The 230686-nt window shown below is 43.9% G+C and carries 208 protein-coding genes, 4 tRNA genes, 5 pseudogenes and 1 other annotated feature (1 of these 218 cut by a window edge); of the genes and pseudogenes, 152 read left to right on the forward strand and 65 right to left on the reverse strand.

From position 1 onward, the window contains the following. The first annotated feature begins 251 nt into the window (after positions 1 to 251). A complete protein-coding gene (locus tag L1028_RS02885) occupies positions 252 to 491 on the forward strand; it encodes an S-layer homology domain-containing protein (protein WP_234531161.1) in 240 nt (79 codons plus the stop codon). A 47-nt stretch (positions 492 to 538) separates the two neighbouring features. Further along, complete coding sequence (locus L1028_RS31440) at positions 539 to 673, forward strand: hypothetical protein (protein ID WP_341482478.1); 135 nt, start codon at positions 539 to 541, stop codon at positions 671 to 673. Between the two features lie 96 nt (positions 674 to 769). Here the strand turns inward: L1028_RS31440 and L1028_RS02890 are convergent, their stop codons facing one another. After that, positions 770 to 961: a GrpB family protein gene (locus L1028_RS02890; RefSeq protein ID WP_279306830.1), complete on the reverse strand. Its 192-nt coding sequence runs from the start codon at positions 959 to 961 to the stop codon at positions 770 to 772. A gap of 153 nt (positions 962 to 1114) precedes the next feature. Further along, positions 1115 to 2071 (reverse strand): D-2-hydroxyacid dehydrogenase, encoded by a 957-nt coding sequence (locus tag L1028_RS02895; protein WP_234531162.1) that lies wholly within the window; start codon positions 2069 to 2071, stop codon positions 1115 to 1117. An 88-nt stretch (positions 2072 to 2159) separates the two neighbouring features. On the opposite strand from L1028_RS02895, the gene thpR reads away from it, so the two are divergent. The 3 genes from thpR to L1028_RS02910 all read left to right on the forward strand — a co-directional run bounded on the left by thpR (position 2160) and on the right by L1028_RS02910 (position 4488). Beyond that, a complete protein-coding gene (gene thpR, locus L1028_RS02900; protein WP_234531163.1) occupies positions 2160 to 2762 on the forward strand; it encodes an RNA 2',3'-cyclic phosphodiesterase in 603 nt (200 codons plus the stop codon). A gap of 77 nt (positions 2763 to 2839) precedes the next feature. Beyond that, a complete protein-coding gene (locus tag L1028_RS02905) occupies positions 2840 to 3730 on the forward strand; it encodes a cell wall hydrolase (RefSeq protein ID WP_234531164.1) in 891 nt (296 codons plus the stop codon). 74 nt (positions 3731 to 3804) lie between these two features. After that, positions 3805 to 4488, forward strand: a complete 684-nt coding sequence (locus tag L1028_RS02910) for a metal-dependent hydrolase (RefSeq protein ID WP_234531165.1) — start codon at positions 3805 to 3807, stop codon at positions 4486 to 4488. Between the two features lie 231 nt (positions 4489 to 4719). On the opposite strand, the gene L1028_RS02915 is transcribed toward L1028_RS02910, so the two are convergent. Continuing rightward, positions 4720 to 5907 carry an MGDG synthase family glycosyltransferase gene (locus L1028_RS02915; RefSeq protein ID WP_234531166.1) on the reverse strand — a complete coding sequence of 396 codons (1188 nt, stop codon included), beginning with the start codon at positions 5905 to 5907 and terminating at the stop codon, positions 4720 to 4722. Between the two features lie 267 nt (positions 5908 to 6174). Here L1028_RS02915 and L1028_RS02920 point away from each other — a divergent pair, with 267 nt between their 5' ends. From L1028_RS02920 to L1028_RS02940, 6 genes are all read left to right on the forward strand, one after another. Then, positions 6175 to 6750 (forward strand): TetR/AcrR family transcriptional regulator, encoded by a 576-nt coding sequence (locus tag L1028_RS02920; RefSeq protein ID WP_094871433.1) that lies wholly within the window; start codon positions 6175 to 6177, stop codon positions 6748 to 6750. Positions 6751 to 6769: 19 nt separating this feature from the next. Beyond that, positions 6770 to 6895 carry a hypothetical protein gene (locus L1028_RS31230; protein ID WP_279306825.1) on the forward strand — a complete coding sequence of 42 codons (126 nt, stop codon included), beginning with the start codon at positions 6770 to 6772 and terminating at the stop codon, positions 6893 to 6895. 56 nt (positions 6896 to 6951) lie between these two features. Then, positions 6952 to 9306 carry a YhgE/Pip domain-containing protein gene (locus tag L1028_RS02925; protein ID WP_234531167.1) on the forward strand — a complete coding sequence of 785 codons (2355 nt, stop codon included), beginning with the start codon at positions 6952 to 6954 and terminating at the stop codon, positions 9304 to 9306. Positions 9307 to 9668: 362 nt separating this feature from the next. Continuing rightward, complete coding sequence (gene gltB, locus L1028_RS02930) at positions 9669 to 14264, forward strand: glutamate synthase large subunit (RefSeq protein WP_234531168.1); 4596 nt, start codon at positions 9669 to 9671, stop codon at positions 14262 to 14264. 220 nt (positions 14265 to 14484) lie between these two features. Beyond that, positions 14485 to 15393: an ABC transporter ATP-binding protein gene (locus L1028_RS02935; protein ID WP_234531718.1), complete on the forward strand. Its 909-nt coding sequence runs from the start codon at positions 14485 to 14487 to the stop codon at positions 15391 to 15393. Next, positions 15386 to 16174: an ABC transporter permease gene (locus tag L1028_RS02940; protein ID WP_234531169.1), complete on the forward strand. Its 789-nt coding sequence runs from the start codon at positions 15386 to 15388 to the stop codon at positions 16172 to 16174. The genes L1028_RS02935 and L1028_RS02940 overlap by 8 nt, the downstream gene beginning before the upstream one ends. Before the next feature lie 8 nt (positions 16175 to 16182). On the opposite strand, the gene L1028_RS02945 is transcribed toward L1028_RS02940, so the two are convergent. Together L1028_RS02945 and L1028_RS02950 are read right to left on the reverse strand one after the other, a co-directional pair. Next, entirely contained in the window at positions 16183 to 16632 is a 450-nt protein-coding gene (locus tag L1028_RS02945) for a bactofilin family protein (protein ID WP_234531170.1), read from the reverse strand. A gap of 40 nt (positions 16633 to 16672) precedes the next feature. Further along, on the reverse strand, positions 16673 to 17791 hold the full coding sequence (locus tag L1028_RS02950; RefSeq protein ID WP_234531171.1) for a peptidoglycan DD-metalloendopeptidase family protein: 1119 nt from the start codon (positions 17789 to 17791) through the stop codon (positions 16673 to 16675). A gap of 208 nt (positions 17792 to 17999) precedes the next feature. On the opposite strand from L1028_RS02950, the gene cls reads away from it, so the two are divergent. Next, positions 18000 to 19430, forward strand: a complete 1431-nt coding sequence (cls, locus tag L1028_RS02955) for a cardiolipin synthase (protein ID WP_279306826.1) — start codon at positions 18000 to 18002, stop codon at positions 19428 to 19430. Between the two features lie 240 nt (positions 19431 to 19670). Further along, positions 19671 to 20510, forward strand: coding sequence for a YitT family protein (locus L1028_RS02960; protein ID WP_234531723.1), 840 nt, complete (start codon positions 19671 to 19673; stop codon positions 20508 to 20510). A 305-nt stretch (positions 20511 to 20815) separates the two neighbouring features. On the opposite strand, the gene ligD is transcribed toward L1028_RS02960, so the two are convergent. Beyond that, on the reverse strand, positions 20816 to 21700 hold the full coding sequence (ligD, locus tag L1028_RS02965; protein ID WP_234531172.1) for a non-homologous end-joining DNA ligase: 885 nt from the start codon (positions 21698 to 21700) through the stop codon (positions 20816 to 20818). A 146-nt stretch (positions 21701 to 21846) separates the two neighbouring features. On the opposite strand from ligD, the gene L1028_RS02970 reads away from it, so the two are divergent. The 4 genes from L1028_RS02970 (at position 21847) to L1028_RS02985 (ending at position 25400) form a co-directional block, all read left to right on the forward strand. Continuing rightward, entirely contained in the window at positions 21847 to 22425 is a 579-nt protein-coding gene (locus L1028_RS02970; RefSeq protein ID WP_234531173.1) for an RNA polymerase sigma factor, read from the forward strand. Continuing rightward, positions 22389 to 23573: a hypothetical protein gene (locus tag L1028_RS02975; RefSeq protein WP_234531174.1), complete on the forward strand. Its 1185-nt coding sequence runs from the start codon at positions 22389 to 22391 to the stop codon at positions 23571 to 23573. The genes L1028_RS02970 and L1028_RS02975 overlap by 37 nt, the downstream gene beginning before the upstream one ends. A gap of 179 nt (positions 23574 to 23752) precedes the next feature. Next, positions 23753 to 24565 (forward strand): hypothetical protein, encoded by an 813-nt coding sequence (locus L1028_RS02980; RefSeq protein WP_234531175.1) that lies wholly within the window; start codon positions 23753 to 23755, stop codon positions 24563 to 24565. A 25-nt stretch (positions 24566 to 24590) separates the two neighbouring features. Then, positions 24591 to 25400, forward strand: coding sequence for a hypothetical protein (locus L1028_RS02985; protein WP_234531176.1), 810 nt, complete (start codon positions 24591 to 24593; stop codon positions 25398 to 25400). A 47-nt stretch (positions 25401 to 25447) separates the two neighbouring features. On the opposite strand, the gene L1028_RS02990 is transcribed toward L1028_RS02985, so the two are convergent. Further along, the gene (locus L1028_RS02990; RefSeq protein WP_234531177.1) at positions 25448 to 26395 is read right to left on the reverse strand and encodes an ATP-dependent DNA ligase; all 948 of its coding nucleotides are present in this window, start codon (positions 26393 to 26395) and stop codon (positions 25448 to 25450) included. Positions 26396 to 26407: 12 nt separating this feature from the next. Continuing rightward, positions 26408 to 27379: a non-homologous end joining protein Ku gene (ku, locus tag L1028_RS02995; protein ID WP_234531178.1), complete on the reverse strand. Its 972-nt coding sequence runs from the start codon at positions 27377 to 27379 to the stop codon at positions 26408 to 26410. 139 nt (positions 27380 to 27518) lie between these two features. On the opposite strand from ku, the gene L1028_RS03000 reads away from it, so the two are divergent. The 7 genes from L1028_RS03000 (at position 27519) to L1028_RS03030 (ending at position 33453) form a co-directional block, all read left to right on the forward strand. After that, positions 27519 to 27689 (forward strand): hypothetical protein, encoded by a 171-nt coding sequence (locus L1028_RS03000; RefSeq protein WP_234531179.1) that lies wholly within the window; start codon positions 27519 to 27521, stop codon positions 27687 to 27689. A 31-nt stretch (positions 27690 to 27720) separates the two neighbouring features. After that, on the forward strand, positions 27721 to 27906 hold the full coding sequence (locus L1028_RS03005) for an H-type small acid-soluble spore protein (RefSeq protein ID WP_042193364.1): 186 nt from the start codon (positions 27721 to 27723) through the stop codon (positions 27904 to 27906). Positions 27907 to 28118: 212 nt separating this feature from the next. Beyond that, on the forward strand, positions 28119 to 28601 hold the full coding sequence (tsaE, locus tag L1028_RS03010) for a tRNA (adenosine(37)-N6)-threonylcarbamoyltransferase complex ATPase subunit type 1 TsaE (RefSeq protein ID WP_042185258.1): 483 nt from the start codon (positions 28119 to 28121) through the stop codon (positions 28599 to 28601). A 5-nt stretch (positions 28602 to 28606) separates the two neighbouring features. Next, complete coding sequence (gene tsaB, locus L1028_RS03015; RefSeq protein WP_234531180.1) at positions 28607 to 29440, forward strand: tRNA (adenosine(37)-N6)-threonylcarbamoyltransferase complex dimerization subunit type 1 TsaB; 834 nt, start codon at positions 28607 to 28609, stop codon at positions 29438 to 29440. Beyond that, entirely contained in the window at positions 29437 to 29961 is a 525-nt protein-coding gene (gene rimI / locus L1028_RS03020) for a ribosomal protein S18-alanine N-acetyltransferase (RefSeq protein ID WP_234531181.1), read from the forward strand. Before tsaB ends, rimI begins: the two co-directional genes overlap by 4 nt. Further along, positions 29958 to 31007: a tRNA (adenosine(37)-N6)-threonylcarbamoyltransferase complex transferase subunit TsaD gene (gene tsaD, locus L1028_RS03025; protein ID WP_234531182.1), complete on the forward strand. Its 1050-nt coding sequence runs from the start codon at positions 29958 to 29960 to the stop codon at positions 31005 to 31007. Before rimI ends, tsaD begins: the two co-directional genes overlap by 4 nt. A 389-nt stretch (positions 31008 to 31396) precedes the next feature. Continuing rightward, positions 31397 to 31679, forward strand: a binding site (T-box leader). 238 nt (positions 31680 to 31917) lie between these two features. After that, complete coding sequence (locus L1028_RS03030) at positions 31918 to 33453, forward strand: 2-isopropylmalate synthase (protein ID WP_042185267.1); 1536 nt, start codon at positions 31918 to 31920, stop codon at positions 33451 to 33453. A gap of 406 nt (positions 33454 to 33859) precedes the next feature. Here L1028_RS03030 and L1028_RS03035 read toward each other — a convergent pair whose 3' ends face one another. Next, complete coding sequence (locus tag L1028_RS03035) at positions 33860 to 35800, reverse strand: ABC-F family ATP-binding cassette domain-containing protein (RefSeq protein WP_234531183.1); 1941 nt, start codon at positions 35798 to 35800, stop codon at positions 33860 to 33862. A gap of 244 nt (positions 35801 to 36044) precedes the next feature. On the opposite strand from L1028_RS03035, the gene L1028_RS03040 reads away from it, so the two are divergent. The 7 genes from L1028_RS03040 (at position 36045) to groL (ending at position 41538) form a co-directional block, all read left to right on the forward strand. Continuing rightward, on the forward strand, positions 36045 to 36680 hold the full coding sequence (locus L1028_RS03040) for a 5-formyltetrahydrofolate cyclo-ligase (RefSeq protein ID WP_234531184.1): 636 nt from the start codon (positions 36045 to 36047) through the stop codon (positions 36678 to 36680). A 3-nt stretch (positions 36681 to 36683) separates the two neighbouring features. After that, entirely contained in the window at positions 36684 to 37157 is a 474-nt protein-coding gene (moaC, locus tag L1028_RS03045; RefSeq protein WP_279306827.1) for a cyclic pyranopterin monophosphate synthase MoaC, read from the forward strand. 67 nt (positions 37158 to 37224) lie between these two features. After that, a complete protein-coding gene (locus L1028_RS03050) occupies positions 37225 to 37710 on the forward strand; it encodes a MogA/MoaB family molybdenum cofactor biosynthesis protein (protein ID WP_020429419.1) in 486 nt (161 codons plus the stop codon). 136 nt (positions 37711 to 37846) lie between these two features. Continuing rightward, complete coding sequence (locus L1028_RS03055; protein ID WP_234531185.1) at positions 37847 to 38089, forward strand: twin-arginine translocase TatA/TatE family subunit; 243 nt, start codon at positions 37847 to 37849, stop codon at positions 38087 to 38089. A gap of 250 nt (positions 38090 to 38339) precedes the next feature. Beyond that, a complete protein-coding gene (gene tatC / locus L1028_RS03060; protein WP_234531186.1) occupies positions 38340 to 39107 on the forward strand; it encodes a twin-arginine translocase subunit TatC in 768 nt (255 codons plus the stop codon). A gap of 439 nt (positions 39108 to 39546) precedes the next feature. Beyond that, the gene (groES, locus tag L1028_RS03065) at positions 39547 to 39828 is read left to right on the forward strand and encodes a co-chaperone GroES (RefSeq protein WP_036676506.1); all 282 of its coding nucleotides are present in this window, start codon (positions 39547 to 39549) and stop codon (positions 39826 to 39828) included. Positions 39829 to 39906: 78 nt separating this feature from the next. Continuing rightward, a complete protein-coding gene (gene groL / locus L1028_RS03070; protein WP_060625007.1) occupies positions 39907 to 41538 on the forward strand; it encodes a chaperonin GroEL in 1632 nt (543 codons plus the stop codon). Positions 41539 to 41872: 334 nt separating this feature from the next. On the opposite strand, the gene L1028_RS03075 is transcribed toward groL, so the two are convergent. Next, positions 41873 to 44422, reverse strand: a complete 2550-nt coding sequence (locus L1028_RS03075) for a glycoside hydrolase family 31 protein (RefSeq protein WP_234531187.1) — start codon at positions 44420 to 44422, stop codon at positions 41873 to 41875. A 648-nt stretch (positions 44423 to 45070) separates the two neighbouring features. On the opposite strand from L1028_RS03075, the gene L1028_RS03080 reads away from it, so the two are divergent. The 12 genes and pseudogenes from L1028_RS03080 to L1028_RS03135 all read left to right on the forward strand — a co-directional run bounded on the left by L1028_RS03080 (position 45071) and on the right by L1028_RS03135 (position 58949). After that, positions 45071 to 46873: a glycoside hydrolase family 66 protein gene (locus L1028_RS03080; protein ID WP_234531188.1), complete on the forward strand. Its 1803-nt coding sequence runs from the start codon at positions 45071 to 45073 to the stop codon at positions 46871 to 46873. A gap of 81 nt (positions 46874 to 46954) precedes the next feature. Beyond that, a complete protein-coding gene (locus tag L1028_RS03085; RefSeq protein ID WP_234531189.1) occupies positions 46955 to 48751 on the forward strand; it encodes a cache domain-containing sensor histidine kinase in 1797 nt (598 codons plus the stop codon). A gap of 18 nt (positions 48752 to 48769) precedes the next feature. Then, positions 48770 to 50326 carry a response regulator transcription factor gene (locus tag L1028_RS03090; RefSeq protein WP_234531190.1) on the forward strand — a complete coding sequence of 519 codons (1557 nt, stop codon included), beginning with the start codon at positions 48770 to 48772 and terminating at the stop codon, positions 50324 to 50326. A gap of 37 nt (positions 50327 to 50363) precedes the next feature. Next, entirely contained in the window at positions 50364 to 51629 is a 1266-nt protein-coding gene (locus L1028_RS03095; RefSeq protein WP_234531191.1) for an extracellular solute-binding protein, read from the forward strand. A gap of 182 nt (positions 51630 to 51811) precedes the next feature. Then, positions 51812 to 52774 (forward strand): helix-turn-helix transcriptional regulator, encoded by a 963-nt coding sequence (locus tag L1028_RS03100; RefSeq protein ID WP_234531192.1) that lies wholly within the window; start codon positions 51812 to 51814, stop codon positions 52772 to 52774. A 113-nt stretch (positions 52775 to 52887) separates the two neighbouring features. After that, positions 52888 to 53514 carry a type 1 glutamine amidotransferase family protein gene (locus L1028_RS03105; RefSeq protein WP_234531193.1) on the forward strand — a complete coding sequence of 209 codons (627 nt, stop codon included), beginning with the start codon at positions 52888 to 52890 and terminating at the stop codon, positions 53512 to 53514. A 911-nt stretch (positions 53515 to 54425) separates the two neighbouring features. Next, a complete protein-coding gene (locus L1028_RS03110; protein ID WP_234531194.1) occupies positions 54426 to 54926 on the forward strand; it encodes an RNA polymerase sigma factor in 501 nt (166 codons plus the stop codon). Then, complete coding sequence (locus L1028_RS03115; RefSeq protein ID WP_234531195.1) at positions 54910 to 56169, forward strand: anti-sigma-I factor RsgI family protein; 1260 nt, start codon at positions 54910 to 54912, stop codon at positions 56167 to 56169. The genes L1028_RS03110 and L1028_RS03115 overlap by 17 nt, the downstream gene beginning before the upstream one ends. 175 nt (positions 56170 to 56344) lie before the next feature. Then, positions 56345 to 56521, forward strand: a pseudogene (locus L1028_RS03120) (DUF4256 domain-containing protein); the annotation flags it as partial. A gap of 234 nt (positions 56522 to 56755) precedes the next feature. Then, positions 56756 to 57745, forward strand: coding sequence for a tRNA dihydrouridine synthase (locus L1028_RS03125; protein ID WP_234531196.1), 990 nt, complete (start codon positions 56756 to 56758; stop codon positions 57743 to 57745). A 115-nt stretch (positions 57746 to 57860) separates the two neighbouring features. Continuing rightward, a complete protein-coding gene (locus L1028_RS03130; protein ID WP_234531197.1) occupies positions 57861 to 58430 on the forward strand; it encodes an SF0329 family protein in 570 nt (189 codons plus the stop codon). 291 nt (positions 58431 to 58721) lie between these two features. Continuing rightward, the gene (locus tag L1028_RS03135; protein WP_234531198.1) at positions 58722 to 58949 is read left to right on the forward strand and encodes a hypothetical protein; all 228 of its coding nucleotides are present in this window, start codon (positions 58722 to 58724) and stop codon (positions 58947 to 58949) included. 77 nt (positions 58950 to 59026) lie between these two features. Here the strand turns inward: L1028_RS03135 and L1028_RS03140 are convergent, their stop codons facing one another. Together L1028_RS03140 and L1028_RS03145 are read right to left on the reverse strand one after the other, a co-directional pair. Next, the gene (locus tag L1028_RS03140) at positions 59027 to 60007 is read right to left on the reverse strand and encodes a tRNA dihydrouridine synthase (RefSeq protein ID WP_234531199.1); all 981 of its coding nucleotides are present in this window, start codon (positions 60005 to 60007) and stop codon (positions 59027 to 59029) included. Continuing rightward, on the reverse strand, positions 60000 to 62327 hold the full coding sequence (locus L1028_RS03145; protein WP_234531200.1) for an AraC family transcriptional regulator: 2328 nt from the start codon (positions 62325 to 62327) through the stop codon (positions 60000 to 60002). The genes L1028_RS03140 and L1028_RS03145 overlap by 8 nt, the downstream gene beginning before the upstream one ends. A gap of 249 nt (positions 62328 to 62576) precedes the next feature. Here L1028_RS03145 and L1028_RS03150 point away from each other — a divergent pair, with 249 nt between their 5' ends. From L1028_RS03150 to L1028_RS03170, 5 genes are all read left to right on the forward strand, one after another. Then, positions 62577 to 63500, forward strand: a complete 924-nt coding sequence (locus L1028_RS03150) for an ABC transporter permease (RefSeq protein WP_234531201.1) — start codon at positions 62577 to 62579, stop codon at positions 63498 to 63500. Between the two features lie 56 nt (positions 63501 to 63556). Then, positions 63557 to 64411, forward strand: a complete 855-nt coding sequence (locus L1028_RS03155; RefSeq protein ID WP_423803009.1) for a carbohydrate ABC transporter permease — start codon at positions 63557 to 63559, stop codon at positions 64409 to 64411. Between the two features lie 72 nt (positions 64412 to 64483). Further along, positions 64484 to 66073, forward strand: coding sequence for an extracellular solute-binding protein (locus tag L1028_RS03160; RefSeq protein ID WP_234531202.1), 1590 nt, complete (start codon positions 64484 to 64486; stop codon positions 66071 to 66073). A gap of 74 nt (positions 66074 to 66147) precedes the next feature. After that, complete coding sequence (locus L1028_RS03165; RefSeq protein WP_234531203.1) at positions 66148 to 66960, forward strand: MBL fold metallo-hydrolase; 813 nt, start codon at positions 66148 to 66150, stop codon at positions 66958 to 66960. 31 nt (positions 66961 to 66991) lie between these two features. Beyond that, positions 66992 to 67855, forward strand: coding sequence for a DMT family transporter (locus L1028_RS03170; protein ID WP_234531204.1), 864 nt, complete (start codon positions 66992 to 66994; stop codon positions 67853 to 67855). 283 nt (positions 67856 to 68138) lie between these two features. On the opposite strand, the pseudogene L1028_RS03175 reads toward L1028_RS03170, so the two are convergent. Next, positions 68139 to 69115 (reverse strand): annotated as a pseudogene (locus L1028_RS03175) (tRNA dihydrouridine synthase). 930 nt (positions 69116 to 70045) lie between these two features. On the opposite strand from L1028_RS03175, the gene L1028_RS03180 reads away from it, so the two are divergent. The 14 genes and pseudogenes from L1028_RS03180 to L1028_RS03240 all read left to right on the forward strand — a co-directional run bounded on the left by L1028_RS03180 (position 70046) and on the right by L1028_RS03240 (position 91294). Beyond that, a complete protein-coding gene (locus L1028_RS03180) occupies positions 70046 to 71878 on the forward strand; it encodes a cache domain-containing sensor histidine kinase (RefSeq protein WP_234531205.1) in 1833 nt (610 codons plus the stop codon). Between the two features lie 3 nt (positions 71879 to 71881). Further along, positions 71882 to 73450, forward strand: coding sequence for a response regulator (locus L1028_RS03185; protein ID WP_234531206.1), 1569 nt, complete (start codon positions 71882 to 71884; stop codon positions 73448 to 73450). Continuing rightward, complete coding sequence (locus L1028_RS03190; protein WP_234531207.1) at positions 73428 to 74759, forward strand: ABC transporter substrate-binding protein; 1332 nt, start codon at positions 73428 to 73430, stop codon at positions 74757 to 74759. Before L1028_RS03185 ends, L1028_RS03190 begins: the two co-directional genes overlap by 23 nt. 112 nt (positions 74760 to 74871) lie before the next feature. After that, entirely contained in the window at positions 74872 to 76239 is a 1368-nt protein-coding gene (locus L1028_RS03195) for an ABC transporter substrate-binding protein (RefSeq protein ID WP_234531208.1), read from the forward strand. A gap of 64 nt (positions 76240 to 76303) precedes the next feature. Beyond that, on the forward strand, positions 76304 to 77197 hold the full coding sequence (locus L1028_RS03200; protein ID WP_234531209.1) for a carbohydrate ABC transporter permease: 894 nt from the start codon (positions 76304 to 76306) through the stop codon (positions 77195 to 77197). Continuing rightward, positions 77194 to 78009 (forward strand): carbohydrate ABC transporter permease, encoded by an 816-nt coding sequence (locus L1028_RS03205; protein WP_234531210.1) that lies wholly within the window; start codon positions 77194 to 77196, stop codon positions 78007 to 78009. Before L1028_RS03200 ends, L1028_RS03205 begins: the two co-directional genes overlap by 4 nt. A gap of 327 nt (positions 78010 to 78336) precedes the next feature. Further along, positions 78337 to 78792, forward strand: a pseudogene (locus L1028_RS31855) (hypothetical protein); the annotation flags it as partial. Positions 78793 to 78858: 66 nt separating this feature from the next. Then, entirely contained in the window at positions 78859 to 80184 is a 1326-nt protein-coding gene (locus tag L1028_RS31600; RefSeq protein ID WP_480246917.1) for a right-handed parallel beta-helix repeat-containing protein, read from the forward strand. Between the two features lie 353 nt (positions 80185 to 80537). Continuing rightward, positions 80538 to 85010 (forward strand): S-layer homology domain-containing protein, encoded by a 4473-nt coding sequence (locus L1028_RS03215; RefSeq protein WP_234531212.1) that lies wholly within the window; start codon positions 80538 to 80540, stop codon positions 85008 to 85010. A 39-nt stretch (positions 85011 to 85049) separates the two neighbouring features. After that, a complete protein-coding gene (locus tag L1028_RS03220) occupies positions 85050 to 86141 on the forward strand; it encodes an InlB B-repeat-containing protein (RefSeq protein WP_234531213.1) in 1092 nt (363 codons plus the stop codon). Positions 86142 to 86707: 566 nt separating this feature from the next. Continuing rightward, positions 86708 to 87916, forward strand: coding sequence for an MFS transporter (locus L1028_RS03225; protein WP_234531214.1), 1209 nt, complete (start codon positions 86708 to 86710; stop codon positions 87914 to 87916). A 543-nt stretch (positions 87917 to 88459) separates the two neighbouring features. Continuing rightward, positions 88460 to 89125, forward strand: coding sequence for a deoxyribose-phosphate aldolase (gene deoC / locus L1028_RS03230; RefSeq protein WP_234531215.1), 666 nt, complete (start codon positions 88460 to 88462; stop codon positions 89123 to 89125). A 55-nt stretch (positions 89126 to 89180) separates the two neighbouring features. Continuing rightward, entirely contained in the window at positions 89181 to 89957 is a 777-nt protein-coding gene (locus L1028_RS03235; RefSeq protein WP_234531217.1) for a DeoR/GlpR family DNA-binding transcription regulator, read from the forward strand. Positions 89958 to 90094: 137 nt separating this feature from the next. Continuing rightward, on the forward strand, positions 90095 to 91294 hold the full coding sequence (locus L1028_RS03240; RefSeq protein WP_234531219.1) for a CynX/NimT family MFS transporter: 1200 nt from the start codon (positions 90095 to 90097) through the stop codon (positions 91292 to 91294). Positions 91295 to 91411: 117 nt separating this feature from the next. Here L1028_RS03240 and L1028_RS03245 read toward each other — a convergent pair whose 3' ends face one another. After that, the gene (locus L1028_RS03245; protein ID WP_234531221.1) at positions 91412 to 93106 is read right to left on the reverse strand and encodes a PucR family transcriptional regulator; all 1695 of its coding nucleotides are present in this window, start codon (positions 93104 to 93106) and stop codon (positions 91412 to 91414) included. A 228-nt stretch (positions 93107 to 93334) separates the two neighbouring features. Between L1028_RS03245 and L1028_RS03250 the strand changes: the two genes are divergently transcribed. From L1028_RS03250 to L1028_RS03280, 7 genes are all read left to right on the forward strand, one after another. Then, positions 93335 to 94201 carry an oxamate carbamoyltransferase subunit AllH family protein gene (locus tag L1028_RS03250; protein ID WP_234531223.1) on the forward strand — a complete coding sequence of 289 codons (867 nt, stop codon included), beginning with the start codon at positions 93335 to 93337 and terminating at the stop codon, positions 94199 to 94201. A 15-nt stretch (positions 94202 to 94216) separates the two neighbouring features. Beyond that, a complete protein-coding gene (gene fdrA, locus L1028_RS03255) occupies positions 94217 to 95764 on the forward strand; it encodes an acyl-CoA synthetase FdrA (protein ID WP_234531225.1) in 1548 nt (515 codons plus the stop codon). A gap of 2 nt (positions 95765 to 95766) precedes the next feature. Next, a complete protein-coding gene (locus L1028_RS03260) occupies positions 95767 to 97194 on the forward strand; it encodes a YlbE family protein (protein WP_234531227.1) in 1428 nt (475 codons plus the stop codon). Between the two features lie 99 nt (positions 97195 to 97293). After that, positions 97294 to 98439: an ankyrin repeat domain-containing protein gene (locus L1028_RS03265; RefSeq protein ID WP_234531229.1), complete on the forward strand. Its 1146-nt coding sequence runs from the start codon at positions 97294 to 97296 to the stop codon at positions 98437 to 98439. 31 nt (positions 98440 to 98470) lie between these two features. Continuing rightward, positions 98471 to 99421 (forward strand): carbamate kinase, encoded by a 951-nt coding sequence (gene arcC, locus L1028_RS03270; protein ID WP_149646526.1) that lies wholly within the window; start codon positions 98471 to 98473, stop codon positions 99419 to 99421. 23 nt (positions 99422 to 99444) lie between these two features. Continuing rightward, the gene (locus tag L1028_RS03275) at positions 99445 to 100899 is read left to right on the forward strand and encodes a cytosine permease (protein WP_234531235.1); all 1455 of its coding nucleotides are present in this window, start codon (positions 99445 to 99447) and stop codon (positions 100897 to 100899) included. A 14-nt stretch (positions 100900 to 100913) separates the two neighbouring features. Next, complete coding sequence (locus tag L1028_RS03280) at positions 100914 to 101366, forward strand: nucleoside deaminase (protein WP_042124600.1); 453 nt, start codon at positions 100914 to 100916, stop codon at positions 101364 to 101366. Between the two features lie 65 nt (positions 101367 to 101431). On the opposite strand, the gene L1028_RS03285 is transcribed toward L1028_RS03280, so the two are convergent. Beyond that, positions 101432 to 102304, reverse strand: coding sequence for an alpha/beta hydrolase (locus L1028_RS03285; RefSeq protein WP_234531727.1), 873 nt, complete (start codon positions 102302 to 102304; stop codon positions 101432 to 101434). Between the two features lie 159 nt (positions 102305 to 102463). On the opposite strand from L1028_RS03285, the gene L1028_RS03290 reads away from it, so the two are divergent. The 7 genes from L1028_RS03290 to L1028_RS03320 all read left to right on the forward strand — a co-directional run bounded on the left by L1028_RS03290 (position 102464) and on the right by L1028_RS03320 (position 109898). Continuing rightward, positions 102464 to 103660, forward strand: coding sequence for a M20 family metallo-hydrolase (locus L1028_RS03290; RefSeq protein WP_234531728.1), 1197 nt, complete (start codon positions 102464 to 102466; stop codon positions 103658 to 103660). Between the two features lie 870 nt (positions 103661 to 104530). Continuing rightward, positions 104531 to 105508 carry a ring-cleaving dioxygenase gene (locus L1028_RS03295; protein ID WP_042185334.1) on the forward strand — a complete coding sequence of 326 codons (978 nt, stop codon included), beginning with the start codon at positions 104531 to 104533 and terminating at the stop codon, positions 105506 to 105508. A 17-nt stretch (positions 105509 to 105525) separates the two neighbouring features. Further along, the gene (locus L1028_RS03300; protein ID WP_234531237.1) at positions 105526 to 106131 is read left to right on the forward strand and encodes a flavin reductase family protein; all 606 of its coding nucleotides are present in this window, start codon (positions 105526 to 105528) and stop codon (positions 106129 to 106131) included. A 165-nt stretch (positions 106132 to 106296) separates the two neighbouring features. Continuing rightward, a complete protein-coding gene (locus tag L1028_RS03305; protein WP_234531240.1) occupies positions 106297 to 106872 on the forward strand; it encodes a TetR/AcrR family transcriptional regulator in 576 nt (191 codons plus the stop codon). 68 nt (positions 106873 to 106940) lie between these two features. Continuing rightward, on the forward strand, positions 106941 to 107810 hold the full coding sequence (locus tag L1028_RS03310; RefSeq protein WP_234531245.1) for an NAD(P)-dependent oxidoreductase: 870 nt from the start codon (positions 106941 to 106943) through the stop codon (positions 107808 to 107810). A 26-nt stretch (positions 107811 to 107836) separates the two neighbouring features. Then, positions 107837 to 108889 (forward strand): LLM class flavin-dependent oxidoreductase, encoded by a 1053-nt coding sequence (locus L1028_RS03315; protein ID WP_234531246.1) that lies wholly within the window; start codon positions 107837 to 107839, stop codon positions 108887 to 108889. A gap of 40 nt (positions 108890 to 108929) precedes the next feature. Then, on the forward strand, positions 108930 to 109898 hold the full coding sequence (locus L1028_RS03320; protein WP_234531247.1) for an alpha/beta hydrolase: 969 nt from the start codon (positions 108930 to 108932) through the stop codon (positions 109896 to 109898). A gap of 146 nt (positions 109899 to 110044) precedes the next feature. On the opposite strand, the gene L1028_RS03325 is transcribed toward L1028_RS03320, so the two are convergent. After that, positions 110045 to 110584, reverse strand: a complete 540-nt coding sequence (locus tag L1028_RS03325; protein WP_042124617.1) for an NADPH-dependent FMN reductase — start codon at positions 110582 to 110584, stop codon at positions 110045 to 110047. A gap of 281 nt (positions 110585 to 110865) precedes the next feature. Here L1028_RS03325 and L1028_RS03330 point away from each other — a divergent pair, with 281 nt between their 5' ends. The 3 genes from L1028_RS03330 (at position 110866) to L1028_RS03340 (ending at position 114640) form a co-directional block, all read left to right on the forward strand. After that, the gene (locus L1028_RS03330) at positions 110866 to 111318 is read left to right on the forward strand and encodes a MarR family winged helix-turn-helix transcriptional regulator (protein ID WP_234531249.1); all 453 of its coding nucleotides are present in this window, start codon (positions 110866 to 110868) and stop codon (positions 111316 to 111318) included. Between the two features lie 11 nt (positions 111319 to 111329). Then, the gene (locus tag L1028_RS03335) at positions 111330 to 112541 is read left to right on the forward strand and encodes an MFS transporter (protein WP_234531251.1); all 1212 of its coding nucleotides are present in this window, start codon (positions 111330 to 111332) and stop codon (positions 112539 to 112541) included. Between the two features lie 329 nt (positions 112542 to 112870). Then, positions 112871 to 114640: a M3 family oligoendopeptidase gene (locus L1028_RS03340; protein WP_234531252.1), complete on the forward strand. Its 1770-nt coding sequence runs from the start codon at positions 112871 to 112873 to the stop codon at positions 114638 to 114640. On the opposite strand, the gene L1028_RS03345 is transcribed toward L1028_RS03340, so the two are convergent. Further along, positions 114637 to 116217: a bifunctional metallophosphatase/5'-nucleotidase gene (locus tag L1028_RS03345; protein WP_234531255.1), complete on the reverse strand. Its 1581-nt coding sequence runs from the start codon at positions 116215 to 116217 to the stop codon at positions 114637 to 114639. The two genes, L1028_RS03340 and L1028_RS03345, sit on opposite strands and share 4 nt — an antisense overlap. 172 nt (positions 116218 to 116389) lie before the next feature. On the opposite strand from L1028_RS03345, the gene L1028_RS03350 reads away from it, so the two are divergent. The 7 genes from L1028_RS03350 (at position 116390) to L1028_RS03380 (ending at position 122375) form a co-directional block, all read left to right on the forward strand. Continuing rightward, positions 116390 to 117367 (forward strand): phosphate/phosphite/phosphonate ABC transporter substrate-binding protein, encoded by a 978-nt coding sequence (locus L1028_RS03350; protein WP_234531257.1) that lies wholly within the window; start codon positions 116390 to 116392, stop codon positions 117365 to 117367. Between the two features lie 135 nt (positions 117368 to 117502). Continuing rightward, positions 117503 to 118285 (forward strand): phosphonate ABC transporter ATP-binding protein, encoded by a 783-nt coding sequence (gene phnC, locus L1028_RS03355; RefSeq protein WP_234531259.1) that lies wholly within the window; start codon positions 117503 to 117505, stop codon positions 118283 to 118285. A 1-nt stretch (position 118286) separates the two neighbouring features. Further along, positions 118287 to 119078: a phosphonate ABC transporter, permease protein PhnE gene (phnE, locus tag L1028_RS03360; RefSeq protein WP_234531261.1), complete on the forward strand. Its 792-nt coding sequence runs from the start codon at positions 118287 to 118289 to the stop codon at positions 119076 to 119078. Continuing rightward, on the forward strand, positions 119075 to 119878 hold the full coding sequence (phnE, locus tag L1028_RS03365; RefSeq protein WP_234531262.1) for a phosphonate ABC transporter, permease protein PhnE: 804 nt from the start codon (positions 119075 to 119077) through the stop codon (positions 119876 to 119878). Before phnE (L1028_RS03360) ends, phnE (L1028_RS03365) begins: the two co-directional genes overlap by 4 nt. A 168-nt stretch (positions 119879 to 120046) precedes the next feature. Continuing rightward, positions 120047 to 120778: a ZIP family metal transporter gene (locus L1028_RS03370; RefSeq protein WP_234531264.1), complete on the forward strand. Its 732-nt coding sequence runs from the start codon at positions 120047 to 120049 to the stop codon at positions 120776 to 120778. A gap of 46 nt (positions 120779 to 120824) precedes the next feature. Continuing rightward, positions 120825 to 121025 (forward strand): hypothetical protein, encoded by a 201-nt coding sequence (locus tag L1028_RS03375; RefSeq protein ID WP_234531266.1) that lies wholly within the window; start codon positions 120825 to 120827, stop codon positions 121023 to 121025. A gap of 435 nt (positions 121026 to 121460) precedes the next feature. After that, a complete protein-coding gene (locus L1028_RS03380; protein WP_234531267.1) occupies positions 121461 to 122375 on the forward strand; it encodes a copper amine oxidase N-terminal domain-containing protein in 915 nt (304 codons plus the stop codon). 320 nt (positions 122376 to 122695) lie between these two features. On the opposite strand, the gene L1028_RS03385 is transcribed toward L1028_RS03380, so the two are convergent. Together L1028_RS03385 and L1028_RS03390 are read right to left on the reverse strand one after the other, a co-directional pair. Then, positions 122696 to 123685, reverse strand: a complete 990-nt coding sequence (locus L1028_RS03385; RefSeq protein ID WP_423803010.1) for an aldo/keto reductase — start codon at positions 123683 to 123685, stop codon at positions 122696 to 122698. A 94-nt stretch (positions 123686 to 123779) separates the two neighbouring features. Further along, positions 123780 to 124628 (reverse strand): AraC family transcriptional regulator, encoded by an 849-nt coding sequence (locus L1028_RS03390; RefSeq protein WP_234531281.1) that lies wholly within the window; start codon positions 124626 to 124628, stop codon positions 123780 to 123782. Positions 124629 to 124831: 203 nt separating this feature from the next. On the opposite strand from L1028_RS03390, the gene L1028_RS03395 reads away from it, so the two are divergent. Continuing rightward, the gene (locus tag L1028_RS03395) at positions 124832 to 125500 is read left to right on the forward strand and encodes a general stress protein (protein ID WP_234531283.1); all 669 of its coding nucleotides are present in this window, start codon (positions 124832 to 124834) and stop codon (positions 125498 to 125500) included. A gap of 81 nt (positions 125501 to 125581) precedes the next feature. Here the strand turns inward: L1028_RS03395 and glpX are convergent, their stop codons facing one another. The 4 genes from glpX to L1028_RS03415 all read right to left on the reverse strand — a co-directional run bounded on the left by glpX (position 125582) and on the right by L1028_RS03415 (position 129178). Further along, positions 125582 to 126577, reverse strand: coding sequence for a class II fructose-bisphosphatase (gene glpX / locus L1028_RS03400; RefSeq protein WP_234531290.1), 996 nt, complete (start codon positions 126575 to 126577; stop codon positions 125582 to 125584). A 50-nt stretch (positions 126578 to 126627) separates the two neighbouring features. Then, entirely contained in the window at positions 126628 to 127434 is an 807-nt protein-coding gene (locus tag L1028_RS03405) for a pyruvate, water dikinase regulatory protein (protein WP_234531291.1), read from the reverse strand. A gap of 12 nt (positions 127435 to 127446) precedes the next feature. Beyond that, positions 127447 to 128103, reverse strand: a complete 657-nt coding sequence (locus L1028_RS03410) for a CBS domain-containing protein (RefSeq protein WP_060621677.1) — start codon at positions 128101 to 128103, stop codon at positions 127447 to 127449. A 142-nt stretch (positions 128104 to 128245) separates the two neighbouring features. After that, positions 128246 to 129178 (reverse strand): DMT family transporter, encoded by a 933-nt coding sequence (locus tag L1028_RS03415; protein WP_234531292.1) that lies wholly within the window; start codon positions 129176 to 129178, stop codon positions 128246 to 128248. Between the two features lie 161 nt (positions 129179 to 129339). On the opposite strand from L1028_RS03415, the gene L1028_RS03420 reads away from it, so the two are divergent. Together L1028_RS03420 and L1028_RS03425 are read left to right on the forward strand one after the other, a co-directional pair. Beyond that, a complete protein-coding gene (locus tag L1028_RS03420; protein ID WP_234531293.1) occupies positions 129340 to 130749 on the forward strand; it encodes an aminotransferase-like domain-containing protein in 1410 nt (469 codons plus the stop codon). A gap of 133 nt (positions 130750 to 130882) precedes the next feature. After that, on the forward strand, positions 130883 to 131566 hold the full coding sequence (locus L1028_RS03425; protein ID WP_234531294.1) for a hypothetical protein: 684 nt from the start codon (positions 130883 to 130885) through the stop codon (positions 131564 to 131566). A gap of 333 nt (positions 131567 to 131899) precedes the next feature. Here L1028_RS03425 and L1028_RS03430 read toward each other — a convergent pair whose 3' ends face one another. The 10 genes from L1028_RS03430 to L1028_RS03475 form a co-directional block, all read right to left on the reverse strand. Then, positions 131900 to 133309, reverse strand: coding sequence for a nucleoside recognition domain-containing protein (locus tag L1028_RS03430; protein WP_234531296.1), 1410 nt, complete (start codon positions 133307 to 133309; stop codon positions 131900 to 131902). Beyond that, positions 133287 to 134018 (reverse strand): FeoB small GTPase domain-containing protein, encoded by a 732-nt coding sequence (locus L1028_RS03435; RefSeq protein WP_234531300.1) that lies wholly within the window; start codon positions 134016 to 134018, stop codon positions 133287 to 133289. The genes L1028_RS03430 and L1028_RS03435 overlap by 23 nt, the downstream gene beginning before the upstream one ends. Beyond that, positions 134015 to 134269: a FeoA family protein gene (locus L1028_RS03440; protein WP_234531302.1), complete on the reverse strand. Its 255-nt coding sequence runs from the start codon at positions 134267 to 134269 to the stop codon at positions 134015 to 134017. Before L1028_RS03440 ends, L1028_RS03435 begins: the two co-directional genes overlap by 4 nt. A 274-nt stretch (positions 134270 to 134543) precedes the next feature. Next, entirely contained in the window at positions 134544 to 135002 is a 459-nt protein-coding gene (locus tag L1028_RS03445; RefSeq protein WP_234531306.1) for an SRPBCC domain-containing protein, read from the reverse strand. A gap of 102 nt (positions 135003 to 135104) precedes the next feature. Next, positions 135105 to 136061, reverse strand: a complete 957-nt coding sequence (locus L1028_RS03450) for a helix-turn-helix transcriptional regulator (protein WP_234531307.1) — start codon at positions 136059 to 136061, stop codon at positions 135105 to 135107. A gap of 86 nt (positions 136062 to 136147) precedes the next feature. Next, on the reverse strand, positions 136148 to 137113 hold the full coding sequence (locus tag L1028_RS03455) for a DUF418 domain-containing protein (RefSeq protein WP_234531308.1): 966 nt from the start codon (positions 137111 to 137113) through the stop codon (positions 136148 to 136150). Then, positions 137110 to 139056: an FtsX-like permease family protein gene (locus L1028_RS03460; protein ID WP_234531309.1), complete on the reverse strand. Its 1947-nt coding sequence runs from the start codon at positions 139054 to 139056 to the stop codon at positions 137110 to 137112. Before L1028_RS03460 ends, L1028_RS03455 begins: the two co-directional genes overlap by 4 nt. Then, the gene (locus L1028_RS03465) at positions 139031 to 139801 is read right to left on the reverse strand and encodes an ABC transporter ATP-binding protein (protein ID WP_234531311.1); all 771 of its coding nucleotides are present in this window, start codon (positions 139799 to 139801) and stop codon (positions 139031 to 139033) included. The genes L1028_RS03460 and L1028_RS03465 overlap by 26 nt, the downstream gene beginning before the upstream one ends. A gap of 217 nt (positions 139802 to 140018) precedes the next feature. Continuing rightward, the gene (locus tag L1028_RS03470; RefSeq protein WP_234531312.1) at positions 140019 to 141017 is read right to left on the reverse strand and encodes a sensor histidine kinase; all 999 of its coding nucleotides are present in this window, start codon (positions 141015 to 141017) and stop codon (positions 140019 to 140021) included. Then, the gene (locus L1028_RS03475) at positions 141014 to 141712 is read right to left on the reverse strand and encodes a response regulator transcription factor (protein WP_234531314.1); all 699 of its coding nucleotides are present in this window, start codon (positions 141710 to 141712) and stop codon (positions 141014 to 141016) included. Before L1028_RS03475 ends, L1028_RS03470 begins: the two co-directional genes overlap by 4 nt. Positions 141713 to 142089: 377 nt before the next feature. Here L1028_RS03475 and L1028_RS03480 point away from each other — a divergent pair, with 377 nt between their 5' ends. Beyond that, entirely contained in the window at positions 142090 to 142326 is a 237-nt protein-coding gene (locus tag L1028_RS03480) for a hypothetical protein (protein WP_234531316.1), read from the forward strand. 35 nt (positions 142327 to 142361) lie between these two features. Here L1028_RS03480 and L1028_RS03485 read toward each other — a convergent pair whose 3' ends face one another. After that, a complete protein-coding gene (locus tag L1028_RS03485) occupies positions 142362 to 143519 on the reverse strand; it encodes a phosphodiester glycosidase family protein (protein WP_234531330.1) in 1158 nt (385 codons plus the stop codon). A 175-nt stretch (positions 143520 to 143694) separates the two neighbouring features. On the opposite strand from L1028_RS03485, the gene L1028_RS03490 reads away from it, so the two are divergent. Both L1028_RS03490 and L1028_RS03495 read left to right on the forward strand, forming a co-directional pair. Then, a complete protein-coding gene (locus L1028_RS03490; RefSeq protein WP_234531333.1) occupies positions 143695 to 144273 on the forward strand; it encodes a histidine phosphatase family protein in 579 nt (192 codons plus the stop codon). A gap of 91 nt (positions 144274 to 144364) precedes the next feature. Beyond that, positions 144365 to 145168, forward strand: a complete 804-nt coding sequence (locus L1028_RS03495) for a GGDEF domain-containing protein (protein WP_234531335.1) — start codon at positions 144365 to 144367, stop codon at positions 145166 to 145168. Positions 145169 to 145268: 100 nt separating this feature from the next. Here the strand turns inward: L1028_RS03495 and L1028_RS03500 are convergent, their stop codons facing one another. The 7 genes from L1028_RS03500 to L1028_RS03530 form a co-directional block, all read right to left on the reverse strand. Continuing rightward, the gene (locus L1028_RS03500; RefSeq protein WP_234531337.1) at positions 145269 to 146486 is read right to left on the reverse strand and encodes an SLC45 family MFS transporter; all 1218 of its coding nucleotides are present in this window, start codon (positions 146484 to 146486) and stop codon (positions 145269 to 145271) included. Between the two features lie 17 nt (positions 146487 to 146503). Further along, on the reverse strand, positions 146504 to 147232 hold the full coding sequence (locus L1028_RS03505) for a glycerophosphodiester phosphodiesterase (RefSeq protein ID WP_234531338.1): 729 nt from the start codon (positions 147230 to 147232) through the stop codon (positions 146504 to 146506). Positions 147233 to 147389: 157 nt separating this feature from the next. After that, positions 147390 to 148256 (reverse strand): STM4011 family radical SAM protein, encoded by an 867-nt coding sequence (locus tag L1028_RS03510; protein ID WP_234531339.1) that lies wholly within the window; start codon positions 148254 to 148256, stop codon positions 147390 to 147392. Then, positions 148253 to 149602 (reverse strand): STM4012 family radical SAM protein, encoded by a 1350-nt coding sequence (locus tag L1028_RS03515; RefSeq protein WP_234531341.1) that lies wholly within the window; start codon positions 149600 to 149602, stop codon positions 148253 to 148255. Before L1028_RS03515 ends, L1028_RS03510 begins: the two co-directional genes overlap by 4 nt. A 22-nt stretch (positions 149603 to 149624) precedes the next feature. Continuing rightward, complete coding sequence (locus L1028_RS03520; RefSeq protein WP_234531343.1) at positions 149625 to 150407, reverse strand: STM4013/SEN3800 family hydrolase; 783 nt, start codon at positions 150405 to 150407, stop codon at positions 149625 to 149627. Next, on the reverse strand, positions 150408 to 151769 hold the full coding sequence (locus L1028_RS03525) for an STM4014 family protein (protein WP_234531729.1): 1362 nt from the start codon (positions 151767 to 151769) through the stop codon (positions 150408 to 150410). Then, entirely contained in the window at positions 151705 to 152550 is an 846-nt protein-coding gene (locus L1028_RS03530) for an STM4015 family protein (protein ID WP_234531345.1), read from the reverse strand. Before L1028_RS03530 ends, L1028_RS03525 begins: the two co-directional genes overlap by 65 nt. 269 nt (positions 152551 to 152819) lie before the next feature. Here L1028_RS03530 and L1028_RS03535 point away from each other — a divergent pair, with 269 nt between their 5' ends. From L1028_RS03535 to L1028_RS03545, 3 genes are all read left to right on the forward strand, one after another. Continuing rightward, entirely contained in the window at positions 152820 to 154295 is a 1476-nt protein-coding gene (locus L1028_RS03535) for an amidase family protein (RefSeq protein WP_234531347.1), read from the forward strand. A 36-nt stretch (positions 154296 to 154331) separates the two neighbouring features. Beyond that, entirely contained in the window at positions 154332 to 154865 is a 534-nt protein-coding gene (locus tag L1028_RS03540; RefSeq protein WP_234531349.1) for an NAD(+) diphosphatase, read from the forward strand. Positions 154866 to 154949: 84 nt separating this feature from the next. Beyond that, a complete protein-coding gene (locus tag L1028_RS03545) occupies positions 154950 to 155495 on the forward strand; it encodes a GNAT family N-acetyltransferase (protein ID WP_234531352.1) in 546 nt (181 codons plus the stop codon). A 218-nt stretch (positions 155496 to 155713) separates the two neighbouring features. Here the strand turns inward: L1028_RS03545 and L1028_RS03550 are convergent, their stop codons facing one another. Continuing rightward, the gene (locus tag L1028_RS03550; protein WP_234531354.1) at positions 155714 to 156595 is read right to left on the reverse strand and encodes an AraC family transcriptional regulator; all 882 of its coding nucleotides are present in this window, start codon (positions 156593 to 156595) and stop codon (positions 155714 to 155716) included. A gap of 213 nt (positions 156596 to 156808) precedes the next feature. Between L1028_RS03550 and L1028_RS03555 the strand changes: the two genes are divergently transcribed. Next, positions 156809 to 157867, forward strand: coding sequence for a glycoside hydrolase family 88/105 protein (locus tag L1028_RS03555; RefSeq protein WP_234531356.1), 1059 nt, complete (start codon positions 156809 to 156811; stop codon positions 157865 to 157867). Positions 157868 to 157968: 101 nt separating this feature from the next. Here the strand turns inward: L1028_RS03555 and L1028_RS03560 are convergent, their stop codons facing one another. The 5 genes from L1028_RS03560 to L1028_RS03580 form a co-directional block, all read right to left on the reverse strand. Continuing rightward, the gene (locus L1028_RS03560; protein WP_234531358.1) at positions 157969 to 159657 is read right to left on the reverse strand and encodes a glycoside hydrolase family 13 protein; all 1689 of its coding nucleotides are present in this window, start codon (positions 159655 to 159657) and stop codon (positions 157969 to 157971) included. 37 nt (positions 159658 to 159694) lie between these two features. Beyond that, positions 159695 to 160516, reverse strand: a complete 822-nt coding sequence (locus L1028_RS03565) for a carbohydrate ABC transporter permease (protein ID WP_423803005.1) — start codon at positions 160514 to 160516, stop codon at positions 159695 to 159697. Then, complete coding sequence (locus L1028_RS03570) at positions 160513 to 161379, reverse strand: carbohydrate ABC transporter permease (RefSeq protein WP_234531360.1); 867 nt, start codon at positions 161377 to 161379, stop codon at positions 160513 to 160515. The genes L1028_RS03565 and L1028_RS03570 overlap by 4 nt, the downstream gene beginning before the upstream one ends. A gap of 82 nt (positions 161380 to 161461) precedes the next feature. After that, on the reverse strand, positions 161462 to 162721 hold the full coding sequence (locus tag L1028_RS03575; protein ID WP_234531366.1) for an ABC transporter substrate-binding protein: 1260 nt from the start codon (positions 162719 to 162721) through the stop codon (positions 161462 to 161464). Between the two features lie 152 nt (positions 162722 to 162873). Continuing rightward, positions 162874 to 163878, reverse strand: a complete 1005-nt coding sequence (locus L1028_RS03580) for a LacI family DNA-binding transcriptional regulator (RefSeq protein WP_234531370.1) — start codon at positions 163876 to 163878, stop codon at positions 162874 to 162876. 394 nt (positions 163879 to 164272) lie between these two features. Here L1028_RS03580 and L1028_RS03585 point away from each other — a divergent pair, with 394 nt between their 5' ends. The 10 genes from L1028_RS03585 (at position 164273) to L1028_RS31235 (ending at position 174496) form a co-directional block, all read left to right on the forward strand. Then, a complete protein-coding gene (locus tag L1028_RS03585) occupies positions 164273 to 165226 on the forward strand; it encodes an AraC family transcriptional regulator (RefSeq protein WP_234531372.1) in 954 nt (317 codons plus the stop codon). Positions 165227 to 165233: 7 nt separating this feature from the next. Continuing rightward, on the forward strand, positions 165234 to 166310 hold the full coding sequence (locus tag L1028_RS03590; RefSeq protein WP_234531374.1) for a Gfo/Idh/MocA family protein: 1077 nt from the start codon (positions 165234 to 165236) through the stop codon (positions 166308 to 166310). A 58-nt stretch (positions 166311 to 166368) separates the two neighbouring features. After that, positions 166369 to 167100, forward strand: coding sequence for a ThuA domain-containing protein (locus tag L1028_RS03595; protein ID WP_234531377.1), 732 nt, complete (start codon positions 166369 to 166371; stop codon positions 167098 to 167100). Then, the gene (locus L1028_RS03600) at positions 167101 to 168069 is read left to right on the forward strand and encodes a sugar phosphate isomerase/epimerase family protein (RefSeq protein WP_234531379.1); all 969 of its coding nucleotides are present in this window, start codon (positions 167101 to 167103) and stop codon (positions 168067 to 168069) included. It begins immediately after the preceding gene. A gap of 155 nt (positions 168070 to 168224) precedes the next feature. Beyond that, a complete protein-coding gene (locus tag L1028_RS03605; protein WP_234531381.1) occupies positions 168225 to 168923 on the forward strand; it encodes a copper homeostasis protein CutC in 699 nt (232 codons plus the stop codon). Between the two features lie 414 nt (positions 168924 to 169337). Beyond that, complete coding sequence (locus tag L1028_RS03610; RefSeq protein ID WP_234531383.1) at positions 169338 to 170252, forward strand: L,D-transpeptidase family protein; 915 nt, start codon at positions 169338 to 169340, stop codon at positions 170250 to 170252. 385 nt (positions 170253 to 170637) lie between these two features. Further along, a complete protein-coding gene (gene abc-f / locus L1028_RS03615; protein ID WP_234531386.1) occupies positions 170638 to 172488 on the forward strand; it encodes a ribosomal protection-like ABC-F family protein in 1851 nt (616 codons plus the stop codon). Positions 172489 to 172661: 173 nt separating this feature from the next. Continuing rightward, positions 172662 to 173180 (forward strand): P-loop NTPase family protein, encoded by a 519-nt coding sequence (locus L1028_RS03620; RefSeq protein WP_234531388.1) that lies wholly within the window; start codon positions 172662 to 172664, stop codon positions 173178 to 173180. Positions 173181 to 173207: 27 nt separating this feature from the next. Then, entirely contained in the window at positions 173208 to 173747 is a 540-nt protein-coding gene (locus L1028_RS03625) for an RDD family protein (protein ID WP_234531389.1), read from the forward strand. Positions 173748 to 173779: 32 nt separating this feature from the next. Beyond that, positions 173780 to 174496, forward strand: coding sequence for an SDR family oxidoreductase (locus L1028_RS31235; RefSeq protein WP_279306828.1), 717 nt, complete (start codon positions 173780 to 173782; stop codon positions 174494 to 174496). Positions 174497 to 174555: 59 nt separating this feature from the next. On the opposite strand, the gene L1028_RS03640 is transcribed toward L1028_RS31235, so the two are convergent. The 3 genes from L1028_RS03640 to L1028_RS03650 are packed head-to-tail and all read right to left on the reverse strand — an operon-like array spanning position 174556 to position 177702. Continuing rightward, positions 174556 to 176862, reverse strand: a complete 2307-nt coding sequence (locus tag L1028_RS03640) for a carboxypeptidase-like regulatory domain-containing protein (RefSeq protein WP_234531392.1) — start codon at positions 176860 to 176862, stop codon at positions 174556 to 174558. Further along, positions 176852 to 177208 (reverse strand): hypothetical protein, encoded by a 357-nt coding sequence (locus tag L1028_RS03645; protein WP_234531393.1) that lies wholly within the window; start codon positions 177206 to 177208, stop codon positions 176852 to 176854. The genes L1028_RS03640 and L1028_RS03645 overlap by 11 nt, the downstream gene beginning before the upstream one ends. Then, entirely contained in the window at positions 177205 to 177702 is a 498-nt protein-coding gene (locus L1028_RS03650) for a sigma-70 family RNA polymerase sigma factor (RefSeq protein WP_279306829.1), read from the reverse strand. Before L1028_RS03650 ends, L1028_RS03645 begins: the two co-directional genes overlap by 4 nt. A 317-nt stretch (positions 177703 to 178019) precedes the next feature. Here L1028_RS03650 and L1028_RS03655 point away from each other — a divergent pair, with 317 nt between their 5' ends. The 4 genes and pseudogenes from L1028_RS03655 to L1028_RS03670 all read left to right on the forward strand — a co-directional run bounded on the left by L1028_RS03655 (position 178020) and on the right by L1028_RS03670 (position 182325). After that, a complete protein-coding gene (locus L1028_RS03655; RefSeq protein ID WP_234531394.1) occupies positions 178020 to 178703 on the forward strand; it encodes a YjgB family protein in 684 nt (227 codons plus the stop codon). A 145-nt stretch (positions 178704 to 178848) separates the two neighbouring features. Next, positions 178849 to 180000, forward strand: a complete 1152-nt coding sequence (locus tag L1028_RS03660; protein ID WP_234531395.1) for a winged helix-turn-helix domain-containing protein — start codon at positions 178849 to 178851, stop codon at positions 179998 to 180000. Between the two features lie 81 nt (positions 180001 to 180081). Beyond that, on the forward strand, positions 180082 to 181380 hold the full coding sequence (locus tag L1028_RS03665) for an MFS transporter (RefSeq protein WP_234531396.1): 1299 nt from the start codon (positions 180082 to 180084) through the stop codon (positions 181378 to 181380). Positions 181381 to 181759: 379 nt separating this feature from the next. After that, positions 181760 to 182325: pseudogene (locus L1028_RS03670) on the forward strand (histidine phosphatase family protein). Between the two features lie 76 nt (positions 182326 to 182401). On the opposite strand, the gene L1028_RS03675 reads toward L1028_RS03670, so the two are convergent. The 4 genes from L1028_RS03675 to L1028_RS03690 all read right to left on the reverse strand — a co-directional run bounded on the left by L1028_RS03675 (position 182402) and on the right by L1028_RS03690 (position 185623). Next, on the reverse strand, positions 182402 to 183184 hold the full coding sequence (locus L1028_RS03675) for a TatD family hydrolase (RefSeq protein ID WP_234531397.1): 783 nt from the start codon (positions 183182 to 183184) through the stop codon (positions 182402 to 182404). Continuing rightward, entirely contained in the window at positions 183181 to 184314 is a 1134-nt protein-coding gene (locus L1028_RS03680; RefSeq protein WP_234531398.1) for a copper amine oxidase N-terminal domain-containing protein, read from the reverse strand. Before L1028_RS03680 ends, L1028_RS03675 begins: the two co-directional genes overlap by 4 nt. A gap of 103 nt (positions 184315 to 184417) precedes the next feature. Next, positions 184418 to 185065: a hypothetical protein gene (locus tag L1028_RS03685; RefSeq protein ID WP_234531399.1), complete on the reverse strand. Its 648-nt coding sequence runs from the start codon at positions 185063 to 185065 to the stop codon at positions 184418 to 184420. Between the two features lie 138 nt (positions 185066 to 185203). Beyond that, positions 185204 to 185623 (reverse strand): MarR family winged helix-turn-helix transcriptional regulator, encoded by a 420-nt coding sequence (locus L1028_RS03690; protein ID WP_234531400.1) that lies wholly within the window; start codon positions 185621 to 185623, stop codon positions 185204 to 185206. A gap of 174 nt (positions 185624 to 185797) precedes the next feature. Here L1028_RS03690 and L1028_RS03695 point away from each other — a divergent pair, with 174 nt between their 5' ends. From L1028_RS03695 to L1028_RS03755, 13 genes are all read left to right on the forward strand, one after another. Continuing rightward, positions 185798 to 186364, forward strand: coding sequence for a sigma-70 family RNA polymerase sigma factor (locus L1028_RS03695; RefSeq protein WP_234531402.1), 567 nt, complete (start codon positions 185798 to 185800; stop codon positions 186362 to 186364). Next, the gene (locus L1028_RS03700) at positions 186361 to 187323 is read left to right on the forward strand and encodes a DUF4367 domain-containing protein (protein WP_234531405.1); all 963 of its coding nucleotides are present in this window, start codon (positions 186361 to 186363) and stop codon (positions 187321 to 187323) included. Before L1028_RS03695 ends, L1028_RS03700 begins: the two co-directional genes overlap by 4 nt. Before the next feature lie 196 nt (positions 187324 to 187519). Further along, positions 187520 to 188107, forward strand: a complete 588-nt coding sequence (locus L1028_RS03705) for a sigma-70 family RNA polymerase sigma factor (protein ID WP_234531406.1) — start codon at positions 187520 to 187522, stop codon at positions 188105 to 188107. Continuing rightward, on the forward strand, positions 188094 to 188852 hold the full coding sequence (locus L1028_RS03710) for a DUF3600 domain-containing protein (protein ID WP_234531409.1): 759 nt from the start codon (positions 188094 to 188096) through the stop codon (positions 188850 to 188852). The genes L1028_RS03705 and L1028_RS03710 overlap by 14 nt, the downstream gene beginning before the upstream one ends. 256 nt (positions 188853 to 189108) lie before the next feature. Then, complete coding sequence (locus tag L1028_RS03715) at positions 189109 to 190506, forward strand: helix-turn-helix domain-containing protein (RefSeq protein WP_234531412.1); 1398 nt, start codon at positions 189109 to 189111, stop codon at positions 190504 to 190506. Between the two features lie 122 nt (positions 190507 to 190628). Next, complete coding sequence (locus tag L1028_RS03720) at positions 190629 to 190802, forward strand: aspartyl-phosphate phosphatase Spo0E family protein (protein ID WP_234531420.1); 174 nt, start codon at positions 190629 to 190631, stop codon at positions 190800 to 190802. A gap of 235 nt (positions 190803 to 191037) precedes the next feature. Further along, positions 191038 to 192123 carry a LolA family protein gene (locus tag L1028_RS03725; RefSeq protein ID WP_234531424.1) on the forward strand — a complete coding sequence of 362 codons (1086 nt, stop codon included), beginning with the start codon at positions 191038 to 191040 and terminating at the stop codon, positions 192121 to 192123. Between the two features lie 216 nt (positions 192124 to 192339). Beyond that, entirely contained in the window at positions 192340 to 193521 is a 1182-nt protein-coding gene (alr, locus tag L1028_RS03730; RefSeq protein ID WP_234531425.1) for an alanine racemase, read from the forward strand. A gap of 214 nt (positions 193522 to 193735) precedes the next feature. Beyond that, the gene (locus tag L1028_RS03735) at positions 193736 to 194017 is read left to right on the forward strand and encodes a CopG family ribbon-helix-helix protein (RefSeq protein ID WP_025698676.1); all 282 of its coding nucleotides are present in this window, start codon (positions 193736 to 193738) and stop codon (positions 194015 to 194017) included. A 3-nt stretch (positions 194018 to 194020) separates the two neighbouring features. Continuing rightward, positions 194021 to 194371 (forward strand): type II toxin-antitoxin system PemK/MazF family toxin, encoded by a 351-nt coding sequence (locus L1028_RS03740; RefSeq protein ID WP_042124727.1) that lies wholly within the window; start codon positions 194021 to 194023, stop codon positions 194369 to 194371. Positions 194372 to 194527: 156 nt separating this feature from the next. After that, positions 194528 to 195136: a TetR/AcrR family transcriptional regulator gene (locus tag L1028_RS03745; RefSeq protein ID WP_234531426.1), complete on the forward strand. Its 609-nt coding sequence runs from the start codon at positions 194528 to 194530 to the stop codon at positions 195134 to 195136. 108 nt (positions 195137 to 195244) lie between these two features. Continuing rightward, positions 195245 to 196510 (forward strand): MFS transporter, encoded by a 1266-nt coding sequence (locus L1028_RS03750; RefSeq protein WP_279306831.1) that lies wholly within the window; start codon positions 195245 to 195247, stop codon positions 196508 to 196510. A 119-nt stretch (positions 196511 to 196629) separates the two neighbouring features. Further along, a complete protein-coding gene (locus L1028_RS03755; protein ID WP_234531432.1) occupies positions 196630 to 198858 on the forward strand; it encodes a Tex family protein in 2229 nt (742 codons plus the stop codon). A 387-nt stretch (positions 198859 to 199245) separates the two neighbouring features. On the opposite strand, the gene L1028_RS03760 is transcribed toward L1028_RS03755, so the two are convergent. Both L1028_RS03760 and L1028_RS03765 read right to left on the reverse strand, forming a co-directional pair. Further along, positions 199246 to 200589: a methyl-accepting chemotaxis protein gene (locus L1028_RS03760; RefSeq protein WP_234531434.1), complete on the reverse strand. Its 1344-nt coding sequence runs from the start codon at positions 200587 to 200589 to the stop codon at positions 199246 to 199248. A gap of 222 nt (positions 200590 to 200811) precedes the next feature. Beyond that, entirely contained in the window at positions 200812 to 201573 is a 762-nt protein-coding gene (locus L1028_RS03765) for a DeoR/GlpR family DNA-binding transcription regulator (protein WP_234531442.1), read from the reverse strand. Positions 201574 to 201782: 209 nt separating this feature from the next. Between L1028_RS03765 and L1028_RS03770 the strand changes: the two genes are divergently transcribed. From L1028_RS03770 to pbfA, 6 genes are read left to right on the forward strand one after another with little or no spacing between them, the layout of a single operon-like run. After that, positions 201783 to 202535: an ABC transporter ATP-binding protein gene (locus tag L1028_RS03770; protein WP_234531444.1), complete on the forward strand. Its 753-nt coding sequence runs from the start codon at positions 201783 to 201785 to the stop codon at positions 202533 to 202535. Then, entirely contained in the window at positions 202528 to 204147 is a 1620-nt protein-coding gene (locus L1028_RS03775; protein WP_234531446.1) for an ABC transporter permease subunit, read from the forward strand. The genes L1028_RS03770 and L1028_RS03775 overlap by 8 nt, the downstream gene beginning before the upstream one ends. Before the next feature lie 46 nt (positions 204148 to 204193). Beyond that, positions 204194 to 205195, forward strand: a complete 1002-nt coding sequence (locus L1028_RS03780) for an extracellular solute-binding protein (protein ID WP_234531448.1) — start codon at positions 204194 to 204196, stop codon at positions 205193 to 205195. Positions 205196 to 205216: 21 nt separating this feature from the next. Next, the gene (gene phnW, locus L1028_RS03785) at positions 205217 to 206311 is read left to right on the forward strand and encodes a 2-aminoethylphosphonate--pyruvate transaminase (protein WP_234531450.1); all 1095 of its coding nucleotides are present in this window, start codon (positions 205217 to 205219) and stop codon (positions 206309 to 206311) included. Beyond that, positions 206308 to 207123: a phosphonoacetaldehyde hydrolase gene (gene phnX, locus L1028_RS03790; protein WP_234531461.1), complete on the forward strand. Its 816-nt coding sequence runs from the start codon at positions 206308 to 206310 to the stop codon at positions 207121 to 207123. Before phnW ends, phnX begins: the two co-directional genes overlap by 4 nt. After that, entirely contained in the window at positions 207113 to 208468 is a 1356-nt protein-coding gene (pbfA, locus tag L1028_RS03795; protein WP_234531464.1) for a (R)-1-hydroxy-2-aminoethylphosphonate ammonia-lyase, read from the forward strand. Before phnX ends, pbfA begins: the two co-directional genes overlap by 11 nt. Before the next feature lie 320 nt (positions 208469 to 208788). On the opposite strand, the gene L1028_RS03800 is transcribed toward pbfA, so the two are convergent. Then, a complete protein-coding gene (locus L1028_RS03800; RefSeq protein ID WP_234531474.1) occupies positions 208789 to 209847 on the reverse strand; it encodes a UvrB/UvrC motif-containing protein in 1059 nt (352 codons plus the stop codon). Between the two features lie 169 nt (positions 209848 to 210016). Between L1028_RS03800 and L1028_RS03805 the strand changes: the two genes are divergently transcribed. Further along, complete coding sequence (locus tag L1028_RS03805) at positions 210017 to 210751, forward strand: hypothetical protein (RefSeq protein ID WP_234531481.1); 735 nt, start codon at positions 210017 to 210019, stop codon at positions 210749 to 210751. Positions 210752 to 210920: 169 nt separating this feature from the next. Here L1028_RS03805 and L1028_RS03810 read toward each other — a convergent pair whose 3' ends face one another. Then, positions 210921 to 211883: an S-layer homology domain-containing protein gene (locus L1028_RS03810; protein ID WP_234531482.1), complete on the reverse strand. Its 963-nt coding sequence runs from the start codon at positions 211881 to 211883 to the stop codon at positions 210921 to 210923. An 89-nt stretch (positions 211884 to 211972) separates the two neighbouring features. Further along, positions 211973 to 212433: pseudogene (locus L1028_RS03815) on the reverse strand (SDR family oxidoreductase). 175 nt (positions 212434 to 212608) lie between these two features. Here L1028_RS03815 and L1028_RS03820 point away from each other — a divergent pair. From L1028_RS03820 to L1028_RS03835, 4 genes are all read left to right on the forward strand, one after another. Next, positions 212609 to 214588: a GTP-binding protein gene (locus L1028_RS03820; protein WP_234531483.1), complete on the forward strand. Its 1980-nt coding sequence runs from the start codon at positions 212609 to 212611 to the stop codon at positions 214586 to 214588. A gap of 51 nt (positions 214589 to 214639) precedes the next feature. Beyond that, a complete protein-coding gene (locus tag L1028_RS03825) occupies positions 214640 to 215128 on the forward strand; it encodes a DUF6933 domain-containing protein (protein WP_234531484.1) in 489 nt (162 codons plus the stop codon). Positions 215129 to 215203: 75 nt separating this feature from the next. Next, positions 215204 to 215722 (forward strand): GNAT family N-acetyltransferase, encoded by a 519-nt coding sequence (locus L1028_RS03830; protein ID WP_234531485.1) that lies wholly within the window; start codon positions 215204 to 215206, stop codon positions 215720 to 215722. Between the two features lie 385 nt (positions 215723 to 216107). Further along, positions 216108 to 216572: a CDI toxin immunity protein gene (locus L1028_RS03835; RefSeq protein ID WP_234531486.1), complete on the forward strand. Its 465-nt coding sequence runs from the start codon at positions 216108 to 216110 to the stop codon at positions 216570 to 216572. Positions 216573 to 216615: 43 nt separating this feature from the next. Here the strand turns inward: L1028_RS03835 and L1028_RS03840 are convergent, their stop codons facing one another. Beyond that, entirely contained in the window at positions 216616 to 217179 is a 564-nt protein-coding gene (locus tag L1028_RS03840) for a CGNR zinc finger domain-containing protein (RefSeq protein WP_234531488.1), read from the reverse strand. A 167-nt stretch (positions 217180 to 217346) separates the two neighbouring features. On the opposite strand from L1028_RS03840, the gene L1028_RS03845 reads away from it, so the two are divergent. Beyond that, positions 217347 to 217841, forward strand: coding sequence for a DinB family protein (locus L1028_RS03845; protein WP_234531490.1), 495 nt, complete (start codon positions 217347 to 217349; stop codon positions 217839 to 217841). 80 nt (positions 217842 to 217921) lie between these two features. On the opposite strand, the gene L1028_RS03850 is transcribed toward L1028_RS03845, so the two are convergent. Next, positions 217922 to 218815 carry an AraC family transcriptional regulator gene (locus L1028_RS03850; protein ID WP_234531493.1) on the reverse strand — a complete coding sequence of 298 codons (894 nt, stop codon included), beginning with the start codon at positions 218813 to 218815 and terminating at the stop codon, positions 217922 to 217924. Positions 218816 to 218990: 175 nt separating this feature from the next. Here L1028_RS03850 and L1028_RS03855 point away from each other — a divergent pair, with 175 nt between their 5' ends. Continuing rightward, the gene (locus L1028_RS03855; protein ID WP_234531495.1) at positions 218991 to 222353 is read left to right on the forward strand and encodes a DUF5107 domain-containing protein; all 3363 of its coding nucleotides are present in this window, start codon (positions 218991 to 218993) and stop codon (positions 222351 to 222353) included. 121 nt (positions 222354 to 222474) lie between these two features. Beyond that, a complete protein-coding gene (locus L1028_RS03860; protein ID WP_234531497.1) occupies positions 222475 to 222645 on the forward strand; it encodes a hypothetical protein in 171 nt (56 codons plus the stop codon). Between the two features lie 76 nt (positions 222646 to 222721). Here the strand turns inward: L1028_RS03860 and cmpA are convergent, their stop codons facing one another. After that, positions 222722 to 222859 (reverse strand): cortex morphogenetic protein CmpA, encoded by a 138-nt coding sequence (gene cmpA / locus L1028_RS03865; RefSeq protein WP_234531500.1) that lies wholly within the window; start codon positions 222857 to 222859, stop codon positions 222722 to 222724. A gap of 65 nt (positions 222860 to 222924) precedes the next feature. Further along, entirely contained in the window at positions 222925 to 223287 is a 363-nt protein-coding gene (locus L1028_RS03870) for a hypothetical protein (protein ID WP_042124766.1), read from the reverse strand. Positions 223288 to 223407: 120 nt separating this feature from the next. On the opposite strand from L1028_RS03870, the gene L1028_RS03875 reads away from it, so the two are divergent. After that, positions 223408 to 223878, forward strand: a complete 471-nt coding sequence (locus tag L1028_RS03875; protein WP_081382729.1) for a SprT family protein — start codon at positions 223408 to 223410, stop codon at positions 223876 to 223878. Positions 223879 to 223891: 13 nt separating this feature from the next. On the opposite strand, the gene L1028_RS03880 is transcribed toward L1028_RS03875, so the two are convergent. Continuing rightward, on the reverse strand, positions 223892 to 224530 hold the full coding sequence (locus L1028_RS03880) for a pentapeptide repeat-containing protein (RefSeq protein ID WP_234531502.1): 639 nt from the start codon (positions 224528 to 224530) through the stop codon (positions 223892 to 223894). Positions 224531 to 224673: 143 nt separating this feature from the next. On the opposite strand from L1028_RS03880, the gene L1028_RS03885 reads away from it, so the two are divergent. The 14 genes from L1028_RS03885 to L1028_RS03950 all read left to right on the forward strand — a co-directional run bounded on the left by L1028_RS03885 (position 224674) and on the right by L1028_RS03950 (position 230560). Beyond that, complete coding sequence (locus tag L1028_RS03885) at positions 224674 to 224883, forward strand: hypothetical protein (RefSeq protein WP_234531504.1); 210 nt, start codon at positions 224674 to 224676, stop codon at positions 224881 to 224883. Positions 224884 to 225044: 161 nt separating this feature from the next. Next, the gene (locus L1028_RS31605) at positions 225045 to 225212 is read left to right on the forward strand and encodes a carbohydrate-binding protein (RefSeq protein WP_423803006.1); all 168 of its coding nucleotides are present in this window, start codon (positions 225045 to 225047) and stop codon (positions 225210 to 225212) included. Between the two features lie 95 nt (positions 225213 to 225307). After that, positions 225308 to 225544 (forward strand): hypothetical protein, encoded by a 237-nt coding sequence (locus L1028_RS03895; protein WP_234531507.1) that lies wholly within the window; start codon positions 225308 to 225310, stop codon positions 225542 to 225544. A gap of 47 nt (positions 225545 to 225591) precedes the next feature. Then, positions 225592 to 225786, forward strand: coding sequence for a hypothetical protein (locus L1028_RS03900; protein ID WP_234531509.1), 195 nt, complete (start codon positions 225592 to 225594; stop codon positions 225784 to 225786). A gap of 573 nt (positions 225787 to 226359) precedes the next feature. Beyond that, positions 226360 to 226435, forward strand: a tRNA-Asn gene (locus L1028_RS03905). A 7-nt stretch (positions 226436 to 226442) separates the two neighbouring features. Further along, positions 226443 to 226531: transfer RNA gene (locus L1028_RS03910), tRNA-Ser, on the forward strand. A gap of 283 nt (positions 226532 to 226814) precedes the next feature. Next, positions 226815 to 227261, forward strand: a complete 447-nt coding sequence (locus L1028_RS03915) for an oxidoreductase (protein WP_234531510.1) — start codon at positions 226815 to 226817, stop codon at positions 227259 to 227261. A 151-nt stretch (positions 227262 to 227412) separates the two neighbouring features. Further along, positions 227413 to 227715 carry a GNAT family N-acetyltransferase gene (locus L1028_RS03920; protein WP_423803007.1) on the forward strand — a complete coding sequence of 101 codons (303 nt, stop codon included), beginning with the start codon at positions 227413 to 227415 and terminating at the stop codon, positions 227713 to 227715. A gap of 121 nt (positions 227716 to 227836) precedes the next feature. Next, positions 227837 to 228442 (forward strand): class I SAM-dependent methyltransferase, encoded by a 606-nt coding sequence (locus tag L1028_RS03925; protein ID WP_234531512.1) that lies wholly within the window; start codon positions 227837 to 227839, stop codon positions 228440 to 228442. 134 nt (positions 228443 to 228576) lie between these two features. Then, positions 228577 to 229155: a hypothetical protein gene (locus tag L1028_RS03930; protein WP_234531514.1), complete on the forward strand. Its 579-nt coding sequence runs from the start codon at positions 228577 to 228579 to the stop codon at positions 229153 to 229155. A gap of 50 nt (positions 229156 to 229205) precedes the next feature. After that, entirely contained in the window at positions 229206 to 229664 is a 459-nt protein-coding gene (locus L1028_RS03935) for a DinB family protein (protein WP_234531516.1), read from the forward strand. Between the two features lie 349 nt (positions 229665 to 230013). Continuing rightward, entirely contained in the window at positions 230014 to 230316 is a 303-nt protein-coding gene (locus tag L1028_RS03940; protein WP_234531518.1) for a hypothetical protein, read from the forward strand. A gap of 83 nt (positions 230317 to 230399) precedes the next feature. Beyond that, positions 230400 to 230471: transfer RNA gene (locus tag L1028_RS03945), tRNA-Glu, on the forward strand. 6 nt (positions 230472 to 230477) lie between these two features. Next, a tRNA-Leu gene (locus tag L1028_RS03950) sits at positions 230478 to 230560 on the forward strand. A gap of 74 nt (positions 230561 to 230634) precedes the next feature. On the opposite strand, the gene L1028_RS03955 is transcribed toward L1028_RS03950, so the two are convergent. Beyond that, positions 230635 to 230686 carry the 3' portion of a nitrogen regulation protein NR(II) gene (locus L1028_RS03955; protein WP_076284053.1) on the reverse strand. It continues 572 nt past the right edge of the window, so the window shows 52 of its 624 coding nt (coding positions 573–624); its start codon lies beyond the right edge, outside the window; its stop codon occupies positions 230635 to 230637.

The following is a 230686-nucleotide window of genomic DNA, read 5'->3' on the forward strand; positions in this document are numbered from 1 at the left end:
CTTCCTCTTGTTTTGTTATTCATGAAGGCTTCCTCCGTTTTTTCGATATTTCGATTAAAACATAAATAACCCGTAAGAGGGGCACTTTTTTCAAAGTTTCCATCTTACGGGTCACAGTTCACCATTGGGGACTGGCCTTTTTTTGTTTTTTATAGAATGGGGAATGGCTCTTTTAGCCGGATCATAAAGTAACGCGTGCTGAGCTTATAAGTATTATTAATAAGCTATTTGGATTTAGCACTTTTTCGGAAATGTCATTCTCGGACGTCCCTGCTAAAGCTTGGTATGCAAGCGCTTTATCTATAGCGAAGCAAGCTGGCTATTACAAAGGTTTTCCTGATAATAAAGCGAAAGCGGATACTGAAGTAACTCGTCAAGATGCTGCAACATTAATTGCATCTGTTTTTTCACTGGAGCCAGGCACTAAAGCGAGTCAGCCTGATGTACAAGCGAAGCTGTTTCTTCAATTAGGAGCTATGCAGTATGGGTAGATTCGGGTGCGAAGATAGCTGCTCAGGATGGATTCACGGAGTTCACGATTGATCTCAGCAACAATTCCAATCTATCGCCTGAGAATTTGAAGAAAGTGGATGCCATTGGCATTCAGTTTGTTACACCTTCTACGGCTGGAACCGCTACAGCTTATATTGACGGGATCATAGCTTCTAATTAAGAGCGCTGCGATCCAGGTGTGAAATAAGGGTCCCTGCATGTCCATTAGGATTGTCTAATGGACATGCAGGGACTATTTTGTATGATCGGTTTATAGTTAATGATTTGAATACCATTCCCCGAACTTGCCCATACATTCGTAACCGAGCTCTGTCATTTGCGCGTTGAAGTCATCAATGACTTCGATATTTCGTACAACAGGCATCGTATCAATGATTGGTTTAGCTTTTAGCCCAGGAACAGAAGTGCTGCCAATATGGTGGATATCAATAAGTGCATCAGCGAAGATCTCTTTAAACTTACGAGATTCTTATAAGAAGATAAGATTCCATTCCTCATTGTATTTGGTGACAGTAACTTCCATTTCGCTAACCTCTCTTTATGTTTGATTCCTGGATTTCCCCATTATAGAACAAGTGTTCCTAAAAATCAAATGCTAAATTTAATATTGGCGGGCATAATCAACGAGATTTAGGGATGGAGTGCCAGAAGATAAATAGGAATTTATATTTTCGGTAAAAATATTTACGATTCGATTAGCGTATTGATCGGTTATGCCAGCAGAATGAGGAGTGATGACTACCTGCTCCATAGTCCATAGTGGATGATTCTGCGGGAGGGGTTCGGTTTCGAATACATCCAGTCCCGCACCACGAAGCTGACCGCGATTCAGTGCATGGATTAGAGCCTCAGTATCAGTAGTCGCTCCACGTCCAACGTTAATGTAATAGGAACCTTGTTTAAAGGCAGAGAAGATTGCAGTGTTAAATAATTGCTTAGTTTCATCGGTGATAGGGAGTATATTGATGATGAAGTCGCCTTGGCTCACAGCTTCTGGCAGATGGTCAGTGGTGTACACTTGATCAAAATTAGCGAGTGGCTTGCCTGAGCGACTTACTCCGATCGTCTTCATCCGGAAGGCTTTAGCTATTCTGGCGGTTTCGCTGCCGATGGCTCCAGTTCCAACAATAACGGCTGTCTTTCCGAACAATTCACTCTCACTACCGTCAGAATTCCAGTAGCGGTTCATCTGATTGCGAACGGCTGTATGCAAATTACGTGTGAAGAGAAGCATGAAGCCGAAGATTACCGCAGAAATAGGCTCGGCGTGCACTCCGCTCCCACTAGTCAATAAGATTTCACGTTCCTTAAAACGCTCTAGAGGGAGCTTCTCAATTCCAGCGGACCAGGATTGGACCCAGCGAAGGGGCGAATCTGGACGAAGAAGCGTATCGGCGATGCCTTTAGCCCAGCCGATTACGATTTCAGCATCAGCAAGCATTTGTAAATCCGGATTTTTGCCGTCACCTTGTGTGAATGTATAACCGGGGGCTGCTGCTTGGATCCTTTCCTGTTGTTCGGCTGTAAGTGGTTGTAAACATACTATGGACTTAGTCATGATGTATTCCTCCTGCTCTAAGGTTTGATGAAAATGGATAATGTTATAGGATAAGGATACCAAATCTATAGGAGAAGGTGAAATTGATATGGATGCTAGCGTGTCGGATAAAGATTCAGAAAGATTATTTATTGCTGTGAAATTACCCTCAGAACTTCGACAAGTTGTGGCGGAAGAATGCTCTAACCTATCTCAAAATTTTCATTTTTCAAAATGGACTCATCCAGAGGATTATCATATTACCCTGCAATTTTTAGGAGACACCCCAAAGACGGAAATTCCGGATTTAATCATGGCGTTGAAGCAGATGTCAGAGCAATGCCGCCCCTTCAAACTATCCTTGGATAAATGGAATACATTCGGTCTGCCAAAGGCTCCAAAAGTTTTATGGGTAGGGGTTTCTGGCGAATTAGAAGAGCTGAATTTACTGGCTGCGAGAGTACACACTGCGACGATTCCTTTAGGTTTTTCAGCCGAATCTAGGGAGTATAAACCACACCTCACAGTGGCTCGAAAGTACCTTGGAAAAATTTCATTTAATGATAAATTGCTGGAAAATTCACTGAAATTGGATGATGAAAAAAGATCAAAAATCTTTCATAGAGACTGGACGATTGATAGTTTTGTGTTGTATGCTACCAGAATGTATGCCATTCCTATGTATGAAATGATTGAAAATATTACATTTTAAAATCGGTATTTATGTTTTCAAAGCTTCCGTTTTCGGTTACATACAATAGGAATGTGCCGTGAAATAGGAGGAATATCATGTTAATTTTTAAACAAAACCGCTGTATCGCTTTGCTTGTTAGCGTTATACTAGTGTGTTTCTCTGCCATAAGCTTAATGCAGCCTAATCAGGTTGCCGAGGGGAAAATAGATAGTGTGCAGATGGATAAGCTGCAATCCACCAGCCGAGCATCGGTAATTAGTTATTTGCAAGAAGAATCAATATCTAGTAAGACGAGGGGCACTACTAAAGTTTCACCAACGAATAAGCTTTATAACACAGCTAACCTGTTCAGTTCCACTTGGAAACCAGAGCAGAATGTAGAATGGCTTAGTAAGAATAAAATAAAGCCACAAAATACATCGCAAGCTTCCATAGTTCGGGTAAAGACTGATGTAGCACGATCAAATCCAGCTGCGCAGAAAGCGACAGCGAAAAAGAGCGCTCAGACTGTGGTTAAGACAGTCTCAGCATCTCAGAAAAATCCCCTCACAACATTGTACTTCTCTCGGACCGAGCTATTAAGCCAGGAGCAGCAAAGTAAAGCAACCCGGCGCTACGCAGTATCCGAAGAAGAACTGCTTCTGCTACAAAAAATTGTAATGGCAGAGGCGGAAGGTGAACCGTACCAGGGCAAGGTGGCAGTTGCCAACGTTGTTCTGAATAGGCTACGGTCAGCCAATTTCCCCGACACGATATATAAGGTCATTTTTCAAAAGCATCAATTCAGTCCTGTAGCTAACGGGCGTCTTAAACGTGTGAAGCCTAACGATGATAGTATTAAAGCGGTGAATGCTGCGCTCTCTGGCGTGAAGGAAGTTCCTGATAATACTTATTTTTTCCTATCGCTTAAGCTTGCGCAGGATCTTACCGTACATCATTCGCAGGAGTATGTGAAGACCATTGGTAATCATACGTTTTATAAATAATTGACCGAATCTGTAAACCTCAGCTATTTATAGGGTAAACTATGCTATATAACCCTGGAGGTGGAAGGATTGTCATGAAGATCACTTATTACGGACACTCGGCACTGCTGGTAGAAACAGAGCAAGCGAAAGTTATTATTGACCCTTTTTTGTCAGGAAATCCGAACTCTGGTATTTCACCTGATGACATTACTGTAGATGCTGTCCTGCTGACTCACGGTCACTCGGATCATTTAGGTGATGCTGTGCAAATTGCCAAACAGAATGATTGTCCGATCTTTGCTGTTTTTGAGCTTGCGGAATACTGCCGAATGAAGGGTGCCAAGGTTAAACATATGAATATAGGTGGCAAGCATATTTATGATGCCATTACCGTTAAATATACTCAGGCGTTTCATTCCTCATCGATTCAGGAAGGCGACGTTTGGATTTATGCTGGACAGCCCGCAGGTATTTTATTGACGATTGAGGGGAAGACGTTATTCCATGCAGGCGATACCGCACTATTCAGCGATCTGCGTCTGATTGGTGAAAGAACTGCGATTGATTTGGCGGCTCTGCCAATTGGCGATATGCTGACCATGGGACCGGATGATGCGCTCCTTGCTGCGCGCTGGCTTCAAGCGGACAAGGTCATACCACTTCATTACAATACATTTCCGGATATTGCTCAGGATGCTATGGATTTCTGTGATCGTCTGCGACAAGAAGGGATAGAGGGATTCCCGCTTAAAGCTGGCGAAAGTATAGAAATTTAATCTGGATCACATGTTTACACAAAAAAGCAGGTAGCCGGGGATATCCCGGGCTACCTGCTTTTCTTTACATATATTTGGGCCCCCACAAAGTATCTGAGTACGCATCCAAGAAGATACGAGGTTGTCGTCTATTAAAGACGATAACCGTTTCTCGTAGAAATATAAAGATAATGTATAGCGTAAAAGTTACATTCTTATATTTGAAGAAAAGCTCCACTTTGTAAGGATATTTTATGGAGTAATGCACACTGCCTCATCGCCTCGGGCTTGAGATCTTGCTCCTCTGATATCAGCTGTTTTGTCTGCGGGGTTGCCTAACATCTGCAGAACGGTAGTCGCGCAACTTTGCGGTTGATGTTTATCAGGGGCGAGACGGCGTTTACGCTGCTCTTCGAGAACAGAATATTCACGGAGCATCATAGAGAACCATTTGTTTACTACCTCACAATCAAGTACCTCTGCTAGTCCTAGCTCTACGAAATATTGGCAGTTTTTCTCTTCCTGACCTGGAATAGCTTTATAGAAGAGCATTGGAATTCCCTTAGCCTGACCTTCGGTACAGGTCATTCCGCCAGGCTTTGTGATTAGAAGGTCGGAAGCATCCATCAGTTTATTGATTTCACTGGTATATCCAAGAATCCTGACGTTAGGATGATTAAGTCTTGGATTGGATTTCATTTTGGCTATAAGCTTCTCGTTACTGCCCATACAGAAGATGAGCTGGATGTTATCCATTCTGGCTGTGAGTGAATTCATAATCTCTTTGCCGAACATCAGTCCCCAGCCTCCACCCATTATGAGAACAGTAGGGATATCGGCTAGACCTAGTTCCTTGCGGAGCAGCGTCTTGTTGGATCTTTCCCAGAACTTCGGATGCACAGGTATGCCCGTGACCGTTACAAGCTCAGGAGCAATCCCTCGGCCTGTTAGAATTGATTTGACGCGTGGGGTAGAGACGAGATATCGATTGACCTCGGAATTTACCCAGCTACCATGTGCATCATAATCTGTAATTAACGTATACAGCGGGACCTCCAATCCACGACGCTTTAGTCTGGAAATGACAGCGGCCGGAATGGGGTGTGTACAAATAATCAAATCAGGCTTTAGCTGCTCGATTACTTGAGAGGCATGTGTATAAAAAATCCGGTGAAGTGCCATCTTAGTCAACGGGTTCAATGATTTATGATATTGTGTCTTATACATCATGCCGACCAGCTTAGGCTGGCTGCTAACTGTTTTTCGGTAAGCGGAAAGAATCCATGGGGCGACCATCGGGTTAAGAAATTTACCTAGCTCGATGACTCGGCACTGGACATCCGGATTCAGCAGCTTTATTCCTTCGGCCAGAGCATAGGCTGCTCCTGTGTGGCCCGTACCGAAGCCTTCCGAAAACAGCAGTACTCTTTTCTTTCGCATAAGTTCACCTGCTACTTTCCTTTTCAATAGAAATGCGGATTTTCTTCTAAATTAGATGAGGGAAAACTGCTCTCTACTCACATTATACAAATAAGACGTAAATAGAAAGTTAAAACCCTGCAATAAATAAAAAAATAAAAGATTTTTTAAAGTATTGCAAACTGCAAAGCTACGTGTTAAAGTAATGAATGACCAATTGACCGGATTAGTAAAGTGGTCAGATAGTCAGCGGTAATGATATTTTCTGGAGAAAGGAAGTGGGCACAGGTGGCAGTGGTGGATCGAAGACAGCAGGTGCTTCAGGCCGCAGCAAAATCTTTTTCATTATTCGGCTATAAGGCGACTACCATGGATCAGGTTGCTAAGATCGCAAATGTTGGAAAAGGAACCATCTACACCTTTTTTACAAACAAGGAGCAGTTGTTTGATGAGATCCTGCGCGATATGATGGTAGAAATGAAGATGATTGCTGATCGCGAGATCAGGCGAGACAGACCTTTCTTTGATAACCTGCATCGTGTGCTGGATGCCCTGCTGGAATTTCGAAGTGAGCAGGAGTTATTCATCAAGCTTTCCCAGGAGAGTCGCGAATTCGGAACGCCGCAGGCAGGAGAAGGGCTCGAGAAGATCGAGAACTTAGTTTTAGAATATTTAGAACGGGAGGTGCAACAAGCGCTCCAAAAGGGAGAAATTAAACCTTGCGATCCTAAAATCGTATCTGTAGTCATGTTCAGGCTATATATTGTATTGACTGCTGAACTGAATAAAACACATACTCCCTTGGACAAGGAACAGATCAAGATGTACTTTCATTTGTTTCTCGCCGAAGGATTGGCACAGTAAGCGTTGATTCAGGATAGGGATGCGTATCAGATTGCTTTCCCTTAACAATTTCCAAGCTGTTTTAGGCATTGAAGAAGAGCCGAAAGGCGTTTTTTTATCCCTTGTATTGACCGAATGGGGAAAATGGTCACCTGGTGTTACGTAATATTTCGCAAACAAAGCATTCTAAAGAGAGCATAAGCTCATAAGGAGAGAACCAGAATGAAATCAATATCCGTATTTACCAAGGATCTTGGCGCAGCACTGAGAAATCCAAAGGTGCTGATTCCGATGATTGCCATCCTATTTATTCCGGTGATGTATAGCGGATTCTTCCTAAAGGCATTCTGGGATCCGTATGGCAAGATGAATGAGTTACCGGTTGCTGTGGTCAACCAAGACGTCGGTGCCAATTATGAAGGGAAACAACTTCAGGCCGGAGATGATCTGGTTGAAGAGCTTAAGGTAACCGATGGCTTTCAATGGAACTTTGTTTCATTAGAAGAAGCACAAGCAGGAATGAAGGACAATACCTATTATATGGCGATTATTGTTCCAGAAGACTTCTCTGCTAAAGCAACAACGCTTTTGGATGATGAACCACAACCGGCAAAAATTATTTACGAGCCAAATGAAGGCTACAACTTCCTGGCCGGTCAAATCGGTGGAACGGCTGTAGCAGAAATTAAAAATAAAGTATCTGCTAAAGTAACAGAAGCTTATGTGGAGTCTGTATTCAATCAGATTACAGAAGTATCTGATGGATTGGGCGAAGCAGGAGATGGAGCTTCCAAGATCGCAGATGGCGCTGGTAAGCTAGATGATGGAGCCTTGAAGCTGAAAGATAATCTTCTTGTACTGACAGATGGTACAGGTAAACTTCAAAATGGTGTAGAACCCCTTACACAAGGCGTGACTGATTTGAATGCAGGTGCTACGGCGCTTAAAACAGGAACAACCACGTTGGCAAGCGGATTGCAACAACTGTCTACTGCACACACGCAGCTTCAAGACGGGGTTGCACAAAGCGCTGCAGGCAGTAAACAGCTTAGTGATGGCTTAAAGCAAGCTGTAACAGGTGCCACACAGCTTCAAGCAGGAACGAAGTCTGCTGTGGATGGTACTACTAAATTACAAGCAGGAACACAATCTTTAGTTGACGGCAGCGCGAAGCTGGAAGCAGGTTTAACCTCTTCCGTTGATGGCAGCGCGAAGCTGGAAGCAGGCTTGCAGGCTTCCGCAGAAGGTAGCACAAAGGTTACTGAGGGCGCTAAAGCGGTCGCTCAAGGGTTGCAGCAATTGGCACAGGCTAGTCCTGAGTTGGCACAGAATCCAGCCGTACAGAAGCTCCTAGCAGCTAGTGCAGCTGTTGCTCAAGGTAGTGAGCAACTGCAACAAAGTCAAGAGCAGCTGGCACAGGGCGCTACTGCACTCCACAGTGGGCAAGAGCAACTGGCACAAGGTGCAACTCAACTGCACTCGGGTTCACAGCAGGTAGCTGCTGGTGTAACTCAGTTGCATGATGGAGCACAGCAATTAAATGCTGGTAGCACACAGCTTTTGACAGGACAGCAAAAACTGGCACAAGGCGCATCTGCAATTGTAACAGGTGGCGAAAAGCTGAATGCAGGGATGCAACAATTTGGTGCGAAGCTAAAAGAAGCTGCAGCTGGAGGCAACAAGCTGGCTGAAGGCGGTAAAGCACTTGGCGATGGTACCTCAAAACTGCTAAGCGGTGTAGGCGAACTGGGTTCCGGTATCAGTGCTGTAGCAGATGGTTCGAAAAAACTGGCTGACGGTGCAGGCGAGCTGAAAGATGGTATGGATGATCTGAAATCTGGATCAACAGAACTGGCAACTAAGCTTGGCGATGCTGCTGAAAAAACAGGCAGTGTGAATAAGTCAGATAAAATGATGGAAATGTTCGCACAACCAGTTGTGGTTGAGGATCAAGTTGTAAATCATGTACCGAACTACGGCACAGGGTTTGCTCCTTACTTCTTATCTCTTGGGTTGTTCGTAGGTGCTCTGATTTCTACGATTGTTATTCCAATGCGTGAATCAGCTGTAATAGGCGCAAGCCGTATGAATCGTTTTATCAGCCGTACGCTTACGTTCACAATCATGAGCTTTATCCAGTCTATGCTGGCTGCTGTGGTTGTATTGTACGGACTTGGACTAGAAGTACAAAGTGTACCGCTATTCTTCCTATTTACATTCTTGACTAGTCTAGTTTACACATGGGTAGTTCAATCCATTGTTACTTGGCTGGATCAACCGGGACGTTTTGTTGCTATCGTTATTCTTATTTTCCAATTAACAACTAGTGCCGGAACATTCCCACTTGAATTGATCCCGAGCTGGATGAAATTCTTTAACCCACTGCTTCCAATGACTTACACAGTTAGTGGTCTTAAATCAGTAATTTCTACTGGGGACTTCAGTGCAATGTGGAGTGACGTAGGTGTGCTTGCAATCTTCGGTCTTGGGTTCCTTGCTCTTACTTTCGCTTACTTCATGACCCGCAGTCGGGACAATGAAGCTGGAATGAAAAGTGAACAAGCTATGACTGTATAATTTGAAAAAAGTATTTAAAAAGCGTCTCCTCTGGGAGACGCTTTTTTTGAGTTCAAATCATAGGCCCCTTTTTCTTGCAAACATTCAAGGGCAATGAAAAACCTTGAAACGCTTTCATTGTATAAGTTTTTATGCGTTAATTATGCATAATTATGCATGTATGAGTTTTTTTGAACTTTTGTCCACTAAAGCTGTGTCGCAAAAAGAAATGTTAATCAGCATCATAAAAAAGTTTAAATTGCGCTGTTGTCACCTCGGTGATAAAATAATATCACTAATCTGGCTTGAATAATTATTAAAGTTTTAATCTGAAAAATTTTCCAAAGATTACGCCATACTTTATAATAGAAAGGTTGCGTTCGATGAGACACACTGAACTGCCCGGAAAACAGGGCCTGTATGATCCCCAGTTCGAAAAAGATGCTTGCGGCATGGGATTTGTAGCCCATATTAAAGGCAAACCGTCCCATGATATTGTTAGTAACGCTTTAACAATGCTCTTTAATATGGAGCATCGTGGCGGACAAGGTAGCGAACCCAACTCTGGTGACGGAGCAGGTATCATGCTTCAAATTCCGCACCGTTTCTTTGCTAGTGAAGCCCAGAAGCTTGGCTTTGCTTTGCCGGAACAAGGCCACTATGGCGTAGGCATGATTTTTCTATCTCATAACGAGAAGGTTCGGGCTCAACATGAGGCTCTCTTAAGCAACATTATTGCTGAAGAAGGTCAGGAAGTGCTCGGCTATCGTGATGTACCTACCTATGATGAAATGCTTGGCAAGACAGCGAAGGCTGCAAAGCCTTTTGTACGCCAAGTGTTTATCGGTCGCTCGGCCTCGGTTACGAACGAATTGTCTTTTGAGCGTAAGCTTTATGTCATCCGCAAACGTGCAGAGCTTGCGATTCGCTATGGTGGTGTAGAAGAGGCTGAAGCCTTCTATATCCCAAGCTTGTCATGTCGTAAGATTGTATACAAAGGCATGCTGACTACAGAACAAGTCGGACAATTCTACCTGGATTTGCAGAACGAAGAGCTGGAATCAGCGATCGCGTTAGTTCACTCCCGCTTCAGTACGAATACCTTCCCAAGCTGGGAACGTGCGCATCCCTACCGCTTTATGATCCACAATGGTGAGATCAATACCTTGCGCGGTAATGTGAACTGGATGCATGCTCGCCAGTCGCTGTTCAAGAGTGATGTGTTCGGCGAAGATTTGAACAAGATCAAACCTGTTATAAACCCGGATGGATCGGACACTGCAATGTTCGATAATACCTTTGAGTTTCTTTATTTGAGCGGACGCTCCTTGACACAGGTAGCTATGATGATGGTTCCTGAACCATGGAGCAATCATGACAGTATGGACGCCGACAAGAAAGCCTTTTACGAATATCACAGCACTTTGATGGAGCCATGGGACGGACCTGCTGCAATGGGCTTTACAGATGGTGTGCAAATCGGCGCTATTCTGGACCGTAACGGCTTGCGACCTGCTCGTTATTATGTAACAAAGGACGACATGATTATTCTTTCCTCCGAAGCGGGTGTACTGGACATTCCAGCAGAGAACATCTTATATAAAGACCGCCTGAAGCCTGGACGCATGCTGCTCGTGGATACGAAGGAAGGCCGCATTATCTCCGATGAGGAAGTCAAATCGGCTATCACCACCGAGAAGCCTTACCGCCAGTGGCTGGATGAGCATTTGATTAGTCTTGAGGAGCTTCCAGATGCGCCTGAGCTACCAAATCCTAAGCATGACAATGTGCAGCAGCTGCAGCAAGCGTTCGGCTATACTTTTGAGGACTTACGCAAGGTGCTTGAACCAATGGCATCTACTGGTGCTGAAGCTGTAGGTTCCATGGGTTATGATGCGCCGCTAGCTGTGCTTTCAGACCGTCCGCAGCGTCTATATAACTATTTCAAACAAATGTTTGCTCAGGTAACGAATCCACCAATCGATGCTATTCGCGAAGAGCTGGTTACCTCTACTACGACTACGATTGGACCAGAGCGTAACTTGCTTAAACCAGAACCAGAAAGCTGTCGCCAAATCTCACTACACACACCAATTCTTTCAAATGAAGATTTTGCGAAAATTCGTCATGTTCGTCGTGCAGGCTTCAAGTCGATGTCTATTCCGATTCTTTTCCCAGCTGAGCTCGGAGCAGAAGGAATGCGTATCGCGCTGGAGCGTATGAACGAGGCTGCTGATCGCGTGATGGCTAAAGGTCATAACATTCTGATTCTGACGGACCGCGGTGTGGACAGGGAGAATGTTGCGATCCCTGCTCTACTTGCGGTATCTAGCTTGCATCACCATCTGATCCGGCAAGGAACACGGACAAAAGTTAGTATTTTACTTGAATCCGGTGAACCTCGTGAAGTCCATCATTATGCACTTCTGCTTGGTTATGGTGTGAGTGCAGTCAATCCGTATCTGGCATTTGAAAGCTTGGATGATATGATCGGCCAAGGCTTACTGCGGGGAATATCGCATGAGAAGGCTGTGAAGAACTATATTAAAGCTGCGACTAAGAGCGTAGTTAAGATTCTTTCCAAGATGGGGATTTCGACGATTCAATCCTACCGGGGCGCTCAGATCTTTGAAGCAGTGGGTCTGAACTCGGAATTCGTGGATCGTTACTTTACTTGGACACCTTCCCGCATTGGCGGTATTGGTCTGGAGGAAGTAGCAACCGAGGCACTTATCCATCATAACCGTGCTTTCACGGAAAAAGACGGAAATGATAAAGTGCTTGATTCCGGTGGTGATTATCAATGGCGAAACGATGGGGAAGATCATTTGTTCAACCCACAGACCATTCATCTGCTTCAGCACTCCGTGCGTAGTGGAGATTATAAGATGTACAAGAAATATGCTGCACTTGTTCAAGGTGAAAGTGAGAAGCATCTGACGATTCGTTCCTTATTACAGTTCAAGTCAGCTTATGAACCGGTTCCATTAGAAGAAGTAGAACCAGTGGAGTCCATTATGAAACGGTTTAAGACAGGTGCGATGTCCTTTGGTTCCATTAGTAAGGAAGCACATGAGACCCTCGCTATTGCAATGAACCGGATCGGTGGTAAGAGTAATACTGGTGAGGGCGGAGAAGATCCAGCCCGCTATATCCCGGACAGCAACGGCGATTCCCGTCGCAGTGCGATTAAACAAGTAGCCTCCGGACGTTTTGGAGTTACATCTAACTACCTTGTTAACGCTGATGAGATCCAGATTAAGATGGCTCAGGGTGCTAAACCAGGGGAAGGCGGACAGCTTCCAGGACGTAAAGTTTATCCATGGGTGGCTGAAGTGCGCGGTTCAACAGCTGGTGTGGGCTTGATTTCACCTCCACCGCATCATGATATTTATTCGATTGAGGATTTGGCAGAGCTGATCTACGATCTGAAGAATGCCAATCCACGTGCAAACATTAATGTTAAGCTCGTATCTGAAGTCGGAGTAGGTACGATTGCTGCTGGCGTAGCCAAAGGGCGCGCTGATATTATCCTGGTAAGCGGCTATGACGGGGGGACAGGTGCATCTCCGATGAACTCCATTCGTCATGCAGGTCTTCCATGGGAACTTGGCTTGGCCGAAACGCATCAGACGTTGATGCTGAATAATCTGCGTGACCGCGTTGTACTGGAAACAGACGGAAAAATGCTTAGCGGGCGCGATCTAGCCGTAGCTGTATTACTGGGTGCTGAAGAGTATGGCTTCGCTACTGCTCCGTTAGTAGCTGTGGGTTGTATCATGATGCGTGTCTGCCAAATGGATACTTGTCCGGTTGGTGTAGCGACACAAAATCCAGATCTTCGTAAGAACTTTACGGGTGATCCACAGCATGTAGTTAACTTTATGACCTTTGTGGCACAGGATTTACGCGAAATTATGGCGAGTCTTGGCTTCCGTACGATAGAAGAGATGGTTGGCCGTACAGATTGCTTAGACGCTGCTCAAGCTTCGCAGCATTGGAAGAAGAAGGGCGTAGATTTGAGTAGTCTGCTGCATGTACCGCAAATGCCAGAGGGAAGCACACGCTTCTGCAGTAAACGTCAGAATCATGGTCTGGAGGAGACGCTTGATGTCTCTAAACTACTGGATCTGGCAGCACCTGCACTGGAATCTGGAACGGCTGTAGAAGCATCGTTACCGATTACGAACGTTAATCGTGCCGTTGGAACCATCCTTGGTAGCGAGCTGACACGTAAATACGGGGCAGCCGGTTTGCCTGATGATACGATTCGTCTTCATTTCACCGGTTCTGCTGGTCAAAGCTTGGGTGCATTCGTGCCTAAGGGGATCACACTTTCGGTGGAAGGCGATTCCAATGACTACGTTGGTAAGGGACTTTCGGGTGGTAAGATTATTATCAAACCATCTCCAAAAGCTACCTTTGCAGCTGAGGACAATATCATTATCGGGAATACTGCATTCTACGGAGCAACAGCTGGGGAAGCTTATATCAACGGTATCGCTGGTGAGCGCTTTGCTGTTCGTAATTCTGGAGCGAAGGTCGTTGTAGAAGGTGTAGGTGACCACGGTTGTGAATACATGACTGGAGGCCGTGTGGTTGTTCTTGGTGAAACAGGCCGTAACTTTGCGGCAGGGATGTCTGGCGGTATCGCCTATGTCTACGACCCTGATAGAACCTTCATTGGCCGCTGTAATCTCGAAATGGTACTGCTTGAAAGAGTGGAAGAGCTAGAAGAGATCGAAGAGCTGCGCGAGCTGATTAGCCGTCATGTAGAGCTTACAGGCAGTAAGGCGGGAGCGCGGGTATTGGATCAGTGGGCAGATAGCTTGCCGAAGTTTGTTCGTGTCATTCCGAAGGATTACAAACGGATGATGGAGCAGATTCGCAAAGTGGAGCAAACCGGATTGACCGGCGAGGCTGCTTTGATGGCTGCATTTGAAGCGAATATGCGCGAGCTTGCACGTGTAGGCGGCTAAATACCTGCATTCTGAAAAAACAGGTAATATTGAATGAAGTGATATAAGGGACTTGGACTCTTTCGTTTGTGGGAGGCCAGGTCCTTTTTTGCTCAAATCGAATCGAATCCTCGGTCTAAACAACGTTAGACTGTTTCTTTTTTGTAATTTTCTGAAAAAAACGGTATGGTAAACTTGTTTGTAAATGAAAGGAAGTGATACTGTGTCAAATACAGAAATAATGTCTGAACCTGTTGCCCGTTTGCAGGGAGTTACCAAAAAAATAGGCTCTAAGACGTTGGTGAGCAATTTAACGCTGGATATCCCGCCGGGTCAAATATTCGGTTTTTTGGGACCAAACGGAGCAGGGAAGACGACTACAATACGGATGATGGTAGGATTAATTTCCATTAGCAGCGGGGACGTCCTGATTAGTGGCCATAGTATTAAAAATAATTATAAAGAGGCTATCGCGAGTGTCGGGGCTATTGTAGAAAATCCTGAAATGTATAAGTTCCTGTCCGGGTATCAGAATCTTAAACAATTTGCACGGATGGTACCGGGAGTCAGTAAGCAGCGGATTGATGAGGTTATTGAGCTGGTCGGGCTTGGTCAAAGAATTCATGACAAAGTGAAAACTTATTCCCTAGGTATGCGTCAGAGACTTGGAGTGGCTCAGGCGCTACTAAACCGACCGAAGCTACTGGTTCTAGATGAGCCGACCAATGGGCTTGATCCACAAGGTATACGTGAGCTTCGTGACTATCTGCGCCTACTCTGTCGTGAAGAAGGAACAACTGTATTTGTCTCTAGCCATTTACTTTCCGAAATGGAGCTCATGTGTGACAGTGTAGCCATTATCCAGAATGGACACCTGCTTGAGGTAAAACAGCTAAAAGAGGTAGGCAATGTTACAATGCCTATCGGAGAAACCTTGTTTGAGGTTGACGATGCCGAAGCTGCACTTGCTCTCATAGGACAAGGAACATTTAAGAGCGGTGGGCTTGTAGTTGAGGCGGCGCGTGAAGATATTGCTGAGTTTAATGCCAGACTAGTGGCTGGCGGGATTAAAGTGTACAGTATCAAATCACTTGCCCGTACGCTAGAGGATCAATTCTTAGAGGTTACAGGAGGTGAAGGAATTGAGTAATTTTACAGCGTTAATACATAATGAGAACATCAAGATATATAGTCGTGCTCGCACATGGATTATGCTGATTATTCTAGCAGTGTTTAGTGCGTTTCTTCCGGCTCTTATGTATTTCACAACGGATAACCCTGCATCACGTTTAGGCGTTTGGGACAGCTTCCAAATGATAGTGAGTGTTGTATTCTTCCTGAATACGATCTTCGTTGTTGTTATAGCCGCTGACTCCGTAGCGGGCGAATTTACCTGGGGAACCATCAAAATGCTGCTGATTCGCCCGTGGAGCCGTTCCCAGATCTTACTCTCAAAATACATTAGCATTGTGTTGTTTAGCTTGCTTTGTACTGCAGTATTGATTGTTTTTGGTTTAGCTGCATCGTTTATTTTCGCCTCACCAACTGGAGACACACTGTCTTCGATTGTAGCTTGGAGCCCTGCTGAGTATTCCTTTATGGATCTCCTATGCCGCTATGTCACTCTTTTCTTGACGGTTACGCTTGCTTTTATGATCTCTTCCGTATTCCGTGCAAGCGGATTGGCGATTGGGTTATCTATGTTTATCATGTTTGCCCAAGGTATTTTCGCGGCTTTGCTTAATCCGGATGTGTTCGAGTGGGCCAGATATTTAATTTTCACTCATATGGATCTAAGGGTCTATATGGGATCTGATGTTGGTCCAGGTGGTGCTACACTAGGCTTCTCCATTGCTGTGCTAGCAGTGTACTATGTTATATTCTTGTCTGTTTCCTGGTATGTCTTCCGTAAACGGGACGTTGCTGGATAAAAATAGGCTTAACCGGCTTCAAGCGTTCCTTCTGCTTTGGAGGAGCGTTTTGCTGTCTTGTCCTTTTTCGTATTACTTTTGAGCTCACCTGCTTGTTCAGAGGTGGGCTGTTCTTGCATGGCGATGGACCCATTAAGCAGGCTGCCCTCCGTAATACTAAGTGCTCCTGCAGAGATATTACCGTGTAGCTCGCCAGTACCAGTCATAATGAGCCTACGGTCCGCGGTAACATCTCCATATACTTTACCAGCGATAACGATCTCTTCTGCTCTAATACTGGAGCGCACCGTGCCTTCCTCACCTACAGTGACTACACCACTGCATATAATTTCTCCGCTAAAGGTACCTTCAATCCTCAGGTTCGTATCGCAATGTACTTTACCCTCGAGCGTACCCCCATGCCCGATGAGAGAGTCAGTAGACTTGATAGAGGCACGCTGCTGCCGCTTGTTCCACATGTATAAATTCCTCCTATTTCATATATTTTGACATTAACGTTTAGGGTTTAACATAATCCAATGGATCTACAGTTTTATTCTGCTTCACTACCTGGAAATGAAGATGAGGTCCTGTGCTTCGACCAGTGTTTCCAAGTAAGCCGATCTTCTGCCCCTTGTTAACCTTGTCTCCCGCAGATACATTCATTGCCTGCAGATGCATATACCAGGTTTCAAGCCCATTCGAATGCTTAATCACGATATACTTGCCTCTCGCACCCATCTGCTCGGAGGTAACGACCTCCCCATCTGAGGCGGCATATACAGGATCGCCTAAGTTCCCGGCAATATCGACACCTGAATGGAACGCGGATAAGCCTCTGAAAGGATCTGTTCGGTAGCCGAAGCTTGAGGAGATGACCCTAGAATCGGTAGGCCAGAGTACCGCTGCATTTAGTCTGGCTTTTTCAGCTTGAGCTTTTTTTGCCTGTTGATTGGCTTGAACGTTATTCGCATGCTCCGCCAGAGTAATAGTCTGAGTAATACTTTCCACCATTTCATCGAGCATACCGTGGATCTCTTCGAAATCGTCTTTTGTTTCCTCCACTAGAATCAGCGATTCGTTCTGATAAGACGCGATATATTCTCCGCCTACCTGTGATGTGATTGTAGCTTTAAAAGATGTCTCATTAGGGATTGGTACAGCGTAACGGCTCGATAAGCCTAAGGTTGAATTTGAAGCGGTTGATCCCGTTTTTGATTCTTTTGTTTCAGCAGCGGAGCCTTTGCTTTTGTTAATCAATGATTGCAACTCCTGTTCCAGCGCATTTACACTCTTCAGCTTGTCTTTAATATTATCTGCCTCTTCGGATAGCTCGCTAACTTGAGTACGAAGCTGCATAAGATCCTTATCCTTGTCAGCGACCTTCATTTCCATGCGGAGATTGGTTAGTGATAGTGCGGCTGCCTCAGCTTCCAGTTGTGAGATCGACTGTGAGGCATGGAAATGCATAGAGGTGACCAGACTGGAGAGGGACAGGGCTGCTGCTGCCGGCAAGGCGAACGCAAGTGGCTTGGAGATCTGGAGTTGTTTGACGGGGCGTCCGGCATCCCTTACGACGAGCAGCGTAATCCGGTTATGATCTGGCTGACTCTTCATGGCTTCTCCTTTCTGCGGCATATGGCAGCCGCCTTACGATACACAAAGCTAACGACCTTACTTCCATTAGGCTCATCCCGAATTGTCTTACTACTCTATGTATTCCATATCTTTCAGGAACATGACAACGGTTTGTTTGAATAAAGAAAGAGAGTTACGGCAAAACCTGTACTAGAGTCGCCGCAGCGAGTCTATTGCAACTGTTTTATTAAATGGAGGGGGTAGTGAATTGAAGACGTTTGCGATAATTCTAAGTCTTTTTATTATACAGATCGCGGTAATTGTATTTATGGAGTTCCGTCGCCCGCAAAGGGCTATAGCGTGGTTGTTCATTTCATTCTGTTGTCCGCCACTTGGTCTTGCATTCTATTATTTTCTGGGCCGTGATTATGGTAAGAATCGAAAATTGAACAACAGATGTATTTCACTCGCTCGTGAAATTCGTTCGCATGTCACTGGCAATATTAAGGTAGTAAAGGATGTTACGGAGATTGGAAACGTTCAGTTTGAGAATAATAAAGGTCTGTTGGATTTGCTCTCAAAAATCTCTGAAGGACCGATTACTGGTCACAACAAGAGCAGGATATTGTCAACTGCTAGAGAAGCGTATGATGCTATGCTGGAAGCTTTGGAGGAGGCGAAAGAACATATACACATGGAATTCTATATTTATCGTAATGATGAGATTGGTGAGCAATTCCAGGATGTTCTGATTCGGAAGGCGCGTCAGGGCGTTAAGGTGCGCTTGCTTTGTGATGGTCTGGGCAGCCATCAATTAAGCCGAAGATTTATTCATACGTTGAGAAATGCGGGAGTAGAGTTCCACTTTTTTTTACCGCCGATTAGTTCTCTGTTAAAGCGTCGATTTAATTTCCGCAATCATCGGAAGATCCTGGTGGTGGATGGGCTCGTTGGCTTCACAGGTGGCATGAATATAGGGGATGATTATTTGGGGAAGGATCTGAAAATGGGATATTGGCGAGATACTCATCTTCGTCTTGAAGGAGACTCGGTATATTATATTCAGTATGTCTTTTTAAAGGATTGGAGATTGGCCTCTGGCGAAAGTATGAGTCATCCGCGTTTGTTCCCAAAACATGCTTGTGAGGCGCAAGAAGCTGTGCAGATTGTTGGGAGTGGTCCGGATGCTGCATTAGACGCTTCTCAAGAGATGTATTTTGCCGCCTTATGCGCAGCAAAACATCGGATTTGGATTACATCTCCGTATTTTATTCCTGATCCTGCCATCTGCCGGGCTTTGAAAAGCGCAGTACTCCGTGGAGTGGATGTAAGAATTATCATTCCGGCAAAGCCTGACAATCTGCTTGTCTATCATGCTTCTTTGTCTTATTTAGAAAATCTACAAGATGCAGGGGTGAAATTCTACCGCTATACGAAAGGATTTATGCATGCCAAGATCATGATTATCGATGATCTGCTCGCTACGGTGGGCAGTGCAAATCTGGATATGCGCAGCTTTTATTCTAACTTTGAATTGACTGCTGTACTGCTACATCCGGAAGCTATATCTTCACTTGTCAGAGGGTTTGAGAAGGATCAAAAGCACAGTGAATTTATTGATCCTGTAAAGTTTAAGGAGAGAGGGAGAATTGTCAAACTCGGTGAAGGGCTGTGTCAGTTGTTATCTCCGCTATTATGACTGGAAAGGGGACTAAATCTGAATTTTTCGAAGGATATAACGTGTTCCATTCATTATTAGGGCTTATTTTGTGATATAATAATTGTATAAGAAGAAATGTAAGAAAGTATAGATTTTAATTATACTTCCGAATGTTTCAAAACTATACTGTTAAATTGTAGGGGGAGTTCTATGAATGTGAGTCCACAAATGATTGCCAAAGAGGAAAAGAACAAGCTGCAGAAGACCGGGACACATAAAATGGCTAAGTTCGCACAGCGAATGATCATGTTATCCATTGGGGCAGCAATGATGGCCGTTGCACTAGAAATATTCCTCGTTCCGAATGAAATGATTGATGGTGGGATTACTGGTATCTCCATTATTTTATCATATCTTTTCGACATTCCTCTGGGAATTTTATTGACACTGTTAAACCTTCCGTTCTTGTTAATTGGTTATAAGCAAATCGGTAAGACCTTTGCCTTATCTACCTTATATGCAATCGTACTTATGTCTATTGGCACCTCATTGTTGCATCACGTAAGTGCCTTTACGGTTGAGCCCATGCTTGCTGCCGTGTTTGGTGGTATCATTCTTGGTGTTGGTGTAGGGTTAGTTGTACGTTTTGGGGGATCTCTAGATGGTACAGAAATTGTTGCTATTCTTGTAGCCAAGAAGCTTCCCTTCTCTGTAGGTGAAGTTGTTATGTTCTTCAACCTGTTCATCTTATCCGGAGCTGGATTTGTGTTCGGTTGGAATAATGCGATGTTCTCACTAATTGCGTATTACATTGCATTCAAGGTAATCGATATTACACTTGAGGGTCTAGATCAGTCGAAATCGGTATGGATTATCAGTGATCAATTCCGTGATATCGGTGAAGCTTTGACGGAGCGTCTTGGACGTGGTGTTACTTATTTAGATGGAGAAGGCGGATTTTCCGGGGAGAATAAGAAAGTAATCTTCGTGGTTATCACCCGTTTGGAAGAAGCCAAGCTTAAATCTATTGTTGAAGATTGGGATTCAGATGCATTCATCGCAATAGGTAACATTCATGATGTTAAAGGTGGCCGTTTCAAGAAGAAAGCAATTCATTAGCTTGAATTATAAGGAAGTATAAGTGTCACGCTATACTGTATCCTTATTATTCTCGCATAAACGTTTACCGTCCTAAAGAGGACGCCGCAGGCGTTTTAGCTTGGCACTTTAGTATTATTAACTGAAAGAAGGTATTTTTACGAATAATGAAGCAATAAATACGGTGAACAAGACTCGATATTCCGTATTCTTATACAATATACCTTCTGTCCTTGAGTGGGACGCCTGATAAGCCCGTAGCATGAAGTAATGCTGCGGGCTTATTGCTGTTTTTTGGTTCATTTTTTGTGGCAGTTTATCCATCCCTATGGAAGCTTAGCAATGAGCTGTTTAACGGGTTGCGGTGGCACTTTTTCCAAAAGATCTCCCATCCGTTGCAGGCGTTCCTCAATATTGAGCAGATGAAAATCAGTAGGAGACACGTTTTGCTGAACCTCTTTCCAGAGCAATGGTGTGGATACTGTAGCAAGTGGCCTGGCACGTGGTGTGTAAGGTGCAGCTAATGTTTTACCACTGTAATGCTGGAGGTAGTCAAAATAGATTTTATCTCCGCGATTCTTCTTCAGACGCTCCAAGGTGAATAAATCGGGGTGCTTCTCGGTGACATAACGACCGACAAAGTGACCGATTTTTCGCAATCCATCAAAAGTAACGCCAGTCTCGATGGGAACTATGATCTGCACCCCGGTAGCGCCGGACGTTTTGGGCACAGAAGATAAACCAAGGGAGGTTAAGACCGTCCCTACGATTGCAGTTGCTTCCATGATACGGGGCTCGACCTCACGTGACGGGTCTAGATCAATCATCCATTCACAAGGCAGATCGCTACCTACATAATGCAAAGAAGGATGGAACTCCAAAGCAGCCAGATTACCCAGCCAGATCAGCTCAGGTAAACCTTGCAGCTTGATATAATTAATATTCTCGTGAACAGCGGTTTGGACAAAGGCCGGAAGAGGATCAGGTGCATTTTTCTGATAAAAGGACATTCCAGAGATACCATGCGGATAACGTATTACGGTTAGCAGCCGATCTCGACAATAACGCAGCAGGTAGGGAGAGAGGGCGGCGAGCTTTTCCAGATAGATCCGCTTCGTAATTCCGCAATCCGGCCATAGCAGTTTCTCTGGGTTGGTGATGGTTATCTCTTGGCCGCCTACGGTAATTGTGCCTTTAATGGCTGCTGGCATCCTGAACCTCCTCTCTGTTATAGGAATGAGGGTATTATGTGCTAGTCTGTTCCTTTTCATGAAAAAAATATTTCCAAAGTGTCCCTTTTGGACGATCATAGGAGTTATAAGGTTATACGGTTATGTGAAAGGGGAGTTTGCTGATTTTGGACGGGATTGAACACACCGTCGTTCGGGTACAGGCAGGCGAGGTCGAGTCCTTTGCCCTTATCGTCGAAGCTTATCAAAAGCCGATTTACGGCTATTGCTGCCGGTTGCTTGGGAGCCGTACGGAAGCGGAGGATGCGGTACAGGATATTCTGGTGAAGGCATATCAGCATATAGGCACGTATCGCCCTATCGCGAGCTTCTCTTCATGGCTATATAAAATTGCCTATCATCATTGCCTCAGTCTGATCCGCAAACGTCAAAGACATTTGAAGATTATGGCACTTTTTCAACCAGATCCTCCTGCAGAAAGCCCGGAACAGTTGATGGACCGTTACATATTTAACGAACATCTCTCCTTAGCCCTCTTGAAATTGAAAATGGATGAGCGAAATCTGTTAGTTCTGCGAATCTTTGAGGAACAGAGCTTCCCGGAAATTGCGGAGATCCTCGATAAAAATACGGATGCAGTGAAGAAGAAATACAGGCGTACGATTACGAAGCTTGGCAAAATACTACATGCTCATAAAGGGGGGACGGAATGGTGGGGCAACGAAGCTTTGTTGAAGAGAAAATGATAAAGAAAATGGACACATTGGGGAACAGTGACGAACTAGATGTAAAAGCAGCAGTTATGAAACGGGTTAGGGAAATTCACGATCAACAGAAAACGATGGACGGAGAAATGACGAACTTCAGAGACGAGCTGAAGCCGTTCTCAGAGCCGGGAGATCCCGTTATGCAGAAGCAAGAGAAGACACTCTCACATCCATCTAAATTTAGAAAAAGACTTCTCTCAGGGGTCTCCGCAGCTGTATTGCTAGGGATGATTGGATGTGGTGTTCTTCAGTTGTCTGGTCATGAAGTTTTAAAGGAACAGGGTAGCCGGTTTGGGATTGACATCATACAACCTTCGGATGGTGTTATTACACTTGTGAACAGCGGAGGGAAGGCGGTTGTGCAGACGGTGCACTATAATACCTCTGTTCCCACGACCTCTCCTGCGAGAGAGAAGTATCTGAGTTTATTAGCGACTTATAAAGAGCAGGTGCTTGCTCGCTTGAACGCTGGGGAAATGGCTGCTTATTATGTGAATGATACTGAATTTACTAAGTTGACCAAAGGTTTAGGTTATGGAAATGAATTGCAGTTCGCTTTTAATCCTCCTGTGCATTCGAAATATCAAGACTTCGTAAAAGAATTACAAGTAGCTGGTGATTTCTGGACAGACCTGCCTTCCAAGCTCGCGAATGGTTATGAATTTGAGCAAGGGACTTTCAATGCAGCTTCCCCTTACAAGTCGATAAATACGGAATATCAAGAAATACTTGAACAATTTCAAAAGAAAGCTAAGGATGATAAAACCGACCAAAAGCTGTTTATGGAGAATATAACTATGGATGGTATAGAGAGTGCAGAAGTTACCTACCATAAGGGGAATGAAAAAATCACACTAACCTTAATGCAGAGTGCTTATATGGGTTATACATCGCAAGCATCCATCTTGGAAGGTCAGACTGCTGAAAAATGGTCTCTGACAAACACCGGCAAAGAGGCGGTTTTTATTGCTGCGAGTACAGAGCAGGGCGCGCAGGCTTGGCCTTCTCAGAATCGTTTGTATTGGTATGATGAAGCCAGTCAGATGATTCGTAGTCTACATGATGAACTGAATAACAGTTTGACCCGTGAACAATGGGAAGTGATTGCCAACAGCTTTATTCGCTAGCAACTGCTGTTCTAACTGTACATTACGAGGAGCTTTCTCAAAAGTAGTGAATTCTACTTGGGACAGCTTCTTTTTTTGTGAGAAAATGTCCCCTTTGCCCATACTCAGGTGTTATAGAAGTGTAGTTGAAAAACAGGATGAGATTACATTTACCATTTTAGAAGGAGATGATTAGAAACTTGAAGCTCAATGATACATTTAGAAAAACACTGATCGCACTCTCGGCAGCAACCTTGCTGGGAACAGGAGTGGTCGTGGGGGGAGATGTACCAGGCTTGTTCCTTTCAGTTGCGGCGGCATCAGGACAGCAGGCTGCAGCACAAACCGATCAGAAGACCCAGAAGGAATTGCAGGCACTAGTAGCTGGAGTGAAGGAAGGTACGCTGCTGGCTTATTACGTAAATGATAAAGTCTCCAACCCACAGGATTCAATTAGCTTCTCCGGCAAAGGATTTGTTTTTAAAGACTATAAGTCCTTTGCAGCTAAGTTTAAAGCGCTAAAGGGCCCGTCTAATCTGCAGCCCGGAAATCTTCCTAAAGGCTTCAAACTGGAGAGAGCCGTCATTTATCCGCCGGCTGTGGCAAACGATTCAGAGCTGTATTTGCAATTAGAGCAGGGTCTAAAGGCAGCGGCGGCAGGTGATCCCAATAAACAGTTGTTCAGCAAGATTATCAGTTGGAGCCAGACGAACTTGTCTATGCAACTGTATGCCAAAGGAAAAGCCAATTTTAGCATTGTAACTGGAGCGCCGCCCGCCAAACTTCCCGAAGGAGCGGTGCCTTTTGTACGAGCTTCGGAAACTAAGAAAGAACTGACGGTCAACGGTAGGAAAGTAATTCTTACAACCGATTCGGCTAAAGAAGCAAGTTTCAACACTAAGCTAGTGTGGCTGGATAAATCAGGCGCAATACAATATACCCTTTCAGACAATCGGGTCAGTAAGCTGACGACAAATGAAATGTTGGCTGTAGCTAAAAGCATGATCAAATAACCAAGGGTTAAGGGAGGATATTATAATGATGATTAAAAAAAGTGCGGCCATCACGGCTTTGAGCCTGATAGTGTTAATGAGTGCGGTAAGTGGAACAGCAGGCGCAGTGCCTTCAGGGAGCAATAATAAAAGCAAAGGTACGGTTCCGGTTGAGCAGAAATCACCACCGGTATCGCCAACGATTAAGGATTTGATTGCCAAAGAATATGCTGTTCCCCTACAAGCGGGAGAAATTAAGGCCCTCTATGTTAATGACAAAAAATCTAATCCTGAGGAAGATTTGAGTGTAAGCTATATGCCATACAGATTTAGCTCTATAAACGAAGCAGCACAGAAGCTATCTGCATTAACTGGGAATTCACTCCTGATACCCGCTGCTCTACCAGACGATTATAAGCTACAGGACGTCGTTTTAAATCCAGTGCTTCCGAAGTTTTTCAGTACAGAGTATAAAACCCTCAGAGATCAGGTGAAAGCTAAAGCACAAGCTGCTGGTAAAAAAGTGATTTCACAAAGCTTAAAGTGGAGCGATACAGAAACCTCTATCACTTATCTGCGAAATGGGGAGAGATTGAATTTAAAATCAGCTCCAGCATATACACTTCCGGAAGGTGTTACTTTAGCGCAGCTGCCTGGTGACCAGGATGAAAATTTGACCATCAACGGGGTTGAAGCAGTCTACACGGTGTTTGGTCCTCACCATGGAGATCTAAAAGTCCAGCTTGTATGGTCCAGTGCGGATGGAAGTATTGATTATAAGCTTACGAATACGAAAAATACTGCGCAGACTAAAGCAGAGCTGGAGGCTATTGTGACGACTCTTACAGCGCAATAAGAAACGTCCTCCCGATAAATTCGGGAGGACGTTTTTTGGGAAAGATTTTATCCTTTTTGCTCCATCGTGCATAATTCCGGGGGAAGATCTACTCTAGCTTGAGTAACAGGCTGGCGCAGAGTGCCTGAGGTATTCCATTCCAGAAAATGAACTTTGAAGACAAGCTTCGGTTTTATCCAAAAAGCACCCTTCCCTCGCTGTGGAACTGCTGCAAAGGGCATCTGATCTATTTTCAAATGATGTGCTTCCGCAGTTAAGTCGCGTTTATCCTGTACAGTCAATTTTCCTGGCCCGGCATGTCCGATATAATGCAAATTTCCTTTAACATCATACAGCCCAAGAAGTAGCGCATTGACGATGCCGTCTCGGAACGTTACACCCCCGGCTACTGCCGTAAGATCAGAAATGATTTTGCGTTTCTGCCAGCGTTTATCTTTTCCACCGGGAGCATAAGTACTGTTGATATCCTTGCAGACGATTCCCTCTAAGCTCTGACTCTGAGCAGCGGCGAATAATTCTGATGGATCGGTATAACTTGGCACAGCCTGAACATGGGGATGCGGCAGCAAAATATCACTTAGCAGCTGCTGCCGCGAGAATAAAGGCTGATCCATCGTCGATTGGCCATTGTAGAACAGAATATCAAAAATCATATAAATGACAGGAACCTGATGCCTAACGACGGAAATGGTGGAGCCATTCTTTAAGCTGTCCCTCCGCATTACCTCGTGAAATGTGGGTTTGCCGTCCTTGAGTGCAATGATTTCACCATCAAGAATAACGGAATCAGCCTTGCAGTAAGCAGATACATCAGTAAGCTCAGGATATTGCGCTGTACGATAGTTGCCACGTCTGTTAATAAGCTGAGTATTGCTTCCGTCGTAATAGGACAACATGCGAACGCCATCCCATTTAATCTGTGCGATCCACTGGTTGCCTGCTGGAAGTTGCCCAGCCAGTATGGGTTCAAAAGGAACAATAGGCTGAAGCTTCATGAGCAGAGCCTCCTACGATACGGTTGTTTTGCTTTTTGCACTGCGACGTTTCGGTTTTGGTGCGATGACTGGAATCGGCCCGGAAGCCTCATTGTGCTGATCGGCAGGTTCGGCGGTGGCTGTTTTGGTCTTGGATGTTTTTCTTTTGGCCGCAGGAGCCGCTTTAGACTTAGTCTTTGTGGTACCTGCTAAAGAAGGACCAGGATCTGTAGGGATATGCTGTACAGCCTGAATACTGGCCTGCAATGCAGCCATTAGATCAATCACATTGTTTTCCTGTTTGGCAGGAGCAATATGAAATTCCTCACCTGCAATTTTATGTGAGATTAGATCAAGCATACGCTGGCGATAATCATCGGTATATTTTGCCGCATCAAAGGGCGTGGATAGCTGTGAAATGAGCAGCTTGGCCATATCCAGCTCTTTATCATTCACCGTTCCTGCTTCGGGCAGGCCAGGCACTTGTGAGACCGGTCTCACTTCATCAGGATAAAAAATAGTCTCGATGGCGAGACAATCCTCCAGCACACGAATAGCAGCCAGACTGCTTTTGGAACGAATCGAAATTTTGGCGATGCCAATTTTACCAGTTTGACGCATGGCCTCCATAAGAAGCCGATATGCATTTGTCCCTGCTTGATCCGGGGATAAGTAATAGGTTTTTTGAAAATAAATTGGATCGATCTCCGTCAGATCAACAAAGTCGAGAATGGTAATGCTTTTGCTGCTTTCGTCGGTCAATTGATCCAATTCCTCTTTGTCGAATAGAACAAACTTCCCTTTTTCATATTCATAACCCTTGCCGATTTCTTCCCAAGCCACCTCTTTGTCACACACCGGACATTTACGTACATACGACAGTGGGCTGCCGCATTCCTTATGGATATAACGCAGAGAAATGTCCTTGTCTTCCGTAGCGGAGAACATTTTAACCGGAACATGCACTAGCCCGAAGCTGATGGCTCCTTTCCAAACGGTATGCATGAGAAACGCCTCCTGATCTAAGTTATTTGCTTTGGGTTAGTATGAGGCAGGACAGGCTTTTCTAGCCGGGTGCATTTTTTGTGAAGCATGGGAAAATATATAATCAGGCCTTTAAAACTAAGGAGGAGAACACAAAGGAATGGAACCAAGAGGTAATGATTGGAGCGATGCACTAAGCGAGCAGGATATTCCGGCAACAGTTGTGGATTGGGAGAGCATTATTGCTTCTCCGAAAGCAAGCCAGGTCTCGGACTCGGAGAAGCTTGATGCGGAATCAACCCTCGAAGAAACTTCGCCATTAGAATCGTGAGATTTAGGAAAAATAAAGGAGGAGAACAGTGATGGACGTCAAACGAGCACAGGATATTTATGCTTCTAAAGAGACGGTAAGTGTGCATTTGGATGGAGAACCTGTATGGATTGAGCATGTGGATGCACAGAACGGAATGGCTACGGTTCAAGTGGGCTCTCGACCAACGAATACGCATACGGTAGGCGTTGAACGGTTAGAGGAGCAAGATCATTAACAAGGGTTTGTTCGAAGAGCTGAGATAAGATAAATCACACTTTTATAAAAGAGACTCTTTATGCTTATTTTTGCGTAGAGGTCTCTTTTTCTATTGTTGGCATACTGGCATGGGAGATTGAATTGGGACAGTTGTTGCGGTGGATGAAGCATACCGATATAATTAATAGTAATGGTTTTTGGCAGGTATATTTTAAAAGGTGGTAGTTGTAGTTGGACAATACAGACGAAACGGTGTTCACTTACCGTTCTTACAGCCTCCAGGATACGGAGTTGCTTGCAGCTGCTCTAGCTACTGCTTCAACGCCAGGGATGATTATCGGTCTGGATGGCGATCTGGGCGCAGGAAAAACAGCCTTCTCACAAGGGTACGCTAGGCATCTCGGCGTAAAGGGGATCGTAAACAGTCCTACTTTTACAATTATTAAAGAGTACGAGGGCCGTCTGCCCCTATATCATATGGATGTATATCGGATTTCGCTTCAGGAAGCGGATGAGCTTGGACTCGATGAGTATTTCTACGGGCAAGGAGTGTGCTTGGTGGAATGGAGCAGTATTATTACGGATTTAATGCCGCCGCGGCATATGCATATATACATGGAAACAGTGGGGCCAGATGAAAGAATGATTACGGTGACCGGAATCGGGGAGCCGTATGGTGAGCTTTGCCGGCAGCTGATCCAGAAGTGGGGTTAAGGAAGATGACGAATCAGAATACAGAGCCGCGCAAGCGGCTTTTAGCGCTGGATACATCAACTGCAGTATTAGGCGTGGCAGTTACAGAGAACGGGGAACTACTGCATGAAATAAATGCTTCCGGAGAACGGAATCATTCGGTGCATTTACTGCCGATCATTGAGCAGGCGCTGCAAGCTACAGGAACTACTGCTGCAATGCTGGGCGGGATTTCTGTTGGTGTGGGTCCTGGATCATATACAGGAACACGTATCGCAGTTACCGCTGCCAAAACGCTGGCATGGGCATGGGATGTCCCAGTTGTCGGTATTTCGAGTCTACATGCAGTGGCGTGGGGCGGATATCAAACAGCCCTCAAGAATAACGTGACAAAAGAGTCGGAAAAAACTAACGACAATATGGGCTACGGACCTGATTGGATCATTCCACTAATGGATGCGCGCCGAGGACAGGTGTATACAGGATTATTCGCAGCTGAAGGAAATAATGCTCCTAGCCGTCTTGAGCCGGATGCTATCCGCCTGATGGCAGATTGGGTGGAGTACTTAGCTGAACGTTTAGGACAGGCGTCAGTCGAGGGCAATAAGCCCGCTGCTCTTTGGTTTGTTGGGGAGACTGCAGTTCATGGCAGTGAGGAATCGCTTCGTCCACTGAAGGATCTTGGTATTTCTATTGCGGTTCCTTATGAAATGGAAGGCCGCTGGACAGGATTTCTTGGAGAAGCGCGGGTTCAGGTAGAGAAAGATGATATCCATAGCTTGACCCCTAACTATACTCAGATTACAGAAGCGGAGGCCAATCTGCGGTTAAGCAGAAAAGGGGGCTTAAAGAAATCATGACGGAAGCGGAATCATTGATAGCTCAAGAGGCTGAACTTGTTTTTCGTTTGATGAAGCTTACGGATATTCCTGACATTCTTATCATTGAACGGGAAGCCTTTACGATGCCTTGGACAGAGGAAGCTTTTCGCAACGAGCTGACACATAATCATTTTGCAAAATATATGGTTATGGAGCTGGCAGGTCATATTATCGGTTATGCCGGTATGTGGGCCATCGTGGATGAGGCGCATGTGACGAATATAGCCCTGCTTGAAGCCTATCGTGGACGTAAATGGGGCGAGCGTCTGCTTGAAGAGCTTATGAAGACGGCATCTTATGTGGGGATGAAATCCATTACGCTTGAGGTACGGGTATCGAACGAGGTAGCACAGAATCTATATCGTAAAAAAGGCTTTCGTTCTGCTGGCACACGCAAAGGATATTATTCCGATAACCGCGAGGATGCGCTCATTATGTGGGCGGATCTGCCAGAATACGAGGAGCACGGTCATATGGAAGGAAGCGTGGAATTGAAATGAAGACAGAAACGGGCGCAGCTCAGCCTGTACTAATACTTGCTATAGAAACGAGTTGTGATGAAACGTCGGTAGCTGTGGTCAAAAACGGCTCTGAGGTGTTATCAAATATCATCTCGAGTCAGATTGAGACGCATCGCGCCTTCGGTGGCGTGGTACCAGAAGTAGCTTCCCGTAAGCATGTAGAGGTGATTACGCTTGTGATAGAGGAAGCACTCGCTACAGCTGGGGTTACCCCAGATCAGTTATCGGCGGTTGCGGTTACGCAAGGCCCAGGTTTGGTGGGGGCTTTACTTGTCGGGGTAGTAGCTGCCAAGAGTCTTGCCCTCGCATGGGGGAAGCCGTTAATTGGCACACATCATATTGCAGGACATATTTATGCTAACCGTTTAGTGGCAGAGTTGCAGTATCCGTGCATGACACTAGTGGTGTCCGGCGGACATACTGAACTGGTTCATATGGAGCGGGAGGGTGAGTTTCGAATTATCGGACGTACCCGTGATGATGCGGTAGGCGAAGCTTATGATAAAGTAGCGCGGGCACTAGGATTCCCTTATCCCGGCGGACCCCACGTGGATCGTCTGGCACGCGAGGCGACTGAGGTTGTACCGTTGCCACGCGTATGGCTGGAGCCGGGTTCTTATGATTTTAGCTTCAGTGGCCTAAAGTCGGCAGTGCTGAATGTTGTGAATCAAAGTAAGATGAAAGGTCTTACGCCAGATGTGGCAGGCATTGCACGCGGGTTCCAAGAATCTGTGGTCGAGGTGCTGGTGGAAAAAGCGGTGCGCGCTGTTAAAGCTACTAACTCTAAGCAGTTATTGCTGTGCGGAGGTGTTGCTGCTAATGCTGGATTGCGCGCAGCATTGATCTCACGCTGTGAAGCGGAGAACATTGAGCTTATTATTCCACCTCCGGTATACTGCACGGATAATGCAGCTATGATTGGAGCTGCTGCATACGTGAAGTGGCAGCATGATGGCGGTACTCCGCTGGATATGGTTGCAGACCCTGGATTCTCACTGGAACATTGGTCTGTATCCGCCTATTGACATCATTTGGAGCTAACGAGTATAATCAGTTCAATTATACAAGGAAACGCGATGAGCGGAAGTAGTAAGGATACTCTGGGATAAGAGAACTGCGGGTAGGTGCGACGCAGTCGAAGGGGACCTGAACTCGTCTGGGAGCGGAACGGTGGAAACATTACCGGCAATTGTCGCCGGAACGTTCGTACACCGTCTACGGGTAACCTCCGTGAAAGGGTGGTCGAGTATCTAACATACTAGACCTTTAGAGTGGATGTTCAATTGGAATCGGCAGTACTTAACCGGTACAGAGCATCAACAAGAGTGGTACCGCGAAGGTTAACAGCCTGTCGTCTCTTGAATGAGATGGCAGGCTTTTTTGTATGGATTTTGCGTAGTGAGTAATGTATATAATACACGCTAAGAACGGGAGTAGTAGGGAATGATGGTGAACAGAGAGCTGCGGGGTGGTGCGACGCAGTCACCGGATGTCTTGAATCTCGCCCGGGAGCGGAGCGGCGGAAAGAAGAGTACGCTGCCTACGGCTGTCCCCGTTATCGGACCTTTCAAGAATATCCTGACATCCTCAGGATGGACCGGGAAGAAGAGCTGGACGCAGCTTAACGGCTTGATTATATTTATAGCCTATGCGTCAAAAAGAGTGGTACCGCGGAGGGGTAACCCGCCGTCTCTTTATTAGAGACGGCGGGTTTTTGCGTTCTTATTAAAGCGATTCGGGTTACGGACTCGGCGCAATATAAGACGCCAAGAGTGAACCTTCTGCACATTCCAAATTGTGCAGAGGATTCATTCGTATCAGCTGCCGGCAGCAGAGGGTGGGGAATTTAGCAGGACCACAAGTCGACGTGTGGTTCTGCGCTGAAGCATAGGCTAGGGTAAGGAATCCAATAAGAGGAAAACAGGAGGAATTCAGATGATTATTCCAGTAAAGAAACGTATACAAATTTTCGATACGACTCTGCGAGATGGTGAACAGGCTCCGGGTGCAAGTCTAACCCCAGAGCAAAAAATACTGCTGGCCTATAAGCTTGCGGATCTGGGTGTTGATGTGATGGAGCCTGGATTTCCGATATCGAGCCCTGGTGATTTTGCAGCAGTACAGACGATTTCTCGTAAGGTGCGAAATGTGGAAATTTGCGGTTTTGCACGGGCGGTTAAAGGAGATATTGACGCGGCAGTCCGGGCAACCCAAGATGCTGAACGCCGGCGGATTCACCTGTTCATCTCCTCTTCTGATATTCATTTGCAACATCAATTGCGTATGAGCAGAGCTGAAGTCGTAGCCAAAGCCCGCGAGATGACGGCTTATGCGCGTCAATTCTCTGATGTCGTTGAATTCACAGCGATGGATGCTGCGCGAACAGGAATCGATGATCTGATTGAAATGATTGAGGCTGTTATTGAGGAAGGCGCTTCTATTATCAATTTGCCCGATACGGTCGGTTACGCATTGCCACATGAATATGGGGAAATGTTCCGGCGTGTGCGGCTAGGAGCAAGAGGTGGAGAAACGGTAAGCTACAGTGCCCACTGTCACAATGATTTGGGGCTGGCTGTAGCCAACAGTCTGGCAGCCATTGATGGAGGTGCGACACAAATCGAGGTCACTGTCAACGGAGTCGGCGAGCGTACAGGGAACTGCGCGCTAGAAGAGCTTGTGATGGCGCTAGAAACCCGCGGGGATGCGATTGGAGCAGAAACAGGCATTGTGCTCGATAAGCTGTATGATACTTCGCGGCTGATCAGTGGAGCGATGCATTTTCCAATCGCCTATAACAAACCAGTCGTCGGAAGAAATGCCTTCCAGCATGAGTCAGGGATTCATCAGGATGGTTTGCTGAAGGATCGTAGCACCTATGAGATTATGGACCCAGAGCGGCTGGGTATCCCGCGTAGCATGATCATTCTGGGCAAGCATTCTGGCAGACATGCGCTGAAGGACCGGGCAGCGAAGTATGGTATTACGCTGGAGCCTGCGGAGCTGGATGCACTTTATGAATCGTTTAAAGAGACCGCTGACCGTCAAAAGGTTGTCAGTGATGACCAGTTACTGCAAATGGTGAGCAGTACTACTGGACAGCAAGCTCAGGTCTATGAACTGGGTGAGGTTCAGGTATTGGCAGGTAGTGCCCAGCGCCGGGTGGCCGCGGTTACGGTTCGCCATTTGAAGTCTGGACAGGAAACTTCTCATACCAGTACTGGGGATGGTCCGCTTGAGGCCATTATCGCTGCTATTGGGCAAGGCATCTCAGAGGACATCGATTTTGCGGGACTTGAGCTGCATTCACTTGGAAGTGGAGAGAACGCCCAGGCGGAGGCGGCTGTGATGGTAGAGTGGGAAGGTCTTAAATTTAGAGGCACAGCTACGCATCAAGATATTATCATGGCAGCAGGGATTGCCTATATTGCAGCCTGTAACGCTGCCCTGCTCTCAACACAAATCGTTTAATATACATCGACCCGCTGTCTGATTTAGAGATAGCGGGTTATTTTTTAGCTTATGATGACAGGTTTTAGGAGGGGTTATGTCTTTTGTCAAGTTGTGGACAACGTTATCCACATATTCTCTACGAATTGTGTAAAAAGTGCGTAAAATCAGCAATGTCAGCTCTTTTTAAAATGCCTTTATAACCATTTTTGTTAGCAATGAAACCTTGTGGGGATTGTGGATAATGTGGATAATTCAGTGGATAATAATTCCTGGGAATTGAAAATACCGATTTAACGCTTAAAAAAAGCCCCTAAGGGGCTTTTTTAGTAGGAAGTTATACACGGAACCTGTGTATAGAGCTGTGGATAACTATTTATGAACAAAATAAGAAATATGAAAAAATATTTATGAAGTGGATTTTACATTATTCGTCAGCAAGGATTTCCCATTCGTTAAATAAATCGGTAAGCTGAGTTTTTTTGTTCTTCAGATCCTCTTCATGACCTTGAAGTGCTAAATAATCCTGATAAACTTCAGGTTTAGTCATTTCATTCTCTATAAAAGCGATCGACTCTTCTAGTGAGGCAATGCCTTCCTCTAGCTCAGCAATACGCCGCTTCCGGTTACGTTCTTCACGCTTGGCTTGCTTGTCCGCTTCGAAGGAGGAAACAGTGTTTTTTTCAGGGACTGCAGCATCCTTGTTGACGTTTTTGGCGGCTAATTCGGCGGCATCTTTCGCAATTTCTTCTAATTCTCGTTTTTTCTCGATATAGTCATCGTAGTTGCCAAGGTATTGATCGATCCCCTCGGGATGAAGCTCCAGCACCCGTTCAGCCATTTTATTGAGGAAATAACGGTCATGAGAAATGAAGAGCAATGTGCCCTCAAAATCAATTAAAGCTGATTCTAGAACCTCACGGCTGACTAAATCCAAATGGTTGGTTGGCTCATCTAGGATGAGCATATTTGCGCCGCGCAACATGAGCTTTGATAATGCAACGCGTGCTTTTTCGCCGCCACTCAGCGCAGATATCTTCTTAAGAACATCTTCACCGCTGAAGAGAAAGTTGCCAAGGATCGTACGGATTCTGGCTTCCTCAATCATTGGATATTCACTCCATAGCTCTTCCATTACTGTGTTCTTTGGATTGAGGCGGGTCTGTTCCTGATCATAATAAGCGACCTTTACCTTAGTACCCCAATTCACAGTTCCAGTTGAAGGCTCACGGGTTCCGGTCATACACTGCAGCAGTGTAGATTTGCCAATACCATTGGGACCGATGAGTGCAGCAGTTTCTCCCCGGCGCAGTTCGAAAGAAGCGTCCTTGAACAAAGGTGGACCATCATTAAAGGCAACCGCAACATTACGGACTTGCAGCACTTCTTTACCAGACATGAAGTCTGGCTCGAAGGAGAAGCTGGCTTTCTTCAGATCGCCCATCGGCCGATCAATACGGTCTATCTTCTCAAGCGCTTTGCGTCTGCTCTGCGCACGTTTCGTGGTAGATGCTCGCACAATATTTTTCTGAACGAAATCTTCCATTCTTGAGATTTCATCTTGCTGTTTCTCATACTGCTTCATCCGTGCTTCATATTCGGCAGCCTTCAAGTCTACATATCGGCTGTAATTGCCTGTATAACGCCGAGATTGATGACGCTCGATCTCTACAATAGTAGTTACAAGCCGATCAAGGAAATAACGGTCATGAGATACGACAAGAATTCCGCCAGCATAACTGCGTAGATAATCCTCAAGCCATGTTAATGTTTCAATATCCAGATGGTTCGTCGGCTCATCCAGCATTAAAAGGTCAGGAGCCTGAAGCAAAATGCGGGCTAATGCGAGTCGAGTCTTCTGGCCACCACTAAGTGTGGAGATAGGTGTATCCGGTGGGAACTCGCCGAAGCCCATACCATGCAGGACACTGCGGATTCGTGTATTCATTTCATAACCGCCGTGATCCTTGAACCAATCTGATCGGCGGGCATATCGTTCGAGCAGTTCTTCGTACCGTTTTGGGTCCTCTGCCAGCTTAGGATCGGCAATGCTTACTTCCATCTCTCTTAGCTCAGCCTCGGCTTCGATCAACGGTGCGAAAACTGCCATCATTTCTTCATGAATGGTTTTGTCAGATTGAAGCCCGCTATTTTGGGCTAAGTACCCGATAGTAGTTTCTTTTGATTTATGAATTTGACCGCTGTCATAGGACATTTCACCAGCCAGAATTTGCAGAAAAGTAGATTTGCCGGCACCATTAACACCCACGAGTCCGACTCGTTCCTTTTCATTTACCTGAAGGCTTATGCCGTCTAGTACGTTCTGTATACCATATGATTTTGTAATTCCTGTCGCTTGAAGAAGCATAACGATGAAACCTCCACCCTTGCATATTTCGCCTTGGTATTTATACCTCAGCCGTATGAACAACTTATTCTATAGTTTACATGAAAAGCGTTTCCCAAGCGAGAGCTCGATATATCGGTAGTAGGGAATAACGAGCTGGTCCAGAAACACAGTTCTATCCACCTTGGCGAACCGGGGAGAAGAGTGGTAAACTGGATTTACAAACAAGGATAAGCTTGGGATAAATATAGGGGGTTGCCGGGCGATGTCAAGCAAGGAGTCGGTGATCTCCAAAGCAAAGCAAGAACTTAGAACTGAGAAGACCATCGCCCGAAACGAGCTCTCCTCGGACCAGCGAAGGGAATTGTCTTTTCTGGTTTGCAAGCATGCGACAGAGTGGCTGAAGACGAAAGACATAGCCTCACTGATGGCTTATGTATCTTTCCGTTCTGAACTCAATACCGACGCGCTTCTTACACAGGCGTGGGAGGACCAGCGTAGGGTACTGCTGCCGCGTGCCCTTCCTGCAAGTGGTGCAATGAGTGTCCATATGGTAAACGCGTGGAGTGAGCTTGAGCCGGGGGCGTATGGTATCCATGAACCTATTGTATCCAGCAAAGATTCACAAGAGACTAAAGTGGTTACACTACCGGATGTTGTGTTTGTTCCGGGGCTGGCTTTTGATCTTCAGGGAGGCAGGCTTGGTTACGGCCGAGGATACTATGATCGATTGCGTGCGTCATGGGAGACGGAAGAGCATGCCGCTGCTAAGCCCCCTGTCTGGATCGGGCTAGCCTTTGGTATGCAACGGGTTCCGAAAGTGCCCATGGATGAGCATGATGCCTTTATGGACATGCTGATTACTGAAAATGGCATTGTGCACTGCCGAAAAGGAGAGTGAGCCGTGGAATTGACCCATTTTAACGAGCAGGGAAGAGCTCGTATGGTGGATGTGAGCGAAAAGGAGATTACGAAGCGGACAGCTGTCGCGCGGGGTAAGATCAAGATGGCTACTGAGACACTTAGTGCCATCAAGGAAGGCAAGATCAGTAAAGGAGACGTGCTTGCCGTTGCTCAGATCGCTGGAATTATGGCGGCCAAGAAGACGTCTGACTGGATTCCGATGTGCCATCCGCTCCCACTCACCGGTATTGACATCCGCTTCTCCGATAACAGCGAAGATGAACTTTATATAGAAGCAACAGTCCGTACTACCGGAAAGACCGGAGTAGAAATGGAGGCATTGACCGCTGTTTCTGCCTCAGCACTAACGGTATACGACATGTGCAAGGCTCTTCAGAAAGACATGATTATCGGACCAACGCTTTTAGTGTCTAAAAGTGGGGGCAAGAATGGAGATTACGCGCTTGAACCATGATCAGAGCTGACGTTCAATGCGCTGAAGCATGTACAGCCAATTATACATAGAGAGGGAGGACAAACCTATGGCGTGGAAAACAGCAATCCTAACGGCCAGCGATAAAGGGGCCAGGGGCGAACGGGAAGACACGAGCGCCCAGGTTATTCGGGAGCTGGTGGAAGAGGAACTTGGAGGCGAGATCGTTGAATATCGGATCGTGCCCGATGAACAAGATGAGATTATCGCAGCTTTGATAGAACTCACAGATTATTTTCAAGCAGATCTGGTATTGACTACCGGAGGTACGGATTTAGCGATTCGCGATGTGACTCCGGAGGCAACCCGGCGTGTAATTGAACGGGAAGTGCCTGGACTTTCAGAAGCGATGCGAAGTACGGTGATGCAAAAAAACCGTGCGGTGATGCTGTTCCGCGGGATATGTGGCATACGCGGACGCACGTTGATTGTCAACTTACCGGGCACACCGAAGGGTGTTCATGAGAATTTGGCAGCCATTATGGATCAACTACCTGAAGCGTTACTTATGGTAACTGGCCAATACCGCCAATAACATTGTCATATTCTTGTCACGTCACAAAGATAAACTATTTATAAAGATAGTGGATGTAACTGTGACATAAGTTATGGTATTATTAGATTATCGTAAACGATACCATGATCGGATAGACGGACAAGGAGGAATAATAATGTTAAGTGGAATTGGTACTCCGGGTATTATCTTGTTGGTTATACTGGCACTGCTCCTCTTTGGCCCGAATAAACTGCCAGAGTTAGGCCGCGCAGTTGGACGAACCTTCCGTGAATTTAAGGAAGGCGCACGTGAAATCATCGGCGATGGTGATCCGGTGAAGAAGAGCGAAGCTCCTGTGCCGACGGCCCCGCAGACGGTCGCTGCAGATATTCCTCAGGACAAACGCCTGCCGGAATAATAAATTTTTAACAATGGGGTAATCTCTCAAGTCTAATAGACTTAGGAGATGCCCCTTTTTCAAAATATAAGAAAGTATAAGTTTTCACACCATACTTTATGTCTTATATTTCTCGCTTAAACGCTTGCCGTCTTTATAAGGACACCGAAGGCATTTATGCTTGATTTGCTTGCTGCTTTCTGCAGAAACGGGCACAGCTATACACAAAGTCGGTGTGGCGTTTCTATTCTTGTCATGGGATGGTGTCAGGATGTCTCTCGAATCGGAAGAAATGTCGGTGGTGGATCATCTCACCGAGCTGCGTAAACGGATTATTTATGTGCTGATTGTATTTATTGTGGGATTGGTAGGGGGGCTGTTCTGTGCCAAGCCAATCTACGATTATTTAATTAGTACAGATCTAGCGCAAGGTTTTGTTCTGCATGCGTTCTCATTCTGGGATGGTATCGGAATGTATATGAAGATTGCAATGGCGGTTTCATTAGTCATTTCAGTTCCTTTTATTGCATACCAGCTGTGGGCGTTTATTAGTCCGGGGTTACGGCCGGAGGAGCGTAGTGCAACACTACGTTATGTACCCTATGTTTTTGTTCTTTTTCTAATCGGTCTTTCTTTTGCTTATTATGTTGTATTTCCAATGGCGCTTTCGTTCACGATCTCTATCACCCGGAGTATGGGTCTGGAAGAGACCTACGGGATCGCGCAGTATTTTAACTTTATGTTCAGTCTAGTGTTACCTTTAGCGCTGTTGTTTGAGCTACCGCTACTGGTGATGTTTCTGACCAAACTGAGGGTTCTTAACCCGATACGCTTGCGTAAAATGCGTCGATACGCCTATTTCACGCTTGTCTTTATTGCTGTAGTCATCACTCCTCCGGATTTCATCTCGGACTTTCTGGTGACGATTCCACTGCTTGTGTTGTATGAGTTCAGCGTATTCCTGTCCGCCTTCGTCTATCGCAAACAGCTTGCTGCGGATGCGGCACGTGAGGCTCAGTACACCAAGAGTGAGGAATGATGATAAGAGGGCTGTCACTAAGTAGATTTTTCTACGAAAGAGACAGCTTTTTTGTTTTCAACCCCCGTCTTTTTGAAATGTTCGGGCGTAGGTGATACAGTTGAGACTAGTAAAATCATACGCATATTTTCACACCCTGTGGATAGAATGTATAGAGTGTGTGCCTAGGACAACCAGTGAAACGTTATTTTTTACGAAAACAAATGCGAATTTGTGTAAAAGGACTTGAAATCCGGGCTCAAGTTGAGTATCATAAAAATTGTTGTTAGCACTACAAGCTGTCGAGTGCTAATACTTATGGAAAATATGAGATGGACCAGATATTCATAGTGTCCAATTGATATTTTTCATAAACACCAGAGATGTTGAAGTAAGACAGGTAAGTTCTAAACTATGTTTTGAAGCAAAATAACATAATTTTAAAGGAGGCTATTTTTTCATGATCAAACCTTTAGGTGAACGCGTATTGGTGCTACCGAGCGAGCAGGAGGAAACCACTTCATTCGGGATTGTGCTTCCGGACTCCTCGAAAGAAAAGCCACAAGAAGGAACTATTATTGCAGTAGGTAGCGGAGCTTTGAAAGATGGAGTACGTGTAGCGCTCGAAGTAAAAGAAGGCGACCGTGTTCTTTTCTCTAAATATGCAGGAACAGAAATCAAATACGAAGGTAAAGAATATTTGATTATGAAAGAAAGCGACATTCACGCGATTCTTGACTAAGCGAGAGTCGATTATAAGCTAAACCTAAACTACTTAAAGTAACGTGATATACAAAAAATTCTAGGAGGTAATTACACAATGGCTAAAGAAATTAAATTTAGTGAAGAAGCACGCCGCTCTATGTTGCGCGGTGTAGATGCTTTGGCAAATGCGGTAAAAGTTACACTTGGACCAAAAGGTCGCAACGTGGTACTTGAGAAGAAATTTGGTAGCCCGCTTATCACTAACGATGGTGTAACTATCGCTAAAGAAATCGAACTTGAAGATGCATTCGAGAACATGGGTGCTCAACTGGTTAAAGAAGTTGCTACTAAGACTAACGATGTAGCCGGTGACGGTACTACAACTGCAACGGTTCTGGCACAAGCTATGATCCGTGAAGGTCTGAAAAACGTAACTGCAGGCGCTAACCCAATGGTTATTCGCAAAGGGATCGACAAAGCAGTTCGTGCAGCGGTTGAAGAATTGCAAAAAATCGCTAAGCCAATCGAAGATTCCCAAGCTATCGCTCAAGTAGCTGCTATCTCTGCTGCTGACGAAGAAGTGGGCCAATTGATTGCTGAAGCTATGGAAAAAGTAGGTAAAGACGGTGTTATCACTGTTGAAGAATCCCGTGGATTCGCTACTGAACTTGAAGTCGTAGAAGGTATGCAGTTCGACCGCGGTTACATTTCCCCGTACATGATCACTGATACGGACAAAATGGAAGCTGTTCTGGAGAACCCATACATCTTGATCACTGATAAAAAAATCAGCAGCACTCAAGAAATCCTTCCATTGCTTGAAAAAATCGTTCAACAAGCTAGACCGCTTGTAATTATCGCTGAAGATATCGAAGGCGAAGCACAAGCTATGTTGATCGTGAACAAACTGCGTGGAACATTCAACGCTGTTGCTGTTAAAGCTCCTGGCTTTGGCGACCGCCGCGAAGCTATGCTGCAAGATATCGCTGCCCTGACTGGTGGCCAAGTGATCACTGAGAAGCTCGGTCTTGATCTGAAGAGCACTTCCATTGAACAACTGGGTAACGCACGTCAAGTACGCGTAACTAAAGAAAACACAACAATCGTTGACGGAAGCGGCGACAAAGCGGACATCAATGCTCGCGTAAGCCAAATTCGTGCGCAACTGGAAGAAACAACTTCCGAGTTCGACAAAGAAAAATTGCAAGAGCGTTTGGCTAAATTGGCTGGCGGCGTAGCCGTTGTCAAAGTTGGTGCTGCAACTGAAACTGAATTGAAAGAGCGTAAACTTCGCATCGAAGACGCCCTGAACGCAACTCGCGCTGCGGTTGAAGAAGGTATCGTTTCTGGTGGTGGTACAGCTCTTGTGAACGTATATAATGCTGTTGCTGCTGTAGATGTAACTGGCGACGAGAAAACAGGCGTTAACATCGTGCTTCGCGCGCTCGAAGAACCAGTTCGTACCATTGCAGCTAACGCTGGTCAAGAAGGTTCCGTTATCGTGGATCGCTTGAAAAAAGAAGCTATCGGTATCGGCTACAACGCTGCTACTGGCGAGTGGGTGAACATGTTCGAAGCAGGTATCGTTGACCCTGCTAAAGTAACTCGTTCCGCGCTTCAAAACGCTGCATCCGTAGCGGCTATGTTCTTGACTACTGAAGCAGTTATCGCTGACAAGCCTGAGCCTGAAAAAGGCGGCGGCATGCCTGATATGGGCGGCATGGGTGGAATGGGCGGCATGATGTAATAAGGGTGACAAACCCTTATTACATCAAGGGTTTCCCGCAAGGGAAACGCCGTTTGACCATAATGAATAAAAAGAGGCTTCTCACAAGTTCAAATTGAACTTTGTGAGAAGCCTCTTTTTTAGATCGTCAAAACCGAAGCAAAAGTTAATAAGTAATAACAGTGAGGTGACTTGTGATGGCAATTTCTCGGGAAGAACTCCTTCTTCTGTAACAGCGGTGAGGTTTTTTTGGCGAATAGATGCTGAGGCATTATGTAATACAAAAGTAAACGGGTAGGAGCCGAACGCTCCTACCCGTTTACCTTTATTATCTGGCAATGACCGTGAAATCGTATTATTGAATTTTCACTTTGTGGTTTTCGTTTACAGGGATTTTTACATACAGAACATTCTCTCTCGAATCGAAATAGTAACCACTTTCCTGTTTGTTCAATTCTTCTGTACTGCCGGCTTTGGCATATTTGTTATTAGCCGCTTGCACTTTATTCGGTTCTTTAGCATTATGCAGTTTAAGCGTGTAGGAATTAATATCGGATGCATACTTTTGAGTCTTTTTGTCCTGCTCGAACTCAATGTGGTTACCTTTCTTCTCCACGTGGAATTCTGTTACATTATATTCGCCTTGTTTGTAATCCATCGTCTCAGCATCATCCTCGTAGAAGCTGTAGCTCGCCTTATCGTTTAGATAGGTATCGAGAATCAGGTTCTCCAGTTTCTTCTCATCCGTGTGCTGCTCTACTTCCTGACGAGGGATGATCGAATTATTTTTCACGAAAATAGGTAGTGTTCCAAGATCAGCTTTAACTGAAATGGTCTGGTTACCGTCAAACTCTTTTCCTGTCCAGTAATCCACCCATGTCTCGCCTGCCGGCAGGTACACTTCACGGCTCGTTTGACCTTCTTGTACGACAGGTGCAAGCATGAGTGAATCACCGAACATGTACTGATCTTCAATGTTGTAGGTTTTCGCATCATCCTGGAACTGGTAAACAAGCGGTTGCTGAACCGGTTGACCGTTTTTGGCTGATTTATTGAATTGATTGTACAAGTACGGCATCAGCTCGTAGCGCATCGAAATGTATTTGCGGCTGATATCTTCGACCTCTTTGCCGAATTCCCAGGGCTCCTGTCCGCTTCCGAGTCCTGATTTCGCGCTATTGTCATAGTGGTCTCGGGCAAATGGTAGGAAGGCACCGACCTCGATCCATCTTGCGAACAGTTCAGGTGTCGGAACATTGCCCGGCGATTTCGCAAAGCCGCCGATATCATTGCCGACAAACGGAACCCCGGACAAACCGACGTTGGCATTCATCGGAATCGACATTTGCAAATGCTCCCAGTTACTTACGTTGTCTCCGGTCCAGAGCGCCGCGTAGCGCTGCGTTCCAGCGTACATGTCGCGGGTTAACACGAACGGACGGGTATTCGGTTTATTTTTCAGAGCACCGTTATAAGTTGCTTCCGCTTCATCATGTCCGTAAAGATTGTGGTATTCCGTATGCAGTTTCTTTTCTCCATTGTCGCCTTCAAATACAATATCCAGCGGCATCGTATGGAATGGACCGTCAAAAACAGCAGGCTCGTTCATGTCATTCCAGATCCCGTCAACCCCTTCGTTATAAAGAGTACCCAGATTGTCAGCCCACCAGTTGCGGACATCCTTCTTCAGGAAGTTCGGGAAAGCGGATTTACCCGGCCACACTTCACCGATGAAAGTGGAACCGTCCGGATTTTTTGCCCAATAGTTATTTTGGGTTCCTTCTTGGTACATACGGTAGTTTTCGTCCTGTTTGACAGCAGGGTCATTGATTGTAACCGCGTGGAAACCTTGGTCTTTCAGCGTCTTAAGCGCTTGTTTATATTGATCGTTCCAAGTGAACACGCGGTAGCCATCCATGTAGTCAATGTCAAAATGCATCGTATCGAGCGGAATTTGTTTCTCACGGTATTTATTGGCCACACTCACCAGTTCTTCCGGTGTATATCCCCATTTGCTTTGATGGAATCCCAGCGACCACATTGGGGGAGTTTCCGATTTTCCTGTAAGCTCGGTATATTGATCGATGACATCACCGATTTCCGGACCGTTGATAAAGTAATAAGTAAGCGTGCCGCCGTTAGCGTAGAAATAGTAATAATCGTCTTTTTCACTGGCCATTTCATAATAGGAGCGATACGTGTTGTCGAAGAAAATACCGTATGCTTTGGTATCTTTCAGCCCTATGAAGAATGGAATGGAGGTATATAGATATTTGGTATTTTTGTTGTAAGAGTAGGCATCCGTATTCCACATGCCAAGACTTTTGCCGCGCTTGTTCAGCCCGCCCGATTGTTCACCGAATCCATAGAAGTTTTCATTGTTGTCCGTTTGCTTAAACACATACGGCTTGCCGTTTTCATAACCTACACCTTGTTCCGCATCTTCGTTGATGACATTACCCTCCTTGTCCAAAAATTTGACGCCGAACGGGCTTTTATTGATCTTCACTGTAATTTCATTAGTGGATAGAATATATTCTTTATCCGTTTCTTTTGATTTAAACTCAGGTGTTTTCCAATCCTTCTTGGCAATCCCCGGAGAAACAAATTCTGCTTCGCCATTTTTAACTACCGAGATTTTCGCCATGTCTTCAGTGAAGAGGCGGATAAAGCCCTGATAGTCTCCTAAATTTAGCTTCACTCCGTTTTCCAAAGCTTCCAACGATTGTACGGATAATGGCTTAAGATTCTGTTTGTCTAGCGGGGTATCCGCCTCTGGCTGCGTTTCCGCAAAAGCCACGTTCGCCGGAAGCACTGCCGCGGTCGTGCCTGTCAGCAGACTCAAGCAAATGGCAGCCTGTGCCATTTTTTTCGACGTACTCAAAGTCCTCACCTTTTTACGCATTGATTTCCCTCTCCCACTCTGATTAGTTTAGAAAAACTGACATCCTCTACCCAAAGTGAAAACCCAGGTTTTTGGTGCCCACTACCAAGTTAGCAAGGAAAAACGGCATGAACAATGGGGATAACCTCCTATGGGCTTCCTTAACAAGTTGATTAACAGGAGAGAGAGGGTTCTCATATAGGTAGATCAATCAAAGCAAAACTAGTCCTGACATGGATTTATGCTTGTTCAAATTTTTTTTTGAGGATTAAATTTGAAGTTAATCATTACCGAAAATATGTATATATATGGATAAATATAGTTCTATAGGGCTACGGGTTAGACATTTCAAAAAGTACATGATGTGAAGATCAACCTTTTTTATTATTGAATTTCGTAAATTAAGACACTTAAACATACTAATTTTGGGATTATTGTTTGGTTTTGTTAAAATTAAACTTTGACTTGTCAAATTTTAGGTAAAAATAGGAGGGGGTAATATATTATGCCTTTATGAAAATATAAAACACTTTATTGTTTGGGAACGATTACATATACGTGTTAGCAAAGAAAAATGTGAGATGGCTTATCATAATTGTTACTTGAGACATTTGATTGTAGAGCTATTTTTCGGATAATGTTAAGAAACTATGGATAGGAGTGAGAGAAATGAGAAGTTTCAGAATGATGCGGCTGGTCATGGCTCTTGCGTTCAGCGGGGTTCTATTGATGATACCGACTTGTGGGAATGCTGCTGACAACGTTGCTGATTTTCGAAAGGATGTCCATATTCAAAGAGGTCCACTGCTCGAGGAGCTGTCTACGGATAAGGCGGCTTATAAACCTGGAGAGGATATTCAGTTTAATTTGAAGCTAAAGAAGTCTGTCCGCAGAGGAACGTTTCATATCCGTTATTTGCACATGGACCGGATCATAAAGGAAGAAAGACTGAAAGCGGAAGGCGATCAATTGACTTGGAACTGGAGACCGCCTGGGGACGAAGGGAGAGGCTACTTGGCCGAAGTGTTCTATGAGCAAGATGGTAAGACGGCCGATCACATGAATATTGCTGTGGACGTTTCCTCCGACTGGGGAAAATTTCCCCGCTATGGTTACTTGGCAGATTTCCCGGCCATGAATCAGGACGGGATGTTCCGAGTCATCGAACGTTTAAACCGGTTCCATATCAATGGCATCCAGTTCTACGACTGGCAATATAAGCATCATGAGCCTATTCCCTTCCAAGACGGCAAGCCTGTGCGGGAATGGAAAGATATTGCTAACCGTTCTGTAGCGTTCGATACGGTAAAGGGCTATATCGACCTGTCTCACAATCGCAACATGAAGGCAATGAACTACAACTTGCTGTTCGGGGCTTATGTCGATGCGGAAAAAGACGGTGTGAAGCAGGAGTGGGGATTATTCAAGGACCCAATCCATATGGATCAGGATAAACACCCTCTTCCGAAAGAATGGGCAAGCGATATTTATATGTATGATCCCACTAATACGGAATGGCAGAACTACTTGATCGACAAGGAACTCAAGACGTTCGAGGCACTACCCTTTGATGGTTGGCATGTGGACCAGTTGGGAGACAGGGGCGCACTTTGGACCTATGACGGCAAAAGCATCAACATGGCTGAGACTTATCCTGCATTCCTGAATAAATCCAAAGAGAGGCTGGCTGTGGATTATGTTATGAACGCAGTTGGCCAATACGGTCAGGAATTCATTGCCCGTGAAGCTCCCGTCAAGTTTCTGTATACCGAGGTGTGGGGTAATCACCCGGGTTATCAGAATTTGAAAGAAGTGATTGAGGAAAATTCAAAGTACAGCGGGAACCAGCTAAACACGGTATTGGCCGCTTATATGAATTATCATTTTTCCGATTCACCGGGCGAGTTCAATACACCGGGGATCCTGCTGACGGATGCGGTGATTTTCGCTTCCGGAGGATCTCATCTGGAGCTTGGAGAAAACATGCTGTCCAAAGAATATTTCCCTCATAAGAATCTAAGTCTGTCTCCGGATTTGGAAGAACAGCTGATCCACTATTACGATTTTCTGGTAGCTTATCAGAATCTGCTGCGGGATCACACGGAAGATTCCATACTGAAAGCCGAGGGAATGGGAGAACCAGCCGTTTCGGATCAAGCCGAGCAAGGTAAAGTGTGGTCCTTCACGAAACGGAAGGATGGTAAAGACATCTTTCATTTCATTAATTTCACAGATGCTTCCACTATGGATTGGAATGATGACAACGGAAAGCAGGCGGAGCAGACAGAGAGGCTGAATGTTAAGGTTTCTGTGAAAATGGAAAAACCGGTTGCCAAAGTATGGTTCGCTTCCCCTGATTATAACAAGGGCTCACCGCAATCTTTAGCGTTCTCGCAGCGGGACGGCATATTGCAATGGGAGCTGCCCAAGCTGAAATATTGGGACATGGTGGTTGTGGAGTATAAGGAGTAGAGGGCTCATTTCCTGCAAATGACATTGGTATTGCATCTTTCATCGTGTACACTCTTAGGAAGAAACAAAATAGGAGGTACTATGTTTCGAAAATTCAGGATATCAAATCGCTTCACGACTAAAATCATACTGATCCTCCTGCTCGTTATTTTAATCCCGATCATTTTTACTAGCTGGTCCTTCTATTGGGTAGCCGACTCCATCCTGAAGAAAAACGTACGGGAGTCCACCCTTCAAATCGCCGAGCAAACGGCGGAGTCGCTCTCTTTTATTTTAAACGTAGGAGTAGATACCTCCGATTTTATTTCCAGCGATCCAAACATTCAACGCGCTGCTTTGCAAGTAAACAGCAGTCATTCGTACGAAGCAAACAGGAATTCTCAATATATTAATACTTTACTGAACAACTATGTCTATTCTAATTCCTTCGTCAAAATCGTTTATTTATTGAAAGAGGAGGGGAGAGGGTGGGGCAGTGGTACCTTTTCCGACTCTGGACTTAAGCAGTTACGTCTTTCAGATATGGAATGGGTGAAAGACGTCAATAGAAAAGACGGAGAGCTGGTTTGGCAGGGTCTTCAGTATGACCATTTCAGCGGAGGCGGTGTCAATACGGACCTGGTTTTGCCTGTCGGAAGGGTTCTGAAGGATTTTGATACCATGCGTAATATCGGACTGGTGCAGGTTCAGTTGGACGGGCAGTCGATTCTGAATACGATCCGGCAGCCGGAACTCGGGGATACGGGAAAGTTTTTCGTTGTGGATTCCAAAGGGAGACTTATGATCGATTCCAACCTCGAAATGATTAACCAGAAAGTGAAGGATCAGGGCTTGTATCAAAGGATTGTGAGCGATGACGCAGTGGAATTTGAGTTTGACATGAAAGGGGTGCCTTATTACGGGGTTAAGCAGCTGCTGAGCAACGGTTGGATGATTGTAGGGACTGTTCCGGTCGATGAAATCAGCGGACAGCTGGAAAATCTCCAGACCTGGATATTGTTGTCTTCCGCAGTTTTCTCCATGATTGCTATCGGTATTGGGCTTTTCATAGCAGGATGGGTGACCAAACCCGTAAAACAACTTACCCAAAGTATGCTTCACGTTCAACAAGGAGACCTAAACGTAAGGGCGATCGTTCGAACCTCTGATGAAATCGGCTTTTTGAGCAAGCAGTTTAATAAAATGCTGCAGAAAATCGGGAATTTAATGCAGCAGGTGGAGGATGAACAAAGCGAGAAGCATCATGCTGAACTTCGGGTTGTCATGCACCGGGTTCATCCCCACTTTCTTTATAATACGCTCAGCACACTGCGGTGGCTTATTGATTCTGGCCAGAACGACCGGGCATCTCAAGTTTTGCACGCGCTAAACCATTTGCTCGAGGCTAATATGGGCAAAAGCGGGAGTATGATACCGGTGGAAGAGGAACTGGATATCATCCGGAAGTACTTGATCATTTTGGAGCTTCGCTACGAGAAAACATTTGATCTGGAGCTGGACGTTGAACCGGGTTCTGAGAAGTTTATGATTCCCCGCATGCTGCTGCAGCCATTGGTGGAAAACGCCATATTTCATGGGATCGTACCCAAAAATACGGGTGGCCGGATCTCGATAAGAATTTGTACGTGTAGAGGAGACTTGGAATTTCTCGTAGAAGATGATGGTTTAGGCATTGGGGATGAAAAGCTAAAAGCATTGAACGACCCGGGGACTGCTATTGAAAATGGAGAAGTTGGCATCGGTCTGCGCCATATCTATGACTCATTGCGGCTTTATTATGCCCGAAATTGGGAATGGTCTATCGTAAGCAAAACCGGCCAAGGAACCGCAGTACGCATTTTGTTAAAAAAACTTGTGGAATCGGCATCTGAGAACTAGCAGATCAGGGGGGATATCATGTATAGAGTTCTTATTGTAGACGACGAGCCTGTCATCCGCAACGGTATCAGTGCGTTTATCAATTGGGAAAAGGAAGGGATGACGGTTGAAGACCATTACGCGAACGGTGAGGAGGCATTGTCTGCTTTAGAAAGTCTTTCCTTCGATATTCTTATCACAGATATCAAAATGCCTTTGCTGAATGGCATTCAACTGATGAAACAAGCGTTGGTGCTTTGCCCTTGGCTAAAGGTGATCCTCATCAGCAATTATAGTGACTTTGAATACGTAAAAGAAGGACTTAAGCTGGGCGCCGTCGATTATTTGTTAAAGCTGACCTTGAAGGGGGAAGACCTTCTTGCCGTCCTTCACCGTAGTATCTCCATGCTGGAGGAGGAAAGGAGAAAGGATTCTGAATGGAATTATTACCAACAAGGGGCTCTCTATCTGGACCGAAAGCGTGTAGAACAGGAAATCAAAAGATACATCGTCCAAGAACAGACCTTTCCTGAGTCTACCGTTTGGGCTCCAGTATGGCTGGAGGATTCCTATACCTGTGTTTATCTTATGCTGGATGCCGCTGAGGAATGGAGAGAAAATTACGGATATTTGTATGTGCAGTTGCTGCTTGAGGAATTACAGGAAGCGTTCTATTTGCAGATAAGGGAAGGATGCGCACTGCTGGTGTCCGAAAGCAGCCTGTTTGTCATCTTTCCGGATCTCGAAGGGGAGGTTGAACAACAGCTCGGCCATTGGAAGCAGCAGCTCGAAGCGAAATGGGGAATTTCGACGTCGGTCGGCTTCGTCAAAGAGCAAGGAGTGTGCCGAATTCTTAAGGGATATGCCGAGAGCAGTTTGGCCTGCCAAAGACGATTTTTTGAAGGGCTGGGCGGCTTGTATCGAGGGAGCCGATCGGAAACCAATCCTGTTCAAACGTTAACAGATAGAGAACTAAATCATGATTGGGCTCCCTTCTTTGAGATGATTCATAACGGTGATCCGGCTTCATCCGCGGTTGATTTTGCGCTTGAACGCTGGAAGAGCGGGATCTTGAACCCGGGAGAAGTACAGCTAGAGGCGTACACCCTGCTTACAGGTGCTTATCAGCCGCATGAAGACGCAGGAACCCTACTCTCTGAACGGCATGAACTGCTTTCCAAGACAGAAACATTGGAACAACTGGCATCATTCATGATTTGTGAGCTGGAGGAGATGGGCAAGTCTTTTATTCCTAAATTGTCCGATAACGGTTACAGCGGGCAGCTAATCACGAAGGCGCTGGAATATATAGCAGCCCATTATACCGAGAACTTGACGCTCCAAAGCGTAGCAGATATCGTTCATCTCAGTAAAAGTTATTTCAGCCATTTATTCAAAAAACAAACCGAACGAAACTTTATCGATTATCTGATCGAGCTGCGGATTCGGGAAGCGAAGCGGTTGCTTACGCAAAATGACTGCCGGATTTACGATGTGGCTGGAGCCGTGGGATTTAAGGACGTAAAATATTTCAGCAAGGTGTTCAAAAAAATAACAGGACTTACTCCAGTAGAATATAGGGAAAGCATGAAGTGACGTTCCAGCACACCGATTAAGAAAGGAGAATTACCTAGTGGCCATCCGGTGGGTATCCTTTTTACTGACTCTAGTGTTAACGGCGGGGTGTGGGAGTCCGTCCGTAATCTCGGATCCAAATAATGTTCAAACGCTCCACGGAAAGGATACAACCGTTATTACCTTCTGGCATACCTACAACGATGCAGAAACCCGGCTGTTAGTGCAAGAATTGATTCCGGCTTTTGAGCGCAAGAACCCGGGCATTCGGGTCAATTACATTAACTTAGCCAACAATAATGAACTAAAGTACAATTTGATTGGACGGGCCTCCTCCAATCGTGGTCCGGATGTGGTACGAATGGACATCTCTTGGGTGCCAGAGTTCTCCCATAAAGGGCTCCTTGAACCATTAAACGGGTTCCCGGGATTCGAACTTCTGCAGCAAGCGTTTCACCATAAGGACATGAGCGTTGGTTTTTATAAGAATCAATATTACTCCCTGCCGCTTAATTTATATACCAAGTCGGCCATTTTTAACCGGGAGCTTCTGGAGCGGGCGGGATATTCAGAACCTCCACGCACCATGGATGAAGTTCTGGAGCTTGCTTGTACGCATCACTTCACAATTGGCTTGGGGGGATTGGAGGCTTGGGATACACTTCCGTACCTTTTCAGCCTTGGAGGCTCGTTTATGGATGAGAATTCCACCAGGGCTTCCGGATTTTTGAACAGCAAAGCCACCATCCGGGCGGTAGAGAAGCTGGTTGGTCTTTATAAGAAAGACCTGATTCATCTTTCTACGGTGACCCTAAACGGCGATAACTGGAGGGAAGTACGGAACGGAAACATGATTTTAACGGACGAAGCGCCGTGGTTTTACAGATTGTTAAAAGACTCGGAAATCAAACAAGCACTTCAGCAGACCGTACCTGTACCTTTTCCAAAGGGGAATGGCCCGTCTTCGATTATTGGCGGCGAAAACTTAGTCATTATGAAGGGCAGCGAACATCCTGCGGAAGCGTGGGCTTTTATGAAATGGATGACAGGAAAGGAAGCTCAGCTGATCATGGCACGAGCCGGTTTAATCCCGACTAACAAGGAGGCGGTTAAAGCGCTGAGTCTAGACAAGGATTTTTACCTTTACCCATACATGGAAGCTATGGATGATACCTTTCTGCGGCCGACTGTGAAAAACTGGAGCAGAATCGATGAGGTGTATACCATGTACCTGCATAAAATATTTATGGGTGAACTGCCTGTTAAGGTTGGATTAGATCGTGCGGCGGCTGAAATAGACAAACTATTGGAAGATTCTGATTGACATATCTTATTGAACGCACAGGATCTTAATGTGCATGAAGAGTAACGAATTGGGGACGAAAGCTATCATCAAAGAGCAAATTGATGGTATATTCGCAATGCTGTTAATTTAGTGCGATCCTTGAGAAGATAAAAAAGATATTATAAAGTATTGAGATTTAATAAAAAATGAGGGTTTATGTTATGCCAAAAAACGATAATATGCTGGCAATTCTTTGGATGCTGAATTCGGGTGTGAAATTGACTGCAAAACAAATATCCGAAAAGTTAGAAATAAATATAAGGACAGTTTATCGGTATATTGATGCACTATGTGCCAGTGGAGTGCCTATAATATCCGACACAGGTCATAATGGCGGGTATAGCTTGCTGAATAATTTTATCAGAGCACCTCTGCTATTTGATATTGAGGAAAAAAAGGCACTCCTTCATGCTGCTGTTTTTGCAAAAGAAGCCGGATACCCTTTGAGTAAGGCATTAGGCAATGCGACAGCAAAATTGAAAATGTATTCGAATCAGGAGCAGGAAAGTATACTAAGCCGTCATTTAGCTGAATTTGAAGTTATAAACCGTATGGGAGACCCTTCTGTTCAGCCAGTATTGGTGGAATTGGAGCAGGCTGTAGCAAACGAATTCTCTGTAGAAATTGATTATCGCACAAGGCAGGAAGAACAACCCAAGAATAGGGTGATAGACCCCTATGGATTGGTATACTGGAACAATAAATGGTATACTGTTGCATTTTGCCACCTAAGGAATGAGATTCGCAGCTTTCGAGCAGAACGGATTCTACAAATCAAGCGTACTCAAAACATATTTAAGCGTTCCGAAGCATTTTCGGCCCGTGAATTTTTTATGCAAAATCTGTTACCAGATTTAGCGGGTAAGGACGGGTTAATTTCTTTAATTATCGGAGGCAGGTCAGAGGCATTGGATGACTTATGCCTACATTGGTTTTTGGGGCATCATCTAAAAGAGCGGACATCAAATCAAGCAATCTTTTTACTTGAGGAAAAATCAATTCATACCTATGTTCCTTATTTTCTCTTATCCTACGGGAAATCCATTCAAGTAATCGAACCACAGAGTTTGAAGGAAAAACTTGTTGGTGTTGTGTCGGAGTTAATGGAATATTATCAACTTTAATAGCTTCACTGACAGCAGATGTCAGTGAAGCTATTTTATAATGATGATAATCATTGATTACCGATGAATGGTTGGTATCACTTGATGAATTGTAAAATAAGGAGAACTTGCAAATGAATAATACGGTATATCTTTATGTGTTTGACACAATGTCAGACTGGGAAATAGGTTACTTAACTGCCGAACTGAACTCGGGAAGATATTATAGAAAGGGGCTGGCCCCATCAAAAATAGTTACCGTGGGAATTGAAAAAACTCCTGTGACTACAATGGGCGGATTGAAAATACTGCCTGACATCAAACTAGATGAGTGCAGCATTGAAAGCACAGATACATTGATTTTGCCCGGTGGAGATACATGGACAGAAACAATTCACCAACCCATCTTAAAAATCGTTGAGAAGTGTTTAAAGGAAGGTGTATTGGTTGCAGCGATTTGTGGTGCTACAATGGCACTTGCCCAGACAGGATTGCTGAATTCACGTTGGCATACAAGCAATGATCTGGAATACCTTAAAATGATCTGTCCCACTTACACGGGCGAAAAGTATTACAAAATGGAGTCTGCTGTAACTGATGGAAAACTGATCACTGCATCTGGAATAGCTCCGTTGGAATTTTCTGTACACGTCTTGAGAGCTCTGGGTGTGTTTTCTTCAAATACATTAGATGCCTGGTATAGTCTTAATAAGTCTCATGAATCCAAATATTTCTATGAGTTGATGAATTCAATCCAATGAAGGTATAAGCACACAAGTCATGTGGAGTCGGTTTGCTTGTTGGTTTATAAGGAATTGATTGAAGTGTTCCCATTATAATAGGCAAGCAATACCAACTCAAAAGAAGCTAGGTTTGTCGATACGGCGCCTAAGCAAAACGTCATTAAAGGAAAAGTCAGCTGGTTGGCGTCGAACAATGAGTCCGAGCTGAAAGGATATGCCCTGTTTGCGGATAATGCAACCAAGCGTTATTGACCTCAATGTACTCATAACGTAACCCAACGAAACTAGAACGGGTATAAAAAACAAGTGCCAGACCACGATTTTTCGTAGTCTGGCATTTCAATTCATGGGAGCACATCGTACAAAGTTTGAATAATAGGAAAGCTTGATCCGGCGATTTAATTGAAAGAATACAGCCTAATGTACTGTGGTAGCTGTCTCGAAGGGTTATCGGTATAATAATTCAAAGGACTTTCATTTCGCTCTTATAGTAATATGAATTTTGACCTTCATTCTTTACCTCCTCTTAAAAGATCCTGTTTCATCCTCATTCGCATCCCATATTTTTCTAGCTTGATACTTATACGCTTATTCAAACGTAAATTAGTCAGTTTTGCAATACTTTGTTAAGAACAACAACCCCTTTCCTTATATTGTTACTGGAACGCTTAACGTTTCCAAAACAATTAAGGAAGGGGTTGTTGCTTTTATGGAGCAACTGTATGTGTACACAACCGTTTATAGCCTATGTAATAATGGCACGTTACCACGCGTGAATTCCGGCTGAAAAATGAAATGAAGGTAATATTAAATGTCAAAGTCCCTTTTTGTGTGCAATTCAATAAAGGTATATTTTTCAAATAAAAAAACAAAAAATATTTGCAAGGATTCTTATTAGTCAATCGTATCAAGTATAGAAAGGAGAAAAAATGGCCCAATTACCGATTGATATCAACGAAAATATTTCAGCTGCACTCACCCAATATTCTGGCCTTGTACGTCGAATATGCTTTATATATCTACATAATAGTGCAGATGTGGATGATGTTTTTCAAGAAGTATTCCTGAAGTTGTTACAAAACAACTCCCGCTTTGAAAGTGCTGAACATGAAAAAGCATGGCTAATAAGAGTTACAATCAATAAATGTAAGGACATCTTAAAAAGCTTTTGGCGAAAGAAAATGGTTTCAATTGAAGGTATAGAAATGCCATTTGAAGATCAAGCAGAAAATGAACTCCTGCAGGTCGTTTTATCACTTCCGGACAAGTACAAGGATGTTATCTATCTATTTTATTACGAGGAGTATACCGTGCCTGAAATGGCTCAGTTACTAAATAAAAAAGTAAATACCATTTATTCTCACTTACACAGAGCAAGGGAACTACTTAAACAAAAGTTAGGAGGTAAAGAACATGATTACACGCTTTAAATCTGCGATAAATCAAATTAAAGCCGAAGACGCTTTAATAAGCAGAACTGAAGTATTTCTAAAAGACGCATTAATTAATGAGAATACTAAAAACATAAAAGTAAATAATTGGGGGACATTCTTTATGAAGAAAAAGTTAGTAGCAGCTGCTTGCATGGCAACCTTAATCGTTGGTGGAAGCGGTGCGGCATACGCCTATTATCAAACACCGGCATCCTACCTTAGCCTGGACATTAACCCTAGTGTAGAAATAGGAGTTAACGCATTTGATAAAGTTGTAAAAGTTGAAGGAATTAATGACGACGGCAACAAGATATTGGCTAAAATAAACATAAAGGGTTCTAATGTTACTGTAGCTATCAACATGCTGGTTTCATCTGCCGTTGATAATGGTTTTATAGCTGATAACGGTTCATCTGTTGTTTCTCTTACATCTGAAACAGATAATTCAAATACCGCAGCCAAACTTGAAAAAGATGCTGAAACCGGAGCAAATCAGGCTTTACAGGAGACCGATAAAACAGCAACTGTTATAAAAGATAATGTTGCGCTTGCTCGCAGGGATCAGGCGAGAGCTTTAGGTATCACCCCTGGAAAGCTTAATCTTATAAATAAGCTTCAAAAAGTTGATCCAACCGCTACTGTAGATGAGTATAAAGATGCAAGTGTCAAAGATATAATGAAAACTATAAAAGATAGTAAAGACAAGCTTAAGAATAACGCTGATAATAAAGATGAAAATAAAGATCAAACTAATAGTACAGCCGACAATAATACCACTACTAACACCACTACCACTGGCACTGCCGCAGACTCAAGCGATGCAAATAATACAAATGCAGCTAAAAAAAATAATGCATCTAAAGCTAAGGAAAAAGAAGATAAGATAAGCGATGAGGACAAGGATAGCAAAGATAATAATACCGCCAGTGTGACCAATAAATCTAAAAAAGATGATGATGAAGATAATGATAAAAATAAAGTAGAAAACAAAAACCAGGGCGCAACCAAAAGTAATACTACAGCTCATGGAAATAATAATAGTGATGCAAATGCAAATGCAAATGCAAATGCAAAAGCAAATGCAAATGCAAAAGCAAATGCAAAAGCAAATGCAAAAGCAAATACAAATGCAAATGCAAATGTAAAAGCAAATGCAAATGTAAAAGCAAATGCAAAAGCAAATGCAAATGCAAATGCAAATAAGAATAGTGATGAAAAAGATAAGAATGAAGATAATTAACTAAAGCAAAATTCTCCCTTGAGGAGAAGTATGGGCTATGTTTTTCTGACAACGAAAAGCATAGCCCTTTTTTATTTCATAAAATGGATGTAAAATAGTTCGTTGAATTTCAGCCTAAATGAAAAGAAGACACCAGGAAGTGATATGCTCCCATCATAGTAGACAGTAGAAAAAACAAACGAAGGGTAAATTCGATTTAAAAACCTCGAGTTGGGTGAATACGCCCGATCGTATTAGAGAACTCGGCGGTGCTATCTTCTGCGATCGTCGCTATGATACGGTCTTTGTGTATCACAATGGGGCGGAATCTTACTATGGCGCCAGGGGGTTCCGCGGCTCGCTGCGGGTCTGAATTTATCCCATAACATTTGGGTAAAGAATAAAGCCGTGTCCCGATGTACTCGAGGCATGGCTTTGTTGTGCATTTGATTCATTTGTTAATATGCTTAGCTCTTTCACCGGGAAGCGCAGATTGAATTTACCCAGGAGTATGCTTCTTTCGGGGTTATGATATACTTTGTTAGACAGGTTAGTTTACTATTTCGGGATAAAGAGTTGTCCCGGTATTTATAGAGAGGTTATTGATATGACTAAACATTTTTGGCGTGATTTACCACGGCCTTTTTTTATACTGGCGCCCATGGAAGATGTAACGGATGTTGTTTTTCGCCATGTTATAAGTGAAGCGGGCAGACCGGATGTGTTTTTTACGGAGTTTGCGAATACAGAGAGTTATTGTCACCCGGAGGGGCACCATGCTGTGCGCGGGCGTTTGACTTTTACAGAGGATGAACAGCCCATTGTAGCTCATATCTGGGGAGATAAGCCGGAATACTTCCGTCAAATGAGTATCGGGATGGAAAAAGAAGGATTCAAAGGCATCGATATTAATATGGGTTGTCCTGTAGCGAATGTAGCAGAGAACGGGAAGGGAAGCGGCCTGATCTGCCGTCCCGAACTCGCAGCGGAGATCATTCAGGCCGCCAAAGCCGGGGGACTGCCCGTCAGTGTAAAAACAAGGCTCGGTTTCAGTGACATAGATGAATGGCGCAGCTGGTTAACCCATATTTTGCAGCAAGACATTGTGAATCTGTCCATTCATCTGCGCACCAGAGAGGAAATGAGTAAAGTACCTGCCCACTGGGAACTGATTCCGGAGATTAAGAAGCTTCGTGATGAGGTGGCACCAGATACACTACTGACCATTAACGGGGATATTCCTGACCGTCAGACCGGCCTCAAGCTCGCTGAGCAATACGGTGTGGATGGTGTTATGATTGGGCGCGGTATTTTTCATAATCCGTTTGCTTTTGAGAAGGAGCCAAAGGATCACAGTAGTGAGGAATTGCTTGATTTGCTGCGGCTGCATCTGGACCTCCATGATCAATACTCAGGACTAGAACCACGTTCGTTCAGACCTCTTCAACGATTCTTTAAAATATATGTTCGCGGATTTCGCGGGGCAAGCGAATTAAGAAATACCTTAATGAATACAAAGTCAACCAGTGAAGTGCGTGCGCTACTCGATGAGTTTGGAAGCAAGGAGCCTGAAGAGTCGGAGGAAAGTGGGAATTAAGCTGACAAGTTAAAATAGACAAAAGACGTGAACAGATTGAGGATCGGCTGAATGGAGAGGGGACAAACCCGGAGCCAACAAGCCTTTCCTCTGTTTTTATATGGAGGGAAATTACATGTCCTGGAGCAAATTGAAGCAACAACTGGAGAGCTTTCTCTGTCCTGCATTACATGGAAGGGTAGAATACCGCGCACCAGGTTACCGTTATCTGCCTGATAAATCAGGGATTTGTTATATCTCGGTAGATAAAAAGAACGTACTCAACATGAGTGATAAATCGAACTCTATTAGATGGTATCAAACGGAACTAGAAATTAAGAATGATCCAGACATTCATATTCCTATCAGCAATGACGAAATTGAAGCGGTCAGAATAGCTACCAAGGGGCCAGTTCCGGAAGATCGTCTAATAGTAATGGCTAGAAGTAGAAAAAGTTCAGAACATGCCAAAGAGCTTTTGGCAGCACAGGCTTCATTAATTAAATCGAATTTTATCATTGTGGCTAATAAGTTTCTGACTACTCCTATAGAGGAGAGTATGGAGAGCGAGGAGATTCTGTTGAATGTTCTAGCTTTGGTGGACAGAAGAGTTGGGAAAAAGCGAATTTTAAGCATGTCTGAGAAGATGAAGTTAAAGCATCCGATTGTGCAGTATTTTTATGAGTTGCGGCGTAATACGTTGTGAGGTGAATGATTTTTACCTGCGAATGATCATAGATGGGCAAGGGGTCACTTAAACCCTATTTGATTCAGGTCGTCGGCTTTTCATTTGTTGGGTATTTTATTGTATTATTTTGATTCTTATCTTTTTTGACAGATGTACAGACCATGAGTGCTAATTCCTAGTATGCTTTTTTCTCTGTATGTTTGAAAATGATAGCTTAGCCAAAAATTGAACTCGCAATAGCAAAATGACCCCCTTCTTCAGTGGTTACTTCCCTTATCCGGGTACTAACCATTGCGGCGAGTATATTTCTTGGGCAGAAGATTTCTATGCTGGACTACCCTGCAGTTACGTTACGATCCATATTCAAGGTGCAATCCATTAGCTGTTCTTGAGGCGTTTGTTGAAGAGTCGAGAACAAAATTGCTGCAAGCGATTCTGCTTGATCCGCAAGCTCCAACATTTTATCAAGCTTGTGCGATGATCGATGAAATGTGTGAACTGCAAAAAGATGTGCTGCCAAGACTGGAGTGGAAGTAAGAAGTTAGATAAACGGCCTCAATCTGATGGAATTCAGGATTGAGGCCGTTAAACTTTTTATATTTGAGATGTCTTACTTAATTTCTAAATCCAAAAAAAGGTTGCACCAATCGCCGCACCTCATCGGTTGAATTCGTCTCCATCAATTGATTTTTTAGTTCGTCGGCACCATCAAATCCACGAATATAGATTTTGAAGAAGCTCCGAAGTGGATTAAATAGACGTGGTTCATGTTCTTTTGAATATTTATCGTGAAGATCTAAATGAAAAAGTAGTAAATGAAGAAGTTCCTCCACACTATGTTCTTTAGATTCTAGTTCAAAAGCGTATGGATTCTTGAAAATACCTCGGCCAATCATGACACCATCCACGCCGTATTGTTCGACTAATTTTAAGCCTGTTGCACGGTCAGGAATATCTCCGTTAATCGTTAACAACGTATTTGGAGCAATTTCGTCGCGTAATTTTTTGATTTCGGGGATGAGCTCCCAGTGTGCATCTACTTTGCTCATCTCTTTTTTTGTACGGAGGTGAATGGAGAGATTTGCAATATCTTGTTTGAATATATGTGTTAGCCACTCGCGCCACTCATCAATTTCACTATAACCCAATCTTGTTTTGACACTAACTGGTAGGCCACCTGCTTTAGTCGCTTTAATAATTTCTGCTGCCACTTCAGGATGTCGAATTAATCCAGCACCTTTTCCATTGGTTGCGACGTTTTTTACTGGGCATCCCATGTTTATATCGATACCACGAAAACCAAGTTTTTTCATATCCATGCTCATTCGTTCAAAATATTCCGGGTTATTGCCCCAAATATGAGCGACCATCGGTTGTTCATCTTCCGTGAACTTTAATCGAGTAAGCACACTTTCTTTTACTTTTACTTTAGGGTGACAGTAATATTCTGTATTTGCGAATTCCGTGAAAAACACATCCGGTTTTGCAGCTGCACTAACCACGTGACGAAATACAACATCTGTGACATCTTCCATAGGTGCCAATATAAAAAACGGCTTTGGTAAATCAAGCCAAAAATTTTGTTCGTTACTCATTAAGTGCTCCTTCTTTTACAACATTTTGCCCATCATACATAGTATCATTTTTTTTCGCTTGCTGCACAAAATTGTAGAGGGTCTCTTTTTTTCTATAATCGCTCGGGGTTATACCAGTACTGTTCTTAAATAAACGATAAAAATACGAACTACTAGTAAATCCAGTTTTTTCTGCGATATCAACAATGGTACATTCAGAGGTCTTCAGCAGCTCTTTGGCTTTATTCAACCGAATTTCACTAATTATATCGGGTAGTGCTTTTGTAGTTAATTGTTTATATAACCGGCTCAAATAGATTGGAGACATCGAGAGCTCGTCTGCAATTGAATTTATGCACAGGTTGGAATTGCTATAATCTCGCTCAATAATTTGATGTACTTTTCTAATGAGGTCTTCTTGTTTTGTACTTCTTTTCTCTTCGAGTTTTTCACTTATTTCTTCAAATATCTTGAAATATGGAGTGTTGATTTCTTCCATGGTTTCAACATGATTTGGTAGTAAGAACGTTGTATCGAATTCGGGTAATGTTAAAATCGCATTGTTCTTTTTTAATGTTCGCAAGACGTTATTAACAGTAAGTGCTAAATGCGATACGACAAGTTGAACAACGGTAAAAGAATATTCTGATATTTCTCCTACGATATCAATATAGATGCTCCGTGCCTTTTCCGCATTTCCTGACATCAAGGATTCAATGAACTGTTTTTCTTTGTGAACTGGAAACATATATTCTTTGGTTTTTAAGTTCATAATGTCAACCGAAAAGAGGATGCTGCCGTATCCTTTGAATAATCGATGGTAAGAAGCCTCAAGTACTTGCTTGTAGACTAAGATGCATTGCTCAACGGATTCCTTCACAGGACTAAAGGTAATCGTGATGGATAATTTTAAATGTTTGGTGATTGACAATTGCATAAGCTCTGCCATTTCAATCAGCGAATCCCGTTCCGTTATATAAAGCGGATCATGAAAGTTTAGCAAAAGTAAAAGACTATCATCCCCCATATCAATGGCTTCGACTTGAAAGATCGGTGAGGAAATTTCTGTGCAAATGTTCATTATGGCATATTTGAGCAATTTTATATCTTCTTTGTATTTCTCGAGGACTGCGGGGAACTGATCGATCCTTATCAAAACAATCAGTGATTTATTATTAACCATAAGCTCTGAATTGAAGTAATGTAATTTTTGTTGCAACACCTCAGCATTATTCGTTTCTCTACCCAAAATCGTATTTCTAAGGAAATCCTGCTTGAGAATATGTTGATGGTTACGTCTTTCTGTTTCCAGGGTTTTGAACTTGCGTATGACTTTGTCAATCGGGCGATATACACTATGGGATAAAGTTAACGAAATCAACAATCCTAAGAGAAGAATGCCAATACTGATAAAGAGTATTCGATACCTCATTTCATTTATTTCTTGAGTGATATTGCTATAAGGGGTAATCCGAACATATTTCCAGCCTAATGAATCGGGTGTAGTAAACGTTATTAAAGATTTAACTCCTTCCACAGTGTCTACAAAATATGTAGATTCTGAAGTATCCTGAATAATTTTCTGTATATAGGTTTTATCAGATATATCAGTTAGCATCTCTTGCTTATCACTACTGGAATATAATATTCCATCCTGATTAATGATAAACGTGTTATTCTCCGAGATCTCTTTCCCCGACTGATCCATTCGCAGGCCTAACCATGATGCCGAGATATTGACAACAACAGCTGTATTTAAATCTTTATTATCATCAATGACGCTATAACATAAGTAAGTGTAGCTTGATACTGGAGTGGTCTGAACCGAACCGATGTTATAGGTTCTGGGAATCGGTTGAAAGGGGCGATGTTCTTTGAATTTCATAAAAAGGTCTAGAATTCCATCATCATCCAGTTCGGACTTCGGTTGAATTCCGCTTCGTGAATTATTGGAACTAATATAGAACTGATTGGATTTCGCATTATATACATAAATGGATTCAATGAATGGTAAGGATGCGCGATAGTTATCAAGTTGTTGCTGTGCAAAAATGACATCATAGATATTCAAGTCCGCATAATACAACAACTTAGATACCGCAGAATCATAGTAAATCTGGGAGGACAGTGAGGTAACAGTCTCTGTCATAGTAGATAATTGTGTTTTAATTTGATTTAGACTATTTGAATCGGAACGATAAACTTGTTTAAGTGCGATGCTTGTAAAGTTCATATAAAGAATAGTTGAAGTTATCAAAAGGGTAATAACAACACATCCAATAGAGCCAAGGAGTATTCGGCTGTAAACTTTTTTATGCTCTTTAGACCAATGTTTTATCATTTGTTGAAACCCCTTTCATCGCTGGTCTGAGTATAAATCATCAGTATGGTGCTTTCAATCAAATTTATAAATCCAGCAGCCGAAATTAGGTTAAATGTAGTGAATATTCACAAAAGTACAGAAATTTCATACTTCACAAATACCGAGATTGCAGCAATGTGTGTCATTGTACAGTATATTATCGAATCCGCTTCTTCTATGATTTGGAAGTAAGATTCACGAGCAATTCTATTCAGGAGGAGGTCAGTCATGTTTAAGAAGAAAGGTTTTTTTTATGAATTAAATAAGAATAAAATCATGTTTTTGATGATAGCACCGACCCTGCTTTTTTTCTTAATAAATTCTTATGCTCCAATGGTCGGCATCTATTATGCATTCACAAGTTATGATTTTGCAGGTGGTTTATTTGGAAGTCCGTTTGTAGGATTAGACAATTTTAAATTTTTAACGCAATCTGGAATTCTGTTGAAGTTGACAATCAATACGCTTGGATACAACGTGGTTTTTATCATATTAGGTAACGTGGTATCTATAGGGGCAGCAATCCTATTAAGTGAAGTCCGAGGGAAGCTATTTAAAAAGTTATCACAATCCATTATGTTTCTACCCTACTTCGTTTCGTTTGTTCTGATTAGTGTTTTAGCGTTTAACATGTTTAATGCTGATTCCGGTTTTATTAATCAGTTACTCAAATCGTTCGGATTGGATCCAGTAGACATATACAATACACCATGGCTCTGGCCATTTCTGATTACAGCATTTTATATATGGAAAAACTTAGGTTATTCCATGGTCATTTATCTTGCATCCATCATGGGAATCAGCGATGAGTATTACGAAGCTGCCAAAATTGATGGCGCAAATATTTTTCAGCGAATCTGGTATATTACCATACCTATGCTGAAGTCAACATTTATCATTCTGCTCTTATTTGCACTCGGAAGCATTATGAAAGGTCAATTCGATCTGTTCTATCAGCTTGTCGGGAACAACGGAGTGCTCTTCAACGTTACGGATATTGTCGATACTTACGTTTATCGATCTTTGAAAGTTAATTTTGATATTGGTATGGCAACTGCTGCTGGCTTGTATCAGTCTATCTTCGGATTTGTAATGATTATGACAGTGAATTATATCATCAAGAAAATTAATGATGACTACGCATTATTCTAAAGTAGGGAGGAGGGATTACATTGGATGACAACATTCTAAGTTCTAGAGTTTTCCGAATGATGGCTTACCTGATTATTATGATTTTTTCTTTGCTCTGTCTCTTTCCTTTCCTTCTGATCATTTCAGGCTCATTGACAGCCAATGAATCCATTATTCGCGACGGTTTTCACTTGATTCCTAAAGTGTTCTCGCTGGAAGGTTATGAAATGGTATTTATTTTTCCAACTCAGCTAATCAAGGCTTATAGTGTTACGGTTTTTGTAACTGTGGTTGGAACGCTGGTGGGATTGTTTCTTATTACGATGGCAGGTTATGTGCTGCAGAGGAAAGATTTCAAGTATCGCAATCCATTGTCCTTCTTCATTTATTTCACAACGCTGTTTGGAGGGGGGCTTGTGCCCTGGTACATCATGCTGACTACATACTTTGGGCTGGCAGACACCTATGCCGTACTGATATTACCTGGTCTTATGACACCTTTTCTCATTATTTTAATGAAAAACTTTATCAAATCTGCGATTCCGGAAGAATTATTCGAATCAGCTAAAATTGATGGCGCGAACGACTTTAGGATCTACTACAGTGTCGTGCTGAAGCTTGCTATGCCTGGCATAGCGACTGTCGGTCTGTTCCTTGCTCTAACGTACTGGAACGACTGGTTCATGTCTTCCTTGTTCATTAATGACGCTAGCATGTATCAGCTTCAATACTATTTGTATAACACGATCAATACCATGATGTTCGTTTCTCAAATGGCCACTGGAACTGGGGTAACCCTAGGGCGTGAAATTCCGACAGAATCGACCAAGATGGCTATGGCGATCGTCGTTACAGGACCAATTATTTTCTTATATCCGTTTGTGCAGCGATATTTTGTGAAGGGATTAACGATTGGTGCGGTGAAGGGTTAGTACCGAAAGCAAACGAAAGAAACTCGTATGCGATCGGCTGACATAGATCATTCAATTAAGGGGAGGGTTAGTATGAGAAAAGGAAAAAAGAAATTGTTAACGATCGGCACTTCTTTATTCTTAACTGCAAGTTTGTTTGCTGGCTGCAGTGGTAATGCCAAAACTGGGGAGACTACGTCAAATACCAGCACGGAGGCTCCAACTGTAAAAGAAGAGGCTGTAAAAGAAGCAACTGGAATCGACACATCCAAGAAAGTGGAGCTTCAGTTCTATATGCTGGGCGATGCCCCAAAGGATTTAAAGCTCATTCAGGATGAAGTTAACAAAATGGCATTAGAAGATTTGAATGCAACCGTCAAATTCAACTTCACAACCTGGACAGACTGGGATCAGAAGTATAAGCTTCTGTTGTCCTCAGGGCAGCCGATTGACCTGATCTTTACGGCAGAATGGACGGATTACCAGTCATATGCGAAGAAAGGGGCTTTCCTTCCGCTAGATGATCTCATACCGAAGGCTGCACCTAAGCTGCAAGCATATGTACCGCAGGATTTCTGGGAAGCAGTCAAGGTTGATAAGAAAATTTACACCGTTCCAGCGATCTGGAAGGAGTATGTAAATGAGGGTATTGCCTATCGGGAAGATTTGCGCAAAAAGTATAATTTGCCAAAACCGGAATCACTCGAAACTTTAGAACAGTATTTGGAAGGTATACGCAAGAATGAACCGGATATGCTGCCTCTGGCGGATACTGAGGTCAGTCATACAGAATCCATCCGTCAAATGACAACTAAAACTGTGAATACCAACGATACCGTTCCATATGGACTTAACATCATGTATGACACTCCAAGAGACGTAACCTCCTATTGGGGCTCTCCGAAGCATTTGGAAGATTTAAAAGTGTTCAGGGGATGGCAAGAAAAAGGGTTCTTTATGAAGAATATGCTGAACATTAAAGATAGTGGTCATGATATATTTGCCAGCGGTAAAGCCGCAGCAATTTTAGGATCTGAGAATCCAAACCGCTTTGGTGATTCTGTTGTCAAAGTGAGAACACTGCACCCGGATTGGGAACTAGGCTATTCCCCATATCCAGATATGAAAGGGTTCTCTTCACCCGTTCACCCGATTCATAATGGCTTTGCAATTCCACGCAGCAGCAAAAATCCAGAAAGAGCGCTTGCTTTCTATGAGAAGATGGTCACTGATAAACGTTACAATTGGCTGACGCAATACGGTATTGAAGGTAAGCATTTTGAAATTGAGGATGGAAAATATTATAAAATGCTTGGTGATGTCCAATCAAACGGCTTCGCAAGAGAAGGTATGAATGGATGGGCATGGAGAAATCCGGAGTTCATGTTGTTTGATAAGAGCTATCAAGCTGTGCTAGATATGTTCACTGAATTAGATAAGATTGCAAAGCCAAATATTTTTCAGGGATTCCCAGAGGATTGGACGCCTTATCAAGCAGAGAAGGCAGCCCTTTTACAAGTTGAAAAGCAATACTTATATCCTTTGAATGATGGTTTGGTTAAGGATGTTGAAGGCGGCTTGAAGTTATTTATGGAAAAGGCCAAAAAAGCTGGTCTCGATAAAATTCAAGCGGAATACACGAAGCAGTGGATAAAGTATTTGGATGATAATAACATTAAGTAAGCTAGTCTAGCGTTACTTAGAGAGAACAACAGGACTAACGTCCTGTTGTTCTCTACTACAAAGGTGGAATTTTTATGAAGGTTCATTTTCATGGAACAGCTGCATTTGAAGGAATCCCTTCCTTATTCTGTCATTGTGAGACTTGTAAGCAAGCCAAAGTACTTGGTGGGAAAAATATCCGTACACGCACTTCGGTCTTGATTGATGAAGTACTTAAGATCGATTTTCCGGCGGACACCTTACATCATTCCATTCGTGATTCTGTAGATATGGATAAGGTTCGCGATTTATTGTTTACACATTCACATTCCGATCATTTGTATCCTGAAGATTTACTGATTCGTGCGCTTGGTTATGCTCAATTTAATGAAGAGGAAGAACTTCATCTATACGGTCATGATTTGCCTATTAAGCACTGTAGTCAATTGCTTGCCACGGAAAGGCATCGCTTCCAATTTCACAACTTGAAGCCCTTTGAAACCGTACAAACACAAACAGCTACGATTACGCCATTGCTTGCCAATCATGATTCTAAAGAAACTTGTTTATTGTATTACATTGAAAAAGATGGAAAAAAAATTTTCTATGGTCACGACAGCGGCTGGTTTCCTGAGCAGACATGGACATGGTTGAAAGGGAAAAAGCTGGATCTTGCTATTCTTGAATGTACGACTGGGAATGCCCCACATTGTGAAGTTCACATGAATGTTGAGGATACTCTAAAAACACGGGAATGGTTAGTCGAGAATCATGTTATGCAAGCAGAAGGGCGAATCGTAGTCACTCATTTCTCTCATAATGCTCATCTGTTGCATGAAGATTTGGTTCATATTTTTGAGCCGAATGGGATTACAGTAGCATTTGATGGGATGCAACTGGACATATGAGTTAGCGCATAAGTGAAATGAGGATATTTCTATGATTTCAATGGCAGTCTTTTTAGTTTTATTTTCAGGTATTACACATGCGGTATGGAACCTATTTACAAAGAGAAGTCTGAATAAATACGTATTTCTCTGGTCGATTCATATTGTTGGTACACTTGCTCTATTACCTTATTTTATTATTGAGCTGCTCCAAGTTGAGCTTCATGCGGAGACACTTGGCTATATGGCGATATCTGCATTATTTCAAGGGTCGTACTTCATTTTTCTCTCTAAATCGTATTCCTATGGTGATTTATCGCAGACCTATCCAATCATGCGAGGTACTGGTGTCATGCTAGTGACCTTGTTAAGTGTTTTGTTATTCGGGGATTCCTTAACTCTAGTAGGCTGGATAGGCTTTTGTTGTATCATAGTAGGGCTCTTTATTATTAGTGGAATCGTTAATCGTCATGCAAATCAAGGGGAAACGACTCATTCTATATCCATTCTTTATGCAATTGTAGTAGGGATGTGTGTTGCGGGCTATACATTAATGGACAAACTAATTGTCCAGCAATTATCTCCACTATCAACGCTTGAATTATCCAATATTAATTATGTAATCGTCGCTTTCTTCATGGTTATAAGAGCCGGTCGTAAACAAATCATAAGGGAATGGCAACAAAACTGGAAAATGATCTTGATTGGTTGTATTTGCTCGCCAGCTTCTTATTTTATGTTTCTGATGGCGATGAAGCTTGCTCCATTAGCTTCCATTGCGCCAATACGAGAAATTGGAACTGTTGTAGGTACGATTCTTGGCATACTTGTACTAAAAGAGAAGCAAGGCGTGCGAAGAATTATCATGTCGGCTGTGATTACCTGTGGGATCATCTCCATTGCCATATGGGGATAAGTTGATTTTACTAGAATTGAGGACTTAAAATTAATTATAAAATCAAAAAGTTCATAAAACTCAAAAAGTATCATGGGCGGAATGATGTAATAAGAGGTTTGAGCCCTTGTGTAGCAAGGGTTTTTTCTTGGAAATACGTCATTTGACCCTATAGTGTAAAAATGGAAGGCCTCTCGTAGTAATACGAGAGGCCTTCCATTCTGTTAAGCATTAGATAGTACGATTGAAATGATTCTTGATTAGAAGGAACGTTATCAGCAATAAATTCACAGGTGAGTATGCCTCATTCTAATTCTTGCTCTAAAACAGTTTTTACTAAACGACGTACTTCATCTGTTGATCTTGTATCCATTAATTGGTTTCTTAGTTCGCCTGCGCCTCTAAATCCACGAACATAGATTTTGAAAAAGCGCAGAAGTGGTTTAAATAAACGTGGCTCGAGTTCATTTGAATATTTATCATGAAGATCCAACTGTAATAGAAGTAAATGGAGAAAATCCTTCGCGCTATGTTCTTTAGGTTCTTTTTCAAAGGCAAATGGATTGGTGAAAATGCCGCGGCCAATCATGACGCCATCAACGCCATATTGTTCTACTAATTTTAATCCTGTTGCGCGGTCAGGAATATCTCCATTAATAGTTAACAACGTATTTGGAGCAATTTCATCGCGTAATTTTTTTATTTCAGGGATTAGTTCCCAGTGTGCGTCTACTTTACTCATCTCTTTTTTTGTACGCAGGTGAATGGAAAGGTTCGCAATATCTTGTTTCAATATATGTCCTAACCAATCGCGCCACTCGTCAATGTCAGAGTAACCCAATCTTGTTTTAACACTAACCGGCAATCCACCTGCTTTTGCTGCTTGAATAATTTCGGCTGCAACTTCAGGATGTTTTATTAATCCAGCACCTTTTCCATTGGATGCGACGTTTTGCGCTGGGCATCCCATGTTTAAATCGATACCACGAAAACCAAGTTTTTTCATATCAATACTCATCTGTTCAAAAAATACAGGTTTATCACCCCAAATATGAGCGACAATCGGTTGCTCATCTTCTGTGAACGTTAATCGACCACGTACACTGTCTTTTCCTACAGGGTGACAATAACTTTCTGTATTAGTGAATTCTGTGAAAAACACGTCGGGTTTTGCAGCTTCACTAATGACGTGACGAAATACAACATCTGTGACATCTTCCATTGGTGCTAATATAAAAAAGGCTTCGGTAAATCAAGCCAAAAGTTTTGTTCGTTACTCATATTATCCCCTCTTGTTGCAATATATAAAAACGATATATGCTAATAGCATAGTCCTTTACCCATCATACATAGTATCATTTCTTTTCGTTTAATGCACTTAAAACCCTTGTAAACACTGCACATGGAGGTTCGACTCCCCTTGCCTCCATGTGAAAAACCGTCAATCAAGGTTTCTGCGGATTGTAACAGATCACATCCTAGGTTAATATGTTCCCGCATACGAAACATATGATTGGATAATTCCATTAGCACATTTTGACCACGAACACTACTAACACATCAATTTGACTTGAAAATATAGGACTGAATTTTAAGGGGATTCGGATAGAAAACCTATAATAAGACCTGAAAAACACATACAACTCATCTAATATCATGGGCGGCATGATGTAATAAGGTTTCCTGTAAGGGATACCCCAGTTGACCACATTGTGTTATTTATGTCCCGATAATTTAAGACGACACCGCGTTAATGTTGTATGTATTTATGTGCAGTTCCTATACCCTTCTCTATTTCCTTTGAAGCACCGTTTATTTTCATATAAGGATTATCAACTAGTAGGAACTTTTTCATCTTCAAGCAGAGCTCTGAGTTTAACAGGTTGAGTGGCAGCAGTTAGCTGAACTGATGCTTTTAAAACCGGAGTATTCGGTAGTAATTGTTGATGTACCACTGCTTCTTGTTGGCGTGTTATTGAGATATCAATTTCTTTTTTTTTCGATCAGCTTAGAGCTTATAAGAGCATCCCCAAGTTAATGTTCTGCTCGAGTACAACTTTCAATGCCGGAATAGCGAGAAGGTCTTTTTTTGCTCCGTAAATTTTCCATACCCCAATCTGTGGATTGTCCTGTTCACTCGGCACTCCATATTTGTTACATTAATAGGATCAATAAAGAATGCGCTTACTTTTCGCGCGGCAAGGGGGCGGCATGTTCGGTTCGTTGAGATATCAGACCAAGATTTTTTTGATGCTGTCCGTCTTCTTGTTCGCTGTGCTTACTATTATTAACGTCATTTATTATTTCCGTAATGAATCGTTGATCGAAAATGATTTGGCGCAAAACAAGCAGCAGACGACGATCAAGCTTCAGGAGCAAGTTGACGACATGCTGGAGGAAATGGACAAACTTTCAATCTCCGTTAATGCATCCAACTCGATTATGGGCGTGTTGAAGGGGATTGCGTCCAATTCCGAAGTGAACTACTTCACCGCACATCCGGAAATTAACGCGGAGGTGCGTAATACGCTGTTGTCTTTCACGTCGCTGCAGCCGCTTAAAGGGAGAATCAGCATCGTCAGCCGCTTCGGCGATTATATGGGATTAAGTAACAAGATGGATAACGTGAAATCCAACAAATTCCAAGTGCGCGCCAAGCCGACGTTCCGGGAGTACTTGGCCATGGACGATTATAAACGGTTTTTGCCGCCCCATCCCGACCCATGGTCCGAATCGGGAGATCGAGTTGTTTCGATCGTACGGCCGCTCAGGGATAACTACAACGTGTACGGATATGTGGAGATCAGCTATTCGGTCATGGAGCTGGAGAACCTCTTTTTTTTCCGTAACGACCTGTCCTTCGGCAACGTGCTTATTCTAGGTCCCGATCGCGGCGTATTGTTCAGCAGCTTAAGTCCGGTCATTGCCGGTAATGTCGAGGAGAACGACCGCTTGAATATGCCGCTGGTTGAAGAATTCGGGCATTTCCGAATGCAGTTTTCCGGGACCGACGAGATGGTGTTTTATTCGAAGCTGACGGCGGCGGATTGGACAGTGCTGCTGATCGAGGACGTATCCGTTTACCACAGGCCTATCGCGTATTTGCGCTATAGCTCCGTTACAATTTTTTTGTCGGTGATGGTCGTGTTGCTGCTGACTCTCTATCTCTATACCAGCCGTGTGACAAGACCGCTAAGGAGACTGAAGGATTCACTAGCCAACGTCGACCTTGCGAAGCTGGAGCTTCTGCCCTCGAAGCTGAGAACCTCCAACGAAATTACGCTGCTTGGTGTAGCTTTTCAAGGTTTGCTCGACGAGCTGAAGCGGACGATGCGCCAAGAGGAGATGGCCAAGCAACGAGAGATGGTCGCGCAGATGAACGCACTACAAGCGCAGGTCAATCCTCACTTCCTCCATAATACGCTGACAGTCATTGCGGCCTACGGCAAAAGCTCGGGCAATCCGAAGGTTGTGGAAATGTGCATCGCGTTGTCTGATATGCTCCGATACACCATGAAGTTCGACAGGAAGGATTCTACCGTCGGGGCGGAGATGGAACATGTGGAGCAATACTTGACATTGATGCGGAGCAAGTACGAAGGATTCTTGGAAATTGAAATGAACATTGATCCGGATATAGGACCCGTTCCAATTCCGCGATTGTCTCTGCAACCTCTCGTTGAGAACGCATTTCAGCACGGGTTCGCGGGAATCGATCCGCCGTGGAAGCTTGCCGTGTCGGGGATGGTCAGCGACGTCACGTGGACTGTCTCAATAGTCGATAATGGAATCGGCTTATCGCCTGAGCTACTGGAGAAGGTTCGGCAGCAAATTGGGCGATTGAGAGGCGACCCCGGATCGGAGACGGACTGTCTTGCAGAAGAGAAAGGTGCGGGGGGAGGTATACCGATACGCGAGGGCAATGGTATCGGCCTTATGAATGTGGTTGCCCGGCTATACTTATTTTACGGTGATGCTGTAGAGGTAAGGGTAGACAGAGCTTCGACAGGCGGCGCGGTTTTTACAATAACGGGGAGGCGATAAGGGATGAACCGAATAATGCTGATCGAAGATGAACCGCCCATCCTTTATATGATTAAGGAAATGATCGAGTCTTCTCCCCTAGAATTTGTCGTGTCATATACGGCGTTCAACGGGGCGAAAGCACTAAAGATGCTGGAGGAAGGTGCAAAGCCGGACTTGATCGTGACAGACATCCGAATGCCGGTTATGGACGGACTTCAATTCATGAGGGAGCTGTCCGAGAGAGGGTACGAAATCCCATGCATCATCATGTCCGGTTACAGCGATTTTAACTATGCCCGAGAAGCCCTACAGCAGAATGCTTGGGATTATTTGCTTAAGCCGCTGAGGGAAGACCATCTGGAGCAAGCGCTGGCGAAAGCTTCCGTTATGCTTCGTAAGCGAAAATCTAAAGCGGAACGAGTCTATATGAAACGGGCATTGCAGCTCGCCGACGACTTCGGGGAGGAACAATCCGTAAATCCGGGATATCTACATTATCAGTTGCTGCTCATAAGGAGAGGACCCTACCGAACCGGCACATGGGAAGATCGTCTATCTTCGCTTGGCGATTTCAATCGCCACTGGGACGATGACGTCTTGGAGGCGGTGATTAGCCCCGAATGGAAGGCAGATCCTGTATGGTGGATAAGCGGATGGGCGTCGAATGAGAGAATCATGGTTCGCGCCTTGATGAATCCGCAATCGGGAGTCATTCTCCGGGAGGCTGCAGAATCCATGCTAGCCTCATGGTCTTCCCATGCGGAAGCGGATGAAGTGGCCATTAATATGGCTGTTTCCGTGTCCGTTGCCGAGGAGAGCCTTGCGGTTACGCTTCGTACGCTCAGGGAAGCATTGCCCCGCGAGACGAGGTTTGGTGAATCGCGCGTATGGATGCAAGGTGATATGCGCCGTCCTGGCTTCGTTTTGTCGTCTGAGCTGGATCAGGCCTGTCGTAGTTTAACTCATTCGGCCGACTATGAAACGTTCGAGAAGGCTATGCAAGGATGGGGAAGAGAGTGGCGTAAAGAAGACTATGGGCAGCCCGAGGTGGAGAGTTTATTCGCAGCGATCGTCCGTTCCTTCCATGCATATTGGCCGAAGGAAATCGCTTCGACAATTGCTGCTTTCGATGCGAACGAGCTTGTATCCGGGTGCCGAACACTGGATGAAGCGGTAAAGCAGTTCTGTGGATATATAAAGGAAGGATATGCAACTTTGGTCAAGAACCGCCCTGACCGTTCGGCGAAAGATTTGATGGAGGACGTACGTCGTTACTTGGAAGAACATTTCATGGAGTCGATCGGCAGCGACAAGCTTCAGCAAGTATTCGGCTATAACAAGACGTATATCTCCAATGTGTTCAGCGAAGTCTTCGGCATGCCGCCTGGCAAATATTTGGCGAAGCTCCGCATCGACAAAGCAATCGTACTTATTTTTGAACGACCAGAACTGTCGCTCCGCCAGATCGCGGAGCTCGTCGGCTACGAAGACAGTCTGTATTTCAGCAAGGTATTCAAAAACGCGACAGGGCTCAGCCCGAGGGAATACAAGGAGAGGTGGGAGAAGGATGGGCAAAACAGGGGGATATAATGTGTGGTTCTTCCGTATTTTCGCAGGGCTGCTGCTCGTCTTTGCAATGCTCTTCCTCTTCGGTTGCAGCGCAGACAAGAATGAGTCGGAGAGCATGATGGGGAAGACGCAGTCGGTTACGCTCACGCTGATGGCCAACCAGGATTGGACGGTCAAGCCGATTATTAAGCGTGCCATTGCTCTCTATGAGGACCAGACCAGCAACCGGATTGAGCTGCAGGCTCTTCCGATCGACACAGTCGATACATTAATCAGCAAGAGGGTCGCAATTGGCGAAATTACGGACTTGGTCATGCACTTCGGAGGGGCTGCACTCAGCGACTTACATCCTGAGCGTAACTTTTTCGATATGAGCGGTGAGGAATGGGTGGAGGACCTGACCGACGAGGTGAAGCCGCGCCTGTCCAAGGATGGCAGACTATACGGCTTACCCCTGTGGGAGGCTTCCACCAGCGGCACCTTGTATAATAAACGCATATTTGAAAATCTGGGCTTGCAGGTTCCTGAGACGCAGGAGGAATTTTTTGCCTTGTGCGAAAGGTTGTTGAAGGCAGGCATTGTTCCAGTCTATTTGGCTAGCAAAGACGTATGGCCGTTAATGCCTCAGTTCGGCATGGATTACTCAGCCGAACGGACGCCGGGATTGGTGGAAGCGCTAAATGCGAACAAAGTGAATTTGGCCGATGTGCCGGCTGTCCAGGAAGTTGTCGATTGGTACAGGACGATGTATGTCCGCGGATATTTCGGTAGCGATTCGTCGAACAACAACTGGGACGGCTTGCCGGCCGCGCTTCATAGCGGTGATTACGCCATGGTCATGTCATGGGACGTATATTTGTATTCCGATCTGGAGGTGAAGTATCCCGGATTGTCAGAGGATTTCGGTTTAATGCCCCTCTTTGTAGGTGGTAAGGACGCCAAGCTGTACGAAGGACCGAATGCAGCAATGATTATGGTGAACAAAAATGGAAACCATGCCAAGGAAGCGATGGAATTCATTCGTTTCCTTGCTCAGCCCGATGTCTTAAATAATGTTTACCGTAATCTGAAGACGGGAACGTATTTTGATAGTGTGACGACGAATCAGCTAACGCCTCAATATGTCCAAAATAAGGAGCAGATCGTTAGTCTGAGTTCTCCCTCCATCACTCCGTTTATCGTGGGGTACAACCAATATGAGATGGCCAAGTGGGTTCAGCAAGCGATGACAGGTACCATTACAACACGGGAGGCGCTGAACGGTATGGACAATTACCGCAAGCAGGTAGCGATCGACCGTGGCATCCCCGAGTTTCAATATCCCCGCTAAATGATGTGAGATTTCCATATCAACTCATGTGGAACGTCCATGTGCGCCTCCTTCAGCGCGTGTTACGCTATTTTTGCAAACGCTTCATATATGTTCGAAGGGGGATTTATCTATGAAGAAACCGGTCAACAGAACTTATTCTCTACTAAGTATGCTCCTCGTATTTACCATGATGCTAGCCGCATGCGGTACATCGAACGGGGGCAATAAGCCCGAAGCCAGTACATCAGCAGAAAACGATAAACCGTCCGCGACTTCGAGCAGCGAAGAACCCGTCACATTGAAATTTTGGACTTGGCATCCGTCTGCGGATCTCTACAAACCAGTTATCGAAAAATTCGAGGAAACACATCCAGGCATTAAAGTTGAGCTTACGGTCATGGAGAGTAAAGACTTCCAGACAAAGATGCCACTAGCGCTCAGCACACAGGAAAACCTAGATGTCGTGGGCGTTCAGACTGGAGCAATGCCAAAGCAAATTCAGGAGGATCTGCTGCCGCTAGAAGATCTACTATCCGAAACACGTCCGGATTGGCAATCGGTTATTAGTGAGAATAGCGTTGTACAGGCAAAGTCCCAGGCAGACAGTCTGAAGTTCTTGCCGATGGCTTCCGTCGGCTCGATGGTTATGTATTACAACAAAGATATTTTGGATGAGCTTGGTTTACCGGCACCGCAAACTTACGCGGAGTGGAAGGCCGTATCTGATAAGCTTCGTGAGACGAAGAGCGACAAGTTGTCTGTGGCCGTCGGCGGCAAGGACGCATGGATTATGGATGAGCTCGCCTGGACGATTGCTGGTCAGCAATCCGACCTGTTCAACCAGTGGCGATATAACGGCAAGAAGCTGGACGGACCTGAGTTTACGCAGGCAGTTGCTGGCTTCCAGAAAATTTTCGATGATGGCATTATAAGCAAAGACGACGTGCTCGATATGGACTACACGTCTTCCCGTACCGCTTTTACGTCCGGCCAAGCGGCATTTTTTATCCAAGGAACTTGGGAGGCGAACCTGCTGCTGGAGAGTTTCCGTAAGTCTAACCAAGTGGATGTGGGTGACATAGGCGTTCTGCCGATTCCGGCTATCGAGGCAAATGGCAAACCGTCAATCCGATCCTTCATCGATCTCGGTATTGCCATTCCGGCGCATTCCACACATCCGAAGGAAGCAATGCAACTGATCGACTTCCTCGTATTCGGTGAAGGCAATGACATGCTTGCCTCAACGTTCGCCTTCTCGACCAACAAGACGAGCTTTACGCCGGATGCTAGTCTGCTGACGACGCCGACAGCTCAGCAATCCTATAAGACGGTATCTGATTTGCTCAGTTCCCCGTCGGCCGACCGAAACAACAATTCTCCTTTCTCCGATGTAGCAGGACAGCAGCTTCAGAAGCTGCTCATAAGCAAACAGACGCCTGAAGAGACAGCCAAGGCCATTGAACAAGAATTCCAGACGGGCAAATACCCGAACGAATGATAGCAATGCCGGAGCTGCAGGTCACCTGCAGCTCCAGGCTTGCTAACCAGGGAGAGTGCATCTTATGAAAATCTCAGGCAGAGAACATGTTGTCGGGTTTATGTTTATCGCGCCGCTGCTGATTTTGTTTGCTGTGTTTTTGGTCTATGGATTTTATTTTATCGTGAATGCCAGCTTCTACGACCAGACGCTGTCGTTCAGGGATGCGACGTTCGTAGGTTGGGACAACTATGTCACCGCATTGTCGGATAACAGATTTTTGCGTTCAATTGTCAATAATTTGATTTATTCGGCGGCAGCTATTCTTATCAGCTTGTCGGTCGGATTTTTGATATCTGTCATATTGAACATGGGAATTAGAGGCTCCAAGCTGCTTGGCTCGCTGTTTTTTATTCCGTCTTTCATGCCGCTAGCCCTGATAGCGATGGTATTCTCCATCATGCTGGAGTTTCGCTTTGGCACGCTGAATCAGCTGCTACACGGTATCGGTCTTGATTTCCTTGCCCAGAGGTGGTTAAGCGATCCTACACTCGCTTACATGTCCGTCATCTCCATCTCCGTGTTTCTAATCGGGCTGTCTATGATGTACTATAATGCGGATATGACTACGATTAATACTGGCATACTCGAAGCAGCCGTCATCGATGGGGCTGGATTTGGGCGCATGTTATGGAACGTCTTGTTTCCGCTCCTCAAAAACGCTCACAAGACGATAATACTGTCCACGTTGCTCGGGAGCTTCCGAGAATTCGAGAGGGTGTTCTTGCTTACACAAGGCGGCCCGGCGGGTACAACGGAAAATTCGAGTGTTTATATCTATTCCTTTGCCCGGTCTGCTGGCGCGAATATCGGTTATGTCTGCGCGGCGTCCGTCATCGTGCTCCTTATCGCTCTGGGGATATCCGTCATCCAGCTTATCGCTTATCATCCTCGGACGGGAAAGGGGGGAAGGGCATGAATTTTTCTCTCGCAAACCGCAAGCAGAAAAGAATCATTAGCATATTTTTGTATGCTTTCGCTCTTGTTTGGGTGTTTCCGTTTTATACCGCTATCCGCAATTCGCTAAAAGTGAACGGGTTTCAGAATTACGTAGATTTGTTCACTAGTGATTTGAACGGCATTTCGCTTATAGGTACTTTCCGGAACTCGGCGCTTATTGCGATCGGCTCGACGTTTCTGCTGCTGTCGATAGGTGCGCTGTCTGCCTTCGCTTTCTCCAAGCTTCGCTTTTTCGCGAAGGAAGCTATTTACATAGCGGTTCTACTATGTCTGGCCGTACCTGGTGTTGTCATCTTGATTCCATTTTATTACATTCTAAAAAATTTGGATCTCTACAATACACTTTGGTCTGTCATCTTTTCGGAAGCGGTTCTTACATTGCCGTTCGCTGTCCTGATGCTGCGGAATTACTACGACAATTTGCCACCTGAGCTGATGGAGTCGTCTTCAATTGACGGGGCTTCCAAGATGCAGGCCTTCATACACATTTATTTGCCGCTATCCACCCCTGCGTTAATTAATCTCGGAGTGCTTTCGATCATGTGGTCATTCCAGGATTTTCTGCTCCCACTTATGTTCCTGACGGATAAGTCCATGCTGACCGCTACGGTTGCCGTCAATACGCTGAAGGGCTTATTCGGCTTCTCTCCAGCCGACCTGGGGAAATTCAATGCGGCGCTAGTTGTACTGGGGCTGCCGGGTATCATCATCTTTACGTTTGCACGCAAATTCATAACAAGTGGAATTACTTCTGGAGCAGTCAAAGATTAGGTAAATGCTTATGCTGCGAGCCTACACATTTAGGAGGATGAAACGATGAGACACGAAGAACAGACGCAGGTCAATTGTTACGTTAGTCCGTATGGGGACGACCGTGCTCCGGGAACAGAGAGCGAGCCGTTCGCCACCTTGGATCGGGCAAGAAGGGAACTTAGAAGTACGGGAACCGCGGGGGGGCGTTCGGCAACGGTTTGGCTTCGGGAAGGCACGCATTATGTGGAGGAGCCGCTCACGTTGACGGCGGAGGATTCCGGGACGGAAGAAGCTCCGATTCGCTACGGGGCCTACCCTGGTGAGCGACCTGTTGTTAGCGGAGGGATGCGGCTGCACGGGAATTGGGAACCATACCGGGAAGGCATCTGGGTATGCGAAATCCCGGAGTGGCGAGGCGTCTCGAAGGAGAGCTTGTTCACCGAGCTGTTCGTTAACGGAGTGAGGCAGACACGGGCCCGCTATCCGAATAAATTAAATGGCGGACCTACTTATTTGCGTCCTCTCCATGAACCGGCTACGTGGCCTCACGCTGAATTCGCCTTTGATCCCGTCACATTTACCGGCAAGAATTGGGCGCATCCGGAAGATGCGGTCGTGCACATCTTCGGCAAAAACCAATGGGGCAACCTGCAATGGCGCGTGAAGGAAGTGGACCGCGAAGCGGGCTTTATCCGTCTCGGCGACGGAGGCTATCAAATTAACGACATTATGCAAGGAGCCGATGCCACCGGCATTGACCAGCATTCCGATTATTACATTGAGAATGTGTTCGAGGAGCTAGATGCGCCGGGCGAATGGTATGCGGACCGGGAATGCGGCCTTCTCTACTATTATCCGCATGATGGCATCGATCTCAGTACTTCCATTGTGGAAGTGCCAGTCTTGGAGAGCATCGTCTTATGCAGAGGAACGCAGCGGAATCCCGTCCAGCATGTAATATTTAACGGACTAACCTTTAGGCATACGGCACCGACTTACCTTCAAGCGTACGAGGCGCCCTCGCTAGGAGACTGGACTATCCACAGGGGAGGAGCCGTCTTTCTGGAAGGGGCGGAGCATTGCGAGATTGCATATTGCCGTTTCGACGCGGTGGGGGGAAATGCCGTGTTCATGAACCTTTACAACCGGGGGAACCGGGTACATGGCTGTTGGATGCATGACATCGGAGAAAGCGGCATTTGTCTGGTCGGCTCTAAGCCGCTCACGCTTGGTAGCCAACATGCTTACCCTGCCGAAATTACGGTCAGCAACAACAAAATTCACGATATCGGCGTATACGGGAAGCAGACGGCCGGCGTGTTCATCTCGGTCAGTAGAGACAATGTCATCAGCCATAACGAAATATTCCGACTGCCGCGAGCAGCTATCTGCATAAACGACGGCACTTGGGGCGGGCACATCATTGAGTTTAATGATATCTACGACACGGTTAGAGAGACCGGCGATCACGGCCCCTTCAATTCATGGGGACGAGACCGATTCTGGTGCCTGTCCCAATCCCACGGACCCGCGTCGCATGGCGCAGGAGATGTCTGTCTAGATGCCCAGAATCCGGTCGTCATTCAGAGCAATCGGTTCCGTGACCGAAAAGGATGGGGCATCGATCTGGATGACGGCTCCTCCAATTACGTTGTGCGGGAAAACTTGTGCATCGGGGTATCGATTAAACTTCGGGAAGGCGATCACCGAACGGTCGAAAACAATATTTTCGTGAATGGTGCTAATCCTCCCGGCATCCATATCGGATACGAGGGGAACAGCGACCGATTCATCCGGAACATCGTTGTTGCGAACAGTGAATGGGATAACCCAGAGGTCGACATCGATTTCCAGAAAGGTGCTTCCAAAGGCGTATTGTATGAGTTCATCGGCCCTCCCGCTCATGGCGGATGGGTGCGGGAGCTGGATGGCAATGTGTTCTACAACGATGTGGGACGGTTTCTTGCTACCGTCCATTATCGTCCACTAGGGAGCCGGACCGAAACGTACGAATGGTCCGAGTGGCAGGCGCTGGGTTGGGATGTCCATTCTGTATTCGGTGCCCCGTTGTTCATCGATCCCGAGGGAGGAGATTATCGCGTTAGACCGGAATCCCCCGCACTGGCGCTTGGATTCCGAAACTTCCCGATGGATCGTTTCGGCTTGGAAGATGATTTCCCTGACTTCGGCTGACTTCGGAGAGGAAGACGTGGACATTCATTCCGCTAACGAGGGTATTTCGTAAGATCGAACCCGTATTTCGTTGGAATAACGGAATGGATGGACCGCTGTCTCTTCCAAATCGCCTATCACTCGATCCTCCCCCTTATGAACAAACCTCCGTAGTCTCATAATCTGCAAGTCTGTTAATTGTTGTCCACTTTTATTCTAGCAGCACGAAGCCAATCGTTGAGACGTTCTCACTATATCCTTGCTTAATGCTACTAATGGAAAGCGCTTTCAATTAACTGAAGGGAGGTGCAACTGTTATGTCATAAAGGATTAGCTTCTATCATGAATGAAAATAAGAAGGAGGCGAATGGAAAATGAGAGCAAAAAAGTGGTTGGCGATGGTATTGGTGTTAGTTTTGGTTCTTCCTTTCCTGCCCGCGGCGAATGTGTCAGCACAAGCCCAGCAAGGCGGAACGATTGTGCTTAACCCGGCAAGAACGATCGATAATTTGGAGATGCTGCCGGCGGCGGCGGCGGAACGGGACGATGCGATCACCATATTTAACGCCGGGGTGCCAAAATATTTTTGGATCAACAATTTTGGTGCAAGAAGCAGCGATAGTTTGAAATGGACTGTGCGTTCGGATTTGAACGAAAAGACCGATTATTTTGTTTGGCTGCATTTAAAAGCATCGGCAGGCACGCAGTTCAAACTGACCGTTACGCAATCTCAATCCTCTACAGAAACGAACTTTACTAAATCCCATAATGGTTGGGAAGTAGCGGAAGTTGGCGCACTGAAAATCCCGCCAGGGGAAAGTACGATCACGCTTACGAAGGTGACAAGTGCTAATCAGAATATCTCCATTAAAGGGCTCGATATGATTCGCCTTTCCGACAAGGCGGCATACTTGGACAGGGTGGCCTCTTATAAAACCGATGGAAGCGAGCAACGGGCCGAATTCGCCAATTCCGGCTACGGTTTGTTTTTCCAGTACGGCACATGGGGGTACCCTCAATTCGGATCGAAAAAGAACGCGGAAGATTCCACGAATGATTTTGATGTCGAAGCGTTTGTAGACATGTTGGAAGATACGGGCGCAAACTTCGTCATCTGGTCGATCACATGGTGGCAATACAGAATGCAAATGCCTGTACAGGCGGTTGACGACATCATGGGCAATTCTTCGCTGACGACGGAACGCAATCTAGTGGGTGAAATCGCCGCGGCTGCCAAGGCCAGAGGCATCGACTTTTACTTGTATTACCACCAAGGCATTCAGCAGGAGCCAGATTGGAAGGCGAAACAAAATTGGCCAAACGATTTTACAAAATACGGAGTCGGGGATCGCAGTACATTTATTAATAACTGGGAGCAAGTCGTTACGGAGATAGGCACAACTCTGGGAACGAATTTAGACGGCTGGTTTTTTGACGATGGCTGCGTCTATTATCCTGCGCCGTTCGAGAGAATGGCCAGCGCGACGAAGGCGGGCAACCCGAATCGGATTGTATCTTATAATTCCTGGGAAGGGACGAAGATCACCGAGTTCCAAGATATGATTTTTGGCGAAGGCACTTGGGGAGACATCACGGAGCCTACGACAGACGGTATATTCCAGGTGGGCAGAGAAGCAGGCCTGCAGCAAGTGGGGATGCCGATGTTGAATAACGATAACTGGGGCATTACGAGCCAGAACGAAACGATTGATCTGACGGTTAATACGAATACGTTGATTGCCAAAGTGAAAAGCGCGTCAGAGAGAAAGGTGCCCGTTGCCCTTAACATCAAAATGTGGGAGGGCGGCACGATCGGTGATTCCACCATTCAAGCTCTCTTTGCGTTGAAGAAAGCGATCCATCAAGCAGAGTTCGAGCCGGAAGTGTTGGTGAACGATAACGACACCCGGATCAAGTACTCGGAGGATACCGGCTGGACCTATGGCCCGGACATCTACAGCGGTTACTATAACAATGATACCCATTATTCCAAGAATACGGCGGCATCACCATCCGTCGAATTTGAGTTTACGGGTACCGGCATTGGTGTTATCGGCAAAAAAGCGCCATGGTCGGTGAATATGGACGTCTATATGGATGGAGATATCGTGACGGGCACAATTACGGGCAGCGGGGCCTTTAACGGTACACCTGAACAAAACCAATTCGAAGCTTACAAAAAGACGGATCTGTCATACGGGACCCATCAAATCAAAGTGGTGTATAAGTCCGGAGCCCAAGAGGCGCAATTGGATGCATTTAAGGTTTATAACAATAGCGGTGAGCCGCCTGAAGACATATATTCTGTAAAAAAGTTGCTGATTTCCAGCGAAAGCGATGACATGGGATTATCATCGTCTATGCAAATGATGGCTTCCGTCATCCCGCAATACGCAAGCGACAAATCAGTCGAATGGTCTGTCACAACTGTTGCCGGTGGTGCCACAACTCTTGCCGCGATCGACAGCAATGGATTGTTGACATCCAATCAGACTGCGGGAATGGTTAATGTTATCGCCAGAGCCAAATCAAATGCGGCTATCGTTGCGGAGAAGCTCATAACGATCAAAGTGCTGCCGAAAGTGACAACGGTCTACGGAAACGACCCAGCTATCGTGAAGACTGGCAAGTGGACGACTAGAGATTCCAATAAATCGATCGATTCAACAGTGGCGGGAGCAACGGCCAGTCACAGCTTTACAGGCAATTTCATCGAATGGTATGGCGTTATCGGCGACGATCACGGCATTGCCGATGTCTATATCGACGGTCAATACGTAACGAACGTAGATCTGTATTCGACGAGCCGAGAAACAGGAGCTTTGCTGTTCCGTTCGGAAGATTTGGGAGGCGGTCAGCACACGATCAAAATTGAGGTGCAGGACAGCAAAAACCAAGCGTCGTCGAATAGCTATGTAGAGGTGTATTCATTCCGAATTGAAGAGTCTGTTAATAGTGCATCTACGGACAAAAAGGAGATTAAAGATTTAATCTATTATGTTGAAGAACAGAAATTAACGCTGGATTATCCCTATCTCATACCAGTGGTCAAGGAAGCTATCGAAAAAGCGCTGGAAGAAGCATATGTAATCTATATGAAGGATGATGCATCCAAAGTAGAAATCACGGCTGCCTATGAAAACCTTCTTGGGAAAGTGCATTTATTGAGTTTTACAGGCAACAAGACGGAATTGAACCACTTGTATAACTTATATGAGGACTTCGCGCAAGGCGATGTGCAAGACGAAGTATGGGGAGTATTTCAGGCGGCATTGGCGGTAGCGAAGGAAACGTTAGCCGAAGTGAATGTATTACAGGCTGAAATCGATCTGGCAAAAATTGAACTACAAAGTGCAATCGATCGTTTGGGTACGACATCGCCAACCACCTATACCGTAACATTCAACAGCAATGGTGGCAGCGATGTTTCTACCCTGACAAATGTTACTAGCGGCAGCGCGATCACGACACCCATTCCTGCCAGAACAGGATATGTCTTTAACGGTTGGTATAAAGAATCGACATTTAAAAACGCATGGAATCTTTCAACGGACAAAGTAACGGGAAACATTACTCTGTATGCGAGATGGGTAGAGAATACACCGACAGGACCAACAGAACCAACACAACCAACACAACCGACACAACCGACACAGCCGACACAGCCGACACAGCCAACACCATCAACACCAGAAATATCGAAAGGCGGAATTGTTGTTGAAAATCTAAAACCGAACAAAGCCGGAAATGCAATTCTAGAGATCGGTGAGCGGGATATGGATGCGGCTATAAAAGCTGCTGAGGTCAAAAAAGATGGAAGTAAGCAAATAACTATAAGTCTTAATAGCAAGGAAGATATACAACAATATACGATAACCATACCTTTAGATTCGGCAGCAAAGGAAAAGGCTGATATTGTGCTGGGAACAGCAATTGGTAGCGTTACATTACTGAATCATGTCGTAAAAGAGCTGGCAACTGATAAAAACAGCAAGATCGATTTGATCATAAGTATTGCTGATAAAAATCTTTGGACTAAGGAGATACAGCGACTTGTAGGAGACAGACCGATTGTAGATGTGAAACTTTTGCAAAATCATAAAAAAACAAATGCAACCGCAAAAGTGTCTATAAATTATGATCCAAATGAACAGGAATGGGCTGATTCTGAACATATTGTAGTTTATGAAGTAGCGAATGACGGTTCAATTGTGATAAAAGCGAATGGCAAATATGATGCAGCAACCGGAACAGTTACAGTATCAGGACAAGCAAATGGAACCTATGCAGTAGGTTTTGTTAAGAAGACATTTGACGATACATTAAACGTTAAATGGGCTGAAAAACAGATATCGGTACTTGCATCCAAAGGAATAATAAATGGAACAAGTGAAACTAGCTATTCACCTGAAAAGAGTATAACAAGAGGGGATTTCTTGAAGCTGTTAGTAGATATCCTGGAGCTTAGCGCTGATGCCAACAATAACTTTCATGATGTGGCAGAAGATGCCCACTATTTTAGGCAGATTGCAATAGCCAAGGCATTGGGCTTGGCAACCGGTGCAGGAAACAATCATTTTTATCCGGAATCCGAGATTAGCAGACAGGATATGATCGTACTGATAGATAGAGCGTTGAAGATTGCAGGGAAAGCGCCTAGCCAAGGGGATAAGTCTGACTTGGATTCATTTGCCGATGTGGAGAAAATTTCTGGTTATGCATTAGAGAGCATAGCGTCATTGGTAAGAGAAGGAATTATATCGGGCACCGGCAGTGGAATTGATCCGAAAGGAACGACAACCAGAGCGCAGGCAGCTGTAGTGCTTTATAACTTGTATAAAAGATGACCGCCAACGTCCGGAATAAATTTACGGGGAGTGAATGCAGTGAAAATAAAAATGATTAGCACGATACTATCTGGGGTTATTTTGATGGCAGCGATTTTCCCGAGTTTTTCTTCTGTGCATGCGATGAATCCAGATAACGGCATCCAGGAGGACTTATTATATCTTTCTGAAGAGCTAATCCTGAATGGAAATGATGCAACGAATGTTGTATCTAGTAGGTTGGATTTACCCAAAACGATTGGAACAACGACGACTGTCGAATGGACATCAAGCTTGCCTGATGTGATTAATGCAGATGGCTTTGCTATAGGGTCTAATGCATTTACATTTGAACCTGTACAGGCACAAAAAGTACGACTGTTTGTTGCAATGACTGAAGGAGATATTCCAAGCATTTGCGAATTCGAGGTTTATAATACGAAAGAAGCTCAACCGGTTAAATATACGGTTAGCTTTAACTCAAACGGTGGCAGTGCAGTTGATTCGATTACAGCGATACCTAAGAATACGAGCATTACTCTGCCGTCGCCAACCAGAGATGGATATGTTTTTTTAGGCTGGTACACGGACAACAATACTTTTGCTCATGAATTTACTAACCGAACACGAATAAACGTAAATACAGCTCTTTACGCTAAATGGATTGATACAACTTCAGTAAGGCATACTGTAACTTTTGAAGTCTATGGAGGTAGTGCGGTCAACCCGATTAAGGGAATTTTGCATGGTGAAACAATGTCTATGCTTCCAACATCAACATTATTGAGCGGCTTTGTATTTGAAGGTTGGTTTTTGGACGACAATACATTTGAACATGAATTTACAACCGAAACAGCTGTTACTGCAAATGTTACCGTATACGCTAAATTTGCTTTGCGAAGTACTCCTGAGGTGAATAAGGCTTTGCTTGATGCCAATATTGAATTTGCCCAAAAACTGAATGTTGATCAATATCTAGAAACAGGAAAAGCAGAGCTCTTAGATGCTCTTGCAAACGCTGAAGAAGTATCCGAAAACCCGAGCGCACTTCAAGAGGAAATTGATTTAGCAAATCATAATCTTAAATACGCGCTTTATAGAATGAGAATGATACCAAGTAAGGACAAACTAGAAGAGTTAATTAGCAATTAAAGTAATCAATAGTCGGCGATATGGTGGTTAGCAGTGGAAACTAGAATGAAATGCAAGCAAACGGGCGGGACATGATCCATTCATGTCCCGCCCGTTTCCGCTGATGCGTTTTTTTTTTACTTCTGCGTATCAGTTAGTTCTCTTGCAGATAAGTCCGAATAACGTACTGTAATCAGCAATATCATTCGTACAAAAATGACCCTACCGGTTTATTGTATTTTTGCTCGTTAACAATGGATACTCGTGGCGACGACCACGTACCACTTATTCAGCAAGTTATGAATCGTGGTCTGCATGTCGGCGGCATGATGTAATACAGCAAAAAAACCTTGTTGTAACAAGGGTTTAGCTGTAAGGGGAGTCGATTTCCCTACATTTTCCCACATAAGGTAAAATGATTAGAAGCTTCTCATAAGTTCATTGAACTTGTGGGAAGCTTCTATTTTATGCGCAATGGGTGGTGAGTCATTGTGGTACAAAAAATAGGATTGCCCAATATAGTCTAAATGAGTATTATGAGTAGATATGTTCTTATAAAAATAGAGATAAACAGGATGGAGAGCACCATGAAAACATCACGACAGAACGCATTGATTTTTTCGTTTACTTTTATGGCTTTTATTCTGGGTACGACGGAGTATATTATTGTTGGTTTACTCTCGGAGATATCCTCGAGCCTCGGAGTTACGCTAGCGACAGCTGGGGGCTTGGTATCTGGTTTCGCGATCGCTTATGCAATTGGCACACCCATTATGATGTCTTTGTGCAGCCGTATTCCGAAACGGATTACGATTCTTGTGTCGCTTGTATTGATTCTGCTACTGAATTTGTGGAGTGCTATAACTGGAACCTACAGTATGCTGCTGGTGACTAGAATAGTTACTGCTGTGCTATGTGGTTTTGTTCTTTCTGTAGCCATTACGGTAGCGAATGAAGCGGTTGATCCGGAGAAAAGAGGCAAAGCAATCGCTACAATTTTGAGTGGCTTCGCTGTTGCGAATGTATTTGGTGTACCGATCGGCACTTTTGTAGGACAGTTTTTCAACTGGCCTGCAGCATTTGTTCTGAATGGGGTGTTAGCTGGAATTGCCATAGCGCTAAATTATGCCTATATTCCACGCAAACTACCGAAGCCTGTGCCCAGCTCACTCAAAGATCAGATCGAACTGCTCACGAATGGGCGCATTATTCTTGCATTTCTCATTCCGGTTACGGCAGTGGGAGCTGTATTTGTGATGTACACTTACATTACACCATTACTGGAGCAAGTGATGAATATTCCTAAAAGCTCAGTTAGTGGCGTATTGTTTGTATACGGGATTGCCACGATTGTCAGCAATTGGATTGGAGGCAAGGTTGCGTCCGGAAATGCGGTAAGTAAGCTTAGATTCGTATTTCTTATACAAGCTGTGGTCTATATCGTCTTTAGTATGACCGCATCGATCTCGATTCTTGGAATGATCGTACTAATGATGCTAGCCGTAATGTCGAGTATTGTGAGCGCACCGGCCCAGCTCTATTTGATAGATTTGGCCAAGCAGTTCTCACCACGATCGAAGGACCTTGCTGCATCGTTGAACCCAGTAGCGTCTAACCTGGGAATCGCAGGTGGATCCGCGATTGGTGGAGTGGTTGCCCAGCATGGAGGATTAATCTCCCTTCCTATAGCTGCTTCCATCCTGGCGATATCGGCATGTGTGATTGCGTTGATATGCTATAAGTTGGATCAGCAAAGTCAAGAAGGGGTTATTGCTCAGCATCATAACTTAACCTGAGGAGAAGTCATAGAGGTCGTCGGAAATAATCCGGTGGCCTTTTCGTATATCAAAAATTAATCTAGTAAAACAGCATAAAAAGGATCCGTCTACAGGGATAATTCCGCAGACGGATCGAGAGTTATTATATGCAAATCTAACCAAGAACAGTAGTATGTAGAGAAACATTTCTCTAATTAATGATTGACTATAATTTTAAAGATGTTATAATTCAAACATATGTTACTAATATAACAATCTATATTGGTAATATAACAAATGAAATATCCTGGAATTATTAGAAGGAGGAGTGTGATTCAGAACAAGTAATTGTTCCTGTGAGTTATTGGGGAAAAACCTGATTTGTAGCGGAAACAGAGGAATTGCAACTTATACCGATACATATTAGGAGCACTAATTAGTTGCAGTTGTACGCACCCAGAGATCGGTTATTCATCCATCAATGGTTATGGAGGAACTAGTTCTTTGTAGTGTAACAACAATTGTTAGAATAGTAACATTTTTATCGTTTTATAATTATTTATTAAGGGAGAAGTGAATAGAATGGACGTTAAAGATATATTAGCAAAAGTAGATCATACCCTGCTTGATGTTACTGCTACATGGGATGATATAAAGAATTTATGTGATGATGCGATGAAATACCAAACGGCCAGTGTTTGCATCCCAAGTGCTTATGTTAGAGAAGCTGCAAATTATGTAGAAGGCAAAATAGCAATATGTACAGTTATCGGATTTCCGAATGGTTATAGTACACAAGCCGTTAAAGTATTTGAAGCAACGGATGCAATTACAAATGGAGCATCAGAAATTGATATGGTGATCAATGTGGGCTTCTTAAAAAGCGGATGTTATGAGGAAGTTTACGACGAAATACATGCCATTAAAAATGCATGTGGAAGTAGAGTATTAAAGGTTATTGTTGAAACCTGTTTACTCACCCAAGAGGAAAAAGTGAAAGTATGTGAGCTTGTTACAAAAGCTGGAGCTGATTATATCAAAACATCCACTGGATTCTCAAAAGCTGGAGCAACCAAAGAGGATGTCAGCCTGTTTGCACAGAACATAGGTCAGAATGTGAAGATTAAAGCAGCTGGAGGCATTCGCTCTTTGGATGATGCTAAAGCATTTATCGATTTGGGTGCAGAACGATTAGGAACTAGTGCCATAGTTAAAATTGTAAAAGGGCAGGAAGTATTGGGGTATTAGATATGGTATAATTCTGATAATTATACTTTATTATTAGTAGTTAGGATGAACCGGTATGGATAAGCAAGAGAGAGTAAATACAATTGTATCAATCCTAAAAAATAAAAGTGGCGCATCTATCAAAGAACTTTCACATCAACTTGATGTCACAGAAATGACTGTTCGCCGAGATATTAAATATCTAAAAGAAAATAAAATCGTGCAAGTTGTTTCAGGTGCGGTTATTTATAATGGTTCTGACCCAAATGAGAATAAACAAGATGAATATGATTTGACAACTCAAAAAAATAATCGAGCATCAGAAAAATATAATATTGGTAAGTTAGCAGCTTCACTAATCGAGCCTAACGATATTATTTTTATTGATATTGGTACAACAACCGCTCAAATTATCGAACATATTCCGTCAAATCGTTCTGTAGAGTTTGTTTGTTGCTCTATGAACGCATTAATTGAGATTCATAAAAAAGGATTTAAGGAATTCATTCTTATTGGTGGTCATTACCGTCCAGAACTTCAAATGTTTGAAAGCAGAGAAGGGTTGGATTTAATAAGTAGAACACGAACAACAAAAGCATTTATTTCTGCTGCAGGAGTTAATGCTAAATTAGGCATCACTTGCACGAACAGTTGTGAAGTAGATACAAAAAATGCGGCAATTCATTGTGCCCTTGAAAAAATTTTAGTGATTGATTCCTCAAAGTTTGATACGGTTAAATCCACTTACTTTGCTTCGTTAAATGATTTTGACGCTATTGTAACCGATAGAGGCCTATCAGAAGAATGGATTGAGAAAATCAAACAATTAGATATTACTCTATATCTAGCTTAGAAATTCAGCGTGTGCCGATACTTAATCGGTGCGCGCTGTTTGTTTTTATACTTTTAAACTACTTTCTTATATGTTATAACTAATGCTACATTCTGAAGATCATTTGGCATTTGATTCGTTGAGGGGAGATTTAGTTTTTGTATTCACCACAGACACAAGACAACAAGAATTCTTTATATATTATTTTACTCATTACGGGGATTGTTCTGGTAGCCTTTAATTTACGGCCCGCTATTACCTCGGTAGGTCCACTAGTGGGAATTATTCAAGAAGATGTAGGGCTTGCACATTGGAGTGCAGGTCTATTAATGAGTATACCTTTGATATCCTTCGCTGTTATGTCGTCTCTCGTTCCTAGAATCGCTGCTCGTTTATCCAACGAGAAGACACTATTGTTAGGTTTGGTTATTCTTTTGGTCGGTATTTGCATTCGTTCCATTTCAATGACACTCTTTATTTTCTTTGGTACGTTATTGATTGGGGTAGGTATAGCCATCGGAAATGTTCTATTGCCGGTAGTTGTGAAGGAGAAATTCCCGCAAAAGTTCGGTCTAATGACAAGTATCTATTCCACTTCAATGGGATTGTTCGCATCGTTAGCATCGGGTATTAGTATTCCTCTAGCCCATGATCTGAAGCTTGGGTGGGACGGAGCTTTAATCGTATGGGGAATTCCGACAATCATAGCGATCGTGGTATGGATCCTTCTAATTAGATTAAATCCAGCCAAAGATAATGCAGTAAAAAGTGTAAGGATCAGTGCTAAGCAAATCTGGCGTTCACCACTCGCTTGGAAAATAGCGCTATTCATGGGATTTCAGTCTTCATTATTTTATATAACGATGTCTTGGTTACCTGAAATCTTATATAACTATGGCATAAGTAGGGGGACAGCAGGCTGGTTATTATCCTTCACACAAATTGTTGGCGTGCCTGTTAGTTTTCTTGTTCCTATTCTTGCAGGACGACTACACTCTCAAGTATGGATTGCATTCGCATTAGGCATGTGCTCCATTGTTGGTTATGCTGGACTATGGATGGGCTCCTCTTACCCAATAATGATCCTAAGTATTATCTTGATTGGTATTGCTTTGGGAGGGAATTTCCCACTGGCGCTAAGTTATATCGGAATTCGTGCCCGAAACGGAAATCAAGCTGCAGAATTATCTGGAATGGCTCAATCCACGGGATATATGCTTGCAGCTATAGGACCTATATTGATCGGGTATCTATATGATATGGCCCACGTATGGACGATTCCACTTCTCACACTGATCGTTATCTCTGGAGTAGTGATGACGTTTGGAATGTTGTCTGGTCGAGATAAGTATGTATAAAAAACTCCCCATATAGTAGACAGGTGAAATAATGAAACCTGCTGCTGTAAGGGGAGCTTTTTTAAAATATAAGAAAGTATAAGTTTCACACGATACTTTATGTCTTATATTTCTCGCTTAAATCGTTTTATTTAAAATACTAAATATCTTTAGCGCTATTTGAATTCGCAGTAATTCTTCTGAATGCTTTAAGTCCAGATTTAGGATTTCCTTTATTTTCTCAATGCGATAGATAAGTGTGTTTCTGTGCAAAAACATAGCCTTTGAAGTTTCGGTGACATTCAGATTGTTAATAAAGTAATTTTCTAAAGTTAACATGTAGCTTGTACCATGTAATTGATCATGATCAAAGACTTTACCTAAGCACTTCCGAAAAAATTCTTCTAAGGCAACAACTTTGATATTTGCTTCCAACAGATGGTAAACCGAATAATCTTCGAAATGTGAGACCTTGTTTTGAAGGTTTTTTTGTTGCATCAATTTAATCATTTCGTTCGCCTCAGAAAAGCTATTATGCAGCGAGCTGATTGTACTGTATTGCTGACCAATGCCTATTAAGAGTGTTTCCTTCGTTCTTTGAATAAGTACCTCAAGCAGTTCATTTGCATATAACTTGGCATCACTAATCGAAACAGGAGGTCTTTCTTCATTTTGCCCTACTAGAATGATGACTCTATTATTTCTATAAAAGCACTTTATTTCTCCAATCGCTTTATGTGACAAGTCATAAATGATGTCCACACATTTTTTTGCAATGGACTCCATTTTGTACTTTCCGATAATCATATCTTCAAACTTGTCTGCTTCATTCATTTCAATATTTATCACCATGCTGTAATACATATAGCTCGGATTTAATCCATGTAAATAACATAAGGTTTGCAGCGCTTCATGGGATGATATTTTCCCCGAAAGTAAATCATCGATGGAGTCTTGCTTAATTCTTATTTCAAGTTCGCTAATTTCCTTTGCTTTGATCAGTTCGAGTGCCATGATGGTGGAGGCTTGCTGCAAAATAATGTAATCAAATTCGGATAGCTCTTGCACTGTCTGCCAAATCACAATATAGCCATAAATATAGTTAGAAGCAGCGACAGGAATCACTCGACATTTTATTTTTGCACCTTCTGAATGATAGGTCCTCTTAATAGACTTTTTCATTTCATTTAGATTGGTAGGAATAGTATCGATGAACGCTTTATTAAAAACAGGCTGTCGATTTGAAAAATCAAGATAATACTCGAGAGGACTGTTGTTCTTCGCATGTTCTGTGTGATGCAATAATCGCCAATCCTTGTCTACGACAATAATAGGATTACTAATCGTTTCGGATAACATGGAAGTTATTTTGGCAATACCACCGCCTTCGAGGGTGATTTTGAAGAACAAGTTATGTATATCTAAAGTCTTTCTATTGAGCAAATCATATCTTCCGGAAACCTTCTCATTAATGATCGAGATCACGTTAGAAAGTGTATATTCAAAAGGCAGTTCTAGAAGGGGTAACCCATACTTATTGGCTTCATCAATCATGTTCTGAGGAAGCTTGTCAAAGTACCGTTTCATTTTCACAACCAATCCTGAACAGTTAAGCTCGGCAAGCTCCTTAATTATTCGGTTTTGTAATTCTGCATTATTTTTAAAGATGTAGCCAGTTGATAAGAGTAGTTCGTTAGGTGAAAGCCAGTCAAAGGCATCGGGATTCTCAATAATGTTAACGATAGATATGGATTTATCAATTCCTTGTTCTCCAGCAACAATTTTTATTCCCTCTATAGCCTTGATCTTCATTAAGTCTTTAACGGTTAGCAATTTTTGGCACGCTCCTCAGACACACTTTTAACACATTCGCTTGTATAACATGCACAAATAGGATGCACTCTTTTTGGTTCGCTTAAACGATGACGATCCCTACCAGTATATTATATATTAAGTCCGTAAGGTAGTTACGCTCATCGTTGCCTTTGTACGATGTAACCAAATCATATTATTCAATGCATTCATCCATCTGTTGAAGTGAAAAGGAGGCCAATCACTCTAGTGAGATTTGCAAAATCCGGTGATGGCGATTTTATTCAACGAATCATTCATCATAAGTTTCATGGTTTTGTTCATAGCACGTTTAATCGCACACTCAATATTCAATGTTTGGATCGTGGAGATCTGTATACTATTGCGTGTAAGGGAATCGATAATGCTCCTAATACACTTATTATTGACTTAGAACACTTTGAAGAAGCAGATATCAGGGTGAATGACATTGTAAGTTCGGATCATTCCGTTTTATCAATTGCTAATAAGATGTCTATCACAATGAATGGTGTTAAGAAATGGAATTGTGAACTGCCTAAATATCCTTCGGAAGCTGATGTCTTAATAATGAATGTATCCACCATGAAGCAATATATCAAACTTCACGGAAATAACAGTAGAATTGAAAGGGCTTTCAAAAGCGGCAATCCTTTTGACGATGAAATGTCTAGAATGCTTCATGAACGGACGCAGTTACTTGTATCGGAATTGCAAAACAAGCGAATTTCTACTGCAATCACACATGCAACTTCGCTCATAGGCCTTGGACCAGGCTTAACGCCAGCCGGTGATGATTTCTTGGTGGGATTGTTTACCGTCATGGGCATCGAGAATCATCGATGCTTTTCACACCAATCGTTTTGTGAAGAAGTCGTCTTACATGCGAAGGCTTTAACCAATGATATCAGCTATATGGCATTAGCTAAAGCAGCAGTTGGCCAGGTAAGAGAGTCCATTAGTGACCTAATGGAGGCTTTGTTTAGAGGTAGCGAAGAGGAATTAATCTGTTCTTTACGTAGGGTATTAGCTATAGGCTCCACTTCGGGTACAGATATAGCCCTAGGAATTGTTGCGGGGCTGGAAATGAACATGTAAATGGGAGGTACAAGTATGACTGTTCAAGTTTTAGTAAAACCAAACACTTATATTGATTCCGTATCTTTGATGTCACTTTCAACAAAAGCGAATCAGATCGAAATTGTAGAACAAGCCATTATTGCAATGGGTACTGAAATGAATAAAGAGGTCATTAGAAATGTGGGCTTGATGACACCTGAAGTGGAAAATGCCAAAACAAGTGACTTAGTGATTATTGTGAAGGCTGCCTCTGAAGAGCTGTGTGAGGGTGCTTTCGAAAGCATCAATGAATTGTTAACGAAAAAGAAAGATTCCTCTAAAGGAAAGAGTGAGGTTAAATACTCAACCATTACCTCAGCTGTAAACGGTACTCCTGAAGCTAACTTAGCGATTATTGCCGTAAATGGGAGCTACGCTCCTAGAGAAGCAAGAAAAGCTCTTGAAAATAATCTTCATGTCATGCTGTTTAGCGATAATGTAAGTATTGAGGATGAAATTGAATTAAAAACTTTAGCCCAAGAAAAAGGCTTGCTAATGATGGGGCCAGACTGTGGTACTGCGATTATTGGTAACGTCGCTTTGTGCTTTGCGAATGCCGTGAGAAAAGGGAATATCGGGATCGTTGGCGCATCAGGAACAGGTAGCCAAGAGGTAACGGTTCGTATTCATGAATTTGGCGGTGGAATCACACAGTTGATCGGTACAGGCGGTAGAGATCTAAGTGAAGAGGTTGGCGGCATTATGATGCTGGCCGGAATTAAAGCGTTAGAAGAGGACGATGCAACAAAGGTTATTGTTCTCGTATCTAAACCACCGGCACCAAGTGTAGAAGAGAAAGTACTAGCACAAATTAAACAATGTAAGAAACCAGTTGTGGTTTGGTTTGTGGGTGGGAATGAAGAAAAGGTCACCCAAGCTGGCGGTCATTTTGCAAAAATGTCAAAAGAAGCGGCACTTAAAGCGGTACTTTTAGCTGGAGCAGACGAATCGAAGCTTAACAAACGTGCGTTAAATCTTCCGCTTATTGAAGAAGTGCGTGCGAAGTTAAAGCCTGAGCAAAAATATATCCGTGGACTATTCAGTGGCGGTACGCTCTGTGATGAAGCGATGCACATCGCTATGGAGAAATTCGACAATGTCCACAGTAACATTCAGAGAGAGCCTGAATATCGCTTAAAAGATGTTAGAGTAAGCCAAGATCATACCTTTATTGACTTCGGAGATGACCAATTTACACAAGGTAAGCCACATCCAATGATAGATCCATCCACTCGGATTGAAAGATTTATTCAAGAAGCAAAAGATCCTTCTGTCGGTGTTATTGTGATGGACTTTGTTCTAGGCTTCGGAGCGCACGAAGATCCTGTAGGCGCAATGCTTCCTGCGATTATCGAAGCGAAGCAAGCCGCTGAAGATGAAGGAAGACATCTAGAGATTATTGGATACATTCTTGGAACAGAGCTAGATAGTCAAAATATCGAAGGTCAAATTAATAAATTGTTAGCTTCTGGTGCTACACATGCTAGCAGCAGTCAGAACGCAGGTCTACTAGCAAGAGAATTCGTTGTGAAAGGAGAATAGTCATGAGTAAAATCAATGAACTTTTTACGAATAAACTAAATGTCATAAATGTAGGCATTGCAAACTTTAGAGATGATTTATTAAAGCAAAACGCGAATGTAACTCACTTGGAGTGGACGCCGCCAGGCAGAGGCAATCCAGAATTAATTGCTGCGCTGGATAAGCTTGAAGACCCAAGTGTTACAGATAAGATTGAAGCTGCTAACAAAGAGGCTGTTGAGCGAATTATTAACTCGCAACCGGTACTGATTGGCTTTGACCAAGCGATCAATGTGGTTCCTGGTATGACGAAAAATACAATTTTACATGCTGGCCCGCCAATCACTTGGGAACGAATGAATGGTCCGATGAAAGGTGCGGTAACAGGGGCTATTGTATTTGAAGGACTTGCCCCCAATATTGAAGCAGCAGCTGTACTAGCCGAGTCTGGAGAGATTATTTTCTCGCCATGTCATGAACATAACTGTGTTGGTTCCATGGCTGGTGTAACATCGGCTTCCATGTTTATGCATATTGTTGAGAATAAAACTTATGGAAATATTGCTTATACAAATTTAAGTGAACAAATGTCCAAAATCCTTCGTATGGGTGCCAATGACGAGAGTGTTATCCAGCGTTTGATTTGGATGCGAGATGTATTGGGTCCTATTTTAAGAGATGCGATGAAACTTAATCCAAATGGGATTGACTTGCGCCTAATGCTCTCACAAGCCCTTCATATGGGGGACGAGTGTCATAACCGAAATGTAGCTGGAACAACCCTGCTCATTCAAGCGCTAACGCCTTATATTATCCAAACCGATTTCACGGTTGAACAGAAAAAAGAAGTGTTTGAATTCGTTAGCAGCAGCGACTATTTCTCGGGTCCGACATGGATGGCGCTTTGTAAATGTGCCCTTGATGCTGCGCATGGCATTGAGAATAGTACCATTGTTACCACAATGGCTCGTAACGGAGTGGAATTCGGTATCCGCGTGAGTGGAATAGCTGGAAACGTATGGTTTACAGGTCCTGCACAACAAGTAATTGGTCCTATGTTTGCTGGATACAAACCTGAGGATTCTGGTCTTGATATTGGTGACAGTGCGATTACGGAGACCTATGGAATTGGCGGATTTGCTATGGCAACTGCACCGGCTATTGTTTCGCTAGTGGGTGGTACAGTCGATGATGCAATCAGCTACACCACAAAAATGGCAGAAATCACAACCACTGAAAATCCTAACGTGACGATTCCAATGCTTGACTTTATAGGTATTCCGACAGGTATTGATATTCAAAAAGTCATCCAAACAGGAATTATGCCGATTATTAATACAGCCATTGCACATAAAGATGCGGGGATTGGAATGATTGGTGCGGGTATCGTTAATCCTCCAATCGAAGCATTTGAACAAGCATTACTTGCATTAAGTGAAAATATTAAATAAGAAGAGGGCTAACTTGTTTAGCCCGCCATTCTTATTTCGAACTAGACGAACCTCTCGTGCTAGGTTGTGAAGGAGTGAACAATTTTGGATAGTCTATTCTTGAATACAAAACTTATTGAGGCGAGTGAACAGGGAGAACTGGCTTCTGTTGAGAAACTATTAGGCGAAGGTGCCAGTGTTGATTATAAAGATGCTGCAGGGCGAACAGCATTAATGGCGGCAACTCAAAACAATCAAATTGCGATTGCTAAAAGATTAATAGAAGCAGGAAGTGATGTAAACACTAGAGATATTACACAACTCTCACCGTTTATCTGCTCAGCAGCAAATGGCTTCTATGAAATCCTGCGTCTCATGATTGCTGGTGGAGCTGATTTGAAGAGCGTGAATCGGTTTGGAGGAACAGCGCTGTTACCATCGAGCGAAAAGGGCTACTTAAAAACCGTAGAGGTGTGTATCGATGCTGGGGTTCCAGTGAATCATGTCAACAACTTAGGCTGGTCAGCCCTGCTTGAAGCAGTCATATTGGGGAATGGCGGACGACTATATTCTGACATTATTGAGGCGCTTGTTCATGCGGGGGCAGATGTGCATTTGCCTGATCGAGATGGGCTCTCATCCCTACAACGTGCCGAAGAGAACGGTCAGCATAAAGTCGTGAAGATTCTAGAACAAAACTTCCCGGAAAATAATGAATATGTGATGCAGGCAAAGGCTCTTGCTAACAACGATCAATATGAAGAAGCTATATCCATCATCAATAGAGCGCTAGAAGTGGATGCTGACAACCTGGATTTCATCTATTATAAAAGTTATTTCTTGCAGGAATTAAAGAGATACGAAGAGGCACTTCAATGCTATGAAAGCGTTCTATCTATTGATTCAGCTAATGTAGAGTTTTTTTTCTACACAGCGAATTGTTTAAGACTATGGAAAAAACCGGAGGAAGCTCTTCAGGAATATGATAAAGCCTGTGAGCTGGCGCCAAATGAAACGTTCTATCGCTACCACAAGTCCAATTATTTAAGAGAACTCGGCCGACATGAAGAAGCAGTTGTCGAGATGAATAAGCTTCTGGCGCTTCAGCCGAATAGATATGACTTCTCCTTCCATAAGGCGAACAGTCTAAGATCGCTTGGTAAGCATAAAGAGGCCATTGAGGCTATCGAGAACGCGATTAAGAATGATCCAACAAATCCGTTATACCACTCACACAAAAAGCAATCTCTTGAGTTACTCGGTTAGCGCATAAGAATTGAAACATAGGAGGCATCAGATGAAAGAGACTGTAATCGTTGCTATTGGCGGGAACTCATTGGTCAAGGAAAATGGCCTGGATTCGATTCATGACCAATCTGAAGCAGTAAAAGAAGTTGTCGTCAATATTGTTGATATGGTGCAAGAGGGCTACAATGTCGTCGTTACACATGGTAACGGACCACAAGTAGGGTTTGGACTAAGAAGATCTGAGATTGCACATGAAATTGCCGGCATGTCTCCTGTTCCACTAGTGAATTGTGGAGCCGATACACAAGGTGGAATCGGTTATTTAATCCAACAAGCTTTAATTAATGAATTTGCAGTTAGAGGGATCCATAAGAATGTGGCTACGGTGATTACACAAGTTGAAGTAAGCTCAGAAGATCCTAATTTCAAGAATCCGACGAAACCAGTAGGATCCTTCTTTTCCAAAGAGCAAGCAGAAGAAATGAAAAAAGAACATCCTGAATGGAGCTTTGTAGAAGACTCTGGCAGAGGATACCGTAGAGTAGTTCCATCCCCAAGACCTATAGATATTGTGGAGAAAGACGCGATTAAGTCATTAATCGACGGGGGCTTTGTCGTTGTCGCTGCAGGCGGTGGAGGTATCGCAGTCGTGAAGTCTGATGATAACACGTACAAAGGTGTTGATGCAGTCATCGATAAGGATTTTGCAACGAGTCTTTTAGCAGAACAAATTCATGCAGAGACCTTAATTATTACAACGGGAGTGTCTAGAGTATGCATCAACTATGGTAAGCCTAATCAAAAAGAGCTTTCCAAAATGACGGTTGATGAGACTAAACAATATGTGCTAGAAAATCACTTCCCAGCAGGAAGTATGCTGCCTAAAATCGAGGCGAGTTTAAGCTTCTTAGAGAACAGCGGAACGCGAGTTATTATTACGAATCCGGAAAGCTTGAAAGATGCGATCAATGAACAGGCAGGCACTCATATCGTGAAGTAATTTAAGCGAGGGGAAGTGTAGATATGGATCAAGCAAAATTGGAACAAAATTATGATAGGTACAAATCATACGGTTACGGTGAGGAATTACTGCCCAAGAAGCCTGAGCAAAGAGACTGGGGAATGTCCAACTATATAACCCTTTGGATGGGCGCTGTTCATAATATTATGTCGTATATGACAGTTGCGGGCTTTTTCGTCCTAGGATTGGATACAACACAGGTTCTCTTTGCCGTTATGCTTTCGGCCATTATTGTCTCCGCGTTTTATGCTTTAAACGGGTATTCTGCCTCCAAATATGGGCTGCCATTCGCGATGTTGCTTCGTGATTCATTTGGGGTAAAGGGAGCAATTATACCTGCATTAATACGAGGACTTGTTGCCGGATTAGTATTCTTTGGAACCACTACCGTTGTAGGTGCAGAATCATTAAATGTTATATTTGCTAGATTTATTCCGAATTATATGGATTTAGGCGGTGGCTTCACACTATTCGGGTTAGCATTCCCGACAATGATCTCCTATGCAATTCTTTGGACAGCAACGGTTCTGTTATTCTTAGGTGGAATGAAAACATTAGGTAAGTTCGGAAACTGGTCATCCCCAGTAGTGTATGTGTTTATTATTGGTGCTGCTGTTTGGGCGATCAAGATTGCTGGAGGGTTTGGACCGATTTTAGAGTATGTACCAGCGAACCCAAGCTCAAGTCCATTAGTCTTTATTGCTTGCGTGAGTGCATTGGTATCTAACTGGGCGGGTCCTGTGGTGAATATGTCGGACTTCACGCATCGTGCGAAATCACCAAGAGCGGCTATGATTGGATTGCCAGTAGGGTTTATCTTGTCTTATATTCTTTTTGCCATCACTTGTGTGGCTTTAATCGCGGGTACTGAAATTGCGTTTGGTGAACCGATTTTCAATATCGTTCATGCCATTGATAAAATTGAAAACACTTTCGCTGTTGTTGTATTGATTCTAGCACTAAATGTAGGAGCAATCGCCTTCGTAGTGTTTGCAAACTTATTGCCAGCTGGCTTGCAAATGTCATCTCTTTTCCCGAAAAAATTCACTGTAAAGACTGCAGGTGTCTTAACAGCCGTTGTTGGGACTTTGATTTTGCCATGGAAGCTTGTAGAAAGTACAACGACCTTATTTTACTTCTATAGCTTTATTGGGTCCATCTTTGGTCCAATTGCGGGTATTATGCTTTCAAGCTTCTTTATTCATCGGAAAAGAGTATTAAATCTTGATAATATCTATGTCCCAGCAGGTAGCAATGGTGAATATAAGAATGGTTACAATCCTGTTGCGATGGCTGTTCTAGCAGTCAGCTTCATCCTTCCTATGTCAGGTGCATTTCTTAAGGGTATTCCCTTCCTAGTTAGGATGAATGATTTTGCTTTCTTTAGTGGTTTAATTGTTTCGTTTGTTCTATACACCATCTTTAGCAAAACACTAAAATCATCCCAATTAAACTAGAGGAGGAATTTGAAATGGATTACATGAAATTAGCGGTAGATGCAACGATCGAGGGTATGAACAAGAAATTTGGAGGCCCGTTTGGTGCAACGATTGTCCGAGGCGATGAAGTGATTGCAGCGGTTAGCAATACAATGATGAGAGACACGGATCCTTCCGCACATGCGGAAATGGTAGCTATCCGAGAAGCTTGCAAAAAGCTAGACACAATGGACTTATCGGATTGCGTAATTTATGCTACCTGTGAACCGTGTCCGATGTGTATGGGCGCCATTATTTGGTCAGGTGTTAAAGAAGTTCATTATTGCAGCACAAGAGATGATGCGAAAGAGCATGGCTTCTCTGACATTCACCTTCGTGAATATTTTGTGGGTCATGATGAGAGTGTGGTTAATATGATTAAAGTGGAAGCTAGAGAAGATTGCGATCATTTATGGACACATTTCCACGAATTAAACAAGAAATAATTCAGGCGGTCTCCTATATTTTCCGGCACTATTTTAGTGCCGGATTTTCCTGTTCTTCTACAGACCTACTCAGCAAGATGAAGCTGAAGGAAATCAATCACCTGATGAAGAGCTTTTTGCACAACAGGGTTAGCGAAATCTTTTTCAAATACATGCTCTCCGTTTGGAATAGTAATAAGCTTTGCCGATACTCCTTCTTTCACTAGCGCAGCTCTCATGAATACCGATTGTTCATACGGCACATCTACATCGTTCGTTCCGTGCAGTAACAATGTAGGGGGAAATTCCTTAGTTACATGATGAATAGGACAGAATTTGAGGAGTTCTTCCTTATGTAGTGATGGATTCAAGCCCGTCACTTCTTGTATCCAATGACCGGATTGTCTAGCATATAAATAGAGAAGGAAACGTTCGTCAACGGTTGCGTTCGTAATGATTTGATCAGACACCGCACTTTTTGCAATCTCCATAGAGACGATATCTTTTTCACAATAGAATTTACTTGGTTCTAGTGCCCATGGTGCGCTAATATCGCCATATCCATAGAAGGAGACAATTGCACGCGGCTTATGGGTAAACATTCCTGTGCACAGCGCAAGGAAACCACCTGCGGAGCTTCCCACCACAGCAATCCTTGAGGGATCAATGGAGAATTGTTGAGGTCCTTCATTCACTAACCAAAGAAGGCTATCTTGTACATCTTCAAGGATGTCAGAAAGTGTTGATCTAGGAGCTAATCTATAATCAATTGAAAATAGCGCGAAGCCATTATTGGTGTAAAGCTGTATCATTTCCTCGGAAAGATCTTCCCGATCACCCCAAAGTAGGCCACCTCCGTGAATATATATAATAGCAGGGGCATAGGATCGGTTTGTTTCATGAAAATCAGCTTTAATTGTAAATTGATCATTTTCTTTAAAAATAATGGTCTTCTTCATCACTATCCATTACACCTCATCAAGTAAGTAATTTTTAAAGACTAGCACTCCCTCTATTGTATATCATTCACGAATTTTGATGAAACCATAATCATGAATACCCAGGATCGGAGATATTGGCATGGATAGAAAGAGAAGATATCAGGCTTTATTTGTAATATTAATCAATATAACTCGGGTGAGAAGGGTATCACTAGAATTGCTTATACAAATGAAGAACAGACATGTACGAGTGCCTTTATGCGGATGTGTAAGGCTGAAAATTTAGATATCCGGATGGATCACTGCGGAAATGTGATTGCTAGAAGAAATGGGAAGATAGAAGGGCTCCCACCCGTTGTAATGGGCTCTCACTTGGATACCGTATATCAAGGAGGGAAGTACGATGGTGTAGTAGGTGTAACGGCTGCTTTGGAAGTGATCAAACGTCTAAACGAAAAAGGGATTGAAACGGATCATCCGATTGAAGTTATTTCATTTGCCTGTGAAGAATCTTCGCGGTTTGGTATTTCAACAGTAGGCAGCAAAGTGATGTCAGGATTATTTCAGAAGGAGAAATATAGATCTCTGAAGGACAAAGACGGGATTACCATGGAAAAGGCATTTTCCCTATGCGCATTAGATTATAACAGTATTGATCAGGCGAGTAGAGGGAATGAAGAATTAAAAGCGTTTTTTGAATTACACATTGAGCAAGGCCCCGTATTAATAAACAATAATAAGAAGATTGGTATTGTGATTGGAATTGCTGCACCCGTGAGACTGCATATTCAAATATCAGGGAAGGCCTCCCACTCTGGAACGACACCTATGAATATGAGAAAAGATGCTTTTCTAGGTGCCTCAGAAATAGCACTAGAGCTTGAAAAAGCAGCTAAACTCGAACATGAATTTGGAACGGTTGCGACTTTGGGGGTGATAGATATCTTAAATGGTGCCATGAATGTGGTTCCGGGAGAGGTTGAAATTAAAATTGATATCAGATCTACTTCAGTGGCATCCAGGCAACGTGTGTTAGACCATTTGTATCAAACGATATATTCAGTACAAGAAACCAGACAACTTGCAATTGAGAGTACGGAAATTATTTCGGAGGAACCTGTCCTATTATCGGATGAGATCATTCATGTGCTAGAATCCATTTGTGAAGAGAAGGGAATATCCAATCAACGGATGATTAGTGGGGCAGGGCATGATGCTATGAATATGAACAAACTTTGCCCGGTAGGGCTTATCTTTGTTCCTTCTGTAGATGGACTTAGTCATCATCCTAATGAATATACCGATTTAGATGACATTATTATGGGGATTGATATCCTAGAAGAAGCTGTTCTTCGTTATGCGTGCATTAGATAACCTTTTATTGTGAAAAAAATAAAGCAGAGCCTACGAACCTAGCGAACCTACTGAGCTGAAAGTGGAAATTACGTTTCATTGCAGATTGTACAATAGAAAATGCCTTTTTCACTCATAAAATAACATCTACTGCACTTTGTGCAATCAAACTATTGGAAATGCGCTAATTAAAGAGTATGTTCATAGATTGATTGTACAAAATACAACAGAACTATAATTCAGCACGATTTTTTAAATTTCTGTTGCACAAAATACAATGACCCTACCAGAACGGAGCATTACGGATCACCTGCTCATGTGTAACGGACTTAGATGCAGCTATTTTCGCATTTTGAGGCTTTTGGAAAGAGTTGCGGACTCGGGTGACGTTAATCATCAAATTCAGGGGCTATATTGTGTGATTTCAGTCCAATAAAGTCTCTGAAGTCGTTAGTTTCCAAAAATAACACAATTGTTGGAAATAAGGAGCATGGTGCCCGAACGCATTGCTGGTCAGGTGATCAATGAACATAAGGAACAAGGTAGAAGCATTCTGGACAATAACGGCGTAGCAGCAAAGGTGTTACACCGTTATTTCTGCATTTACAGATCAGCCTTCAAAGGAAAGCAGGTTTGTTCTTTATTGCAGCTGGTTGACATAGTAAGGGGTCTGTGTTAAATTTATCTTAAGTTAAAGATATTTAACGTAAAGGTAATTTTAGAGGGATATTGTGATTGTCATCAGAAGGCAGCTTTTATGGAATTTTTATTAAGGGGTGTGTCACTGACTATTTTTTTACTGATATCTTAACATTAAGATAATTCAATTAATCTTTCTTGATCTAGGGAATTATATTACAAAATCAAACTAAACTTTAGGAGTGTATAATCATGAGAAATTTAAAAGGGATTCACCACGTAACAGCCATCACAAGCAGCGCAGAGAAAAACTACGAGTTCTTCACTTACGTATTGGGAATGCGTCTAGTGAAGAAAACCGTCAACCAAGACGATATTCAAACGTATCACTTGTTTTTTGCAGATGATAAGGGCAGTGCCGGAACGGATATGACGTTCTTTGACTTTCCTAACATCCCTAAAGGCGTACACGGAACCAATGAGATCGCCAAGACATCCTTCCGGGTACCAACTGATGCTGCATTAGACTACTGGGTAAAGCGTTTTGATCGTCTGGATGTGAAGCATACCGGAATTAAAGAGCAGTTTGGCAAAAAGACATTATCCTTCGTAGATTTTGATGACCAGCAATATCAGCTTATCTCCGATGAATTTAATGAAGGGGTCGCATCAGGTACACCATGGCAAAAAGGACCGATCCCTTTAGAGTTTGCGATAACTGGTTTGGGACCAATCTTTGTACGTATAGCTGATTTCAGCTATTTTAAAGAAATGTTGGAAAGAGTCATGCTGTTTAAAGAAATCGGTCAGGAAGAGGCTTATCATTTATTTGAAGTCGGCGAAGGCGGAAACGGTGCGCAAATTATTGTAGAGCATAATGAGGATTTACCGAATTCACGTCAAGGTTTTGGTACGGTTCACCATGCTGCTTTCCGAGTAGAGGATCGGGCCATGCTGGATGAGTGGACTAAGCATTTTGAAGACTTTGGATTCCGTACCTCAGGTTATGTGGATCGTCATTTCTTCGAGTCACTGTATACACGTGTTGCTCCACAAATCCTGTTTGAGCTTGCGACAGATGGACCTGGATTTATGGGAGATGAGGAATACGAAACGGTTGGAGAAAAGCTTTCATTGCCACCATTCTTAGAACCTAAACGTGAGCAAATTGAGAAGTTAGTACGCCCTATTGATACCGTTAGAAGCACGATCGATTTCGTGAAAGAGTGAAGAAGGAGCTGGGGAGATTGATTTCGATTGATCCGAAGCAAAATAGTGAGCGGGAAAATTATAAGTTATTAATTGGTACTGTTATTCCTAGGCCCATTGCTTTTGTCACTACACAATCAGAAGATGGCATTTTGAATGGTGCGCCGTTTAGCTATTTTAATATCGTCTCGTCTAATCCTCCGATGGTTTCACTGTCTATTCAAAGACCAGCGGGACGATTAAAAGATACAGCCCATAATATCTATAACAATCATCAGTTTGTTGTGCATATTGTAGATGATGAGAATGTTGGAAAAATCAATCAAACCGCTGCCTCATTGCCAAGAGCAGAAAGTGAAATTGAACTTGCCAATCTTACACCGGTCCCAAGTAAAAATATAGCTGTACCTGGTGTATTGGAAGCAAAGGTTCGAATGGAATGTAAGCTTGTACAAGCGATACCTCTAGGAGCAGAAGAACCTGGGAGTGATTTGTTCATCGGCGAAATTGTTCAGTTTCATATCGATGAATCGATTTATCAGGAGGGGCGGATTGACCCTAGAGCCTTAAATGCAGTAAGTCGTTTAGCGGGAGCTAATTACGCTACGATTGGTGAGATTTTTGAAATTGAGAGACCGGAATAATAAACTAAGATCTGTTCGTAAGCGATGAAGCCTACCGAACAGGTCTTTTTGTGGGCTAATTATAGTTCATCAGCTATACCAAGCAAACCGTAAGGTTTTCTCTCGAAGTTTATCTGGACTGATCGTTCCAGATATGTTATATTGCCATTACAGGAGGTGTTACTCATGGCAAGGACAAGAGAGTTTAACGAGGATCAAGCACTACATCAAGCGATGCTGTTGTTTTGGAAAAAGGGTTATGAGGCAACAAGCATACCGGATTTGCTGCAGGTTATGGGCATTAGCCGTTCTAGTCTTTACGATACTTTTTCTGACAAGCAAACGTTGTACATTGCCGCACTGGAACATTACAAAAAGGTTAGCTTCAATAGACAGGCCATTCTTGAACAGGCGTCAAGCGTTAGAGCAGGGATTCAACAATTTTTTGAGCAACATATTACTTCAGCGTATGATACGAGCCTACCCGGCGGGTGTTTTGTAACGAATGCAGCTACAACACTAGAGTCGCGGGATGAAAAAATAAATGAATTGATAAAGACTAGTTTTTTGAATTTAGAACAGGCTTTTTGCGAGCTTTTGGAAAAAGGCCGACAATCAGGCGAAATTGATAAAACCACTGATGTCAAAGCGTGGTCTTATTTATTGCTGAATTTACATCAAAGCATAAATATTATGGCAAAAGCAGATCAAGATCAGCAACGTGCCAAAGAGATGATAAAATTTGTAATTGCAGGAATATAAATTTTTTTGGTTATTATGGAACGATCGTTCCGTTATTGTAAATCATCCTTAATGCGGAGAAGAGACTTATGAAAATATCATTTATCGGGCTTGGGAAAATGGGCTTTCCAATGGCCCAAAATTTGTTGAAAGCTGGTAATGAATTAATCGTTTTTAATCGTACTCGTGAAAAAGCGCAACCCCTAATAGATCAGGGAGCGCATTATGCCGAGACACCATTGGAGGCAGCACAAAAGAGCGATATGGTCATAACCATGCTTTCTGACGATGCCGCTTTGGAGGAGATTGTTGAGGGTCCGAATGGAATTTTGAATGGATTATCGGAAAAAGGAATTCACATATCTGCCAGTACGATCAGTGTAGATCTGGCTCGGAAATTATCCGCGTCGCATGCGGAGAGAAAGCAAACCTTTGTGTCTGCCACAGTGCTGGGGCGTCCGGATGCCGCTAAAGCAGCTAAATTGCGCATCATTTTGGCAGGTCCGGAGCAAGCCAGACAACAGTTAATTCCTGTTTTAGAACAATTAGGTCAGGAAATATTCGAGATTGGGGATTATAGCGAAGAAGGAAATGTTGTGAAAATAGGCGTAAACTTTTTAATTGCTTCTATGCTGGAAGCTTTATCAGAAACGCAGCTGATGGTAGAAAAGTATGGCATAGAGCCAGCCCGTTTTATGGATGTGGTGAATGCTCTTTTTCAATCTCCCTTATATCAGAACTATGGGGCGATAATGACAGAACAGCGGTTTGAACCAGCTGGTTTTAAAATGAAGCTAGGGCTGAAGGATGTTGCACTGGCTATAGAGGCAGCACAGTCCGTCCAAGCTCCTCTACCTTTGGGCCAACTTATCTATCATCATTTATCTGAAGGAATAGCTCGTGGTTATGGTGAGATGGATTGGACAGCTTTAATCCGTTGTCTAGAGCATTCTTCTTAAAAAAATTAAAAGAGGTGTGATAAATCATGGAAATAGGTGTTACTTCGTTCGTAGAAACAAAGCCTGATATTGAGACTGGAATTGTGATGAGTCACGCACAGCGATTACGAGAAGTAGTCGAAGAAATCGTCCTTGCGGATCGGGTGGGACTTGATGTTTTTGGTATTGGTGAGCATCATCGTGAAGATTATGCAGCTTCTTCACCAGCAATCGTGTTGTCCGCTGCTGCGTCCTTAACTAAACGGATTCGCTTGACTAGTGCTGTGACGGTCCTTTCATCATCTGATCCTGTACGTGTGTTTCAGGATTTCGCTATGCTTGATGGCATCTCCAATGGACGAGCCGAGATTATAGCAGGCCGGGGTTCATTCGTTGAATCCTTTCCGTTGTTTGGTTATGGCTTACATGACTATGATGAGTTATTTAATGAAAATATCGAACTGCTTATGAAAATACGGGAATCCGAGAAAGTAACATGGAAGGGAGGCCATCGGCCAGCAATTCATAATTTGGGCGTGTACCCGCGGCCCGTCCAGAACTCTTTACCTATATGGATTGGCAGCGGAGGTACGCAAAGCTCCGCCGTTCGTGCAGGACTTTTGGGTCTGCCATTGATGTTGGCGATCATTGGCGGGAATCCAATGAATTTTGCTCCGCTTGTAGAGCTGTACAAGAAGGCGGCGGCCCGCGCTGGACATGATGTATCGCAGCTTCAGGTGGGATCTCATTCGATTGGATTCGTCGCAGAAGATACGGAACGGGCAGCAGATATCTTTTTTCCATCTACCCAGTACGGCATGAACAAGCTCGGCAAAGAGCGAGGATGGTCGTATTACGACCGCTCCAGCTATGATGCGGCCCGAAGCTTTGAGGGCGCATTGTACGTTGGAGATCCGGAAACAGTTGCTCAGAAGATCATTCATCTACGTAAGCATGTAGGTATAACACGCTTTATGATGTATGTTCCACTAAGCACGATGCCGCATGAACTTGTGTTGCGGGCTATAGAACTGCTCGGAACGGAGGTTGCTCCACGAGTACGAGAGGAAATTGCCAAGTGGGAAGCTGAGAAGGAATAAGGATTATACAAGCAATCATTATTGTATTGGAGGGATTTACATGAGTATCGTTAAACGTATACTACCAGAATTAAGAGAGGCATATTCACAATTTCCAGGGTTTCAATTGGAAGAGAATTTAGAGTGGAGCAGAAGTTTAGTGTCGGCTCCACCAGCGAAGAGGTCAGAACATGTTAACAGAACCAGTCAAAAAATTCCGGGTGCTGCAGGGGAGATGCTGGTAAAAATTTATGAGCCTGCTGGGCGAGATATTGATAAGCTTCCCGCCATGTTGTGGATTCACGGGGGCGGATACGTGTTGGGACATCCTGATATGGATGATGAGTTATGTGAACGCTTTGTTCAGACGGCTAGATGTGTTGTCGTGTCGGTTGATTATAGGCTGGCACCCGAGCACCCTTATCCAGCGGCAATCGAAGATTGTTATGCTGGCTTGGTATGGATGACGGAGGAGGCGGAATTGCTTGGCATTGATAAGAATCGGGTTGCGATTGCCGGTGCAAGCGGTGGCGGCGGGCTGACAGCAGCACTTGCACTGATGGCACGTGATAAAGGTGGGCCATCCATTATCTTTCAAATGCCGTTGTACCCGATGCTCGACAACCGTAACATTACGCCATCAAGCCATGAGATTACGGAAGGAGGTGCAATCTGGAACCGGACGGATAACTTAGCGGCTTGGAACATGTACCTGGGCGAGAAGAACGATGTCAGCGGGATCTCTCCCTATGCGGTACCATCGAGAGCGCATAACTTAGCAGGACTGCCACCAACGTATACATGTGTAGGTCAGCTTGATCTATTCCGAGATGAGACGATCGAATATGTAACACAACTTGCACAAGCAGGTGTAGATGTAGAATTTCACCTGTATCCCGGATGTTTTCATCTTTTCGAAATATTCGTTCCAGAAGCGGAAGTGAGTCAGCGCGCCGTTCAGTGCTATATAGATGCGATGGCCCGGGCACTTCATCCCAAACACTCGGCCTCCCCAAGCGAGAGCTGTTAATAATGCAAGCACAAACGACATGATCATTGTCCTTGGTCATTTCATCATACACAAAAAAATACACCCCCTAGAATCGACCGGACAAACCAAAGGTTTATCAATGTCTATTCTAAGAGGTGTATTTCATAATATTAAAGCGGGTGATCTTAACGAAGCGTCTTGAGTGCACCGCTCCAAGCCAATACTTGATCAAGCATGCCATTTACATTGGTCAGGTGAAGATCCGCTGGTTTGAACACAGAACCGTTCTCGAAATCGGTGAACAGGGACAGGGCAGGATGTACACGAACGTCTGCTACTGACAGTTCTCCCAAGATCCCACGTAAATGCTCAGCTGCACGAGCGCCGCCTACGGAACCATAACTTACGATACCTGCTGCTTTGTTGTTCCAAGCTTCACGCGCGTAATCGAGTGCATTTTTCAGTGATGCGGAAATACTGTGGTTGTATTCTTGAACGATAAATACGAAACCGTCTAACGTAGCAAGCTTTGTATTCCAAGCAGTTGCTTGCTCAGTAGCATCTACCTCTCCCATAAGTGGAAGTTTGAAGTCCGCGATATCTACAATCTCATAATTAGCATCTCCACGTGCATCTGCAACCTTTTTAACCCATTCCCCTACTTGTGGGCTTAAACGACCTTGACGAGTACTTCCCAGAATGATTCCGATGTTTAATTTAGACATTGTTTGTTCCTCCTCGATTTTTGTTCTACCAAATAGTTTGTCTAGAAATCCCATGAATTACACAACCTTCAAATAAATAGTCTTAAGAGTGTTTGGCTCTAGTTGTCTTTAAGTTAAGTATCTTTAACATGAGATAATAATATCGTGTTTAGTTTACTTTGTCAAGCAACTTAATAATAGTTAGTTTATAGTTTTGTCTCACCTTTACAAATTTAGTTGCCTAGAATATAATTGTTTAAGCAACTATTAAAAACGAAGATGAAATGAGAAGAGGGCTGAGCATGACGACAAAGCATAACCAATCCGAACTTACATTAGGATTTATGATGGGAACGACCTATCGTAAATTAAGTGCGTTATTCCAAAATGGGCTAAAAGAATATGACATAACACCAGAGCAATGGTCAGTGCTTTTTCAAGTCGACAGCACGGAAGGGCTGATTCAGAAGGATATCGCGAAGCGTTCGGGTAAGGATAAACCAACTACGACGCGAATTCTGGATCACTTGGAGGGAAAAGGACTGGTCTATAAAAGAACCGGGGAGAATGATAGGCGTTCTTTTAAGGTTTATATTACGGAAAAGGGGAGAGCTCTGATTAAGGAAACCTTTCCTATTGAGGATCAGGTCACAGATGAGATTAAGAACTGTATTTCCAGTGATGAATATGAGCTGCTCATGGGGTTGCTTCTAAGAATAAACAATCATATTGATCAAATAAATGATGGAGAGTAGGAACGTAAGTTATGCCAGAACAACAAGAACTACGTACGAAACTATGGACCAAGTCTTTTATTGCATTAACGTTTAGTGCTTTATTTTTATTTATGAATTTACAGATGCTGCTATCTTCATTTCCGTCTTATGTAAAAAGCGAATTTCAAGCCGGAGATATTATGGTCAGCTTGGTTACAAGTGTGTTTGCGCTAACTGCGATTGCTTCACGTTTTATGACTGCTTTTCTGATGCGAAGGATTAGCCGGAATGTCCTACTATATATTGGTTTAGCCATCGCGGCCGCCATAACCGGTCTTTATGTGGTAGCAGACTCCATCGGGTCACTACTGTTGATGCGTGTAGGCTATGGGATTGGGTTCGGGATTGCCAGCACGATTATTCCCACGGTTGTTTCACAGATTATTCCTAGTAAAAGAATGGGCGAAGGGATCGGCTATTTCGGTTTATCAACCAGTCTTGCAATGTCCATTGGTCCTATGATTGGCTTGAACGTAATGAAGCAATCGGGGTTTGGAACACTGGCAATGATTGGAACATTCACCTTGCTTCTTGCCTTTCCAGTCCTGTTCTTCTCACGTTCGCTTCCAGCACACCACAAGAAACAACCGATTGAACAATCCACTGAATCACCTAAACCTCTCAAGGTTCCTTTTAATAAAAAATTAGTATTGCCTGCAATACTGAATGTCTTACTCGCGATCACTTATGGTGGATTGCTTAGCTTTATCGCTTTGTTCGGCGAAGCGGTACATTTAGAGCAAGTGGGTTTGTTCTTCTTATTTAATGCGATTACGGTCATTATTATTAGACCTATTTCCGGCAGATTATTTGATAAAAGAGGACCTGCTGCTGTTCTGATTCCTGCAGCGGTTTGTGTTGTCGCGAGCTTAACGGTGCTCTCGTATACGACATCCATGCCAATGCTCATTGTATCCGCACTGCTCTATGGACTCGGCTTTGGAGCTATTCAGCCAACTATACAGGCATGGATGCTTCGGACATCTACACCTGCACAGTATGGCATGGCGAACAGTATGTTTTATAACTCAACAGATTTAGGGGTAGCCAGTGGGGCCATTATTCTTGGGGCAATCTCGGCGGCATCCGATTATGGGATGATGTATCGTTATTCTGCTGGGTTCATGGTGCTGTTTCTAATTATTTATATTGGGATTCAGATTACTAAGGTCAGAAATAACCCTTCAGCTTTAAGTCAGTAAGGGGTTATAGTAATCACATAACCCCCTTAAATATAGACCTTGACCCTGCCGGACGATGGCAGGGTCCTTTTTTTGTTGATGCAGAGGGCAGAGATCGTTAGATTAAGCGAATCTTTATCTACTATTCATATTCTTTTAAGCTAAGGGGGTTATAGTAATCACATAACCCCCTTATAATATAGACCTTGACCCTGCCGAACGTTGGCGGGGTCCTTTTTTTGTGTTCTTGCGCCCTCCCGAAAACATAGGTAGTATACAGATTTTATCCACTAAGGACGGTATAATGAAGGAATCAGGGACGGTCAAAGAAGTAGAGGAGAAGTTTACGAATGAATATGACATGGAATTTGGATCGTTTATACCCTTCGTTTGAATCGGAGAAGTTAAGAGGGGATCACGAGCTACTGCGTCAACTTATTATAGATTTAAAAGCCTGGGCTGAGGGCAATCTAAAGCGTGAGGATGTTTCCGTCGCAGCGGTCGAGGACTTTCTAAGACGCTACAACGATTATAAAAGCGTATATGTATGTTTATTAGCCTATGCAGAGTTAACGCTTAGTGCAGACAGCAGTTCTGAGGAAGCCATGAATCTTGCTGATGATATTGAGCATATAAGCTCAGAGATAGCTGGGGTAGTTGCGGATTTTAAACGATGGATTAGTACTTGTGAACACATAGATGGGCTTATCGTTAGCTCAACTTATCTTCTGAAACATCAATTTTATTTAAAGGAGCTTCTTCTGCAATCCCGTTATGTGTTAGATGAGGAAGTGGAAGTTGCGATTGCTAGAATGCAGAGCACGGGTTCCAAAGCGTGGGGAAGGCTCTACATGGAGAGCGTATCGAGTACACTTGCAGATGTGGTAGTACAAGGGGAAACTAAGAAAGTAACGCTTGTGGAACTAAGGAGTATGGCCTATGAGAATAACGCTACATTAAGAAAAGCGGCTTATGAAGCCGAGGCGGAAGCTTGCAGCCGTATTGCTGGGGTTTGTGCAGCTTGCATGAATGGAATTAGTGGTGAGGCGCTAACGATTTATGGCATGCGTGGATATCCATCTTCTCTGGAAAAGGTGTTAGTGGCATCGCGAATGGACAGTGAAACTTTATCGGCAATGATCGCCGCTCTTCAGGAGAGTTTGCCAGCTTTTCATACCTATTATCAAAAGAAAGCCGAACTGCTGGGACATTCCACAAAGCTGCCTTTTTACGATATTTTTGCACCGATTGGCGAAGAAAGTGTAAAAATCTCTTACGAAGATGCACAAAAAACAATTGTCTCCAGCTTCGGAACCTTTAGCGAGGAATTGGCCAATTTAGCTCAAAAGGCTTTTGATCAGCAATGGATTGATGCAGAACCTAGAGCGGGTAAGAGTGGATATGGGCTCTGCATTGATATTTTTCCGATAGGCGAGAGCAGAATCATGACCCAGTTCACCGGAAATGCTATAGATATTAGTATTCTGGCCCATGAGCTCGGCCATGCCTATCATAGCTCCTGTCTGGGAGAAGAAACGATGCTGAACACAGATTATCCGATACCGATTGCCGAAACGGCTTCGATCTTTTGCGAGACGATTGTAAATCAGGCACTACACACTAGTTCGACCAAGAAGGAAGCGCAGCTTCTATTGGAGAGAAGTATTTCCGATGCTGGGTATTATCTTGTAGACTTCTATGCTCGTTATTTATTTGAGCTTAAATTATATGAAAGAAGAACCTCAGGTCCGCTTCCTGTTCAAGAGCTGAACGAATTGATGATTGCTTGTATGGTGGAAGCTTACGGTGAGAGCATTGATCCTGACACGATCCATCCTTACATGTGGATGAACAAGGCCGGATATTTTATGGCTGGTTATGAATTTATGAACTTCCCGTATTCTTTCGGACTGTTATTCGCTAAAGGACTCTACGCAGAATATTTAAAAAAGGGCGAGGAGTTCGTCGCCCGGTATCGTCAGTTTCTTAGTGCTACCAGCAAGCATAATATTGCAGATGTAGCAAAGCTTATGGATATTGATGTACACTCCATTGATTTTTGGAGAGGTGCTTTAAAGCTGATTGAAACCGATATTGAAGCATTCATCAGCACAACCTAAACAACTCTCCAGTTGTGATCACAGGTAGCTTCAATTTGGCCGCGTTTTTCAATGTAATTCGTGACAATTTCAGACATGTCGATCAGTACTTCTTTAACAATCGGCTTGCCCTTATACATCTCATAATCTCCACCACCGCTTGCTCTATAGTTGTTCATAACAACATCATATTCCTTAGAGTCCTCTACAGGCTGTCCACGATGCAGCAGATGGAGGACTCTTTTGCCTACAGGTTTATTGATATGAAGCTCGTAGTGGATGCCTTCCCACATATCATAATTGTAATGTTGCGATTTAGGTTCTACATAAGCAGGGTTAACCATTACATTTCCCTCTAGATCCTTTTGAAAATAGTTGGCGGTTTGTTCCAGTGCCTCTTTTATATCTTGTCCGGTCAGTCTTAGCACAGTTAGCGTGTTAGGATAAATGAAGTTGGAAAGAATATCTCTCCGAGTAATGGTGTTACTGAAGCCCTTGCAATCGTTGCTGAGTAAAGCTGATGTCGAGATCTCTACACCTGTAGCCTCCATCTGTACCTTATTCATGAATTCTATAAAGGGATGGTCAGCCATTCGGCATTCATCCGCACTAGAAATAGATAGGTCACCGGTAACTGTACCTATTCTCTCATCCAACCAGGTTTCTGTTTCTGACTCAAGATGGCTGCTAAGCTCCAGAATTGTATTATCTACAGCGGTCTTGTCGTCCACAGCAAGGAGCTCGGCTTGTTTATACTTAATCTTCCAATGCCCGTTTTCTTTTTGAAAGACTACTGAAATTTTACCGAGGGAATGTCCATTACAACCGGGCTGTATGATCGTGACCCCATTTAGCTCACTAGCTATGAAGCGATGCTGATGTCCGGTAATTAACACATCTAAGCCTTCAACCTCAGTGCACATTGCGTAGGCTTGATTCTCTCCAGTTAGTCTCTCTACAGGTTCACCACTAAGGAGGTCGCGCTCGAACCCGCCATGATAAGCTACAACGAGTAAATCGGGCTGTTCTTCTTCTCTAATAGTGGCACACCAAAGTTTTACAGTCTCTAACGAATCCTTAAATTGAAGTCCTTCTATATGGACAGGATTCTCCCAGTGGGGAATGTAATGTGTGGTAACTCCTAGGATGGCTACTTTGATTTTTTTGTCTATCCATTTGATAATATAGGGTTTTCCAAATGCAGGTTTACATGTCGTGCAATCTATAATTCCAGCAGATAACCAAGGGAATTTAGAATCCTGAATGGCTTTATTAAGCAGTGGCTTACCAAAATTAAATTCATGGTTACCAATAATTGCAGCGTCATATTTCAATTCATTCAATGCAGCTATGCCTGGATTTAGTTCGTCACTGTACTGTGTGGCTGCATTATAAGCTAGCGGTGTACCTTGAATAAGATCACCGTTATCGAGAAGTATTAGCTCCTGACAATGGGATCTTTCTTGTTTAATAAGGCTAGCAATGGTTGCTAAGCCTTTTTGTCGTTTCTCACCCGAACGGTAATCAATGGGCCCTAAATGCCCATGTAGATCACTTGTTATGAGGATTTCACAGGTTAAGGTGCTGTCTTTAGTCATGGGTAGCCTCCTACGGATAATAAGTTCAGACCTCATTCTAGCAGATAATTTGGAAATTTTAAGAGATTGGAATAAATTTTACATATATTTGATAGTTAGATGCTCTAGATTTAATAGAAAAACTTTATAGTCTAGAAGTACTAAAAAAAAGAAAACAGTGGAGGTCTTTCGTTTGAGAAAAATAAGTAAGTTCGTATTGCCGCTAATGATGTCTATTACATTGCTTAGTGGTTGTGGTGCTAACAACACTACTAATACTGCAAACCAAGGATCGACAGATGCAACAAATGCACCGAAGGAAACGGCAGCTCCTGTAGCAGAGGGTTATGTTCCTGAGAAGCTCACAGTACAATTTGTCCCTTCCCAAAATGCGGATACGCTCGAAGCTAAGGCGAAACCTCTTGAAAAATTACTGGGTGATAAACTCGGTATTCCTGTAGAAGTAAGTGTCTCTACTGATTACAACACTGTTATCGAAGCTATGGCTTCCAAAAAGGTGGATGTAGGTTTCCTTCCTCCAACAGCTTACGTATTGGCCAAAGAAAAAGGAGCTGCTGAAGTTATTCTTCAAGCCCAACGTTTTGGTGTAAATGATGAAACTGGCGCTCCAACAGATGAATTAGCTGATTTCTATAAATCTATGATTATCGTTAAGAAAGATTCTGCCATCCAATCCGTGGCCGATTTGAAAGGCAAAAAAATCGCTTATCAAAACGTTACATCCTCTGCAGGATTTGTATGGCCGGCAGCAACACTGATGGATGCGGGACTTGATCCGTTGAAGGATGTACAAGCCATTACGGTCAAGGGACATGACCAAGGCGTACTCGCTGTGCTGAACGGTGACGTAGATGCAGCAGCTATTTTCCAAGATGCCCGGAATATTGTCATTAAGGATTATCCGAAAGTATTTGAAGATACCCGTGTTCTTGCCTTTACGGATAAAATCCCTAATGATACGATTTCGGTCCGTTCAGATATGAATAAGGAATGGATGGAGAAAATTCAGCAGGCGTTCATTGATATCGCAGCTGACACAGAAGGACATGAGATTGTTAAAGAAATTTATTCTCATGAAGGTTATGTGAAGTCACAAGATAGCAACTTTGACATTGTTCGTGAATACAACAATAAAGTAAAAACAGAGTAGTCCAAGCCGTTCAAGGATACAACGATGTTGGTGTATAACAGGCATTAAGGATAGCCAGCTCCGGATTCCCCCCCGGATCTGGCTATCTCTTTCTCTTTTATACGATTATACGAAAACACACAAAGGAATGATTTCATGATAAAGCTTCAGAATGTATCCAAGACATATCAAAACGGAACTAAAGGCTTAAACAACATTAATCTGACTATTCCAGCTGGGGAATTTGTAGCTATTGTTGGTCTTTCTGGAGCAGGGAAGTCAACCTTGCTGCGTTCCATTAACCGGCTTCATGATATTTCGGAAGGCGATATTCTTATAAATGGGCAGTCCATCACGAAGGCGAAGGGAAGCCAGCTACGAATGATTCGCAGGAATATCGGAATGATCTTTCAAAGTTTCAACTTAGTGAAACGTACGACTGTGCTTCGTAATGTATTGGCAGGACGGGTGGGCTATCATTCCACCATACGGACGATACTCGGTAAATTCCCGCAAAAAGATATCGATTTAGCCTTTGAGTCGCTCGATCGGGTCAATATCGCTGAGAAGGCCTACACCCGTGCAGATCAACTATCTGGAGGTCAGCAACAGCGAGTGGCTATTGCTCGTGTTCTTGCGCAGGAGGCGCAAATTATCCTTGCAGATGAACCTGTCGCTTCACTGGATCCGCTCACGACCAAGCAGGTTATGGATGATTTGAAAAAGATTAATGTGGAGTTTGGGATTACCACTATCGTGAACTTGCATTTTATCGATCTCGCTAGAGAATATGCTACCCGGATTATTGGGCTCCGGGCAGGAGAAGTGGTCTTCGATGGTCCGGTATCGGAGGCAACCGATGAGAAGTTTGCTGAGATATACGGAAGACCGATTTATCAGGATGAGTTGTTAGGTGAGCCTGTAAGCGGAGGCATGTGATATGAGTGCAAATGCAGAGAAGCTACATCCCAAACCGCCAAGGAAGATAAAACATTATTTTACAGCCATTATATTAGTAGTATTACTGTGGAGAAGTGCGGTTTTGACCGATTCATCCATCGGTGAACTGATCTCCGGCCTGCCGAATATGCTGGATCTGCTTAAGGAAATGTTCCCTCCAAACTGGGGGTATTTTGACAATATTATAGATGCGATGCTGGAGACGATCCGGATGGCATTGGTCGGTACAACGTTTGGTGCCATTCTCGCGGTTCCCGTTGCGCTGCTGTGCGCAAGTAATATTACACAAAGCCGATGGCTTCGTTATCCAGTGCGTATGCTGCTGAATTTGATCCGCACCATTCCCGATCTGCTGCTGGCTTCTATCTTTGTCGCCATTTTTGGACTTGGTGCGCTCCCGGGAATATTTGCTTTGACGGTATTTTCGCTGGGGCTAATCGCCAAGCTTACCTATGAATCGTTGGAGACGATTGAACAGGGACCTTTGGAAGCCATGACTTCAGTCGGAGCGAATAAGACGCAACGAATTATGTTCGGCGTCATTCCGCAGGTACAGGCTCATTTCATGTCGTATGTGCTGTATGCTTTTGAGATTAATGTCCGCGCTGCAGCAGTTTTGGGATTGGTAGGAGCAGGTGGAATCGGCCACTACTATGAAGTGACATTAGGCTTCTTGGAATACGATAAGACTTGCACCATCATCTTGTTCACATTAGCAGTAGTATTGATTATTGATTATGTAAGCACTAAGCTGCGGGAGAAATTAATATGAGTAAATCATGGAATACCCTAGTCCCCAAACCTCGTAAAAATCGTTTCCGATGGCTGATTTATGTAGCATTAGCGGCAGTGTACATTTGGGCTTTTTCGGGAGTTCCGTTTAATGGATTTAAAGAAACCGCCGGGATCATTACTAAGGCAATCTTTGCCGGGATATTCTCTCCTGACTGGGCCTTCGTTTATTTACCAGATGGGGAGGATCTGCTTCGAGGATTGCTTGAGACGTTAGCTATTTCAATTTTAGGAACTTTTATCTCGACCTTCATATGTATCCCATTTGCTTTTTGGGCTGCGGTCAACATGAGTAAGGGAAAGGCGATTTCGGGCTCCGGCAAGCTGATGTTAAGCTTTATACGGACATTCCCTGAGATCATTATGGCTTTGTTGTTCATCAAGGCTGTAGGGCCGGGTTCATTTGCGGGCGTACTGGCTCTAGGACTGCATTCCGTCGGCATGCTCGGCAAATTGTTCGCGGATGAGATTGAGAATATTGATAACGGTCCACTTGAGGCTTTAATTTCTTCAGGTGCCAGCCGTATTCAGGTGTTATGGTTTGCTGTTGTGCCACAGGTATTGCCAGGATTTCTATCCTACACTTTATACAGGTTCGAAATTAACGTCCGCTCGGCTACGATTTTGGGTGTAATTGGGGCAGGGGGGATTGGCACACCGTTAATCTTTGCACTCAGTTCACGGAATTGGGACCGTGTCGGGATTATACTACTAGGCATCATTGCGATGATTACGATTATTGATCTGATTTCCGGCATGATTCGGAAGAAGCTAGTGTAACGGAATCGCATAATTACATGTTAGACAAAGACCTCCTTAGGTATGAATCGAGCCTATGGGGGTCTTTTATGATTAGCGTATCATTCGGAAAAGCTATATAGAGGTAATAATACTTTTTGTGTTAACATATGTTGGTCTATCCGAACTTGTACCAAAGGAGTTGAAAGCTTGGAAACAGCGCTTATTGGCAGCTTTGTATCAGCAATGGCTACGGTTCTTGGAGCGTTTCCGATCCTGTTTGTGAAGAGGCTATCTGAGAAATGGAAGGACGTTCTCGTTGCTTTTACTGCAGGTATAATGGTATCGGCTTCTACATTTGGACTCATGCCGCAGGCGATTAAAGAATCGGGGATTATCGCATTAACCTTGGGCCTGATTACAGGAGTTCTCCTGCTTGATTTAATTGAAAATAACATCCCGCATATCGACGTGGAGAATAAACCCGGATACACTAATATGGATTCCAAGGCGCTGCTCGTTTTGATTGCGTTGTTCATTCACAATATACCAGAAGGTCTTAGTACGGGATTCAGTTATGCCAGTGAACAAGCCAGTCTGGGTCCTACCGTGGCCATAGCGATTGGTGCACAAAATATGCCTGAAGGATTGATTCTCGCAGTCTTTCTGATGAACTCTAGAACAACTAAGTTAAAAGCCTTGGGAATCGTTACGCTTACCGGACTTATGGAGATGGTATCTGCGGTTATTGGGTATTTTACGGCGAGTTACCTACAGAATGTTGTGGGCTATGGTCTTGCTTTTGCCGCCGGGGCTATGCTATTCATCGTCTACAAGGAACTTATTCCAGAGAGTCATGGTCATGGTTACGAACGGCCTTCGACGTATTCGTTTATCTTTGGATTATTAATTATGGTGTATATCACGCAGATCTTTGGGTGAGTAGGATAGAAGGGATTCCAGTGAATCCTGTCGAACAAGAGTAGTTATGATGACAACACATAAACTTGAAAAGCTACCTTTTTACACCTTACTTATTTTTATCGTTGCTGGATCTATAGGAGCGGGGTATTTTTATACCCGTTCCTTTTTGGCGTTGTCTGCTGTGCTCTATGGTGTAACGGCTGCGCTGGAAGCGATCAATGTCTCTCTACTCTTGCCAGTATCCTTATTATTCTTATGTTGGTGATGGTGGTTTTGCGGTTCTATTCCCTTCTTATATGTAAAATATGTACATCAACATAATTTGCAGATTGCACTGGATGTCGGAGTGAACGGGTGTTGGTGTTCATCGCAATGATTGTTATGTTGAAGAAAGTGGATGAAAGTCGAAAATAACGTGGTGTATATTAAAAAATACATTGTTATTTGTTAGATTATGTCTTACTATAGGTAAGTATTTCCATTGAATACATATTTAATGAGGAGAAGATTGTCTGCGGTTTTCATTCTACTACAGGAACTCCTTTTTTGAAGAAGGTTGTGAGAGTATTCAGCGAACGGTATGAAAAAGTTATTTGGTTCAGAAGAATCGTACTGAGATAATCCATTAGTAACCCAACGGGTAACCTAATGTTCTACATACTAAGGGATACATCAATTACATCTAGGGGGAAATATGTCTATGCAAGTGAAGAAGTCCGTATTCATCAGTTCATTAGTAGTATGCAGCTTAGTGTTCGGGGTAGTTGGAGCGGGAGCAGCAAATGGTATCACAAAGATTCAAGCCGCTTTAAATTCAAATATCAAGTTTAAAGTTGATGGTGATTCATGGCAACCAAAAGATAGTAATGGAAAGAATCTCTCCGCGCTTGTCTACAACGGTACTACCTATCTACCACTACGTTCTACAGCAGAGGCTCTTGGTGTCAACTTGTCGTTGAACAGCGCAACACAAGTGATTTCACTGGATAGTGGTTCCGCAAACGGGATTCCTTATAATGATGCGACGACTCCAGTCACATCTCCAGTCACATCTCCAAGTACAAGCACATCATCGACTCCAGTCACATCTCCAAGTACAAGCACATCGTCGACTCCAGTCACATCTCCAAGTACAAGCACATCATCGACTTCTAGTGATATCAAGGTACTTTCTGGAACTACATCACAAATGACTAGCAAATTAAAGGAACAAGCTGTGATTCTTCTTAAAATGTACGGAGATTCCCTATTAAGTGGAGATACTTCCAACTACGCCGCTTATTTATCGAAAAATGTATCCACTTCTCGTGAGAATTCGGGAACTTCTTTGGGTGATGACTACTTTATAAATAATTATTCTGATTTGATAACAGGCACAAAAAAAGCGAATTCGGCATCAACTCTCAATTCCTTTGCAAAGGCTTTACAGAATGCTAAACTTTCTGATATTGAGGTTGGGCTTATCAGTGATAAAAATGAGTACTTCCAACGTTTCAGCTTCTCTTTTCAGCCGAAAGACTTTAATGCTCTCAGTACTGTTTACGTCTATTTTTCATATGATGTAGAGACCTATAACAGTAGCACTTATATACTGTCAGAAGCCTATGTAGACTAGGAACTCGAACATAAATATCTTTCAATCAAGCCTATTCTTCGGAGTAGGCTTTTTATTTTGACTTTAAAGTTGACTTCATTTATATACTGTAATGAGGTGAGAAAACGGACGTGCCAGATAATGTAGTACTTGAATTGAACTCTGTTATAAACGCTGTGCGCAGAAGTTTGCACCTGGCAATTTCTCGTCAGGAAATGGTTGTCATGCTAATGAGTGCAATTGATCTCCTAATCTAAAATGTTTAAAAAAACGGCCAATGAAGTGCCAGAGCAGCTTAAGCTGCCTGACCTCATTGGCCGTCTTTATGGTTTAATCTATAATTATCCTCGCAAAATCGTCTCGATTTGCTCCAGCTCTTCTGCGCTTAGCTCCGGTGCATTCAAGGAAGCGACAGCATCTTCAATCTGGCTCACTTTACTTGCGCCGATCAGAGCAGAAGTGACTTTACCTTCGCGGAGTACCCAAGACAACGCTAGCTGAGACATTTTTTGTCCACGTGCAGCAGCAATCTCGTTCAGTTTACGAACTTTGCCGATCGCCTCTTCAGTAATAGCATTCTCGGACAGGAATACACTAGGTCCAGCAGCACGAGAATCAGGAGCGATTCCGTTTAGATAGCGGTCGGTCAGAATGCCTCCTTGTAGTGGGGAGAACACAATCGAACCGATACCTTCCTCAGCTAATACATCCTGCAAGCCATCTTCAATCCAGCGGGACATCATGGAGTAGTTAGGTTGATGAATCAGGCATGGCGTTCCTAGTCGACGAAGAATTTGTGCCGCTTCGCGTGTCTGTTCAGGGCTGTAATTCGAAATCCCAACATACAGCGCTTTACCTTGACGTACAATAAGATCCAGCGCAGCCATAGTCTCTTCCAGTGGTGTATTCGGATCTGGACGGTGGTGATAGAAAATATCTACATAATCAAGGCCCATACGTTTCAAGCTTTGGTCTAGACTGGAGACGAGATATTTCTTGGAGCCCCATTCGCCATAAGGACCGGCCCACATATAATATCCAGCCTTAGTAGAGATGACCATTTCATCACGATAAGGAGCAAGATCCTTCTTAAGGATTTGACCAAAGCTTTCTTCTGCGGAGCCAGCTGGGGGACCGTAGTTATTAGCGAGATCAAAATGAGTGATTCCAAGATCGAAAGCTCTTCTTGCCATGGCGCGACCATTCTCGAATAAGTCGTTTCCGCCAAAGTTATGCCAAAGTCCTAGCGAGATCGCCGGAAGGAGTAGACCGCTTTTTCCAGTGCGGTTATATTTCATATTGTCATATCTGGTAGCGCTTGCGTTATACATCATTATTTCCTCCTAAAAAGGTTTATTTCTGATTATGTTACGTCCTTATTGTAGCGAAAGATCCCGGACAAACGTATGTCAGCAAGGAAGAAGTTTATAGCACAATGTCATTTTCGAGATGACGGACACGGTATTCTTTTGGGGAACAACCTTTCACCTTCTTGAACATCCGCGAAAAGAGTAAGGGGTCCTGATAGCCGACGGAACGCGAGATCTCACCGATAGTACAGAGGGTTTCTGTCAGAAGCTCGCATGCTTTAGCGATTCGGTAATTCAATAAATACTGTTGTGGTGGCATACCAATGGTCCGTTTGAACAAGGAAGATAAATATTTGCGATCCAGCTTGAGAGAAGAAGACAGCATTTCCACCGAAATGTTCTCACAATAATGTGTATGCAAAAAGTGGAGACTTTGCTCGACGTAAATACTCTTTTGACGCGGTAAAGGAAGTACATCCGGAACAGCTGGCACCGCTTGTAGCAAGAGGGAGAAAAAATCATACATAATCGCTTTTAGCGGCAGGTCAAGACAATCCGAAGTGTCGGCTGCTTCTGTCAGGCGTTCGTAGAGATTAGGCATAAGCTTTTCATCCATCGGGAAGATTGGCTGCTCAGGGGACAAGGAGGTTTTGGATAAAATATATGATACCTGTTCTCCGGTAAAGGCTACCCAGGAATAGATCCAGGGATTGGTCAGGTCCGCTGCATAAGAAGTAACGATATGAGGGTAGGTAAGAAAAGCTTGTCCCGCTTGCAGGATATGGGTCTGTTCACCCACAGATACCTTTCCCATTCCCTCATGAATGAAATGTATTTTGTAAACGTCACGAACCCCGGGTCCGAAAAAATGCCCAGGTAGACACTGCTCCCGCCCCCAGTAATGGAGATGCAGATCGGGATTTCCTCTGAAGGGACGCTCAGAATTATAATTAAATATCGCCATGATCGCTTCCGTCTCTTTCTTTTATAGAGTTAACTAAGGGTGATTTTGCCCACTTTCTTTTATTATACAGCATATTTTAGTGGGAACATTACCTGGAATGGTTTGCGAATTTCTGTGATAGAAGTTTATCCCAGCTCAGTTTGGTTAAGTAAGCTATGAAGCTGAACGTATGAGCTAACTTCGATCACTAGGAGGTAATGGAGATGAATAAGAGAATAGTAGGTGTTTTTGCTGCCGAATACGAAGCTTCGAGGGCTATTGAAGAGTTGAAACGTCAAGGCTGCAGGACGGAGGACATTTCAATTATCGCGAGAAATAACGAGAGTGAGGATACGCTTAGAGATGAATCAGGGACCCAAGCGCCGGAAGGAATAGCTACTGGTGCAGCTACCGGTGGTCTATTGGGTGGATTAACAGGGCTACTGATGGGGATAGGCGCTTTGGCTATTCCGGGTATTGGACCGATTATCGCAGCGGGACCGCTTGCGGCAACGCTGGCTGGAGCGGCAATAGGTGCAGGCAGCGGTGGATTAGTTGGCGGTCTTATTGGACTTGGCATTCCTGAAGAGGAAGCCAAACGTTACGATAACTACGTAGATGAAGGCCATATTCTTGTAATGGTGGATGTGGAGGGTGAGCGGAAGGAGGAAGAAGTGAAGCGGATCTTCGTACAGCATAATAGTCTGAACTCAGACCGTTTTGAGGATATCGCGAATATAAATACAGCTGAGAATAGAAACTATGATGGCAGTGTAAAGGAAAGCGATGAGCTCCGGGCCGCTGATCAACAAGAGGCGAGAAATCTAGCTCAAGCTACAGGAACCTTGGATGCCATGGATACCTTAGCGAGTGAGCGTATTAGAAATAAATAAGTTAAGATTAGTTATATCGTAAAAAACAGACTATTTCACTAGCCATGGGTGAGCTGGTGAGATAGCCTGTTTTTTGTGGTTTTATAAAGAGGCAACATTCTGTCTAACGGTTAGTCCATCCGGTATTTCTTTGCCAGGCAGGAAATGAATACTACGGATGTAGCGGATCGTTCGACTCTGTGCCCGCATGATGACTGAATGTGTCTCGGCTCGTTCTTTGCCAATAAAACGGACACCGTTCAGGAATTCACCTGAGGTTACGCCAGTGGCGGCAAAGAGTACGTCACCTGTGCCAACCAAATCCTCCATGTATAACACTCGCGTAGGATTGGAAATTCCCATACGCACACAGCGCTGCTGCTCAAGAGGTCCATCGGGAAGCAAACGGCCCTGCATTTCTCCGCCAAGACATTTCAGTGCGGCAGCGGCAAGGACGCCTTCAGGTGCTCCGCCCGAGCCCATGTACAAATCGACATCGCTATCCGGCAGTGCAGCCGCAATAGCGCCAGCTACATCTCCGTGACCTAGCAGCTTAATCCGTACACCCGCTTCACGAAGGCTATGAATGAGCTGCTCATGCCGTTTGCGGTCAAGAACCATTACGGTTAGCTCGGAGAGGGACTTGCCACTGTAGTGGCATGCTTTCTGGAGAGTGACCTCTACAGGATCTTCGAGACTAAGCTTCCCAGCAAGCTCAGGACCGCAAGCAAGTTTCTCCATATAAATATCTGGAGCATGCAGCAGGCTGCCCTTATCTGCTATAGCAATCACGGATTGGGCATTGTGTAGACCACAGGCTACCACCTCAGTGCCTTCCAGAGGATCGACGGCTACATCGACAGAAGGACCCTTTTGATTCCCGACTTTCTCGCCAATATAGAGCATTGGAGCATCATCCATTTCTCCTTCACCAATGACGACCGTTCCGTCGATGGAGACAGAATCAAACATGGAGCGGATGGCAGTCGTGGCTGCATCATCTGCCGCATTTTTATCTCCCCGCCCGATCCAGCGAGCTGAGGATAATGCACCTAGTTCAGTTACCCGTACAATCTCAAGAGCCAGTTCGCGATCCATTCCAATTCCCCCCAGTAAATCTAATTTTTAGTTAATAATCCGAATGAATGTTAGATATAACCCATAATAATACCAGCAGTTTCTTCTATAGCTTTGTCGGTAATATCGATTACAGGACAGCCTAGCTTATTGAACAGGGAAGAGGCATATTCCATCTCCTCTGTAATCCGCTCCAGACTTGCATATTGGGAGCCAGTCGGTAACCCAAGCACCTTCAGCCGCTCGGAGCGAATTTTCAGCATATACTCCGGCTTCATAGTTAGTCCGATCAGTCGGTTCGTTGGCAAGCTTAACAGCTCCTGCGGAGGAGCAATTTCCGGAATAATCGGATAGTTAACGACCTTTTTTCCCCGATGGGCCAAAAAGATACTAAGTGGTGTCTTCGAAGTACGTGACATCCCTAGCAGAACGATATCGGCCTTCAGCATAGCGCCGAGATCACGGCCATCATCACAGGCAACTGTGAATTCGATAGCCTCCATGCGGCGGAAATAGTTCTCATCAAGCTGGTGCAACAGACCCGGTCGCTGCTGTGGAGCATCGTCAAACGTATCGATGAAAGCTTGCATCATGGGGCCCATGATATCGACGATCCGAAGGTCAAGCCGTACGGCCTCTTCTTTAATCATTTCTCTTAGCTCCGGCTGCACCAGCGTATAGACGACAAAACCTTGATGCTGGGCGGCTTCTTCCATAAGCTTCCGGAGCTCCTCTTCGTGTCTAATGTTCCCGTATCTTTTGATGGTGATCTGCTGATTCTGGAATTGGTGAATAACGGCCTGCACGACAGCTTCCGCCGTATCTCCTATAGAATCTGAGCAGATCGTTATTAGGTTGGAAGATTGCTCGATGCTCATGAATTCCTCCTGTTATCCTTTGGCTTCAAGTTCGAGGAGAAGTTTTACGATAGCAGTTTTCGTCAAACGTCCTATGACATCCAGTTTCGTACCACTGTCTTCTGTGGCGCTGGGGACTACTACCGGTAAACTATCTACCTCGTGAAAAATCATTTTATGTGCGGCATCAAGCACCGTCTCATCTGGTGAAGTTGTGACTACTTTGGGCTGGCGTGTCATGACCATGCTTACGGGCATGGAGACAGCACCCGGATTGCCAAGGGTTACCTTTAGAAAATCCTTACGTGAAGCAACACCGGTGAGTTTGCCCTCTTCGTCACAAATAATAAGGGTACCAACATCCTGTAGAAATAGCGTAACTACGGCATCTTGAACCGTAGTAGTCTCACGGATAATAATAGGTACACTTTGAATCTCTTTTACCTTTGTCTCCTGTAACAAATAATTGCTTCCCAGACGATTAGATGATTTGAGTCCTGGGAAGTAACCGACTTTAGGTTTAGCATCGATATATTTGAGCATAACCAGAACAGAGAGATCGGAGCGAATCGTTGGCCGTGTTAAGTTCAGACATTCGGCAATCTGTTCGCCGGTAATCGGAGCTCTTTTGTTCACAATATCAATGATTTCTAGTTGACGTGATGTCAGTTCGATCGCAATTCCCTCCACTTCAGATAAAAAGGCATTCCTCTTTAGAAAAGAAGCGCCGTTAAGCGAATCCTCCTTTCATATATGAGTCATATATAGATGTTTTTAATTTAATTTGGTTATATAATACGCAATAGTGGTCATAAATGCAATATATAGTACGTCATATATTCATTTTTTTTGACGCAGATGTGCTGACCCTACGCTTTAGCATTAATTGCTTCAAGGCGTCAGCATTGACCAGGATGGTCCCAGCAATGATAGTGAATACACCGAGGATCGTAACCCAATTCACGGCTTCATTATAAAAGAAAAAGCCAACCCCTACGGCAATTGGTGGAGAGATATAGAGCCAGGTAGAAGGAAACACAGGATTTGTTTTAGCGACGAGCCAGTAGAACAACGAATGGCCGACCATAGAGCCGATTACGATTAGATAAAGCAGTGAGCCTGCAGTCTCGTAAGAAAGCAGAAACTCAGGATGTACATTTTCGGTGGCTAAGGAAAGAATGAATAACAACACTCCACCATACATCATTTGGGCTGCATTTAGTGCGATTGGAGAGACCTCAGGCATACTGTTGATTACTTTTTTAGAATAAATCGCACCTATTGCGTAACAGCATTCCCCAATGAGGACAGCTGCGCAGCCGATGAGCCATAACGGTGAAATATCAACGACAAGATTAGGAAGAACGAGCAGCAGTACGCCAGTCAATCCGATGATACAACCATATAGGGAGATGGCAGGTGCTTTTTGACGAAGAATAGAAGTTTGGAGCAACAGAATCATGATCGGACCCGTGGCAGAGAGTACAGCTGCTAACCCGGAAGATACATATTGTTCAGCCCAGTAGAGACCTGCAAAGGTGCCAAAGGTTAACGCAGATCCGGTGAAGAGCATTTCTTTACGCAGGAGCAGGGAGAAGCTAGCCTTTCGTTTCCAGACCATCCATAGAAATAGAACAGCGCCTGCAACAAAAAATCGCAAGCCTGCTGAAAAGAAGGGCGGCGCACCGGCATCCACACCGATTTTGATAGCTAGAAAGGTCGTGCCGAAGATCAGACATACAAGTGCATAAGCGAATAAGATCATTTTGAAAGTCCCCTTTAGTGTGTGTATATAGCGATCCTTGAACCAGTCCGTTAATCATATAGGGGAGAACACAGAACAGATGATGTTGAATAGAACAGATGACTTCGAAAATCGTGTACAATACTGTAAATAGGAGTTGTTCGGAGAGGAGTTGCAGTGAGGTGAAAAAGTCAGCGAGCGTGGAGCATAATCATCCCTTGTTTCGGCAGGTATATGAATTTCTAATGAATCGCATGGAGCGAGGGGAGTGGGGGGCACATGATAAGCTTCCTTCTATACGGCTGCTGGCGGAGGAATTAAAGGTACATCGACTGACGGTATTCAAAGCGTATAGAATGCTGACAGAGGATGGTAAAGTTTATGTAAAAGATAAATCGGGTTATTACGTATCGCCAGTAAGTGGGCTTCCTTCAATTGAAGAGGGTGCCGCAGTATCTGCTTATGCGCTCACTAATCCGCTATCAGATATACAAAGAGTGCCGACCAAGTATCAGTTCTCTCAAGCGCTGATTGATCCGGGATTACTGCCGAACCTTTTTCTATCCGACTATGTTAAAAAGGTGTTCGATTTATATCCCAAGGTAATGGGAACATACTCTTCGGTTCAGGGAGATGAAGAGCTACGTGAGACGTTAAGTCGTCATTTTCGGAAGAAACATCGGTTACAGTTATCCTCGGAAGAGTTGCTTATTACTTCAGGCGCGCAGCAGGCGATCAATCTGATTGCCCGAATTGTGCTCGGGCCTATGGACACGGTGCTTGTGGAGCGACCAACCTACAGTGTGGCCATGGATGTTTTTCGCCGGGAGGGGGCACGGTTGATTCCAGTGGAGATTACTCCGACGGGCTATGACTTGGAGAAAGTTGAAGCTTTGATGAAAAAGCATAAACCACGCATGTTCTATATCAATCCGACCCATCATAATCCAACTGGATATACGGTGCCAGCGCAGCAACGTAAACTGTTGGTCGAGCTTGCCGAGCGTTATCGCTGTCTGTTAGTCGAAGATGATCCGTTCCGCGATATGTATTTTGAAGAGGAGCCCCCGCCACCCTTTTTTGCTTACGATACCGAAGGTTGGGTGATCTATATTAGCAGCTTCAGTAAATATGTAGCCCCAGGCTTACGGATCTGCGCGGTGGCTTGTCGCTATCCGTTTATGGAGCGCCTGATCACGGCCAAATCACTCGCGGACAATGGTACTCCGCTGCTTAACCAGAAAATATTCCTACATTACTACACGTCATCACGTTTGCAACAGCATCTCGGTAAGCTACGCATTGCGCTTCAGGTGCATAAGGAGATTGTAGAGGAGGAGCTGGCTGGGACTGGGTGGGAGTGGACACCTCCGCAAGGGGGCTTGAATTTATGGGTGAAGCTGCCGGACCATCTTTCGGCGGATCGACTGTTTGCCTCAAGTATGGCGGAGTCGATTGCTTTTGTGCCAGGAGAGTTATTTGATCCCCTTGGTGAGATGAAGTCGAGGATTAGAGTAAGTTACTCCTTTGCAAGCGAAGGAGTGCTACGTGAGGGGATTCAGCGGTTGATTGCTATAGCGCGGGGGTTATGAGTAGGTATATTAGACATGAGGAACTAATGAAGACTAATTAGGAGGGAAAAGATTAGACAAGTACAACTTGTTTGGAAATTGTTGTAACACTTTCTTCTACTGTTCCGTCTGTAGAGTAAAGAAGGAGGTTATTATGATGTTTAAGGCCAAGTTTCGTAGTCCACTTATGATGTTCCTAAGTATAACGTTAATATTTATGGCCTTGCTGACGGTGCATCCTTCCGTTACTTATGCGTGTTCCTGTGTTGTACCTGCGGAGCCACTTGAGGCGATGGAGTCAAGTTCAGCCGTCTTTACAGGGAAAGTAGTGGACAAAAAGGAGCCAAAGGGGACTCTAATCTCATCTGCGGATCCAGTAAAAGTAACCTTTGAAGTCGATTCCAGCTGGAAAGGGGTCGAGGGGAATCAAGTTACTTTGACTACTGCTTTATCGTCTGCCAGCTGTGGGTTTGAATTCGTGGAAGGGGAAAGTTATATCGTCTATGCTAGTGCGAATGGAGAAGGAGAATCAGATAAACTAGTGGCCAGTTTATGCAGTCGAACAAAGCTGCTTGCCTCGGCATCAGAGGATCTGAAGGAGCTTGGACCAAGTATATCGGCAGGGACTCCTACAGCTTCTCCGGAGGTAACATCAAATCATTCACCGAAATCAGGAGCTGGGAATAATGATCCGGCTGATGTTACGGGAAAACCAGCTGCGGGCAGTGATTCCTTGCCACTTGTGAATGTAGGGATCAGTGGAGTCATTATCGTTTTGATAGCGATAGCTGGCGCTGTGCTCTACCGTCGTAGAGATGGTGGAACGCGAAAGAAATAAAATGTTGGTGTGATGAAGCGGTCGCCCGGGAGTTATTCGGGCTACCGCTTATTTGTTTGAGTTGATACTCCATATCATCAATATTCAGGGAAATCCCCCCTGTAATTCAGCAGGAATTGCCCGTTTTGGCAATAATCCGCTCATTTATAGGGAGTAATTCCGCAAAAAGTTCAATTTTCACTTATGAAGTCCGAATTAGAGGGAGGATTTTCCTAAACATATTTCAAGGAGGCTAGAAATATGTGAAGCCAGCTGAAGTTAGGTAATGAAAGTGATATAAGGTGCTGCCGGTAATCAAGGTGAAGAGGGGGAATTTCATGCCGCAGGCTTACGTCACACCCACCCGAACAACCGAGCGAGTTGTGCGACAGCAAAAGTTACTCCGAAGGCGATGCCGAGCGGGATGACAGCTGAGAGCACAGCCCACTTCATGCTTTTCGTTTCCTTATAAATGTTCACGAGTGTGGTGCCGCAAGGATAGTGGAGCAGGGAGAATAGCATCATATTTAGTGCGGTCAGCCAAGTCCAGCCATGTGATAAAAAGACATCTTTGATGCTGCCCAAGCTGTCGATATCGACCATAGCTCCAGAGGACATATAGCCCATAAGCAGAATGGGCAGTACGATTTCATTCGCAGGAAGTCCAAGAATAAAGGCCATGATGATAAAGCCATCCATGCCGAGCATATGTGCAAAAGGATCGAAGAAAGCGGCCATATGATTCAGGACAGAATCACCGCCAATAAATAGATTGCCTAAGATCCAAGTGATAATACCGGCAGGGGCAGCAACGACGATAGCACGAGTAAGTACGTTAAGGGACTTATCTTTAGAGGAAATAAGTATGGTCTTCCAAATTTGTGGACGACGATAGGGTGGGAGCTCCAGCGTGTAATGTGTCGGCACACCACGTAGCGCAGTTTTGGACATGACCCAGGAAACCGTTAGGGTAACGATGATGCCGATTAGCACCATCCCCATAAGTACGGAGGCAGTGGTGAGTGTACGGAGTGCGCCTGTCGTAGCCGCTCCTGCCATGAATAAGGAAGACAAAAGAATCAAGGTCGGCCAGCGGCCGTTACATGGAACGAAATTGTTGGTCAAAATAGCGAGCATCCGTTCACGTGGCGATTCGATGATTCGTGTGGAGAGGATCGCGGCGGCATTACAGCCGAAACCCATAGACATGGTCAAAGCTTGCTTGCCGTGACCGCCTGATTTTTTGAACAACCGATCCATGTTAAAAGCAACCCTCGGCAGATACCCGAAATTCTCAAGCAGCGCAAACACTGGGAAAAATATCATCATTGGTGGCAACATGACGCTGATGACCCAAGAGGTTCCTCGATATAATCCAAGAACAAGTACACCGTTTAGCCAAGCGGGGGCATGGATCGCCTCAAATCCGGCAGTGAGATAACCTTCGATGAAGCCGAAGAAGGAAGCAAGCCAGCTTGAAGGATAGTTGGCGCCGGCAATCGTAAACCAGAACACGATACCGAGGATGGCGAGCATAATGGGGAATCCCCATATTTTTGAAGTTACGATATTATCTAGCTTATAAGTACTGTTCAGCTTTTTCTTATCCCTATAGGTGACTGCATCCCCGCAGATGCCTGCGGATACGCCATAGATACCACTGACAATTTCATCCCGTATCGCTCCGCCGTCAGCGAGCTTTTTCGCTGTGAACAGCAAGGAATCTAGAGGATCTAATCCCTTAGTGATATGCGGTGACTCCATGACCGATGACCTCCTTTGTTTCAGGTAATTCTTTATTCCTCATATTCTCTTTAAGTGAGGTAAGAAGGCTGTCATCACCATCTAACAGGCGCAATGCAATCCAGCGGGCCGGGTATTTGCTGCCAATGGTTTGTTCTACCAGCGGTGTAAGCTCTACAATTCCTCGTTCAATCTCCTCGTTGTACGTAATACGCAGTGGCTGTGCAGTGAGTGCGCCTGTAGCCACTCGCTCCACCTGATCCAATAACGCCTCAATACCGATTTTATTGCGAGCCGATATCGCTACAACAGGCACGCCGAGACGTTTGGAAATACGTTTCAGATTGATGTCGATACCGAGTTTACGGGCTTCATCGATGAGGTTGATGCAGACTACAGCCCGCCCGGTAATCTCCAGCACTTGCAAGGCAAGGTTGAGATTTCGTTCTAGTGAAGTAGCGTCAAGAACAACTAGTGTCACATCTGGCTGTTCAAAAATAATATAATCTCTAGCCGCTTCTTCATCAGCAGAATTCGAGTACAGCGAATACGTACCAGGTAGATCTACTGCGAGGTACGTACGGTCCTTATGCTTAAACTCGCCTTCTGCAGTAATGACGGTTTTACCTGCCCAGTTTCCTGTATGCTGGCGCATGCCGGTCAGCAGATTGAAAAGCGTGCTTTTGCCAGTGTTAGGATTGCCTGCAAAAGCGACTGTGAAATGACTCATGCTTCTACACCTCCGATGACTTCTCCAAATATTAAAGAGCTTTCTTCTCTACGTAATGCAATGGTCGTGTTGCTTACCCGAAAAGCTATAGGATCTCCTAAGGGACTACGCCGTAACACCTCAACGGCATTACCGACTACAAACCCGAGATCCAGTAATCTTCTTCTAAGCACACCCTGAACTTCAATGCCGCTGATACACAGTGTGCTTCCTTTAGCCGCTTCTGATAAAGGAATACTAGCTCCAGACATTAGATCCCCTTCTTTCATTTATTATTATTTGTATTTTTATGGTTAATATTTTGTGCATTGGAATTTTTCTTGTGGTCTGACACAATATTAGTATATGTGAACAACTTTGTCCCTGCAACAATAATGTTTCCCTAAGGCAAAATTAATTTAGGCGCAAAAAAGCCCCTAACGGAAAGAAGGCTTGCGCTCTCCAGCCGAGGGGCTAAGGTTGAGTCTACTTATAGGCTTGTCTTTAATTGGAATAGTCTAATCCAAGTTTTTATTAGCCGTGAAGTTACGTCCAACTGCCAAAATCAAGCGTACGCCCAGTCTCTACTAAGGTTTTGGTATTGCTTAGAATTTGCCACCAAGCGCCGGTGCTGCCAGCATACGAAGGATCTTCAGGATGCCATTCGTCGTGGATAAGCGTGAGCTTAGTGGTTCCACCCACTGGTTCAAGCAGCCAAGAAATACGCGATTCATATCTTTCATGTCCTTTATGATAGGAGGGGCCGACCTTATGCGTGAAACGCAGTGCTTTTTGTGGGGTGAATTCCAGCAGAGTCCCATAGACATGAAGCGTTTCATCTCCATCTGCACCGGGTCCGATGTATTCCAGTAATTCTCCTTCTTTGAAGGTCGAACGAATAACGCTGCCGTAATAAATCTGCTTCGTACCTTCCGGAGAGATTAAGGTTTCCCATACCTGCTCAGGTGTTCCGTCAATATAAAATTCATAGTGTAGTTCCTTCATTCGTTATTCCTCCTTGATTTATAGTGCATTTATTCCCTCAGACTCATTTACACTATACAAAAGGATCACTGACAACTACGGTCAGTGATCCTAAAGAATAATTTATGTCTTATAATGAGCAGCTAAATTGGAGGCTATGGAGGCTAGTCTTTCTCTTAGTGAAGAAGGCTCCATGATTCGTAATGTGGTTCCATAAGGCAACAAGAAGTAGGGTGCATAAGTCAGTAAAGAAGTTTCGTCCACTTGAAAGCAGGCTTGTCCTTCCATGCGCTGTACCAGCGTATGTCCGAACAACCAATGACTGCATAGATCATTCAAGACTCCCTCGTCGGATGCGATGACTGCTGTAACTAGTTTCTCTTCAGTATTCCGTGCAGGCAGTAAGCTCTTTAACAAAAAATCACGTGCAGAGAAGTCAGCAGGACGAGCGAACACAGCTTCTGTACGGTGCAGTTCAATGATTCTATCGACCCTGAAACTACGAATTTCTTGTCGCTCGTGGCAGTAAGCTACGGTGTACCATTGCCCCTTCCAGAGTACAAGTCCGTAAGGATCAATGGCACGGGATGATTTGGTTTCTCCATTACCTTTACGATATTCCATTTGCAGGGTGTATCCGTTCGCTGCCCCCAATTCCAATTCTTCAATCAGATGGCTAAGCGACGGGGAAGGAGAATGGATCGTCTCAATGCCATTCTCATGGCGCTCCATTTGTTCTAATTGCTGGGCATTGCTATATCTTTTCAGCTTGGATAGGGCTCGGTCCAGAGCTTCAACATAAGGATATCCGGTCCCCCTGGCAAAAGAAGAAGCTTGTAGAAGGGCGCGCTGCTCTTCGGAGTCAAAGAATAATGGAGCCTCAATAAAATGTTCGGGTAAGCTGTAACCGCCGCCAGGTCCGCTATCCGCGATAACGGGTACACCACTGATGCATAGCGCATCGATGTATCTGTATACAGAGCGGACACTGATCTCTAGCGCTTCGGCTAGTTCTCCGGCGGTTCTTCCCCGTTGTTTGAGCATCCAGAGAATGGATAACATATGGTCGGCCTTGGACATGAATCTGGAGCCTCCTTGCTGCAGAAAGTAGTAGTTCAACTATAGCAAAATGCTCATAGATCAGCCAGAATCCTTTCGATACGATCTTATTGCTGTTTAACCATACGTTTCCTACCATAAGTTCCGAGTCGCCATAAATATTCTGCGGGTCCCATCCGGAACCGTTTGAGTATAAGGGTACTAAATATGATCTGTAGAAGCAGTATGGCCGCTGCCGCAATCATCTGTGTCGATACATGCACTGTACCAGGCCAATCTAGCAGATTGGATAGTGTTAGTATAATAACGGTTTGCATTAAATAATTGGTTAAAGCCATTCTGCCTAGAGAAGCCAGGGGCGCAAGTAGTTTCTGTACAACTCCATGGCGCATGAGTAGGGTTAGCGTTGTCACATAAAGAATACTGACTGGAAGCCCGCCTACCGCGAGGGCAACATCCAGAGCGCCCGTACTATTCATGATATTCTGCTGTGCAAAATACATAGGAATAATTAGCAGCAGAGAAACTGCTTGTGTGATCCGTAATCCTCGCTTATACCGTGATGGACTCTGAAATAATCCAATCAGACCACTCCAATGCCCTAGCAGAAACATGCCAAACGTTACCACTATCGGACCTAAGTAGAGACCTGCAAGGGTGACCACAATGCCCGCAGCCAATACAAAACTTGACTTTACCTTATGAAAAGGAAGGAGAATCAGTCCAATGACTGCGTAGATGAGCAAGGTTTCACCGGGTTGGAAATAATGGTGTACCAGACCGATTAGAAATAAAATGAACAACCTACGCAGAAATAATAAACGGGGCTTAGACTCCCCTTTAGCTTCAGCCCCGGATAAGAATAGCTGAAAGCCAACACCGAATAAAAATGAGAAGATCACAAAAAAACGGTGATCCACTGCTACATCAAGAAAACGAATAATCTGCAAATCGAGCGAGTTAAATTCCATCGTACCGAATACCATCTGACGAATGTTTATGAAGATGATACCCATCAGAGCAAAGCCACGGAGTACATCGAGTGTTACGATTCTTTTCATCCTATTCTTCATACCATTATCCTCTTGAGACTATGAATGTAGCGTGATCTCGCAATAATGAAATATATCGTCTGAACGGCGAGGAATGCTCCGGATGTAATTAGCACGGGCACCGTTACATTCGTGATACTAATTTGCTTCAATACCGGCCTTATTACGACAAGCGTCTGGATGGTGGAGACAATGATCGGAATATAGAATAGCACAGCGATTTGTCTGGTGGCAGAAGCAGACATTTCTTTGACGCTTAGACCGATTTTAGACAAGGCATTATACATTTGCTTATCTGCATTTAGCTCAGTATGAAGCTTGAAAAAGAGAAAACTGGCCGAAGAAAGCGAGAAGATAAGCGCGACAAAGATCCCTATAAAGCTAATCATAGCCGTACCTTGTTTGGTAGTTAGATAACTATCTGCTCGAGCATTTAATATGGAGATATATTGATTGTTGGTATTGTTGGAATCCCTGCTCCACTGGATCAGTTCATTAGTGATAATGGTTTCAGCTGAGGTATCCACAGGCAATGGACCGTCCCAAGCAGGGATTTTATATAGATATTTCACATATGGTCTCGTGTACTGTGCTGCTGAAGAAGATATATTGTAGTAGAAGCTGTCATCTACAATTAAGAGTGAGCTTGAATATTGCCCCATGGGATGGCTCTTCGGAACTCGTACCTCTTTCAGCATAAGCTCCGCATCGTTTTGAACCTTCAGCAGAATCTTTTGATTAGTAGTGTAGTTCTGTGAATTCACCTGAGGGTTTAGCAGTAAGACAGCTTCTTTGTCAGATAAGGGAGCAACATCGGACATATCCATTTTTGAAGATAACTGATTGAACTGGGACCAGGATATTAAATCAATGCTTTGGGTATCTTCTTTACCCAGACTCTGAATGGAGGCAGAGATTAGCTCGATTTTATTCTCTGTATACTCCACTTTGGCGTTTTGTAATTTATTATGAATGGGTTCTAAGTCAGGGGGAGTTTTCCCCGGTTTATAAATCGAATACTCTATAGCGAATGGACTGCTTTTATAGAGTTCTACGTTTGCTTGATTAATCGATAAAATAAATCCAGACGCCATGCAAGCAAGTGAGGTTACAACCGTTACAAGAAACAGCATTCTTGCATTATCTTTGATCTTGTAACTCATCTCGGAAATCCATAACAGGTTGGTTCCACGCCAAAGTCGCTTGCGACTTAGTTTAAGCAGACGTATTCCGAGTACGGACAGTTGGGAGTAAAAGAAATAGGTACCTGTGATCCCCGTGACTGCAGCAACTAATAACGTAATTGGAGACAATTGCTTTCGAATGGCGAGTGCCCCAGCCGTCAACAACAGAAGCCCAAGGAGGGAGAGCAGCCATGATACACGGGGCTCCTTTTTAGGTTTAACACTCCCTTTTAACAGATCAAGGACTTGATGTTTGCGGATAAATAACAGTGTGAAGATAGAGATGACCAGAAACAGTGAGATAAAAGAAATAGATGTGATCAACAGTGGTTTAACTGGCCAATAGAAGGGTAAAGGATCCATTCCCATAATGGTCGTGCTGAGCAGCAAAAACAACTTGGATAAAAGCATGCCGAAAGACATACCTGTTACTATGGACAGCAATCCGATCAGCATATTTTCTATAAGAATCAGCTTGTTGATCTGACCTGAACGTGCACCTAACATCATTAGTATGCCGAACTCCAGATTACGAAGTTTCAGAAATGCACTAATCGAGTAAAGAACGAAAAAGAAAGCAAAGACAAACACAATGTAAGAAGCGATTTTCATACCAGCGGCTGAATTTGTACCTAGCTCGATACTGGCAACACCAGGATGATAAATAAAGACAGAATACGAAAAGAAGATCATGACCATAAAAGCACTACTTAAGAAAAAGGCAAAATACGCCCGAGAATTACGCTTCACATTGTTAAACGCGAATTGAGGAAAGTTCATGACTATTCCCTCCCCAGAATGAAAGTGTGTCGATAATCTTTTGGAAGAAGGCTTGGCGGTTATCTCCCCGGTGAATTTCGGCGGCTAGTTTCCCGTCTTTGATAAAAATAATTCGGTTGCAGTAGCTCGCTGCCAGCGGATCATGTGTCACGAGCATTAACGTAGTGCCTTCTTTGCAGTTAATATCCTCTAGCGACTCCATCACAATTCGTGAGGAATTGGAATCGAGTGCCCCTGTAGGTTCATCAGCTAGAATGATCGAAGGTGAACTAATAATCGCTCGGGCAATCGCTGTACGCTGCCGTTGTCCGCCGGATATTTCATAGGTGCGTTTATTTAAAATTTCCGTAATGTTCAAGCGTGTAGCGACCTTTTGCAGCAAGGTTTCCATCTCGAAGAGCTTGCGATTATCCAGCGTTAGGGGAAGCACGATATTTTCGGCTACCGTTAAAGTCTCCAGGAGGTTAAAGTCTTGAAATACAAAACCGAGTTCTCTGCGACGAAAGTGAGCAAGGTCTTTTTTGTTCAAAAGATAAGGATTGCTACCGTTGATATTCACCTCACCTGAGGAGGGCTGATCGATGGTAGAAACCATGTTAAGTAGAGTAGTTTTGCCGCTCCCTGAGGGTCCCATGATTCCAACGAATTCACCACTTTCAATGCTAAGATGAATATCGGTGAGGGCCTGTGTCGTTACTTTGCCCGGATATACTTTGTTAAGTCCTTTGACTTCTAAAACATTCATTCCTTTCATTCCTTCCATTACAATCTAATTTCAGCCGTCCTTCAGCGGGGACGTGTTATGTATATAATTTACAAGATCGGGCTATGTACTGCTATGGATTTACCTTAATGTTATCTTACAACGCGTTTAAGGTTATGTTCGTACCCGAAGTGAGTAGGCCATACATAAAGAAGAGGGACTCCGTAGCCATAAGTATGACTAGAAGTACCCTCCGACCTTATCTCTGTAAATGGTCACTGTTGTGAAAAGTAATTTGGACTGTAGTGCCTTCTCCAAGCTTAGATTGAAGCTCCACAGTATGTCCTAGCCGATTGCAAATCTCTTGCACAAGATACAGTCCCATTCCTGTTGACTCATGGTATTGGCGTCCTCGTTCACCGGTGAAGTATGGATTAAACACTCGTTTGAGGTCTTCAGGAGAAATGCCGATACCTTGATCAGTAATATTAAGTACGAAATCTGTTCCAATATGCTGCGATGAGAGAGTTACGGTTTTATCAGTGCCGGAGGTGTAATTCACTGCATTGGTCAAGATTTGGGTTAGCATAAACATTAACCATTTGGCATCACTATATACGGTGAAGTTGGGATTAATTTGTATATTTACCTTTATGCCTCTTCGGATGAAAAGCCTGCGGTTCTCGGCAACAGATGCACTAACTACTTTATTAAGAACTAGCGACTCCACATGGAAATCATCCTCAAATCGATCCAGCCTTGAAGTATAAATCACCATTTCCAGCCCTCTGCGCAGACGTTCCAATTCCTCCTGAATACTTATTGCAGCCTCATCCTCAAGATCCTCTAGCGAAAGTTGAATGACTGACAGAGGGGTCTTCATCTGATGAACCCAGCGGTTCATGAATACGATATGTTGATCCATCCGGCGAACATGCAGGTTGATCTGGTCCTGATACTGGCGATCGATAAGCTGTAATAGCTCATAAATAGCTTCTGGTAGCGGGGTGTCTCCTAAGGAAACAAGATGTTCTTCTAGCATACTCTTGGGATTATTTAAGGCTTCGTATAATCTCCGGTGCTGAGCGTATCGGTACCCGAGATACAACAGAAGAACTACAGTGCTCAAGGCTATGCCGTAGAGCATGATAGAGATCGGTCTTTTCTCACCAGACAGCCAATATAGCAAGGGAATAAGTAGCATTTGAAGCAGATAGAAAAGGATTAGTGAAATTTGGTCTTTCCAAAATAGCTTCATGGCGCATCCTTAGTAGCATTAAGCCTATAGCCAGCACCTCTTACGGTTTCCACAATATCGTCAAGACCGAGGTCTTTAAGCTTTTTGCGAACACGGGTAATATAGACATTTAATGTATTGTCATCAATAAAATGCTGATCTTCCCACATAAGATCAAGCAGGCGCTCGCGGTTTACGACACGTCCTTCCTTTAGTATTAAAGCTTCTAGCAGGATCGCCTCTTTCTGTGTCAGTTCGCTGGATTGCCCGCCATGTTGAATCACATACCGTTCAGGATAAAGAATTAGTTCTCCGGCTTGGAACGTCCGTTCCTCTTGAATTTGTGAGTAAGAGCCGTAAGCTCTGCGTAAATGGCTGCGGATTTTGGCAAGTACGACTTCATAATGAAAAGGCTTGGTGATGTAATCATCCCCGCCATTTTCTAGCGCCATCACCTGATCCATTCCACTATCCCGAGCGGATATGAAAAGAATAGGGCAGAGTGAGGTAGTGCGAATCTGGCGACACCAATAAAACCCATCATATTTAGGCAGGTTAACGTCAAGTAAGACCAGGTCAGGACTAGTGTCATTAAAAATCTCCAGTACCCTGTTGAAATCCTCTACGATCACCGTACGAAATTCATATTTAGATAGATACGTGCTTAGAAGGCTCGCGAGCTTAACATCGTCCTCTATGATTAGAATAGTCTCCATAGTTGTGCTCCTTTGATCAAATAAGAATGAGATGGTTCACACGGTTATACAGTAACACGGACTAGGAAAATTATGCAAAAGGGACGTCTAGCTGCCGAAAAATAATATGAGGAGAAGATTAGCAGGCTGAGGGGTGAAACTGCAGAATGAAGGGGTGCCTTTCAGCTAAAGTCGCAGATTTAAGTGTAGTTTATACAATTATTTTTGACGAAATAGCTCATCCCGATCCTTTAGTTGCACTTAGTGCAGCTATAAAGTGGAGATTTGGCGCTAAGAGAGGAAAACTAGAAATTTAATTGCACAAAATACAACTAAAAAAATCTGGAGAGAGTTTTAGTAGAAATAGTTGCACTTTTTGCAGTTAACAGGTGCTTCCTATGATTGCACTATGTACAATAGTTTTTATCAAAAAGACATTGGAATTCGATTCTACTGCACATTCTGCAACCAATTGGTTACCAAAACGTTTTATTATTACAAATGGGTCGAATTCTAATGTACAAAGTACAACAGAATCCTATTTTCCTATAAAAAAGAATGCATCTATTGCACAAACTGCAATAGATGCATCAAAAAAAGTATTCTTAGAAGTAGAAGCTGAAACCGAAACCTAGCACCACGCTCGTATGTAGCCGCCGGCTAGATCATCCTATTGATATTTAACCACAATCGCGTTGCTAATCTGACGCCCAGGGGGCGTGAGATATTTGCCATTGTAGTATAATCCGCTTGATGCGCCGCCATCCAGATTCATGGCTTGATACGCTCCAGCCTGCTTCATTATTTCTGCCAGCTGTGGGATAGTAGCTCCACCAGTGGTCAGCAGAATTAGCTTGTGGTCGCGAGTGAGACCGAGTGCGCTGCGGGCTCCGCCGCCTGTTAAGATTTTGGCATCTTTGAAGCCTTCTGCCGCAACATTAAGAGATACCTTACCATTCACAAGCAGACGTGGTCCGGCTTGGAGCGCCCCTTCCATAGATCCGGAAGCGAAATGGTTCGTAAACTCTAGTCCGGGAATAAGCGAGGCCAGGTGATTGCTGTCATAGGTGAAAATCGTGCGGCGATCTCCAGAGCTATTTTTGAGCATTTTTCCACCACTGACCATGTAACCGTAAGGAGCTTTGTAGGCCCCTTTAGTGTAGGCATCAAAGAACGTACCATTAATAGCCACTACGGCATTATTGCGCTTGGCTAGACTGCTCAGTTCCTCCACTTTTCCCACCGTATTTCCTGCTAGTACAACGTCGAGCTTCACTTTAGGATGCAGTAGGGATACCGTAACCGTTTGGGCTTTGAAGGATCTGCCGCCCACCTTGAAAGTTTTGCTAGCACTGACAACGGGGGAAGAATCTGCTTTGATAAGTGCGCCAGTCAGTACAGGTACCGTTGATGAAATCCCGTTATTAGTAAGGGTTACAGAAGAGGCTTCCTGATTCCACTCTAATTGAAAGCCCAGCGTTTTGCTGATAAAAGACAAAGGGATATATACCGTACCGTTATCACTAAAAGCGGAATCGGTTAGTGTAACTGGTTTGTCGTTGACTAGCGCAGCTGCTTGTCCTACAGTAAGTGTAATCTTAGTGTCTGCGTTCGTAATGGTTATACGTTTGTCACTAGCGTTCATTTCAGCATGTATACCAGTGAAATTATTTAAGAGGCGCAGCGGGATGTACGAGTGATTATTCTTGGTCACATACACGGTGTTTTTCGGAACTGGAGCAGCACCAGCAGTGGAGGAACAAACTGTGTAAACCGGAACCAAACATAGTAGAAATGCGAGAAAGAACGGAAACAATACCTTTTTCATATTAACCAAAATCTCCTTATCCTGTAGCTGATGTAAAAAGCGGTAAGGTTTATTATACCTCAAGTTCTAAAACATGGATAACCTCATTTTTCAAATACTCATGGAAAGATTCTGATAGAATGTAGATACCATTAAAAGAATAGTACTAGAACTCAACAACTAAAGGGAGATCTTTATGACTACAATAGGTTTAATTCGCCATGGAAGTACCGCGTGGAATAAAGAAGGCAGAGCGCAAGGGCATACGGATAATCCATTGGATGCTGAGGGTGTGCAGCAGGCAGTTCTTCTTGCCGAACGGCTCAGCACTGAACAATGGGACTATTTATATTCAAGTGATCTGCTTAGAGCGCGACAAACAGCAGAGGTAATTGCTACAAGGCTTGGCATGAAGATCGCCGGTTTAGTACCAGGTATCCGTGAGATGAACGCAGGTCAGATTGAAGGTACTACGGAACAAGATCGCGTTGAACGATGGGGAAGTGAGTGGAAGAAGTTAGATTTGGGACTGGAAAGTCCAGAGGCCAGTGAGATCAGAGGCAGTCAGGCCATCGAAGATATCGCGGAGAAACATCCGGGCAGTCGTATATTGATCGTTAGCCATGGTGCGATTTTACGGAGTAGTCTTAGAAGACTTTTTCCAGAACTGAATGTCTCTGTTTTGCTGAGTAATACATCTATTACCCGGATTATTAAATCCGATTCGACTTGGAATTGCGAACTATACAATTGTGCACAGCATTTGAAGATATAATTAGTGTTCAGATAATGTTCAGAGCATTTTAATATAGTAATTGCTCAGATAGTTAATCATTTTTATAGTCAGAAGGATGTGCGAATTTAAGGTGGCAGAGGTCCAGATTTACTTACAAACGTTATTATCCATTCTCATCGCAGCAGCGGCCGGTTATTTAGTGCTAAGACTTTACCGGGATATTTCATCTAAAACGCCTCAAAAAAGAGCGATTCATACCGGTCTTTCCGTGATCATTATCGTCGCCTCCCTATGGATCATGCACCAGCTAGGTGTAAAAACTTTACTGGGAAATGAAGTGGCCGATGATGGGGTTATTATACCGCTGGTGGTCTATAGTCTTACGATAGCCCTATGCATGTTTTTGCTTACACGCATGAACCTAGTATTGGCTGAAAGAGAGCAATTGAAAGAACTGGCGTATAAGGATGCTTTAACGGGGTTATTGAATAAGAATGGAATGGATCATTTTTGGGATCGATGCAAAGTAAATGAGCAGCTTGCCGTTTTGTTTCTGGATCTGAACCGTTTCAAATCGATCAATGACAGCTTGGGGCATCATGTGGGGGACTTACTGCTGCAAGAAGTGGGTAAAAACCTAATTCAATTCTCCAGCAAAAGAAAACGTCATATTTTCCGCGTGGGCGGGGATGAATTTGTGATTGTCGCCAAAGGCAGCACTCAGAAGGAAGCGGAGCAGCTTGCTGTGCGGATTCTGGAGAAGACGACTAAGAGTTACCAGCTTGGCGAGCATAACTTGTTCGTATCCATGAGTATAGGGATCAGCATAAGTCATGGTAAGGTGGATCATTTTAGGCTGCTAAATGAAGCAGATACAGCGATGTACGCTGCCAAACAGCTTGGTACGGGGCGTTACTCCGTCTATAAGAATTAGAATGAGTGGGTGTAAAATACAAGCGGCAGCCATGGACCTCTACAATAGGTCCTAGACTGCCGCTATTTTTATTAAACTAACTATTCCCTTTGAAATGAAATTATGCGCCAGGCGAATGAATGCTGTTAGTCACATCCTTGCGGCCTTTCATGAGGAACAAGCAGACAAGAGCAACGGCCATACTAATCGCCGCCACGTAGAACAGGATCGAGTAATCAAAGATATCAATCATAAGTCCGAGTAGTGGAGGCGAACTGATGGCCGCAAGGGAAGAGACGAGATAATACATCCCTGTTCGTGTACCAATACTCTCTTCTGTCCCTGTTGCCACAACATAAGGATAGGAATTGATATTAATACAAGCCCAGAAGACTCCACCTAGCAACAGTAACCCTCGAAGGAGTAATAAGTCCTTTGCAAAACCGACGAGAGCGAAAATGGTCATTAGTCCGCATACGCCGATGATGATCATTTTTTTCTTCCCGAATCTTCCGCCCAGCCAACCGCTCGGAATGGCGAACAGCACAAAGGCCAAAGAGAAGAAAGTGAGCGAGAAAGAGGCCGCCTGTTCGCTTAGGCCGAGATGATGTTTGCCATATAAGGTAAACAGTGTCTCAACGCCTTGATAGGCTACGAACCAGAAGAAAATCGCCGCTAGCAAAAATACTGTGATACGGTCAAGCTGACTTCGAAAGGAAATACGAGAAGGCTTGGTGGCAGTCCCTGCTTCTGAAGGAAGCTTCATTTGCACGTTTATGCCATCCCGATTTTCTTTAATGAAGCGTGATACGATAAACAGACATAATAAGGTAATCAGTCCAGCGACGATAAACGGAAGTGCTGGATTGGATTTATACAGGATCGAACCTACGCCGAAAGCGAGAATAGAACCGAACCCACCCATGAAATTAATCAGCCCGTTGGCCTTCGTACGCTGCTCTTCTGGCGTAATGTCCGGCATGAGGGCGACGGTTGGTGAACGGTATAAGCTCATGGCCAGATTCATTAGCATCATAAACAACAGGAGTGTAAATAGTCCGGTATGAAACGGAATCAGCATGGTTAGCACGGCAGCGAAAGGCATACCGATCATAAGATAAGGCATTCTGCGTCCAAAACGCGAGGTAGTGCGGTCACTACGGTTGCCAATCCAAGGCTGCAGGAATAAGGCAAAGTAATTATCAATCGTCATCAAGAAGCTGATAAGTGCCACACTATGTACGTATTTTTCTAGAAAAAAGGGTACAAATGCGTTGTACAGACTCCACGTAATGCTGATGCTGAAAAAGCCGAATCCGAGCAACCAGACTTTTTTCACACAGTTACACTCCCTTATTATTTAGCTAGAAGCCCAGCGAGCACATCTGGATGATCTGTAATAATACCTGACACTCCAGCTTCGATTAAAGCTTTCATCCGCTCTGGATCATTAACGGTCCAAGGATGATAAGCGATGCCATGCTTAGCTGCTTCTTCGACGAATTCAGGAAGTACCGCTTGATGATAAGCATGTAGTGCGTTTGCGCCAAGCGAAGCTGCATAATCCCAAGGACGATACAGACCTTCCCCGTATAGAATTCCTGTCTTGATCTCAGGTGCGATCGTTTTACTGTGAGCTAGTGAATAATGGTTGAAGCTCGAAAAAATCACGCGATCGCTCATCTTGAACTCCCGTACAGCCGCGATAACCTTTTCCTCCATACCCGGGTAAAAGAAAGTACCATTCTTAAACTCGATGTTCAGTACTGTATCTCGTCCTTGCAGCAGATCTAACAAATCTTCTAGCAAGGGGAGCTTCTCGCCTTTGAATTCGGGACTGAACCAAGAGCCCGCGTCCACTTCCAGAATTTCTGCAAGGGTTTTATCCTTCACATAGCCACTTCCGCTTGTCGTACGGTTTAGGGTTTCATCATGAATAAGAACAAGCCCGCCATCCTTGGTCATTTGTACATCGGTTTCAATCCCGGTTGCACCTAACTCAAGACCTTTGCGGAACGCTGCCATAGTATTTTCCGGACACACTGCCGATGCGCCGCGATGCGCAAAATTAATAATGTTTTTCATCAGCTATTCATCCCTCCAACTTAGTGTTTGCTGTCGCCCTGTAGACGAGGGCTACTTTTCATATTCCACACGAAGATAAGAAACCCTGTCTAGAAATACTGACAGGGCTCTATTTCTTGAAATTTTACGTACAGTTAACCTTACAGCAATTTTCGGTTCAATGGCTCATAGCTCCATAAGGGATTCGTTCCAGTAATCCTGATCCGTATATATCTTGCAGCTTCAGCTCTGGCATATGAATATAACCGATATAACAGTCGCATACCTTCATTCGGCAGGCTCTTACAGCGGATAGACCTTCCAAGCCATCGCGGTAGAGATTGCCTATGACACCTCTGTCCTTATAGCAGCGCTTCACCAGTCCAGCGCCTTGTACATAAAAGACTTCATTCCCAGCATTGCAGGTTTGACCAAGACTCTCGTAATCCATAGCATTCACAGCAAAATGCGGATCAATCTTGCTAAGAATGGAAAGATCCTCGGCAGTATAGTAATCCGGTTTATCTTTATAAGCATTGACCCATAGATATACACTCTCCGGTAATGCTGCGCGAAGCGAGGCTATCGCAGGAAAGGCGCTGCGGATCCCAACGCTCCCTACACTGAAAGGCACATTATTCTCATACAAGGTCATGCATTGCGTTAGAAACTTATCCTCGCTCACCTGTCCGGGGTGGTAGGTAGCCCAAAAGGCAGCCTTGTTTCGATTCAGCTTATGAATGAAGTCAAGATTTGCTGAAAGGTTCGTCTGAATCGCTACCTTCTCCACATGCTCCATATTGGAGAGCGAGATCATCGCTTCTTTGTACCAGCGATGAATCAGCCCTTCGCCATAAGGGTTGAAAAAGATAGACAGCCGATGGCCCGCTGTACCTTGCAGAGAGGCCCACTCGACAAAGGTCTTCAGCCCTTGCCGATCCTTCGCGAGAGTGGCTGCGCTGTCTCTTGTTTTGCCGAAAGGACAGTAGGGGCAGTCATAGTTGCAGGAGGTGAGAGACCCACGGTAGTAGAGGACCGCATTCATGGCAATACGAACCTTTCCATCTGCTCTCGTATCTCCACTGAAATAAACCAATCACCGATGGAATCGGAGTAGCCCATGCCTTCAGTAGTGAGGTGTAATACTCCATCTTCTTCTTTCCCTAAGCCGGAATGAAGAAGGTTAGACAGTTCAGGATAATCACTCCAGAGTGAATTTCCGAAGCGTAGACTATAATCTTCAAGCCTCAGACCTTCACTATGTAAAATCGCCTTTAGAATAAAGCGGCGCTTCTGTTCTTCTAGACTTAGCACAATTCCGTAATCTGCCGTATCGTAACGATCTGCACTGACGTAATCGGCAATAATGCTCTCGGTTGCTTTACGGCTCACCCCATAACGGGAAGCGTAATGCACATTGCGAGTATAGGACCTAGCCCCGCAGCCTAGCCCGACCATACCTTCTTCCTGACAGCTGTAGTCAAGAATGCGTTTATCCGTTCCTGCAGTTTCCTTGGCGAAACGACGCATGGAATATTGGCGATAACCTCTGGCTTTAAGCAGTTGCCCAGCGGCCTTGTAGCAGTCTAGGCGAATATCCTCCTGACGCTGGATATCATCAGGCTTTACGATGGTATGCTCACGGGTGTAGAGCGGATAAATAAAGATTTCTTCAGGATCATAGCTAAGCGTCTGATTTAGCGAATACAGCCAAGAGTCGACGGTCTGCCCTGGAAGACCATAGATCAGATCCAAATTTAGAATGGGAAAATCATATTTTCCCAGCAGCTCCAGTGCGCGATACACCTCATCCGGATTTTGTGGGCGATAGATGGCCGCCGATTCAGCTGCGACAAAGCTTTGAATGCCCATACTGACCCGATCCACCGTATATTCTTTTAGAATATTCAGCTTCTCTTCGGTGATCGTCTCCGGTGAAGTTTCCACTGAGATGGAGGCTGATCTCGTATCCAGTCCCATCGTATCAACGGCAATGTGGAACAAACGGCGCAGTTGATCTGCCGCCAATAATGTAGGTGTTCCACCGCCAATCGCGAAACGGGCATACGGCTTATGTCTGGTGAACGCTGCCCACTGCTTGGCTTGACGTTCTAGCGCGTCTACGTATGTAGTGTGAACATTCGCGCGTTTATCAGGCAAGGTGAACAGGTTGCAGAATCCACAGCGAGCACCGCAAAACGGGATATGCATATATAGAAAAAAAGATTCTGCAGGCTCATCTCGCCATAAGGATTCTAGTGGTATCGGAGGCTGTAGATCCCTGTAAGCTGTTTTGTGTGGATAGGAATACAGATAAGATCGGTAAGGGTTAGCAGTAATATTGTCTTTCCACCCGTGAAGCTCTTCTAAAGAGAAGGACGATAACGTCATAACAGTTCTCCATCCTTTCCTTTTATAAAATGAATTCCCGATAAGGGACATTCCATACGGTCTCGTGAGCCAAGCGATGCCCCTGATAGCCATCTTCGCCAAAGGCGGTTCCATGATCAGAAAACGCCAGACAGAAGGTAGGATTGCCACGTTCCCGGAAGGCATCGAATAATCGGCCCAGTTCACCATCCACATATCGGAGTGCGGCGCGCTGGCTGTCTACAGAGTCCTTTTTAGCACCGGGTATAAAATAATGGTTCGGCCCGTGGATGGCTGAGACATTGAGGAACATGAACAGTCTTTGTTCGCCCGGAGTATCCTTCAGCAGCTTCAAGGCGTGATTCACCTGATGCTCTGTGGAACGCGGATTGGTGACCCCGAACGTCATCCGCCAGTAGCTTTGCTGGAAATAGCTTGGTAACACACGAGCGAGTGGATTTTTTTTGGTGAAAAAAATAACGCCCCCAATACAAATCGTACGGTAGCCCTCGGCAGCAAGCCCGGAAACGATATCAGGTGTATCGAACAGCCAGGTATGGGGATGCGTCCTCATTCCGGTGTTTCGGGAATGGAACATGCGGATATGTTCCGTCTTATCCGTTGTGGCTGGAGTAGGCATGAAACCGCCGAAGAAGGCGTGATGGGCCGCATAGGTGAAGCTGCCTGGGGTATGTCTTTTCTCCCATGATCCGGTTCCGCACAAGTTCGGGCAGTTTGCTTCTTCCATAACAGCAGCATCATAACGAAGAGTATCGAGTGTGATCATTAGAATGTCATGCGTACCGACGATGGTGTTCATATCCATTTAAGATAATCCTTCCTTTATAAGCGGTATAGAGGGAGGTGTGATATAGTCTCTAGCCGACAATACCTTCATTTCCCATTCGTAGGTGTTGCAGCCGCGGTATTTCACATCGTATAGCAAGTCGCCAAATGGATTGACATCCGCGACAAAACATTGCTGTGAACCCCCGGACACCAAGACATCGATTCCGGCTACCCCGGAACGGGGAAAAGCAGCCAGTGCTTGCACGGCGGTATTTCGCACTTGCTCTTGAATGGGTTCAGACAGACCGGCTTCCGAAAGAGAAATCCGCTGGTTGCGTAAATGCAGATTCGTAATTGGTGTAGGGCTGACCCGAGCAACCGCGTGGCAGGCCTCGCGGAGAACGACTAGCTGGCGAATATCGAATGCTTTTCCCTTAAGCCCGGCTTTAGGGATCCATTGCTCAGCATAAGCACCGTGCTGGTAGATCCAGTTTATAATTCCCGAGATCGTGGCGGTATCCGTGTACCTTCGAAGTTTACCGGAATTATAGTAAATGGGTGGTCGAGTGATGTAATCCTCGACCCCCACTGTTGTTAAGGCAATTTCGGCACCCGTCACAGGATGGATTTGATAGGCGATCACTCCAGAAGCGGCAGAACCAAAGGCCAGCTTAATAAATACCCGGTGCATGCGCCGGGATAACATCATCTCCCGGAGAGAGTCATAATCCGTAGGCTGCTGATCTTCGCCTACTGGGCGTGGGATTGGAATCCCAGCCTCGCTCAGAATCTGTTGTGTCTGGCGTTTATCGGTCATGGCCGCAATGTCAGTAGGATCATTTAACCACAGCGAACCTGGACACGCAGTTTTGGCCTCTCGCTGTAGTCTAGCCAGCATCCGGCAGTAGCCACGGAACCATTGAGATGGATGATGCAGGATACCCTGCATCTCCTTCAATTGATGGGCTACCTTCACGCGGAGTGGTCGCGGATCAGGTCTATCAGCGAAGGGATGAAGGGTATCATCTATATCATCTGAATCCGGTGCACCTAGAGCGATTAGGGCCCGCTCTATCTCGAAGCTGCTGCCAGGCGATTCCAGTCTCAGTAACGGGGGAGCTGCACTGAGATCTACTCCGTTATAAACGGAGGACTGACGAGATAACTGCTTCTTATGCTCCTCCATAAGATCACCTAACGATCTTCCTTGCAGAAACTCAGCGTAGGATAAAATGATGGCAGGAGGCATTCCGAGATCGGAACGCGCTTGCTGGATGCCGCTAGTCCGTTTATCACCGGGAATACCGATAACGATCATCGGCCTCATGAGAGGCTCACTCTGTGATGGAAGGATAGCGCCAGTCTTCCTCATCATCGCTTTCCTGCTTGTCGCTAACATCAACAGGCAATCCCCTTTGCTTCCAGCGGCTAATCATCTCGTCAGACATATAATGATGGCTTAGGTTTAATGCTTTTAATTTTTTGATTCTGTCGCTGGCTAGAAGCAATTCCGCCCCCTCATCGCTTAGGGTACCAAGTGATAGATCGAGCGTATCCAGCTGATCCAGAATAGGCGCATTTGCTACTGCACCGGCGATTTCATCTTGTATTTCGCTATTTTTTAATCCCAGATAGGTAAGTTTAGGGAACTTTCCTACTTCTATAAGAGGTAGAATATCTGCGAGGCTTCCGTCAAAGCCGTAGTTATCTACGCCAAGATATAGTTCCAGCTTGCGTAAATTTGGCAATTGGCTGGCTGCAATATTTTCAAGTACGGCTTTACTTAAGCCGCCACTAATAATTATCAGTTCCTCCAGCTTGGCATGCTTTAGCTCTGCGAGGCTCAGCTCATTCCCACCTTGAATCGTGAGTGATTGTAGCTCTGGAAAAGCGGGTAACAGAGGCGAAAGATCGCTTTGGGTAATCCAAGAAATCTCGCATTCCTCATACCCCATCTCACCTATGAAAAGCTTGCGCAAAGCAGGGAAACTAGCACTATGCTTAACGAGTGCCTCTACAACCTCTTCTGAACTATTCTCGTAGGCTTGGCCCCAATCACCGATAATTAGACTTGTTAGCGAAGAACTTTCAGGGCTGCTACTAAGTTTCTCAATTTCAGTGCCAATTCTTTGACCTTCTTCGAATTCGTCGTATCCGATACTAAGCTTTACTTCCGTCATGGGCATTCCCTCCCGGAAAAATTTAACTTCGGAAATACCCTATCATCTGTAGCCGAGGGAGTCAAATCACAGGTTTAAATAATTATAGTCAAATTCGTCATGTCATTGAGCTAATCATTTATGGTAGGTTTATGCTAGGGAGAATTACATTATTTTGAAATATAAGAAAGTATACGTTTCACACTATACTTTATCCTTATATTTCTCGCTAAACGCTTACTGTCCTTATAAGGACGCCGAAGGCGATTATACTTAAAGGAGCTGCTCTGATGAAGATCAAAATTCAGGAATGGATAATAGAAGCGGATATTGCAAAGCTGCAAGCGGCTATGGAAGCAGGCGTAGTCAGCTCAGAAGATTTGGTAGTAGCCTATTTGGAACGGATTCATAAGTACGATATAGACATAAACGCAATCTTAGAAATCAATCCAGAGGCTAAAGACATCGCTAGAGCACTAGATATTGAACGTAAGGAACAAGGAAGTCGGGGAAGTCTACACGGTATTCCTATATTGTTGAAGGATAATATAGATACCGCGGATAAAATGCATACGAGTGCTGGGTCAGTAGCTTTAGCGGGGTCATTTGCGGCAAAAGATTCCTTCGTAGCTGCGAAGCTTCGGTCGGCAGGAGCTGTTTTGCTTGGAAAGGCGAATATGTCGGAGTGGTCTAACTTTATGTCTAGTTCAATGCCAGCTGGGTATAGTTCCCGGGGAGGGCTAGTGCTGAATCCTTACGGACCTGGGAGTGTATTTGTCAGCGGATCTAGTTCTGGACCTGCGGCAGCTATTGCGGCGAATTTGGCAGCAGCATCGATCGGAACGGAAACCGCGGGATCCATTGTTGGGCCAGCCTGTCAGCATGCTCTCGTCGGGATCAAACCAACGGTCGGGTTAGTCAGTCGTACTGGAGTGATTCCTATTTCAGTTAGCCAAGACACTCCTGGACCTATTGCTAAAACGGTTACGGATGCGGCGATTATTTTGGGGGCATTAACGGGAGTGGATGGCAAGGATGAAGCAACATTATCGAGCGAGAAGCATGCTTTTACGGACTATACTCCTTTTTTAGATAAAAGTTTTATACGGCAAGCAAGAATAGGTGTCCCACGGCATTATTATAACCATTTAGATGCAGAGCGACTTTCAATTATGGAAGCAGCTATCCAGACTTTGAAGAATGAAGGGGCTACGATTATAGATCCGGTTACGCTTTACGTTGAACAGCAAAACTGGAATAATGATGTGATCTGTTATGAATTTAAAAAGGGGCTCAATGCGTATTTATCTGGGGTAGATCATTCCGTTCCAATTCACTCTTTGCAAGAACTGATAGCGTATAATGAGATCCATGCTGAAATCGCATTACAATATGGGCAAGACACATTAACTAGGTCAGAGGAAGTAAATTTAACTGAAGAAGAATATCAGCAAAAGAAACAAGAATACAGAAAGCTAGCGCTCGAGCAAGGAATAGATTATGTGTTGGAACAATATAGTTTGGATGCATTATTACTGCCAGGTGATGTAGATGGTATGTATATTGCGGCACGCTTGGGGTATCCGTTAATTACCGTTCCGGCAGGGTATGTAGATCAGGGCATTATTGATGCTGACGGTGATCCTACTCGGGGTCCCTTTGGGGTAGTTTTTTCCGGAAAAGCCTATAGTGAGCCTACGCTCCTATCTATAGCCTACGGGTTTGAACAAGCTACGCAGCATCGTGTTCCACCGCAACTGGAATAGGTATTGACTACTTTATTATAGAAGGAAGAGATCAGCTTGAAATATTGTCTAGAATGTGGAACAGCGTTAGTAATGAAAGAAAGCGATGGGGAAGGGCAGGTACCTTATTGTAATGCATGCGAAATGTTCAGATTTCCTATTTTTAGCACGGCGATCAGTACAGCAGTATTAAATCGGGATTTGACTAAGATTCTATTGATCCAGCAGTATAACCGACCAGATTATATATTGCTTGCAGGGTACGTGAATAAAGGTGAAGATGCGGAAACAACACTTATTCGTGAGGTAAAAGAAGAGGTAGGAATGGATATTGTAGCTTATGAATATATGCGCAGCTTGTATTTCGCACCTTCTAATACGCTGATGCTGAATTTTATAGGTGTTGCAGATTCGGAGGACTTAAGTCAGATGAGTGCGGAAGTCGATCATGCTGAATGGTTTACTTTGCAAGAGGCCGCCAGTGCTATTAAAAAGAATAGTCTAGCCGAAACCTTCCTGTTGGCGATTATTGAGAAACTGAATGCAGGGCAGGTACAGGTGAATCCAGTAGCGGTAGGAGGATCGGTGTAAGATGCGAATATTTAGTTTTTCAGCTGAGATTTATGAGAATGGCGATGCCGATGGTGCAAGAGATTCATGAGCGGAGGTAAAACAATGTTTAATCAAGAGAAAAGAACAATTACGACCGAAAGATTGATTCTGAGGCCTTTTGAATTATCTGATGCAAAGCGTGTCTCTGACCTCTGCAATAATTATAATATCTACAAAAGTACGTTAACTCTGCCTTATCCATACACTATCGAATGTGCAATATCATGGATTGAAACACATGAAGATCATTTTAACAATAATAAATCCTACGAGTTTGCGATTACTGATAAAAGTACAAACGAGCTCTATGGAGCTATAGGACTGACGAATAAGCAAGCACACAGAAATGGTGAAGTTGGATATTGGATCGGTGAGGAATATTGGGGTAAAGGATACGCGACTGAAGCAACAAAAGCGATCATTGCGTTTGCTTTTTCAGAAAAGCATTATCATAAAGTATTTGCAATACACTTTGCTTCAAATCCCGGATCTGGGCGGGTGATGCAAAAATCTGGAATGGTGAAGGAAGGTATTTTATTACAGCATATCTATAAAGAGAATAAATATGATGACCTAATTCATTATGGAATTATTAACTCTGAAGGTTAAGCTACATGAGATGGATTTTTAAGGTTTTTACAAGTTAGTAAACAAGCAAAAAGGAGCCTTATGCTAACTGGACTCACTATAAAAAAATCAGGGCCGTTAAGCGCTTTTTTCTTTGTTTGCATGTTATCAATGATATGATGTTGGATGGAAACATCACAGGGATTTGTTGTTCTGCAAAAAAATGATCACTTATGTTGGCAGACAAATCAAATGAACTCTCAATTCCCGGCTTGTTTGCGGAAGGAACTTGGCGTGAGACCAGTTTCCGATTTGAATGTATGGAAAAAATGCGAGAGGTCGCCAAAGCCGACGGCAGAAGCGATTTCGGTCACTGAGAGTGGCGTATCCATAAGCAGCCGTTTGGCCTGATTGATCCGATAAATCGTTAAATAGCGGTTTAAAGAGTGACCGGTCGCTTGTTTGAATTGATCATACATATGCGAGCGGGAGACATTGAACCGTTCATGCAAACGGCTAACCTCGATCGAGTCGGCATAATGTGCGGTCAAATATCGTAGAATACGCTCCGCTAAATGAAACGCAGCGTTCTCTGAGTTGCCTCTGTCTGGTGGACAATATTGCTCCCTCGCCAGGATGATGAACAATTCAGCGAGTAGATGGTGTAACGCTGCCTCGTAAAAAGCCGGCTGTTCGGCGATCTCCCGAGCAAGCTGTAGCAACAGCTCTCGGATCTTATCCATTTTCACTACAGAAAAGCACCAGTAAGGTTGCTGCTCGGCTAGTAGGGTGGATACGCAGTTACTGATTCCAGGCGAGTTGTCGAACGACGTCTGTACATAACGTTCGTCCAACGATAGTACGACACGGTGAAGAGGCTTGGTTCCAACAACGGATGGCCAGTGCAGAACATACGGCTTAATGATGGCAATGCTGCCGGGCAGCAGGGAGTACATACGATCGGCGACCAGCAGCTTGCCATGCCCCTCTATACAAAAGTAGAGCTCGTAGCCCCGATGAGCATGCATTTTGCTTTGTCCAATCATGCCGTCGCGGAAATGACAATGGACTGGGAAATTGTCCAGGAAACGATTCGTAGTGTCATCCAATTCATAGTCGGAAGAGATATCGTATGAGCCCATTTCATCCACGCTCCTGTTTCAAAATGAACGGTATGCAGAATTAAGGATATTTTAACATGGTTCATCCTAAAGGTCTCAGGAGTTTGTGGAAAAATCCCCATAAAACCTGAACAGGAAGCCAAGTTTCCTTGCCCCGAATCCTTTACATTAAAGGGAGAACATCTTTGAAGGAAATTTCTTAAGATGTCAAAATTGGGTTTAGGGAGAGGGCATATGAAGGGGATTAACGAACTGAAGGAACTGGCAGAACGCGTCTATCATCGGATGATCGATAAGACCGTGAACGACTGGGGAATGAATATGGAAAGCTGGGATTGGGTTCCGGGCGTTGGAGTCATCTCAATCCTGGCTTACGGCCGACTGGTGGGTAATCAAGAAGCCATTGAATATTTGCAGCAATGGACAGAACGCAATAAGCATTTGAGCGAGCAAGGGAATGTAATTAATTCGATGGCGCCGTATGCGATATTCCCAGAGCTGTATCGGCTCAGCGGAGATCGATGGTACTTAGATGCGGCGACAAAAATTGGTGATTGGATGCTGAAGGAAGCACCGCGCACTCGGGAAGGCGCCTTTGAACATACGGTTACGGAGAATGTCAATTTTTCCGAACAAGTATGGGCGGATACCTTGTTTATGGCTGTACTCTTTTTGGCCAGACTTGCAAAGCTAACTGGAGAAAGCAAATATGCTAAAGAAGCGGAGTTTCAATTGCTTATCCATTTACGGTTATTACAGGACCCGCAAACGGGTGTACTGTTCCATGGCTGGAATTGTGAGGAAGGGAATCATATGTCCTCAGCCCGTTGGACTCGCGCTAATGCATGGGTTATACTGGCGAGTCCCTGGATTGCTGAGGAGATCAGTTCCCTGACTCCGGTTGCCGAGGAAATTGTAGACCGATATCGACAGCTTGCGTCAGGACTGCGGCATTACCAAAGAGAAGATGGCATGTGGAGTACAGTAATGGATCAGCCCGGGTTTTATGCAGAGACGTCAGGGAGCGCTGGAATCGCGGCGGGATGGTTAGCCGGAATTCGAATGGGTTGGTTGGATAGTTCATACAAGGAAGCTGTTAATCAAACGCTGCAAGGCGTTATCGAGCGAATCGAACCCGATGGAACAGTTCAAGGCGTATCCGGTGGAACACCAGTTATGCCAAACATTCTGGCTTATGAAGAAATTCCATGCTATCCGACGTTATATGGGCAGGGGTTGACTCTTATTTTGTTATCGCTAGCGCACAAGATAAATCTTTCAGAAGGAAAATAAAAAGAAGCACTCATTAACTTTGGTTACGTTAATGAGTGCTTCTTCAGGTAGCCCAGATAATCAGAGGCTTGTAGTTCAATTATGGGTACACTGTGGTGTTATTATTTAAGCTTATATACACGAGCTTCATAAGGACGAAGCTGAATGGTGTTTAGTTCTTCTTCTGGATTTACTTCGTAGTTGGAAATAAGCAATTCCTTCGCTTGGAATTTCACAGTAGAAGGAAGATCGAAGGTTGCAGGCTCTCCGAAGAAATTCAATACAACCAGTAGCTGTTCTTCTCCAAGAGTACGCAGATAAGCATATACCTGCTCATTCTCTTCAGCCAAGATTGTATAACTTCCGTATACGATAATCTCATGTTGCTTACGCAGCTCAATTAGCTTCTTATAGTAGTAGAAAATAGAATCAGGATCAGCTAGCGCATTCTCCACATTAATGTCCTGGTAGTTAGGGTTCACAGCCAGCCACGGAGTGCCGGTGGTGAAGCCTGCTTGCGACTCCGAGTTCCATTGCATCGGCGTACGGCCATTGTCCCGACCTTTGATGTAGATGGAATTCATGATTTTTTCTTCCGAGTGTCCGGCAGCCAAGTATTCCTTATACATATTTACAATTTCAATATCCTTGTAGTCATCGATGGAAGCAAATTGTACATTTGTCATGCCGATTTCTTCACCTTGATAGATGTAAGGTGTACCTTGGAGCGTGTGAAGCAGTGTTGCTAGCATTTTGCCAGACTCTTTCGGGAACAGCTTATCATCTCCAAAGCGGGATAGCATACGTGGCTGATCATGGTTGTTCATATACAAGCTGTTCCAACCCTTACCGTCCAGTGCGACTTGCCACTTGGAAATAATGGACTTAATGTCCGCCAGTTTCCAAGGTTGTACATTCCATTTGCCTCCAGGACCGGAATCGACGTCCATGAGCTCGAAATGGAATACCATGTTCAGCTCGTTTCGATCCTCGGAAACATACAGTGAAGCTTCTTCTGGAGTGACATTAACGGCTTCGCCTACGGTCATGATATCGTACTTGGATAGCACCTCACGGTTCATTTCCTGCATATACTCATGTACGCGAGGACCGTTTACGAAATAGTCTCCACCGAAGTGGTACGTAGGCTGTTCTCCGTTACTTTCCCCAGAAACGCTAGGTAATCCCGGTACTTTGGAGATCAGGTTGATTACGTCCATGCGGAATCCGTCAATTCCTTTATCCAGCCACCAGGTCATCATATCGTAGATTTCCTTGCGGAGCTTTGGATTGTCCCAATTTAGATCTGGTTGTTTACGGGAGAAGAGATGGAGGTAATATTCCTCCGACTTCTCATCGTATTCCCAAGCTGATCCACTAAAGAAGGAACCCCAGTCGTTAGGCGGCTGGCCGTCCTTTCCAGGACTCCAGATATAATAATCACGATAAGGATTATCCTGCGATTTGCGGGACTCTACGAACCAAGCATGCTCATCTGAGGAATGGTTGACCACAAGGTCCATAATCAGCTTCATGCCACGGCTGTGAAGACCAGCAAGCAGTTCCTCCCAATCGGAGAGCGTTCCGAAATCATTCATAATACTTTGATAATTACTGATATCATAACCGTTATCGTCATTAGGCGACTGGTATACTGGGCACAGCCACACCACATCGACACCAAGATGATTTAAATAATCAAGTTTCGAGATAATCCCTTGCAGATCACCAATACCATCCCCGTTACTGTCTTTAAAGCTGCGGGGGTAAATTTGATACACTACGCTTTCTTTCCACCATTTTTTATCCAAGGTTGTAATCTCCTATCTCTATATAGATCTTGCTATTTTATTTAATGGACCCTGATGTAAGTCCGCTGATAATCCATTTTTGCGCAAACAAGTAGACGATGAGCATCGGGGTTAATGCGAGAAGATATGAAGCAAACGCTAAGTTGAAATCTGTGCTGAACTGTCCCTGGAAGACATATTGTACAAGCGGAAGTGTGTAGGAATCCTGATCGCCGAGTAGAATCAGCGGTAACATAAAGTCATTCCAGGTGGATAGACAAGACAGGATACCGATCGTTGCACTGACAGGAGCAAGGAGTGGAAAAATAATCTTCCAGAATGTTCCGAATGTCGATGCACCGTCTACTGTAGCCGCTTCTTCCAGTTCGTACGGAATGGAACGGATATAACCGGTGTATACAAACACGTTAAAGGCCAGACCATAAACAACGTATAGAATAATAATCCCTACAATGTTGTTCATGTGCAGGTCCGTAGTCACTTTGACCACAGGCAGCATAATAATCTGGAAAGGGATAAACATGGCACTGATAAAATAGAAGTAAAGCACTTTGAAAAATCTTCGCTTCATATTACGTGCAATAGCATAGGCTACCATGGAGTTGGTAAGCAATATGAACACAACTGATGTAATAGTAATCACGGTACTATTTCTTAATGCATTGAAGAAGTTCGTTGCCTTAATCGCATTGGCGAAATTCTCAAAATGCAGGCCAGTAGGGAGCGAAAAGATAGATTGAGCCATTTCCTCGGGATTCTTGAGAGCAATGGCAATGGTCATATACAGCGGAAACAGGATCAGTAGTGAGCCTAGGGCGATAAGAATCGTTACAGGCCAATTGGTTGGTTTTTTGATCATAAGTCCATCTCCCGTTTCTGCAGAAATTTAAGCTGAAGGGCGGAGATAACGACAATCACGATAAAATAAATCACGGCGTTCGCCGATTGATAGGCAAATTCTCCGCCTTGGAAGCCGCCTGTGTAGATCAAGTGGGCAATGGATTGCGTTGAACGACCTGGACCCCCGCCTGTCAAAGCGACGATTTGGTCGAATACCATCAGACCGCCCTTCATTGCAAGTACCATATTGATGGTGAAGAAGGAAGCAAGCATTGGGAACGTAATGCTCCAGAATTCTCTCCAGCGGCTAGCCCCGTCCAGATTAGAAGCTTCGTAAAGATCATGAGGAATGGTTTGAAGACCCGCCAAATAGAGAATCGTGTTATAAGCAATCCCTTGCCAAACGGCAACAATGACGATACCGATCCAAGCCCAGTCTGAGTTACCGAGAATGTTCTGTGATAAGAATTCGCTGCCGAGTTTCGCACCCCAAATAGGGAATACATTAGCGAACAAGTAGTTAAAAATAAAACCAACAATCAATACGCTGAGGATATTCGGCAAGAAATATACGCCACGGAAAAAGTTTTTGGCTTTAATTTTGGCATTAAGTCCAAGCGCAATCAACAAGCTGATGATGTTGATAAGAATAGTGGTTAGAATGGCATATTTAAAAGTGAACACATATGAATTCAACACATTTTCGTCTTGAAAAATGTTAATAAAGTTCTTAAATCCTACGTAATCAAAGCTTTCACTAAAGCCGTCCCAGTTTGTGAACGAATAATATATACCCTGGATTGCAGGAAAGGTATGGAAGGCAAAGAAAAGAAGTAATGCCGGTATAGTCATCAGATAAAAGGCGACTCGGCGTTTGACCATCGTGTAATCCTCCTCATTGTAAAAGCGAAAGAGAAGAGGGGTAGCCCCGTTCTCTTTCGCGGTTCATGTTTGTCTGATCTGGTTATTTCCGGTTAGCTACTTTATCCCATTCTTTATCAAGCTGTTCTAGATAAGCTTTAATATCTTTCTTTTGCAAGAAGGATTGGTTGATGGTATCCACTTTCATTGCACTTGGGATGTAGTGGTCAGCAAAGTCAGCTAAGTTGCCTGCGGTAAACGCTTCTTTGAAGCCATCCATCGTTGGATCATCTTGTGTTACACCCTGAACAGCTGGGAATGCTTTTTGCTCATTGATGTATAGGCTAACATTCTCAGGTTGAAGCAGGAAGTCTACGAATTTCTTTGCTTCTTCTTTATGTTTAGTGTTTTTGGAAATAGTCAGCAACGTATCTACGCCAGAAATGACCTTGTTAGCGGCAGCATCATTTGTCGCTGGGAATGGGAATACGCCAAGTTCAATGGATGGATTGGCTTTCACGATTTCTGGGATTGCCCATACGCCTTGTAGGTACATTGCGGATTCACCTTTAGCGAATGCTGTGTTTCCGTCATTGTAACCTTTACCAAAAATATCTTTTTGTCCGTATTCCGTCAGCTTAAGCAGCTTTTCAGCTACCTCGTTAAAGCTGTCTGCGAAGGTTACAGTGCCTGCCGCACGCTCCTTGAAGAAATCATTTCCTTTAATGATCGTGGAGAGGGAGTTGAACGGCGTAAGTGTTGTCCATGAATCCTTCAGTGTCAAGTAAAAAGCATTTTTACCGCTGTCCTTGAATTTTTGAGCGACAGCCATGAACTCATCCCAAGTAGTTGGAACAGTAACACCGGCTTCAGTGAACATCGCTTTATTGTAAATGACACCACTTGCGTTCGAAGAGAATGGAAGACCATTCAGTTCGTCCGAACCCGTCAGGTCTTTTAACATTTGAAGATATGCTGGCTGGATATTCTCAGCGAGTGGATCGCCTGTGAAATCTTCAAAAAGACCGCTGCCAGATAACGTCTTGTAGGTGTCAGTTGCTCCGATCCCTACCACGTCAGGAATATCTTTTTTCGCTGCACGAGTTTTCAATACGGTTTCAGCATCCGGCGGGTTAACCTGTGTGACAACAATATTTGGATTGGCTTCATTGAATTTCGCAACCAGCTTGTCGAAGGTGGCTTTGGCTTCGGTTTTATTTTGGAAAAACTCGACTTTTACCTTTTCACCGGAGGAGGCATTTCCACCACTATTTGCGTTGTTGTCAGCCGCATTGCTACCACAGGCACTAAGTACGGACATAGCCAGTACGCTAACCACTACGGGTTTGATTGTTTTTTTCATGATTAAATCCTCCTAATAATTTGTTGGTATTATGAACATGTAAGAGATTAAACATGTACGTAATGAAAACTAATTGATATTCTGCTACTTTTAGGCGGCTGATATGCATTACCAATAGAGGGTAAACGTTTACGTAAAAGGGGTAAAAAGACTCAGGTAAGTGATCTTACCGTTTGTCTTTCCACGATTAAGTGATCGACAATTTTGCTATCCACAGTCTCGCCTGTTTCAATCATCTGAATAAGCTTCTCCACGGCGATCTTACCAATATCGTACAGTGGTTGACGCACTGTAGTTAACGGAGGAATAATCATTTTCGCTATTCCAAGATCGTCATAACCCATAATGGATATATCATCGGGAACACTTAAACCATATTTGATGACCGTGGAAAGAGCACCAATCGCCATTTCATCACTAGCGGCAAAGACGGCAGTGACATCAGGGGCTTGCTCCAAGAGAGCTTCCATTGCAATGCTCCCGCTTTCATACAGAAAGTCTCCAAAGGTGAGATAGCGGCTGTCGAAAGGAATTCCACTCGCTTCAAGCGCTCTACGATATCCCTCAGCTCTGGGTGCACCAGCGATAGCATCGCTTGGGTTTCCGCTGATCATGGCGATTTTGCTATGACCTTTGGAAATTAAGTAGAGAGTAGCATCATAAGCAGCCTGGTAATCGTCTACTTTTACATAAGGTACACTGGCAAATTCCGTTTGGGAAGAAACCAACACCACTGGGATCTTCATGGTTTCTAGCACATCGTAATACTCTTTCTTCAAGACCTCACTAGAGTAAATAATGCCATCGACCTGCTTCTCTCTTAGAAGCTGCAAGTACTTTAACGTTCGTTTACCATCTTGGTCAGTATTACAGACCATTACACTGTAATTGCGGTCATTGGCCAGTTCCTCAATGCCTTTAAGCAGATCGGAGGAGAACGCTCCAGAAACACTTGGAAACATTACACCAATGGTCTGCGTACGCTTATTGATTAGGCCACGAGCAATCGCGTTAGGTTGATAGCCGAGTTCTTTGATAGCCTCATTTACCTTTTGTTTCGTCTTGTCGGAGTACCCACTTAAATTGTTTAGCACGCGAGAGACTGTTGCAATGGAAACGTTCGCTTTTTGTGCAACATCTTTAATTGTTGGGTTCATTCATACGACTCCTTAGATTACGGTTAGCCTTAGATTAAACGTTTACGCTTCGAAAATCAAATTCCTTAAAAAGTATTACGTAAACGCTTACCCTGAATATAAATCCTGGCAGGTATGCTTGTCAACTCCACTTAAAAAATATGTGAATGATAAGAACTATGAAAGGTAATTAATTTTTATATAGTATGAAGCCGATTAAATTACCAGAAAAACTCTGTTAAAGTGGTGTGTAAGCAGGAGAAATGTAGTTGGAGCAGGATATTAAGAATACAGAGGCCCAGAATTGACAAAAGAATATTAGAGGACTAACATTTAGACAGTAAACGCTTACGTGAAATCGGATGGATATGTTCATCGTTTGGTTTGGTGTTTAACCGGATAAGGAGCTGCGCTTATGAATATTTATCTCGAAATTCCAGATGTGGATAAGCATTTTCCTTTTAGAAGTTTACTATGTGGAGGAGATACGCTGTGCTATCCGCATTGGCATAAAGAAATTGAAATTATATATGTAACTAAAGGAAGTCTAAATCTGGGAATAAATGATACCCCCATTCACATGGAGCAGGGTGAGGTTCAATTTATCAACGGTGGGGATGTCCATTATTTTCTCGCTTCACCTGAAAGCGAACGGGTAGTGATTCAATTTGATCTTAACCTGTTTCAGGAAGTCGCAGCTTTTAGCGGAAATGATTATTCGCTTCGTGAGGTTTTTACGCTTATGGAGCATTCTAGTTCAAAATGGCCCGAGGCAACCGCCGTGAAGATCAAAGGGCTGATTGAGAGTATTTATGAGGAAGACGTGCAGCGAAGAGATGGGTACGCTTACTTAATCAAAGCCAGATTGTTTGAACTATTGACCGTTATTTTACGGGAAGTGCCGAAGAGTACACTCAATAAACAGCCTAAGTTCTCGGAAGATACGCTGAACCAGTCTAGAGAAACACTGGAAAGATTAGAGCGGATTTTTATCTATGTAGAGCAGCATTACCAGGAAGCTATTACGCTGAATGAGGTAGCTAGCTATATGGGCTTTAGTCCGTATTATTTTACTAAGCTATTCAAGAAGAATACTGGTATGACCTTTATAGCTTTCTTAAACGAATATCGGCTTAACAAAGCTAAATGGATCTTAATCAATGAAGATTTGCCGATGTCTGCAGTGGCGGAAGCCGCCGGGTTTGGCAGCGTGAAGACATTCCATCATTTTTTCAAGGATGCTACGGGGATATCCCCCCTAAAATACCATAAGACAATATTCGGGAATAATACAGCAAGAATGCAGGAAGAAAGACGCCCCCGGGCTTTGTATGATAGAGATATCAAAACAGGAACAAGTGGAGGTTAGAACAAAAATGACATTAACAGTAGGAATTATCGGCTGCGGAGGCATTGCAAACGGCAAACATATGCCAGCGCTATCAAAAGTGGAAGGTGCTCGAATGGTTGCTTTTTGCGATATCGTTCCTGAGCGTGCAGAAAAGGCAAAAGCGGAGTTCGGGGACGAGGGCTCCGTGGTTTACGCAGATTATAAAGAGCTTCTTAAAGATGCAAGTATAGATGTGATTCATGTATGTACACCAAACATTTCCCATGCAGAGATTTCCATTGCAGCAATGGAGGCAGGCAAGCATGTAATGTGCGAAAAGCCGATGGCGAAAACCACCGAAGAAGCACAAGCGATGATCGATGCCTCAAAGCGAACTGGGAAGAAGCTAACCATCGGTTACCAAAACCGTTTCAGACCAGATTCAGCTTATCTGCATACGGTATGCGAGAATAATGGTCTTGGAGAGATTTATTATGCTAAAGCTAAGGCGATCCGTCGTCGTGCCGTTCCAACGTGGGGCGTGTTTCTGGATGAGGAAGCGCAAGGCGGAGGTCCATTGATTGATATCGGTACTCATGCCCTCGATTTAACTCTTTGGATGATGGATAACTACAAACCTAAATATGTTGTCGGTAACGCTTATCATAAGCTGTCCGGTCGTAAAAACGCTGCGAACGCTTGGGGCCCGTGGGATCCAGAAAAATTTACAGTTGAGGATTCTGCCATTGGATTCATTACTATGGAGAATGGAGCTAGCATCGTTCTCGAAGCAAGCTGGGCGCTGAATACACTCGATGTTGGTGAAGCCAAGACTGTGCTTTGTGGCACTGAAGGCGGAGCGGATATGGAGAACGGTCTGCGCATTAACGGAGAAGAATACGGCAAGACATTCGAGAAGCATATCAGCTTGGAAGCCGGTGGCGTTGACTTTTATGATGGCGCGGGAGATGATCCTGCATTGACGGAGGCCACTCAGTGGATCGAAAGCATCGTCAATGACACCGAACCTGTAGTGAAGCCAGAGCAGGCGCTCGTTGTTACCCGCATCTTGGAGGCTATTTATAAATCCTCTGAGACTGGCATGCCTGTATTTTTTGACTAATTTGACTAATCAATAAAGTTGACGGCATAGATAACTATGAATTAGGAGTGTGTCCAAAGTGACCAGAGTAACGGTATGGAATGAATTCCGCCATGAACGGCAGGAAGAGAGAATTCTCAAGGTCTATCCGCAAGGGATTCACGGACAATTAGCAAGCTTCCTTCAGGAAGCTGGACTGAACGCTCAGACAGCTACGCTGGATGAACCGGAGCATGGACTGACACAAGAAGTGCTGGATAACACGGATGTACTGATTTGGTGGGGACATGTCGCCCATCAAGAAGTTAGTGATGAGATTGTAAACCGTGTTCACCAAAGAGTGCTTCAAGGCATGGGGCTAGTGGTGCTTCATTCGGGTCATATGTCCAAAATATTCATGAAGTTAATGGGCACCAGCTGCGATCTAAAGTGGCGTGAAGCAGGGGAGAAAGAGCGTCTTTGGGTCATGGACCCAAGTCACCCGATTGCTGAGGGAATTGGCGAATATATCGATTTGGAGCAAGAGGAAATGTACGGATCACATTTTGATGTGCCAGCACCGGAGAGTCTAATTTTTGTCGGCTGGTTTGAAGGCGGCAATGTGTTCCCAAGCGGATCGACCTATCGCCGTGGGAACGGGAAGATCTTTTATTTCCAACCCGGTCATGAATCTTATCCAACCTATTACAACAAAGAAATCCAAAGAGTGATCATCAATGGCGTGAACTGGTGTGCACCAACGAAGCGTGATTATCCAGTTTACGGACACTCTGAAGCTTTGGAGCCAATCAAAGAAAAGGTGGTATTATAAATGAAATTAGGCGTATTTGATCCTGTATTTGGAAGTTTAACTCTCGAAGAGATGCTTGATAAAATCGCTGCTGCTGGTTTGAATGCGGTAGAGATCGGTTCAGGAGGCAATCCCGGAAATGCCCACTGTCCAACAGATGAGCTGCTTGCCAGCGAATCAGCACGTAAGGAATATCTGGAACAGTTCACGAAACGTGGCATTATGATCAGTGCATTCAGTTGCCATAATAACCCAATCTCTCCGGATAAAGAAGAAGCTCGTGAAGGCGACGAAATTCTGCGTAAGTCGATCAAGCTAGCTTCGCTAATGGGCGTTAAGGTAGTGAACACTTTCTCGGGAACCGCGGGAGACAGCGACGAGGCAAAAGCACCGAACTGGCCAGTTACACCTTGGCCTACCGTGTACAGCGACATCAAAACCTGGCAGTGGGAGTATAAATTGATCCCTTACTGGAAGGAAATCGGTAAGCTGGCTGAGGAGCATGGCGTTAAGATCGGTATCGAGCTTCATGGCGGTTTCCTCTGCCATACTCCTTACACGATTCTGAAGCTTAGAGAAGCAACCTGTGATGCGATCGGCGCGAATCTAGACCCGAGCCATCTGTGGTGGCAAGGCATCGATCCTGTAGGCGCGATTAAGATTCTTGGTAAAGCTGGTGCGATCCATCATTTCCATGCCAAGGATACGTACCTGGATCAGGACAATATTAATATGTATGGGCTGACGGATATGCAGCCTTACGGCGATGTACAGACCCGTGCATGGACCTTCCGCTCCGTTGGCTGTGGACACAGCATATCTGAATGGTCGGATATCATGAGTGCGCTGCGTACTTACGGTTATGATTATGTGGTCAGCATCGAGCATGAAGACCCTCTTATGACGGTAGACGAAGGCTTCCATCGTGCAGTAACCAATTTGCAATCCATTCTTATTCGCGATCAACCACAAGGTATGTGGTGGGCGTAAGACATACTTTTTAAAAATAAAAGTCTTGATTCTCTAGTTTTTGTAGAGGATCAAGACCTTTTTTGCGTGTTGATGTGGAGGTTGAAATTTCTACGTTCCATAGGAGAGAATAGCAAAGAGAGATTTTCTGAAATGCTAGTGAAGGAGAGAGAACAATGTTACTGGAAGTTATTGCTACAACATTAAGTGATGCAGTACTGGCCGAGCGTTATGGAGCTGATCGAATTGAATTGATCACTGGGATCAGTGAAGGGGGACTGACGCCCAGTCTGGGACTTATTGAAAAAGTGCGCGATACTGTCTCTATCCCGGTCAGGGTAATGGTTAGACCCCATGCCAGATCCTTTTCTTATGATAAGGATGACATAGAAACGATGGAGCAGGATATTCAGCATATCGCATCTATCGGCGGGTTATCTGTCGTAATGGGCATGTTACGCCCTGATGGAACAATTGACGAAGAGTCACTTCAAAGGCTGCTTCATACTGCCAAAGGTTTGGAGGTGACATTCCATCGTGCTTTTGATGAAGTGAGGGATCAATTTGAGGCGTTAGAAATATTGACACGTTATCCTCAAATTACTGACATTCTAACATCAGGAGCCGAGAATACAGCCCCTAAAGGTGCGGAACGTCTTGCTGCGCTGGAACAGCTTACCTCGGAGCAATCTATATCTATTCTTGCTGGCAGTGGGTTAACGGCAGACGGGTTAAGTGATTTTATAAAACAAACGGGTGTGCGACGAGTGCATTTCGGTTCAGCCGTTAGAGAAGCTGGAGATGCGCTAAAGCCGATAGATCCTCTTCGCTTGCAGGCTGTTCGAAACCTTCTGGATAAAAGGAAAGATCACTAGCTTACCGATCATTATTGATTCCATTCTTCGATAAACTTGTCAGCAGATTTCGATTTAATTTCCGTATATTGGATGATATTATAAAATCGGAATATTAAATTTGTTCAAGAGCCTGATCTTCAGGAAGCAGACTGGGGGAGCTGGAAGGATTTTGCGATTAAAGATCCGGATGGGTACGTGATTGCATTTGGTTCAGGTAAGAAACATTAGTTGTCTAATCATGAAATACTGAGCATATAAAATATAGAGCTGATCTTTGGTTATCCAAAGGTCGGCTTTTTTAATGTGCGTTCACTTGGTTACAGTATTGCAATCTCTGCGTCAAATGTGAGGGACGAGTTGAAAAGAATAGGTACAGGTTGGTATGCAACAAAATTGAAATGATTTCGTCTTTATATATGGAGGTGGAGAAAATTGGGATTTTTCGTTTCGGGTGGCTGGTTTGAATCATTATTACAGCGGAACATGAAGCTGATGCTTGTATTTGGGCTTCTGTTCGCTGCATGTTTTACAGGTGTGGGAAAGGCGGAAGCTGCTGCTGGATCCGATCTGATTATCGTGAACAAAAAGACAAACAAACTCGCGTATTTCAGTGATGGCAAGCTTGTGAAGACTTTTCCAGTCGCAACAGGGAAATCAAAGGAACTGACGCCTGAAGGCAGCTTCAAAATGGTAGTTAAAGTAAAGAACAGACCCTATTACAAAGAGAAAATACCCGGGGGTGATCCGGCCAATCCACTTGGCGACCGCTGGCTAGGGCTAGAAGTGAACGGAACTTATGGTACCACGTATGCGATTCACGGCAATAATAATGAGTCCTCCATAGGAAAGTATGTTAGCGCCGGATGTATTCGAATGCATAATGATGACATCCACTGGTTGTACCCAAAAATAGCTAAAAATACAAGGGTCATTATTACAACAAGTACACTGGCTATGGAGAGTATTGCGACTAAAAATGGGTATTCCATAGGAAGTAAGATGTTTGCTGGAGCTTTTGAGCTGGATGGAGTCACGACAAAGCTAAAAGATCCTTTTTTAATGGATAATTCCCGTGTATTTGTTCCACTGAGAGAATCTGTAGCCTTGTTAGGTGGAACTTTACAGAGCAAAGCTGGAACAGGTGCACTGCTAATTACGATAGGAAATCGTACGGTGGCACATCAGCCTTTATCCGATCAGGCTGTTGTGGATGGAAAGACACTTACGATGCCAGCATCCCGCAATGAAAATGGCCGATTGATGATTCCGCTGAGCATCTTGCCTGAATTATTTGGTATTCAGGTGCAATGGAATTCCCAGACTCAGTCGGTAAAGATTATTTTATAACTATTCTTGACCTATTAATTCTGGCTTTAGTAGGTATATACTATATTTATTCAAACCAATTCGGACAATGACGGAGGACCACCGACTGATGAACAACTAACACGTTTCCTAGAAGTAGACCACTCAAGCTTGTGAAGTGCATATGCACAAGTCACGGAGCACCCGTTCAGGGTGATAACGGTCAGGGATACGTGTGTCGGTCGGGGGTCTTACGTTGCTTTTATATGAATAGATCGATCTATTGTTTGGTTTACTCTGCATACAGCAGGTGATCACGGCCGTAGTCTATTCATGTTATGGCATATTTTCCCCCCCATCATACGCTATTTGACCGCAGACCGCTGGCTGCGGTTTTTTATTTGCAATATAATCGGAGGAATGAAATATGACCCTAATAAAAGCAAAGAATTTACGTAAAGAATGGAACGGGACCCTGTTATTCGAGAAGGTGTCCTTTGAGATATCAGAAGGAGAGCGTGTGCTCTTGTTCGGTCGTAATGGAATCGGCAAAACCACACTGCTTAAGGGACTGATCGGTCGCCTTACCTTTGAGGAAGGTAGTATTTATCATGGCTTACCTCGTGAAGAGTGGGGTGTGCTGGATCAGCAGTTAGAAGTATCAGAAGAAGTAAGCGCCTTGGATTACGTTCTCGCCGGATCGCCAGAGCTACCCCAATTAAAGCGCCGGCTTGAATCTCTCAGTCAGAGGTTGCAGGAGCAGAACGACGAGGGTGAAGCGGGATTGGCTGAATACGCCGAAGTGTACGATCAATACTTGCAACTTGGTGGATATGACTGGGAGGCTAAAGCGGAAAAGTGCTTGAAACAGCTTAAGCTAGAACGTTCGGTTTGGGATTTGCCATACCCATCGCTAAGCGGAGGGCAAAAGACACGCGTTCAATTGGCAGCATTGTTAGCTCAGCAGCCGAAGCTGTTGATTCTAGATGAGCCGACGAATCACTTAGATGGAGAAACGATGGAGTGGTTGGAACAATGGGTCCACACCTATCCCGGAACTGTGCTTTATGTTTCGCATGATCGTACGTTCATCGATCGAACGGCGACATCTTTACTGGAGCTTAGTCCAGAGGGGTGTCGCCGGTATTCGGGTGGATATACGCATTATCGGGAGCAGAAGGCGGTAGAGGCGCGAACATTAGAGGGACAATATAAGAGGCAGGAACAGGAAAAGGAGAAACTGCTGGAGAGCATCAGGAGATATTCCGAATGGTTCCAACAGGCACACCGTGCTGCCGGACAGCATGATTTCCTGCGTGCGAAATCAAAGAAGAACGTTTCTCGTCTTCATGCAAAGGAAGCTGCACTCGAACGCTTAAATAAGAACCGTGTGGAATTACCACGCGAGACAAGCAAGCTGAAGATGAAACTGGAAAGTGAAGCGTTTATGGCGGACACTTTGCTGTCACTCCGCGAGATTGATTTTGCATATAAGGGTAGTGCGCCTGTACTGAAAAATTTCAGTTTGTCCTTGAATCGAGGAGACCGTCTCGCTATTCTGGGTCCTAATGGTGTCGGTAAGTCTTCTTTGTTGAAGCTGACTGCTGGTATTCATCAACCTACCAAAGGTGAAGTGCGGCTGCATCCGCGTACGAAGGTTGGTTATTTTGCGCAAGAGCTCGATAATCTAGCGGTGTCGTCCACCATTCTGGATAGTTTGCTTGAACTGCCGGGTATGACCCAAACGGAGGCACGAACGATTCTGGGCTGCTTTTTATTTTCGCGGGAGGATGTCTTTAAACGAATTGGTGATTTAAGTCTGGGGGAGAAATGTCGTGTAGCTTTCCTTAAACTGTACTTTGGAAAAGCTAACCTATTAGTACTGGATGAACCCACCAATTATCTGGACATTGACACTAGGGAACGTGTAGAAGAAGCGCTAAGAGTATATCCGGGAGGAATTGTGATGGTCTCACATGACCGGTATCTTCACACTAAAGTAGCTAATCGTTTGGTAATACTAGAACCGGCGCAGGCACCAAAGTTTTTTCAAGGTTCCTACGAGGATTACATCTCAAAAGACAGGAGTCGAGTGCTTACCCGTAAAGAACAGGCCCTTGAGGACGATCTTGTTCTTCTGCAGCTGCGTCTGAATCAATTGATCCAGAGTGGAAGTAGGGATACAGAGGAGGAGAATAAAGCGTTAATGGCGGAAATCGTTAATCTGAGGACACAGATTCAGGAAATAGAGGGTAAGGAAAAAGCTATACACTCATAGGGAAGAACCGACACAACCCTAGCTCAGGATAGAAGGTATCTTGGGCTGGGTTGTATTTTAGCGTAAAAAAATAAACAACGTTCGAATATTCCGATAGGAGTCACCACAGGCAAGGTGTATAATTGGATGAATATGGATGTTTTGCGAATAGAAAATTTTGAAGGGATGGTTATGTGAAGATTAGAATCATCGGGGGCTGTGGAAGTGGCAAATCCTATATCGCTAGAGAGCTGTCCAGAAAGTATGGTGTAGATTATTACGAAACAGATAATTTGGTATGGGATAGAAGTGCCGAGAACCTCCGTTATTCCGTTGAAGCAAGGGATGCGCAATTAGAGGAGATCCTCGATAAACCTTCATGGATACTGGAAGGGGCACATTATAAATGGGGGCATGAGAGTTTTGAAAAAGCAGATTTAATCGTTATATTGAAACCTAATAAAGTGGTTAGGGATTTAAGAGTTTTTACAAGGTTTATAAAGACAAGACTGGGATTCGAACAAGCGAATTACAAGCAATCGTTTAAGAATCTTTATGTGATGATTTTTGAATGGAACCGTGGATATGATCAGGAAGCCATACATAAGATTATAGAGCTAACGAATACTTTGTCTGATAAACGGGTCATTGTGAAAAATAAACAGGAACTGGAAACCATTATTGAAGAGCGGATAATCAGGATGAATGAATAAAGTAAGCATAGAGAGTGAGGGCCTAATATGGATAATTATAAAGTTGAACGTTTGGAACAGGAGGATTTCATAGGCTTTTGGAAAAGAGTTCTCGCTACTATTCTTGATCTCCTTATCATTCTGATACCAGCGGTCATTGTATACTGGATATTCAATTCATTAGCTGTATCCTTGCATTCGGAGATTCCCATCATCCTTGAGTATATTTTCTTCGTCGTGTTTGATGTTTTTATGATCGTTAAATTTGGCGGAACGCCTGGGAAGCTGGTTTTAAAGATGAAAATTGTCAATCAGCAAGGGAATATCCCAACATTGAAGGAAGCTCTAATTCGAAATATTTTCCGAATCATTAGTACGATTTTTTCAATGATTGTTGGCGTAAGCCTCTACGATCTCACTGTGATTTCCACCACTCTTAACTTATGGGCACCTTTAGCTACTGACCTCAGTAAAATACTTGGCCTCATCATGCTTGTGGATTATCTATTTGTCGCATTTACTCCCCGTAAACGGGCGCTTCACGATATGATGGCTGGTACTTATGTTGTTGATAAATCCGCAATCTAAAGGATGCTTTTATAAGCATTCTTGAGGATGTCTTGGAAAACCCAGATATTTTTAAACCCATACATGCAGTTGAATTATTTACGAATGAAATCATTGTTCGATGGATGAATGCTTTTGACCACAATATTGGGATATCACCTGTTCTTGTCTTGGGAGAATTGAATAAAATGGGTCCGCAGAAGCAAACTACTTTGGCTAAAAAATTAGGTTATATGCCGGGGGCGATGACGAACATTGCCAATCGCTTAATTAAGCAGGAAATGGCCGAGCGTAAATATAACGAAGATGATCGCCGAAATGTACTGCTGTCTATCACGGACAAAGGCAGAGATATACTGAAGGAAGCACAGCTAAAAGGGCAGGAGCTCCGGGTTGAAATGTTTCAGAAGCTCAATGAAGAAGAACTGCAGCAATTCTTGAAAATCCTAACTCGTTACATCGCCACGCAATACGGTAAAGATAAGATTCGTTGTAACGGAGTGGCTCCAGGCCTGATCTTAACACCTGCGGCTGCAAGAAATATGCCGCCAGCTGTGCTGGATATTTTCCAGAAGTTCAACGCTCTGCCTTACCATGGAGAAGCGGATGATATTGGAAACACAGTGTTGTTCCTGGCATCGGATGAATCTAAATTCATTACTGGTCAAACGATTGAAGTAGAGGGTGGTCACTATATGTCCAACCCGAGCATTACGGACTTCCAGAATTACATGATGAAGCTAAAGGTAAATAAATTCATGCGTAATTAAAAATCCGGTCCATGCTCGTGTTAATCGAGAGGGACCGGATTTTTGTATACATAAAGGAGTTAGCTTACCTTCAGAACGGCTTGCATAAAGTTCTTCAGAGCGGAGGGCTTTGCCTCATCGATCCATTTCTTCAAAACATCTGCCTGATCATTCACGTACCATCCGAGCTTTTCCTGCAACTCTTGGTCAAATTTACTAGGCTGTTTTGTTCGTTCGGTTATGAGCTGTTTAACCATTTGTGGCCAACGATACCCACTATGACCAAAGCTGTGCTCGGGGTAACGTTCAGCAATTGTTAAGACAGAAGAGAGTGACTCACCTGCATATAATTCTGCCGCCAAATAGCTGCCAATAAAACGATGGCTGTTATCAAGCGCCAGAGCCTTAGCGAATTGCTTGCGTGCTTCTTTCAGTTTGCCTTGATGTAAGAGTGCTGTCGCGTTAATAGAGAGTACATAATCGTTAGTATTGGGTTGGTTTAGCTTGTTGTAATAGGAATAATATTCGTTATATGACTTCCAGTTCGCTTGGTCAAAATAGTACTGTGACAATGAAAAGGCGTAATCAGTTGAAGGCTGTAGTTGTATTAGTTTTTTGAGTGAAGACATCGCCTGATCTTCTAATGTTGTATCCTTGGTGAGGGATGATTTTGCAAACATCATCTTTACTAGCATGTGAAGGGCATGAACATCTTGTGGATCATCGAAAACGTTTTGTTGGTACATGGTTAGTGCCTGATCCGGTTTTTTATCCAATAAGAGTTGGTCAGCCGCGGTAAGTTCTCTTTCTTTGAGATAAAAGAAGGGCAGATTACCGACGGTGTTTTCGTTTAGTCTGTAGCCATAACTGCGGGTAATCAGGCGTCCATTTGCATCTAATGCTTCAATATTCCAAGAAAAGCGTGCTTCTGGATTCATAAATCCGAGAAGAGAGAGGGGGTCAATAGATTCCCAGCCTTCTCCACTGCTGCCAAAGGAAAAACCACCGCTACTGTAAAGTTCTTCTACAGGAATGGATACATGATTACCTATAATATGATCCCGAATTTGTGCACTCACCGCGGCCCCCTCCGCCCCTCCGCTTAAACGATAGTAAGCCGCACCCTTAACAGCCTTCCAGTGGAAATCTACAGACTGACCCGTTATCGTCTCTTGATTAATAGGAGACTGAAGCTCAAGCAAAGGTTGCAGAACAATGCTCTGATTCAAGCTATCACCCGGTTTAACTTCAATCCAATCGTCATACTGTACAGGCCAAGTCCATCCGTCGATCTGATCATAGCTAAGTCCAAGCTGCAATTGATAGAAGCCCGGAATCACACCGTGGAATTCGAAACGCCCTTTATCGTCGGTAACGATTCGGTACGGTTCAGCAGCAGTTATGCTGTGATTAACCTCGCTTTCAGCACGGAGAAAAATACCTGCGCGCGAGATTGGTGTCCCATCGCTTCGGGTTAGGGTTCCAGATACGACAGCTGTTGAGGTACTTCCCATATCTACAGCGGAATGAATGGCTACCCGGAGTGCTTCCAGCTGCATTTCGGTTTCTGAAGTTCCAATCGCTGGTGCTGAAATTGACGCTGATTCCGATGCACCGTTGTCTGCGGTGTTTTTATCTGAGTTGCTAGTGCTAAGACTCATTTGTTGATGAATATCCTGCCAGAATTTCTGGTAGCTCTCCAAGCCATTGTCTACTACGGCAAGTGCTTCTTGTACTTTGCCTTTTGTGAAGAGCAGACGTCCGGTAAGCCATGCTTTCTGCGCATCTAAATCCTGCTGATTCTCAGGTGACAATGTGGTTTGTTCAAGAATAGCTTCAGCGGCTGTTATGTCACCACGATTCAGGGCTCGTTCTGCACGAAGGAGCGTCAGCTTTTGTGCCACGTAAGAATTGCTGGCTAGTTGTTTAGTGGCCGTTATTAGCGCTTGATCGCCGTCTTCCTTACGGCCAAGAGCATCATATTCATAGGCAAGCAGCTTAGCCGCAAATGTACGTGTATTATCCGCAGGCCCGTCAAGGATATATTCCTCAAGTAAGGGGATTCTATCCTCCGGCAGCAAATTAGAAGTATCGGGTTCATCATTATTCCACTGACTCATAGAGGGGCCGATATTAACGTCATATCTATAGGGATCGTAGGCGTGCTCCTTATCAATGATGTTGGTTCGAATAAGTTCCATACGTTTACTACCAGTTGTAGATTCTAGCTTTTGCAGAAGTTCTGTGCGGGCTAGGTTAGATTGAACAGCTGGATTTTTATCTACTTGTGCTTTTGAGGAGGGCAGAAAGTTAAATATAAGAATGAGCAGGAAGGCCGGGAGTAGCACGAATGACACTAGATGTTTGACTTTGATCTTAATTCGCATGTCTCTTCACCGCCTGATCATAGATATCCTTCCAGTACGTATTGCCTCCAGCCTCAATAAGTTCCCGGTTCGGATGCTGCTGGACGTTTTGTTGTGGTTGATGTTTAACCTCTGGTTGGTGCAGAGTCAATGATACGACTAGAATAATGGCACCAATCGCGCCTATAGGTTTCACGGGGAGCTCGATTTCTTTATTCCAGAAAGCCAAGAGACGGGCTCCAAAGGTTGGGGGGTGGGTCATCTTGAGGACACGTTCATGTCCTTCGAAGTGTATGGGTTGTAGTTCTTCATCTAACTGTTGCTTGATAGCTTCGCGTTTCGTATTCTCCGTGTTCCCCGTATTCATAAGAAATGTCCCTCCTTCTCCAACATTTTTTTTAAGACCGTCCGTCCTCTAGCGAGCCGGGATTTAATCGTATTCTCTGGCGTATTCAATTGCTCGGAAATTTCACGTATGCTCATCTCATGAAAGTAATATAACGTCAGACATTCGCGGTATACATAATCGAGATTCCTGATGAACTCGGCGAGTCTAACATTATGCCATTCCACCATAAAAAGCTCTTCTGCCCCGGCAGTGAAGCCTGCATCATCGCTGGCTTGTAGCTCTGACCCATTCGAGGGGAAAATATTACGCCAGCTCCAAGTCCGTTGCTTCATGCGGCAGCGGTTGACTACGATGCGAATGAGCCAAGCCTTTAATCGTTCCGAATCCTGCAACTGATTCATTTTGGCATAGGCTTGAATAAAAGTATCTTGTACCGCCTCTTCGGCACTCTGTCGATCTTTGAGCAGTAAGCAAGCGGTTCGGAGCAGCATATCGCCGTAATCGTCCATCAATAGGCGGAGAGCTGACTCATCCTTTGCTTTGATTCTCTCTATAATATTCAGATGAAGCTCCCCTCCCTTTACTAATAAGATGCGGCTTAGAGGATTAAGGTTGCGTTTGTGTGGAATATTTTTACTGAGGGGGAGTATTTCCCGAGATGATGTCCCGTAATTTATTGATGGTCAGCAGATTTGGGTAAATGATAGTTAGGCCAAGCCTAGCCTAGCCTTCCTTGGCTGATGAAACTTTTTCATTTCAGTATCGTCTATATTATCAGTTCCATTTTTTTGCAAGCTGGGTTGAGCTAGCCTACTAAGGAGATGACATCATGTCGGTACAGATTAAATTTTTAGCAGCTTCTATTTTGCTCACAGGAATGATTGGATTAGCTGGATGCAGTTCGAACAATGAGCAAGCTAATTCTGCTTCCCCAACTACGGCGCCAACTGAAACGGCTGTAACAGCAACCGCAGAACCAGAAGTAAGCCCATCAACCACTCCTACGGAAACCGCACCAGCAGCGACCACTTCCCCTACGAAGACTAATAAAGATACAGCCAATGCGAATCCGCAGCAGAATAGCGACAAACAACTCAAAGAATTACTTGAGCTTGCCAAAAAGGGTAAGGTGCCTGGTGTTGAATATGCTGCTCATACCGGACTAATTGATGAGGTAGAAGCCGATTGGGGTAAACCTGATCAACAAGAGCCAGCGGGAAAAGGTATTTATGCTACCTACACTGATGAACATGTCGTATTCGGATTCAATAAAGGGAGCCTAATCTTCGATGTTCGTTCCAGTGATACTGCGCTGCAAGAGCTAACACTGAAACAGATTGAGTCCACACTGGGCAAGCCGGATGATACCAAAGTAAATGGCGAGGATAAGATCTACACTTATCAAGCCAATGATCAATTCCAGTTGAAATTCATTATTCCAAACTCGACGGGTAAGGTAGGTCATATCTCCGTTTTTAGTGAACAGGATTCCACTAATAATATGGCTGGATAAGACCAGCAATGGGTGCAAGGAGCAATCATGCAGAGAAATCTGCGGGTTGCTCTTTTTGTATGTTTATTTTTGATCTGGAGTACGCCTTGGACGGACTGATATAATGTAACTAATGAGCGGATTCAGGGGAAAGAGAGGTTCTATCATGCAGCTGGAATTAATCGAAAGTGAATACAAAGTGACCGGAGATGAGATAACGATCGAATTATTCCCAAAAGAATTTACGCTTTTTCAGTTCTTGTACAAAAATAGAGGGCGTACGTTCAGTCGAGAGCAACTGCTGGATAAGGTGTGGCCGCTAGAATACCCAGTAGAGCGAACGGTAGATGATCATATTTATCGCCTTCGTAAAAAGCTTAGCAAGCTACAAGGCTTGGATATTAAGACTGTTCGTGGATTTGGCTATAGTCTGACGATGCAGGAACCCTCTGTAACTATGACCAACCCGACTACATATGACGCAAAGATGCAAGAGACGATGCGGGAGGTATTCGTAAAATATCATCAATACGGCCAAGGACGATCCATGTTAACCTTAGCGCGGCAACAGGATGTTTTGGGTTATGAAATGGATCCGTTCTATTCGATCTATATTCATTTTGTGCAGGGAGATTTGGAATGGCTTCTGAACGCAGAGGAAGTTGAGATAGAAGAGCGTTTCTATTCTTTGATGATCTTTTATATATTTTTGGGTGATCCGAAGAAGAAATTAGAGTTCTGTGAGCTAGTCCTTGAGAAAAAGATTCTTTTGCCGCCCCAGCATCGTGAAATGGAGATCCTTAATATTCTGGATTTGTACACATTAGCCGGGCAACCGGAAAAAGCACTAGAACGATTAAAGCTAACGCATGAAGTGATTAAAGAGCCTGGGTATGAGAACTTCATTCCTGTAACGGCCATTTCCGAAATGCTCATTCACTTGTGGATGGGGACAAAAGATCAGGAATTGGAGCGGATGGCGAAAGACATTGAAGTGCTTTTGCAGGAGAAACCTTTTTTGCGTGAGATCGGCAGTTATAAAGTTGCAAGAGGCTTGTGGTGTCTACGGCGCAAGTCTTGGCGTGAAGCAGAGCAGTTATTGGATGAGGCGCTTCAGGTGCTAGAGATGTCAGGATTCGTGCCGATGCGGATTTATGCGTTATACCGAATTGTTCACTATTGTAATGAGTTTTCTCCCAAGTCAGCTTTGCATCAGAAATATGCAGATTTATTTGAACGAGAGAAGGAAGAGAGGGGATTCCATCGTTTGGAGAAATCCTTGGAAAACGTGTTTATGAATATCGTGACAGCTCTCTGATAATTCTCTGACAATTCTCCGTTACATTAAGATCATGCATCATATGTTCTTGTTCTTAATTGTAATTTGGAGGAATGTTTAATGAATGCTTCAACACAAGCAGGCACGAGCCTGCTTAAGAACAAAGTATATATGCGTGTGTACAGCGCATATGCGACAGCCACTTTTGGGGATTGGTTCGATGCACTGGCGATTCAGGTACTCGTAGGGTACCGCTGGCAGGCTAGTCCGTTAATGCTGGCTTTGGTTCCAGTCTCCATAGCTTTACCCGGGATTCTGCTCGGTTCCGTGGCGGGGGTAGCGGCTGACCGACTGAATAAGCTAAAGCTAATGCGGATGTGTGATCTACTAACGGCATTGTTAACAGTACTAGTGCTTTTCGCTCCCAGTATGGTGTGGCTACTCCCGTTACTGATGTTGCGTGCTGCTCTCTCGACGTTAAATGTGCCTGCCCAGCAGTCGATGACCCGCAGTATGGTTAGAGAGGATCAGCTGCTGCAAGCCACTTCACTTAATGGGATCGTAAATCAGGGTTCCAAAATCGCTGGGCCATTGCTGGGTGGTTTTGCATTGTCCGTGCTGACGCCGCAGTGGTGTATTTTGATCAATGCTTGTCTCAGAGGCTGTTCTTACTTGCTCCTACTTACTGTTAAAAATAGTGAAGCAGGACAAGTCGGCTCAGAGAGCAAGGGGGATCCAGAGGAGCATGTTTCTCTCCGTACGATGTGGAAGGAAGGCTGGGGCTTTATGCTGCGCAGCAGACTGCTGCTAAACAGCATGCTGTTTGGTTTAGTTGGTGCGTTAGCCATTCAGATGATCGATTTTCAGTTTACAAGTCTATTCAGAATTATCGCACCTGCTGAGGAATCTATGCTGGGCTGGCTTGTCGCGGCAACTGGCGTGGGTGCAATATTCATGATCATAATCATGAACAAAATGAACCGAGGAACAGGCTACGGCTGGAAGCTAGGTACGGGTTATGCACTTATTGGTGTATCGGTCGGAGGGCTTGGCCTGCTTCAGCCAGGCGTTACTAGCCTTCCTGTATTGCTGCTTGGAATCGTACTGGGTCTCGGAAACGGAATGTTTATGATTACCTTCAATTATTGTTTACAAAAAGAAACTCCCCCACACATGACAGGGCGTGTGTTCGGTATTCAGAGTACCATTCTTAGCGGAGTTATGATTGGCGCTCCACTCCTCGGTGGAATGCTGGTTCAGGCTGCTGGGCCTAGTCGAATCTTTTTAAACTTTGGTATCGTAATCGCTTTGATAGGTGTGCTGGGGATCGTATTTGGCCGCGTGCTGTGGCCTGTGCAGAAAGAGAAAAGTGATAGCTCAAAGGAACAACCGGGGAAGGCCAAAGTGATGGAAACTTGAGGCTGCAGATAGTGAAGGTCAGGCAAACTAGCCAGACTATAAAGCTTGAGTAGCACAGACTACCTAGCGGGCTTACCTAGCATTTAGTTGCAGAATCTGCAATTAAATGCTGTTCCATCGTTCAAAGCGAACTTTAGTTGTATTTAGTGCAGCAATAATTTGATCTTTTCTCTTTTGGGGTAGAAATGATCGTTTTTAGTTGCAGAAACTACACTTATTTGCTTAGCAGACCTCTTTTTACGCTTAATAGTTGTATAGAGTGCAATTAAGAGACTTTTCTAGCTGGCTAGGATTGATTCTTGCCCGTAAGGGCTTTTTTTATTGTATGAAGGAGTTCGGATAGAACACGAGAAATTGTAGAGGTAGAGGAGGGGAAACAATGGCAAATTTTATTTATATGGTAAGGCATGGAGAGTCACCCAAGCTGCCCGGAGGAACTGAGAGAACACGTGGATTAACAGCGAAGGGGGAGGCCGATGCCCGTAAGATAACAGAAAAATTACGTCTCGAAGGAATTCAAGCCTTCTATTCAAGTCCATATCTTCGGGCTATACATACGATTGCTGGATTGGCACAAGAGGTAGGGGCAGAGATTCAAATTGTTGAAGATCTTCGGGAAATTCATTTTTCGGACGGAAATAAGATCATGTCTGACCAGGAGCTATATCCATTACTGGCAACAATGTTTGCTGATCCGCATTTTGTTCCGGTTGGTGGGGAATCCATTCATGCGTGTCAGAAGTGATCAGTTAGCGTGCTGCAAGAAATACTGAACAAACACAGTGGGCAAAAGGTTGCGATTGGCACTCACGGTGCAGTCATGACGCTTATGATGAATTATTTTGACGCCAAATATGACCTGGATTTTCTACTACAAACCACAAAGCCGGATATTTTAAATTGGAGTTCGCAGGCGGAACGTTAATGGGTGTGGAGAGGTTGTGAACTCCCAAAGTGGGACAAAGCTGTGATTATTCATAAGGATGGCCTGGCATTCGCTAGGAACCATCCTTTTGTTTATTTACAAGCTATAAAATCGCTTAGTATTCGCAGTCAGTATCTCTTCTGCTTGGCTGGAAGTATAGCCATGTAGCGCTCCCCAAGCGGCAGCAACATCTCGAATCATAGATGGATGGGTGACTCTACCCGCAAAAGGTCCTTCAAATGGCCAAGGACCATCGGTCTCCGCCATGACAAGCTCTGGGGGATAGCGGCGGGCAAGCTCCTGAATCTCCGTCTCATAAAGGATATCAGGGGTGAAAGAGATATAGTATCCATTGTTAATCATACGGGCTATGGCTTCCTCGGGTCCTTTAAACCAATGGAAGTGGGCACGCTTTATACCATGTTTCTCTAATAGATCACAGGCAATCAGCGCATCCTCATACACGGCGTGCAGGACCACTGGTTTATCTATACGGGCGGCAAGCTCAAGCAACTGATCAAGAAGCTGAATATAAGGCTCCATATCAAAAGCTTCGCCGCGCTCCAGTGCTTCAGCGCGCGAATAATAAGGCAGTCCAATTTCACCTACAGCGATGAAATCCTCCCGAGCCTGATGCTCAATCCATTCCAGTAAAGTTGATAACTCAGCTTTCTGCGGTATAGGTTGCTCTGGATGAAAACCATAAGCTGGGCGTACCACTCCGGGATAGGTAGCGCCAAGCTTTTGAGTGCGAACGCAAGAGTCTAAATTCATGGAGACAGCAATCAGGGCTTTGATCCCCAAGTTAGGAATCTCACTCAACAATTTTTCCGAAACCTCAGGCTCATATTGCTCTAAATGTATATGGGCATCAATCATAGCTGCTTACCCACCACATAAGAGGCATACTCCTCATGAGGCGAAAAACGAATAGATTCAGGTTCCATTCCATCATTTCCCGATTTGTAGGTAAAGGTTAGTGTGCCAATACTCTCCAGAAATCCGATATAAACATTGGTTTCAGCTTTCAGCTTACCTTCTTCCACCATGTAGTAAGTCACAGCGCCAATCCCGGCTTTGTCACCAAGATTGCCATCCTCGCCACGATCCGGATATCGCATAGTAACCATAGATGGAGTTGAACCCTTTACCTGAATTTGAATTAAGGCATCGCCCTTTTCATAGGAGATTTTTGAGGTTACAAATGCTGAGACAGCCTTATCTGCGGAAGGTACATTCATTTCTTTCCACTGGTCAGGCTTAATCACATGAAGCTCCTGCATAGACATGCCCGTACCTGTTCCGAGCCACAGTATGATAACAACTTCTTCCTGCCCATCCTGGTCTATGTCAGCATAATGAATCTCAGGAGTGTAACCTAACAATCTTGGTGCTTCCCAATTAAACGTATGTTTGTTACCGTTCACCTCTACAAGAAATCCTTCGTAGGTACCGCCATTTTTGAGGGCAGTATACAGCATAACTTGGTTATTTTCTGTAGCAATCGCAAGAGGTTCGCTGGGTGTTCTTACGGTAGTACTAACATCCCCTGATGTAATGGAAACTTCATTTTGCGTGGCATTCAACTGCGCCGTGGCACCAGAGAGAGAGTTAAGAGAGTCTGCCGGAATATAAAAAATACCATCTCGTAGAATTGCAGGTCCCCCCAGTTCATATTGATAACCGTCACCTTGCATATACTCATTGCCTGGCTTCAAAACATATCTACTGCTTCCATCAAAGATGGTTAAAGTTTTGTTGGCATTATCCCAATGTTGTTCAGATGAGTAGTACTCCATAAGTACTTTTGCAGGTACATACACCTTATCACCTGAGAAAAAAGGTGGGACAGAAGGAAGGACGGTTTCTCCATCAACGATCAGCTTCAGTGGTGCTTCAGTAGTTTGTGTTTGGTTAATTGCCATTGTTGTATCCATATCTATAGATGCCGATGCTCCGCATCCGGCTAAAAAGAGCGTGAGAGCTCCGATTACGATGATTTTATTCATAATTACCTCCGAGGATTAAGTCCAGTCCTCTTAAGTATAGATTAAATCAGCGCGTAGTAGGTCAATTTCTGTAAACAAAGCAGAGACAAGGTTGTTACGTTTGCTATTTATTTAAAAACACGGTCCGAGCAACTTGTGATTTAGGGTCTACCGTTAGACTTTTGCTATAGCGGATCTCCCCAATAGAACAACCCGGTCCGATGATAATATCTTCACCGCAGACGAGATCTGCTGTCGTTAGATATAACGTGATACTAGTTCCTTCAATCGTTTCGCAGGTAAGCTTCCGGAAGTAGGGGATTAGCGCATTCATTAGCTTTAAAGATGGCTTAACAGTAATGGTACCGCTAGATTTTATGACATCGATTGTGCTTCTGTTTCCTAACCGTAGCTCAATCGATGATTCAGCAGTTAATCTATGGATCTTCACAGCACCTTCGGCATAAAAGGTTTCGACTGCAGCATCTTGTGCGGCAGAAAAGTATCCAGACGATTTCAGTCTGTCTGCCTGGATGTGTTGAACACGGAGCCCTCCCAGATTGATGACCTGTTCGGCTCTGCAATGACCTCCAATCGAACAATCACCAGATACTTTTAACTTAGCGGTAGTAACATTGTTCTGTGCACTTAAATGGCCGACGACATCGACGGTATCCGCACGAACATCTTCTTTGAGGATCAGTGAACCTCTTACTTTCAGTGGTGGACCGATCATTTCATGGCGTTCAAAAGGATCATTAGCATTGGACATTTACAGGGGCCGCCTTTCGGAAATATATTTTAATGATTAAAATATATAATTATTATAATATATAGTCAATATAGTATTTTGGATATAAAAAAACTGCCGTCAGTTTCCTGACAGGCAGTATATATAACCCAAAAGCTTTTAGTTCATCATTTTATCCATTAACTCATTTATTTGTTCTAAGGTTCCAGAGATTTTATCCAAATCCGAGGTAGGAAAGGCTTCAAAGATATGGAGAATCCGCTGCTGCCCTTGTTCTGTAAGGACAATGTTGACGACTCTGCGATCCTCCTTCGTCCGCACACGTTCGATAAGACCGGCATCTTCCAACTTATCGCACATCGAGGAAGCGGCCCCTGGTGTAATAATGAATCGTTCGGAGATGTCAGTAATGTTCAAGCTACCTATAAGCCTGAGCTGGAACAGCAGTAGGATCTGATTGTGAGTCAGGGTCTCCTGCTTGGTGATCATATCAATGAAGAACTGGGATTTCTGCTGCACATTTGCCATAGATTCCATAACCTTATGGATAGCATATTGTTTATCTTGCTCTGTGCTCATAGCCACGCTCCAATTTACTTTAGTTCCTAAAATATATAGAAGCTATAATATGCTTGTCAAGTTAAGGGGTTCTCTCTTCTTTTTAGTATCTTGTAATGGAATTGGAATTATTGCGTATTAACAGTCGAATTTACTTAGCTAAGTAAAATTTTGCTGGAAAGGAGAGTTTGATTGATGCAAGAGCGCGCATTGCTTCACCCCTTTGTTAAAGAGAAAATCCAAGAAAAAACGGATATAGATGCTTTATTCACAACGATTTTTGAAACCTTCTATAAAAGAATATTTAACTATATGGCTTATCGGGTCAGCTCACTCCATACGGCCGAGGATCTGACAAGCTTGGTCTTTGAGAAAACATTAGCTAAGCTTTCGACTTATTCCCAGGAAAAAGCTCCTTTGGAGGTGTGGTTGTTTGCCATCGCTAGGAATGTGGTCAATGACCATTACAGAAGTCTGAAGAGGCGCAGTTTCTTCTCACTGGATGCCGTCAAGGAACTGGTTTCTAGCAGGAAAGATCCGGAAAGCATGATCCTTCAGGGAGAACGAAACGGCAAGCTAAATAAAGCACTGAACACGCTGAACTCGAGGGAAAGAAATATTGTGGCTCTTAAATTTGGGGCAAACCTGAAGAACATTGAGATCGCACAGGTTACGGGGATCACAGAGAGTAACATTGGTGTAATTCTCTACCGGACTATGAAGAAGCTGAAGACTGAAATAGGGAGCGTGGAGCAACTATGAATAGTAAAGAAATACAGCAGAAGTTCTCTGCGGATTTAGATGAAAGTATACATGGAGCGGAAAATGATTTAAAGGGCGCCGGGGAGTACAAGGAGCTAATGGAACTTGGCAGGGCTTTGGCCCATAAAGATTTCAGCGAAGGCTCGAATAAGACAGCCATTCTGAATAAGGCACGGAGAACGTATGCCGGCCAAGAGGAGGGGAAAGGATTGCGTACAAAGCATAGATTAAGACGTCCTGCTGTTGTACTAGCGACTTTGCTTGTAGTAGGTACATTAAGTGTAACTTTTGTGCAACCATCCTTCGCACAGGAGCTGTTATCTAAAGTATTGCAAACGATAAATTTAGGACATATTGTAGCCCATGAAGTAGAATACTCTGCAGATTACAATGTGATTCCGGAAGAATTGAAAGGTAAGATTTTCGATAGCAACGGAAATGTACTTTTGACCCCCGATGCAGCTCAAAAGGCTGGTGATGTTTACAATGCTGACGGGGAAAAAATCATAGGGTTTGAAGATGGTAGGTTAGTTACGCAATCTGAGAGGGATCAAGAGAAACCGGAAATATTGATCATGAAAGATTCTAGCAAGCTAAATGAATATACCATTTTTGATGTGGGATTGCCGGAGTACTTGCCGGATGGTTATACCTTTGATCACGCTGAGTTTTATAAGGACGATAACGGTGAAGTAATTAACAGTAAATATATCGACTTATATTTTATTAATGAAGCCACAGATGAGAGGATTACTATGCAGCAGCGGCACGCTGATGATGAAACGGCTTATGAGATGTCGACGGACGGTAAAATAGAAAAAGTGAAAATAAATGGAATTGACGCTGTATTGTACAATGGCAAAGCTGTAGACTGGGAAGCCAATGGTGTGTTATACGGTGTAACATCCGCTAGCTTGGATAAGGATGATTTGATCAAAGTAGCAGAGTCTATCCACTGATCAATTAGATTAAGTAAATGGCAGGTGGCTTATGCTGCTGATTGGAATGCAACTAAACTGGAAGCCCGCATTTTGCGGGCTTTTTGAATAGGGAAGCTCTCCCTATAAATTCCTTTTAGATTCGTTAAAATAAATCGAACGATATCTCTTTTATTTACCAATATATAGTGTAAGACCGAAGGAGGGATTGAGAGGGATGAAACATCCAAATGAATATTCTCAGCTCATTACGCTTACGCTAGCCGGCAATCGTGATGCGTATGGTGAGCTATATGAAGCAACGATCCGGGATGTGTATCAGACCGTTCATTTCCTCGTTCGCGAAACCTCCGATGTGGATGATATCGTTCAGGAGATTTACATTCAGGTGCACCGTTCTCTTGAACAATTTGACGTGAATCGCCCCTTTAAGCCTTGGCTGATGGGAGTGGTCATGCGGCAAATTCATGCCTATCGAAGAAAGAGATGGACGCATCTCCGAATGGTTAAAAAAGTAGAACAAACAGATCTAATGCTGGAGCATGATTTCACGAGTGATGTTGTGGACAGGTTATCTAACCGCCGCCTGCTAGCAAGTGTAGATCGTCTTCCATTTAAGCTGAAGCAGGTGATTATTCTGCATTATTTAAACGAATATTCACAGGAAGAAAGTGCTGCGATACTGGGTATTCCGCTCGGAACCGTGAAATCCCGTATTCACGCTGCACTGCAGAAGCTTCGTCAGAAGTCAGACAATCATACTCTTTTTAAGGGAAAGGTGGAGGACCTGCATGAATTTCAATGAAGAGTTACGGACAGTTCTGCAGGAAGAGGCGAGAAATCTAAGTGCCCCACTTGAACTGAAGGAGCAAATACTAAATAGGGCCGTAGCCAAACAAGGGGGAAGACGTATGAAGAAATGGCTCATGGCAAGTATTATGGCGGCTGCACTATTAATTCCTACTGGAGCTTATGCCGGATATCATTATTTGGCAGACAACATGTATGGATCCCCAGCAACTGCTGCTACGATAGGAGTAACCCAGCAACAATATGACAGGCTTGAGGCCAAACTGCAAAACGCGAAGCAAAGCTTTGACGAAGAGGAATTCACAAAGCTGATGTCCTTACTAGAGGAATTGGGATCTTATAATCTGCAAATGGCCGATGCTGAAGGCGTCTTTCACCTAGAACAGTTAGGTGCTAAGGACCAGAAGGCATATAAAGAGTTACAGGCTAAGCTTGAACCTTATTTCGAACAAATAAATGAAGCGAAAACATCAAAGAAATCAGTGCAATCCGTAGATCGTGATGCTTTCTGGAATGGCTTACTTGAAAAAGCTGAACAGAGGCTTACTAAAAAAGAGTTTGAGGAGATCGAACGATTAATTATAGACTTACAAAGCTATGATGCTAAGGTATTTGATGCAGATGGCAGTGTTCATATGGATCGGCTTTCGAAAGAAGAGATACAAAACCAAGAGAAGTTAATTGAAACGCTAGACCCTTATATTAAAAAGCTGGATATGATGATTAAACCTAGCTCTTAGTTGAATTTAAATGCATGTATTGAATAACTATCAATAGCAATATCATAAGAAAAACCATCAGAAAAGGTTTATTACACCTTGTATTCTGGTGGTTTTTATCTTTTACAAATCTAAAGTCTATACATTGATCACCGAATAATTGCAGAATGAAAAGGAATAGAAAAAAGTGTTTGACCACTGGAATAATTAGACATATATTTATTAAAATGCTATTTGCATATCTATGAATTATGTTGGCGGAAGGTGGCTTTGATTAATGAGGCAGATGACCATTCGTGCAGAACTGGCGGACTATCTCAAGAAGCATGGGACAACGATCAATCAGTTTGCAGAGGTGTCTAAGGTAAATTCAGGCACGATCAGTAATATCATCAATGGGAATCGCCCAATAGCCATGCAACAATTAGATCGGATTACAGAAGGTATGGGATTAGAAGAAGGCAGCTACTATGATTTGTATGTGGATGAGTGTTTTGTTCACTCCAATCCGAATTGGAGACGTCTTCGGCCATTTCTATATCGCTGTGCAGAGCTGGATAAGCTGGAATGTATTGCACGGGTAGTTGGGATCATGATGGACAGCTTATCTTATACGCCTTCATTATTTGATACTGCAGAAGATTTTTTTACGCAAGGGAAGCACAAAGCAGCAGCAATGTTATATCAGAGTGTGGCTGAGAGTGAGAAGTATCAGCATTCAGAGCGGCTGGCCCTTTGCCAATACAGGCTATTCACGATCGCTTTGGGTGAAGATCAGGATGCTAATTTGCGAGCAGCTGTACAATTTGAAGGATTTGTTAACCGACTTGACGAGGTGGATCAGCTTGATGCGCTGAAAGATTTGGCGAATACATATAGTGCTTTACGACACTGGGATAAGGTAATGGCAATGGCTAAGGAAATGGGGAATAAAGCAACAATTCAATATCACGCCAAATACGACCGTGCCAGAAAAAGCAGGTTTCAAAAGGAACCTGGAATTCCACTATTCTCATATATTCAATACTCTTACGTGTTACATTCAGTAGTTTATAGAGAGCTAGGAGATTATGATAGAGCTTTACATTATGTCAACATGTATATGGATATGAACTGGATTCGGGAAGACACGGAAGAAGCTCTGCAGCTTATGAATCAATGTATGGAGTGGGCACGGGCTAATATTTACTTGCTGCGAATTTTAAAAGGGGATATAACGGTGCTGCCGGAATATGTGGCATACATTGAACAAAGGGAGGAAGAGATCCTCTCAGGTCTGTTCAAAATCCTTCAAGCAGCTAATTACTACCAATTTAATGTGGATGATATCCTTCTGCAGTTTGAGGGAAAAATATCAGATTGTAGAGATCATCAGCTAGAGATTAGATCCTATAATCAACAAATCTTCGAAGATAGATATACCAACTTGATGGCTGAGATAGCGTTTTATTATATAAGAAGAAATAAATATGAGATTAGTATGAATTATATAATGGAAAGTTTAGAATATTCAGTAAAAATTAATAGCGAATCATGTATTATAAAATGTGTTGGAATGTTTGAAGAGCTTCGACATACGGCATCTTTAGAAACGCAAAAAGAGTACCAAAACCTAATTAGTAAGGTGCAGCGAATCAACGAAAAGAAAAACGGCTTTGTTGTTGGCAGTACATAGTAACGTAATTATTACCGTCCTTCTAGTATTTCTTGGAATCATTTCTTTATAGTACTGCACTTTTTTGTAAATTTTAGAATTTGACATATACCTCTAGTATATTAATTTGAGGAGGTAGTGTAATGAATAACCCAGAAGTTATCCAAAAGAGAATAGAGGGTGCTAGAGCCAAACTTTATTTAATGGAAAGGGAATACGGTGGATTGTTACATCCAAATGTGATCAGACAGTCGATGAGGTTGGATGAATTAATCAATCAGTATAATAAAGCTATACATAGTGATAATGAGAGTTGAAACATGAAACAGAACGTATAATTTTCTCTCTATTTAAAAGATAAGACTTACATAATGTTATTACATTTCTGTATAAAACATAAAGCCAGCGCTAAGCGTGGGTCTTTTTTGTTTGTATGTTCCTAAAAAATAAATCTAACTCCCATGCTTGTCATGCCCGTCTGCATATTGCGGCCAAGTCCCTCATAGACATGTACTAATCAATGCATTCAAAACAGGTTAAGGGGATGATGTCATGCGCCGGACAATATGGGTACTCGCGATCATTATGAGCGTGGCCCTGGTGATGACGGGGTGCGGGAAGAAGGATGCCGCTTCCGTGGTCAAGGATTTGAACAATGTGGCCGACAAGTTGGAGAGTAAGCAGGGAACGTACCAAGCTTCAGGCATTATGACCCTGTTCACTGGCGAGCAGCCGCAGGAGTATAAGGTAGAGGTATGGTACAAGAACCCTTCTTATTACCGGATCAGCTTGGCGAATGTACAGAAGGATATTACGCAGATCGTGCTTCGTAATGATGAGGGAGTGTTCGTACTCACACCAAGTATGAATAAGAGCTTCCGCTTCCAGAGTGATTGGCCGGACAATCAAGGTCAGGTTTATTTGTATCAGACACTAGTTCGGGGCATCGTCTCCGATAACAATCGCCAATTTGTGGAAGATGGAGAAAACTATGTGTTTGAGGTAGCAGCGAATTATCAAAGCAATGCCCTTGTGCGGCAGAAGATCTGGCTGGATAAAAAGACTTATGAGCCTAAACAGGTTCAAGTCTCTGATTCTGAAGCCAAGGTAGTTGTAGACGTGAAGTTTGACACCTTTAAATTCGATACAGATTTCACTAAGGATTCCTTTGATATGCAAAAGAATATGACTACAGGTGCTGCTTCAGAAAGTACAGTAGCTCAGGTTGACGAAAATGGAAATCCGGTTGTAGTTCCTGAGGGTCAGGAGCAAGAAGGGCAACCTGCCGCTGCTGAGCTGGGTGACTTTGGTATTATCGAACCGGGGTACGTTCCGGCAGGTGTCGAGTTGAAGGACTCCCATAAAATGGAGGGGAACAAGGATCATGCTGTTCTCATCCGGTATGATGGGGTTTATCAATACACCATTATGGAAGCCCGTCCATTGGACCGTGCAGTAGCATTGGCTCCTGGAACGCTGATAGATCTTGGTTTTACCGCAGGGCTTCTGAGTGGTGATGAGCAGCAGACTTTGACTTGGATGTCTGAGGGTATAGAGTATCGAATTACAAGTGCTAATCTTCCTGTTAACGAAATGATGCAAATTGCCGCTTCTATGGAGGCTCAATCGGGTAAATAATATAAAGTAGGCGGATACTGCGTTTTGTGGGATTCTTTCCTCTACAACGTAGTATCCGTCTTTCTATATTTGCCAGCGCTCCAGCCTCTTTGAACTGAAGCAAAAAGATAACTGAGCTCACATTGACAGCCACCTTCTGTAGCATTACCATGAGTACTATGACAATGATCATTACAGCTATGACGTTTTACTACAACGTAAGAAGGTGACTTTGAAGTGCAAGCAAGCTATCGACCGACAGTAGCCGAAATTAATCTGGATGAATTGCGTGCCAATTACGAAGCCTTTCGCCGCTACTTGCCGGCAGAGACAAAGTTTATGGGATGCGTCAAAGGAAATGCGTACGGCCATGGAGCAGTGGAAGTGACACGGGAACTGGAAAGACTCGGAGCAGATTATGTTAGTGTGGCTTTTTTGGATGAAGCATTGGAGCTGCGTCAGGCGGGAATACTGATTCCTATACTGGTGCTTGGCTACACTTCTCCTGAAGGAATAGCCGTTGCCTGGGAGAACCATGTAACTGTAACACTGTTCACACCGGAAGTATTAGAGGCTATTAGACAGCTTCCTATAGATCCGGAACATCGGCTGAAGGTGCATATCAAGATTGATAGCGGGATGGGGCGTCTGGGTCTTTTACCAGATGACGCACCTGCATTTATCTCTGAAGTGCAGTCTGTTGCGCAGGCGGAGCTGGAGGGTATGTTTACCCATTTTGCCAAGGCAGACGAACTAGACAAAAGCTATACACTGGAACAGCATCGACGGTTCATGAGCGTGGCGGAAACGCTGCGGGAGCAGAACATTCAGATCCCGATCATACATACGGGCAATAGCGCTACGGCCATTGATTCACCTTATTTATCCAGCAATATGGTGCGGGTAGGCATCAGCTTGTACGGATTCTATCCCTCAACTGAGGTAAACCGTCAACTGGTAGAACTACATCCGGTAATGACGCTGAAGACGCAGGTTGTATATGTGAAGAGCCTGCCTCCTCATTGGGGCGTCAGCTACGGCACTCGGTACTTCACAGACAGCGAGGAGATTATCGCAACGTTACCTGTGGGGTACGCAGATGGATATTCCCGCATGCTAACTGGCAAAGCGGAGGTGTTAATACGTGGACGCCGCGTTCCTGTCGTCGGAACAATCTGCATGGATCAGTGTATGGTATCACTCAAATCTTTCGCTGAAGAAGCGGAACAAATTAAAGCAGGCGAAGAAGTTGTACTCATCGGCCGTCAAGCTGACGTGATGGTCACGGCAGACGAGTTGGCTCTCCATCTTGGAACGATTCACTACGAGGTAATTTGCATGCTGGCTCATCGGGTGCCGCGCGTTTATATCCGTGAAGGCACACTTCCTAAATTAGTAAATGCTCTGCTGCAATCTTAAAGTTCTTGACAGTAATGTTATTCAAGGGAGAAAATAGAAGGAATTGTATCGTTTTAGGAGATATGACTAAAAGCCTATACGAACCGCCATTTCTAGTTTATAATGGGATGCAGCATACTTGATATACTGGCGGCATATATTCCTTGTATAAAATTCCTTGTATATTGCAACACTGGAACACAAGGGCAGAAGGTTTGTGGGGGTGGAAGAGAAGGTGGCCAATTTGCAGAACACCAAAAGAATCATGATCAGCTTGCCCGATCATCTCTTGCAGGAAGTGGACGGAATTGTTCAATTGGAGAATTCCAACCGGAGTGAATTGATTAGGCAGGCCATGAAGCTGTATTTGAGCGAACGGAGGAAACGTTCTATCCGGGAGTCCATGCAGCGCGGCTACATGGAAATGGCTAAGATCAACTTGACCATGGCATGCGAGGCGTTCCTCGCGGAGGAAGATGCAGACAGCACTCTTGGCCGCTTAGTAAGCGGGGTGTAGACATTGATCGTTAAACGTGGCGATGTTTTTTTTGCTGATCTTTCGCCGGTTGTAGGTTCTGAGCAAGGCGGAGTAAGGCCAGTACTGGTAATCCAGAATGATATTGGCAATCGCTTTAGCCCGACGGTAATTGTGGCCGCAATCACGGCCCAAATCCAGAAGGCTAAATTACCTACGCATGTGGAAATTGACGCAGCAGCTCATGGCTTTGACAGAGATTCTGTTATACTGCTGGAGCAGGTTAGGACGATTGACAAACAACGCTTAACTGACAAGATCACCCACCTTGATGATGAGACTATGAAGAAGGTGGATGATTCGCTGCAAATCAGCCTCGGACTGATTGATTTTTAATCACCCAGGGTTATAGATAATCCATGAGATAGGCGCTCGGATATGAATCCGGGCGTCTTTTGATGTGTATTTTTACGAACTCATGGTAAAAAAGGATTAGGGGTTCACTTTTACAAAATGTTCTGATAAAATTAGACCGTACGGTCGGTTTAGGAGGTGTTTAGAATCAGAGGACGTTCAGACGGAGAAGAAACAAAGAAACGAATTGTACTTAAAGCCACACAGCTGTTTGTTCAGAAGGGATATGCAGCTGTAACCATGAATGAAGTTTGCGCAGCCTCGAATGTTAGTAAGGGCAGCTTATATCATCATTTTCCGAGCAAGGATGAACTTTTTCTATATGTAGTAGAAGAGGATACGGCGCAGTGGCTACAGGCGTGGGAAGATAAGAAGAAGGAAATTGTTGGTGTTCAGGAGCGTTTATATGCGTTAGCCGAGCACTATGCAAATGATTTTCAGAATCCGTTGATCCGGGCACTTGAGGAATTCTCAAGAAGTAGAGCCCATCCGGAGGATGTCACTAAGCGGCTTGTTCTTTTATATGAGGCCGCCTCGCATGCTTGTCGCGAGCTTCTGAAGGAAGGCATGGACACGGGGAATTTTATTAAGGGTGACTTAGAGGATTATGTGATTATTGTTAATGGCATGCTCGAAGGGATCGGAAGAGTTTCCGAATACTCCATGCATGAAAAGACTTCGGATGATATCAAAAAATATTACCGGGAATCAGTACGATTGTTATTACGAGGGATATATACGGTATAAGATATAATGGGGCTTGAAAGAAGCTTTACATTCAGGAATCAAGAAGGCTGAAGCTTCTTAAAGGCACCGGAATTGGAAGGACTATTTTTTTGCTATATTTTAGACCGGATGGTCGGTCTCTACAAAAAGAAACTATTTGAAGACTTGGCTTTAGAAGCTACGGAGGTTAACACAATGTCATTACTACTTAGAAATAGGGGCGCTATGCTACTTGTTATGCTTAATATTTTTCTTGCTTTTACAGGGATCGGACTTGTAGTCCCTATCATGCCAACTTACATGAACGAACTTGGGATCACCGGGAGTACCGTTGGGCTGTTAGTGGCTTCATTCTCCCTTGCCCAATTATTAGTATCGCCATTCGCGGGCAGGTTATCCGACAGAATTGGCCGAAAAAAAGTGATCGTGGCGGGTCTGATCGTGTTTGCTTTTTCAGAGCTCCTCTTTGGTCTGGCGAATGTGTCGTGGCTCTTATTCGTTTCTAGATTGCTCGGTGGTGTAGGCGCTGCGTTAATTATGCCAGCGGTTATGGCTTATGTAGCGGACACGACCTCTTTTGAAGAGAGAGCGAAAGGCATGGGGCTTATTAATGCAGCCATTACTACCGGATTTATTATCGGTCCAGGGATTGGCGGTTATCTTGCTGAGCTTGGCATGCGGGTACCCTTTTTCTGTGCGGCTGGTGCGGCTGGGATCGCAGCTCTAATCACAGTTTTGATCTTGCCTGAGTCTCTGTCTGTAGAGAAACGGATGGAAGCGAAGCTATCGAAAAATAATCAGGAGAGCTTCTTCACGCAATTGATGCGTTCTTATCGTGAACCTTACTTTTTCGGGTTAATTATTGTATTTGTAATGGCTTTTGGATTGGCTAACTATGAAACGGTATTCGGATTGTTCGTGGACCATAAATTTGGCTTTACCCCTAAAGATATTGCTTTTGTAATTACCTTTGGCTCGATCGCCGGTGCTGTGGTGCAGGTATCTGCCTTTGGCTGGATTCTGAATAAATTCGGCGAGAATAAGGTAATCTCCACTTGCCTTATAACTGCTGCAATGTTTATTCTGCTGACGCTGTTTGTAAGTGGCTTTTGGGCGATTTGTGCGATTACCTTTGTCGTATTCTTGGCTATGGATATACTTCGACCAGCAGTAGGCACCCAGCTATCCAAAATGGCTGGCGAAACGCAGCAAGGCTTCGTAGCAGGAATGAACTCTGCTTATACGAGTCTTGGAAATATCGCTGGGCCTATCGTAGCAGGTTATCTTTTTGATCTAAGTATTAACTTTCCGTATGGGGCAGCCGCGCTTGTTCTAGCTTTATGCTTTGTATTGTCACTTAGTTCCGGCAAAAGGGGCATGGGACAACGCGTTTAAACCCGTTGAATCTGCCTCCTCTCTAGGCTGGACTTTGGTACAGAGCCGATCTGTGATACTATTTTAAATATGAGAACAAGAATTGTATAAGCAGATTGTGTACGGGAAGAGGGATACTAATGACGGTAGATAACAGCAATACGGGAGTCATTACGGATGAGGCGGCCGCACAGCGGGAGCAGGAATTGATTACTGTAGCGATTGCCAAGGAATTGAACATTAGCCTGAAGCAGGTGCGTACAACGGTTGGACTGCTGGATGAGGGGAATACGATTCCGTTCATCGCCAGATACCGGAAGGAAATGACGGGTGAGCTGGACGAGAATGCGCTGCGTGATATTGAAGAACGTCTGGCTTATCTTCGCAATTTAGGCGAACGTAAGAAAGACGTTATCCGCAATATTGAAGAGCAGGGCAAGCTGACGAAGGAGCTTCATGAACAAATCACTAATGCAGTCAAGCTGCAGGAAGTGGAGGACTTGTATCGCCCATTTCGTCAGAAGCGTAAGACTCGTGCCAGTGTTGCGAAGGAAAAAGGCTTAGAGCCGCTTGCGAACTGGATTATGGAGCAGCAGAGACAAGGGGACCCACAAACCGAGGCTGCGAAATTTATAGATGCTGAAAAAGGCGTGGAGACCGCAGATCAAGCGCTTCAAGGTGCACTGGATATCATCGCCGAGAACATTGCAGATGATCCTGCGATCCGCTCTTGGGTTCGGCAATATACGGCAAGTCAGGGCATCCTTGTGTCTGAAGCTAAGGATGCAGAGCAGGAATCCGTATACGAGAACTACTATAGTTACCGTGAACCTGTACACAAAATACCACCTCACCGAATACTCGCCATTAATCGCGGTGAGCGGGAGAATATATTGAAGGTAGGCATTGAGGTTGTCACTGACAAAATTCATGCTTACATTGCGCGGAAGATCATTAAAGGCCCATCCCCAGTGAAGGAACTGCTGGAGGCAGTGACGGAGGATGCCTACAAACGTCTGATTGCTCCTTCTGTGGAGCGTGAGGTTCGTGGAGAGATGACCGAGCGGGGCGAGAATCAAGCGATCTCGATCTTCTCTGGTAATCTACGCAGCTTGCTGCTGCAGCCGCCCGTTAAGGGACGCTGTGTGCTGGGTGTTGACCCTGCCTATCGTACCGGCTGTAAGCTGGCCGTCGTAGACGATACTGGTAAGCTACTTGAAGTAGCCGTGACCTATCCTACGCCGCCGAACAACAAGAAAATTGAAGCTGCTGCTAAATTTAAAGAACTAATCGCTAAATATGGCATTCAGCTTATCGTGATCGGGAATGGGACAGGCTCCCGTGAGACCGAGCAATTTACGGCAGAAGTGATCGCTGAAATTGGCGATCCAGAGCTGGCTTACCTGATCGTTAATGAGGCTGGTGCGAGTGTCTATTCGGCTTCCAAGCTGGCGCAGGAGGAATTCCCGGATCTGGATGTGGCAGAGCGTAGTGCGGCTTCTATCGCCCGCCGTGTGCAGGACCCGCTGGCGGAGCTGGTGAAGATCGATCCGAAAGCCATCGGCGTCGGGCAGTATCAGCATGACGTCTCCCAGAAGCATCTAGAGGAGAGTCTTAAGGCCGTCGTGGAATCGGCGGTTAACCATGTGGGTGTAGATGTGAATACGGCATCTCCAGCCTTGCTCTCTTATGTGGCTGGCGTTAACGGGACGATTGCTAAGAATATCGTTAAATTCCGTGAAGAGAACGGTAAGTTCACGACTCGGAAGCAGCTGCAAAAGGTCCCTCGTCTGGGTGCGAAGTCCTATGAGCAATGTATCGGCTTCCTGCGGATTCCAGGTGGAGACAACACCTTGGATCGCACACCCATTCACCCCGAGTCATATCCGGTGGTGGATCGCTTGTTCAGCGAGCTAAGCCTCGATGTAAATAAGCTTGGCAGCAAAGAAGTGGCTTCACAGCTGGAGGCACAAAATGCCGAGGAGCTGGCTGTGAAGCTGGATGTCGGCGTGCCTACGCTTCGCGACATCCTGGAGAGCTTGCAGCGTCCGGGCCGCGATCCGCGCGAGGAGCTGCCGTTGCCGATCTTCCGCACCGACGTGCTGAAGATCGAGGATCTGGTTCCCGGCATGGAAATGCAGGGAACCGTCCGCAACGTGATCGATTTCGGCGCATTCGTCGATATCGGGATCAAGAACGATGGGCTGGTGCATATATCCCAGCTCAGCGGCAGCTTCGTGAAGCACCCGATGGATGTTGTCTCCGTAGGAGATAATGTCACCGTCTGGGTGATGGGTGTTGACATGAAGAAGGGCCGGGTCAGCCTGACCATGCGTCCGCCGCGTGTTGAGGCGGGAAGTGTGAAATAATATGGAGTAAGAACTGCTCCATTGATCATGGAAATAAGCAGTATACAATCTCCAACAGTAAAACAGTGGCATTCATGGACGGAAAGTAGGTCCTGAACTGCCACTGTTTTTTTAAATTATGCAATGTGAAAAATATGGATAACACCAGCGAATTCTGAATGTACCTCATTGCTATTTGGTATTACGCTGCTTCAAGCCCTGGTCACAGAAGAGTCGCTAGATGTGGTTAGGGTGATTTAGTTCTTTATAGGAGCTGCGTTCTACGCGTTCGTCCGTGCGTACGTAAACCTCTTCAGGGTCAATCCACTAGAACTATGGGGAATTCTTATATCACTTATCACCTAAGCAAAGTTCTTGGCTACACAGGAGTAAATGCTTTTTCCTGGCTTAAGAACATTTGGTTAGTTTGTCTAGCTTTACAGCTAACTCATTTAGATTGCTGATGCTGATCACCGTTTCAGAAACATGTTGTTGCTGGACCTCAGCGCTAGCGAGGACTTGTTCAATAGCTGCTGTATTCTCTTCGGTAATTGCAGCCACTGAATTAACTTCGCCCAGTACTAGGGTGGATGCGTGCCGGATATGATCGCTCCTAACCTTCAGGTCTTTTGCTTGTTCAAGCACCTGGTGTGTATTACTTCGAATGCCCTCGAATAATCGAGCGATATCATCAGTGGAATTTTTTCCTAATTCTACAACTAGCAACCCGTTAGAAACCATACCGCCAACCTGAGCAATATTATTTTGAATGCTTCTGAGAATCTGGGTAATGTCCGAGGATGCATTGTGGGAGCTCTGTGCCAATTTTCGGATTTCATTGGATACGACTGCGAAACCTTTGCCGTGTTCTCTCGCATGAGCGGCTTCAATAGAAGCATTTAGCGACAAAAGATTCGTCTGCTCAGCAATTCCTACGATGCTGGAAACAATCGATTCAATCTTCTGATTTTCTTCATTCATTTGTGTCATCAAGCCAGCAGTACTCGTTACGATATCTGTAACTTCAGACATAGTTCCAGTTAAGCGAATGATTTCATCTTGCCCCTCTTGCGTAATTTGATCCGTATCACGGCTTTTGTTGCTCATTGAGACGGAGACAGCATTTGCCTGCGTAGCTGATTCGTTTAACCGCTGCATAGCATTTGAGATATCGCTAACACTCTGTGCTTGTGATTCTACTCCAGTAGCTATCTCTTGAAAGGCGGTTACGACTTCTTTGGAAATTCGATCTGTTGTCAGTACGTTGTTATGCATTAGGTTACTAGATTGACTCAGAACACCTACGGATTCAGTAACACCTGTAAGAATGGTCTCCATTTCCGCTCTAGCACGTTCAGCTTCGTTGCTGCTCTTAGACATATTTTTGAACATTTTCGCACCAATCTGACTCTGATAGATCAGAACCAGTATCATCATGATGAGAAAAATGTTAACACTTAAAGCATCAACGGATTCGAAAGCTGGTTTGGTCATCAGAAAATAGTTGAGTAAGATGCAAGCGATCACACCATTAAGGAGTAATGGGCGATAGTTGTGATAGAGGGATACGATGCCTAGACCCCAATATAGAATTAACGTACTGATAATGTTAGTCCCTGCATCGATGTAGAAGTATGTAATGATATTAATGCCAATGGCTGTTATGTACATAATATAAGGTGTAGCCGCACGTTTCCAAATTAGTACCGTACACAATAATCCAAGGGGTACCGCTGCAGATATAATCGCCATGATTGTTTGTGGAAATCTGTAGTTCAGGGATGTTCTGAAAAATGATGTTTGGGAGATAGAGAGTAAAAATATGGGGGGGAACTCCCTGAAAAAAGCCGGTAATTGTGTTAAATCAATAGAAAGAGGGAATTCCTCCCTAGAGCAAACACGCAAAGTAACGCTTCTCAATATCGGGAGAAGCGTTCTTTACTTACGTTTGTAATTGTTAGAATGATAAAGCTATTATTCCGCAATAATCAAGCTCGTGCGTTTGGTTTTAAACTTCTGCAGGAAGCTTCGATCTATATTACGGTCGGTAATGATGTACCCAATTTTATCGAGTGAGGCGATGCCGATGGTCACATCTTTTCCGAATTTAGTATGGTCTGCGGCAACGTAAACATCTTTGGAGAGATCGATAATTTTTTTGCGCGTTTGGGCTTCCTCCAGGTTATAGTCGGAGATGCCTTTTTCAAGGGTAATGCCGCTTGCGCAAATAAAAGCCTTAAGGATATTTAATTCACTGAAATTAAATAGATAATCATATGCAATGACAGACTGCTCATTTAGTCGGACCTTTCCGCCAATGATAATAAGCTCAACCGCACTGTTCATCAGCTCGTTTACCACAGGAATGGAGTTCGTAATGACCGTGAGATTCTTTTTATTCTTGATATATTTGGCGATCTGATAGGTGGTAGAGCCGCTATCCAGATAGATGCAATCCCCATCGTTAATATATTCGCTGCATTTTTGGGCGATCATTCTCTTTTCCTCTAAGTGACCGACCATCCGCGCATCCATTGGAGATTCAGCAAACTCCGATTCCACCAGTTTAATTCCACCATAAATCTTTTTGATCTTCCCTTGCTTGTCCAGCAGGTTGATATCTCTGCGAAGGGTATCAATTGAAATATTAAGCTCTTCTGCTAGCTCCGGCAGCTTCTGAACCTTTTTGAACATTAAGATCTCTATGATTTTCTTTTGTCTTTCCAGTGGAAACATGTAATCACCCATTCAAAGTTTATATCGCTTTCGATAGTTGAAGTATAAAGGGATTAGTATAGGGTAGCAACAACTCCTTTGTAAGTTAGTCATAATATGATTATAATATAGTCACAACTTATTTAAAGTTTACATACATTTTACGCAACTGTTTATCCTCAAAAACAAAACCTTTTTATACTGAGGTTGTACTTGAGGAGGTGGAACCTTTGCTTAAATTACAAAACATAAGCAAGCATTACGATAACAAGGTTGTTCTAGAGGATATTAGTCTAGACATCCAAGCAGGGGAAATTGTCTCCTTACTCGGCCCCAGCGGGAGTGGAAAAACCACCTTGTTAAACATCATCTTGGGATTGGCTAAGATGGAGCAAGGGCAAATCATTTTTAATGATCAAGATTTAAGCAATGTATCCATGAAGAAACGCGGATTTAATATAGTGTTCCAGGATTATGCGCTCTTCCCCAACCTTAATGCTTACGAGAATATCGTTTATGGTCTGAAAAATAAAAAAGGATTAACGTCAGAGCATGAGGTTCAGGAGTATATCGAGTTTCTGGAATTAAAGCCGCATTTAACAAAGAAGATCGGTGCTCTATCGGGTGGGCAGAAGCAAAGGGTGGCTTTAGCTAGAACGCTCGTAATGAAGCCCAAATTATTACTGCTCGATGAACCTCTAAGCGCACTGGATGGAATCATCAAGGAATCTATTAAAGCTCGGATTAAATCCATCGCCAGAGAATATAAGCTTACGACGATTATCGTCACCCATGACCCTGAAGAGGCGTTAACCCTGTCGGATAAAATTCTCATCATTAATCAAGGACATATTGCCCAATTCGGAACGCCTCAAGAGATCATTCAACAACCTAGCAATGATTTTGTAAAAGAATTTATTCTGGGGCAACTGCAAGTGAAACGGGAAAATATTTATAACCTGTTCGGTGAACATTATGCCTAAAGCTAAACCGGAAATGCGGATCATTTTTATCCCAATCGTATTGTTATTTATCGTTTTCCTGATCTTGCCACTGGCAGTTTTATTTATCCGCTCGTTTGATACGGGCCAAGGTTATTCGGTATCCAATTATCTCACTATTCTGGCAGATCAAGAGATTCGCGAGTCCATCGGAAATAGTATGAAGGTCTCCGGTATTACGGCACTCATCACGACGGTTCTAGCGTTTATCCTAGCCTATTCTATCCACTGTACAAGAATCTATCGCTCGTTAAAAAGCATCATTAGAACTGGAATTCTGATTCCTATGCTGCTGCCTACGATTACTTACGGGTTTGCGATAATGTACTCTTTTGGCAACCAGGGACTGATTACTAAAATCTTCGGACGGAATTTATTCGAGATTTATGGATTTAATGGTCTGTTGATAGGCTACGTAATTTATACCTTACCTTCGGCTTTCCTGCTGATTCATAATTCGTTCAAGTACATTGATAAAAAGTTCATCGTCGTATCCAAGCTTATGGGGGATGGGACGCTGCGAAGCTTCATGAACACGATCGTTCGGCCTTTGTGGGGTACTTTGGGAGGGGCGTTTGTTCTTTCTTTTATCCTAAGCTTCACGGATTTTGGGATCCCTGCATCGGTGGGGGGGACGTATAACGTGGTTGCTACTCAGCTGTATCAGGTCATGCTTGGGGCTATACCGGATTTCAACAATGGAGCAGTTATTGCTGTACTGATGTTAATACCGGCGGCGTTCGGGGTTGTGCTGTTAACGTATCTTGAAAAATTCAATTTCCATTATGACAAGGTGACTGAAATTGAGATGATCCAGAATAAAGGCAGAGATTCGGTTCTTGGACTGATCTCATCCGTGATTCTAATCGGGCTACTGGCTGTGTTTGCTGTCATGTTCGTTGCACCACTGATGAATGGCTATCCTTATGATCTAACGTTTACGTTCAAGCATTTTGTGGATGTTTTTCAATCAAGCGATTTGATCAATGTATATAAAAATTCCTTGCTCGTAGCAGGGCTGACGGCACTCGTAGGTACGATCGTGGCGTATGCTGCGGCTATCATCAATGTGCGAACTCCCATAAAAGGGAAAGCGACTTTTGACATCCTATCTATGGTGACAAACACGGTACCGGGTATGGTCCTTGGTCTGTCGTATTTACTTCTGTTCAATAACAGCAGTCTCAAGGGGACCTTTACGATTCTTGTGCTCTGCACCCTTGTCCATTACTTTACGACACCATATTTGATGGCTAAGAACTCTTTGGCGAAAATGAATCCATCGTGGGAAACCACTGCTGAATTGTTAGGTGACAGCTGGCTGCAAACGATCCGCAGGGTCATTCTGCCGAACTCTGCATCTACCGTGATCGAGATGATCAGCTACTATTTTATCAATGCAATGGTGACGATTAGCGGAATCATCTTTCTAGTGACGGCCCAAACCTCGGTAGTGGCCAGCAAAATAAAAGAGTTGCAGCATTTCGCCAAATTTAATGAGGTGTTTGTCCTATCCATCCTGATCTTTTGCACCAACCTTATCATTAAGCTCCTAGGTGACTATCTCCAGAAACGGCAGTCAAACTCTCGTTAATTAACGATTTTAATATAACTAAACCAGTTAAAGTGAGGGAGAAATTATGTCTAAGAGAATTAAGGGAATCAAGGGAATTATGTTGTCTATTGTAGCTTTGAGTTTGGTGTTTACATTAGCAGGTTGCGGAAATAAAGCAGCGGGTGATGCGAGTAAAGTAGTGATTTTGACCAATGCGGATGAAGAAGCTGTAGCCTCTATGGAGACTGCGCTAAAAGGTGCGGGGTACGAAGGGCAATATCTCTTTCAATCCTTGGGCACTTCTGAGCTGGGTGGAAAGCTGATGGCAGAGGGAGACAAAATTGAGGCTAACCTGATCACGATGAGCTCTTATTTTGTAGAAAGTGCGCAAGAGAAACACAGCATGTTTAAAGATCTATCGTTTACGACTAACGCGCTAGATTCCTATCCAGCGTACTATACGCCGATTTTGGCGAATACCGGTGCTATTTTTGTAAATACAGCGGTGCTTAAAGATAAAAGCTTGGCGATGCCAACGTCCATTAAGGATTTGACGAAACCGGAATTCAAAGGGTTGGTATCCGTTCCGAATATTATGGACTCTTCGACAGCCTGGTTGTTAGTGCAGGCGATTATTTCGCAATACGGGGAAGAAGAAGGCAAAACGGTTCTGCATGATTTAGTTGCTAATGTAGGTCCACATCTGGAAAGCTCCGGTTCCGGTCCGATTAAAAAGGTAAAAGCAGGAGAAGTAGCAGCAGGATTTGGACTTCGTCATCAGGCAGTACTAGCTAAAGAAGAAGGCGCACCAATTGACTATGTAGATCCAACGGAAGGTAACTTCTCGCTTACAGAATCCGTAGCCGTGGTGAAAAAAGACGATGCAACGACAGAGCTGGCTATGAAAATGGCAGAAACGATTATTAAAGAGGCTAGAAAAGACTTAATTACAAATTACCCAGTAGCTCTTTATAAAGATGAAACAGTTAGTGATATCCATAAACCTGCTCACAGTATGAAATTTGTTAAACCGTTGACTGTGGAATTGCTGGAGCAACATCAACAATTCTTTAAAGAAAATAAATAAGATTAGAAGGAGTGAAGGGCCATGAACAACTACAAATTGCTGACACCCGGTCCATTGACAACTACTAACACGGTCAAAGAGCAAATGCTCTTTGACCGTTGTACGTGGGACCAGGATTATAAAAATATTACGCAACAGATCAGATCGAGCCTACTGGATTTGGCGGGCGCAACGAACCAAGAATACACGGCTGTTCTTATGCAAGGCAGCGGTACGTTTGCAGTGGAATCCGTACTAACTACGGCGATTTCTTCGGATGATAAGCTACTAATTATTACAAATGGTGCCTACGGGGAACGTATTGTACAAATGGCCGAATATATCGGACTTCATAATCGTGCGCATAGTGCTCGTTATAATGAATTCCCGCAAGAGGCAGAGATCAGAGCGATTCTTGAAGAAGATCCAGCCATTACGCACATTGCGATGGTACATTGCGAGACGACGACAGGGATTCTTAACCCGCTTGAGATGATCTCACAACTGGCAAAAGCCTACGATAAAACATTAATTATCGACGCGATGAGCAGCTTCGGCGGAATAGAGATTGATGTTCCTGGGCTTGGAATTGACTATTTAATCAGCAGTGCCAATAAATGTATTCAGGGTGTTCCGGGGTTTGGATTTGTCATTGCAAAGCTCGATAAGTTGCTCACATGTAAAGGAAATGCACGTAGCCTATCGCTTGATTTATATGATCAATGGAAGGCGATGGACACAGATGGGAAATGGCGCTATACGTCTCCGACCCATGTAGTGGCTGCTTTTTCGAGAGCGATCGAAGAACTGATCGAAGAAGGCGGCATTCCAGCAAGGGCAGCAAGATACCAGAATAATAACCGTGTACTGAGAGAGAGACTTGAGAGAATAGGAATAGAGGCGTATATCGCAAATGACAAGCAATCTCCTATTATCACCACCTTTCTTTTTCCGGACGAGACATTCAGCTTTGAAGATTTCTATGAATATGTGAAAGAAAAGGGATACGTCCTCTATCCAGGCAAATTAACGGAGCACGATACCTTCCGGATTGGGAATATTGGTGAGATTTACGAAGAAGATATTCAGAACTTGTGTAATATTATCGAAGCATACCTGGGAGGAATGACACAATGAATCAAGTCGAAGGCGTAATTCTGGATTGGGCAGGAACAGCGGTTGATTTTGGCTGCTTTGCACCGGTGAATGTGTTCCTTGATATTTTTCGGGAAGCTGGGATTGAAGTTACGATGCAGGAAGCAAGAGCCCCTATGGGGATGCTGAAAATAGATCATATCCGTGCGATGTTATCCATGCCAAGAGTAGGTGCCTTGTGGGAAGAAAAGTATGGCAGAGCTTTCACTGAACAGGATGTAGAGAACCTGTATGCTGAATTCGAACCGGCCCTGATGGCATCCTTATCCGAATATACGGATCCGATTCCGCAGGTTATTGAGACCGTCCAAGTGCTCAGAAGCCAAGGACTAAAGATTGGTTCAACCACTGGATATACAGAGTCCATGATGGATGTTGTGATTCCGAATGCCGCTGGGAAGGGCTATCAACCGGATTATGTAATCACGCCAGATGGAACGAATTCACTGGGAAGACCTTACCCATATATGATTTATCATAACATGGAAGCTTTAAAGTTATCGGCAGCATGGAAGGTTGTTAAGGTAGGAGATACGATTTCAGACATTCAAGAAGGTGTTAATGCAGGCGTCTGGTCCGTAGGTGTAATCATTGGAAGCTCTGAAATGGGATTAAGCCAGGAAGAATTTAATGCACTTTCAGACGTGGAAAAGGAAACGGTGATCTCTGCGACACAGACCTCTTTTATACAAAACGGGGCAGACTTTACGATTCAATCGATGAGTGAGCTGCCTCAGTTGATTGGGCGAATAAATGTACTGATTTCTCAGGGAATCAGACCTTATGCTAGATAATCATGAGCTAAAAAGAGAAGGTGACATCAACTTTAGCTCCTTGCGGACAGAGTGGATGACCCAGTTAAGCGCTGTGAGTATAGATAGGATCGAAGCGGACGAGCGTGCATATATGCGACAATCCATGTCAACGCCGTGCTTGAACAGTATCGTAGATGCTGAGGGATGTTATATCACAGATGTGAATGGACGCAAATATCTTGATTTTCATGGAAATAGCATTCATCAGATTGGCTATAAGAATCCTTACGTAACTGAAGCTGTGAAAAAACAGCTCGACGAGCTACCGTTCATTCCAAGAAGATTTACGGCAGATATTGCGGTGAAAGCTGCAGAAGCTTTAATCAACAAAACGATCTCAAAGGACTATAAAGTATTATTTACGCCTTCTGGAAGTGCAGCTGTAGGTCTGGCCCTTAAGATTGCTCGCAAATGGACGGGGAAGCATAAGGTCATCTCCATGTGGGAGTCTTTTCATGGTGCGGGGCTGGACACGATCGCTGTCGGAGGAGAATACGTGTTTAAAAAGGACATGGGCCCGCAAATGCCAGGAATGCTGAAAGCCATTCCTTTTAACGCATACCGCAACCTGCTGGGAAGTCATTCCCATGAAGCAGTTGCTACCTTCTGCCTCGATTATCTGAAGTATATGATTCAGCATGAGGGAGAGATTGGGGCGATCTTACTTGAGCCTATTCGGGCGACGGATACGCATATCCCGCCTATCTCCTATTTCACAAGATTAAGAAAAATATGTGATGAATATGGGATTCTGCTGATTTTTGATGAGATTCCAACAGCACTGATGCGAAGCGGAAGATTCTACGTCCATCAGAATTTCGATATCGAACCGGATATCCTCGTGCTTGGAAAAGGGTTAGGTGGAGGGGTGATCCCGCAAGCGGCGGTGCTTACCAGAACGCAATTTGATTGTGCGGGGGATATTTCTTTGGGTCACTATACCCATGAGAAACCGGCGTTAGGAAGTGCGGCGATCTGTGCCACCATCGATTATATCGATGACTTAAATCTGCAGGAACAATGTATCAGCAGGTCTGAATTTGTAAGAGGGAAGCTTGAGGCTCTGTCGGCTAAACATCTTTGCATAGGAGATGTCCGTATTGCTGGACTACTGATCTCCATTGAACTTGTGAAGTCCAGAGAGACTAGAGAGATGAATGAGGAATTAGCTGAGCGAGTCCTGTATTATTGCTTGGAGAAGGGTCTTTCTTTTAAATTGGCAGGAGGGAACTGCATCACTTGGTATCCTCCGCTTATTGTATCTGAAGAGCAATTAACTTTTGCTGTTAATCTTCTGGATGAAGGATTGTGTAAATATAGTTGAGAGATAGGCAAGCTTCAAAACAGGTTTCTTCCGCTCCGTACATGGGGTTGAAGGAGCCTTTTTTTTCGTTTAAGGAGTGAAGGACCTGCTCACTTTGGGTAAGTTTAGAGTAACAGTTGAAATAATGGCTTATTACTAGGAGGAGATAGATGTGGGAAATCCATTGAAGGAATTAAAGAATAGTGTGAATGGCCTATAAAAGATTGTTGAACCGAAACCGAAAAACGAAGCCTGCAAAGGCAGGCATTCGTTAACTATAAAAAATGAACTATAGAAGCGATAGCACCCGCCTTTGTCGTAGTCACGACCCATACCTAGAATTATAAATTATACGAATGGGCTGGAGCAGCATTTAAAAAGATACGCAACAGCTCGTCCACCGCAGTGTCTAGACGGGAAGGACTTTCCGCTGCAAGCCAATTCTCTTGCACGATGATATAGCTGCAGGAGCTGCTTTTTAAATAGCTGTATATAATTTGTGCTTCGTCAATTTCATGGCGGGTAATTGCTGCCGGGGCCTGGTTAAGTTCACCGCGGAAAGTGTCCACAATCGCTGATGTTATAACGGCTTGCAGGTGGGTAATATCGGGTTGATCGTATTCCAGCTTAGTATGCGCCAGGATACGATTGCCTTTGAGCAATATGAGTTTAAGCGTTTGTTCATCCATGGCCTCAAGGATCGCGATATTCTGATTCTCTTCAGCGAATTCGATAACCTTCTCTTTGTGATTCAGGAAGCTGATGGCTCCGATGTAATCCCTATATTTGGCGGCGGTTTCGAAGTCAAATTGCTCTGCAGCTTCAGTCATCTGTTGCTCCATCTCCACAAGAAGGCTGGAATCCGTTCCGTTTAGTAGGGCTATGACTTTATCAATGATTGTATTATATTGAACGGCAGCATCGCCGCCTGCACACATCCCTATGCATAAGCCAAGCGAATGGTTTAGGCATAAAGAATTTTTGAAGCTTGGATTGCTGCAAAGGATTTTTGAGCTTTCCTTGATGCCTTGCACGGCTCTTTCCACGGTACTTCTGCTTGTGTAGGGACCCCAAATATGGTTACCTTTTTGGACAGCAGGATCATAAGTTATATCTAACGAACGCATTTTATCATCCGTTCCTATTACAATATACGTATAGGCCTGTGGATTTTTCATTTTTCTATTGTACATGGGCTTTATTTCTTTAATTAATTTGCATTCCAGCATAAAAGCTTCAAATTCGGTATCAGTAAGGATGATATCCAAATCTTTAATATGGCGAACGAGCTGTTTTACTTTTGGGGAATGAGACTTCGAGTTTTGAAAATAGGATTTCACTCTCCGTTTCAGCTGTTTCGCCTTACCCACATATATAATATGGCCGAGGCCATCTTTCATGAGATACACGCCGGGAGTCAGGGGAAGGCTCTTTAGTTTCTCTGATAAATCGATAGTAACCCCGCCCTCTCATAAGAGTTGTATGATTGATAGTTTTAGTATAAGCCTGCAACCTTCATTTGTTCAAATCAGTCTAAAGAGTGAGGGATCAAAGACGAGGAGGGATCTTATGCACTTCGCAAGAAATATCGGTGGTTTGGCGCTGATAGCAGCTATGTTATGGCTTACAGCATGCAGAGGAACGCCAGAAGCGGGAACGGAGCCGAAACAGACGCAGACGCCAGAGCAGTCACAAACGGCACAACCAGTCGCTACGACAGAACCACCACAGAAGACAGAGCCACCACAGGAGAAAGAGCCATCAAGCACGGAGCAGCCACAGGATCTAGAGGGATTGCCGCCATTAGTTGAGGAAGCGGCATCTACGGTGATGAACGCTCTTAGGAACAAGGATATGAGCCAGTTGGCTGCATGGGTACATTCGGAGAAAGGACTTCGCTTCTCTCCCTACGCATACGTGGATACGAAGAATGATCTTGTATTCAGCAAGGATGAGGTGGAAGGATTAATGAATGACTCTACCAAAAGAGTCTGGCGAACATTTGCTGGATCGGGTGATTTAATCGAGCTGACATTCGCAGACTACTACAAGCGGTTTGTCTACGATGCAGACTTCATTCAGACGGCTGAAACTGCTGTGAACAAGGGGCTTGGGCAAGGTACAACGATCAATAACTTAAACGAAGTGTATCCCAAGGAGCAATATGATTTCGTTGAATATCATATTAAGGGAATCGATCCTTCTGTGGAAGGGATGGACTGGCGCAGCTTGCGCCTAGTTTTTGAGAAGATTGGAGAGGATCATGCACTAGTAGGTATTATTCATGATCAATGGACGCCCTGAGGAGTAGAGGTTTTTATTAGTCCTATCCGCTACATTCACCGAATTTACTGCATCCGCAACATTTAGAACATGGGAAAGACCTCAAAAAACGAAGGTGCCACAGTAGCCATTTCACGGCTTTTGGGGCACCTTCGTTTGATTCATTCCATAAGAATCGAGTCCGGAGCTTTTATTGCGTAGCGCTAGATGTAAATCCCGATACCGATTTAGCGATTGCTTTATATCCCTCTGGCAGATAAGTGACAACAGATGCTTTTGAGATCACCTGTGCGTACATTTTTCCTGGTTCAGGAGCAGTCACATTAAAATAAATCACAGCGGTCTTGTCTTTGCCAAATTCGATTCGCTCAATCACTAGTCCATATCCCGAATGCGGTAAGTTGTTAACGGTCAACGTAGCCTTGTTTACTCCTTCACCCGCTTTGGTTAGTGTAACCTCAGTCTCATAGGTTGGAGTAGTAGGGTTGCCATTAGACACAATTACGCGTTTGGCAAAAGCAGCTGCATCGTAGGTCATAGCGGCTGCTTCCGAGCGGGTAATGGCATCATTTGGCCGGAAATTACCGTTCTTATCGAGTGTGGCGATATGTGTATTTAGCAGGATCTGGAGACTATTAATAACCTCTGTAGAAAGTTTATCGCCATCCTTAATGTCTACATACATCAATGTAACCGGGAAGTTACCTTTACTTTGCAGTGCTTGCGTCAATAAGTGAGCGAACTGAGCACGGGTGATGGTTCCGTTAGGATCCACTGTCCGATCAAGTGAAAGACCATTTTGCTTGGCAGTCAGGAAGGCTGATGCATACCAGGATTTGTCGTTCACCTTATCAAAATAATCACTAGCTTTGGATGAGTTGTTACCCGCCTCTGGTTTCGGAGACAGATTCAGACCACCAACGATGAACTGAATACCTTGAGCAAAGCTTACTTTAGATTTAGGCGCGAACTTATCTTTGTCTACTCCATTTATAATCCCCTCTTTATGCAGGGAGTTGATTTTTGCTTCCGCAGGATCACCTTTCAAATCCGAAAAAGCAAAAGCTGATGCTCCAAATGACAGGCTTGCTGCTAGAATACCGCAGGCTATCGTCATTGTTTTGACATTACTCATGAATAATGATTTCTTCATTATGCGTCACCTCCATACTCTTAGATGGTAGATTAGACCAAAATGTTGCAGGTAATTTAAAATATTATTATAAAGATTCAAGTAAAACGTTATCCGTGAAGGAGTGACTCGGCACCATCTACATTAATCTCGGTTCCTGTGACATGGAAAGACTCATCCGAGGCGAGAAATAATACTAGATTGGCCACTTGTTCAGGTTTACCGGGCGCATCTTCCAGTGGATGATTGCCTTTCGGAAATTCAACAGGAATCTTCACTTCTTGAAGATCATCGTTCTTATCCGTATTATCCCCAATTTGAGTGTCAACCGATCCAGGACAGACCGCATTAACGTGGATACCGTATTGCGCCAGCTCTAACGCCGCCATTTTCTTTCATATGTGGGATGGCATATTTTACTGTGGCAAAGGTACTGCGTAGGTTGGTTGTCTGGTCCAAGCATATATACCTTAGCTCCGTGCTGGGCAAACCGTATGGCTGTAGCTTTTCCAATGCCGGAGCCTGCGCCTGTGACTACTGCAACTTTACCCTGCAAACGTTGATCTGTCATGATGAATTTCCTCCTTGGCGTTAGATGTCTTATTAGTAATTACATACCCGGCGTAGCTGCATTTAACCAATTTAGCAGGAGGGTGGAACAACAAGGAGGGATGTATTACTATGAGACATAAGGATGTGTTCAATATAAATTTAGATCAATCTAGCTCATGATAGGGGAACTATAGATGATTCAGCAGCAGGGAGCGGAACGGATTAATGTGGGGATATTTGCCCATGTGGATGCCGGGAAGACGACAACAACGGAGCATATTTTGTATGAAAGTGGTCGCATTCGAGCGCTCGGCAGCGTAGACAGTGGGACGGCATTGACGGATTCTATGGATGTGGAGCGGCAACGAGGGATATCCGTTCGGGCGGCACTGGCTTCTTTTGAATGGAAAGGCGTGCAGATCAACCTCGTTGATACACCGGGACACGTTGATTTTCTGTCAGAGGTTGAACGGTCTTTGCGGGTGATGGATTGTGCGGTGCTAATTTTGTCGGCGGTAGAGGGTGTGCAGGCTCAAAGTGAGATGATCTGGAACGCGCTGAGGAAGCTGGGAATACCGACGCTTATTTTTATGAACAAAATGGATCGTGTAGGTGCAGACCCTGAGGCTGTGCTGGCACAAGCGAGAAATTATTTATCTAGTGAGATCATTCCTGTTCAGCAACCGATAGGCAAAGAGCAGGAGTACATAGAAGCTATAGATCTATGGGGAAGTGATGTTGATCCTGCTGCACAGACTGAATTGTTGGAGGCATTGGCTGAGCGGGACGAAGACCTGCTAGAGACGTATATGTCAGGCAGTTCGATTGATCTTGCAGCTTGGAAAAAATATATGAAGACAGCTTCCGCTTCAGGACGCTTTTTCCCAATGGTTTATGGTGTTGCCGCCAAGGGGCTTGGCATTACTGCATTGCTGGACGCGATGGTTGAGTATTTTCCGCCAGCTAGTGGCAATGTTGAGGGTCCGGTGTCAGGCATTGTCTACAATATTCAGCGTGATAAAAGCATGGGGCGAATGGCGTTTGTCCGCCTTTATGAAGGAACGATCCGTAACCGCGAAACGGTGATGAACTACACGCAGGATATTCAGGGAAAAGTGACCCAGATCCGCAAGGTCGAGGGAGGTCGTACTGAGGATGTCGGAGCGCTTGAAGCGGGGGATATCGCTGTAATCTATGGTCTTTCAGGCGTACGGATCGGAGATGTACTCGGCCATCCGGAGGCGATTCCGGCGGAAGCGAAGCTGGCTGTACCGCTGCTGACGGTGCGCGTATTCTGGGGAACCGATATGGATGACCATAAGGTTATCGGAGCATTGCAGGAGCTGGCGGATGAAGACCCGCTCTTAGATGCACAGTGGCTGCAGGATGAGCGGGAGCTGCATATCAAAGTAATGGGACCTATTCAGCTGGAAATTCTGAACAGTGTTCTGGAGGAACGGTATGGCCTTAAGGTTACCTTCGGTCAGCCTTCTGTCATTTATAAAGAAACACCAGCCTCTGGTGGGGAAGGCTTTATCGCTTATACGATGCCGAAGCCGTGCTGGGCAATTCTGCGGTTTCAGATTGAGCCCGGACCTCCTGGCAGTGGTTTAGTTTATGATTCAGTAGTGCGGAGTTCCGATCTGCTGCCGCAATATCAGAGCGAGACCGCACGCCGTGTACCAGAAGCCTTGCTACAGGGCTTGTACGGCTGGGAGGTTACCGATTTGAAAGTGACCTTGATCGAGGGACAGCATCATGTATGGCATACCCATCCGCTGGATTTTGCCGTAGCGACTCCTATGGGGATTATGGATGGACTCGCGCGGGCAGGTACTAAGCTGTTGGAACCCATTCTACAGGTTCGCATCGTAGTTCCTGAGGAGAATGGCGGCCGTGTGATGAACGACCTCGTGCAGATGCGCGGCACGTTCGAGCCGCCTGTACTGCAAGGCGAGCGGATGATCATCGAAGGGCGTTTGCCGCTGGCAACGTCGCTTGATTATCCCGTTACTTTAAGCTCCTATACGAAGGGGCGTAGCACGTTCACTTCTTTTTTTGCAGGCTATGAAGAATGTCCTCCAGACGTATCTGCAGAGCGCACCCGCCGGGGGGTGAACCCGCTGGATCAAGCGAAATATATATTAAGCGTGCGGAAGGCGTTGCAGGGATAAGATGAGAAAGAATTTACAGGCAGAGTGAAAGAACTAAGGAGAGTGGCAGCGATGTTAGTACTAAGATATACTCAGAAATTATTAAAAGATATGAAAGTAGCTCCAGTAGAAGTGGAGGATATCCCTACGTTTTTTAGTTGGCATGTGAATATTATGCAGCTCAGAAAAAAACATATTTTATTCGTGCATGATGCAAGTCGGTTATGTATATTGCTGGATGGAATAAGAAGTGGCCAAGCTGATAAACTGGTAGAGAAATTCAGAACAGAACTTAAGGAATATTTGTTGCAGGAGGGTTTCAAGAAGCAACTTATTAATCAGTATTTATTAGAGGCCGGAGAAATAGCTATATCTCGTACAAACAACAAAAGTGTTCTTGGAACCATGAATGAAATAACACTATACAGTTCGGTAGCTCAAAGTGATTTCAACAGCTTGTTGGAGCGGAATAAGTGGCTGAACACTATTATATATAAACCCATTGACTATAATGAGCCAATTCATGTCTTCAGAGAATCCTTAAATAGTTATTATTCATAGGTGAGTAATGTCAATGTCAATGTCAATGATGGACTAGCTGAAGCTTTTAACGAAAATCTAAAGGGGGGTTATAATTTGAAGATAAGAAAAGCAACCTTTACTGATATAGACGGGATCGCCTTCGTCCACGCTACGAGTTGGAAAACTACGTATAAAGGGCTAATATCGGACGAGTTTCTTGATAGTATTACCGTGGAAGCTAGAAAGAAGCGTTGGATTCTGAATTTTGAAAATCCCCATAAAGACGAGGTAATGTATGTAGCTGAAAATGAGGCGGGGACGATTATTGGATTTGGAAATGGAGGAGCTCGAAGAGAGGCAGATATGTACGATGCAGAGCTATACGCACTTTATTTGCTTAAGGAATACCAAGGGCAAGGCCTAGGGAAGCTGCTCATAAGAAGTGTAGCACAGCATTTAATGGAGAAAAGTTATAGCTCGTTTATGACCTGGGTGCTGGTAGGCAATCCGGCGATTCATTTCTACCACAAAGTGGGTGGTGAATCTGTTGCGATGAAGGAAGTGAAAATTGGAAATGAGATCGTTGAAGAGATCATGATCGGGTGGAGAGATATTGGGGTTGTAGGTAGATAAGCCAGCAAAATATAAGGGATTTTTAGCTCGTATGATCATCCACCCTCTAAAATTTCAGTATTGAGAGACAACGGAAGCAATGTGTAGAAGCTTTTAACTGTATTTTATACAACTAAAATCTATAGAATGACTTGCCAAAGGATATAATTGTATTTCGTGCATCTATTTTTGTGATTTATGACTCTATGGGTGAATTCATTAGTTTTTAAGTGTATAGACTACAATTAAAATCATGATGATCCCACTTACATACGGAATAAGTGTATGAAATGCAGTTATTTTACAGTTTTAATTTAGTTCTGCTCAAAAGCTACACAGAGAAGAAGAAAAATTATTTATGAATTTTTTTTGCTGAAAAATAAGGTGGTTTAAAGGTAGGGAGAGCGTGAACGATAAACAAGCACGTTTATTTCGTATAGAGCAATTGAAAAAAAGAATAAAAATAGAAATCCCATCAGGATCTCTATACAGTGAGTGTATCGAAGCTTTAGGTCCTAATACAAGAGTTTATAGTTCGGAAAAGTCGTCTGAAATTGTATCTTTGATGGAGAAAATGGTTAATTTCACACTGTGGGCGCGGATTGATTGGGAATCTATTGATCAAAAGAGATCCTTAAAGAAGCCGGAAGAACTGAAAGACATCGAACCTATTTTATTGAGAGACAACTACTTTGTGGTGTGGAATGAATTCAGTCTTCCGATAGTAGAAACTAATTTAGATAATATTATAAAAAACTTCAATGATGTAATTGCTGTTGGATTTGATACATGGATTGTAAATTTGGATAAAGGAATTTTTATTGAAAGTCATCACGAGGGGGATTTAACAATGGGTTGGATTACAACCTAAAATTTGAAGTGAAAGAGGGTGGGAATGACACCCCTCGCCTCCTTCAGTCCCCCTCAGACTCAGCCTTCTTCCGCGCCCGGAACCGCCGCACCTTCATGAGGTTGCCACATGCCTTATCATCGCAGTACCGTTTAGAACGGTTGCGTGTATCATCGTAATACACCCAGAGACAATCAGGATTATCGCAGATGCGGAATCTTGAGGGTTCTTTTTCAAGCAATGCCTCCGCAAAAGACGCCGCAATCTCCGCCAACACTTGTTCCCAACCGCTATGGAGTGGTAGTAGTGTAATCTTCGCTTGCTCGTTACTTTCCAATACAATTCGCCGCGTAACAGGGCCCTTGTCCATATAGACATTGAGCTGCTTCAGTATTTCTCCATACTCAGAGTTCCCTTGTACAATAGCCTGTACCCAGTCCCATAGTAGGGATCGAAGCTTCTTTAGCTGTTCCAGTTCTATCGTATTCGGCATCTGTGTTTCTAACAGTACATGCTTCTTCAGCCATTTCGCAATCCACTCCGGATCTTCGAGTTTGTCCCGATCCTTATTCTTATCCCCTGTTCGCCAATCCCGCCAGTAACTGTTAATGAAATCCTCCCACAACACGGTCTGTCCTCCTTTCCGCACAACTCTCGAATACAAAGATTGTAACAGTTAAAAATAAGATTAGCTAGTTACTTGAATGGCCGCTGGAAATATGCTACATTTCTTGTGTAACCACTATATGGTGATTTAAGTAGTTACATAATTCAGTTAGTATTAGGAGGTTGAACATGCAAAATAAAATCAGTGAGGTTCTGCTGCAAAATTGGGATTATTGCATGGATATCGAAGATTGGGCTCCGCCGTTAAGCGATGCACTGGAAGGTGTGGACAGTAAACAGGCACTTTGGAAGCCAGAGGGGAGTGCAATCAATTCCATCTGGGAGACGGTTAACCATCTAACATATTATAAGGTGCGTTTGCTGCGAAAGTTAAAAGGGTTGCCCAAACAACCTGATGCTGAAAGCAACGATGATACCTTCACTGTAACAACGGAAGGGGAAGAAGCATGGGCGAAAGCTGTTGCAGATCTGAAGGACGTGCATGCTGCTCTTAGAGAAATCATTGGGGCTTTGGAAGAAGGCGCATATGATTGGGGTGGTTCGGGTCATGCCCCAGGGGAAGAGGTAATGAGTCTTATCCTGCATGATTCATACCACACCGGACAAATTATAATGCTTCGTAAACTGCAAGGTTCCTGGGTTTCCAGCCGTAGTTTTAATTAGAACCTCTACTATAAAAATATAAGCCACACTCCTCTATACGGGTTTACCTGGTGCAGCGGTCGTGTGGCTTTTCTTTATTTTTAACCTTTTGGGGTGCTTCGATATTGAGTCGGCGAGCATCCCATTATTTTTTTGAACAATCTAGAAAAGTAGTAGGGGTCCTGCATCCCGATAGCACTAGCGATTTCTTTAATATGTAGATCGGTTAATGCTAGCAGTTGACTGGCACGCTGCATTTTGAGGCGCAGATAGAATTCAATCGGGGGGACCCCGGTTTCTTGATTAAATAGATAAATTAGATGCTGCTTCGATAACCCCATATGCTTCGCTACATCCGGGAGTGAAATGGAGCTGTTGATTTGATCCGTCATGTAGCGAATGGCTTGCTCAAGATAACGTTCATTCTTTTTATCTTGCTCAGAGTTCATGGTACTCAATCCCACGTGACTGATCAGATGACGAATGCACTGAGACACATAGATATGATTACGCATGGCATAAGGCTTATCCGATAACAGGGTATAACATCGTTCGAAATCCTCAATCCATTGGGTATGAAGGTTCAGTGTAAAAGTTAGTGGCTCTACATCCATGGCATAAGTTTGAATTAACGCAGCGGCATGTGTTCCTTTTAGATGCATCCAGTAGATCGTCCAGGAATTCTCATCCGAAGCACCATATCGATGGGGAGTTCCGGCAGGAATGACAGCTAATTGTCTTGATTTTATTTGGATCAGCTTATTGTGATGACTCTCCATCCACCCTTCACCCTGTACGCAATACATAAGAATATGCGAGTCACATCCTTGTGGTCGTTCTCGATAATGGTACTTCGCTCTTGGGAAGCAGCCAATGTCACTTATATAGAAGGAATTCGTTAACGGATTCTCCTGTAATTCATTCATCATGAAATCGGGCAGCACAAAAAGCTTCTGCTTATCGAAGCCATCCGGCTTTAGTGAGATATCTGTCATGATAAACCTCCTTTTATAAGAACATAATTTATTTGTCTGAAATAGCAACCTATTTATAAGGATTCAACTATTTTAAGGATAAGAATATTGTCCATCAGTTACAGATTATCGTCAATTGTTTAAAAGCGCATACAACGATAGATTAGAGCTATATCACGAAGGAGGAGAGAACGAAATGAGTATGAAAGAGCCTTCTGCAATCTTAACGAACAGCGTCCGCATATGGGAGGAAATGGTTGAAATCCCTACCTATGAAACCGGAGAGCCGGATAAAAATCCAATGTTCCTCGAGAAGCGAGTCTATCAAGGCAGTTCGGGGCGTGTGTATCCACATCCTGTGGTTGATAAAATTATGGATGAGAAAGAAATGAAATCATATCAGATGGTAATGCTCGAAAATGAATATATACGCATCGAGATCATGCCTGAAATTGGCGGTCGTATCTATCGTGCTCTGGACAAGACGAACAACTATGATTTTGTTTATTATAATCGCGTGATTAAACCTGCGCTTGTTGGTCTGACAGGACCATGGATTTCAGGTGGAATTGAATTTAACTGGCCGCAGCATCATCGTCCGAACACGTTCGGCCCTGTGGAGCATCTGATTACGGAGAATGAAGATGGCAGTGCAACCGTATGGGTGAGTGAAATTGACCGGATGTATGGAACGAAGGTCACAACGGGCTTCACGCTGCATCCTGGAAAAGCATATCTCGAAGTTACAGCACAGCTATACAACCGAACTTCGGAGCCGCAAACTTTCTTATGGTGGGCAAACCCTGCGGTTGCGGTCAATGATCAGACTCAATCGGTATTTCCACCGGATGTCACAGCCGTATTCGACCATGGTAAGCGTGATGTCTCCAGATTCCCTATTGCAACAGGAACGTATTACAAGATGGACTATTCCGAAGGCGTAGACATTTCGCGGTATAAAAATATTCCTGTTCCTACGTCATACATGGCGTACAAATCCGATTACAATTTCGTAGGCGGCTATGATCATGGTGTTGAAGCGGGTCTGCTTCACGTAGCGAATCACCATGTATCTCCGGGTAAAAAGCAGTGGACTTGGGGGAACGGCGAGTTTGGTCAAGCGTGGGACCGCAATTTAACCGATGAGGATGGACCCTATATTGAATTAATGACAGGGGTATTTACAGATAATCAACCCGATTTCACTTGGCTCCAGCCGTATGAAGAGAAGTCATTTACACAATATTTCATGCCATATAAGAACATCGGTGTTGTGAAGAATGCTTCTATTGATGCCGCCGTTAATCTTGAGGTGGATGAGACTTTACGGACTGCAACTGTTATGGCCTATGGAACTTCGGTATTCGAGGGAGCGGTTATTAAACTTAGAGGTCAGCATAGAACGTACGTGAAGGATACGGTTACGCTCTCTCCAGAATTAACCTATAAGTCCATCATTACGTTAGATGAAGTGGATCAGCTGCATCACTTAATCGTAACGGTATTTGATGTGAACGGAAACAGCCTCATATCATATCGTCCAGCGAAGCCTAGCATTGAACAGGTTCCAGATGCAGCCAAGCCACTTCCGCTACCGGAAGAAATAAAAAGCACAGAGCAGTTGTATTTGGCTGGAGTTCACCTGGAGCAATACCGTCATGCCACGTTCGAGCCAGAGCATTATTATGAAGAAGGCTTAAGAAGAGATGCATCCGATATTCGGCTTAATGTGGCATATGGAACGTTGCTGCTTCGTCGAGGATGGTTCAAGCAAGCAGAAAATCATTTCCATACGGCTATACAATCGCTGACTTGGCGTAATCCGAATCCATATGATAGTGAAGCGTACTATCAGCTTGGTGTAGTTCTCAGCCTGCAGGATCGTAAGGAAGAAGCATTTGATGCCTTTTACAAGGCGGTATGGTCTGCAGCATTCCAAGACAGTGGATACTTTGCATTGAGTCAAATTGCTTGTGAACGTGGGGCGCATGAAGAAGCGTTGGAGCTCGCAACTAGAGCTTTGGCACGTAACATAAGAAACTATAAATCAAGACATGTGAAAACAACACTTTTACGCAAGCTTGGACGTTACACTGAGGCGATTACATTCGCAGAGGAGACATTGAAACTAGATATTGCGGACTTCGGGGCAGCTTATGAGAGAGTGCTTACGCTTAAATTGCTAGGGCGTCAAGAGGAAGCAGCTGAGGCTCAGATGATGCTAGCACAGTTCATGCGAAATGATGTGCATAACTATTTAAATCTGGCTTCAGATTATGCAGGCAGTGGATTGTTCGCGGAAGCTGCACAGGTGTTAGAACAGATTCGTAGGGCATCGAATGAACCCGCTTATCCGATGGTGCATTACACATTGGCATATATATACGAGAAAATGGGCCGTGAGAAAGATGCGTCAATGCAGCGTCAGCTTGCTCAATCCGCATCTTCTGATTATTGCTTCCCGAATAGCTTGTTTGAGCTGCAGGTATTAGAAAGCGCGATTGCATGCAATCTCCTAGATAGTAAGGCTCATTATTATCTAGGGAATCTATTCTATGATAAAAAACGTGCCGACGATGCCATTCGTCATTGGGAGCAATCCGTCGCACTTGATGATCGTTTTCCCACTGTTCATCGTAACCTTGCACTTGCTTATTACAATAAGCGGAACGATGTTAAGGCTTCCTTGCAGTCACTTGAACAAGCTTTCCAGTGCAATACGAATGATGCGAGAGTATTCTACGAGCTGGACCAATTGCATAAGAAGATGGGTGTTTCTGCTCAGGAGCGTATGGTAAGACTGCAACGGCATATGGAGCTTGTGGAGAAGCGGGATGATCTATACCTTGAATATGTGACGCTACTGAATTTGCTTAGCAAGTATGAAGAGGCTTTGTCTATTCTATTACGACGTCAATTCCATCCATGGGAAGGCGGCGAAGGGAGAGCCACGGGACAATATGTCTTGGCGCTTGTTGAACTGAGCAAGCAGGCGAATCAGGAAGGGCAATATGAAGAGGCTATCTTATTATTAACACGTGCGCTTCATTATCCAGAAAATTTAGGTGAAGATAAGCTCAATGGTGCGCAAGAGAATAATGTGTATTATGAGCTTGGTATGGCTTATAACGGATTAGGCAAGACGGTGGAAGCAGCACGGTACTGGGCGATTGCGTCACAAGGCTTGGAGGAACCAGCCAGCGCGATGTACTATAACGATCAGCCGCCAGAAATGATCTTCTATCAGGGCTTAGCATGGGTACAGCTTAATCATCCGAAGGAAGCGAGCCGGCGTTTTAATAAGCTGATCGATTTCGCAGAAAGACATCTCTTTGATGATGTGAAAATTGACTATTTTGCCGTATCCTTGCCTGATTTCCTCGTGTTCGAGGACGATCTGAATAGACGTAATCAGATTCATTGCTTGTTCATGATGGGTTTAGGCTTATTAGGCTTAGGGAAAATGGCAGAAGCGAAAGAACGATTTCAAGAAGCGTTGCACTTGGAACCGAACCATCAGGGAGCTCGAATTCACAAGGCGATGTGCTTGGAATCGTAAAAGAAATAAAGCAGCTTCATAATGCTAAACGCTAACTGGTCCGATTTGGAATTTGTTTCAACTCTGAAAGCCCCGGGTTAATGGAGACTATCTACCAGCCTATATTCGAAAGGAGAGATTGATGATGGAACCGGGCTATAAAGATAGAAGCGTTGAAGTGGAGCATACAGAGGTACAACGGAAATCGGATTCCAGTGTTGTCGCATCTTCCTTTATTAAATATGCTGCATATATCATTATTTTTTTTGGAGCACTCTTCTTCTTGGTCAGATATGTATTCCCCATGTTCTAATTGGGATTCTAACGAATCCTATACAAAAATCCATCCCCTATAAGAAGCGGGATGGATTTTTGAATTTCAACGAATCCTATAAATTTCTTTGGATGAAATCCGGTGATTCCGCAGAATTACGATAAAAGAACCAGCACTCGTTCAGCAGCTTGATCTGACGGCGGTCTTTTTTGTAATAAGCTTTCATCAGTTGATGGCAGAGCCACTGTGGCAAGGGTATCACTCCTCTAACTGCTTACGTAAGTTAGCATATGGAGAAATGAGCCTAAAGGTGACGATTTACAGAATGCTTTCTGCTTCCTCTTCGTACCACTGCTCTAATTGAGCTTGCAGCGCCCGAATCTCGGTCAGCAGGGAGATAAGTGGATAGTTCTTCTGCTCCTGTACAGAGGCAAAGGCCTGTTCCAATCTATTGATATAATCCAGACCGGACTCCAAGGAGTAGTCCTCGCGCAGCAGATCCAGTGAATCACACTCAGCAATGGCTAAGGGCAGATCTGGTACATTATCGGCAGTCAGCTTGTCGATTTCTTTGTTTAGACGTAAATTGAGCGCACTCAGCTGGTACGCATATTCCTCGGGCATTTCCACGAATTGCAATTCTTGATGTTGCTGCAAAATTACATACCGCATTTTCGGCATTGGTCATTCTCCCTCCGTACTTGTCTTCCTTCTTGACAGTTTAGCCTATGCACAAGTTACAATTCAAGTAGAGATCTTAATTCCCGTGGAAAGGACTTGTGATAGAACGCTATGGAAACGATGAGCAACGAAGAGCTGCAGCTGTGGATTGAGCAGGTATCACGGGACAGCTTTGGTGTACCCTTTAGGCACAAGGCAAGCTTTAACAGCCGATTATCTTCAACAGGCGGTCGATATTTTACCAAGAGCCATAATATAGAGATTAATCCCCATCAGCTTGCTATGTTCGGTAGAGAAGAGACGGAGAAGATTATAAAACACGAGCTCTGCCATTATCATCTGCATTTGGCGAAGCGAGGGTATATGCATCGTGACACTGATTTCAAAAGACTGCTGGCACAAGTCGGCGGGAGTCGCTACTGTCAGACATTGCCGGGTGCGAAAGCTCGAAAGTCACTACCTTACCGGTACAAGCTGATCTGTACAGCATGTGCTATGGAGTATCCGCGTAAGCGAAAAGTAGACCCAAAGCGCTACCGCTGCGGCAAATGTTCGGGTAAGCTGAAGCTGCTAGCGCTGGAAGTCCAGTAAATAGAACAGCATGTTATTTTATAACCAAACCCATTAATCCAACAAAGGAAACAGCTTGCTGAGGCGAAATGATACATCCCTCCAAATCTTGTATATCCACGATCAAGCCACTAAACTCGCAGTCACTAAGATCGATCCCGCTAAGCTTTGATCCTGACAATGTGGCTTGATCAATATTACATTCGCTGAAGCTGACTTTCTGGAAATTCGATTGGTAGTAATCAGAGCTCATCAATGAACTATTCTCAAAAGCAACCTGCTTCAGATTAGCCATTCGAAATGTTGCGAAATCCCCGATACAATCTACCACGCGAACATTCTGGAATCTACCTCTTGTGAAGTCCGTACCGATGAGCTTGCAGTTCCTGAATTCGGTTCGATGAATAATTGCATTCGTAAAATCCACATTGGATAGATCGCATCGCTCAAAAATTACATCCATCAGTTCAATCCCAGTTAAGGACGACTCGATAATTGTAACATTTTTAAAAACCACTTGATCAAAGCTCACTTTATTAGCCTCTTGATTATCAATAACTGTATCGCTTATGCTGCAACGACTGAATTCATCTTTGGTTTGTAGCGAGTATATTTGCTCAGGGAGTAGAGCCTCTGGATCTGATATTTTTGGTGAATCCATTTTGAATTTCATATGTACCTCCATTGAATGAATGCTCGTTTCTAATTAAATTAACTATCTTAGGGTTCAGCAGATTTGTCAATTTTCAGTAAGCCTCCGACACGGCGGCTCGCTCCCAATGGATCGTCCAAGATGTAAACGGACGTAAACGCATAATGAATGTTCAGACCAAACAATATCTTTCTTTAAATGAAGCAGACCAGGCCGTTTTGTTAGCTTCTGGGGAAACAGAACGTTCCCAGTGGACGCTCGAAGAGAAGTTAGGCTACAATCTCCTGCTAAGTGAGGATAAAACAACCTATCTCACTCACGATGCATCAGCTGTTCAACTTGGTTCTGCTGTGGGAACAGATAGCATTCTTTGAAGCTTCTTGCCGATCCCTACTGATGCAATTTAAACAGGAGGAGAAGCATTCCAAGGGATCGTGTTATACGGTTTGCAGTCAATGCTCAGCAAGCCGGTAAATATGATGCTGTTGTTCGTTACAAGAATACTTCCAGTGATGTAACAGATCTGTTGCTTGAGGTGAACGGCCTGAAGGAATCAGATAAAGTTAACGTGGTCAAGTCTTCCTCTTGGAAGACTGTACAGGTGAAGCTGCAGCTGCGTGCAGGAATCAACACCGTTTCTCTAAGCAATGACAATATCGATTGGAACAAAGTAAGCATTGATAGCCTGACAGTAAAAAAATAGCGTGAGCAAAGTTTACCGCGGAGCAACAGTTCCTTACATCAGCTATGAAGCTGAGGATGCAGTGACTAACGGAACACTAATTGGTCCGTGCCGACATGTGGTATACCGTTCTGAATGGAGCCAAATTCTACGGCCACGGTGGCAAGATCGGTGTTTATGATCTATTGATCGAAGGTGGTATTAATGTTCGGGACGATGAAGCGTTCACTAACGCCTTCCATGGTGCTTTTGGCCAATGCTCGGTCATTCAGAACGTATGGATTGAACATACCAAAGCAGGCTTGTGGTTAACACAACCTATTGGTGAGAAGGCTCGTACGAATGGTCTGTAATATGGCAGGTCTTCGAATCCGCAATCTGATGGCGGACGGAATTAACTTTGCAGCCGTTCCAAGGAACGACTATTGTTGAGCGGAATACATTGCTTCGCACAGGCAGTTATGATTCGGGCTACGGGTTAAACCTCGGTGCGTTATGGCAGTACGCTGGTGAGAGTAACCTAAAAGGAAAAGTACTCATCCGTAACAATACGGCGCTCGATAGCACCTTTTTCTGGCCTGACTGCCCACGGTAATCTGGAGGGAAATGCCCTCACGACGATTGAGAGAGTTGTTCTAACGAATAATGTATTAGACGGTGCAGGTACGAGCGGTATAGAAGTAACGAAAAATCTGAAAGGCAACCTGCTCGTTGACAACTTGATTATTCGTGGTGAAAGGATGAACCTCTAGCAGATGGACAGAACGGACCTGTTGTACTAGAACAAGGAAAGTCAGCTATTCTTCAGGTGTTGGACAAAGAAGGAGCGGATATTACTACACAGGCTCAGGCCAATCTCTTTCCAATCTCAATGTATTCTGTTTCAAGGTCTAACTATAATTAATTGTAGCAGAAGATATCTGAAAGAAAGGAGGGCTTACGATGAAAATACAGCATATTCGCAACGCGACCCTATGAATGGAGTATGGGAAGATGGAGAATGGTGTTACGTATAAACTATAGGGGGAGTAATCCCTTTCTAAATCTAGCCACAGGCAGAAAAAATACTTGAATTTGAAAACGATCACAAAAATTATTTTACCCGCTTGACTAGACCTTCAAATCATGATAAATTAATTCATGTTCACTTCTAATTTACTTCTAATGTTCCCTGATAGCTCAGTTGGTAGAGCACTCGACTGTTAATCGAGTTGTCACAGGTTCGAGTCCTGTTCGGGGAGCCATTTTTATGGAGAGATACCCAAGTGGCTATAAGGGGACCCTCTGCTAAGGGGTTAGACTGCGTAAGCGGTGCGTGGGTTCGAATCCCACTCTCTCCGTTCTGAATTACATAAGAAGAGCTTCCATTATGGGAGCTCTTTTTTTGTTGTGTAAAATTATTTTGCAGTGGCTAAATGCAACTGGAATTAAGAAACTACCAGAGGGCAGATCACTTTAAGAAGTGATTTGTCTTTTTTAATCTGAATTATCAGTGAACATATTCTATATTTTGGAAGGTAAATAGAGTGAGTAAGGCGAATGTTTACTCGTTAAGTCTTATGAATCCAGTTGTAGCAGCTAACGCAGCATTCATATTACTGAAAAAAATTTAACGGAGGGAACATGAAAACTATAAATCAATTACAAACTAAACCTTCAAGTAGATATGATAGTTTTGATCCGGATCAAGAAGGAAATAAAAATACCAAATTTGCTGACATAATCATTGATGGCAGGTCTCTTTATCAAATGCTGAAAAGGCATGATATGGTTCCGTCCCTTGGTTGGGGCAGTGAAGAGCATCAAAGAAAAATGATTAACTATTTTTTATTAAACCAAATGCACGAATATTTGTACTACAGATATCCCATATTAGTTTGCCCTTGGTGTGGAGATGAGGAGTGTGGCTTTATATCCGTATTTATTGAGAAAGAAGAGGATCTTATCATATGGAGAGATTTCAAACGGGAACCCAGCAATAAAGTTATTGATGTTGGGCCTTTTTATTTTAAATCGGACGAGTACGAAAAAGTTATAAATGAGACATTTGGGATTGCGGGGATTCAATGAAAGAGAAAAACCATCAGGAGGAACATATGTCGATTAATCCTAAGATTCTTTATAGCACTAATAAAGAAACAGATCACGTCAGAAAAAACTTATTGAATTCAACTCTAAACAAGTACCACCAAATGGCATCTATGAGGAGGTAAATTTATGCTTGAAGGATGATAACGGAGATATTGTTGCCGGTATCAAGAGTGCGATATGTTGGAATTGGATGGAGATTAGTATTTTGTGGGTGGACGATAACTATCGTAGTCAAGGTTACGGGAAAAGATTATTGGAAGAAGCAGAGAAAGTTGCTAGAGCAAAGAAATGTACTTTTATCAAATTAGATACATTCAGTTTTCAAGCGCCCGAATTTTATAAGAAGTATGGATACAAAGTAATTGCAACTATCGAAGATGCCCCGCTTGGAAGTAAACACTTTTACTACAAGAAGGATCTTAGCTATGAGTAAGGTGGTTTGAGGAAGGTATTACGGCACCTAGAATTACGTTCTTGCGTCGTCTCGAGCTAGAACCTGCTAAGCACGAAAACCACATAAACAAAAAAACAAAGCCAAAGGGGCGTAGCTAACTATGGAGCTTTTCAAACAAATACCCTTATACAGATTTTTGGCATTATGTAATGAAAGTGGCATGGAAAAGAGTATATTAGATTGTGGGGCAGGAGGGGATACGCCTCCACTAAGTTTGTTTGCGAATTATGGATATAGTACATACGGAACAGAGATGAATGTTGAACAAATGAACAGAGCTAATCAGTTCGCAGCAGAAAGAGGGCAGAATTTAAACATACATCAGGGTGACATGAGACAGTTGGCAATAAACGATGAGTCGATGAGTTTTGTGTATTCGTATAATTCTATTTTTCATATGAAAAAACAAGATGTGAAAGAAGCAATAAATGAATTGAAACGGGTGCTAAAACCTGGTGGGTTATTATTTGTGAATTTTTTAACCCTTAAGGATTTTCGAGTCGGTGACGGAGTTGATTTAGGAGAACATCAGTATGAGCAAATTGAAGATGATGAATTAGTAATTCACTCTTATTATGATTATGATGAGGCGGATTCTATGTTTTCTGATATGGAATTAATATATAAAGAAGATCGAGTGCTTGAAAGAAAGTTTGAAGGCGAATGGATACGACAAGGATTTATCGATTACATATATAAAAAATAGCAAACAATGCATTCACGCTGCAGACCATAAGTTCTTGGTCTTACAGCTTCGGTTATCTACGCTGTTCGAACGTCAGGAACGTGCGATGCTAGGGGGAATTAGCGTAAATTAATAAGTGCGATGGAGATCTGATAATGTCTAAATCATATCTTGTAAAGCGAGTTACTAGTAAGTTGAGTTCCAAAGAGGTTGGAGCTATTGTCTTAAAGCAAAACGAAATTAACATTACTGTCAAAGATGAACTTGGACATATTTTATTAGTGGACACAGCAGACAGTGAAGAGATGTTCTTATTGGCAAGTTTGTTGCAACATTCAATGACGTCAAATGATGTAATCTTTTTAGAACGGGAAGACTCGAGATATACCGATTTATTTATATTCAATGGAGCAAGTAACCCTTTTTCACAGAAAGATTTAAGGAAAATTAAGTCTACGCTAGGCTTTTCAAGATTTGATATGTTTAAGCTTCCTTTGCTAAATACTCATGATGAAAAGATCTGGGATACATGGGAGGAGTGGAAGTATAATGAACAACTTAGAATAAGATCAGATAAAGATATAGCAATAATAAATTGCTCGCAACTTGGTTTTGAGATGTTAGTTCATTGTTGTTGTTATCTTGCTACTTCATATTCAGGCCATTCGCATTTTGATTGGAACTCTACGAAGTCTTCGCCAGAGCTGATCATAAGGAATATTGCTCGCAATTAAATGGGGATACTTTCAAGAGGATTATAATGATAAAAAAAGGAGATATGCCAATGAATAACAGATCAGACTTGCTAAATCAGTTTAAGGAATGGAATGGATTTGTTCTAGAAATTATTGATTTAGATTGGAAAACACCCATCGCTGAAGGAAAATGGACAATTCATGATGTTGTTAGTCATATTATGTTATGGGATAAATACTTCTATGAATCGACGATAGAACCGATAGCATGTGATAAAGCGATAACACTTCAACTTATTGATTACGATCAATTCAATAATGATGCTGTTACATATGGTAGGACAAAAACCAAAGACGAATTAATAGAATTGACTATGAAGTATCGTAACTTAATATTAGATTGTATAAGTAGCCTTGAAGAGGGAAAATACTCGGGAAAATATGTTGACGGAAGGTTTTCCCTTGAATCCTATTTAAAGGATTTTATATCGCATGACCGACACCATATGATGCAGATTAAAGAATTAGAATTAAAAGGGAAAATGTGAACAGCTTACAGCTTATTCTCCTTCCGTTTATCGGTTGGAAATAAGCTTTTTTTGTATGTAACAATGAGACACAAATGTTATATTATTTGCTATAAGATTCAGCATTCGAATGAATATCAAACAAGGATCAACGAAAACCAAACTTATTCTATGCATGTCGCACTTTCGATCGCGATTATGACTTTTGTGGAAATTAGTATGGCAGTGCATGGATCAATTGTCACAATGAGAAAAGGAACAGCACTAAGCGCCAGCCATTTCGGCAATCAAGTTATCCAATCTAGCGGCCTCCTTAATATCTTTCGTTCTTACACAGACAGCTATACTTTCGTTTACACATCAAGGAGATATGTCTTATTATAACGGTCTTGCTGCGTTGATCGTCGTTGGTATGATGCTACATATGCATCGTGTACTGAATGCTAAGCATTATCCTTTTGCTAGGAGAAAGCTAATTAAAACTATAAAGTCTTGCGGCGTGAATCTTTTTATTGAACTTATTCGTTTCGAGGATCATGGTCCTAGAAGGAAGCTACTTTATGTTCATGAGATACACAGCGGCTCCAGGGAACAATATGAGGAGACCAAGGCAAGGATTAGACGTGATTGGGATATAAAGATGATTGAAGAATTGATGAATGCTTTAGGCTGAAGTGGTATGAAAAAAAGTGCTTGCCATGTCCTTATATTTCTGGTATCATAATTTTTGTTGTCACGTTAAGACAACCTTGCTAAGGCCCGTTGGTCAAGGGGTTAAGACACCTCCCTTTCACGGAGGTAACATGGGTTCGAATCCCATACGGGTCATATTATGCGGTAGTGGTGGAATGGCAGACACGCTATCTTGAGGGGGTAGTGGGTGTATACCCGTGGAGGTTCGAGTCCTCTCTACCGCATACAAATAAAAAGTAAGAAATCCTTTGCTTCGCAGAGGTTTTCTTACTTTTTTTTATAAGATTAGACAAGTTGATTAGTTCTTAAAGGCTCTTGCATATTGGGGATAGAGCTGTCTGACACAGTCT

Source organism: Paenibacillus pseudetheri (genome assembly GCF_924513355.1).
GTDB lineage: Bacteria > Bacillota > Bacilli > Paenibacillales > Paenibacillaceae > Paenibacillus_AQ > Paenibacillus_AQ pseudetheri.

Coding starts and splice junctions, on each gene's coding strand:
- L1028_RS02975 (WP_234531174.1), top strand. CDS start 22,389: ATGGTGGGGCAACGAAGCTTTGTTGAAGAGAAAATGATAAAGAAAATG.
- L1028_RS03590 (WP_234531374.1), top strand. CDS start 165,234: ATGACATTAACAGTAGGAATTATCGGCTGCGGAGGCATTGCAAACGGC.
- L1028_RS03935 (WP_234531516.1), top strand. CDS start 229,206: ATGAATAACAGATCAGACTTGCTAAATCAGTTTAAGGAATGGAATGGA.
- L1028_RS03115 (WP_234531195.1), top strand. CDS start 54,910: ATGATTACACGCTTTAAATCTGCGATAAATCAAATTAAAGCCGAAGAC.
- L1028_RS03930 (WP_234531514.1), top strand. CDS start 228,577: ATGTCTAAATCATATCTTGTAAAGCGAGTTACTAGTAAGTTGAGTTCC.
- L1028_RS03090 (WP_234531190.1), top strand. CDS start 48,770: ATGTATAGAGTTCTTATTGTAGACGACGAGCCTGTCATCCGCAACGGT.
- L1028_RS03880 (WP_234531502.1), bottom strand. CDS start 224,530: ATGAAATTCAAAATGGATTCACCAAAAATATCAGATCCAGAGGCTCTA.
- L1028_RS03655 (WP_234531394.1), top strand. CDS start 178,020: ATGTCGGTACAGATTAAATTTTTAGCAGCTTCTATTTTGCTCACAGGA.
- deoC (WP_234531215.1), top strand. CDS start 88,460: ATGGACGTTAAAGATATATTAGCAAAAGTAGATCATACCCTGCTTGAT.
- L1028_RS02885 (WP_234531161.1), top strand. CDS start 252: ATGTCATTCTCGGACGTCCCTGCTAAAGCTTGGTATGCAAGCGCTTTA.
- L1028_RS03705 (WP_234531406.1), top strand. CDS start 187,520: ATGAAACATCCAAATGAATATTCTCAGCTCATTACGCTTACGCTAGCC.
- L1028_RS03570 (WP_234531360.1), bottom strand. CDS start 161,379: ATGGTCAAACGCCGAGTCGCCTTTTATCTGATGACTATACCGGCATTA.
- L1028_RS03810 (WP_234531482.1), bottom strand. CDS start 211,883: ATGAAGAAATCATTATTCATGAGTAATGTCAAAACAATGACGATAGCC.
- phnW (WP_234531450.1), top strand. CDS start 205,217: ATGAACAACTACAAATTGCTGACACCCGGTCCATTGACAACTACTAAC.
- L1028_RS03585 (WP_234531372.1), top strand. CDS start 164,273: ATGAATATTTATCTCGAAATTCCAGATGTGGATAAGCATTTTCCTTTT.
- L1028_RS03780 (WP_234531448.1), top strand. CDS start 204,194: ATGTCTAAGAGAATTAAGGGAATCAAGGGAATTATGTTGTCTATTGTA.
- L1028_RS03285 (WP_234531727.1), bottom strand. CDS start 102,304: ATGAAGAAGACCATTATTTTTAAAGAAAATGATCAATTTACAATTAAA.
- L1028_RS03925 (WP_234531512.1), top strand. CDS start 227,837: ATGGAGCTTTTCAAACAAATACCCTTATACAGATTTTTGGCATTATGT.
- L1028_RS03280 (WP_042124600.1), top strand. CDS start 100,914: ATGGATTACATGAAATTAGCGGTAGATGCAACGATCGAGGGTATGAAC.
- L1028_RS03435 (WP_234531300.1), bottom strand. CDS start 134,018: ATGAGTCATTTCACAGTCGCTTTTGCAGGCAATCCTAACACTGGCAAA.
- fdrA (WP_234531225.1), top strand. CDS start 94,217: ATGACTGTTCAAGTTTTAGTAAAACCAAACACTTATATTGATTCCGTA.
- L1028_RS03850 (WP_234531493.1), bottom strand. CDS start 218,815: ATGACAGATATCTCACTAAAGCCGGATGGCTTCGATAAGCAGAAGCTT.
- L1028_RS03140 (WP_234531199.1), bottom strand. CDS start 60,007: ATGAGTAACGAACAAAATTTTTGGCTTGATTTACCAAAGCCGTTTTTT.
- L1028_RS02925 (WP_234531167.1), top strand. CDS start 6,952: ATGAAATCAATATCCGTATTTACCAAGGATCTTGGCGCAGCACTGAGA.
- L1028_RS02915 (WP_234531166.1), bottom strand. CDS start 5,907: ATGCGAAAGAAAAGAGTACTGCTGTTTTCGGAAGGCTTCGGTACGGGC.
- L1028_RS03005 (WP_042193364.1), top strand. CDS start 27,721: ATGGACGTCAAACGAGCACAGGATATTTATGCTTCTAAAGAGACGGTA.
- L1028_RS03035 (WP_234531183.1), bottom strand. CDS start 35,800: ATGCTTCTTCAAGCGACAGGAATTACAAAATCATATGGTATACAGAAC.
- L1028_RS03460 (WP_234531309.1), bottom strand. CDS start 139,056: ATGAACTTTCCTCAATTCGCGTTTAACAATGTGAAGCGTAATTCTCGG.
- L1028_RS03440 (WP_234531302.1), bottom strand. CDS start 134,269: ATGTCTGGAGCTAGTATTCCTTTATCAGAAGCGGCTAAAGGAAGCACA.
- L1028_RS03665 (WP_234531396.1), top strand. CDS start 180,082: ATGAATGCTTCAACACAAGCAGGCACGAGCCTGCTTAAGAACAAAGTA.
- L1028_RS03075 (WP_234531187.1), bottom strand. CDS start 44,422: ATGCGTAAAAAGGTGAGGACTTTGAGTACGTCGAAAAAAATGGCACAG.
- L1028_RS03580 (WP_234531370.1), bottom strand. CDS start 163,878: ATGAACCCAACAATTAAAGATGTTGCACAAAAAGCGAACGTTTCCATT.
- L1028_RS03405 (WP_234531291.1), bottom strand. CDS start 127,434: ATGAGCATCGAGCAATCTTCCAACCTAATAACGATCTGCTCAGATTCT.
- L1028_RS03190 (WP_234531207.1), top strand. CDS start 73,428: ATGGGCAAAACAGGGGGATATAATGTGTGGTTCTTCCGTATTTTCGCA.
- L1028_RS03750 (WP_279306831.1), top strand. CDS start 195,245: ATGGTCGGTCTCTACAAAAAGAAACTATTTGAAGACTTGGCTTTAGAA.
- L1028_RS03605 (WP_234531381.1), top strand. CDS start 168,225: ATGTTACTGGAAGTTATTGCTACAACATTAAGTGATGCAGTACTGGCC.
- L1028_RS03425 (WP_234531294.1), top strand. CDS start 130,883: ATGATGTTTAAGGCCAAGTTTCGTAGTCCACTTATGATGTTCCTAAGT.
- L1028_RS03315 (WP_234531246.1), top strand. CDS start 107,837: ATGGAAATAGGTGTTACTTCGTTCGTAGAAACAAAGCCTGATATTGAG.
- L1028_RS03525 (WP_234531729.1), bottom strand. CDS start 151,769: ATGTTAGCGACAAGCAGGAAAGCGATGATGAGGAAGACTGGCGCTATC.
- L1028_RS03080 (WP_234531188.1), top strand. CDS start 45,071: ATGAGAAGTTTCAGAATGATGCGGCTGGTCATGGCTCTTGCGTTCAGC.
- L1028_RS03685 (WP_234531399.1), bottom strand. CDS start 185,065: ATGTCCAATGCTAATGATCCTTTTGAACGCCATGAAATGATCGGTCCA.
- L1028_RS03050 (WP_020429419.1), top strand. CDS start 37,225: ATGGCGTGGAAAACAGCAATCCTAACGGCCAGCGATAAAGGGGCCAGG.
- groL (WP_060625007.1), top strand. CDS start 39,907: ATGGCTAAAGAAATTAAATTTAGTGAAGAAGCACGCCGCTCTATGTTG.
- L1028_RS02935 (WP_234531718.1), top strand. CDS start 14,485: ATGTCTGAACCTGTTGCCCGTTTGCAGGGAGTTACCAAAAAAATAGGC.
- L1028_RS03640 (WP_234531392.1), bottom strand. CDS start 176,862: ATGCGAATTAAGATCAAAGTCAAACATCTAGTGTCATTCGTGCTACTC.
- L1028_RS03775 (WP_234531446.1), top strand. CDS start 202,528: ATGCCTAAAGCTAAACCGGAAATGCGGATCATTTTTATCCCAATCGTA.
- L1028_RS03885 (WP_234531504.1), top strand. CDS start 224,674: ATGAATGTTCAGACCAAACAATATCTTTCTTTAAATGAAGCAGACCAG.
- L1028_RS03295 (WP_042185334.1), top strand. CDS start 104,531: ATGAGAAATTTAAAAGGGATTCACCACGTAACAGCCATCACAAGCAGC.
- L1028_RS03855 (WP_234531495.1), top strand. CDS start 218,991: ATGAGTATGAAAGAGCCTTCTGCAATCTTAACGAACAGCGTCCGCATA.
- phnC (WP_234531259.1), top strand. CDS start 117,503: ATGATAAAGCTTCAGAATGTATCCAAGACATATCAAAACGGAACTAAA.
- tatC (WP_234531186.1), top strand. CDS start 38,340: ATGTCTCTCGAATCGGAAGAAATGTCGGTGGTGGATCATCTCACCGAG.
- L1028_RS02950 (WP_234531171.1), bottom strand. CDS start 17,791: ATGCCGCAGAAAGGAGAAGCCATGAAGAGTCAGCCAGATCATAACCGG.
- L1028_RS03395 (WP_234531283.1), top strand. CDS start 124,832: ATGAATAAGAGAATAGTAGGTGTTTTTGCTGCCGAATACGAAGCTTCG.
- L1028_RS03870 (WP_042124766.1), bottom strand. CDS start 223,287: ATGCCGAAAATGCGGTATGTAATTTTGCAGCAACATCAAGAATTGCAA.
- L1028_RS03030 (WP_042185267.1), top strand. CDS start 31,918: ATGATTATTCCAGTAAAGAAACGTATACAAATTTTCGATACGACTCTG.
- L1028_RS03415 (WP_234531292.1), bottom strand. CDS start 129,178: ATGATCTTATTCGCTTATGCACTTGTATGTCTGATCTTCGGCACGACC.
- L1028_RS03085 (WP_234531189.1), top strand. CDS start 46,955: ATGTTTCGAAAATTCAGGATATCAAATCGCTTCACGACTAAAATCATA.
- L1028_RS03755 (WP_234531432.1), top strand. CDS start 196,630: ATGACGGTAGATAACAGCAATACGGGAGTCATTACGGATGAGGCGGCC.
- L1028_RS03165 (WP_234531203.1), top strand. CDS start 66,148: ATGAAGGTTCATTTTCATGGAACAGCTGCATTTGAAGGAATCCCTTCC.
- L1028_RS03715 (WP_234531412.1), top strand. CDS start 189,109: ATGAGGCAGATGACCATTCGTGCAGAACTGGCGGACTATCTCAAGAAG.
- L1028_RS03100 (WP_234531192.1), top strand. CDS start 51,812: ATGCCAAAAAACGATAATATGCTGGCAATTCTTTGGATGCTGAATTCG.
- phnE (WP_234531261.1), top strand. CDS start 118,287: ATGAGTGCAAATGCAGAGAAGCTACATCCCAAACCGCCAAGGAAGATA.
- L1028_RS03125 (WP_234531196.1), top strand. CDS start 56,756: ATGACTAAACATTTTTGGCGTGATTTACCACGGCCTTTTTTTATACTG.
- L1028_RS03545 (WP_234531352.1), top strand. CDS start 154,950: ATGTTTAATCAAGAGAAAAGAACAATTACGACCGAAAGATTGATTCTG.
- L1028_RS03000 (WP_234531179.1), top strand. CDS start 27,519: ATGGAACCAAGAGGTAATGATTGGAGCGATGCACTAAGCGAGCAGGAT.
- L1028_RS03105 (WP_234531193.1), top strand. CDS start 52,888: ATGAATAATACGGTATATCTTTATGTGTTTGACACAATGTCAGACTGG.
- L1028_RS03305 (WP_234531240.1), top strand. CDS start 106,297: ATGGCAAGGACAAGAGAGTTTAACGAGGATCAAGCACTACATCAAGCG.
- L1028_RS03660 (WP_234531395.1), top strand. CDS start 178,849: ATGCAGCTGGAATTAATCGAAAGTGAATACAAAGTGACCGGAGATGAG.
- L1028_RS03510 (WP_234531339.1), bottom strand. CDS start 148,256: ATGAATGCGGTCCTCTACTACCGTGGGTCTCTCACCTCCTGCAACTAT.
- L1028_RS03720 (WP_234531420.1), top strand. CDS start 190,629: ATGAATAACCCAGAAGTTATCCAAAAGAGAATAGAGGGTGCTAGAGCC.
- L1028_RS03225 (WP_234531214.1), top strand. CDS start 86,708: ATGAAAACATCACGACAGAACGCATTGATTTTTTCGTTTACTTTTATG.
- L1028_RS31230 (WP_279306825.1), top strand. CDS start 6,770: ATGCGTATCAGATTGCTTTCCCTTAACAATTTCCAAGCTGTTTTAGGC.
- L1028_RS03390 (WP_234531281.1), bottom strand. CDS start 124,628: ATGGCGATATTTAATTATAATTCTGAGCGTCCCTTCAGAGGAAATCCC.
- gltB (WP_234531168.1), top strand. CDS start 9,669: ATGAGACACACTGAACTGCCCGGAAAACAGGGCCTGTATGATCCCCAG.
- L1028_RS03480 (WP_234531316.1), top strand. CDS start 142,090: ATGATTGCACTATGTACAATAGTTTTTATCAAAAAGACATTGGAATTC.
- L1028_RS03375 (WP_234531266.1), top strand. CDS start 120,825: ATGATGACAACACATAAACTTGAAAAGCTACCTTTTTACACCTTACTT.
- L1028_RS03940 (WP_234531518.1), top strand. CDS start 230,014: ATGTCTTATTATAACGGTCTTGCTGCGTTGATCGTCGTTGGTATGATG.
- abc-f (WP_234531386.1), top strand. CDS start 170,638: ATGACCCTAATAAAAGCAAAGAATTTACGTAAAGAATGGAACGGGACC.
- L1028_RS03385 (WP_423803010.1), bottom strand. CDS start 123,685: ATGTATAACGCAAGCGCTACCAGATATGACAATATGAAATATAACCGC.
- L1028_RS03520 (WP_234531343.1), bottom strand. CDS start 150,407: ATGGATATGAACACCATCGTCGGTACGCATGACATTCTAATGATCACA.
- ku (WP_234531178.1), bottom strand. CDS start 27,379: ATGCATACCGTTTGGAAAGGAGCCATCAGCTTCGGGCTAGTGCATGTT.
- groES (WP_036676506.1), top strand. CDS start 39,547: ATGATCAAACCTTTAGGTGAACGCGTATTGGTGCTACCGAGCGAGCAG.
- L1028_RS03825 (WP_234531484.1), top strand. CDS start 214,640: ATGTTAGTACTAAGATATACTCAGAAATTATTAAAAGATATGAAAGTA.
- L1028_RS03430 (WP_234531296.1), bottom strand. CDS start 133,309: ATGGAGTCACCGCATATCACTAAGGGATTAGATCCTCTAGATTCCTTG.
- L1028_RS03550 (WP_234531354.1), bottom strand. CDS start 156,595: ATGGGCTCATACGATATCTCTTCCGACTATGAATTGGATGACACTACG.
- ligD (WP_234531172.1), bottom strand. CDS start 21,700: ATGCCAGCAGCCATTAAAGGCACAATTACCGTAGGCGGCCAAGAGATA.
- L1028_RS03625 (WP_234531389.1), top strand. CDS start 173,208: ATGGATAATTATAAAGTTGAACGTTTGGAACAGGAGGATTTCATAGGC.
- glpX (WP_234531290.1), bottom strand. CDS start 126,577: ATGGATCGCGAACTGGCTCTTGAGATTGTACGGGTAACTGAACTAGGT.
- L1028_RS02910 (WP_234531165.1), top strand. CDS start 3,805: ATGAAGATCACTTATTACGGACACTCGGCACTGCTGGTAGAAACAGAG.
- L1028_RS03455 (WP_234531308.1), bottom strand. CDS start 137,113: ATGAAGAATAGGATGAAAAGAATCGTAACACTCGATGTACTCCGTGGC.
- L1028_RS03845 (WP_234531490.1), top strand. CDS start 217,347: ATGCAAAATAAAATCAGTGAGGTTCTGCTGCAAAATTGGGATTATTGC.
- L1028_RS03700 (WP_234531405.1), top strand. CDS start 186,361: ATGAATAGTAAAGAAATACAGCAGAAGTTCTCTGCGGATTTAGATGAA.
- L1028_RS03565 (WP_423803005.1), bottom strand. CDS start 160,516: ATGATCAAAAAACCAACCAATTGGCCTGTAACGATTCTTATCGCCCTA.
- L1028_RS03310 (WP_234531245.1), top strand. CDS start 106,941: ATGAAAATATCATTTATCGGGCTTGGGAAAATGGGCTTTCCAATGGCC.
- rimI (WP_234531181.1), top strand. CDS start 29,437: ATGACGGAAGCGGAATCATTGATAGCTCAAGAGGCTGAACTTGTTTTT.
- L1028_RS03530 (WP_234531345.1), bottom strand. CDS start 152,550: ATGACGGAAGTAAAGCTTAGTATCGGATACGACGAATTCGAAGAAGGT.
- L1028_RS03130 (WP_234531197.1), top strand. CDS start 57,861: ATGTCCTGGAGCAAATTGAAGCAACAACTGGAGAGCTTTCTCTGTCCT.
- L1028_RS02905 (WP_234531164.1), top strand. CDS start 2,840: ATGTTAATTTTTAAACAAAACCGCTGTATCGCTTTGCTTGTTAGCGTT.
- L1028_RS03800 (WP_234531474.1), bottom strand. CDS start 209,847: ATGAAAGATGGCCTCGGCCATATTATATATGTGGGTAAGGCGAAACAG.
- arcC (WP_149646526.1), top strand. CDS start 98,471: ATGAAAGAGACTGTAATCGTTGCTATTGGCGGGAACTCATTGGTCAAG.
- L1028_RS03475 (WP_234531314.1), bottom strand. CDS start 141,712: ATGGAGACTATTCTAATCATAGAGGACGATGTTAAGCTCGCGAGCCTT.
- L1028_RS03820 (WP_234531483.1), top strand. CDS start 212,609: ATGATTCAGCAGCAGGGAGCGGAACGGATTAATGTGGGGATATTTGCC.
- thpR (WP_234531163.1), top strand. CDS start 2,160: ATGGATGCTAGCGTGTCGGATAAAGATTCAGAAAGATTATTTATTGCT.
- L1028_RS03515 (WP_234531341.1), bottom strand. CDS start 149,602: ATGACGTTATCGTCCTTCTCTTTAGAAGAGCTTCACGGGTGGAAAGAC.
- L1028_RS03575 (WP_234531366.1), bottom strand. CDS start 162,721: ATGAAAAAAACAATCAAACCCGTAGTGGTTAGCGTACTGGCTATGTCC.
- L1028_RS03445 (WP_234531306.1), bottom strand. CDS start 135,002: ATGAAGGAACTACACTATGAATTTTATATTGACGGAACACCTGAGCAG.
- L1028_RS03860 (WP_234531497.1), top strand. CDS start 222,475: ATGATGGAACCGGGCTATAAAGATAGAAGCGTTGAAGTGGAGCATACA.
- L1028_RS02945 (WP_234531170.1), bottom strand. CDS start 16,632: ATGTGGAACAAGCGGCAGCAGCGTGCCTCTATCAAGTCTACTGACTCT.
- L1028_RS03680 (WP_234531398.1), bottom strand. CDS start 184,314: ATGAATAAAATCATCGTAATCGGAGCTCTCACGCTCTTTTTAGCCGGA.
- L1028_RS03465 (WP_234531311.1), bottom strand. CDS start 139,801: ATGAATGTTTTAGAAGTCAAAGGACTTAACAAAGTATATCCGGGCAAA.
- phnE (WP_234531262.1), top strand. CDS start 119,075: ATGAGTAAATCATGGAATACCCTAGTCCCCAAACCTCGTAAAAATCGT.
- L1028_RS03760 (WP_234531434.1), bottom strand. CDS start 200,589: ATGGCGATTATATCTGCAGCGGTACCCCTTGGATTATTGTGTACGGTA.
- phnX (WP_234531461.1), top strand. CDS start 206,308: ATGAATCAAGTCGAAGGCGTAATTCTGGATTGGGCAGGAACAGCGGTT.
- L1028_RS03555 (WP_234531356.1), top strand. CDS start 156,809: ATGAAGGGGATTAACGAACTGAAGGAACTGGCAGAACGCGTCTATCAT.
- L1028_RS03055 (WP_234531185.1), top strand. CDS start 37,847: ATGTTAAGTGGAATTGGTACTCCGGGTATTATCTTGTTGGTTATACTG.
- L1028_RS03185 (WP_234531206.1), top strand. CDS start 71,882: ATGAACCGAATAATGCTGATCGAAGATGAACCGCCCATCCTTTATATG.
- L1028_RS03235 (WP_234531217.1), top strand. CDS start 89,181: ATGGATAAGCAAGAGAGAGTAAATACAATTGTATCAATCCTAAAAAAT.
- L1028_RS03040 (WP_234531184.1), top strand. CDS start 36,045: ATGTCAAGCAAGGAGTCGGTGATCTCCAAAGCAAAGCAAGAACTTAGA.
- L1028_RS02960 (WP_234531723.1), top strand. CDS start 19,671: ATGGCTAAGTTCGCACAGCGAATGATCATGTTATCCATTGGGGCAGCA.
- L1028_RS03260 (WP_234531227.1), top strand. CDS start 95,767: ATGAGTAAAATCAATGAACTTTTTACGAATAAACTAAATGTCATAAAT.
- L1028_RS03330 (WP_234531249.1), top strand. CDS start 110,866: ATGACGACAAAGCATAACCAATCCGAACTTACATTAGGATTTATGATG.
- L1028_RS03505 (WP_234531338.1), bottom strand. CDS start 147,232: ATGAAAAACATTATTAATTTTGCGCATCGCGGCGCATCGGCAGTGTGT.
- L1028_RS03675 (WP_234531397.1), bottom strand. CDS start 183,184: ATGATTGATGCCCATATACATTTAGAGCAATATGAGCCTGAGGTTTCG.
- L1028_RS03805 (WP_234531481.1), top strand. CDS start 210,017: ATGCACTTCGCAAGAAATATCGGTGGTTTGGCGCTGATAGCAGCTATG.
- L1028_RS03150 (WP_234531201.1), top strand. CDS start 62,577: ATGTTTAAGAAGAAAGGTTTTTTTTATGAATTAAATAAGAATAAAATC.
- L1028_RS03765 (WP_234531442.1), bottom strand. CDS start 201,573: ATGTTTCCACTGGAAAGACAAAAGAAAATCATAGAGATCTTAATGTTC.
- L1028_RS03205 (WP_234531210.1), top strand. CDS start 77,194: ATGAATTTTTCTCTCGCAAACCGCAAGCAGAAAAGAATCATTAGCATA.
- L1028_RS03690 (WP_234531400.1), bottom strand. CDS start 185,623: ATGAGCACAGAGCAAGATAAACAATATGCTATCCATAAGGTTATGGAA.
- L1028_RS03895 (WP_234531507.1), top strand. CDS start 225,308: ATGTGGTATACCGTTCTGAATGGAGCCAAATTCTACGGCCACGGTGGC.
- L1028_RS03160 (WP_234531202.1), top strand. CDS start 64,484: ATGAGAAAAGGAAAAAAGAAATTGTTAACGATCGGCACTTCTTTATTC.
- L1028_RS03535 (WP_234531347.1), top strand. CDS start 152,820: ATGAAGATCAAAATTCAGGAATGGATAATAGAAGCGGATATTGCAAAG.
- L1028_RS03335 (WP_234531251.1), top strand. CDS start 111,330: ATGCCAGAACAACAAGAACTACGTACGAAACTATGGACCAAGTCTTTT.
- L1028_RS03170 (WP_234531204.1), top strand. CDS start 66,992: ATGATTTCAATGGCAGTCTTTTTAGTTTTATTTTCAGGTATTACACAT.
- L1028_RS03320 (WP_234531247.1), top strand. CDS start 108,930: ATGAGTATCGTTAAACGTATACTACCAGAATTAAGAGAGGCATATTCA.
- L1028_RS03325 (WP_042124617.1), bottom strand. CDS start 110,584: ATGTCTAAATTAAACATCGGAATCATTCTGGGAAGTACTCGTCAAGGT.
- L1028_RS03875 (WP_081382729.1), top strand. CDS start 223,408: ATGAGCAACGAAGAGCTGCAGCTGTGGATTGAGCAGGTATCACGGGAC.
- L1028_RS03180 (WP_234531205.1), top strand. CDS start 70,046: ATGTTCGGTTCGTTGAGATATCAGACCAAGATTTTTTTGATGCTGTCC.
- L1028_RS02985 (WP_234531176.1), top strand. CDS start 24,591: ATGATGATTAAAAAAAGTGCGGCCATCACGGCTTTGAGCCTGATAGTG.
- L1028_RS03145 (WP_234531200.1), bottom strand. CDS start 62,327: ATGATAAAACATTGGTCTAAAGAGCATAAAAAAGTTTACAGCCGAATA.
- pbfA (WP_234531464.1), top strand. CDS start 207,113: ATGCTAGATAATCATGAGCTAAAAAGAGAAGGTGACATCAACTTTAGC.
- L1028_RS03725 (WP_234531424.1), top strand. CDS start 191,038: ATGCGCCGGACAATATGGGTACTCGCGATCATTATGAGCGTGGCCCTG.
- tsaD (WP_234531182.1), top strand. CDS start 29,958: ATGAAGACAGAAACGGGCGCAGCTCAGCCTGTACTAATACTTGCTATA.
- L1028_RS03600 (WP_234531379.1), top strand. CDS start 167,101: ATGAAATTAGGCGTATTTGATCCTGTATTTGGAAGTTTAACTCTCGAA.
- L1028_RS03215 (WP_234531212.1), top strand. CDS start 80,538: ATGAGAGCAAAAAAGTGGTTGGCGATGGTATTGGTGTTAGTTTTGGTT.
- L1028_RS03915 (WP_234531510.1), top strand. CDS start 226,815: ATGAAAACTATAAATCAATTACAAACTAAACCTTCAAGTAGATATGAT.
- L1028_RS03200 (WP_234531209.1), top strand. CDS start 76,304: ATGAAAATCTCAGGCAGAGAACATGTTGTCGGGTTTATGTTTATCGCG.
- L1028_RS03490 (WP_234531333.1), top strand. CDS start 143,695: ATGACTACAATAGGTTTAATTCGCCATGGAAGTACCGCGTGGAATAAA.
- L1028_RS03340 (WP_234531252.1), top strand. CDS start 112,871: ATGAATATGACATGGAATTTGGATCGTTTATACCCTTCGTTTGAATCG.
- L1028_RS02990 (WP_234531177.1), bottom strand. CDS start 26,395: ATGAAGCTTCAGCCTATTGTTCCTTTTGAACCCATACTGGCTGGGCAA.
- L1028_RS03470 (WP_234531312.1), bottom strand. CDS start 141,017: ATGAAGCTATTTTGGAAAGACCAAATTTCACTAATCCTTTTCTATCTG.
- L1028_RS03345 (WP_234531255.1), bottom strand. CDS start 116,217: ATGACTAAAGACAGCACCTTAACCTGTGAAATCCTCATAACAAGTGAT.
- L1028_RS03195 (WP_234531208.1), top strand. CDS start 74,872: ATGAAGAAACCGGTCAACAGAACTTATTCTCTACTAAGTATGCTCCTC.
- L1028_RS03645 (WP_234531393.1), bottom strand. CDS start 177,208: ATGAATACGGGGAACACGGAGAATACGAAACGCGAAGCTATCAAGCAA.
- L1028_RS03710 (WP_234531409.1), top strand. CDS start 188,094: ATGAATTTCAATGAAGAGTTACGGACAGTTCTGCAGGAAGAGGCGAGA.
- L1028_RS03110 (WP_234531194.1), top strand. CDS start 54,426: ATGGCCCAATTACCGATTGATATCAACGAAAATATTTCAGCTGCACTC.
- L1028_RS02895 (WP_234531162.1), bottom strand. CDS start 2,071: ATGACTAAGTCCATAGTATGTTTACAACCACTTACAGCCGAACAACAG.
- L1028_RS03155 (WP_423803009.1), top strand. CDS start 63,557: ATGATGGCTTACCTGATTATTATGATTTTTTCTTTGCTCTGTCTCTTT.
- L1028_RS03485 (WP_234531330.1), bottom strand. CDS start 143,519: ATGAAAAAGGTATTGTTTCCGTTCTTTCTCGCATTTCTACTATGTTTG.
- L1028_RS03450 (WP_234531307.1), bottom strand. CDS start 136,061: ATGTCCAAGGCCGACCATATGTTATCCATTCTCTGGATGCTCAAACAA.
- L1028_RS03275 (WP_234531235.1), top strand. CDS start 99,445: ATGGATCAAGCAAAATTGGAACAAAATTATGATAGGTACAAATCATAC.
- tsaB (WP_234531180.1), top strand. CDS start 28,607: ATGACGAATCAGAATACAGAGCCGCGCAAGCGGCTTTTAGCGCTGGAT.
- L1028_RS03695 (WP_234531402.1), top strand. CDS start 185,798: ATGCAAGAGCGCGCATTGCTTCACCCCTTTGTTAAAGAGAAAATCCAA.
- L1028_RS03380 (WP_234531267.1), top strand. CDS start 121,461: ATGCAAGTGAAGAAGTCCGTATTCATCAGTTCATTAGTAGTATGCAGC.